The organism is Streptomyces sp. NBC_01294 (assembly GCF_035917235.1).
Lineage (GTDB): Bacteria > Actinomycetota > Actinomycetes > Streptomycetales > Streptomycetaceae > Streptomyces > Streptomyces caledonius.
The window spans coordinates 1481383-1712068 of sequence record NZ_CP108423.1 but is presented as its reverse complement, the minus strand read 5'-3'; the positions used below and the strand labels follow the sequence as shown (position 1 = coordinate 1712068).

Annotated in this window: 183 protein-coding genes, 1 tRNA gene, 8 pseudogenes and 1 riboswitch (2 of these 193 running past the window's edge); of the genes and pseudogenes, 105 read left to right on the top strand and 87 right to left on the bottom strand. The window is 73.3% G+C overall.

What is annotated here, in order from left to right; translation table 11 throughout:
• The 3 genes from OG534_RS07780 to OG534_RS07770 form a co-directional block, all read left to right on the top strand.
• Positions 1-364, top strand: partial view of an ATP-binding cassette domain-containing protein gene (locus OG534_RS07780; RefSeq protein WP_442807047.1) — the 3' end only. The gene continues 464 nt to the left of window position 1, outside the view; 364 of the gene's 828 nt are visible here — the last part of the coding sequence; the start codon falls outside the window, past its left edge; it ends in the stop codon at positions 362-364.
• The gene (locus OG534_RS07775) at positions 361-1014 is read left to right on the top strand and encodes an ABC transporter (protein ID WP_326587344.1); all 654 of its coding nucleotides are present in this window, start codon (positions 361-363) and stop codon (positions 1012-1014) included. Before OG534_RS07780 ends, OG534_RS07775 begins: the two co-directional genes overlap by 4 nt.
• Before the next feature lie 76 nt (positions 1015-1090).
• Entirely contained in the window at positions 1091-1282 is a 192-nt protein-coding gene (locus tag OG534_RS07770; RefSeq protein ID WP_326587343.1) for a hypothetical protein, read from the top strand.
• A gap of 9 nt (positions 1283-1291) precedes the next feature.
• On the opposite strand, the gene OG534_RS07765 is transcribed toward OG534_RS07770, so the two are convergent.
• The 3 genes and pseudogenes from OG534_RS07765 to OG534_RS07755 all read right to left on the bottom strand — a co-directional run bounded on the left by OG534_RS07765 (position 1292) and on the right by OG534_RS07755 (position 4478).
• Positions 1292-1981 carry a polysaccharide deacetylase family protein gene (locus OG534_RS07765; protein WP_326593517.1) on the bottom strand — a complete coding sequence of 230 codons (690 nt, stop codon included), beginning with the start codon at positions 1979-1981 and terminating at the stop codon, positions 1292-1294.
• Positions 1982-2365: 384 nt separating this feature from the next.
• Positions 2366-3700 (bottom strand): annotated as a pseudogene (locus tag OG534_RS07760) (alkaline phosphatase PhoX); the annotation flags it as partial.
• Positions 3701-3866: 166 nt separating this feature from the next.
• Complete coding sequence (locus OG534_RS07755) at positions 3867-4478, bottom strand: hypothetical protein (RefSeq protein WP_326587342.1); 612 nt, start codon at positions 4476-4478, stop codon at positions 3867-3869.
• Positions 4479-4725: 247 nt separating this feature from the next.
• On the opposite strand from OG534_RS07755, the gene OG534_RS07750 reads away from it, so the two are divergent.
• Together OG534_RS07750 and OG534_RS07745 are read left to right on the top strand one after the other, a co-directional pair.
• Complete coding sequence (locus OG534_RS07750) at positions 4726-6039, top strand: cytochrome P450 family protein (protein ID WP_326587341.1); 1314 nt, start codon at positions 4726-4728, stop codon at positions 6037-6039.
• A gap of 27 nt (positions 6040-6066) precedes the next feature.
• A complete protein-coding gene (locus OG534_RS07745) occupies positions 6067-7161 on the top strand; it encodes an amidohydrolase family protein (RefSeq protein ID WP_326587340.1) in 1095 nt (364 codons plus the stop codon).
• A gap of 55 nt (positions 7162-7216) precedes the next feature.
• Here OG534_RS07745 and OG534_RS07740 read toward each other — a convergent pair whose 3' ends face one another.
• The gene (locus OG534_RS07740) at positions 7217-7642 is read right to left on the bottom strand and encodes an OsmC family protein (protein ID WP_326587339.1); all 426 of its coding nucleotides are present in this window, start codon (positions 7640-7642) and stop codon (positions 7217-7219) included.
• Between the two features lie 61 nt (positions 7643-7703).
• The gene (zapE, locus tag OG534_RS07735; RefSeq protein ID WP_326593516.1) at positions 7704-8759 is read right to left on the bottom strand and encodes a cell division protein ZapE; all 1056 of its coding nucleotides are present in this window, start codon (positions 8757-8759) and stop codon (positions 7704-7706) included.
• An 84-nt stretch (positions 8760-8843) separates the two neighbouring features.
• On the opposite strand from zapE, the gene OG534_RS07730 reads away from it, so the two are divergent.
• The 8 genes from OG534_RS07730 (at position 8844) to OG534_RS07695 (ending at position 16217) form a co-directional block, all read left to right on the top strand.
• A complete protein-coding gene (locus OG534_RS07730; protein ID WP_326587338.1) occupies positions 8844-9626 on the top strand; it encodes a pyrimidine reductase family protein in 783 nt (260 codons plus the stop codon).
• A gap of 135 nt (positions 9627-9761) precedes the next feature.
• The gene (locus OG534_RS07725; RefSeq protein ID WP_326587337.1) at positions 9762-10229 is read left to right on the top strand and encodes an indole-3-glycerol phosphate synthase; all 468 of its coding nucleotides are present in this window, start codon (positions 9762-9764) and stop codon (positions 10227-10229) included.
• Between the two features lie 62 nt (positions 10230-10291).
• The gene (gene murC, locus OG534_RS07720) at positions 10292-11689 is read left to right on the top strand and encodes a UDP-N-acetylmuramate--L-alanine ligase (RefSeq protein WP_326587336.1); all 1398 of its coding nucleotides are present in this window, start codon (positions 10292-10294) and stop codon (positions 11687-11689) included.
• Positions 11690-11716: 27 nt separating this feature from the next.
• Entirely contained in the window at positions 11717-12130 is a 414-nt protein-coding gene (gene msrB / locus OG534_RS07715) for a peptide-methionine (R)-S-oxide reductase MsrB (RefSeq protein WP_326587335.1), read from the top strand.
• A gap of 353 nt (positions 12131-12483) precedes the next feature.
• Entirely contained in the window at positions 12484-14844 is a 2361-nt protein-coding gene (locus OG534_RS07710; protein ID WP_326587334.1) for a sensor histidine kinase, read from the top strand.
• Complete coding sequence (locus tag OG534_RS07705; RefSeq protein ID WP_326587333.1) at positions 14841-15260, top strand: roadblock/LC7 domain-containing protein; 420 nt, start codon at positions 14841-14843, stop codon at positions 15258-15260. Before OG534_RS07710 ends, OG534_RS07705 begins: the two co-directional genes overlap by 4 nt.
• On the top strand, positions 15260-15631 hold the full coding sequence (locus OG534_RS07700) for a DUF742 domain-containing protein (RefSeq protein WP_326587332.1): 372 nt from the start codon (positions 15260-15262) through the stop codon (positions 15629-15631). Before OG534_RS07705 ends, OG534_RS07700 begins: the two co-directional genes overlap by 1 nt.
• The gene (locus tag OG534_RS07695; protein WP_326587331.1) at positions 15618-16217 is read left to right on the top strand and encodes a GTP-binding protein; all 600 of its coding nucleotides are present in this window, start codon (positions 15618-15620) and stop codon (positions 16215-16217) included. Before OG534_RS07700 ends, OG534_RS07695 begins: the two co-directional genes overlap by 14 nt.
• On the opposite strand, the gene OG534_RS07690 is transcribed toward OG534_RS07695, so the two are convergent.
• From OG534_RS07690 to OG534_RS07670, 5 genes are all read right to left on the bottom strand, one after another.
• On the bottom strand, positions 16207-17172 hold the full coding sequence (locus OG534_RS07690; protein WP_326587330.1) for an NAD-dependent epimerase/dehydratase family protein: 966 nt from the start codon (positions 17170-17172) through the stop codon (positions 16207-16209). The genes OG534_RS07695 and OG534_RS07690 overlap by 11 nt on opposite strands.
• Positions 17169-18263 carry a cytochrome P450 gene (locus OG534_RS07685; protein ID WP_326587329.1) on the bottom strand — a complete coding sequence of 365 codons (1095 nt, stop codon included), beginning with the start codon at positions 18261-18263 and terminating at the stop codon, positions 17169-17171. The genes OG534_RS07690 and OG534_RS07685 overlap by 4 nt, the downstream gene beginning before the upstream one ends.
• 401 nt (positions 18264-18664) lie before the next feature.
• Positions 18665-20158 (bottom strand): class I adenylate-forming enzyme family protein, encoded by a 1494-nt coding sequence (locus OG534_RS07680; protein ID WP_326587328.1) that lies wholly within the window; start codon positions 20156-20158, stop codon positions 18665-18667.
• Complete coding sequence (locus OG534_RS07675; RefSeq protein WP_326587327.1) at positions 20158-20913, bottom strand: glycosyltransferase family A protein; 756 nt, start codon at positions 20911-20913, stop codon at positions 20158-20160. The genes OG534_RS07680 and OG534_RS07675 overlap by 1 nt, the downstream gene beginning before the upstream one ends.
• Positions 20910-21932: a 3-oxoacyl-ACP synthase III family protein gene (locus tag OG534_RS07670; protein ID WP_326587326.1), complete on the bottom strand. Its 1023-nt coding sequence runs from the start codon at positions 21930-21932 to the stop codon at positions 20910-20912. Before OG534_RS07670 ends, OG534_RS07675 begins: the two co-directional genes overlap by 4 nt.
• A 182-nt stretch (positions 21933-22114) precedes the next feature.
• Between OG534_RS07670 and OG534_RS07665 the strand changes: the two genes are divergently transcribed.
• Both OG534_RS07665 and OG534_RS07660 read left to right on the top strand, forming a co-directional pair.
• Complete coding sequence (locus OG534_RS07665; protein WP_326587325.1) at positions 22115-23587, top strand: hypothetical protein; 1473 nt, start codon at positions 22115-22117, stop codon at positions 23585-23587.
• A 20-nt stretch (positions 23588-23607) separates the two neighbouring features.
• Positions 23608-23934 (top strand): hypothetical protein, encoded by a 327-nt coding sequence (locus tag OG534_RS07660; RefSeq protein ID WP_326587324.1) that lies wholly within the window; start codon positions 23608-23610, stop codon positions 23932-23934.
• Between the two features lie 54 nt (positions 23935-23988).
• On the opposite strand, the gene OG534_RS07655 is transcribed toward OG534_RS07660, so the two are convergent.
• The 8 genes from OG534_RS07655 to OG534_RS07620 are packed head-to-tail and all read right to left on the bottom strand — an operon-like array spanning position 23989 to position 35554.
• On the bottom strand, positions 23989-25320 hold the full coding sequence (locus OG534_RS07655; protein WP_326587323.1) for a protein kinase domain-containing protein: 1332 nt from the start codon (positions 25318-25320) through the stop codon (positions 23989-23991).
• Positions 25317-26336 (bottom strand): PP2C family serine/threonine-protein phosphatase, encoded by a 1020-nt coding sequence (locus OG534_RS07650; RefSeq protein WP_326587322.1) that lies wholly within the window; start codon positions 26334-26336, stop codon positions 25317-25319. The genes OG534_RS07655 and OG534_RS07650 overlap by 4 nt, the downstream gene beginning before the upstream one ends.
• On the bottom strand, positions 26333-26998 hold the full coding sequence (locus OG534_RS07645; RefSeq protein WP_326593515.1) for a vWA domain-containing protein: 666 nt from the start codon (positions 26996-26998) through the stop codon (positions 26333-26335). The genes OG534_RS07650 and OG534_RS07645 overlap by 4 nt, the downstream gene beginning before the upstream one ends.
• A gap of 36 nt (positions 26999-27034) precedes the next feature.
• Positions 27035-27163, bottom strand: coding sequence for a hypothetical protein (locus tag OG534_RS07640; RefSeq protein ID WP_326587321.1), 129 nt, complete (start codon positions 27161-27163; stop codon positions 27035-27037).
• Positions 27160-28821 (bottom strand): TRAFAC clade GTPase domain-containing protein, encoded by a 1662-nt coding sequence (locus OG534_RS07635; RefSeq protein ID WP_326587320.1) that lies wholly within the window; start codon positions 28819-28821, stop codon positions 27160-27162. The genes OG534_RS07640 and OG534_RS07635 overlap by 4 nt, the downstream gene beginning before the upstream one ends.
• Complete coding sequence (locus tag OG534_RS07630) at positions 28811-31945, bottom strand: GTPase-associated protein 1-related protein (RefSeq protein WP_326587319.1); 3135 nt, start codon at positions 31943-31945, stop codon at positions 28811-28813. Before OG534_RS07630 ends, OG534_RS07635 begins: the two co-directional genes overlap by 11 nt.
• Positions 31942-33216 carry a TRAFAC clade GTPase domain-containing protein gene (locus OG534_RS07625; protein ID WP_326587318.1) on the bottom strand — a complete coding sequence of 425 codons (1275 nt, stop codon included), beginning with the start codon at positions 33214-33216 and terminating at the stop codon, positions 31942-31944. The genes OG534_RS07630 and OG534_RS07625 overlap by 4 nt, the downstream gene beginning before the upstream one ends.
• A gap of 1 nt (position 33217) precedes the next feature.
• Entirely contained in the window at positions 33218-35554 is a 2337-nt protein-coding gene (locus OG534_RS07620) for a hypothetical protein (RefSeq protein ID WP_326587317.1), read from the bottom strand.
• Positions 35555-35739: 185 nt separating this feature from the next.
• Between OG534_RS07620 and OG534_RS07615 the strand changes: the two genes are divergently transcribed.
• The gene (locus OG534_RS07615; RefSeq protein WP_326587316.1) at positions 35740-37800 is read left to right on the top strand and encodes a phosphocholine-specific phospholipase C; all 2061 of its coding nucleotides are present in this window, start codon (positions 35740-35742) and stop codon (positions 37798-37800) included.
• Here the strand turns inward: OG534_RS07615 and OG534_RS07610 are convergent.
• Positions 37787-38518, bottom strand: coding sequence for a hypothetical protein (locus tag OG534_RS07610; protein WP_326587315.1), 732 nt, complete (start codon positions 38516-38518; stop codon positions 37787-37789). The genes OG534_RS07615 and OG534_RS07610 overlap by 14 nt on opposite strands.
• A gap of 72 nt (positions 38519-38590) precedes the next feature.
• Here OG534_RS07610 and OG534_RS07605 point away from each other — a divergent pair, with 72 nt between their 5' ends.
• Positions 38591-39346, top strand: a complete 756-nt coding sequence (locus tag OG534_RS07605) for an alpha/beta fold hydrolase (RefSeq protein WP_326587314.1) — start codon at positions 38591-38593, stop codon at positions 39344-39346.
• Positions 39347-39430: 84 nt separating this feature from the next.
• On the opposite strand, the gene OG534_RS07600 is transcribed toward OG534_RS07605, so the two are convergent.
• Positions 39431-39503 (bottom strand) — tRNA-His (locus OG534_RS07600).
• A 74-nt stretch (positions 39504-39577) separates the two neighbouring features.
• Positions 39578-40366 (bottom strand): CTP synthase C-terminal region-related (seleno)protein, encoded by a 789-nt coding sequence (locus tag OG534_RS07595; RefSeq protein WP_326587313.1) that lies wholly within the window; start codon positions 40364-40366, stop codon positions 39578-39580.
• A gap of 77 nt (positions 40367-40443) precedes the next feature.
• On the opposite strand from OG534_RS07595, the gene OG534_RS07590 reads away from it, so the two are divergent.
• Together OG534_RS07590 and OG534_RS07585 are read left to right on the top strand one after the other, a co-directional pair.
• Complete coding sequence (locus tag OG534_RS07590; protein ID WP_326587312.1) at positions 40444-41307, top strand: LysR family transcriptional regulator; 864 nt, start codon at positions 40444-40446, stop codon at positions 41305-41307.
• Complete coding sequence (locus OG534_RS07585; protein ID WP_326587311.1) at positions 41304-42428, top strand: M24 family metallopeptidase; 1125 nt, start codon at positions 41304-41306, stop codon at positions 42426-42428. The genes OG534_RS07590 and OG534_RS07585 overlap by 4 nt, the downstream gene beginning before the upstream one ends.
• A gap of 63 nt (positions 42429-42491) precedes the next feature.
• On the opposite strand, the gene treZ is transcribed toward OG534_RS07585, so the two are convergent.
• Positions 42492-44240, bottom strand: coding sequence for a malto-oligosyltrehalose trehalohydrolase (gene treZ, locus OG534_RS07580; RefSeq protein ID WP_326587310.1), 1749 nt, complete (start codon positions 44238-44240; stop codon positions 42492-42494).
• A gap of 110 nt (positions 44241-44350) precedes the next feature.
• On the opposite strand from treZ, the gene OG534_RS07575 reads away from it, so the two are divergent.
• Entirely contained in the window at positions 44351-44914 is a 564-nt protein-coding gene (locus OG534_RS07575; RefSeq protein ID WP_326587309.1) for a DUF1707 and FHA domain-containing protein, read from the top strand.
• A 60-nt stretch (positions 44915-44974) separates the two neighbouring features.
• Complete coding sequence (locus tag OG534_RS07570) at positions 44975-45472, top strand: GNAT family N-acetyltransferase (protein WP_326587308.1); 498 nt, start codon at positions 44975-44977, stop codon at positions 45470-45472.
• A gap of 9 nt (positions 45473-45481) precedes the next feature.
• Here the strand turns inward: OG534_RS07570 and OG534_RS07565 are convergent, their stop codons facing one another.
• Both OG534_RS07565 and treY read right to left on the bottom strand, forming a co-directional pair.
• Positions 45482-46771, bottom strand: a complete 1290-nt coding sequence (locus OG534_RS07565; protein WP_442807046.1) for a M14 family zinc carboxypeptidase — start codon at positions 46769-46771, stop codon at positions 45482-45484.
• Between the two features lie 229 nt (positions 46772-47000).
• Positions 47001-49265: a malto-oligosyltrehalose synthase gene (gene treY, locus OG534_RS07560; protein WP_326587306.1), complete on the bottom strand. Its 2265-nt coding sequence runs from the start codon at positions 49263-49265 to the stop codon at positions 47001-47003.
• Between the two features lie 82 nt (positions 49266-49347).
• Between treY and OG534_RS07555 the strand changes: the two genes are divergently transcribed.
• The gene (locus OG534_RS07555; RefSeq protein WP_326587305.1) at positions 49348-50634 is read left to right on the top strand and encodes an MFS transporter; all 1287 of its coding nucleotides are present in this window, start codon (positions 49348-49350) and stop codon (positions 50632-50634) included.
• Here the strand turns inward: OG534_RS07555 and glgX are convergent.
• Positions 50619-52733, bottom strand: coding sequence for a glycogen debranching protein GlgX (gene glgX / locus OG534_RS07550; RefSeq protein ID WP_326587304.1), 2115 nt, complete (start codon positions 52731-52733; stop codon positions 50619-50621). The two genes, OG534_RS07555 and glgX, sit on opposite strands and share 16 nt — an antisense overlap.
• 288 nt (positions 52734-53021) lie before the next feature.
• On the opposite strand from glgX, the gene OG534_RS07545 reads away from it, so the two are divergent.
• The 3 genes and pseudogenes from OG534_RS07545 (at position 53022) to OG534_RS07535 (ending at position 55592) form a co-directional block, all read left to right on the top strand.
• Positions 53022-54299: an SAV2148 family HEPN domain-containing protein gene (locus OG534_RS07545; protein WP_326587303.1), complete on the top strand. Its 1278-nt coding sequence runs from the start codon at positions 53022-53024 to the stop codon at positions 54297-54299.
• A gap of 181 nt (positions 54300-54480) precedes the next feature.
• Positions 54481-54789: pseudogene (locus OG534_RS07540) on the top strand (exonuclease domain-containing protein); the annotation flags it as partial.
• An 89-nt stretch (positions 54790-54878) separates the two neighbouring features.
• Positions 54879-55592, top strand: coding sequence for a 3'-5' exonuclease (locus OG534_RS07535; RefSeq protein ID WP_326587302.1), 714 nt, complete (start codon positions 54879-54881; stop codon positions 55590-55592).
• Here OG534_RS07535 and OG534_RS07530 read toward each other — a convergent pair.
• The 4 genes from OG534_RS07530 to OG534_RS07515 form a co-directional block, all read right to left on the bottom strand.
• Complete coding sequence (locus tag OG534_RS07530; protein WP_326587301.1) at positions 55573-57099, bottom strand: S1 RNA-binding domain-containing protein; 1527 nt, start codon at positions 57097-57099, stop codon at positions 55573-55575. The genes OG534_RS07535 and OG534_RS07530 overlap by 20 nt on opposite strands.
• 565 nt (positions 57100-57664) lie before the next feature.
• Positions 57665-59698 (bottom strand): hypothetical protein, encoded by a 2034-nt coding sequence (locus tag OG534_RS07525; RefSeq protein WP_326587300.1) that lies wholly within the window; start codon positions 59696-59698, stop codon positions 57665-57667.
• Positions 59698-61233: a hypothetical protein gene (locus OG534_RS07520; protein ID WP_326587299.1), complete on the bottom strand. Its 1536-nt coding sequence runs from the start codon at positions 61231-61233 to the stop codon at positions 59698-59700. Before OG534_RS07520 ends, OG534_RS07525 begins: the two co-directional genes overlap by 1 nt.
• A 272-nt stretch (positions 61234-61505) precedes the next feature.
• Positions 61506-62984, bottom strand: a complete 1479-nt coding sequence (locus OG534_RS07515) for a tyrosine-type recombinase/integrase (protein ID WP_326587298.1) — start codon at positions 62982-62984, stop codon at positions 61506-61508.
• Positions 62985-63049: 65 nt separating this feature from the next.
• Between OG534_RS07515 and OG534_RS07510 the strand changes: the two are divergent.
• Positions 63050-63466: pseudogene (locus OG534_RS07510) on the top strand (3'-5' exonuclease); the annotation flags it as partial.
• A 62-nt stretch (positions 63467-63528) separates the two neighbouring features.
• Here the strand turns inward: OG534_RS07510 and OG534_RS07505 are convergent.
• On the bottom strand, positions 63529-64167 hold the full coding sequence (locus tag OG534_RS07505) for a hypothetical protein (RefSeq protein ID WP_326587297.1): 639 nt from the start codon (positions 64165-64167) through the stop codon (positions 63529-63531).
• Positions 64168-64187: 20 nt separating this feature from the next.
• Positions 64188-65054 (bottom strand): phosphotransferase enzyme family protein, encoded by an 867-nt coding sequence (locus tag OG534_RS07500; RefSeq protein ID WP_326587296.1) that lies wholly within the window; start codon positions 65052-65054, stop codon positions 64188-64190.
• A gap of 206 nt (positions 65055-65260) precedes the next feature.
• Between OG534_RS07500 and OG534_RS07495 the strand changes: the two genes are divergently transcribed.
• The 5 genes and pseudogenes from OG534_RS07495 to OG534_RS07475 all read left to right on the top strand — a co-directional run bounded on the left by OG534_RS07495 (position 65261) and on the right by OG534_RS07475 (position 70965).
• A complete protein-coding gene (locus OG534_RS07495) occupies positions 65261-67435 on the top strand; it encodes an FUSC family protein (protein ID WP_326587295.1) in 2175 nt (724 codons plus the stop codon).
• A 28-nt stretch (positions 67436-67463) separates the two neighbouring features.
• Positions 67464-68701: pseudogene (mgt, locus tag OG534_RS07490) on the top strand (macrolide-inactivating glycosyltransferase).
• A 20-nt stretch (positions 68702-68721) separates the two neighbouring features.
• A complete protein-coding gene (locus OG534_RS07485; protein ID WP_326587293.1) occupies positions 68722-69270 on the top strand; it encodes a DUF1697 domain-containing protein in 549 nt (182 codons plus the stop codon).
• A 65-nt stretch (positions 69271-69335) separates the two neighbouring features.
• Positions 69336-69854, top strand: a complete 519-nt coding sequence (locus tag OG534_RS07480) for a hypothetical protein (protein ID WP_326587292.1) — start codon at positions 69336-69338, stop codon at positions 69852-69854.
• A 109-nt stretch (positions 69855-69963) separates the two neighbouring features.
• Positions 69964-70965, top strand: coding sequence for a ketopantoate reductase family protein (locus OG534_RS07475; RefSeq protein WP_326587291.1), 1002 nt, complete (start codon positions 69964-69966; stop codon positions 70963-70965).
• Between the two features lie 96 nt (positions 70966-71061).
• Here the strand turns inward: OG534_RS07475 and OG534_RS07470 are convergent, their stop codons facing one another.
• The 15 genes from OG534_RS07470 to OG534_RS07400 all read right to left on the bottom strand — a co-directional run bounded on the left by OG534_RS07470 (position 71062) and on the right by OG534_RS07400 (position 87885).
• Positions 71062-73461: a caspase family protein gene (locus OG534_RS07470; protein ID WP_326587290.1), complete on the bottom strand. Its 2400-nt coding sequence runs from the start codon at positions 73459-73461 to the stop codon at positions 71062-71064.
• Positions 73462-73785: 324 nt separating this feature from the next.
• Complete coding sequence (locus tag OG534_RS07465) at positions 73786-74562, bottom strand: sirohydrochlorin chelatase (protein WP_326587289.1); 777 nt, start codon at positions 74560-74562, stop codon at positions 73786-73788.
• A gap of 5 nt (positions 74563-74567) precedes the next feature.
• A complete protein-coding gene (locus OG534_RS07460) occupies positions 74568-75473 on the bottom strand; it encodes an ABC transporter permease (RefSeq protein WP_326587288.1) in 906 nt (301 codons plus the stop codon).
• Positions 75460-76254: an ABC transporter ATP-binding protein gene (locus OG534_RS07455; protein ID WP_326587287.1), complete on the bottom strand. Its 795-nt coding sequence runs from the start codon at positions 76252-76254 to the stop codon at positions 75460-75462. The genes OG534_RS07460 and OG534_RS07455 overlap by 14 nt, the downstream gene beginning before the upstream one ends.
• Positions 76255-76286: 32 nt before the next feature.
• Entirely contained in the window at positions 76287-77411 is a 1125-nt protein-coding gene (locus OG534_RS07450; RefSeq protein ID WP_326587286.1) for an aliphatic sulfonate ABC transporter substrate-binding protein, read from the bottom strand.
• 215 nt (positions 77412-77626) lie between these two features.
• On the bottom strand, positions 77627-78967 hold the full coding sequence (locus tag OG534_RS07445) for a sulfate adenylyltransferase subunit 1 (RefSeq protein ID WP_326587285.1): 1341 nt from the start codon (positions 78965-78967) through the stop codon (positions 77627-77629).
• Positions 78968-78969: 2 nt separating this feature from the next.
• Positions 78970-79911, bottom strand: coding sequence for a sulfate adenylyltransferase subunit CysD (cysD, locus tag OG534_RS07440; protein ID WP_326587284.1), 942 nt, complete (start codon positions 79909-79911; stop codon positions 78970-78972).
• Entirely contained in the window at positions 79908-80453 is a 546-nt protein-coding gene (cysC, locus tag OG534_RS07435) for an adenylyl-sulfate kinase (protein ID WP_326587283.1), read from the bottom strand. Before cysC ends, cysD begins: the two co-directional genes overlap by 4 nt.
• Positions 80454-80500: 47 nt before the next feature.
• Positions 80501-81229 (bottom strand): phosphoadenylyl-sulfate reductase, encoded by a 729-nt coding sequence (locus OG534_RS07430; protein WP_326587282.1) that lies wholly within the window; start codon positions 81227-81229, stop codon positions 80501-80503.
• A complete protein-coding gene (locus tag OG534_RS07425; protein WP_326587281.1) occupies positions 81226-81405 on the bottom strand; it encodes a hypothetical protein in 180 nt (59 codons plus the stop codon). The genes OG534_RS07430 and OG534_RS07425 overlap by 4 nt, the downstream gene beginning before the upstream one ends.
• Positions 81402-83105, bottom strand: coding sequence for a nitrite/sulfite reductase (locus OG534_RS07420; RefSeq protein WP_326587280.1), 1704 nt, complete (start codon positions 83103-83105; stop codon positions 81402-81404). The genes OG534_RS07425 and OG534_RS07420 overlap by 4 nt, the downstream gene beginning before the upstream one ends.
• A gap of 217 nt (positions 83106-83322) precedes the next feature.
• Positions 83323-83406 carry a putative leader peptide gene (locus tag OG534_RS07415; protein WP_312847410.1) on the bottom strand — a complete coding sequence of 28 codons (84 nt, stop codon included), beginning with the start codon at positions 83404-83406 and terminating at the stop codon, positions 83323-83325.
• Positions 83407-84052: 646 nt separating this feature from the next.
• Positions 84053-84616, bottom strand: coding sequence for a GNAT family N-acetyltransferase (locus OG534_RS07410; RefSeq protein ID WP_326587279.1), 564 nt, complete (start codon positions 84614-84616; stop codon positions 84053-84055).
• 5 nt (positions 84617-84621) lie between these two features.
• Positions 84622-85884, bottom strand: coding sequence for a GAF domain-containing protein (locus tag OG534_RS07405; RefSeq protein ID WP_326593514.1), 1263 nt, complete (start codon positions 85882-85884; stop codon positions 84622-84624).
• Between the two features lie 357 nt (positions 85885-86241).
• Positions 86242-87885 carry an acyl-CoA dehydrogenase family protein gene (locus OG534_RS07400; RefSeq protein WP_326587278.1) on the bottom strand — a complete coding sequence of 548 codons (1644 nt, stop codon included), beginning with the start codon at positions 87883-87885 and terminating at the stop codon, positions 86242-86244.
• A gap of 17 nt (positions 87886-87902) precedes the next feature.
• On the opposite strand from OG534_RS07400, the gene OG534_RS07395 reads away from it, so the two are divergent.
• On the top strand, positions 87903-89018 hold the full coding sequence (locus OG534_RS07395; protein WP_326587277.1) for a YihY/virulence factor BrkB family protein: 1116 nt from the start codon (positions 87903-87905) through the stop codon (positions 89016-89018).
• A gap of 144 nt (positions 89019-89162) precedes the next feature.
• On the opposite strand, the gene OG534_RS07390 is transcribed toward OG534_RS07395, so the two are convergent.
• Positions 89163-90005, bottom strand: coding sequence for a hypothetical protein (locus tag OG534_RS07390; RefSeq protein WP_326587276.1), 843 nt, complete (start codon positions 90003-90005; stop codon positions 89163-89165).
• An 88-nt stretch (positions 90006-90093) separates the two neighbouring features.
• On the opposite strand from OG534_RS07390, the gene OG534_RS07385 reads away from it, so the two are divergent.
• Positions 90094-90792 (top strand): helix-turn-helix domain-containing protein, encoded by a 699-nt coding sequence (locus OG534_RS07385; RefSeq protein WP_326587275.1) that lies wholly within the window; start codon positions 90094-90096, stop codon positions 90790-90792.
• On the opposite strand, the gene OG534_RS07380 is transcribed toward OG534_RS07385, so the two are convergent.
• The gene (locus OG534_RS07380) at positions 90789-91202 is read right to left on the bottom strand and encodes a VOC family protein (protein WP_326587274.1); all 414 of its coding nucleotides are present in this window, start codon (positions 91200-91202) and stop codon (positions 90789-90791) included. The two genes, OG534_RS07385 and OG534_RS07380, sit on opposite strands and share 4 nt — an antisense overlap.
• Before the next feature lie 345 nt (positions 91203-91547).
• Between OG534_RS07380 and rsgA (OG534_RS07375) the strand changes: the two are divergent.
• Positions 91548-91994 (top strand): annotated as a pseudogene (gene rsgA, locus OG534_RS07375) (GTPase RsgA); the annotation flags it as partial.
• A gap of 49 nt (positions 91995-92043) precedes the next feature.
• Here rsgA (OG534_RS07375) and OG534_RS07370 read toward each other — a convergent pair.
• The gene (locus OG534_RS07370) at positions 92044-92172 is read right to left on the bottom strand and encodes a hypothetical protein (RefSeq protein ID WP_326587273.1); all 129 of its coding nucleotides are present in this window, start codon (positions 92170-92172) and stop codon (positions 92044-92046) included.
• 215 nt (positions 92173-92387) lie between these two features.
• Between OG534_RS07370 and OG534_RS07365 the strand changes: the two genes are divergently transcribed.
• The 3 genes from OG534_RS07365 (at position 92388) to rsgA (OG534_RS07355) (ending at position 97888) form a co-directional block, all read left to right on the top strand.
• Positions 92388-95327: a tetratricopeptide repeat protein gene (locus OG534_RS07365; protein ID WP_326587272.1), complete on the top strand. Its 2940-nt coding sequence runs from the start codon at positions 92388-92390 to the stop codon at positions 95325-95327.
• A gap of 458 nt (positions 95328-95785) precedes the next feature.
• Complete coding sequence (locus tag OG534_RS07360; protein ID WP_326587271.1) at positions 95786-96190, top strand: hypothetical protein; 405 nt, start codon at positions 95786-95788, stop codon at positions 96188-96190.
• A gap of 531 nt (positions 96191-96721) precedes the next feature.
• Entirely contained in the window at positions 96722-97888 is a 1167-nt protein-coding gene (gene rsgA / locus OG534_RS07355) for a ribosome small subunit-dependent GTPase A (protein WP_326587270.1), read from the top strand.
• A 174-nt stretch (positions 97889-98062) separates the two neighbouring features.
• Here the strand turns inward: rsgA (OG534_RS07355) and OG534_RS07350 are convergent, their stop codons facing one another.
• Together OG534_RS07350 and OG534_RS07345 are read right to left on the bottom strand one after the other, a co-directional pair.
• Complete coding sequence (locus tag OG534_RS07350; protein ID WP_326587269.1) at positions 98063-98548, bottom strand: DUF456 domain-containing protein; 486 nt, start codon at positions 98546-98548, stop codon at positions 98063-98065.
• Positions 98549-98572: 24 nt separating this feature from the next.
• Complete coding sequence (locus OG534_RS07345) at positions 98573-99550, bottom strand: helix-turn-helix domain-containing protein (RefSeq protein ID WP_326587268.1); 978 nt, start codon at positions 99548-99550, stop codon at positions 98573-98575.
• Between the two features lie 201 nt (positions 99551-99751).
• Between OG534_RS07345 and OG534_RS07340 the strand changes: the two genes are divergently transcribed.
• A complete protein-coding gene (locus OG534_RS07340) occupies positions 99752-103522 on the top strand; it encodes a S8 family peptidase (protein ID WP_326587267.1) in 3771 nt (1256 codons plus the stop codon).
• Positions 103523-105129: 1607 nt separating this feature from the next.
• Positions 105130-106206: a protein phosphatase 2C domain-containing protein gene (locus OG534_RS07335; protein WP_326587266.1), complete on the top strand. Its 1077-nt coding sequence runs from the start codon at positions 105130-105132 to the stop codon at positions 106204-106206.
• Positions 106207-106302: 96 nt separating this feature from the next.
• Here the strand turns inward: OG534_RS07335 and OG534_RS07330 are convergent, their stop codons facing one another.
• Positions 106303-106512, bottom strand: coding sequence for a hypothetical protein (locus OG534_RS07330; RefSeq protein WP_326587265.1), 210 nt, complete (start codon positions 106510-106512; stop codon positions 106303-106305).
• Positions 106513-106712: 200 nt separating this feature from the next.
• Here OG534_RS07330 and OG534_RS07325 point away from each other — a divergent pair.
• Together OG534_RS07325 and OG534_RS07320 are read left to right on the top strand one after the other, a co-directional pair.
• A pseudogene (locus OG534_RS07325) lies at positions 106713-107559 on the top strand (thiamine pyrophosphate-dependent enzyme); the annotation flags it as partial.
• Positions 107560-107754: 195 nt separating this feature from the next.
• A complete protein-coding gene (locus OG534_RS07320) occupies positions 107755-108147 on the top strand; it encodes an ATP-binding protein (protein ID WP_326593513.1) in 393 nt (130 codons plus the stop codon).
• Positions 108148-108191: 44 nt separating this feature from the next.
• Here the strand turns inward: OG534_RS07320 and OG534_RS07315 are convergent, their stop codons facing one another.
• Both OG534_RS07315 and OG534_RS07310 read right to left on the bottom strand, forming a co-directional pair.
• Positions 108192-109250, bottom strand: coding sequence for a DUF2637 domain-containing protein (locus OG534_RS07315; RefSeq protein ID WP_326587264.1), 1059 nt, complete (start codon positions 109248-109250; stop codon positions 108192-108194).
• Between the two features lie 269 nt (positions 109251-109519).
• On the bottom strand, positions 109520-110389 hold the full coding sequence (locus tag OG534_RS07310) for a (2Fe-2S)-binding protein (protein WP_326587263.1): 870 nt from the start codon (positions 110387-110389) through the stop codon (positions 109520-109522).
• Between the two features lie 143 nt (positions 110390-110532).
• Here OG534_RS07310 and OG534_RS07305 point away from each other — a divergent pair, with 143 nt between their 5' ends.
• Positions 110533-111192 carry a GntR family transcriptional regulator gene (locus OG534_RS07305; protein ID WP_326587262.1) on the top strand — a complete coding sequence of 220 codons (660 nt, stop codon included), beginning with the start codon at positions 110533-110535 and terminating at the stop codon, positions 111190-111192.
• A gap of 221 nt (positions 111193-111413) precedes the next feature.
• Here OG534_RS07305 and OG534_RS07300 read toward each other — a convergent pair whose 3' ends face one another.
• On the bottom strand, positions 111414-112190 hold the full coding sequence (locus OG534_RS07300; protein ID WP_326593511.1) for a hypothetical protein: 777 nt from the start codon (positions 112188-112190) through the stop codon (positions 111414-111416).
• 181 nt (positions 112191-112371) lie between these two features.
• On the bottom strand, positions 112372-114051 hold the full coding sequence (locus OG534_RS07295) for a PucR family transcriptional regulator (protein ID WP_326587261.1): 1680 nt from the start codon (positions 114049-114051) through the stop codon (positions 112372-112374).
• 254 nt (positions 114052-114305) lie between these two features.
• On the opposite strand from OG534_RS07295, the gene OG534_RS07290 reads away from it, so the two are divergent.
• From OG534_RS07290 to OG534_RS07265, 6 genes are all read left to right on the top strand, one after another.
• Entirely contained in the window at positions 114306-115202 is an 897-nt protein-coding gene (locus OG534_RS07290) for an FAD binding domain-containing protein (RefSeq protein ID WP_326587260.1), read from the top strand.
• 2 nt (positions 115203-115204) lie between these two features.
• Positions 115205-115813 (top strand): (2Fe-2S)-binding protein, encoded by a 609-nt coding sequence (locus OG534_RS07285; protein WP_326587259.1) that lies wholly within the window; start codon positions 115205-115207, stop codon positions 115811-115813.
• A 2-nt stretch (positions 115814-115815) separates the two neighbouring features.
• The gene (locus OG534_RS07280; RefSeq protein WP_326587258.1) at positions 115816-118221 is read left to right on the top strand and encodes a xanthine dehydrogenase family protein molybdopterin-binding subunit; all 2406 of its coding nucleotides are present in this window, start codon (positions 115816-115818) and stop codon (positions 118219-118221) included.
• A gap of 326 nt (positions 118222-118547) precedes the next feature.
• Positions 118548-120011, top strand: a complete 1464-nt coding sequence (locus OG534_RS07275) for an NCS2 family permease (RefSeq protein ID WP_326587257.1) — start codon at positions 118548-118550, stop codon at positions 120009-120011.
• 113 nt (positions 120012-120124) lie between these two features.
• A complete protein-coding gene (locus OG534_RS07270) occupies positions 120125-121276 on the top strand; it encodes an XdhC family protein (protein WP_326587256.1) in 1152 nt (383 codons plus the stop codon).
• A gap of 130 nt (positions 121277-121406) precedes the next feature.
• Positions 121407-122672 carry a YncE family protein gene (locus tag OG534_RS07265; protein ID WP_326587255.1) on the top strand — a complete coding sequence of 422 codons (1266 nt, stop codon included), beginning with the start codon at positions 121407-121409 and terminating at the stop codon, positions 122670-122672.
• Positions 122673-122724: 52 nt separating this feature from the next.
• Here the strand turns inward: OG534_RS07265 and OG534_RS07260 are convergent, their stop codons facing one another.
• From OG534_RS07260 to OG534_RS07240, 5 genes are all read right to left on the bottom strand, one after another.
• Positions 122725-126945, bottom strand: coding sequence for an nSTAND1 domain-containing NTPase (locus OG534_RS07260; RefSeq protein WP_326587254.1), 4221 nt, complete (start codon positions 126943-126945; stop codon positions 122725-122727).
• 4 nt (positions 126946-126949) lie between these two features.
• On the bottom strand, positions 126950-127297 hold the full coding sequence (locus tag OG534_RS07255) for a CU044_2847 family protein (protein WP_326587253.1): 348 nt from the start codon (positions 127295-127297) through the stop codon (positions 126950-126952).
• A gap of 180 nt (positions 127298-127477) precedes the next feature.
• Complete coding sequence (locus OG534_RS07250) at positions 127478-129697, bottom strand: terpene synthase family protein (protein ID WP_326587252.1); 2220 nt, start codon at positions 129695-129697, stop codon at positions 127478-127480.
• A 231-nt stretch (positions 129698-129928) separates the two neighbouring features.
• A complete protein-coding gene (locus tag OG534_RS07245) occupies positions 129929-131938 on the bottom strand; it encodes an ABC transporter ATP-binding protein (protein ID WP_326587251.1) in 2010 nt (669 codons plus the stop codon).
• 481 nt (positions 131939-132419) lie between these two features.
• Positions 132420-132842 (bottom strand): SUKH-3 domain-containing protein, encoded by a 423-nt coding sequence (locus OG534_RS07240; RefSeq protein WP_326587250.1) that lies wholly within the window; start codon positions 132840-132842, stop codon positions 132420-132422.
• Between the two features lie 324 nt (positions 132843-133166).
• On the opposite strand from OG534_RS07240, the gene OG534_RS07235 reads away from it, so the two are divergent.
• Entirely contained in the window at positions 133167-133388 is a 222-nt protein-coding gene (locus OG534_RS07235) for a hypothetical protein (protein WP_326587249.1), read from the top strand.
• A 166-nt stretch (positions 133389-133554) separates the two neighbouring features.
• On the opposite strand, the gene cobN is transcribed toward OG534_RS07235, so the two are convergent.
• The gene (cobN, locus tag OG534_RS07230; RefSeq protein WP_326587248.1) at positions 133555-137172 is read right to left on the bottom strand and encodes a cobaltochelatase subunit CobN; all 3618 of its coding nucleotides are present in this window, start codon (positions 137170-137172) and stop codon (positions 133555-133557) included.
• 53 nt (positions 137173-137225) lie between these two features.
• A riboswitch (cobalamin riboswitch) is annotated at positions 137226-137326 on the bottom strand.
• 370 nt (positions 137327-137696) lie between these two features.
• Between cobN and cobG the strand changes: the two genes are divergently transcribed.
• Genes cobG through OG534_RS07215 form a run of 3 tightly spaced genes read left to right on the top strand, consistent with a single transcriptional unit; the run spans position 137697 to position 141309 of the window.
• Positions 137697-139085 carry a precorrin-3B synthase gene (cobG, locus tag OG534_RS07225; RefSeq protein WP_442807218.1) on the top strand — a complete coding sequence of 463 codons (1389 nt, stop codon included), beginning with the start codon at positions 137697-137699 and terminating at the stop codon, positions 139083-139085.
• Positions 139082-139729, top strand: a complete 648-nt coding sequence (locus OG534_RS07220; RefSeq protein ID WP_326587246.1) for a precorrin-8X methylmutase — start codon at positions 139082-139084, stop codon at positions 139727-139729. Before cobG ends, OG534_RS07220 begins: the two co-directional genes overlap by 4 nt.
• Positions 139726-141309: a precorrin-2 C(20)-methyltransferase gene (locus OG534_RS07215; protein ID WP_326587245.1), complete on the top strand. Its 1584-nt coding sequence runs from the start codon at positions 139726-139728 to the stop codon at positions 141307-141309. Before OG534_RS07220 ends, OG534_RS07215 begins: the two co-directional genes overlap by 4 nt.
• A gap of 58 nt (positions 141310-141367) precedes the next feature.
• Here the strand turns inward: OG534_RS07215 and OG534_RS07210 are convergent, their stop codons facing one another.
• Genes OG534_RS07210 through cbiE form a run of 3 tightly spaced genes read right to left on the bottom strand, consistent with a single transcriptional unit; the run spans position 141368 to position 144187 of the window.
• Positions 141368-142135, bottom strand: a complete 768-nt coding sequence (locus OG534_RS07210) for a cobalt-precorrin-6A reductase (protein ID WP_326587244.1) — start codon at positions 142133-142135, stop codon at positions 141368-141370.
• Positions 142125-142874, bottom strand: coding sequence for a precorrin-4 C(11)-methyltransferase (gene cobM / locus OG534_RS07205; protein ID WP_326587243.1), 750 nt, complete (start codon positions 142872-142874; stop codon positions 142125-142127). Before cobM ends, OG534_RS07210 begins: the two co-directional genes overlap by 11 nt.
• Positions 142871-144187, bottom strand: a complete 1317-nt coding sequence (gene cbiE, locus OG534_RS07200) for a precorrin-6y C5,15-methyltransferase (decarboxylating) subunit CbiE (RefSeq protein WP_326587242.1) — start codon at positions 144185-144187, stop codon at positions 142871-142873. Before cbiE ends, cobM begins: the two co-directional genes overlap by 4 nt.
• Before the next feature lie 264 nt (positions 144188-144451).
• Between cbiE and OG534_RS07195 the strand changes: the two genes are divergently transcribed.
• The 3 genes from OG534_RS07195 to OG534_RS07185 all read left to right on the top strand — a co-directional run bounded on the left by OG534_RS07195 (position 144452) and on the right by OG534_RS07185 (position 147374).
• Entirely contained in the window at positions 144452-145432 is a 981-nt protein-coding gene (locus OG534_RS07195; protein WP_326587241.1) for an oxidoreductase, read from the top strand.
• A gap of 103 nt (positions 145433-145535) precedes the next feature.
• Positions 145536-145976: a VOC family protein gene (locus OG534_RS07190; protein ID WP_326587240.1), complete on the top strand. Its 441-nt coding sequence runs from the start codon at positions 145536-145538 to the stop codon at positions 145974-145976.
• A gap of 132 nt (positions 145977-146108) precedes the next feature.
• Complete coding sequence (locus tag OG534_RS07185) at positions 146109-147374, top strand: M20 metallopeptidase family protein (RefSeq protein ID WP_326587239.1); 1266 nt, start codon at positions 146109-146111, stop codon at positions 147372-147374.
• 620 nt (positions 147375-147994) lie between these two features.
• On the opposite strand, the gene OG534_RS07180 is transcribed toward OG534_RS07185, so the two are convergent.
• The 3 genes from OG534_RS07180 to OG534_RS07170 all read right to left on the bottom strand — a co-directional run bounded on the left by OG534_RS07180 (position 147995) and on the right by OG534_RS07170 (position 150545).
• Complete coding sequence (locus OG534_RS07180; RefSeq protein WP_326587238.1) at positions 147995-148999, bottom strand: MerR family transcriptional regulator; 1005 nt, start codon at positions 148997-148999, stop codon at positions 147995-147997.
• 3 nt (positions 149000-149002) lie between these two features.
• On the bottom strand, positions 149003-149674 hold the full coding sequence (locus OG534_RS07175) for a HEAT repeat domain-containing protein (protein WP_326593510.1): 672 nt from the start codon (positions 149672-149674) through the stop codon (positions 149003-149005).
• Between the two features lie 82 nt (positions 149675-149756).
• Positions 149757-150545, bottom strand: coding sequence for a hypothetical protein (locus tag OG534_RS07170; protein WP_326587237.1), 789 nt, complete (start codon positions 150543-150545; stop codon positions 149757-149759).
• A 362-nt stretch (positions 150546-150907) separates the two neighbouring features.
• On the opposite strand from OG534_RS07170, the pseudogene OG534_RS07165 reads away from it, so the two are divergent.
• Both OG534_RS07165 and OG534_RS07160 read left to right on the top strand, forming a co-directional pair.
• Positions 150908-151009, top strand: a pseudogene (locus OG534_RS07165) (hypothetical protein); the annotation flags it as partial.
• 232 nt (positions 151010-151241) lie between these two features.
• The gene (locus tag OG534_RS07160) at positions 151242-152324 is read left to right on the top strand and encodes a hypothetical protein (protein WP_326587236.1); all 1083 of its coding nucleotides are present in this window, start codon (positions 151242-151244) and stop codon (positions 152322-152324) included.
• A 51-nt stretch (positions 152325-152375) separates the two neighbouring features.
• On the opposite strand, the gene OG534_RS07155 is transcribed toward OG534_RS07160, so the two are convergent.
• Both OG534_RS07155 and OG534_RS07150 read right to left on the bottom strand, forming a co-directional pair.
• Positions 152376-152978, bottom strand: coding sequence for a TetR/AcrR family transcriptional regulator (locus OG534_RS07155; RefSeq protein WP_326587235.1), 603 nt, complete (start codon positions 152976-152978; stop codon positions 152376-152378).
• Positions 152979-153154: 176 nt separating this feature from the next.
• Entirely contained in the window at positions 153155-154120 is a 966-nt protein-coding gene (locus OG534_RS07150) for a trypsin-like serine peptidase (protein ID WP_326587234.1), read from the bottom strand.
• 133 nt (positions 154121-154253) lie between these two features.
• Between OG534_RS07150 and OG534_RS07145 the strand changes: the two genes are divergently transcribed.
• The 5 genes from OG534_RS07145 to OG534_RS07125 all read left to right on the top strand — a co-directional run bounded on the left by OG534_RS07145 (position 154254) and on the right by OG534_RS07125 (position 163370).
• Positions 154254-154805 carry a proline dehydrogenase gene (locus OG534_RS07145; protein WP_326587233.1) on the top strand — a complete coding sequence of 184 codons (552 nt, stop codon included), beginning with the start codon at positions 154254-154256 and terminating at the stop codon, positions 154803-154805.
• Positions 154806-155007: 202 nt separating this feature from the next.
• On the top strand, positions 155008-156249 hold the full coding sequence (locus OG534_RS07140; RefSeq protein WP_326587232.1) for a hypothetical protein: 1242 nt from the start codon (positions 155008-155010) through the stop codon (positions 156247-156249).
• A 4-nt stretch (positions 156250-156253) separates the two neighbouring features.
• The gene (locus OG534_RS07135) at positions 156254-158449 is read left to right on the top strand and encodes a VMAP-C domain-containing protein (protein ID WP_326587231.1); all 2196 of its coding nucleotides are present in this window, start codon (positions 156254-156256) and stop codon (positions 158447-158449) included.
• Between the two features lie 32 nt (positions 158450-158481).
• The gene (locus OG534_RS07130; protein ID WP_326587230.1) at positions 158482-159702 is read left to right on the top strand and encodes an AAA family ATPase; all 1221 of its coding nucleotides are present in this window, start codon (positions 158482-158484) and stop codon (positions 159700-159702) included.
• Positions 159699-163370, top strand: a complete 3672-nt coding sequence (locus OG534_RS07125) for a pentapeptide repeat-containing protein (protein ID WP_326587229.1) — start codon at positions 159699-159701, stop codon at positions 163368-163370. Before OG534_RS07130 ends, OG534_RS07125 begins: the two co-directional genes overlap by 4 nt.
• Positions 163371-163379: 9 nt before the next feature.
• On the opposite strand, the gene OG534_RS07120 is transcribed toward OG534_RS07125, so the two are convergent.
• Complete coding sequence (locus OG534_RS07120; protein ID WP_326587228.1) at positions 163380-164321, bottom strand: ion transporter; 942 nt, start codon at positions 164319-164321, stop codon at positions 163380-163382.
• A gap of 51 nt (positions 164322-164372) precedes the next feature.
• Positions 164373-166670 carry an MMPL family transporter gene (locus OG534_RS07115; protein WP_326587227.1) on the bottom strand — a complete coding sequence of 766 codons (2298 nt, stop codon included), beginning with the start codon at positions 166668-166670 and terminating at the stop codon, positions 164373-164375.
• Positions 166671-166835: 165 nt separating this feature from the next.
• On the opposite strand from OG534_RS07115, the gene OG534_RS07110 reads away from it, so the two are divergent.
• The 10 genes from OG534_RS07110 (at position 166836) to OG534_RS07065 (ending at position 177382) form a co-directional block, all read left to right on the top strand.
• Positions 166836-167651: an AfsR/SARP family transcriptional regulator gene (locus OG534_RS07110; RefSeq protein WP_326587226.1), complete on the top strand. Its 816-nt coding sequence runs from the start codon at positions 166836-166838 to the stop codon at positions 167649-167651.
• A gap of 209 nt (positions 167652-167860) precedes the next feature.
• The gene (locus OG534_RS07105) at positions 167861-168460 is read left to right on the top strand and encodes an acyltransferase (RefSeq protein WP_326587225.1); all 600 of its coding nucleotides are present in this window, start codon (positions 167861-167863) and stop codon (positions 168458-168460) included.
• Between the two features lie 436 nt (positions 168461-168896).
• The gene (locus OG534_RS07100) at positions 168897-170066 is read left to right on the top strand and encodes a hypothetical protein (protein ID WP_326587224.1); all 1170 of its coding nucleotides are present in this window, start codon (positions 168897-168899) and stop codon (positions 170064-170066) included.
• Positions 170063-170833, top strand: a complete 771-nt coding sequence (locus OG534_RS07095) for a WecB/TagA/CpsF family glycosyltransferase (protein ID WP_326587223.1) — start codon at positions 170063-170065, stop codon at positions 170831-170833. Before OG534_RS07100 ends, OG534_RS07095 begins: the two co-directional genes overlap by 4 nt.
• Positions 170833-172089, top strand: coding sequence for a nucleotide sugar dehydrogenase (locus tag OG534_RS07090; RefSeq protein WP_326587222.1), 1257 nt, complete (start codon positions 170833-170835; stop codon positions 172087-172089). The genes OG534_RS07095 and OG534_RS07090 overlap by 1 nt, the downstream gene beginning before the upstream one ends.
• Before the next feature lie 4 nt (positions 172090-172093).
• Positions 172094-173236, top strand: a complete 1143-nt coding sequence (gene wecB, locus OG534_RS07085; RefSeq protein WP_326587221.1) for a non-hydrolyzing UDP-N-acetylglucosamine 2-epimerase — start codon at positions 172094-172096, stop codon at positions 173234-173236.
• Between the two features lie 22 nt (positions 173237-173258).
• Complete coding sequence (locus tag OG534_RS07080; RefSeq protein WP_326587220.1) at positions 173259-174029, top strand: chain length determinant protein; 771 nt, start codon at positions 173259-173261, stop codon at positions 174027-174029.
• A complete protein-coding gene (locus tag OG534_RS07075; protein WP_326587219.1) occupies positions 174026-175486 on the top strand; it encodes an oligosaccharide flippase family protein in 1461 nt (486 codons plus the stop codon). The genes OG534_RS07080 and OG534_RS07075 overlap by 4 nt, the downstream gene beginning before the upstream one ends.
• Positions 175487-175492: 6 nt before the next feature.
• The gene (locus OG534_RS07070) at positions 175493-176560 is read left to right on the top strand and encodes a hypothetical protein (protein WP_326587218.1); all 1068 of its coding nucleotides are present in this window, start codon (positions 175493-175495) and stop codon (positions 176558-176560) included.
• Between the two features lie 12 nt (positions 176561-176572).
• Positions 176573-177382 carry a glycosyltransferase family 2 protein gene (locus tag OG534_RS07065; protein ID WP_326587217.1) on the top strand — a complete coding sequence of 270 codons (810 nt, stop codon included), beginning with the start codon at positions 176573-176575 and terminating at the stop codon, positions 177380-177382.
• Here OG534_RS07065 and OG534_RS07060 read toward each other — a convergent pair whose 3' ends face one another.
• Together OG534_RS07060 and OG534_RS07055 are read right to left on the bottom strand one after the other, a co-directional pair.
• Positions 177383-178369, bottom strand: a complete 987-nt coding sequence (locus OG534_RS07060) for a glycosyltransferase family 2 protein (RefSeq protein WP_326587216.1) — start codon at positions 178367-178369, stop codon at positions 177383-177385.
• Positions 178300-180336, bottom strand: coding sequence for an O-antigen ligase family protein (locus tag OG534_RS07055; protein WP_326587215.1), 2037 nt, complete (start codon positions 180334-180336; stop codon positions 178300-178302). Before OG534_RS07055 ends, OG534_RS07060 begins: the two co-directional genes overlap by 70 nt.
• A gap of 80 nt (positions 180337-180416) precedes the next feature.
• On the opposite strand from OG534_RS07055, the gene OG534_RS07050 reads away from it, so the two are divergent.
• Positions 180417-181118, top strand: a complete 702-nt coding sequence (locus OG534_RS07050; RefSeq protein ID WP_326587214.1) for a Wzz/FepE/Etk N-terminal domain-containing protein — start codon at positions 180417-180419, stop codon at positions 181116-181118.
• A gap of 29 nt (positions 181119-181147) precedes the next feature.
• Here OG534_RS07050 and OG534_RS07045 read toward each other — a convergent pair whose 3' ends face one another.
• The 7 genes from OG534_RS07045 to OG534_RS07015 all read right to left on the bottom strand — a co-directional run bounded on the left by OG534_RS07045 (position 181148) and on the right by OG534_RS07015 (position 191080).
• Complete coding sequence (locus OG534_RS07045; protein WP_326587213.1) at positions 181148-182197, bottom strand: glycosyltransferase; 1050 nt, start codon at positions 182195-182197, stop codon at positions 181148-181150.
• Positions 182194-185490: a DUF4082 domain-containing protein gene (locus OG534_RS07040; protein WP_326587212.1), complete on the bottom strand. Its 3297-nt coding sequence runs from the start codon at positions 185488-185490 to the stop codon at positions 182194-182196. Before OG534_RS07040 ends, OG534_RS07045 begins: the two co-directional genes overlap by 4 nt.
• Before the next feature lie 34 nt (positions 185491-185524).
• On the bottom strand, positions 185525-186640 hold the full coding sequence (locus OG534_RS07035) for a DegT/DnrJ/EryC1/StrS family aminotransferase (RefSeq protein WP_326587211.1): 1116 nt from the start codon (positions 186638-186640) through the stop codon (positions 185525-185527).
• Positions 186637-187596 carry an acetyltransferase gene (locus OG534_RS07030; protein WP_326587210.1) on the bottom strand — a complete coding sequence of 320 codons (960 nt, stop codon included), beginning with the start codon at positions 187594-187596 and terminating at the stop codon, positions 186637-186639. The genes OG534_RS07035 and OG534_RS07030 overlap by 4 nt, the downstream gene beginning before the upstream one ends.
• On the bottom strand, positions 187593-188831 hold the full coding sequence (locus OG534_RS07025) for a DegT/DnrJ/EryC1/StrS family aminotransferase (protein ID WP_326587209.1): 1239 nt from the start codon (positions 188829-188831) through the stop codon (positions 187593-187595). The genes OG534_RS07030 and OG534_RS07025 overlap by 4 nt, the downstream gene beginning before the upstream one ends.
• Positions 188828-189820, bottom strand: a complete 993-nt coding sequence (locus OG534_RS07020; protein WP_326587208.1) for an NAD-dependent epimerase/dehydratase family protein — start codon at positions 189818-189820, stop codon at positions 188828-188830. The genes OG534_RS07025 and OG534_RS07020 overlap by 4 nt, the downstream gene beginning before the upstream one ends.
• Before the next feature lie 171 nt (positions 189821-189991).
• Positions 189992-191080, bottom strand: a complete 1089-nt coding sequence (locus OG534_RS07015; protein ID WP_326587207.1) for a Gfo/Idh/MocA family protein — start codon at positions 191078-191080, stop codon at positions 189992-189994.
• A gap of 327 nt (positions 191081-191407) precedes the next feature.
• On the opposite strand from OG534_RS07015, the gene OG534_RS07010 reads away from it, so the two are divergent.
• From OG534_RS07010 to OG534_RS07000, 3 genes are all read left to right on the top strand, one after another.
• Complete coding sequence (locus OG534_RS07010) at positions 191408-192307, top strand: glycosyltransferase (RefSeq protein WP_326587206.1); 900 nt, start codon at positions 191408-191410, stop codon at positions 192305-192307.
• Between the two features lie 113 nt (positions 192308-192420).
• Positions 192421-193797 carry an MFS transporter gene (locus OG534_RS07005; protein WP_326587205.1) on the top strand — a complete coding sequence of 459 codons (1377 nt, stop codon included), beginning with the start codon at positions 192421-192423 and terminating at the stop codon, positions 193795-193797.
• A gap of 16 nt (positions 193798-193813) precedes the next feature.
• The gene (locus tag OG534_RS07000; protein WP_326593508.1) at positions 193814-194827 is read left to right on the top strand and encodes a TolB family protein; all 1014 of its coding nucleotides are present in this window, start codon (positions 193814-193816) and stop codon (positions 194825-194827) included.
• Between the two features lie 66 nt (positions 194828-194893).
• Here OG534_RS07000 and OG534_RS06995 read toward each other — a convergent pair whose 3' ends face one another.
• On the bottom strand, positions 194894-195739 hold the full coding sequence (locus tag OG534_RS06995) for an alpha/beta fold hydrolase (protein WP_326587204.1): 846 nt from the start codon (positions 195737-195739) through the stop codon (positions 194894-194896).
• Between the two features lie 227 nt (positions 195740-195966).
• On the opposite strand from OG534_RS06995, the gene OG534_RS06990 reads away from it, so the two are divergent.
• The gene (locus OG534_RS06990; RefSeq protein ID WP_326587203.1) at positions 195967-197487 is read left to right on the top strand and encodes an SDR family oxidoreductase; all 1521 of its coding nucleotides are present in this window, start codon (positions 195967-195969) and stop codon (positions 197485-197487) included.
• Positions 197488-197682: 195 nt separating this feature from the next.
• Complete coding sequence (locus OG534_RS06985; RefSeq protein WP_326587202.1) at positions 197683-199059, top strand: cryptochrome/photolyase family protein; 1377 nt, start codon at positions 197683-197685, stop codon at positions 199057-199059.
• Here OG534_RS06985 and OG534_RS06980 read toward each other — a convergent pair.
• Positions 199050-200105, bottom strand: a complete 1056-nt coding sequence (locus tag OG534_RS06980) for a MerR family transcriptional regulator (RefSeq protein WP_326587201.1) — start codon at positions 200103-200105, stop codon at positions 199050-199052. The genes OG534_RS06985 and OG534_RS06980 overlap by 10 nt on opposite strands.
• A 140-nt stretch (positions 200106-200245) precedes the next feature.
• Here OG534_RS06980 and OG534_RS06975 point away from each other — a divergent pair, with 140 nt between their 5' ends.
• Both OG534_RS06975 and OG534_RS06970 read left to right on the top strand, forming a co-directional pair.
• A complete protein-coding gene (locus OG534_RS06975; protein WP_326587200.1) occupies positions 200246-200896 on the top strand; it encodes a sigma-70 family RNA polymerase sigma factor in 651 nt (216 codons plus the stop codon).
• A gap of 40 nt (positions 200897-200936) precedes the next feature.
• Positions 200937-201569, top strand: a complete 633-nt coding sequence (locus OG534_RS06970) for a hypothetical protein (protein ID WP_326587199.1) — start codon at positions 200937-200939, stop codon at positions 201567-201569.
• 19 nt (positions 201570-201588) lie between these two features.
• Here the strand turns inward: OG534_RS06970 and OG534_RS06965 are convergent, their stop codons facing one another.
• Positions 201589-202197, bottom strand: coding sequence for a CGNR zinc finger domain-containing protein (locus tag OG534_RS06965; protein WP_326587198.1), 609 nt, complete (start codon positions 202195-202197; stop codon positions 201589-201591).
• A gap of 132 nt (positions 202198-202329) precedes the next feature.
• Between OG534_RS06965 and OG534_RS06960 the strand changes: the two genes are divergently transcribed.
• Positions 202330-203373 (top strand): quinone oxidoreductase family protein, encoded by a 1044-nt coding sequence (locus tag OG534_RS06960; RefSeq protein WP_326587197.1) that lies wholly within the window; start codon positions 202330-202332, stop codon positions 203371-203373.
• A 44-nt stretch (positions 203374-203417) separates the two neighbouring features.
• Here OG534_RS06960 and OG534_RS06955 read toward each other — a convergent pair whose 3' ends face one another.
• On the bottom strand, positions 203418-205019 hold the full coding sequence (locus OG534_RS06955) for a TROVE domain-containing protein (protein WP_326587196.1): 1602 nt from the start codon (positions 205017-205019) through the stop codon (positions 203418-203420).
• A gap of 333 nt (positions 205020-205352) precedes the next feature.
• On the opposite strand from OG534_RS06955, the gene OG534_RS06950 reads away from it, so the two are divergent.
• The 18 genes from OG534_RS06950 (at position 205353) to OG534_RS06870 (ending at position 223251) form a co-directional block, all read left to right on the top strand.
• Positions 205353-206012: a maltokinase N-terminal cap-like domain-containing protein gene (locus OG534_RS06950; protein WP_326587195.1), complete on the top strand. Its 660-nt coding sequence runs from the start codon at positions 205353-205355 to the stop codon at positions 206010-206012.
• 200 nt (positions 206013-206212) lie between these two features.
• Positions 206213-208039 (top strand): hydrogenase maturation protein, encoded by a 1827-nt coding sequence (locus OG534_RS06945; protein WP_326587194.1) that lies wholly within the window; start codon positions 206213-206215, stop codon positions 208037-208039.
• Between the two features lie 76 nt (positions 208040-208115).
• On the top strand, positions 208116-209171 hold the full coding sequence (locus OG534_RS06940; RefSeq protein ID WP_326587193.1) for a hydrogenase expression protein HypE: 1056 nt from the start codon (positions 208116-208118) through the stop codon (positions 209169-209171).
• 65 nt (positions 209172-209236) lie between these two features.
• Entirely contained in the window at positions 209237-211021 is a 1785-nt protein-coding gene (locus OG534_RS06935) for a nickel-dependent hydrogenase large subunit (protein ID WP_326587192.1), read from the top strand.
• Positions 211018-211548 carry a hypothetical protein gene (locus OG534_RS06930; RefSeq protein ID WP_326587191.1) on the top strand — a complete coding sequence of 177 codons (531 nt, stop codon included), beginning with the start codon at positions 211018-211020 and terminating at the stop codon, positions 211546-211548. The genes OG534_RS06935 and OG534_RS06930 overlap by 4 nt, the downstream gene beginning before the upstream one ends.
• Positions 211545-212195 carry a DUF5947 family protein gene (locus OG534_RS06925; RefSeq protein WP_326587190.1) on the top strand — a complete coding sequence of 217 codons (651 nt, stop codon included), beginning with the start codon at positions 211545-211547 and terminating at the stop codon, positions 212193-212195. Before OG534_RS06930 ends, OG534_RS06925 begins: the two co-directional genes overlap by 4 nt.
• Positions 212192-212899, top strand: coding sequence for a DUF6084 family protein (locus OG534_RS06920; RefSeq protein WP_326587189.1), 708 nt, complete (start codon positions 212192-212194; stop codon positions 212897-212899). The genes OG534_RS06925 and OG534_RS06920 overlap by 4 nt, the downstream gene beginning before the upstream one ends.
• Complete coding sequence (locus OG534_RS06915; protein ID WP_326587188.1) at positions 212896-214377, top strand: hypothetical protein; 1482 nt, start codon at positions 212896-212898, stop codon at positions 214375-214377. Before OG534_RS06920 ends, OG534_RS06915 begins: the two co-directional genes overlap by 4 nt.
• On the top strand, positions 214374-214913 hold the full coding sequence (locus OG534_RS06910) for a hydrogenase maturation protease (protein ID WP_326587187.1): 540 nt from the start codon (positions 214374-214376) through the stop codon (positions 214911-214913). The genes OG534_RS06915 and OG534_RS06910 overlap by 4 nt, the downstream gene beginning before the upstream one ends.
• Positions 214914-214922: 9 nt before the next feature.
• A complete protein-coding gene (locus tag OG534_RS38660) occupies positions 214923-215027 on the top strand; it encodes a DUF6893 family small protein (protein ID WP_374776499.1) in 105 nt (34 codons plus the stop codon).
• Positions 215028-215141: 114 nt separating this feature from the next.
• Positions 215142-215537 carry a hydrogenase maturation nickel metallochaperone HypA gene (locus OG534_RS06905; RefSeq protein WP_326587186.1) on the top strand — a complete coding sequence of 132 codons (396 nt, stop codon included), beginning with the start codon at positions 215142-215144 and terminating at the stop codon, positions 215535-215537.
• A gap of 3 nt (positions 215538-215540) precedes the next feature.
• The gene (hypB, locus tag OG534_RS06900) at positions 215541-216386 is read left to right on the top strand and encodes a hydrogenase nickel incorporation protein HypB (RefSeq protein ID WP_326587185.1); all 846 of its coding nucleotides are present in this window, start codon (positions 215541-215543) and stop codon (positions 216384-216386) included.
• Positions 216386-218821 carry a carbamoyltransferase HypF gene (hypF, locus tag OG534_RS06895; protein WP_326587184.1) on the top strand — a complete coding sequence of 812 codons (2436 nt, stop codon included), beginning with the start codon at positions 216386-216388 and terminating at the stop codon, positions 218819-218821. The genes hypB and hypF overlap by 1 nt, the downstream gene beginning before the upstream one ends.
• Complete coding sequence (locus OG534_RS06890) at positions 218790-219131, top strand: HypC/HybG/HupF family hydrogenase formation chaperone (RefSeq protein WP_326587183.1); 342 nt, start codon at positions 218790-218792, stop codon at positions 219129-219131. The genes hypF and OG534_RS06890 overlap by 32 nt, the downstream gene beginning before the upstream one ends.
• On the top strand, positions 219128-220270 hold the full coding sequence (gene hypD, locus OG534_RS06885) for a hydrogenase formation protein HypD (RefSeq protein WP_326587182.1): 1143 nt from the start codon (positions 219128-219130) through the stop codon (positions 220268-220270). The genes OG534_RS06890 and hypD overlap by 4 nt, the downstream gene beginning before the upstream one ends.
• Positions 220263-221324 (top strand): hydrogenase expression/formation protein HypE, encoded by a 1062-nt coding sequence (gene hypE / locus OG534_RS06880; protein WP_326587181.1) that lies wholly within the window; start codon positions 220263-220265, stop codon positions 221322-221324. Before hypD ends, hypE begins: the two co-directional genes overlap by 8 nt.
• Before the next feature lie 244 nt (positions 221325-221568).
• On the top strand, positions 221569-222867 hold the full coding sequence (locus OG534_RS06875; RefSeq protein WP_326587180.1) for an ArsB/NhaD family transporter: 1299 nt from the start codon (positions 221569-221571) through the stop codon (positions 222865-222867).
• 60 nt (positions 222868-222927) lie between these two features.
• On the top strand, positions 222928-223251 hold the full coding sequence (locus tag OG534_RS06870; RefSeq protein WP_326587179.1) for a hypothetical protein: 324 nt from the start codon (positions 222928-222930) through the stop codon (positions 223249-223251).
• A 115-nt stretch (positions 223252-223366) separates the two neighbouring features.
• Here the strand turns inward: OG534_RS06870 and OG534_RS06865 are convergent, their stop codons facing one another.
• Both OG534_RS06865 and OG534_RS06860 read right to left on the bottom strand, forming a co-directional pair.
• Positions 223367-224635, bottom strand: coding sequence for a cation:proton antiporter (locus tag OG534_RS06865; protein ID WP_326587178.1), 1269 nt, complete (start codon positions 224633-224635; stop codon positions 223367-223369).
• Positions 224636-224641: 6 nt separating this feature from the next.
• Positions 224642-225112: a cation:proton antiporter regulatory subunit gene (locus OG534_RS06860; protein WP_326587177.1), complete on the bottom strand. Its 471-nt coding sequence runs from the start codon at positions 225110-225112 to the stop codon at positions 224642-224644.
• A 288-nt stretch (positions 225113-225400) separates the two neighbouring features.
• On the opposite strand from OG534_RS06860, the gene OG534_RS06855 reads away from it, so the two are divergent.
• From OG534_RS06855 to OG534_RS06830, 6 genes and pseudogenes are all read left to right on the top strand, one after another.
• Positions 225401-226372: a HAMP domain-containing sensor histidine kinase gene (locus tag OG534_RS06855; protein WP_326587176.1), complete on the top strand. Its 972-nt coding sequence runs from the start codon at positions 225401-225403 to the stop codon at positions 226370-226372.
• Positions 226369-227034, top strand: a complete 666-nt coding sequence (locus OG534_RS06850; RefSeq protein ID WP_326587175.1) for a response regulator transcription factor — start codon at positions 226369-226371, stop codon at positions 227032-227034. The genes OG534_RS06855 and OG534_RS06850 overlap by 4 nt, the downstream gene beginning before the upstream one ends.
• Positions 227035-227145: 111 nt before the next feature.
• Positions 227146-228594: pseudogene (locus OG534_RS06845) on the top strand (potassium channel family protein); the annotation flags it as partial.
• Positions 228595-228687: 93 nt separating this feature from the next.
• Complete coding sequence (locus OG534_RS06840) at positions 228688-229551, top strand: peptidoglycan DD-metalloendopeptidase family protein (protein ID WP_326587174.1); 864 nt, start codon at positions 228688-228690, stop codon at positions 229549-229551.
• A gap of 81 nt (positions 229552-229632) precedes the next feature.
• Positions 229633-230379: an FHA domain-containing protein gene (locus OG534_RS06835; protein WP_326587173.1), complete on the top strand. Its 747-nt coding sequence runs from the start codon at positions 229633-229635 to the stop codon at positions 230377-230379.
• Positions 230376-230686, top strand: the 5' portion of a protein-coding gene (locus OG534_RS06830) for a serine/threonine-protein kinase (RefSeq protein ID WP_326593507.1). The gene runs 1165 nt beyond the window's last position; only the first 311 of its 1476 coding nucleotides appear in the window; the start codon lies at positions 230376-230378; its stop codon lies off the right edge, out of view. Before OG534_RS06835 ends, OG534_RS06830 begins: the two co-directional genes overlap by 4 nt.

Below are 230686 nucleotides of genomic sequence, written 5' to 3'. Positions count from 1 at the left end.
GTTGGACCTCGCCGTGGCCGAACGCACCGCCGCCGGGGCCACGGTGGTCTTCGTCGACCACGACCCCCGGCGGCTCGCGGGCGCACCCGACGCGCACTACCGGGTCGAAGGCACGTCGCTCGTGCCGGTGCCGGTGCCGGTGCCGGTGCCGATGCCGACGTCCGAAGGGGCAGGGGCGACCCGCGTCCGGATCCGGGCCGCCGGACCGCCCGGCAGCCCGCTGCCGGCGGGCCTCGCCGGCGTGCCCGACCCGGACGGCGGCGCCGTGCTGACCGTGGACGCCGCCCGCTCCGACGAGGTGCTGCGCGTCCTGCTCACCGCCCGGCCGCCGTGGCACGTCCGGGCCGTGGAGGAACTGCCGTGACCGCCCTGCTCCGCTACCAGAGCGCCCTGCTGCTGCGCTCGCAGCGCTGGCTCGCCCCGTTCTTCGTGTACGCCGCCTTCGTGGCCGTCGGGATCCAGCCGGGCGAACCGGCGCTGGACTCCCTCGGCTACGCGGCCGCCGGCCTGGTCCCGTCGGCCGTCTGGCTCGTCCGGATCTGCGTCACCGGCGAGCCCGACGCCGCGCGTGACTGCGCCGCCGCCGCGGCCGGCCCCGTACGGGTCCATGCGGCGGCACTGCTCACCGGCCTCGGCGGGGCGCTGCTCGCGGGAGCGGCCGGAGCTGCCGTCGCCCTGCTGCTCGGCGACCGGGCCGGGCTCGATCCCGCCGCGACCGCCCTGGCCGGCGCCCTGGCGGTGGCGGTGTGCGCGCTGACCGGCGCGGCCGTGGGGGCGCTGTGCAGCAGGCCGCTGGTGCGGCGCCGCGGCTACGGGGTGCTGGCCGGGACCCTCGGCTCCCTGCTGGCCTGGGTCCTCGCGCCGTCCCCGGCCCGCGGCGCGGTGTCGGCCCTGGTCACGGGGGCGCGCTCGGGCACCGTACCGCTGCCGTGGACGGCCCTGGCAGGTGCGCTGCTGCTGGCCGGCGCGGCGGGTGCGGTGGCCTGCCTGGCGGCCGCGCGGCGGGGCGGCTGACGCGTGCGGCCGCCGCCGGACCGGGCCTCCCGCGGCTCCCTGCCGCGCGCCGGCCGGCCCGAGTACGCTCGTACGCATGGACCAGCCGGCCGAGACCCCGTCGTACTGCCCCGCTCCCGCCGCCCCGGCCGGGCGGGTGCCGGGGCCGCCGTACGCGGACTGCCTGGAGTGCGGCAAGCCCACCGAGTACGGGGTCGCGACCCCGGGCGTGGTGCTCTGCCCGGTGTGCGAGTGGCAGGACGCGCAGCGCACCGCCTGCTCCGGCTGAGGGCTCCGGCTATTTCCCGATGAGTTCGGAGACCTTCACGAACCGGTAGCCGCGCTTGCGCAGCTCCGGGACGATCTTCCGGACGGCCTCCTCGGTGACCGGGGCGGCGCTGCGCGTGCAGTGCATGACCACCACCGAGCCGGGCTTCACCCCGGCGAGCACCTGCTCGGCCACCGCGTCCGGGTCGCTCGCGAAGGCGTCGCCGCTGACCACGTCCCACTGGACGGCCGTGACCTTGGCCGTGGACAGGGCCCGCAGCGCCTGGTCGTCGTAGCAGCCGCCGGGGAAGCGGAAGTACGGGACGGTGTTGACCGCCCCCGCCTGCCGGAAGGCGGCGAAGGCCCGGTCCACGTCGGCGCGGGCGGCGGCGCCGTCGAGCGCGGGCAGCCCGTAGCAGGGGGACTTGAAGGCGTGGTGGCTGTACGAGTGGTTCGCGACCTCGAAGTTCGGGTCGGTCCCGATCGCCTTCGTCTGGTCCGGGTACTCCTCGGCCCAGCGGCCCGTCATGAAGATCGTCGAGGGCACCTTGAGGGTGCGCAGGGCCGAGATCAGGCCGGGATTGTCGAACTGCTCCCCGCCCGCCGCCCGCGGCCCCTGGTCGGAGGTCATGTCGGCGTCGAAGGTCAGCGCCACGGTCTTGTCCGTCTGCTGCGTCGCCCGCTCGAAGACCGGGGTCAGGCCGCCCGGGCCGGGTGCCATGGTCGGGGCCTTGGCGGGCGCACCGGCCTGCGGCGCCGCGGCGGTCGGGGCGGCGGGTCCGCTGCTCTGCGGGGACGTGGCGGGCGCGCCGGAGGCCGGGGCGGCGGGGGTGCCCATACGGGCTTCGCGGCCGGCGTCCGACGTGCCGGCGCCGCCCGAGCATCCCGTGAGGACGACGCCGAGGGCGGCACTGAGAGCGGCGACGGACGCCGCTTTGCGCACAGAAATGGTCACACAGGCAAAATATATGACTATCCGGCAAGTAGTCGTGCACGGCGCTCCTCGACGTCGAAGTCGGTCGGCGGGCACGACGGGCCGATGGCCCGCGGGTGGTCCCCCAGGCGCTTCCCCAGGTCGAACGGAGGGGAGCGCGGGGTCAGTGCCAGGGCCCGTCACGGCGAACGTGGTTCCCGGGACGTAGGTGTTGAGGTACATCGTGCGCCCGTCGGGGGAGAAGGTGACCCCGGCGAACTCGCCCCACTCCGGGGCCCCCGGCCGCCCGATGTCCTCGGCGTTGCGGGCCATCGGATAGACCTCGCCGCCCGCCGTCACGCCGAAGACGTACTGCGCCCCGCCGCCGTCCTCGCACACCATCAGGCCGCCGTCCGGGGCCAGGCAGATGTTGTCGGGGGAGTCCCCGGGCAGCATGATGTCGGCGGCCGGGCCGAAGAGGACGTCCAGCCGCAGCCGGGCGCGCCGCGGATCGTAGAACCACACCTGCCCGTGGTGGTCGCCGGACGCCCCCTCGCCGCTGCGGGCGTAGCTGGAGACGAAGTGGACGCCGGAGCCACCCCAGTAGCAGCCCTCCAGCTTCTGCGCGTGGGTGATCCCGCCCGGCCCGAAGTCCTGCAGCCGGATCGGCGTCCGGGCCGCCGAGGGGTCCGGGACGGGCACCCACTCCACCGGGAACTCCGCGCCGGGTTCGGCCACCGACGCCAGGTCGGCCAGCCCCGGCACGCGCAGCGCCTCCAGGGCGCCCCCGGCGCGCAGGGACCCGGTTCCGCCCAGCGGCCGGGCCGGCAGGAAGCGGTAGAAGAGCCCGAACGGCTCGGTGAAGGCGTCCTCGGTCTCGTAGACCACCCCGCGGTACGGGTCCACCGCGACGGCCTCGTGCGCGAAGCGGCCCATCGCGGTGAGCGGGACCGCGCCCGAGCGGAGCGGGCGGGCCGGGTCCACCTCGAAGACGTAGCCGTGGTCCTTGGTGTAGCCGGAGGTGCCCGCGCGGTCCTCGGTCTCCTCGCAGCTCAGCCAGGTGTTCCAGGGGGTGCGGCCGCCCGCGCAGTTGACGGCGGTACCGGCGAGGGCGACCCGCTCGCCGGTGACCTGCCCGGCCGGGTCGAGGTCCAGGGCCGTGCAGCCGCCCAGGGCGTGGGGGTCGTACGTCAGGCCCGGCACGGCGGGGACGCGCAGTGCGGCGGTGGTGCGGTTCTCGTGGTTGCGGACCAGTTGGACGCGGCCGCCGCCGGCGTCGAAGGCGGCCATGCCGTCGCAGTTGGCCGGGACGGTGCCCTCGCCGGAGCGCAGCGGGCCGCCCGAGCGCGAGAGGACCCGGTAGGTGAACCCGGCGGGCAGGTCGAGCAGCCCGCGCGGATCCGCCAGCAGCGGCCCGTACCCCCGCTCGGCCCCGGCGACGCGCGAGCCGCCGGCGAACAGCGCGCCGAGCGCCCCGCTGAAGGCGATCGCGCCGGCGGCGAGCAGGCTGCGTCGGGTGACGGACATCGGCGGCTCCGGGGCGGCGCGGGGCGGGCGGCTTCAGGCGGATGGCGGCCGGGTGGCCGGGTGGCCGACGGCAGGTGGCAGGATGCCGACGGCAGGCGGACCCGCGTGAGCCGGACCGCGCCGGCCGGACACCTCGCCGGCCGGACACCCCGTCAGCCGGGCCGCGTCAGGCCTGCGGCGTGGGGCGGGTGGTGCCCGGCAGGCACCGCACCGCCGGGTTGAAGGTCGCGTACAGGCCGCTGGGGTTCTTCTTCCAGAGCCACAGGTGCAGGGCGTAGTGGACCGGCTGGCCGGGGAAGTTGCCGGGCTTGGGCCCCTTGAAGGCGGTCCCGAACATCGTGGGGCGGTCGTCGTCCGTCGTCAGCTTCTGGTCGCGGTCGTAGACCAGCCACTGGACCCCGACGAGGCGCTTGCCGCCGCGCCCGTCGTCCTCGTAGTACAGCGCGGCGGGCTTCGCCGGGTCGACGGAGTTGTCGTAGGCGTGGTTGAAGTGCGGGTAGCCGAGCGCGCCCGTTCCCCCCGCCCGGTCGAAGACGCAGTACGTGTCCGGCACGTAGCCGGCCGCGACGGCCTTGCCGTGCACCTGGTACGGGGCGGTCGCCGCGTACACGATCGCCCGGTCGGCCAGCGCCCGGCCGGTGCCGGTACCGATGCCGGCGCCGATGCCGGCCCCGGCCGCGGTGGACGAGGCGGCAGTGGACGAGGCCGGGGGAGCGGTGAGGGCCGCCAGGGTGAGCGAGGCGGCTGCCGTGAGGGCCAGGGCGAGACGTCGGGCCATGCGCGGGGCTCCTTGTGGACGGGCTGGCTGTGGCACCAGCAGCCCTTCCCCGGGCCGCCGCACCCGCCACACACTCGGCCCGGACGGCCGACCGCCGATCGGCTGACGGTCGGCCGGGACCCCACCCGGACGACCCCCTGCCCGGCCCCGTCACCTCACTCGAACGGGAACGGCGCCGTTTCGCGGTCCACCCGTACGGGGAACCCGTGTGTCCGCAGAAGTCGAGTGCGACGGAGGGTGCGGAAACATGGCGCAGCAGGATGCGGCACCGAACGGCGGCGGAGAACTGCACGACATCGTGTCGGCCGTGTCCCGGGGCGCGCCGGAATACCGGCAGTGCCCCCACCCCATGTACGCCGCGCTGCGCGAGCAGGCCCCGGTGTGCCGGCTGACCCCGCCCCACGGGATCGACACCTACCTCATCACCCGTCACGACGACGCCCGTGACGCCCTGTCGGACCCCCGCTTCAGCAAGAACATGCGCGGCGCCATCGACACCTACCACGCCGTGTACGGCAGCTTCTTCGACGCGCTCGACGACAACGTGCTCTTCTCGGACCCGCCCCGGCACACGCGGCTGCGCCGCATCCTGCGCAGCGCCTTCACCCCCCGGCGGGTGGAGCAGATGCGCCCGAGGATCACCGAGATCGCCGAGGAGATCCTCGGCGAGTGCCGGAAGGCGGGCACGGTCGACCTGATGACCGCGTTCGCCTTCCCGCTGCCCGTCGCGGTCCTGTGCGAACTGATGGGCATTCCGCAGGAGGACCGCCCGGAGATCCTGGAGCAGTTCGCGGAGGTGACGCGCTCCCGGTTCGATCCCGGCAGGAAGGCGGAGCTGAAGGCGGCCGAGGAGCGTCTGCAGCACCGGCTGGAGCGGCTCATCGCGGACACGCGCGACCACCCGTCGGACTCCTTCCTCAGCGACCTCGTCCAGGCGGAGGAACAGCTGGAGGACCACGAACTGGTCGCGTCGCTCTGGGTGCTGTTCTTCGCCGGCCACAAGACCACCGCCTACCAGATCGGGAATTCGGTCCTCAACCTGCTGCTGCGCCCCGACCAGGCGGCGAAGCTCCGCGAGGACCCCCGGCTCGTCCCCGGGGCGGTCGAGGAGATCCTGCGCTTCGAGGGATCGGTGGAGACGTCGACCTTCCGGTACGCGGCGGAGGAGGCCCGGATCCGGGACACGCTGATCCCCAAGGGCTCCCTGGTGCAGATCGCGATCTCCTCGGCCAACCGGGACCCGGAGAAGTTCGCGTCCCCCGACGAGCTGGACGTGACCCGCGAGGGGCTCCAGGGGACGCACCTGGGCTTCGGCCACGGGACCCACTACTGCCTGGGGGCGCCGCTGGCGCGGCTCGAACTCGAGATCGCGCTCACCCTGCTCCTGCGGGAGTTCCCGGACATGGCGCCGGCGGACGCGCAGGAGGCCCAGGGGGCCTGGCTCAACGGACCGGTGGCGGCGTTCCGGGGGCTCCAGCACCTCCGGATCGTCCTGGATCCGTCGCGCCCGGACGAGGACCCCGGCGAGCCGGCCCTGGCCTCCGTGGCCTCCGGAAAGTAACCCAGACCCGATGGGCGGTGGATCGACATGACGGATTCCGCGAGTACCCCCGGGGTGCGCCTCCTGGGAACACCGGCGAACGCACTGCGCGTCGCCGCGGTGGGCACCAGCGAGGTCATCCGGGTCGCGCGGGGTTCCTCCGCACCGGGCCCGGCCGCGGCACACGCGGTCCAGCCGAAGATCGACATGCATCACCACTTCTGCGCGCCGCAATGGCGCGAGTGGGCCGTGCACCACGGTCTGATCAAGGAGGAACAGCTGCCCCCGTGGACCCGGCTCGACACCGCGGCTGCGGTCCGCTTCATGGACGACGCCGGCATCACGACCGCCGTCCTCAAGCCGATGCTGCCTGCGCGCTACCGGTCGTCGGCGCAGCTGCGCGAAGCCGTCAACATCACGCTGCAGTCGATGATCGAGGTGGCGCAGTCGCACCCGGGGAGGTTCACGTACTACGTGCCCCTCTTCCTGGACGATCCGGAGGCGTCGTCCTGGGCCGTGCGCCGCGGGCTGGGGCAGCTCGGCGCCGTCGGCGTGAACGTGACGGCCAACTACGGGGGCGTCTACCTCGGGGATCCCGCCTACGACCGGCTGTTCCACGAGCTGAACGAGTTCTCCGCCGTGGTGGACACCCACCCGCACAACCTTCCGGGCTGCCCGCCCGGAGCGTCGACGGTTCCCGGCATCCCGAACTTCATGTGCGACTTCCTGCTGGACACCACGCGGGCCGCCGTGAACATGATCAGCAGACGGACGCTGGACCGCTTCCCGAACCTGTCCGTCGTCCTGCCGCACGCCGGCGGCTTCCTCCCGTACATCGCGTCGCGCCTGCAGGCCCTCGGGCGGTTCTGTGACCCGCCAGTCGAACCCGCCGCCGTCCGCGACCACCTGAGCCGCTTCTACTACGACACCGCGGGACCCATGGCGCCCGCGGCGACCCTGCTGGAGCACGTGCCGGCCGACCACATCCTCTTCGGCACCGACTGGCCCGCCGCCCCAGCGGACACGGTCACGGACCTGGCGCTCCCCGCGCTGGAAGCGGACCCGGCCTTCACCCCGCAGCAGCTGCAGGGGATCTACCACGACAACGCGATGCGCCTGATCCCACAGCTGGCGACCGCCTGACGGGGGTGTGCGGGCCGCGTCGTGCGGCCCGCGCCCCCCGCCGGAGCGGGAGCGGTCAGGCGAGCTTGGCGCTCAGGGTGATGGTCGTACCGGTCAGGGCCTGGCTCACCGGGCAGTTCTTCTTGGCTTCCTCGGCGGCGGCGGTGAAGCCGTCGTTGTCCAGGCCGGGGACCTCGCCCTCCACCGTCAGGTGGATGCCGGTGATGCCCTCACCGGGCTGGAAGGTGACGTCGGCCTTGGTCTCCAGCCGGGTGGGCGGGTTGCCCTTGCCCGCGAGGGCGTGGGACAGCGCCATCGAGAAGCAGCTGGAGTGGGCGGCGGCGATCAGCTCTTCGGGGCTGGTCTTGCCGTTCGCGGCCTCGGAGCGCGCGGGCCAGGAGACGTCGTACGAACCGAGGCCCGAGGAGTCGAGGGTGACGACACCCTTGCCCTGCAGGAGGTTGCCTTCCCAGACGGTGTGCGCGTGACGCGTGGTGGCCATGGTGATCCCTTCGCAGAAGTGGAAACGGCCGGGCCCCCGGAAGAGTCCGGCGTTCCCAAACCTACTGGGACACCAGGGGTTTCGCGTCGCGCGCCAGCGCGGTGAGCCGCGATATGGCGCGGAAGTACTTCTTTCGATAACCGCCGTTCAGCATGTCCTCACTGAACAGCCGGTCGAAGGGGGCCCCGGAGGCCAGGACCGGTATCTCGCGGTCGTACAGCCGGTCGGCCAGCACCACCAGTCGCAGCGCCGTCGACTGGTCCGGCACCGGGCCGACGCCGGTCAGGCAGACGGCCGCGATCCCGTCGGTCAGCGCGCCGTAGCGGCTCGGGTGCACCCGGGCCAGGTGTTCCAGCAGGCCCGGGAAGTCGTCCAGGCTCGCGCCCGGGGTCGCGTACGCGGCCTTGGTGACCTGCTCGTCCGAGAACGGCGCCGGCGCCTGCGGCAGACCGCGGTGGCGGTAGTCCTGGCCGTCGATCCGCAGCGGCCGGAAGTGCGCCGACAGGCCCTGGATCTCCCGCAGGAAGTCGGCGGCGGCGAAACGCCCCTCGCCGAGCTTGCCGGGCAGCGTGTTGGAGGTGGCGGCCAGCGCCACGCCCTGCTCGACGAGACGGCTGAGCAGCGAGGACACCAGCACGGTGTCGCCGGGGTCGTCCAGTTCGAACTCGTCGATGCACAGCAGCCGGTGCTCGCCCAGGGTCCGCACGGTCTGCTGGAAGCCGAGCGCGCCGACCAGGTTGGTCAGCTCCACGAAGGTGCCGAAGGCCTTGAGCGCGGGCTCGGCCGGGGTGGCGTGCCACAGGGAGGCGAGCAGGTGGGTCTTGCCGACGCCGTAGCCGCCGTCGAGGTAGACCCCGCGCGGGGCGGTGGGGGCGGCCGGCTTCCTGGAGAACCAGCGCTTCCGGCCGGCGCCGCTCGCGTGCGCCCCGCCCAGGCCGGCGGCGAAGCCGCTCAGCACGGTGACGGCCTCGGACTGGCTCGGCTGGGTCGGATCCGGGTCGTACGTGTCGAAGCGCACCGAGTCGAACCGCGGCGGCGGCACCATCTCGGCCACCAGCCGTTCGGCGGGCACCCGGGGCTCACGCGCGCACAGGGCCTCGGGCCCCACGCCGGCTATCGGAGGCCGGCCTGAGGTGTAACCGGAGGTGGAGAGTGATGTCGACACAGCCCTTAACTCTACGGGGCGTGGCACACTGCCCGGATGCGCCGCCTGTTCCCTGTGACCGATCAGACACCAGCCTCGCCCCGGGACCTGACCGACCGGGAGTGGTCGCTCGACGAGCTCGCGGACGCCTACGCGTACCCCGGCCTCGGACCGGACGGGCACTGGCTGCGGGCGAACATGGTCTCGACCCTGGACGGGGCCGCCCAGCACGACGGCCGCTCGCAGCCCATCTCCGGCGAGACCGACATGCGGATCTTCGGCACCCTGCGGGCGCTGGCCGATGTGGTGGTCGTCGGCGCGGAAACGGTTCGTCAGGAGGGCTACCGCCCGGCCCGCGCCCGGGAGGCCTTCGCGGCCCGCCGCGAGGCCTCGGGACAGGGCCCGGCCCCCGCCATCGCCGTGGTCACCGCGAGCATGGACCTGGACTTCTCGCTGCCCCTGTTCGCCTCCCCGCTGGTGCCGACCCTGGTGGTCACCGGCGCCGCCGCGCCCGCCGACCGGGTGGCCGCGGCCGTGAAGGCCGGGGCCGAGGTCGTGGTGGCCGGTGACGGCGCGGCCGTGGACGCCGCCCGGGCGGTACGGGAGCTCGCCGAGCGGGGACTGCGCCGCCAGCTCACCGAGGGCGGGCCCCGGCTGCTGGGCCAGTTCGTGGCCGCGGACGCCCTGGACGAGCTGTGCCTGACGATCTCGCCGATGCTCACGGCGGGGGGTGCCCAGCGGATCGCCGGAGGGCCCTCCGTCACGGTTCCGCACCGGCTCGCGCCCGCCTGCGTACTGGAAGAGGCCGGGTTCCTGTTCACGAGCTACCGTCGGATCTGACAAGGGGCGGAATTTGTCGTTCCGCTTTGCTTCCGCTGGGCACATATACCTGCGCAGGCCCCGTGCGACAGCGGGGCAGGATGGTTTCCGCAGGGGCCGGCCAGCCGGCCTCGGCCCATGAAGGAGAGGGCGTCCGTGTTCACGAGCGTATTGATGATCGAGCAGCCGCTGACCACGGTGGACGTGGACTTCGTCACCACCCTGCACGGGGACGACGCGGTCTCCTTCGTCGTCCTCATGCAACCCCGGGGCGACCAGGACCGACTGCTGCGCGCCATCGACGACGTAGCGCTCGGTGAGCTCCCCGAGGCCATCCGCGAGGGCGACGAACCCGAGGGGGACGCCGCCCTCGGCCCCGCCGCCCTCGCCCTCGCGCACTCCCTGAACGCCCTGCGCCTGAAGGGCGCCAAGGCCGTGGGGCAGATCGTCGAGGACCACCCGCTCGACAAACTGAAGGCCGTCGTGGACGAGACCGGCGCCGACGAGGTGATCGTCCTGACCGCCCCGCACTTCGTGGAGGAGTTCTTCCACCGGGACTGGGCCTCCCGCGCCCGCCACAAGGTCGGAGTTCCGGTGCTCAAGCTCTTCGCCCACAACGAATAGGCTGGGGCCCCAGAGCCCACCGCACGCAAGCACCGCACGCACTCGATCATGGAGCGAACTGAATGAAGCCCGGCCTGCCGACCGCCATGGAACGGCCCCACTTCATCGGCATCGGCGGCGCCGGCATGTCCGGCATCGCGAAGATCCTCGCCCAGCGCGGCGCGCAGGTGGCCGGCAGTGACACCCGCGGCGACTCCGAGACCGCCGAGGCGCTGCGCGCCCACGGCGCCACGGTCCACGGCGGACACGCGGCCGGAAACCTCGCCGCCGACTCCACCTGCGTGGTCGTCTCCAGCGCCATCCGCGCCGACAACCCCGAGCTGGCCCGCGCCGCCGAGCTCGGCATCCCCGTCGTGCACCGCTCCGACGCCCTCGCCGCGCTGATGGACGGGCTGCGCCCGATCGCCGTCGCCGGCACGCACGGCAAGACCACCACCACCTCGATGCTGGCGGTGTCCCTCTCCGCCCTGGGCCTGGACCCCTCGTACGCCATCGGCGGCGACCTGGACGCCCCGGGCTCCAACGCCCACCACGGCGAGGGCGACATCTTCGTGGCCGAGGCGGACGAAAGCGACCGCACCTTCCACAAGTACAGCCCGCAGGTCGCGATCATCCTCAACGCGGAGCTCGACCACCACGCGAACTACGCGTCGATCGAGGAGATCTACGAGTCCTTCGAGACCTTCGTCGGCAAGATCGTTCCCGGCGGCACCCTGGTCGTCGCCCACGGGCAGGAGGGCGCCGCCGAGATCACCCGCCGGGTCGCGGGCGCGGAGGGCCTCACCGTCGTCACGTACGGCGAGGAGGAGGGCGCCGACGTCCGGATCGCCAAGATCACCCCGCGCGGCCTGACCAGCGAGGTCACCGTCGTCCTGGACGGCCGGATGCTCACCTTCACCGTCTCGGTCCCCGGCCGCCACTACGCGCACAACGCCGTCGCGGCCCTCGCCGCGGGCGTGGCCCTCGGCATCCCGGCGCACAACCTGGCCTCCGCCCTCGGCAAGTACACCGGCGTCAAGCGCCGCCTCCAGCTCAAGGGCGAGGCCGCCGGCGTCCAGGTCATCGACTCCTACGCGCACCACCCCACCGAGATGACCGCCGACCTGGAGGCCATCCGCGGAGCCGCCGGGGACGCCCGGATCCTGGTCGTCTTCCAGCCGCACCTCTTCTCCCGCACCCAGGAGCTGGGCAGGGAGATGGGCCAGGCGCTGGCCCTCGCCGACGCCTCCGTGGTCCTGGACATCTACCCGGCCCGCGAGGACCCGATCCCCGGCATCACCAGCGAGGTCATCATCGCGGCCGCCCGGACCGCGGGCGCCGACGTCACCGCCGAGCACGACAAGGCGGCCGTCGCCGACGTCATCGCGGGAATGGCCAAGCCCGGTGATCTCGTTCTCACCATGGGCGCGGGCGACGTCACGGACCTCGGTCCGGCCATCCTCGCCCGCCTGACGAGCTGAAGGCAGGACGAAGGAGCGGGAGAACCAATGTCGTACGAGGTCGAGAAGACGGACGAGCAGTGGCAGGCGGAGCTGACCCCGTCCGAATACCAGGTGCTGCGCCTCGCCGGCACCGAGCCGGCCTTCCGTGGTGAATACACGGACACCAAGACGGAAGGCGTCTACGCCTGCCGGGGCTGCGGGGCCGAGCTGTTCCGCTCCTCGGAGAAGTTCGACTCGCACTGCGGCTGGCCGTCCTTCTTCGACCCGAAGGACACCGACGCGGTCGAGCTGATCGCCGACCGCTCGCACGGCATGACCCGTACCGAGGTCCGCTGCGCGACGTGCGGCTCCCACCTGGGCCACGTCTTCGAGGGCGAGGGCTTCCCCACGCCCACGGACCAGCGGTACTGCATCAACAGCATCTCCCTGCGCCTGGCCCCGGCCTCCGACGAGGCCTGATCCCCCCGGTGCATCCACGGGCCCTCCCGACCGCATACCGGTCGGGAGGGCCCGTCCGTGTTCCGGGAGCCGGCCGCGCCTCCGGCCGGAACCTTCCCTTCCTGGTGTCGAGGACATCGCGGTTCGATTCCGATCCGGTCTCTGGCCTGGGGTGATCCGGCACCGATAGCACGCATCGTCACGGAAGACACCTGTCCTATTCCGGCGCGTGTCTGGTTATGATCGGCATCCTCAGATCCCGCCGCAGCCGGACCGGTTGTGGCCGTCCCCTCCCCAGAACCGTGCCCGGTCCGGCCGTTGGGTCACCCCCGACGTCCCTCCGCCGTCCCCGCATCCGAGGACCGATGCCTCCCATGGAATCCGAAGGCGTACGAGGGCAGTCGACGGCCCGCCGGTGGAGAACCGTGCGCCTGCGCACGCTGCTCATCTGGCTGGCGGTGGTCCCCACCGTGGCGATGGGCACCCAAGTGACGGTGACCGCGCAGCGGTTGCTGGCGCAGTCGGAGCAGCTGCGGGACGACGTGGCGGCCGCCGAGCGGGTCGGCGCCCCGCTCTACACCCTCATGGTCGACATGCAGGCCGAGCGGACGGCCACCGCCGCCCATTGGGCGGGCACCGCCGGGGCCGAGGGCGACCTGCGCAAACGGCGCGCCGCCACGGACCTCGCCGCGGCCGAGTTCCGTGCCCTGGCCGGCGATCCCGACCGGTCCTTCGCGGAAGTGACCCGGCAGCTCGACAAACTGGCCGCGTACCGCCAGCGCGCGGACACCCGCAGCGGCGCCGCCGACAGCACGCTGACCTACTACTCCGACGTGATCGGCAAGGTCATCCAGGTCTACCAGCAGGAGTTCAGCCACGCGGAGGACGCCGAGCTCGCCCAGGCGAGCCGGCCCGTGGTGGCCATGCTCCAGGCCACCGAGATGGTGGCGCGCGAGGACACCGTCCTGGCGCTGGCCGGGCCGTCCGGGGAACTGACCTTCGTCGGCTACGACCAGTTCGTCGGCGCCCTCGGCGCCCAGCGCTACCTGCACGAGGCGTCGATCGTGCCGTACCTGGCGGCGGGGGACCACCGGTTCTACGAGCGGGTCGTCGGTTCCGCGGACTGGCAGACGAAGACGCGCATCGAGAACGCGGTCCTCTCCGGGCACAAGGACACGACGGCCGGCATCAGGCTGCCGGCCGAGGTCGGCGGCTGGCAGTCCGCGCACGCCAACTTCTCGGTACAGATGGCCACGCTCAACATCGACCTGGCGCGCACGGTGCTCGCCCGCGGCGAGGCCAAGGCCGAGGAGCTGCAGACCGAGGTCGCCTGGCTGATCGGCGGAAGCGGCGGCGGGCTGCTGGCCGTCGTGGTCGTGGTCGTGTTCACCACGCGGTCGGTGCTCCGCCGCCTGCGCGAACTGCACGAACGCACGGTGACCGTCGCCGACCGGACCCTCCCCGACGTCGTCGCCCGGCTCCAGCGCGGACAGACCGTCGACGCCGAGGCCCTGCCCGCGGTGACCGGGGACGGGGACGAGGTCGGACGCATCAGCGACGCCTTCGCCCGGGCCGTGGCCGTGTCCGTCGACGGGCACCGGCAGCTCGCCGCGGAGCGCCACGGATTCGGCCTGTTCGCCGCCGGCATCGCCTCCCGCACCGGAAACCTGGTCAGCCGCCAGCTGAGCCTCACCGAGGACCTCCAGGACACCTTCGGCCATGACGAGGCGCTGCTCGCCCAGTTGATGCGGGCCGACCAGCTCACGGTGGGCATGCGGCGGCAGATCGAGAACCTCCTCATCCTGGCGGGCGGCGAGGTCCCCGACCCGCACACCGAGCCCATGCGCGTCGCCGACCTGCTCCGCGAAGCCGCCGCGGAGGTCGAGGACTTCCGGCGCATCGAGCGGCAGGCCCTGGACGAGACCAGCGTGGAACCGCGCGCGATCAGCCAGATCAGCCACCTGCTCGCGGAACTCCTGGACAACGCCACCCGCTTCTCCCCGCCCCGCTCGAAGGTCGTCATCCGCGCCGAACTGGTCGCGGACGGACTGTCGGTCGAGATCGAGGACTGCGGGCCGCGGGTGAGCCCGGAGCGCTACGAGGAGATGAACGGTCGCCTGCACCAGGCCCCGCCGTACTCCGTCCTCGCGCAGAACGCGCACCGGCTCGGGCTCTTCGTGGTCGGCCACCTCGCCGACCAGCTCCAGGCGACGGTCACCCTGCGCCGCTCGGTGTACGGAGGGACCTCCGCCGTGGTGATCCTGCCCGGGGAGCTGCTGGTGGCGGCCGGAGCACAGGCCTCGCGGGGGCCCGCGCGGTCTGCGCCGGCGCAGGTCACGGCCCCCGAGGCGCCGGCCCCGACACCGCCGCCGGCCGCCGCCACTCCGGCCGGGCAGCCCGAGCCGGCCGAGCAGCCCGTGCCCGTACCCGTACCCGAGCCCGAGCCCGAGCCGGTCCCGCGCACGAGCGCCGGTCTGCCGAGCCGCCGGACGAAGACACTCGCGCCCGTGCCGGTCCCCGCGGCCCGGCCGGCTCCGGTGGCCGGCACCGCGCGGCCGGCCCTCCCGGAGCGGGTCCCGCAGACCCACATCGCCGACCAACTGCGCGCGCCCCGCGCGCCGGAAACAGCCGTCCGGCCGGACACCGCGACACCCGAAGAGGTGGCCGACGCCTGGGCGGACTACGAACAGGGGACCCAGACAGTGGAAGAAGAGCTCCGACGGGATCAGCCATGACCACCTCTCAGAACACCGCGGCGTCCAACGACGCCATCTACAGCGTCCTCGACAACAACCTGAGCAGGATCGCCGGCATCCAGGGCGCCGTGCTCCTGTCCAACGACGGCATCCGCCTCAGCGCCTACCTGCTGGACCAGCCGCAGGCCGAGCGCATGGCGGCCGCGGCCTCCGGCATCGCCTCCACGATGAAGGCGATATCGCGGGAGATCGACGGGGGAAGCGTCATCCGCCAGCTCGTCGAGATGGACGACAGGTACCTCTGCATCGTCGGCTGCGGGGAGGGCAGCACGCTCATCGTGGTGACCTCCCGCAAGGCACGGCTCGGCGAGCTGGGCGGCGAGGCCGTGCGCACCGCGCAGGCGCTCGGCGAGTGGCTGGGCACCCCCGAGCGCGCCCAGGTGCCGTCCTCGTAATGCCGCAGGACGAGCCGCAGCCCGCAAGCCGCCGCCGTACGCGTCTGTACGCCCTGACCGACGGACGTACAGACGCCGCGCAGACCGTCCTCACCATGGACACCACGATCACCACGGCGGCGGCCGCCGACGACGCGCACGGCGCACTGCCCACCGAGTGGCAGGAGATCCTCGCCATGTGCGCGCCGCCGGGCGGCCGGGCGGTCGCCGAGATCGCGGCGCGGATGCACATCCGCCTCACCCCGATGACGCTGCTCCTCGGTGAACTGGCCGACCGCGGGCTGATCCACCACCGGCCGCCCCTGGCGGCCACCGACACCACCGACGTCCACCTGCTCATGAGAATCAGGGACAACCTTGCCCGGATATGACACGCCCGCCCCCGGGGAACCGGCCCCGGTCAAGATCCTCATCGCCGGTGGATTCGGCGTGGGCAAGACGACCCTGGTGGAGACGATCTCCGAGATCGAGCCGCTGCGCACGGAGGAGCGGCTGACGGCCGCGGGCGTCGGCGTCGACGACCTCGACGGCATCGAGTCCAAGACGGTCACCACCGTGGCCATGGACTTCGGCCGGCTCACCCTCACCGACGCCGGAGTCGTCCTCTACCTGTTCGGCACCCCGGGCCAGGAACGCTTCTGGTTCATGTGGGACGACCTGCTGAACGGGGCGCTCGGGGCGATCGTGCTGGTCGACACGCGGCGCCTCGACCGCAGCTTCCCGGCCGTCGACTTCTTCGAAAGCCGCGGGCTGCCCTTCGTGGTCGGCGCGAACTGTTTCCACGGCGAACAGCCGTACACCGCGCAGGAGATCGGGGCGGCCCTGCACCTGCGGGATCCCGAGACGCCCGTCCTCATGCTCGACGCCCGCTCCCGCGACGACGTCCGCGCCTGCCTGCTCTCGCTGCTCGACGTGCTCATCGTCAGGGCGCAGGCCCCGGCGGCCGTCAGCGGCTGATCCCCGGACCGGCCGCGTCCGCCGAGCCCACCGCGTCCCCCGGACCTGCCGCGTCCACCGCGCCCGCAGGGGCCACGGACGCCAGGTAGTCCGCCAGGGTCCGGCGCGGAGTCCAGCCCCGGGACCGGGCCCGGGTGAGGTCCAGGACCACCGGGTGGGCCAGCTGGTCCACCGCGTAGCGGCTGAGGGCGGGTTCGGCGCGCGCCAGGGCCTCCGCGATCCGGGCCGCCGTACGGGCCACCGGCAGCGGGAGGTGGCGGATCCGGGCCCGGACGCCGTGGGCGCGCAGGACCGCCCGGACCGCGGCGTCGCGGGCGTACGGCTCGGCGTCGGCGATGTTGTACGCGCCCGGCGCCCAGGCGGGAGCCGCGAGGCAGGCCTCCGCCAGGTTCTCCACCGCGGTGAGGCTGAGCGGTACGTCCGGGCCCGGCAGCAGCAGGGTGCCCGCCCGGACCCGCGACAGCAGCCGCGGCAGCAGCGTGGTGTCGCCCGGGCCGTAGACGGCCCGTGGACGCAGCACCACCGCGCCGGCCGCCAGGGCGAGGGCCTCGCCCGCCGCCTTGGTCCGGCCGTAGGCGTTCAGCTGCCCGGTGCGCGGATGCTCCTCGCCGACCAGGCGCCGGTCCGGCCGCGGATCGTAGACGCTGGCGCTGCTCACCCACACCACGGGCCGCCCGCCCGCCGCCCGGAGCAGGCGCTCCGTGCCGTCCACGTTGACCGCGTGCATCCGCGCCTCGGCCGGGGAGCCGGGGGCGGGGTCGCCGACGGCCGCCGCGCAGTGCACCACCAGGTCGACCCCGGTGAGGTCGGGGCCGCCCCGGGCGGCGTCCCAGAAGCGGTGCGTGCCCACCGGGCCCGGCCTGCGGCCCAGGCACACGACCGGCGTTCCGGCGGCCGCGGCGGCGCGGGCGACGTGCCCGCCGCAGAAGCCGGAGGCGCCGGTGACCGCGATCACGATCCGGCCCGTACGGTCAGCGAGCGCCAGCCCGGCAGCGCCGCCCCGCGGTCCACGCGGGCCCGCGTCACCACCGGCCGGTGCGGGGCCAGCGCCGCCAGGACGTCGGCCAGTTGGACGACCGCCAGCCGGGCCCCGGGACACGCGTGCGGTCCGGCGCCGAACACCAGCCGCGCCAGGGCCGGGCCGGCGGGCCGCCGGGCGTCCGGGTCGCGCCGGTGCGCCCCGGCCGCGTGCCGGGCGACCAGCAGCAGCCGGTCGCCGCCGCGCACCGGGCAGCCGCCGACGGACCCGTCGGCCGCGGCCACCCGGGGCAGCAGCGGCGAGGCCGCGGTGACCCGCAGCAGTTCCTCGGCCAGCGCGGGCCGCAGCCCCCCGTCCGCCGCCTGCTCCCACAGTCCCGCGTCGGCGCACCAGGCCACGGCCCGGGGCAGCGCCGCGACGGTGGTGTTGACGGCGGCCACCGCCACCATCGCCGACAGCGCGTCCTCGCCGGGGCCCAGGATCCGGCGCAGCCGCTCGGCGGCCCGGGCCGCGGCGGCCTCGGCTCGCGGGCGGCGCGGCCCGGGCAGATGACTGCGTACGGAGGCGGCGGCGGCCTCGGCGGCGGCCTCCGCGACCGCCCGTGGATCGGCGGGAGAGTCCAGCAGGGCGCACACCACCGCCCCGGAGAGCTCCCGCGCGAGCTCGACGAGGTCCACCTCCCCGCCCCCGGCCAGCGGCGCGAGGCGGCGTACGAGCAACGGCTGCCACCGCGCCCGGAGTTCCTCGACCCCGGCCGCGCCGAGCCCGCCCGCGAGCCCCCGCCGGTCCGCCCGGTGCCCGCCGCCCTCCTGGTCGAACAGCACGCCCCCGCCGTCGCGCAGGGCGGCGCGCGCGGCCGCGCCCGTCGTGCCGGCCGCCGTCCGGTCGAGCGGCAGCCGGGTCAGCGCCTCCCGGTAGGCGTCCGCGTCGTGCACCAGCAGGGTCCGGCCGAGCCTCCGCACGGGCCTGCCGCGGGTGGCGGCGAGCAGCCCGAACAGCACGGGATGGCTGCGCAGATAGACGCGGCGGTCGCGCCGCCGGGCCCGGGCATGGGACGTGGTGCTCATCGGGGCTGTACCTCCGTGGAAGATCGGCGGCCCGGGCCGGGCCGGGCCTGGGCAAGGCCGGGCAAGGCCGGCGGGGCCGGAGAAGGCCTGGCAGGGCAGGCAGGCCTGGCAGGGCAGGCAGGCCTGGCAGGGCAGGCAGGGCGGGCAGGGCGGGCAGGGCGGGACCGGCAAGGCCGGGGACGGTCGGTGCCGTCCGGGGAGCTGCTGCGGGTTACCCGCGGCCCCGCCGTTGCGGCCGGGTCCGTCGGCGGCTGCCCGGTGCGCGGCGGCGCCCGGCTGCCGCCGGCCGCCCGGCACGCGGGCGAGGCACACCCGGCACGCAAGCGAGGCGCGTCGGTGCGGCCCTGGTCCGGTTGTCGGCGTGTGGCCGAGGTGCGTTTCGGACCCTCGGGGCGGGGCTGTCATTCCGGTGGGCCCAGGCGTCGCGCCGCAAGGGCGGCCGTCGCCGCCCGGTCCGGTTTGCGCGAGCGCCCCGACAGCGGGATCCGCGCCAGGAGCAGCGCGTCGGGACGGGCCGTGCCCATCCGCCGGACCGGCTCGTCCAGGGCGGCGCGCAGGGCGTGCTCGTCCGCGCCGCGCCGCGGCTGTACGACGGCCACGAGCCGTTCGTCGCCGTCGCCCGCCGGGATCCCGACGAGCACGGCCAGCTCCACCCCCGGCACGTGCAGGGCGGGCTCGTACAGCCCCGGGTAGATGTTCTCCGCCCGGCGCAGCACCATGTCCTTGCTCCGGCCCTCCAGGACGATCCGGCCCGCGCCGTCCAGCCGCGCCCGGTCGCCCGTACGCACCCACGGGTCCGGCTCCTCGCCGAGGTAGCGGTGGCGGGCCGCGGGCCCGGACAGCAGCAGCTGCCCGTCCTCGTCCGGCTTGGCCAGTACGCCGGGCAGCGGGGCGCCGACCAGGTCCCCGGCCTCCTCGAAAGCGGCCTTCTCCCGTGCCTCGACCGCGGCGGCCGGGAACAGCTCGGTGAGCGCGTACACGCCCCAGGCCTCGGCCGCGCCCGCCTCCCGCACGCGTTCCAGCAGCCCGGCGCCGGCCGGGGCCGAGCCCGTCCACACCCGGCCGTGGAAGCGGGCGCCCGCACCCAGCGCGTCCCGCAGCCGGGGCGGCGTCAGATAGGTGTCCTGGGGCCGCAGCCGCCCCAACTGCCGGGCCAGCACCCGGGGGTTGCCGGCCGGCAGGGCCACGGGGGCGCCGCGCGTCAGCGAGGGGACGAGGACGAAGAAGGTCCCGCCGAGCACCGGCCGGTCCCCGTGCGCGTCGAAGAGGGAGGAGACCGTGGCCATCCCGGCGGACAGGCTCGCCCGGGTGTGCACGACGGCCCGCGGCAGCGAGGTGGTCCCGGAGGTGAACACGATCACCGCGTCGGCGTCCCCGTCCACCGTCCCGTCCACGTCCCGGTGCCCGGGGACACCGAGCCGCGGCGCCCCCAGGTCCAGCGCGGGCGCGCAGCCCGGCAGCCGGGGCCCGACGGTGGCCACCGGCCCCAGCTCGGCCAGGTCCGGCAGCGCGAGCCGGGCCCGGCGGGCCAGCGGCCGGGCCCAGCCCGCCACCGCCTGCGCGGCCGCGTCCGCCAGCACCAGCGAGGGCCGGGCCAGCGCGAGGCGGGCCCGCAGCACGTCGGGCCCCGCGCCCGGGTCCAGTACGGCCCCGCGCAGCCCGAGCCGCCACAGCGCGAGCAGCACGGCGAGCGCCCGCGGTCCGGGGCGCACGGCGACGCCGACGGTGTCCCCGGCGCGCAGCCCGCGCGCGTGCAGCGCGGCGGCGAACGCGTCCGACAGCTCGGCGAGTTCGCCGCGGGTGGCCCGTACCCGGGGCGCGCCGGTACGGGTGGCGGTGAGCACGGCGGCCCGCTCGGGGCGGCTGCGCAGCGCGTGGTCGAGTCGGTCCAGCATCAGCGGGGGTCGTCCGTTCCGTGCGTGCCGCTGCCCTGGTCGAGGTACCAGCGGGCGGTGCCGGCGATCCCGTAGGCCCGCAGGCGCCGCGTCGAGTTCTCCACGACCATCGTGCGGCAGTGCACGATCCGGTCGCTGTGCCGGCGGACGGCGTTGAGGAAGAGCCGGTCGGTGGGGGAGGGGCGCCGGGGCATGCCGCCGACGGCCAGGTACAGCTCGGCGGTGATGGCCATGTTGTTCCCGGCGTGCATGCGGTACGGCGCCCGGAAGCCGTTCTTGCGGGAGTGCTGCGGCCGCAGCCGCCCGAAGAGCGCGGCGAGCGCCACGAGCGCGCCGAACCCGGCCCGGCCCAGCGGGCCGTGCTCGTCGCGGCGGGCGACGATCCGCCCGCAGACCAGCCCGGGGCTGCGGGTGAGGGCGGCCCGCGCGGCGCCGGTCCAGCCGGGCCGGGGCAGGCAGTCGGCGTCCGTCCGGGCGAGCAGGGTCGCGCCCCGCCCGATCGCGTACCGGAAGCCGGTGTCCACGGCGGAGCCGACGCCCTTCTCCGGCTCCTCGATCACCTCCACCGGGAACGGCGCGTTCGCCGCGAACGTCCGGGCGATCGCCCCGGTGCCGTCCGCCGAGGCGTTGTCGACGACGAGCAGGGTGAAGTCCCGGTCCCGCTGCGCCGCGAGCGCCCGCAACGTGTCCGCGAGCCGGGCCTCCTCCTCGTGCGCGGGAACGACCACCCACATCGGGCCGTCCGCCGCGCTCACGACTTCTCCCAGACCATCGTCATGATGCTGATGCCGCCGCCCAGCCCGACGAACAACACCCGTTCCCCCGGCGCCAGTTCGCCGAAGACCCGGTCCAGCTGGATCCCGATGCTCGCACTCGCGACGTTGCCCAGCTCGGGCACCGTCACCACCAGCTTCCCGGCGGGCACCCCGGTCAGCTCGGCGAAGCGCTCCAGGTACGGCACCGTCACCTGGTGCACCAGCACCTTGGCGAAGCCGTCCCAGTCCATCCCCGTACGGTGCAGCGTCCGGTCGATGACGGCGGTGCCCACCTTCTCGAAGACACCCCGCAGTTCGTGCCCGTCGCCGCGGAAGTAGGTGTACGCGTCCCCGCGCGGGTGCCGTGACCCGCCGCCCGGGATCCCCCCGACCTCCCAGTGCTCGGAGTGGGTCTCGGTGTCCACGTCGAGGATCCCGCCCCGCTCCACGGCCTCCACCACCACGGCCGCCCCCGCGTCGCCGAAGGTGTAGCCGGCGAAGCCGTCGCGCAGCTCCGCGAGATCGGCCGGGTCCCTGCGCACGGCCCGGCTCGGCGTCTCGCCGGTGACCACCAGCGCCCGCCGCGCCCGCCCGGCGAGGACCATGGACCGGGCGAGGTCGATCCCGTTGACGAAGCTGTTGCAGGCGTTGGTGACGTCCAGGGCGTGGGCCCGCGAGCCCAGTTCGGCCTGCACGATGTGCGCCGTCGCGGGCTCGACCAGGTCACGGGAGGCGGAGGCGAAGACCAGCAGGTCGACGTCGAGCGGACCGAGCCCGGCGGCGTCCAGCGCCCGGCGGGCGGCGCCCACGGCGAGGGTGGAGGCGTACACGCCCTCGCCCGCGACGCGGCGCGAGACGATCCCGGTGGCCTGCGTCAGCAGCCTTGGGGGAAGCGCCAGGCCGCTGCGGCGCGCCACCTCCCGCAGGAGGTCGTCCGAGGAGAGCACCTCCTCGGGCAACACGCTGCCGACGGCGGTTATCCCGGCGCGCGGCGGCGGATCAGTTGGCTGAATGAACATGCCCTCACGATGACAAGCCGCGCGCGCCGGGTCCTGAGTACGCGTGCTCAGTTCGGCGCCGTCCCCCGCCCGGACCGTCTGAGTACGCACCCCGCCCCCGGAGCCGGACCCGCCCAACGGCGGGACACGCAGGGCCCGTTTCCGTAGGGTGAGGCGACAAGGATCACGGGGGAGGACGAGACATGGCAGCTCGCCGGTTACCGGCGCTGGCGCAGTACCGGACCGACGCGGTGACACGCCTGCTGTGCGCGGGAGCGCACCTGGACGAGGGCTTCGCCCGCGACGTGGACGTGGAGCTCACCGAGGACCGGCTGCACGCCACCGGGCTCTCCCTCGGCATCGACCTGGTGGCCCTGGCCCGCCACGCCCGGGCCTCCGTCCGGCACACCGACCTCCGGGACCGGCGCCTGGCGCAGCTCTGCGCGGTCGGCGTCTGGGCGGCGGTGCCCACCGCGCTGTACGGGCTCGTCGCGGGCCTGTCCGGCCTCGCCCTCGGGGCCGGCGCACTGATCGTCCTCACGTACGGGACCGCCTGGGGGCTGGTCCACCGGGCCGAGAGCGCGGCCCGCGCGGCGGCGCTCGCCGTCGAGCACGGCGCCGAGCGGCCGGTCGACCTCGCCCCGGACGTCGGGGCGGAGGCCGAGGACCGGCTGCTGGAGCAGAAGCGGGCCAACGTGGTCCCGTACACCGCGAGCGCCGAGCGGACCAACCCGTTCGTCGGCAGCGGCTCGAAGATCAAGGAAATGGTCTGGCAGCCCATCGACGTCAGCCGGCCCGCCGACGATCCGGCGGGCGGCGGCAAGCTGGTCATCAAGCCCTTCGACGCCGTCGACCTGCACAGCTTCATCGCCCGCGAGATGGAGCACATCGCCGGACTCAAGGGGCTGCGGGCCCGCAACCGGCTCTACGTGATAGGCGATCACGTCTCCTACGTCGGCCCCGACCTGCTCCCCGACCGGCTGCGCCGCCCGCGCGCCCAGATCCCCAAGCAGCTGGTGCAGGCCGGGGTGATGCAGCCCGGCGCCGGCATGCGCACCTACCTCAGCCTGGAACGGGCGGGCGAGGGCGGCCGCGTCATCGTCTCCATGCACCTGCGGGCCAGGCTCCAGCACCCCAGCCTCACCTGGGAGGTGGCGGCGTACGGGATCCCCCCGCTCCAGCAGCGGTTCTACCGGGTGCACCAGCTGCCCGTGGACGGCCTGGAACGCTGGTGGAGCCTCGTCGGCTTCGCCACCCGGACCACCGCGTCGGCCCTCCTCGGCGCCCCCCGCACGCTCTCCCGGCGGGCCTCCTCCCGGCGGACGCGCGCCCGGGCGCTGGAGAAGTGGCGCCGCGAGATCGACAAGCGGCACCTGCGGTTCGACTACGGCGCCGTGGACAGCCTGCGCGAACGGGTCGCCGACTGGAAGCAGCTGGGGTTCTCCGAGCGGACGGACTCCCAGGACTTCCTCCAGCGGCTCCAGCAGGGCGTGCTGATAGCGACCGAGCGGTTCCTGAAGGACCACAACGTCGACACCAGCTCCTACGACCAGGCGCAGCAGGTCATCAACACCCACACCTACACCTTCCAGGGCGACATCCACGCCGGCAACTTCGGCGCGCACGGCACCGTCAACCAGAACGGTGCGGCCGCACAGCCGTCCGCGAACCCCTGAGCGAAGACGAGGAGTCACCGTTGAGCACGTACAACTTCCACGGGAACATCACCGGCCCCGGCAACTTCGGGGACAACGGCACCATCAACATCGGGCAGCAGGACACCGCCGCACAGACGCTGCGCCTGGCCGCCGAACTCGCCCAGTGGCTGAGGGCGGAGGGCGCGGGGCAGGCGCGGCTCGACGCGGCGCAGACCCTGCGCGAGGAGCTGGACCAGGCAGGACGGGAGCGGCGAACCGCCGAACCAGGTGTGGTCCGGCGGGCGCTGGAGACCATCACCCTCGGGCTGGGGGCGGGCAGCACGGGCCTCGCCCTCGCCCAGGAGATCAGCCGGCTGCTGGGCTGACCCCGGCCCCGGCCCCGTCCGCCGCTCCCGTCCTCCTCGCGGCGCCGGGCCGTCTCACCTCGTGCGGACGACGGCCCGCGCACCGCCGAAGTCCAGCTCCAGCCCCGAGCGCAACGGCACGGTCTGACCGGGCGCGATCTCCTGCGTGCTGCCGTCCGCGCGGGTGCCCGTCCAGGCCGAACCGGAACGGTTGGCCAGCCCGAACTTCCCCGGCCGCTGCGGATGTTCGGTGAGCTGCGCCACCAGCGTGCCGTCGCCGTAGTCGTGCCGGGCCGGCTCCGGCGCCAGGTGGTGCGCCTGCACCCGCGAGGACCGGTGCAGCAGGATGTGGTGCTCGGTGCGCGGCGGGGGCGTGGTGAGCACCAGCCGGGGCGGCAGCACCAGCGTGCTCCCGCAGTTCCAGCAGGGACTCGCGGTGGCGGCCAGCGGCTCGGTCATGTTCTGCTTCCCGCAGTGCGCGCAGTCCACGACCGCGTCGAGGACCGCCCGCAGCGTGTCCCGCCACTGCGACTCCCGTACCCGGGCGGCGGGGTCGTGCAGGCCCGTCGTGAAGTTCTTGGTGAACAGGTCGCGCAGGGAGTCCGGCACCACCTTCCAGGTGGCCAGCACCGTCGAATGCTCCACGGGATCGGGGGCGTTGGACCGGTCCTGCGGGTCGAAGACGAACAGCGGCTGCTTCCCGTACAGCTTGCGCTCGGCCGCCTCGTCGAGGCAGCGGATGGCCAGCTCCCGCCGTCCCTTGAGCGGGTGGTGGTTCATCAGCAGCATGAACAGCAGCACGGACAGGGAGTGCAGGTCGCTCTGGGTGCCGGGGGCGACCCCGGGCTCGCCGCGCACCAGCTCGGGCGCCATGAACTCCATGGTCCCGGAGATGCCGGTGCTGTCGCCCTCCACCACCGCGTTGTCGTTGTCGCAGACCAGGACCTCTCCGGTGGCCGGGTCGAAGAAGATGTTCCCCCAGGAGATGTCCCGGTAGGCGATCCCGCGCGAGTGCAGCGCCTGGTAGGCCTCGACCGTGTAGAGGCAGGCGGTGAGCAGCGCGCGGATGGTGGTGCGCAGCTTCCGGCGGAAGAGCATCGGCAGGCCCTTGAACCGGTCCGGCCGGATGTCCATCAGGTAGCCGAAGCCGCCCCGCCCGTCGGACACGAAGTCCCGGGGCCACAGGAACCGGTCGTCGTCGAAGCCGCGGTCCACCAGCTGGCGGACGATGTCTTCCTGTGCCGGTGTGGCGCAGGCCGGGTAGTACCACTTGAGGGCCTGGTCGCCGGACGGGGTCCGCACCCGGTAGACCTCCCCCTGGCCGCCCGAGCCGAGCAGGTCGAAGACCTCCACGCCCGGGCCGCTGTCGGCCGCCAGTCGGGTACCGCTCTCGAGCATGCCGCTCATTCGTCACTCCTGTACGGGTCTCTCAGGTCGGCCGGGTCGGTCGTGTCGGCCGGATACGTCATGCCGGCCGGGGCGGCCGGGTAGGTCACGCCGGACGGGTACGCCATCGCGGCACGGTCGGTCGCGTCGCCCGTGACCGTCGCGTCGGCGGGGCCGGCGGTGGCGGCGGTGGCGGTGTGCCAGGCCGCCACCAGGGTGGTGTCGTCCCCCGAGTGCCGCGAGGCCTTGGCCAGCCACTGCGGCAGGACGGCCCGGACGCACTCCGTGCCCTCCGCCGCCAGCCGGTCGTCCAGCCCGGCCATGAACTGCCGGAAGCCGGTGTCCGAGGCGAAGCTCTTGGACAGGCCGTCGGTCGACACCGACACCAGCCGGGGCGCCCGCGCGGGAGCGGTCACCGGCGCCCAGTGGGTCCGCACCCGCAGCCAGGCCTGCGGGGAGCACAGCGACTCCGTCTCGTCGCCCAGATCCGCCTCGTCCGGCGCGAGCGGCACGGTCACCCGCCCGTCGTCGGTCACCACGGTCAGCTCCCCGTCGCCGAGCTGCCAGGCCGCGAAGACCCGGGGGGTCAGCACGGCGCCGACGAGCGTGCTCCCGTAGAGCACCAGCTTGTCCACCGGGTCCATCCCGGGCTCACCGGGCGACCGGGTCCGCTCCCAGTGCCCCAGCGCCTTCTCCTGCCAGGCGCTGACCAGTTGGCGCGGCAGGGTGTGCTCGGCGTAGTGCATCAGCCAGGACAGGCTCGGCGGCTGCCCGTCGCCCCGGGGCTCGGCGAGCGCGGCGAACAGCCTGGCCTGCTGGACGAACAGGTCCACGGCGAACCGGGACCCCAGGTGGCTGCGCGCGTGCACCGCCGATCCGTGGCCGTCGGCCACCGCCATGATCAGCGGCTGTCCGGCGGTGCCGCGCCCCTCCGCCTCGTAGTGGTCCTGGTTACGGGTCTTGTTCACGCCCTGGACGGTGCCCTGGAGCGTGTCCCAGAGCGGTTCGGGTCCGAGGGTCCGCACGGGTCCGCTCACCACACGTCGTCGTCATCGTCGTCGTCCAGCACCGGCGGGGCGTACGGCGGCTGCTTCATGGTGACGTCCGCGGAGCCCGCCACCGGCTGGGAGGCCGCCTTCACCGCCGCCGTCGAGGCCCAGCGGATCGCCGCGGCCAGCTGCTTGGGGCTGTTCGCGTCCAGCGGCTGGAGCTCGGGATTGCCCAGGAACTCCTGCAGCACGGTGCGGTCGGCGTCCGCGCCGATCGCGATGGCCACCCGGACCGCCTTGCGGCCCCACGGGGTCGCGTCCACCGCCCGCAGACCCGCCTTCCAGTCGTCCGTCGGGACGCCGTCGGAGACCAGGGCCAGCACCGGCTTCAGGGCCCGCTGCGGCATCGGCGGGGTGTCCAGCTCGCGCGCGGCGAGCTGGAGCGCCTCGCCCAGGTTGGTCATGCCGTCCACCTGCACGTCCTGCCAGGTGAACTGCTCCACCGGCACCGGGTCCTGGTGGTGCCAGCGGGCCGTCGTGGAGAACGTCATCGTGCGCAGCAGCAGTTGGGCGGCCGGATTGTCCTGCGCCACCGCGCGCATCTCCGGAACGGCCTCTCTGATCGCATAGTTGAGCTGACCGATCTTCTCGCCCTGCATCGAGTACGAGCAGTCGAGCAGCCAGATGAAATGGACGGGCCGGTTCGCCATCGGCCCGCCGGGGATGTCACTCACCGCATATCTCCTTCAACTCCCGATCCATTGCGGTACGTACCGCACCAGCGCCGCCACTGCGGCGGCAGCCGTCACCACGACCGCCGTCACGAGCAGGACCAGCATCAGCCGCCGGCCCCGCACGATCTGCGGTGTCATCATGGGGTGTTGATCCTTTCCTCGGTGCCCTGCGGGCCCTGTGTGTCCTGCGCGTCCTGCACGCCCCGGGGCTCCGGCCGGTCCTCCGCGAGCCGCCCGACGCGCAGCCCGGTGCGCGACAGCAGCCACAGCACGGGCTCCGCGGCCCGCCGCTGCTCGGTGTCCAGGGCGCCCGCGCCGGTCGCGGCACGGGCGCTGACCACCCAGTAGCGGGCCGCCGCGAAGTCGTGGCCCAGGGCGCGCACCAGCTCGTCCAGCCCGATGGCGCCGAGCCAGCCGCCGACCGGCTCCGACGGCCGCGGCAGCGAGGTCAGCTGGTCCAGTACGTCCCGCTTGGTCACCACCGTGGCCACGGCGAGCCGCTTGCGGCGGCCGCCGAGTCCTTGCAGCTCGCCGGTGAACCCCGCGTACGTCTCCACCGGGCCGAGGTCGGCCGGCCGGGCGGCCGCGGCCCGTTCGGGGTCGCCCGCGCTCAGGGCGCGGCGTACGACGGGCGCGGCGAGCACGTCGGTGACCAGCAGGACCCCGTCGGCGTGCGCGAGGTAGCCCTGGCGGCGCGTGGTGTCCGCGTCGCGCAGGGACTCGCCCATCGGGTCGTACAGGTAGAGCAGCCGGCGCCGGCGGCCGCGACCGACCAGCAGCATCAGGGCGCGGGGCTGCCCGCCCTGGGTCTTGAGGGTCCACCCCGACTGGCTCAGCTGCCGGTTCAGGGTGTTGGCCTCGCGGAGGTCGTCGGGGGAGGCGTACTCGACCGTCAGCCCGGACTGGTGCGACCAGGACCGCAGCCCTTCGAGCATGGCGGCCATCAGCATGGTCTTCCCTGCGGAGGTGCCGCCGATCAGCGGCAGGTGCACGACCCGGGTGGTGCCGACGGCCGGGGGCAGGCTCTGGTCGCAGTGCGGGCACCGGGCGGTGAGCTTGCGCCGCCCGGTCACGGCGGTGGTCGCCAGCGCCCGGCCGCAGCGGCAGACGTGCCGCAGGGCGCCGAAGCCGCCGGGCCGCAGGTCGCGGTGGGCGGCGCCGCAGCCCGGGCAGATGTGCACGGCGAGCGGGAACGGCCGGTAGCAGCCGGGGTACGGGCACTTCATGCGGATGCCCCGGGCCAGCTTCCACAGCCGGTCCGCGGTCCGCCCGGCGAGGACGGCGGCCAGCGCGGCGAGCGCGACCAGGACGAGCTGCACGAGGAAGACCAGCGCGACACCGACCAGCAGGACCGAGGCGAGCAGCGCGGACAGCAGTGCGGCCAGCGCCGTGCCGGGGGCGATCAGGCGCAGCACGAGCCGGCCGATGCCGTTCCCGGCGCGGATGCCGGTCTGGCCGTGGCGGCCGCGCAGCAGGCGCCGGCGCACCACCTCGCCCAGCCAGTGCCGGGTCAGCAGGTACCAGACCGTCAGCGCGGCCGCCCGCCCGGCGAACCGGGCGTCCCGCCACATCTGCCCGGCCCAGTACGCGGGGCGGGCCGGCTCCGGGCCCGCGTACGGGGTGATCCTCGGGGCCCTGGACCCGAGCGTGCGGGGGTCGAAGGCGGACCCGGCGGCCGACAGGGCCAGCCCCAGGAACCGCCACAGCCCGTACCCGAGGCACACGGCGACCCCGATCACACCGGTGCCGACGACGAGGACCCGCACGAGCGGCTCCGGATACCAGAGATCAGCCCCCATCCCCACCGGCCCCCTGCCCGCCCGCCCGGCCCGACCTGCCGGACCACCAGTCCCGCCCCTCCGCGCGGCCCGTGCCGCCCGGCCCGCCCTGTCCGCCCGTGCCGCCCGGCTCGCCCGGGGTGCCCTGTCCGGCCCCGCCGCCGGGCCCGCCCGGGGTGCCCCGTCCGCGTGTGCCGCCCGGCCCGCCCTGTCCGGCCCCGCCGCCCGGCCCGCCTGGGGTGCCCGGCCTGCCGGTGCCGCCCGGCGTGCGCGCGGTGCCCGGCTCGCCGGACCACCAGTCGCCGCCGCCCGTGGCGCCGGGCGCGCCGAACCCCCCGGGTCGGCCGGAGCCGTCCGGCCGACCCGGGTACGCCGGCCCGACCCGCCCGCCCTCGGGCGGCTCACCGGGCCCGCCGGGCCGACCGGATCCGCCCGAGCCGGCGGCGGTGCCCGGCCCACCCGCGGTGCCCGGCCTGCCGGACCACCAGTCGCCGCCCTCCGCGGCGCCCGGCTTGCCCGGGGTGCTCGGCCCGTCGGCGGTGCCCGGCCCGCCGGACCGCCGGTCCGGCCCGCCCGCGGCGCCCGGTTCGGGGCGTCCGTCGGGGCCCGGGGCGGCCGGGCGGACGTGTCCGTCCGGGCGGTCGGGGGCCGTCGGCCCGCCGCGTGTGTCGTCGGCGGGCCGCGCGCCGGATCCGGCCGGGCGGAACGTGCTGCTCCCCCCGGCGGAGCCGGACCGGCGGCCGCCGAAGCGTTCCCGCAGGCGTCCGAAGGCGCCCGGCCGCTGCCAGCCGCGGAACTCGTCCGCCCACCGGCCGCCCAGCCGGGCCAGCGCCTGCTCCACCTCGGCCAGTTCCGCCGCCTGCAGCCCCCGTACGACCGGCCGCAGCACCCCGTCGAGCAGGTCCGTACGGGCCTCCTGCCAGACCGGGCCGGCCTGCGGCTGGGAGGACCACACCGTGAAGCAGTCCGCGACGTAGCCGGGATCCAGCCGCAGCCGGTCGAGCACCCGCGGCTCCCGCGCCGCCTGCCGGTACGCGGCCAGCAGCCCCGCGTCGTTGCTCTCGATCAGGGCCCGCAGCTCGCCGTCCGGCCGTTCCCCGGCCAGCAGCCGCGCGCAGACCGCCGCGTACGCCTGCCCCCGCGCCCCCGGCTCCGGGTCCAGCGACGTCAGGTCCAGTGCCTGGCGGACCCAGCCCGCGCCCGCCGCGCCCGACCGCAGGTTCCGGGCCAGCTCCAGCAGCAGCAGCGACGGCCGCAGCCGGGCCGGGATCTCCTCCTGGAAGTGCCCGAGGACCTCCGGTGCCAGCTCCGCCGCCTCGGCGTCCCCGGCCGGGGCCCGCACCACCGCCTCCACGAGGAACTCCCAGGTGCCGGACTCCCGGTGGACCTGCGATCCGGTCGCCACGAGGACCAGCCCCGCCTCGCCCGCGGTCGGCGGCTCCCCGTCCCACACCAGCCGCATCGCCGTCCGCAGGACGAGCGGCTCCGCGTACAGCGAGACGCCCGAGCGGGCCAGGAGGGCGTTCAGCGCGGCGACCCGGTCCGGGGCGGCCGCCGCGGCCACCGCCGGAGCATCGGCGCACATCCGCAGGTGCGGCAGCGCGTCGGCCGCCGTCAGCCGCAGCGCGGTCCGGGCGAACAGCCGCCGCGCCGCGGCCGGATCACCCGCCGCGAGCGCGTCCAGCCGGTCGAGTACGAGGGCGCGCAGCCCCGGCAGTTCGGCCAGCGCGGCCCGCACCCCCTCGCCGTACGCCCGCTCCGGATCGTCGAGCAGGGCGAGCGCCACCTGCCGCGCCACACCGGGCAGCAGGTCCGTCACGTCCACCCCGAGCAGCGAGGCGACCCGCAACAGCCCGGCCGGATGGCCCGGTTCGGCCGGGGCGCCGGTGAGCGCCGCCCGCAGCCCCGGTTCGAGCTCCGCCGCGAGCCGGCTCCGGGCGGCCGCGCCCAGCGCGCCCGCGGAGGGCAGCGCCGCGGGCGGGGCGCCGGTGCGCACCGCCTCGGCGAGGGTCAGCGCCACCAGCGGCTCGCACACCTCCGGCGGGGCCCACCCGTCCAGGGCCGCGAGCAGCCGCCCGCCCGCGGCGGCCTCCGCCCGGTCCCGGTCCGCGGCCGGCCGGCCCAGCGCCAGGGCCAGCGCGTGCAGCCGTACGCCGTCCAGCGCGTCCCGGTGCCCGGCCGTCCAGTCGGCGGCCGCGGTCCGGCCGGGCGCGGCCAGGGCGACGCCCGCGGCCAGTGCGAGCGCGGCCAGCGGGCCCGGGTCGTACGGATCGGTGGACAGCCGCCGTACCTCGGCGAAGAGTTCCTGCCGCCGCCCCTGCCAGATCCGCGCGGCGGTGTCGGCCCACACGTCCGGCGCCCCGGTGTCGGGAGCCGCGGCGTCGGGAGCCGTGGCGCGCGTGGCGTCGTACACCCGGTAGCGGTGCTCCTGCCCGGCCAGGCCGAGGCCGTCCTCGGGCACCACGCCGATGATCTGCTGCCGGGCGAGCTGCGGCCGCCTGGTGTAGGTGGTGAAGGTCAGCCACTGCCCGCGCTGGTGCGGCAGCACACTGCACGCGAGCATGATCCAGCGGGCCACGGCCTCGCTGTCCGCCTCCACGAGCACGATCTGCGGCGCGGCCGGGTCCTCGCCCAGCCGGCGCACATCGGCGAAGAACCCCGCAAGCCAGGGCCCCCGGGCGGTGACGAACTCGGCCAGCCCGGCCGGGTCGTGCCGGCCCGGAAACGGTACCGCCGCCAGCGGGGGAGCCCCGTCCGCAGGGGTTTCGCCCGCCCACTGCGGGGAGCCCCAGGCGGTGATCGGCAGCGCCCCGAGCGCCGGACCGGAACCGGCGGGCTGCGGCAGGTGCACCGCGTGGGCGTGGAAGTTGCCCCAGCGGCCGCTGTAGTCGGCGCCCGTGTACACCGAACGGGCCAGCAGTCGGCTGCCGTCGGCCAGCACGTTCAGGCTGAGCGCCTGCGGGAAGGCCGCGAGCTGCCCGGGGTCCGGGCGCGGCGGCGCGTCCCGGGGCGGCTCGTACCCGATCAGCTGCTCGGCCTCGCGCAGCAGCGCGGCCGGCACCCCGGGGCTGACGGCCGTGAACCGGAAGCCGGATCCGTCGGGGCCGGGCGGCGCCGAGGTGTAGTGCAGTTGGGCGAGATTCATGCGTTCCCCTCCGGGCCGGTACGGATGCCCGTACCGGACGCGCCGCCGGTACGGGGCAGCAGCCCGCCCAGCCCCAGCAGCCACAGCAGCGGATCCTCCACCCGCAGCGGCCGCGGCCCCGACTTCGGGGCGTCGGCCGGTGCGTGCGCGGGCGGCGGCGAGCCGAGCGCCGAGAGCCCGAACAGCGAGAGCCGGGTGAAGTCCCGCTCCAACTGCCGCAGCAGCGCCCCCGAGTCCCAGCCGTCCAGCAGCGTCCGCATCTCCTCGTGCACCGCCTGCCGGTCCTCCTCGTCCAGTGCGCCGGCCGCGTGGTCGGCGTTGCGCAGAAGCGGCGAGTGCGGCTCCAGCAGCGGCGCCAGCGAGTCCGTCTTGGTCACGGCCACGGCCACCGGGGTCGTGACCCGGCCGCGCGAGGCACCCCGGCCGTGGGCCCGCAGCTGCGCCGCGAGGTCGGCGGCGATCTGCTGCGGCGGCGTCTCGATGACCGGCAGCGGCGGCCCGTCGTCCACGGGCAGCCGGTCGCGCACCGCACGCACCTGCAGCGGGTCCACGAGCAGGATGATCCCGTCGGCGGCGGCCAGGTAGTGCGTGTAGCGGTCCATGGCCTCGGCACTGCCCAGGTCCTCGCCCGCGGCGTCGAAGAACACCAGCGCGGTGTGCCGGCTGCCGTTCCCGCGCAGCCGGCGCCGCAGGGGCAGGCTCAGCCGGTACAGCAGCGGGTCGTTGAAGCCCAGGGCCGCCGGTCTGGTGGCCTCCGGCAGCCGCAGCCGGTCGTAGAGGTCCTCGGCCATCTCGCGGTCCCGGCGCTGGGTCTCGCCGCCCATCGCGGTCACCGAGGCCCCGTACGCCCGGCCCACCCGGCCGCGCAGCTCGTTGACCAGGACCGAGACGTAGGTGCTCTTGCCGGAGGCCTTGGGGCCGAGCAGGGCGATGATCCGGGTGTCCTGGTCGCAGTAGTCGCTCGGGAAGTCGCTGTGGCAGCGCCGGCACACCCGGACGGGGGTGGACACCCCGCAGGCGGGGCAGTCCGCGCGCGATCCGCCCTGGTTGAGCGCGATCCGCCGCCCCAGTCCGCGCGCGGCGGTGAAGACGGGGCCGCGCAGCTTCAGTGCGGGAGGCACGCCGGGGCCGATGAAGTCGGCCCATATGGTGTCGAGTTCGGCGCCGCAGGGCCGGGCGCCGCGCACTCCGGTGGCGGACATCTGGCACCGGTAGGGCAGCCGTGCGGCCGGGGCCCGGTCGAAGCAGTAGGGGCAGACGACGGAGGTCATGTCAGCGGACCACCAGAGAGGGGAGAGGGGGCTCTTCGAGCCGGACGGAGGCGGCGGAGCCGCCGAGGAGGAAACCACGCAGGGCGTACGGGCGGCCGGGAGCGGCGGCGGTGTCGATCTCGCGCTCCACCGTGCCCGTTCCCGCGGCCGTGGCCGCAGCGGCGGCGGCGAGTTCGGCCCCGGTCACCCGGCACACGGCCGGGCCGGCGGCCGGACCGCCCGGGCGCTGCGGATCGCGCCCGCCGTCGCCCCGGGCGACCAGGACGAAGCCGGGCAGGTCCGGGCCGGGCGCGCCGCCCGGAGCCCGTACGGTCACCCGCAGGACGGCGGGCCCGCGGCGGAGCAGTCCGCGCCGGGCGCCCGGCACCAGTTCGTAGGCGATGGCCACGTCGGCCGGGAGTCCGGCCCGCGCGTCGCCGGCCGTGGCGGCCAGGACGGACCGGGCGCTGCGCGGTGCGGCGTACGCGTCGATGCGTACCGCGGCCGGGGTGACCGGCAGGCGGAGCCCCTCGCGCAGGAACACGCTGCGGGCCACGTCGAAGACGGTGCGCCGGCCGTCCTGGGTGACGGCGGCCGTGACGGTGCCGGTGGCGCCGGGCCAGTCGAAGGTGACCTCGACCTCGCCGGGTGCGGTGCGCCGCAGCGCGAGCCCGGTCACCGGCAGCGGGGCCTCGACCAGGACGCCCGGCCCGGCCAGGGCCCGCTCACCCAGCACGGCCACGGCGGACACGGTGACGAGCGCCCCCACGGGCGGCAGCCCGACCGAGACCGCACCGCCGGAACCGGCGCCGGCCGGGGGCGTCGGGGTCGTCGGGGTCCAGGTCGGGGCGGTCCAGGGCAGCGGGGGCGGCAGTTCGGATGTCCTCAGTTCTGCGCCTTCGGCGGGGGCGTCGCCCGGCCACTCCACCAGCCGTACCTCGGCCCCCTCGCCGCCGGTCCGGCGGAACTCCACCCCGCCCGCCTCCCGGGCCGCCGCCGAAAGCGTGAGCACGGGCGCCGGCCAGGGGTGCACGGTGACCCGGGCCGTCGCGGCCGCGGACAGCGCGCCGCGCCCGGCGGCAGGGTGGGACGGCGCGTACCGGGCCCGTACGGCCAGTTCGTACCTCCCGGGTTCCAGCCCCTCGGCGCGCAGGGTCTCCCGCAGGCCCGCCCGCACCGCAGTGAGTTCCTCCGTGCGTCCCCCGGGCCGGGTCAGCGTCACCTCGGAGCGGGCCGCGCCCGCGGCCGGCGTCCAGGAGGCCTCGATCCAGCCGTTGCCGTCGTCGACGCCAAGCTCCGTCACCGCCGGGGCGACGGACAGCGCGGGGCCGATCAGCGGCGGCCCGTCGACGCGGCCGTCGGCCCGCAGCGGCAGCGCCACGTGGCGGACCTCCGTGCCGGTCCCGGCGCCGCGGTCCACGAGCAGGCCCCCGCCGGGCTGCCCCGCCACCTCGGCGAGCGGGGCGGTCGCCGGCTCCCCGCGGGTCAGCCGCACCACCCGCCAGCGCGGGCCGCCGAAGTCACCGGGCGGCCAGCGCAGTTCGACCCCGCCGGGGACGAGTACGGACTCCAGCGCGCCGGAGCCCGGATCCTCGGCGTCCGGCCGGTGGGTGCGGACCAGCCCGCGCACCGCGCGCGGGCAGTCCCCCGCCAGCGCGGCCGCCTCCTCGTAGCGGACGCGGGCCCGCTCCGGATCGCCCCGCTCCTCGTGGCGCCGGGCCGCATCGAGCGCGGCGTCGGCGGCCGCGGCCCGGGCGGCCAGCTCCGCGAGCCGGGCGGCCAGCGGCCGGTCCCCGCCGGCGGGCGGCAGTACGGCGGCCAGCGCGGCGGCGGACCGGATCCGGTGGCCGAGTACGTCGTCCTCCAGGGCCTCGGCGGCGGCCCGCTGCGCGGCGTCCAGCCGGGCCCGCCGGGCGGCGGCGTGGACCAGGGCGGCGGCCTCCGCCGGGTCGACCCCGAAGCCGGCCGCGGTGGCCGGCAGGTGCCCCTGCGGGTGGTCCTGGAGCAGGTGGACGAGTTGGTAGAGCAGGATCCGGCGCAGGGCGGACGGGTCCGCCCGCTGGATCCCCGTGAGCCGCTCCAGCAACCGGGCCGCGGCCGGCTCCGGCCGGTCCCGGCGCAGCGCGCGCAGCACCCCGGTTCCCACGTGGTGGCGCCGGCCGGTCCCCTCGACGCGGAAGACCCCGTCGAGCACCCGTAAGCGGCCTCCCGGCGGGACCAGTAACTCGCCCAAGTGGCGCAGTCCGAGGGTCTGTTGTGAGGCGAGGAGTTCCCCGTACGCTCCCACCAGCGGCGACAGAGGCAGGCCGGAGAGCGCGCGGGGCAGCCCGATGGCATGCCCGAAATCGCTCCCCGCCATCCGCTCTGCGCCCCCCGTGCAGTGTGTGGGAGGTCATTTCAGCAGATGCGAGGGCCGTTCGGGAACGCTTTTCGTTCTCCAGGTGTACGGCGCAGCGTCACGAATCGATCTCCGGACGGTACCCCGGGACCGCTGTCCTTGGGGCGCCCCTCGACTCCCCCCTCACCCCCAGAGGTCGTCACGCCATGGCAGAACTCAATCGTCGCAGGTTCCTGCAGATCGCAGGCGGCACGGCCGCCCTCACGATGCTGAACGACAGCATCGCGCGGGCCGCCGCCATCTCGGCGCAGGGCACCACCGGAACGATCCAGGACATCGAGCACGTCGTCGTCCTCATGCAGGAGAACCGGTCCTTCGACCACTACTTCGGCGCGATGAAAGGTGTCCGGGGCTTCGGCGACCCGCGGCCGGTCCTTCAGGACAACGGCAAGTCGGTCTTCCACCAGTCGAACGGGACGAAGGACATCCTGCCCTTCAACCCGCAGGTGGAAGACCTCGGCATGCAGTTCCTCGAGGGGCTGAACCACGACTGGGCCGGCGGCCACCAGGCGTACAACAACGGCAAGTACGACAAGTGGATCCCGGCCAAGACGGCCACGACCATGTCGTACATGACCCGGAACGACATCCCGTTCCACTACGCCCTCGCCGACGCCTTCACGGTGTGCGACGCCTACCACTGCTCCTTCATCGGCGCCACGGACCCGAACCGCTACTACATGTGGACGGGTTACACGGGCAACGACGGGGTGGGCGGCGGCCCGGTCCTCGGCAACCAGGAGCTGGGGTACGGCTGGAAGACGTACCCCGAGCGCCTGGAGTCCGCCGGCGTCTCGTGGAAGGTCTACCAGGACATCGGCGACGGCCTGAACGCGGCCGGTCACTGGGGCTGGATCAACGACGCCTTCCGCGGCAACTACGGCGACAACTCGCTGCTGTACTTCAACACCTACCGCAACGCCCAGCCCGGCAGCGCCCTGTACGAGAAGGCGCGCACGGGTACGAACGTCAAGGCGGGCGACGGCTACTTCGACCGGCTGCGCGCGGACGTGGTGAACGGCACCCTGCCCCAGGTCTCCTGGATCGCCGCCCCCGAGGCGTTCAGCGAGCACTCGAACTGGCCGACGAACTTCGGCGCCTGGTACATCTCGCAGGTCCTGGACGCGCTGACGGCGAACCCGGCGGTGTGGGCGAAGACCGCCCTGTTCATCACCTACGACGAGAACGACGGCTTCTTCGACCACGTGGTCCCGCCGTACCCGCCGGCCTCCTCGGCCTGGGGCCTGTCCACGGCCGACGTCAAGGGCGACCTGTACGCGGGCGGTGGCGGCTACTCGGCCGGACCGTACGGGCTCGGCCCGCGCGTCCCGATGATCGTGGTCTCCCCGTGGAGCAAGGGCGGCTACGTCTGCTCCGAGACCTTCGACCACACCTCGGTGATCCGCTTCATGGAGAAGCGCTTCGGGGTGCACGAGCCCAACATCTCCCCGTGGCGCCGCGCGGTCTGCGGTGACCTGACCTCGGCCTTCGACTTCACCCGCGCCGATGCCGCGCCCGCCGCGCTGCCGTCCACGGCCGGGTACGTCCCGCCGGACAAGGACCGTCACCCGTCCTACCACCCGACCCCGCCGGCGACGGGCACCCTGCCCGGGCAGGAGGCGGGCGCCAAGCCGACCCGCGCCCTGGGCTACGTTCCGTACGTGGACGGTGCGCGCACCGTCTCCACCGGCAAGTTCACCCTCACCTTCGCCTCCGGGCCGAACCTGGGCGCCCACTTCCACAGCACGTCGGGCAACCGTACGGACGGCCCGTGGCCCTACACGGTCGAGGCGGGCAAGACCCTCTCGGACACGTGGTCCACCAGCGGCTCCACCGGCAACCAGATCAACCTGACGGTGTGGGGCCCGAACGGCTTCCTGCGCACCTGGAAGGGCCCGGCGAAGAAGGCCGGCCCCGAGGTGACGGCCCGCCACGTGACGGGCAGCGGGAACCTGGCGCTGACCCTCACCAACACCGGTACGGCGGCCGTGAACCTGACGGTGACCAACACCTACGGCGGCGCGGCCCAGACCATCAGGGTCGCGGCCGGCGCCACGGTCGCCCACACGGTGACCCTCGCCGCCACGGGCCGCTGGTACGACGTGAAGGTCGTCTCCGACGCCGACACCACCTTCCTCCGCCGCTTCGCGGGCCACGTCGAGACGGGCGCCCCGGGCATCTCCGACCCGGCGATCAAGACCGCCTGACGCGGTCCTCCGGTGTGTGCAGCAGCCGCCGTTCCAGGACCGGGAGGTCCTTGGGGCGGTGGCTGCGGGCGTGGCGGAGGAGGAGATCGCGGGCGGTGTCCGGGACCCGGCGCCGCTTCGGGTGGCGGGTGGTGAAGGCCTCACTCGCGAAGAACCGCACGGCGCCGTCCAGCCCGGTCCGGTCCGTCTCCCGTACGGCCCAGGCGAGTTCGTCCGCGGACGCCGGAGCCAGCAGCCGCTGCGGGGCCAGGGCGGCGAGCAGCCGCGCGGCGTCCCCGGGATGCTCCCGCACGGTGCCGAGCCAGCTGAAGACCGCGCTCAGCGGTACTCCGCGCGGCGGCCGGGGCTCCTCGCCGCGGGCGCAGGCGCCTGCGTACTCGCGCAGGTCCTCGGGCGCCGCGGCCACCCAGCGGGCGCGGTGCCGGGAGGGCAGCCCCGCCGGATCCCGGGAATCGAACAGCGGCCGGAGCGGCCCGGTCGGGTCCACGGACCCGATGCGCTCGCCGCCGGCCTCGTACAACGAGACCCCGCCGCACCCGTGGCACATGCACTCGAAGCCGTCGTGCGGCTCCGCGGGGGGCCAGGCCGCGAGCACCTCCGCGATCTCGTCCCGGTCGAGGATCTCGTACTCGGCCGGGTGGACCGGGTGGACCGGGTGGTCCCTGCCGGCGAAGGCGTGCGTGACGGCGATGCGGACCGTGCGGGATATCGGCTTCACGGTGTGATCGTAGGCCGGGTGGGCAGAACGTACGGCGTCGGTTTTCTCCGCCCCGTCATCGAGGGAGAACGCATGGCCATCGCCCACCGCAGGATCGGCACCGGACCCGTTCGCGTCATCGTGCTGCACGACTGGTTCGGGACGTCCGCGAACTGGGGCTCCGTCCTGGAGCACCTGGATCCGGAGGGGTTCTCGTACGCCTTCCTCGACTACCGCGGCTACGGCGAGCGCCGGGACGTGTCCGGCCGCTACAGCCTCGGCGAGATCGCGGACGACGTCCTGGAGCTCGCCGATCAGCTCGGCTGGGACACCTTCTCCCTCCTCGGCCACTCCATGGGCGGCAAGGCGGCCCAGCAGGTCCTCGTCCGGGCCCCCGAGCGCATCGAGAAGCTGATCGGCATCGCCCCCGTCCCGGCCGCGCCCTACGAGCTGGACGACGCGGCCCACGCCCTCTTCCACGGCGCCGCCGAGGACCCCGCCAAGCGCCGCGCCATCCTCGACCTGGTCACCGGCAACCGCGCGAGCCGCCACTGGCTGGACCGCATGGTCGAGCACTCCCTGGGCGTCTCCCGCCCCGAGGCCTTCGCCGCCTACCTCGCGAGCTGGCAGCCGCTCGACCTGTCCTCCGCGGTGAAGGGCAACACGGTCCCGGTGCTGGTCCTGGTGGGGGAGTACGACCTCGCGCTGACGGAGGAAGTGATGCGCGCCACCTGGCAGGCCTGGTACCCGAACTGCCGGATCGTCACGCTCCGGGGCTCAGGCCACTACCCGCCGCACGAGACGCCCGTGGCCTTCGCCACCGAAGTAGAGGCCTTCCTCCGCGTCTAGGCCCGAGGGATGATCTTCGTCCCGGCCGTGAACGGAAAAAACCCGTGGGGGTACGAGGAGAACCTCGTACCCCCACGGGATCAGGGTGAGTGACGGGACTTGAACCCGCGGCCACCTGGACCACAACCAGGTGCTCTACCAACTGAGCTACACCCACCACGAAGGGCGGCGGACCACCCGTTCGATGTGCATGCACAGCATAGCCGATCAGAGGGGTGGTCCTGCGACGCGTTATTCCGCTCCGGCCGAGGTGGAGGCGGAGGCCGCGGCGGTGTCGGTGGCGTGGGCGTGGGCGACGGCGGCCGCGGCGAGGGCCCGGACGATCGGGTGCGGCCTCGTCCCGTCCCCGTGCAGCTCCGGCTGGAACAGCGTGGCCAGGAAGAAGGGGTGCCCGGGCAGCTCGGCGATGCGCGCCCGGCCGTCCTCGTCGTGCCCCGACAGCCGCAGGCCGTGCGCGGTGAGCGTCGGCAGGTGGCGGGGCGCGGGCCCGTAGCTGCAGTGGTAGCGCTCCATCGACCGCTCCGCCCCCAGCGCGGCCTCGGCGAGCGAGCCGGGCTCGGTCCGTACGAGGCCCTCGTGCCCGACGAGCGAACAGGCGAGCGGGGCGATCAGCGGGTCCGCCGCCCCGGGGTCGTTCTCGGCGTGCGCGGCCTCGGTCAGACCGCACACCGCCCGGGCGTACTCCAGCAGGGCGTGCTGGAAGCCGCCGCAGGTCCCGAGGAACGGGATGCCCTCCTCGCGGGCGACCCGGATCGCGGCCAGCGCCCCGGCCTCGCTGGCGTACGGGCTCCCGGGCAGGACCCACACGGCGTCGAAGCGGGCCAGCGTCCCGGCGGCCGCCTCGGCCTCGGCGTCGCCGGTGGGGATCCAGTAGGCGTCGAGGACGAGCCCGTCGCGGGAGGCCAGCGCGTCGAGGAGGAGCGGGATCCGGGTGTGGGACTTCACGTGCGGGGAGCGGTCGCCGACGAGGGCGATCCGTGCGGTCCCGGGCGCGGTCCGTGCAGGCGGTGCGGTGGTCATGCGGATCATCCTGCGACCGGACCCCGCTTCAGCGCCAACGATTGTTCGTGCACTTTAGATAAGTGATCCTGATGACCATGGATCCGCACCTGCTCCGCACCTTCGTCGCCGTGACCCGGCTCTCCTCCTTCTCCGCGGCCGCCCGCGAGCTCGGCTACACCCAGTCGGCCGTCTCCCAGCACATCGCCGCGCTGGAAGGGGACCTGCGGGCCGAGCTGCTCACCCGCCGGCCCGTCGCGCCGACCCCGGCCGGAGCACGGCTGCTGGAGCACGCCGGTCCGCTGCTGCTGCGGCTCGACGCCGCGCGGGCCGACGTGCTGCGGCTGGCCGCCGCCCCGCCCGGGCGGATCACCCTCGCGGCGTCCCCGCTCGCCGTCGGGCCCCGGCTGCTCGCGGCCCTGCCCGCCACCGGGGTCACCCTGCGGGTGCTGCCCCCGGCCGAGGTGCCCGCCGCCGTCGCGACCGGGGGCTGCGACCTCGGCCTCGTGGACGGTCCGGCCGCGCCCAGCGACCCGCTGCGGCTGCCCGACGTGGCACCGCTCACCGTGACCGGCGTGGGGGAGGAGGAGCTGGCCGTGCTGCTGCCCGCCGGGCACCCCCTCGCCGGGCGGGCCGCCGTCCGGCTGGACGACCTCGCCGACGCGCGCTGGATCGACGCCCCCGGCGTGGGGCTGCCGCTCACCGCCGCCCGGGCCTCCGTGCGCTACGACGGCACCGACGTGTTCGCCCTCTGCGCCCTCGCCGCCGCCGGACACGGCCTCGTGCTGCTGCCGCGCCGCGTTGCCGAGGCCGCCGGCGCGGGGGTCGCCGTACCGCTGTCCGCCCCGCGCCTGGTGCACCGTACGGAACTGCTCTCACCCGGGCAGCCCGTAGGGGGGACGAGGGCGACCGGCGCGGCCGCTGCCCTCGCGGCCCGGCTCGCGGCAGGATCACCCGTATGACACGTGAACCCGCACCCTTCACGGCCGACGACTACGCCGCCCGGATGACCGCGGCCGCCGGGGCCGCCGCCGACGCGGGACTCGCCGGGCTGCTCATCGCCCCCGGGCCCGACCTCACGCACCTCACCGGATACCGGCCCACCGCCGAGACCGAACGGCTGACCCTGCTCGTGCTGGCCGCCGGACAGGAGCCCGTGCTCGTCGTGCCCGCGCTGGAGGCCCCCGACGCGGCCAAGGCCCCGGGCGCCGCCGCGCTGGCCCTGCGGGACTGGCCCGACGGGAAGAACCCGTACGCCCTGACCGCCCCGCTGCTGGACTTCCGCGGGCGCTTCGGGGTCAGCGACAACACCTGGGCCCTGCATCTCCTGGGCCTCCAGCAGGAGTTGCCGAGCAGTTCCTACGCGCCGCTCACCGACTGCCTGCCCATGCTCCGCGCGGTGAAGGACGAGCGGGAACTGGAGCGCCTCGCCGCGGCGGCCGCCGCCGCCGACGCGGCCTACGCGCAGATCCTCCACCTCCCCTTCGCCGACCGCCGGGAGACCGACGTCGCCGACGAACTGGCCGCCCTGCTGCGCGCGCACGGCCACTCCCAGGTCGACTTCACCGTCGTCGGCTCCGGCCCCAACGGGGCCAACCCGCACCACGAGGCCGGCGACCGCGTCATCCGGCGCGGCGACATGGTGGTCCTCGACTTCGGCGGCCTGCGCTTCGGCTACGGCTCCGACATCTCCCGCACCGTGCACGTCGGCGAGCCCACCGCCGAGGAGCAGCGGGTCCACGACATCGTCCGCGAGGCCCAGCAGGCCGGCGTGGCGGCGGTCCGGCCCGGGGCCTCCTGCCAGGAGGTGGACCGGGCGGCCCGCGCCGTGATCACCGAGTTCGGCTACGGGGACCGCTTCATCCACCGCACCGGCCACGGCATCGGCGTGACCACGCACGAGCCCCCGTACATGGTCGAGGGCGAGGAGCAGCCGATGGTCCCCGGCATGTGCTTCTCCGTGGAGCCGGGCATCTACCTGCCGGGCCGGTTCGGCGTCCGCATCGAGGACATCGTGACCGTCACCGAGGAGGGCGGGCGCCGCCTCAACAACGCCCCGCGCGAGATGGCCGTCGTCGAATAGCCCCACCCGTGGACTCGTGGACCCGCGGGCGCGTCGTCCTCACGGGTCCGGTCGTCACGGTCCTCACGGGCCGAGGACCACCGCCGATTCGCCCGGCAGGTGGATCCGCCCGTCCGGACCCGGGTGTTCGAGCGGTTCCCAGGCGGCCAGCACCCGTACGCCGTTGCGGCCCAGCGCGATCGTCACCGGTTCCGGGGAGAGGTTCACGGCCACCCGTACGTCGCCCCGCCGGAAGGTGAGCCAGCGCCGCTCCTCGTCGTGGGCGACCCGGACCGCCGCCAGGTCCGGGTCGCGCAGGTCCGGGTGGGTGCGGCGGAGCGCGACCAGGGTGCGGTACCAGTCCAGCAGGCGGGCGTGACCGGCTTGTTCGGGCTCCGCCCAGTCCAGGCAGGAGCGGTCCCGGGTGGCCGGGTCCTGCGGGTCCGGGATCTCCTCGGCCTTCCAGCCGTGCGCCGCGAACTCCCGGCGCCGGCCGGTCCGCACCGCCTCGGCGAGCTCCGGGTCGGGGTGGTCGGTGAAGTACTGCCAGGGGGTGCCCGCGCCCCACTCCTCGCCCATGAACAGCATCGGCACGAACGGCCCGGTCAGGGCCACGGTCGCGGCGCACGCCAGCAGCCCGGGGGAGAGCGAGGCGGCGAGCCGGTCGCCGAGGGCCCGGTTGCCGATCTGGTCGTGGGTCTGGGTGTAGCCGAGGAAGCGGTGGGCCGGGGTCCGGCGGCGGTCCACCGGGCGGCCGTGGGTGCGGCCGCGGAACGAGGACCAGGTCCCGTCGTGGAAGAACGCCCGCGTCAGGGTCTTGGCGAGGGCGGCGAGCGGGGCCTCGGCGAAGTCGGCGTAGTACGCCTGGGACTCACCGGTCAGCGCGCAGTGCAGGGCATGGTGGAAGTCGTCGTTCCACTGGGCGTGCAGGCCCAGGCCCCCGGCGGCCCGCGGGGTGGTGGTGCGCGGGTCGCACCGGTCGGACTCGGCGATCAGGAACAGCGGACGGCCGCTGTCCGCCGCCAGCTCGTCGACGGCCGCGGCCAGTTCCTCCAGGAAGGTCAGCGCCCGCCCGTCGGCCAGCGCGTGCACGGCGTCGAGCCGCAGGCCGTCGATCCCGTAGTCGCGCAGCCAGGCCAGCGCCGAGCCGAGGAGGTACGCGCGCACCTCGTCGGAGCCGGGCGCGTCCAGGTTCACCGCGGAGCCCCACGGGGTGTGGTGCGTGTCGGTGAAGTACGGGCCGAAGGCGGGCAGGTGGTTGCCGGAGGGGCCGAGGTGATTGTGGACCACGTCCAGGACCACGCCCAGCCCGGCCGCGTGCGCGGCCGCCGTGAAGCGGGCCAGGCCGGCCGGGCCGCCGTACGGTTCGTGCACCGCCCAGGGTGCGACCCCGTCGTACCCCCAGCCGTGCCGGCCGGCGAAGGAGCAGACCGGCATCAGCTCCACGTGCGTGACGCCGAGGGCGGTGAGGTGCCCGAGGCGGGCCGCGGCCGCGTCGAAGGTGCCCTCGGGGGTGAAGGTGCCGACGTGGAGCTCGTACAGGACCGCGTCCTGGAGCGGGACGTGCGGCGACGGCGCCCGCAGCGGGTCGAGCGCTTCGAAGTCGACCACCGCAGACAGGCCGTCGGGCCCGTCCGGCAGCCGCCGCCCGCGCGGGTCCGGCCGCGGGACGGTGTCGCCGTCCAGCAGGAATCCGTAGCGGCTCCCGTCGGCGGCAGGGGCCTCCGCGGTCCACCAGCCGTCCCGGTCCGGATCGCGCGCCATGTCGTACGTCACGTCGTCGAGTCGCATGACGACGTGACCTGTCAGCGGTGCCCATACCTCGAACTGCACGGACGGTCCCCTCGTCTCCGGCGGTGTCCAGCATGCGTATCCTGCCCATCATTCCGGGCGTGGCGCGGGTGTTCTGGACACTCCGGCCCCGACGGGCCGACAATCACCCTGTGACGTCGAGTTTCGAGTTCCCCGCCTTCCCCGCGCCACGGCTCTCGGACGCCGAGCGCGACCGGGCGCTGGGCCAGCTCAGGGAGGGTGCTGCCCTGGGCAAGCTGTCCCACGACACCTTCCTGCGCCGGATGGAACTCGCCCTGGTCGCACGCCGTTCCGAGGACCTCGCCGTCCTCACGGCCGACCTCCAGGCCAGGGAGGCCGCCGAAAGCCCGTGGACCCGTCGGCTGTTCGGCTGGGTCGGCCGGGCCTCGGCCGTGTCCGTCGGCATCCGGCGCGCCTGGGCCGCCGAGAAACTGCCCAAGCTGCTGCTCCCGCATCCGAGCGCGGCGGGCCTGCGGATCGGCCGCGACCCCGGCAACGGGCTGCGGCTCAGCCACGAGACGGTCTCCCGGGCCCATGCGGAACTGAGCCTGCAGGGCGGGATGTGGGTGCTCAAGGACCTCGGCTCCACCAACGGGACCACGGTCAACGGGCGCCGGGTGACCGGCTCCGCGGTGGTCCGCGACGGTGACCAGGTCAGCTTCGGGAAGATGACCTTCCGGCTCTCGGCGCACTAGGCACGCGGGACCCGGACCCTGCCGGTGGCCCGCCGGGAGGCACCGCGCAGGATGGCGGACATGGAACACACGTCTGCCATCCGCCGCGCCCGCGTCGGGGACCTGCCCCGCCTGGCCGAGCTCATGCACGAGCACATCGCCTACGAGAAGTCGGCGCCGCGCCCGTCCGGCCTCGCCGAGCAGCTCGGTCCGCAGCTGTTCGCCGAGGGGGCCCGGCTGTGGGTGCTGCTCGCCGAGACCCCGGACGGCCTGGTCGCCGGATACGCCGCCTGCTCGGCCGAGTTCTCCTTCTGGGACGCGCGGGACCACCTGCACATGGACTGCCTCTACCTGGCGGAGGAGTCCCGCGGTCACGGGCTCGGCGCCGCCCTGATGGACGGCGTGACGGGCCTGGCCCGCGAGCTCGGCCTCGACCACGTCCAGTGGCAGACCCCCGTCTGGAACGAGGGCGCGATCCGCTTCTACGACCGGCTCGGGGCCACCGGGCACTCCAAGCGCCGGTACGCCCTGCCCGTGGAGCCCGCCGCCTCCCCTTCCCCTTCCCCTTCCTCCTCCTAGCGCGGGCGCTCAGGACGGCCGGCCGGCCGCCACGAGGCGTTCGTAGGCGGCCAGGACGGTCCGGGACTGGTGTTCCACCTGGGTGGCCACCGGGACCCAGCGGGCCCCGAAGCGGGCCGCGAAATCCTCGCACCACCCGGTGACCAGCCGGTCCAGCCCGGGCGCCGCCGGATGGCCCTGCGCGCGCAGCACCCGCAGCAGCATCGCGGCGGCGCGCAGCGACAGCCGCCGCCCGAAGGCGTCGATGCTGGCGATGTACGCCGCCGTGGCCTCCGCGGGGGCCTCGGCGCCGGTCCACTCGACGGTGACCCGGGGGATCAGCGCGAGCGTCCAGTCCACCGCGCGCAGCAGCGGCGCGGCGGCCGGGTCCTCGTAGGGGGCCGGACCCGGCCCGATCAGCGCCCGTACCCCGGCGACCAGCGCGGAGTCCGTCGTGAGCCGCTCGGCCAGCATCCGCAGGGCGCCGCGCGGGTCGGGGTGCGGGGCCGGGTCGTCCACCAGGTCGGAGGCCCACATGGGGACTTCGACGATCGCGGTGGTGCCGGCGTACCGGTGGGCGTGGTACCAGGTGCTGAGCCGGGTGTCCTCCGGGTGGAAGGCACCGGCGGCCTCGCTCCCCGGCTGCGGGATCACGAAGATCCCGGGCCCCGGGGACGGCCAGCCGGCGGCGTCCGAGGCCCCGTTCTCCACCGGGATGCGCAGCTCGGCGGCCGATTTGGCGAACGGCTCGGCGAGGCCGGGGATGTCCCGGGTGAGCTGGACCCAGGAGCCGCCGAGATCGGTGGCGTGCAGGGAGACCTGGAGGACGGGCCGCAGTTCGTCGATGAGCGCGGTCAGGGCCAGGGTTTCGGGCGGCAGCCGGTCCGGGGGCAGTAAAGACGGCGCCCACTCGGGCTGTTCGGGTCCGGGCGGCCGGAAGAAGCTGCGGTGGTAGTCCAGGAGCGAGTACGGGCGGGGCGTACGGTGCAGGTCCGCGCCGTCCGGGTCGGCGCAGAGCAGGAAGTGCCAGTCGCAGCCGGCCCGCGGCGCCGGGTCGTGCAGGAGCCGGCGGGCGAGCGAGAGGGCGGTGGCGCCGCCGACGGGCTCGTTGGCGTGCGCCCCGGCGACGACGAGGACGTTGCGGCCGGCCCCGCGCGGCGCGGCGGCTACGGCGGCCGCGGCGAACGCGGCGACGGACAGGACCCAGAGCGGCTGCCCGCCCCGGGAGGTGCCGGCCTGGCGCAGCCGGACCTCGCCGGGGTGTTCGTCCGCCAGCGCGCGGGCGGCCAGCCCGAGTTCCTGCGGGGTGGGGTAGCACATGTCACGGAGGAGAGTCACAAGGGATGCCATGCCCGCCGGGCCCGCCGCCTACTGCTGCGCGGGCCAGGCAGTTCCCGGTCCCCGCGCCTCAATCGCCGACCGGGCTCACAGGCCGGGGCTCCGCCCCGAACCCCGCTCCTCAAACGCCGGAGGGGCTGGACATTTCAGCGGGGTCTGGGGCGGAGCGCCAGGGGCCTGGGCGGAGCCCGGGCTGGAAGTGGCGGGCCGGTCACCGGCGGAGCCAGACGCCCACGGGACGGCCGTCCAGCAGGGCGGCCACGTCCGTCGCACCGCTGTGCGACGGACGGGGTTGAGGGTGCGACGGCAGTGCGGGGGTCCACTTCCCCGGGGGCAGGCGCAGGCGGGTGTCGCGCCAGCCGCCCGACGCGGCCAGCCGGTGGGACAGCCGGGTGGCCGCCACCAGCAGGCCGGGGGCCCGGGTGAAGGCCACCAGATGGCCCGCTGCCGGCCCCCGGACCGCGACCGGCGCGTAGCCGCGGAAGAGCTCCGGCCGGTCCCGGCGCAGCCGCAGCACGGCGGCCGTGAGGGCCAGCTTCTCCTCGGCCGGGCCGTCGGGGGCGGCCCCCGCGTCCAGCCGGGCCAGCGCCGTGCGCGGGAAGTGGGCCGGGCGCCGGTTGTCGGGGTCGACCAGGGCCCGGTACTCGGTCTCCGCGCCCTGGTAGACCTCCGGGACCCCCGGCATCGCCAAGTGCAGCAGCGTCATGCCGAGCAGGTTGGCGCGGGCCGCCTCCGCCAGCTCCGCCGGCAGGTCGAGGGGGGCCGGGACGTACGCGGGGATGCCCGCCTCGTAGCCCTCGTCCTGGTCGGTCCAGCTGGTGTGCAGGGCGGCCTCGCGGACCGCCTTGAGCAGGGCGTCGGCCAGCCGGGGCACCGCCTCGGGGACCCGGCCGAGGCCCAGCGCGGTCTGCCGGGCCATCCAGGCCAGGTGCGGGTCGGGACCCGCGGGGCTGCCCATCAGCTCCGGCGCCTGCGAGAGCGCCGAGATCCGGGCCCGGACGTCCGCGCTGCGCTTGGTGTCGTGCGTGGACAGCACGGTCCCGGCCCCCGGCCAGTCCCGGGCCAGCGCGGCGCAGTACGCGTGGAACTCCTCGGCGGACACCGCCGGATGCCCCGGCTCCCCGCCGACCTCGGTGGCCGACAGCAGCGGCGCGTACCGGTAGAAGGCCCGGTCCTCGAGGGACTTGGCGCGCAGGGCCGCCGAGGTCTGGGCGAAGCGGGCGGCGAAGGCCGGATCCCGCAGGAGCAGTTCCCGTACGCCGGCCACCGCGCCCGGACCGGCCGCCGCGGCCGCCTGCTCCAGCGCCTGCGACGGCAGTTCCGGATCGCCGGGGTACGGCCGGTAGACGGGAAAGGCGATCAGCAACTCCCTTACGGCCTCGGACAGTTCCGGCCCGGCCTGCCGTTCCAGCGCCGCGAGCTCGGCCGCCAGGTCCCCGGTCAGCACCTCCCGCGCGCAAGCCCGGGCCGCCTCCGGCCACTGCGGCAGGCCGGTGGACCGCCCGTACCGGTCCGCCAGTTCCGCGGCCCCCGCCGGGTCCGTGAACACCCCGTCCACCCGGTGCAGCGCGTCGTACCCGGTGGTCCCCGCCACCGGCCAGGCGGGGGGCAGCCGCTCGTGGCGGGCCAGGATCTTCTCGACCACCACCCAGCAGCCGTCCCCCGCCGCCGCGCGCAGCCGTCCCAGGTACTCCCGCGGGTCCGCCAGGCCGTCCACGTGGTCGATCCGCAGCCCCTGCGCGACCCCGTCCCGGACCAGCTCCAGCACCTTCGCGTGGGTGGCCGCGAACACCTCCGGATCCTCCACCCGGACCCCGATCAGATCCGAAATGGTGAAGAAACGGCGGTAGTTGAGGTCGGTCCGTGCCTCGCGCCACCACGCCGGCCGGTACCACTGCGCGGCGAGCAGCTCGGGCAGCGCCAGCCCCGCGGTCCCTTCCCGCAGCGGGAACTCCTGCTCCCCGTAGCGCAGCACCTCGCCGTCGGCCCGCAGCTCGCAGGAGTCCGCCGGCCCGGCGAGCACCGGCAGCAGCACCTGCCCGCCGCCTGCCTCCCAGTCGATGTCGAACCAGCGGGCGTACGGCGAGGCGGGCCCGTCGCGCAGCACCTCCCACAGCGGCCCGTTCAGCCGCAGCGGCGTCGGCACCGCCATGTGGTTGGGCACGATGTCGAGGACCAGTCCGAGCCCGTGCGCCCGGGCGGTCCGGGCCAGGGCGCGCAGGCCCGGCTCGCCGCCGAGCTCGCCGCGTACGCGGGAGTGGTCGGTGACGTCGTACCCGTGCGCCGAGCCGGGCACCGCCTCCAGGACGGGGGAGAGGTGCAGGTGTGACACGCCGAGCGAGGCGATGTACGGTACGGCTGCCTCGGCCGCCGCGAAGGGGAACTCCGGACGCAGTTGGAGGCGGTAGGTCGACGCCGGGGTGACGGGTGTCGGAACATCAGATTCCGATTCGGTGGTCGCGTACGGCTGGCTCATGAGAACGTACGTACCCAGCCTGCCGGATTCCGTGCCATTACCCAATGCATCCGAGTGACTCCGCCGGGTTAGCGTTGATCAAGTGGTTGGAACCGTCAACACCTATCGACACGTCATAGCCCTGACCGGGCCCCTACTTCCGCTCGTCTCTTTCCTCGCCCGCCTGCCCGTCGCGATGTCCCAGTTCGGAAGCTTCCTGCTGGTCGCCCACACCAGCGGATCGCTCGCCACCGCCGGCATGGTCGGAGGCGCCCTCTCCCTCGGACAGGTCCTCTTCGGGCCCGTCCTCGGCTGGCTCGCCGACCGGCACGGACAGCGGCCCGTCGTGCTGGCCGCCGCCGCCGTCAACGCCGTGGCCACCGCCGCACTGGTCGCCGGGGCGCTCACCCACCTCGCGACCGTCCCGCTCGCCGCGATCGGCGCCGTCACCGGCGCCTCCGTCCCGCTGATCGGGCCGCTCGCCCGGACCCGCTCCGTGGCCCTGGCCCGCCGCGCCAAGTCCGACGAGAGCGTCGTGGGAGCCGTCCACGCGCTCGAAGGCACCCTCGACGAGGTCTCCTTCGTCTTCGGACCCGCCCTCGTCGGCCTCGCCGCGCTCCTCGCCCACCCGGCCTTCGCCCTCGCCGGCGCGGCCGGACTCGTCGCCGTCTTCGGCACCGTCTACGCGCTGCACCCGACCGCCGCCGTCACGGCCGGGGCACCCGCGCGGGACCGGGCCAAGGGGAGCCGGGTCCGGCCGCCCGGCGTGGTCTACGCCGTGCGCGGCTCCCTCGCCCTCCAGGGAGCCATGTTCGGTGCCTGCCAGGCCGGCATCACCGCACTCACCATCCGCCTCGGCGTCCCGGACCAGGCCGCCGTCGTCTACTCCGCCATGGGCGTCGTCAGTGCGGCCGTCGGCCTCTCGCTCGGCGCGCTGCCCGCCCGCTTCGGACTGCGGCTGCGCTGGCGGGTGGCGACCGGAGCCGCCCTGGTGCTCTCGGTGCCGCTGCTGTTCACCGACAGCCTGTGGCCGCTGTACGCCGTCGTCACCGTGCTCGGGGCCGCCTACGCACCCCACCTGATCACCGCCTTCGCGCTGACCGAGCGGGCCGTGGAACCGGCCCGGCTCTCCACGTCGATGGCCTTCGCCGCCAGCTGCCTGGTGGCCGGACAGGCCACGGCCCTCGTCCTCTGCGGCCGCCTCGCCGAGCGGTACGGCCCCGCCGGGGCCTTCGCCGTGGCCGTCGGGGCGGCCGCGCTCTGCCTGGCCCTGGCCCTCGTCACGCGGGTGCCCGCCGCCCGTACGCACACCGTCAAGGCCTCCGTACCGGCCCGGCGGGCCGCCTCGCCGACAGCCGGGGAGAGCGGCGCCGCCTACGCCGGGCGCTGAAGCAGCACCAGACACCGCCCCGTCAGCGCCACCCGGTCCCCGGCCGCATACTGCGGCCCGGTGCCGGGTGGCAGCACCTCCTCCCGCGCCGTGTCGACCACCAGCCGCCACTGCGCGCCGTGCCCCGCCGGAATGGTGAAGTCCTGCGGCTCCGCGCCCGCGTTGAACATCAGCAGGAACGAGTCGTCGGTGATCCGCTCCCCGCGGGTGCCCGGCTCGGAGATCGCCTCCCCGTTGAGGAACACGGTCAGCGCCCGCGCGTGCTGGGCCTGCCAGTCGCGCGCCCGCATCTCCTCCCCGTGCGGGGTGAACCAGGCGATGTCGGAGAGCTCGTCGTGGGTGCCCTCCACCGGTCGGCCGTGGAAGAACCGGCGCCGCCGGAAGACCGGGTGGTCGCGGCGCAGCCACACCATGCGCCGGGTGAACTCCAGCAGGGACGGCGGCGGTTTGCCCGGCTCCGGCCAGGCCACCCACGACAGCTCGTTGTCCTGGCAGTAGGCGTTGTTGTTGCCGCCCTGGGTGCGGCCGAACTCGTCGCCGTGGCTGAGCATCGGCACGCCCTGCGACAGCATCAGGGTGGCCGTGAAGTTGCGCATCTGGCGCTCGCGCAGCTCCACGACCTCCGGATCCTCGGTCGGCCCCTCCACCCCGCAGTTCCAGGACCGGTTGTGGGTCTCGCCGTCCCGGTTGCCCTCCCGGTTGGCCTCGTTGTGCTTCTCGTCGTACGAGACCAGGTCGTTCAGGGTGAAACCGTCGTGGCAGGTGGTGAAGTTGATGGACGCCAGCGGCCGCCGCCCGTCGTCCTGGTACAGGTCCGAGGAGCCCGTCAGCCGCCCGGCGAACTCCGCCAGCGTGCGCGGCTGCCCGCGCCACAGGTCCCGTACGGTGTCCCGGTACTTGCCGTTCCACTCGGTCCACAGCGGCGGGAAGTTGCCCACCTGGTAGCCGCCCTCGCCCAGGTCCCAGGGCTCGGCGATCAGCTTCACCTGGCTGACCACGGGATCCTGCTGGACCAGGTCGAAGAACGACGACAGCCGGTCCACCTCGTGGAACTGGCGGGCCAGCGTCGCCGCCAGGTCGAAGCGGAAGCCGTCCACGTGCATCTCGGTGACCCAGTACCGCAGCGAGTCCATGATCAGCTGGAGCACGTGCGGGGAGCGCATCAGGAGCGAGTTCCCGGTGCCGGTGGTGTCCGTGTAGTGGCGCGGATCGTCCGCCAGCCGGTAGTACGAGGCGTTGTCCAGCCCGCGGAAGGACAGCGTCGGGCCCAGGTGGTTCCCCTCCGCGGTGTGGTTGTAGACCACGTCCAGGATCACCTCGATCCCGGCCTCGTGCAGGGCCCGGACCGCCGACTTGAACTCCAGCACCTGCTGGCCGCGGTCGCCCGAGGCGTAGCCGTTGTGCGGGGCGAAGAACCCGATGGTGTTGTAGCCCCAGTAGTTGCTCAGTCCGTCGTTGACCAGCCGGTGGTCGTTGACGAACTGGTGCACCGGCATCAGCTCCAGCGCCGTCACCCCGAGCTTGGCGAGGTGGCCGATGACCGCCGGGTGGGCGAGCGCCCCGTACGTGCCGCGCAGCTCCTCCGGCAGATCCGGATGGCGCATGGTCAGACCCTTGACGTGGGCCTCGTACAGCACGGTGTGGTGGTACTCGTGGCGCGGCGGCCGGTCGTTCGCCCAGTCGAAGTACGGATTCACCACGACCGAGCTCATCGTGTGCGGGGCGGAGTCCAGGTCGTTGCGCGAGTCGGGGCGGCCGAAGTGGTAGCCGTACACCGCCTCGTTCCAGTTCACCCGGCCGCTGATCGCACGCGCGTACGGATCCAGCAGCAGTTTCGCCGCGTTGCAGCGCCGGCCGCGCTCGGGCTCGTAGGGCCCGTGCACCCGGAAGCCGTAGCGCTGGCCCGGCATCACGCCGGGCAGGTACGCGTGGCGGACGAAGGCGTCCGTCTCGCGCAATTCCACGGCGGACTCCGATCCGTCGTCGTGGAGCAGGCACAGCTCGATGCGTCGGGCGGCCTCGGAGTAGACCGCGAAGTTGGTGCCGGCGCCGTCGTACGTGGCGCCGAGCGGATACGCCTGTCCAGGCCAGACCTGCATAGATAACGACTCTTCCCGCATTGTCGGAGGGTGTCCCGGCTGATCCGGCGTGGACCACGTCACTGCACCCGATCTTCCCCGAAAGAGGGGCGCCATGCGCGGACTTGGGAGGGGTCCTACCGGGTGACCCGCAGAGCTGATATGCGGGTCAGCGGACTGTGTGCGCATCCGATAATGGGTCAACGGGCAGCCGGTGTAAGGGCCATCGGGCTGCATCGGGCCGCGCGCGCGGAGTACCCTTCCGTGATCACTGGAGACGGGCGTCCAGACGCAGAAGGCGGTGCACGGGTGAGCTCGGGAGGTCTGGAGCTGCCCCCTGGTGACAGCAGTCACGAGGGTGGCCCGGCGGACGCCCCAGGGGGTGTCCCCGGCGGGGCGCCTGCGGGGGTCGCGGCCGGTGCGGTCTCCCTGGCGGGCGGACCGGCGGCGGCCGGGAGCGTACGGGCCGGCGCCGAGCTGGACTGGAGCACGGAGGCCTGGAGCGAGGTCCGTACCCGGGCCCAGCGCGCGGGCCGTGCGTACATCTGGCTGAACCTGATCGAACAGCGGCTGCGCTCGGTGGTGGGGGCGGTGCTGCGGCCGATCTACGAGCCGGTGCACGGCGGGGACGACTGGGTGGTCGCGGCCGCCGGGCCCGCCGGACAGGAGTGGGTGCAGCGGGCCGTGGCCGTGCGCGAGGTCAGCCGGCGCAAGGGCTACCTGCTCGACTCGGCCGACGACAACGTGCTGAGCTTCCTGACCCTGCCCCAGCTGCGGGAGCTGATGGTCCAGCACTGGCCGTGCTTCGAGCCGTACTTCGACGACCGGCGCGAGATCGAGCTGGCCCTGGACGAGCTGGAGGTCACCCGCAACGTCGTCTCCCGCAACCGGGCGCTGTCGCGGCCCGTGCTGGAGCAGGCGGAGCGGGCCTCGGCGCGGCTCCTGGAAGTACTGGGCGGGGGCGCGGGCAGCCCCTCGGCCGACCGGCTGCCGATCGACGCCGTCGAGGACCTGGTGGGCGACCGGTACGCGGACGTCGTCTCCGTCCACCCGGACCGGGTGCGGCTGCAGCGCCAGCTCCCGGCCGAGGACCTCTTCGGCGGCGCGCGGCGGCTCGACGCCATCGGGATAGGGCTCAACCTGCTGGTCCAGAACTTCTCGGGCCGAAGACTCGTCCGGCTCACGGAGGCCGGCTGCCGCGTGCGGCTGCTGTTCCTGAACCCGGCGAGCAGCGCGGTCAAGCGGCGCGAGCGGGAACTGGGTCTGCGCAAGGGCGAGCTGAGCCGCTCGGTGGAGATGAACATCCTGCACGTGCGCCGGGTCCGGGCCGGGCTGCGGGATCCGTCGCGCTTCGAGATCCACGTCTTCGACGAGACGCCGCGCTTCACCGCCTACCTGGTGGAGGGGCAGAACTCGGGCATCGCCGTGGTCCAGTCGTACCTGCGGCGGGCGCGGGGCATGGAGTCCCCCGTCCTGGTCCTGCGGGGCGGCGGGCGCGGAGTGCCGAAGGACGCGGACCACGGGCTGTTCACGACGTACCGGGAGGAATTCGAGTCGATGTGGGAGGACTCCCGCCCGGTGTCGTGAGGTCGGTGCGGTCCGTGAGGTCGGTGCGGCTCATGAGGTCGGTGCGGTTCGTGGGGTACACGAGGCCCTTGAGGTCCACCCGAGGGGGGTGTCGTCCGGCTTGTCAGTGCCCCGTGGCACGCTGAAAGCCGTTGACCGAAGGTGTACGGGGGAGGGGCACGGGGTGGAGGACTGGCGCGGCATGGGGGACTGGCACGGCGGTGTGCTGATCGGGTTCGACCTGGAGACGACCGGCACGGAGCCGGGCGAGTCGCGGATCGTGACGGCGGCCGTGGTCGAGGTGCGGGGCGGGGTGGTGCGCGAGCGGCGCGGCTGGCTCGCGGACCCGGGGATACCGATCCCGGAGGGCGCCTCGGCGATCCACGGGATCAGCACGGAGCGGGCGGTCGCCGAAGGCCGCCCGGTGCGGGAGGTCGCGGACGAGGTCGCGCGGGCGCTGGTCGGACACTGGCGGGCGGGTGCGGTGGTCGTCGCGTACAACGCGGCCTTTTATCCACGCACGCCAGTCACGTCTCAGGTGTCTCATGACGGCGAAGCGCGACGCCGGCCGGCAGCCCATGCCGGAATGGTGGCCGCGTGATGAGCTGGATCAGTGGGCCATTGGTGGCCTTCGACCTGGAGACCACGGGCACCGACGTTGAGACCGACCGCATCGTCACAGCCGCGGTCGTGCGGCTGGATCCGGACGGATCCGTCTCGGAAGAACGGACCTGGCTGCTCAATCCAGGGGTGGCGATACCAGAACAGGCGTCGGCGATCCATGGCATCTCGACAGCGCATGCTCGCGAGCACGGGGTACCGGCTGCTTCCGCCATCGAGGAGATCGCGCAGGCCGTCGCCGAGGGGCTGCGTCTGGGGATGCCTCTGGTGGTGATGAACGCACGCTACGACCTGTCGCTGCTGGACCGTGAGTGTCGGCGGCACGAGGTCGAGTCGATCAGTGAGCGGCTGGGCAGTGTGCTTTCGCCCGTCATCGATCCGCTGGTGATCGACAAGCACGTCGACAAGTACCGGAAGGGCAAGCGGGCCCTCCACGCGTTGTGTGCTCACTACGGGGTGTCGCTCGATGACGCGCACGATGCGAGGGCGGACGCCGTGGCTGCCGGCCGCGTGGTGCGACGCATGGGTGAGAAGCACCAGCCCGTCGGCCTGATGCCATTGGCGGATCTGCATGACCTTCAGGTACGCGCGGCGGCTGAACAGTCGGTCTCGTTGCAGGCCTATCTGCGGCGTACTGCGGATCCGACGACAGTCGTCGAGCCGGCCTGGCCGCTCATTCCCCGGAGGCGATGACCGCGCTGGTCAGCTCTCCGGGCGGGAGAGCCTGCAGGTAGGAGAGGGTGATCCGACGTCGTGGAAGGTCGACGTCCAGAATCTTCACGGTGAGGCTGTCTCCGACCTGAACAACATCCTCGGGCCGGTCCACGTGTCCTTCGGCCAGCTCGGTGAGGTGAACGAAGCCTTCAAGGCCGTCCTCTCTGTCTTCGATACGGACGAAGGCGCCGAACGGTACGAGTTTGGTCACGACGCCGTTCGTGGTCTGGCCGACCTGCTGTATGAACTGCGGCATCGGGTCCTCTTGCAATGCCTTCAGGGACAGCGGCACGCGCTCCCTCACCAGGTCGACGTCGAGGATCTCGGCCGAGATCCTCTGGCCGATACTGACGACGTCGGATGGGTGATTGAAACGGCGCCAGGACAGCTCCGGAATGTTGATCATCGCGGTAAAGCCGCCGATGTCCACAAAGGTCACACCGAAGCTGGCGATCTCCGTGACCGTGCCAGTGCAGATCTGCCCACGGTGGAGAGTCTTAAGGAAGGCCCAGTTCCGGTCGCTCGGAGTCGGCTCGGTCCTCCACCGCGCGCGCAGGACGCCGTCGCTGTCGGGCAGGACCGCGGTGAACAGCGGGTGGCGTTCGTCGAGGGTCAAGGACAGGGCCGTAGCGGCACGGGCGCCTGCCACCTGGGCGGCCAGTTCCCTGTACTCGGACTCGTCGGCCACCGTGCTGGAGATAGCCCCGTTCTCGTCCTCCCATACGAACTCCGCCGGACCTTCGTCGGGAAGCGAGGCAAGGACCGCGTCGACATCGGTGGACAGGTCCGGCCAGACGGTCAACTGGGCACGAGGGGTGAGTCGGGCGCGTACCGCATCGAGGTTCCCATCGGTGAGGCGATGCCAGCGGGAGGCATTGTGGAGGTACCCCTCCTCCAATATCGCTGCGTGCCGCATGGCGATGGACCAGCGAAGACGGGCCCAGTAGTCCTCGTCGGCGGGCCGCTGCACGCCGGGCTCGTCGAAGTCCGCGTCGTAGGGCGAGGCCTCCAGCCGCTCCGGGAAGAGACCGAGAGCCCGGGTGCGGGCAAAGGCGCGCTCGCAGGGCTTGTCGCTGCTGACGTAGACGTACTGGTCCCAACCGACCTGCACGTCGAACTTGTCCTCCACCGCCAGACGGCACCAGGCACCGCTGTCGCGGAGCATGCCCCTGACCAGCTCCAGGCCGAGGGAGACGGGCACCTCCGCACCGTCGTGGAACCCGCTGAGGTCGGGTGGGAAGAGCCCGGCAAGGCCGTGGCCGTCGATCGCCGGCTCCAGGCCGAAGTGGGTAAGGCCGGAGATCCCCGGCTCACGAATGGCCAGGCGGTCGATGCCGGTGTCCTCGGCGAAGGTGGCAATCGCTTGCAGATATGCAGCCTCGACTGGTCCGTGGTCGCTGGTCGAGTCCTCAGCGCCGATGTAGCTGCCGTGCTCGTCGCGGTCGGCAGGGTCGTACTTGGTGATCCGGTAGACGAAAGGCGGCACGTTGCTCCCCGTGGTTGATGACGATGCTCGCTCAGCCGTCGATCTCGTGATCGGGAGCGTAGGGCGGGATGGTCCAGCACAGCACCGCCCGATCTGCCTCGCCACCTGCGAGGATGGCCATCGAGATCACCTTCTGCAAGCGAGATATCATGCCGCATCGGGCCGAGTAGATCAGCGACGATCGATGCGAGTGACGCGATCGCTTCGGTCGGCCGCCATGGAGAGACGTTGATTCTCCAGGGCGAGGAGCTGAACCTGCTGTGCGAGGACGTTGATCGAGGAGCGTAGCTCCCGCACCTCGCGTGCATGCTCTTGGCGGAGCCGGCGCTCGGCTGCCTTCAGGGTCTGGACCTCCTGCCGGAGGGAGGTTGAGGGTGCGGCTGCATCCTCTCGATCGGCTACGAGGTTTTGGAACTCTGCCAGAACACGAGGGTGGCGGTATGCGCTCGCTCTGCTGACACCGGCCTCGACGGCTAGAGAGGCGACGGTCAGGGAACCGTCGCTACGGGTGGGCTCTCCTCGGAGTAGGCGTTCGGAAGCCGCTCGGAGGGCTGATTCGGTTGCGTCAGTCGTTGGCACAGTCGATACCCTCGATCACTTTGGTGACGTCGTTGAGGTGCCCTCGCAGAGCCGTTCGCTGGAGATCGGAGAGGCCGACGAAGGCCAGCGCGCGCTCGGTGTCTCCGCGTGCTGCTTCCCAACCGATGCGATGCCGGGTCGTGATGGTCGAGTTCCCGCAGCGATCGGGACGGCAGCTGTTGAGCAGAGGCCGGTCCTCGCCGCTCGGTGTGCGGCACAGGGCGGTCTCGGGCTGGTAGTAGCAGTCGTTGACCGTGCCGATATGCAGGGTGCGTGCGGAAGCCTTGAGCATGGCGTGCAGGCGGCGCTCATCGACCAACCTGCCCGGGAAGTCCTGGAGCTCCTTCTGGACACGCGCGAACTCGTTGTCGGTCCGTGGTCCGCCTGGGGAGGTCGAGCGTACGCCCGCCTTGAAATCCTCGTAGCGCTCCACGACATCGGCCAGGCGGGCCAGCGCCTCCTCAGCAGCTACCTCCGCGCGGAAGCCCGAGGGGGAAGTACCCGCGTACCCCTCGAACATGGCCACGGAGAGATGCTTGTACTGAATCATCCCGGCCACGGTGCCGAACGGGCGGTGGGCGATGTGCCAGGCCACGGTCCTGCGGAATTGGCGGGTCGTAAGATTCCACGGTTCCCCATTGACATCGGGTACCGGATAGCCGATGTCCGCGCAGTGCGTCAGGAACTCGTTGAGGTTGTCATTCATGCGGTTGGCAGAGATCGTCGAGTGTGGACGGCCAGTTACCGGCCGGCAGAACAGCAGGTCACGGTGGGGCAGGCGTTCCAGAACATTGATGGCGTAGGCGACCGGCTCGATGACAATCCAGCTCTCCGAGGTTCCCCGGCCACCCTTGACGAGCTGTGAGCGCACCTTGTGCCGTACGACGACGCCGTCAGCGCTTCGCTCGGTGAAGTGGCAGCCGTCTCGGAGTTCCTTGACTTCGGAGTCGCGCATGCCGGACAGATAGGCGATGAGGATGTAGCAGGCGGCTCGCAGGAGACGTTCCTCGCGGGGGATCGCGGGAGGGCTGAATCTCTCACGCCAAGGCTGCCCGCTCTGCGGGTGGAGCGTGATGGGAGTGTCCATGCCGCCGGGCTCAGGCCCCAGCTGTTGCAGAGCACGGTCGATGCGGTCGTTATACGAGCCGCTGGCGATCGCCTGGCCAGCTCCCGACTTCCGCATGACGTACGTGTACGCAGGCGTACCGGCCAGGTGGGGTTGGCGACCGGTACCGTCCAGCACTGGAACCCCACGTCCGCCGGCCGCGAGGCTGCCGAGATAGTGGTTCAGCCGGGTGAGTGACAGACCGTGGATCTCCCCGACGGAGGCTTCCAGCGCCGTCAGTTCGGCTCGTGCGTTGATGATGTCGGGCGCCGCGGTATGGACGTAGAACAGGGCAGCCTGGACCAGCGGGGCGACGACCTGGGGTGGGATACGGGGAGTCTGGTTCTCGTGTGTGCTCACCACCGGACTTCCGATGACGCGGGAGAGGGGGCGCCCGTTCCAGGGATTCACCTCCAGCGCGTCCGTCGGCATGGCTTCTGCAGCGAGGTGAAGACGCGGAATCACCTGGAGCCGTTGGCGCAAGCTGCTCTTCATCAGGCCCTCGCTGCGGCAGCTGGCCAGGTAGGAGTCCAGGACTGACTGCGTCACCGTGCGCATGCGAATCCCATCGTGCTCAGTGTCGAGAAACCGGAGGAAGCACCGCAGGTTCCACCACTCCGCCGCTACTGTCGAGATGGAGGGCAGCGGGCCACGAACCGGACGTGTGTTGAGCCTCCAGAATAGAAACTCGCGAGCGGCCTCGCGCCGTGCGGTATTGCTGAGCGAGTCGAAGTCGATGAGGAACTCGCTGGCGTAGCGGTTTCCTGCGTGCCCAGCAACCGCAAGGTTCCAGACACGGTCAGCGAATCTGGGCACGGCACCAGGATCGACGGTGAGAGGACGTCCGGAGAGAACGGGCGTCGTGCCGAGAGGACGGATGTCGCCATGACCGACTGGCAGCGGCTGCGTCGGCATCAGTGGCCTCCCAGCATGCTCTGGGGCAGGAAGATCAGCGATGCTTCAGACTCGGCGACTGCCCTGGCGTGCAGCACGTCGTCCTCACTGAACCTTGGGATGATCAGTTCCAAGATCTGCTGGCGGGCTCTGCCGAAACGCGCCGCCCACTCCTCTGCCGGCGTCTTTGTGCGTTCGGATTCGATGTGGTTGAGAAACGACAGGATGGCTGGGAGCTTCCCTCGGGTGATCACTGCATTGCTGCATCCGAGACAGGCGAAGAAGGACACCGGGCAGGGCTTCCCTTTCGTGCCGAAGGGCGAGTCGAAGAAGCTGCGGCAGGACGACAACCACAGATCGGACTCGCCGGTCAGAAATTGCGGCAGCTCCGGGTCGGCAGGGCCCGGCGACTCAGTTCCATTCGACGGCGGCTGCCTGAATGCCTCTTCTTCCTCGGGCGTAAGGATGGTGGGCGCCTGTGCGTCCGCCAGCGCGTCCTGCAGGCCGTCTGCCACGGCTTGCTCGTGGAGGCGGCGTAGCGAGGGGATGTCTGCGTAGTGCGCGGCGGCGATGTCTGGGGAATGGCCCTGAACGAACGCCGACATCTTCCCGCCGGTCGTCTTGTAGACGGCTGCCTTGTACGTCTTACGGAGCCGGGACAGGCGGAGGTCGACAGGGCGCCCTTCGTCGGTCAGCTGATGTACTGAGACGAAGTTCCGGGCCATCTTGCTCGCCGTGCCGGGGCTGAGTCCTGCGGACAGAGGGCCGTCCTTTGTCCGAAACTGCCACAGCGCGGGGGCGCCGGTGGCTTCTCTGACAGACGACGTAAGGCGTAGTGCCAACCGAATCAGCCCGCCAGGTGAGTTGGGAGAGCCGTCCCGCACCCGGATCACGTTCCACTCCTGCCCGTGCCGCCGCCGCTTGAGGTACTCGATCTGTACGTAACCGCGATTCGGATTCTTCAGGCAGTCGGAAGTCAGCTCTCTGGCTGCCTCCAGCTCCATGCCGCTCTCCAGGCAGAACAACAGGAGTAGGGCGAACACGTCCCGGCTGGTCGGGTACAGCAGAGGCGCAAGACGACCGGGAGTGTGCGCGTTCGCGTGCTGATCACCGACTGCCTGTGCCAACATTTGCCTGGTGAACTGCCCATCGCGGTGACGGATTTCCCAGAGCACGTTGGCATCGGAGTCCCAGCCTGCTCTTCGCGGATCCCGCCCCTGCGCCAGTAGGGCCGGACCTTGTAGCGTCAGCCGTCGGACTGCGTCGTCGACGTCGGCTCGCGCGGAAGCGCGTAACTGGTTGACGATGTGAGGCGAGTAAGCGTCGCGAGGGTAGTACGAGCCGACCGGACCAGTGGATGTATAGGAGAGCCTGCGGATCATCGACGGGGACAGTCCGTGCTCCTTCTCGCCGAGTCGGCGCAGGACCCACACGACGTCAGCGATTCGCGCGTAGGGAGTCCGGGAGAACTCTGGATGGCTCTCCCTGAGGTGGCTCTCGAATCCGTCGAGGTGGCGCGGAAGGAGGTCGCTTACGCGCATGTCCATCGCTTCCATGGAGTCGAGCCACCGCGCCCAGAGCAGGCAGGAGCGTGCGCGATTGCGGAGCGTATGCGGTGAACCAGTTCCTTGCCCCACGTCACACGAGGCCGCCAACTCGGCTCCCAGTGCCCCCAGCAGCCGCTGCTGAGGCTCCCGCGTCCAGTCCACGACGGCCGGCCGGTTGTCCGGGAAGGTGACCTCGATCCTCAAAACTCCGAGCATGGCTGGAGTCGGGTCGACCGGCTGGAGTGCGGGTGCGTTCAGCCGGGCGCTGCGCCGCCCCCGGCCTACCACGGGGCTGCTCCCTGCGCCTGAGCAGAGGAGTTGTCGATCTCCTGCGACACGCGATGTGCCGTGTCCACGACCTCGGACGTCCAGGCATCCACCGCGCCGTCGATCAGGGCCTGGGCTTGGTCGGTGCAGTCGAGGTAGATGTACGTCGTCGTGATCGAGGAGTGCCCCAACAGACGGCGCAGGTGATCGAGTGGATCGCCGATGATGCGTCGGTACACGCCGTCACTCATCTCGTCCTTCTCCACCGAGCCGATCTGCTCCTGAATCAGTGCAGACAACAGATGCACGGCGAAGGTATGCCTGAGGACGTGGGGTGTGGCGGCGACGTCGATCCCGTACACACGGCATCTCTCCGAGGCCCGCACGAAGACCGACTCCCAGGCCGACAGGGTCACGGGACGAGCTTCCTGGCCCAGCCAGAGGCACGCAGGGCCTAGAGGACGGCCCTGCTCGTCAACGAGGTACAGCCGAGCCCGGACTGCCGGTGGCACGCGTGACCAGGGGAGTTTCCGGAGTCGTCCGTCCTTCATGGGAATCCGTACACCTCGCCGGTCGGCCTGGCTCCCCAGTACCGCGCCGGTCGGCAGCGGACAGTCGCGGGCGCGCCAGCGGTCGAGCATCAGGGAACGCTCGATCTCCACGTAATCGGCCAGGGCGCGAAGGACTCGGTTGGGCAAGAGGATCCTGCGCCCCTTGTCCCGTTTGGCGGTCGGCGGCGCCAGGTCGAACGGCACGCTCTTCACGTCTCTCTGGCTGTCCAGGTCCGGGAGTTCCGGCCAGCAGAGCGAAGCGGCCTCCTCGATGCGTAAGCCAGTGGTGACCAACAGCTCCGCCATGAGGGCATTTCGCTCCGCATTACGGCCTCGGAAGGTCGAATCGGTGGTGCCCGTCCGGAGCTGACCCCGTAGGCCGATGTCACGAAAGGCCGCATAGCGGTCTACGGAGAGGAACTTCACGTTGCTGCGCTTGGCGGCCTTCTCGACGGCGCGGTTGTTGCGGACGCGTACCTGCTGTCCGAAGTGCGAGTGGCGTGAACTCTCGTAGTACTTGAATGGTGTCCGTTCGATCAGAGCCTCGTCCACCGCCCATGTGTAGAACTTGTCCAAGGCCGCGACCGCCCGGTTCCAGGTTGAAGCCGAGACGACCTGCGTCGGATCGGGAGAGACACGCCGGGCTCGGTGGAACACCGTGACGTCGTCACGGTCCGCGTGCCACACGGTCTTGCCGCGATGTTCCTGGAGGAACCGCCCCCAGGTCAGCAGATCGAGAGCGTACGCGCGCCAGGAGTGAACCGACCTCACCCCGAGGGTCGGCAGGGACCACAGGAAGCGGTTGAGCTGGACGTCGTAGCTGCCGTCGTGGCTGAGGATGAACGGCGCGCCAGCGTGCAAGCCATGTCGTTCAAGTGCCCTTTGAGCATCGCTTACCCCGGCCGCTTCCAGCGCATCCGGGTCCGTGAAGAAGATCTCCATCTGATCGCACCCCCTGGACCGTCAACGAATCGCGGACGTGTGAGACACGGGCGTGCGTGGATAAGGCCCTCGACCTGACCCTGCTGACCGCCGAACTGGCCCGGCACGGGCTGCCGTCGCTCGCCGACCGGCTGGGCGGGGCGCAGACCGGGCCGGTGGTGGACCCGCTGACCATCGACCGGGCCGTGGACCGCTACCGGCGGGGCAAGCGGACCCTGGAGGCGGTCTGCGGGGTGTACGGGGTCACCCTCGACGACGCGCACGACGCCGGGGCGGACGCGCTGGCGGCGGTCCAGGTGGCCCGTGCGATAGCCGAGCGCCATCCGGATGTGGCGGCGCTGACCCCGGCCGACCTGCACGACCGGCAGGGCACCTGGCACGCGCGCTGGGCGCGGGACTTCCAGTCGTACCTGCGCCGGCAGGGCACCCCGGACGCGGTGATCGACACGGCTTGGCCGCTGCGGGGCCTGGTCCCGGCCTGAGCGGGGAGGGCTACGCCCCGGCCTGAGCGGCGAGGGCTATGCCCCGGCCTGAGCGGCGAGGGCTACGGCTCCCGCGCGTCGCTGTACTCGATGTGGATGTCGCGCGCGCCGTCGTCGCCGGAGCCCAGGCGTGCGCAGTAATGCCCGCCCGGCGAACCGTCGCGGGCGTGTCGCGGGCCGTGGTCGGCGACCTCGCGGAAGGCCCCGGCGGTCTCCCGGAACACCTTCGCGCTGCCCGTCACGAACAGCGTCTCGGCGTGGAGGTGCTGGTGGAACAGGTCGCGGTTCTCCGCGTGGTGCAGGGCCGCGTGGCCGGTCTCCGGATCCGAGGCGGGCACGGTGACGCTCCGGCGCAGGCCCGGGCCGAGCCTGCCCCGCAGCTCCTTCCAGCGCGACGGCGCGAACTGCAGCGAATGGTGCAGCAGGACGAGGTCGAGAGGGCGCGCCCCGGCCTCCGAGGTGCCGGCGGCGGCGCCGGTGCCGGCACCGCGTCGCAGCGGCAGATGGATCAGTGAGCGCGGCGAGGTCGCGGCCAGCCTCCACAGCCCGGCCATGAGCCGTGCGGCCGCCTCGTCGAGGTAGGCGTTCAGGAACCAGCCGTCGTCCAGGAGCACCGCGTGCTCCGGCGGGCGGGCGGGGCGGACGACCTTGAACTCCTGCGGGCCGAGCCGGGCCCGGTGGACGGTGACGGGAAACTCCATGGTCACTTGGTATCCGGGTGCTAGAACGAATGCCACTGCGTTTCCCGGTCACCGTCCCTGAGGGAGGCCACGCGGCGGCGGAACTCGGCCAGTGCCCCGGGGTTGCCGGGGGCGTGCTGGGCCACCCAGGCGCAGCTGGCCGTCTCCCGGGCTCCGCGCAGGACCGCGCAGCCCGCCCAGTCGCGGACGTCCCAGCCGTAGGCCGACACGAACGCCCCGTACTCCTCGGCGGGCATGCCGTACCGGTCGCGGGAGAGGGCCATCACCACCAGGTCGTGCTCGCGCAGATCGGCCGACACGGTCTCCAGGTCGACCAGGGCCGGGCCGTCCGGGCCCACGTGGACGTTGCGGGGGAGGGCGTCGCCGTGGACCGTGCCCGGCGGGAGGTGCGGGGTCAGGGCCGCCACCTCACCGGCGTAGGCGTCCCGGCGGGCCCGCAGGTACGTCGCGTCGGCCGGGTCGACGGCGTCCCCCGCCAGCCGCAGCCAGCGCTCGACCCCCTCCAGCAGGTCCCGCGGGGGGAGCGCGAACGGCGGCGCGGGCAGTGCGTGGACGGCGCGCAGCAGCACCGCCAGGTCCGCCGGGCCCGCGGGCCGCACCGCGTCCGGGAGCCGGTGCCACAGGGTCAGCGGGTGCCCGTCCACCAGCCGCGCCTTCGGCTCGGCCGGGCGGACCGCCGGGACCCCGGACGCGGCGAACCAGGCGGCCACCGAGAGTTCCCGCTCGGCCCGCTCCAGCAGCGACGCCTCCCGGCCCACCTTCACCACCAGGTCACCGACGGCGAAGACGGCGTTCTCGCCGAGCGCGAGGAGCGCCGGTGCCCGCCGCGCGTCCTCCCGCGTGAGGCCCGCCGCCGTCAGTACGTCCCTGGCCCGCGCCTCGTCCATGCCGCTGGTCTCGCCCTTCGCCGGGTCGCCGTGGTCCTGATCGTGGCCCTGACGGTGATCGTGATGGTGATCGTGATCGCCGTGGATGCGCCGTCCTGTTCTACCACCGCCCGGCCCGGGTGGGCGGGGGAGCGTCCCGGAGCCCGTCCGACCGGCCCGTCCGCCGGCGTGTGGTGGCTTCCGGCGGGCGGCCCGATGCTGGAGTCATGGCCGCCCAACGTGACGGAGGCGCCCGCCGCGGCCCGGCGAGCGTGACCCGGCGCGCCCTGCGCACCACCCTCGCCGCGTGTGCCGCGTTCTTCGTGTGCCTGTACGGACTGGACGAGCCCGTGGCGGCGACGTACGCCCTCTTCGGGGTGGTGTCCATGGCCGCCCTCTCCCACATCCCGGGCACCGGGCGCCAGCGGGCGGCCGTCCTGGTCAGGACGGCGCCCGTGGCCGGGGTGCTGATCGTGCTCGGCACCTACCTCGCGGTACGGACCTGGAGCGCCGTGGCCGGCATGCTGCTGATCGGCTTCCTCCTGGCCTTCGTGGCCGCGGCCGGGCCCCGGGCGGGGGGCGCCGCGCCCGGGCTGCAACTGCTGTACATCCTGCCGAGCTTCCCGCCCTATGCGCCGGACACCCTCGACGAGCGGCTCGCGGGGGCGATGTTCGGCCTCGTCCTGCTGGTCCTCGCCGAGTTGTTCGTCCTGCCCGAGCAGCCCGGCCCTTCCTACCGGCGGCTGGCCGCCGAGGCGGCCGGCACCGCCGCCCGCTGCGCCGCCGAGCTGCACCGCGCGCCGTACACGCTCTCCGCCGCTTCGATCGAGGCGGCCCGGACGGTCGGCGAGGCGCTGCGTCCGTCCCGGGTCGACGAGGCGGACCGGCCCGCCGGGCCGGGGCTGCGGGACCGCGCCCTCGCCCACGCGGGCCTGGCCGCCCGCACCCTCCTCAACCGCATGGCGCGGCTGCCCGCGCCTCCCCCGGGCGGGCTGCCGCCGGAGCAGGGGCCCGAGGTGCTGATCGCGGTCGGCCGGGCCGCCGCCGAGACCGCCGCACTGCTGGACGGCGAGGCCGACGCCACCGACGAGGCCGGCGCCCTGCGGCGGGTACGGGCGCAGGCCACGGCCGCGGCCGTACTGGAAGAGTCCTCGCCCCCGGCCCGGGGCCGCCGACGGGCGGCGCTGCTGGAGATGGCGGACGCCGCCGTGGCCTTCACGACGGCGGCCGAGCTGGCGGTGCGGGGCCGGCGCGCGCGGCTTCCGGCCGAGACCGACGCCGGCCGCTTCTGGTACGCCGGCCACTTCCCGCCCCGCCTGTGGTGGCACCGGCTGGCGGCCCACGCCGGACCCCGGTCGGTGCACTTCCAGAACGCCGTCCGGATCAGCCTCGCGCTCGCGGCCGCCCGGACGATCGCGGGCGTGGAGTCGCTGCCCCACGGCTTCTGGGCCATGCTGGCCGTCCTCAGCCTGACCCGCACCACGGCCGCCCAGACCCGGGCGACCGTGCGCCTGGCGCTCACGGGCACGCTGGTTGGCGCCCTGACGGCCGCCGCCGTGCTGGCCCTGGTCGGCGGCCGCACCACCGTCTACGCCATCGCGCTGCCGTTCGTCATGCTCGTCGCGTTCCGGGTGGGGCCGGTGCGGGGGGTGGGCTGGGCCCAGGGCATGTTCACCCTCGTGGTGTCGTTCGTCTTCGCGCAGCTGGCGCCCGTGACGTGGCGGCTGGCCGAGATCCGGATCATGGACGTGGTCATCGGCAGCATGATCGGCATCGTGTTCGGGCTGCTCGCCTGGCCGCGGGGGGCGCAGGAGGAGCTGCGCCGGGCGGTCGCCCTGCTGCTGACGCGGGAGGCCGAGACGGTGGAGGGCACCGCGGCCGCCGTGGTGGCGGGCACGCCGGGGAACATCCCCGACGACCGGCCGCTCCAGCGCGCGCTGACGCTGGCGGAGTCCGCGTGGGCGCAGCACCAGAGCGAGCCGCGGGCGCCCGCCGGCGGGGCTCCGGACTGGCAGGCGGCCATGATGTCGGGCCACCACGTGCTCTGGGGCTCGCGCCGCCTCCTCGCCCACGGAGGCCCGCCCCTCGTCCCGGAGAACGCCTCACTGCTGCACGACCGCTCGGTCGTGGTGACCGCCGGCATGCGAGCGGCAGCCGACCGCGCGACCCCGGACCCGCCGCCCACCGAATCTCCGCCCACCGAATCTCCGGCCACCGAATCTCCGGCCGCGGGGCCCGCCACGGGCGTCGCCGCAGGAGACGGGGGTGTGGCGGCGGGCGCGGAGCCGGGTGTGGGGTCGCCGCGGTTCTTCGCCGCTCTTACCTGGATGGACTCGCTCGCCACCGATGTCGAGCGCATCGAGGCTCCCCTGGGTCCCCAGGGTCCGGCCGGTACGGGCTGATTTCGCGGCCGGCCGGGCGCGAAAAAGGTTGCACGAGACGTATCGTCTCGTTATGGTTCGATCATGACCTCAGCCAAGCCCGCGCACATCGCCATGTTCTCCATCGCCGCCCACGGCCACGTGAACCCGAGCATCGAGGTGATCCGGGAGCTCGTCGCCCGCGGTCACCGCGTCAGCTACGCCATCCCCGCCGCCTTCGCCGAGAAGGTCGCCGAGACCGGCGCCACGCCCGTCGTCTACACCTCCACCCTCCCCACCGACGACGACCCCGAGGCCTGGGGCACTGAACTCATCGACAACCTGGAGCCCTTCCTGAACGACGCCATCCAGGTCCTCCCGCAGCTCGGCGCCGCCTTCGCGGGCGACGAGCCGGACCTGGTCATCCACGACATCACCTCCTACCCGGCACCCGTCCTCGCCCACCGTTGGGGCGTGCCCGCCGTCTCCCTCTCCCCGAACCTCGTCGCCTGGGAGGGCTACGACGAGGAGGTGGCCGAGCCGATGTTCGCCGGGCTGAAGGCCTCCGAGCGCGGACAGGCGTACTACGCCCGGTTCGCCGCCTGGCTCACCGAGAACGGTCTCGACGGCCAGATCGAACGCCTCCAGAGCCGCCCGCGCCGCAGCCTCGTCCTGATCCCCGAGGCGCTCCAGCCCCACGCCGACCGCGTCGACCGGTCCGTACACACCTTCGTCGGCGCCTGCCAGGGTGACCGCTCGGCCACGCAGGGCAGTTGGGAGAGGCCGGCCGCCGCCGAGGGCAAGAAGGTGCTGCTGGTCTCGCTCGGCTCCGCCTTCACCAAGCAGCCCGTCTTCTACCGCGCCTGCATCGACGCCTTCGCGGACCTGGCCGACTGGCACGTCGTCCTCCAGATCGGCGCGTTCACCGACGAGGCCGACCTGGGCGAGATCCCCGCCAACGTCGAGGTCCACCGCTGGGTTCCGCAGCTGGACATCCTGCGCCAGGCGGACGCCTTCATCACGCACGCGGGCGCCGGCGGCAGCCAGGAGGGGCTCGCCACCGCCACCCCGATGGTCGCCGTCCCGCAGGCCGTCGACCAGTTCGGCAACGCCGACATGCTGGTCTCGCTCGGAGTGGCCTGGCACGTCCCCATGGCCGACGCGGACGCCGTGACCCTCCGGGAGGCGGTCCTCGCCCTGGTCACCGACCCCGGGGTCGCGGCCCGCGCCGAGGCCGTCCGCGCGGGGATGGCCGCCGAGGGCGGCGCACGCCAGGCCGCCGACCTCATCGAGGCCGAACTGTCGTAGCCGGGTCCTAGGGTGCCCTCATGAGCAAGAAATACGCGGCGCTGCTGCGCGGGATCAATGTCGGCGGGAGCAAGAAGGTCCCGATGGCGGAGCTGCGCTCCCTGCTGGAGGGGCTCGGCCACGGCGACGTACAGACGTACCTGCAGAGCGGCAACGCCGTCTTCAGCAGCGCGAAGAAGGACCCGGGGACGCTCGCCCGGGAGCTGGAGAAGGCCATCGAGGACCACTTCGGCTTCCGAGTGGCGTGCCTGGTGGTGGACGGCGCGTACCTGCGCGCCGTCGCCGACGCCTGCCCCTTCCCGGCCGCGGAGCTGGAGGGCAAGCAGCTCCACGCCACCTTCTTCTCGGAACAGCCCGGCGCGGAGCGCTTCGCCGCGCTCGACGAGGCGGCGTACCTCCCCGAGGAGTACCGCCTCGGCGACCACGTCCTCTACCTCTACGCCCCCAACGGACTGGGCCGCTCCAAACTGGCCGAGGCCCTCGCCAAGCCCGCCGTCGTCAAGGGGATCGACGCGACGACCCGCAACTGGAACACCGTCGCCAAGCTCGTCGAGCTGACCGCGGTCTGACCGAACTCAACCCGGGGCAAAGTCAGTTCGGTTTCAATGGGGGTGGGGATCACGGAGGGGGAGTGATGAGCGGCAGCCTGCCCGCAGGAGACGACACACCGCCCGCGACGCACCCGACACGGACCCGGCGGATGGCGGAGGTGGCCGCCGTGGCGCTCACCGCGTCGCTCGCCGTGCCCGACGGCTGGAAGATCAAGGACGACGACGCGCTGCACGTCAACTGGGTCTCCCCGGACGGCCGCTACGTGATCGGCCTCAAGCGCGACAGCACCTACGGCAGCACCGCGCAGGCCGCCTCCATCGGCGAGCTCGCCTGGTACCGCAAGACCGCCGAGTCCAAGATGCAGGACCTCACCCACACCTCCACCCCGCTGGAGCAGGGCGGGAAGAACGCCGTCCGGCTGGACCTGGACTTCCGCTGGGAGGGCGAGAGCGTGCCCGCCCACCGCGTCGACCTCTTCGTCGCGGGCGAGCAGGGCCAGGTCTGCAAACTGCTGGTCGAGGACCAGCACGTGGCCGGGGCCTCGGCCCTGACCGGCCTCTTCGAGACCGCCCGCACGCACCTGCGCACCGACGTGCGCTGACCCCTCGGGCGAACCGCTCCCCGTACGGGCGGCTCCCCGCCGGGATCCGGTACCTCTTCACCCCGCCCCGACGGCAACGCGGGGGGCGGGATGTGCCAGGCTCGGGGGCATGCGTTACATCATCATCGGCGCGGGCGCGGTCGGCGCCACCATCGGCGGACGGCTCGCGGGGGCGGGCGGCGAGGTCGTACTCGTCGCACGCGGCGCGCACGCGCAGGCCCTGCGGGCCGACGGGCTGCGGCTCACGACGGCCGACGGGGAGCGGGTACACCGGCTGCCCGTGGTCACCGGACCGGACGAACTCGGGGAACTGCGGCCGGACGACGTGCTGTTGCTGTCCGTGAAGACCCAGGACGCGATCGCCGCGCTCGACGCGTGGGGTGACGCGGAGGTCGCGGGCGGCGGCACGGCGGCGCAGCGGCTGCCGGTGCTGTGCGCGCAGAACGGCGTGGAGAGCGAGCGGCTGGCGCTACGGCGCTTCGCGCGCGTGTACGGGGTGTGCGTATGGCTGCCCGCGACCTTCCTGGAGCCGGGCGTGGTCTCGGCGCTGTGCACGCCGCTGACCGGCATCCTGCACCTGGGCCGGGCGGCCGGCGGCACGGACGCCCTGTCCCGTGCGGTCGCGGAGGACCTCGGCAAGGCCGGCTTCGAGGCGCCGCTCGTCGAGGACGTGATGCGGTGGAAGTACGCGAAGCTGCTGGGGAACCTGGGCAACGCGATCCAGGCCACGACCGGCCCGGAGCCGGAACCGGCGAAGGCGGCGCTGCTGCTGCGGGCCGTGCGCGAGGCGAAGGCGGCCTTCGGGGCCGCGGGCATCGCGTACGCCTCGGACGCCGAGCAGGCGCAGGCGCGCGACGGCAAGGTGGACCAGCCGCCGGGGGTGCGGGGCGGGTCGTCCTGGCAGAGCCTGGCGCGGGGGACGGGCTCGGTGGAGGCGGACTACCTCAACGGGGAGATCTGCCTGCTGGGCCGGCTGCACGGGATCCCGACCCCCGTCAACGACGTCCTGCGGCACGCGGCGAACATCTTCGCGCGGGAGTCGCTGCCGCCGGGCGCGATGTCCATCGAAGACCTGACGACCCTGGCCGACGAGGCCACGGCCCGGATCTAGGGCGCGCCAGGCCCCGCCGGCCAGACGGGACTTTGACGCCACAACCTAGGGGGGCCTCTTGCCGGCCGGCCCGGCCTGATCGGCACGACACGCCGACTAGCGACCGGGGCTTGCCCGGGGGACGGTCGGTGGGTGGCCTGCAACGGTGGCGCGGCCGCGGGTGGCCGCGGTCCGCCCGGGGGACGGTCCGGCGAGCCAGAGGGTGGCCGAGGCCCAGAGCTGGAGGGCACAGCCGAACGTGAGGACGTACAGGCCGGAGGCGGCCGGGTTCTCGTGGTTCCAGAAGTAGAGGGACGTCCCCAGCGTCAGCAGGGCGAGGCCGCTGTACCACCAGCGCACCTTGGGCAGCCGGGCCACCGGGACGCCGCGCCAGGCCTCAAACCCGACGACCACGCAGGCGATCAGGCCGAGCAGCGCCAGCGCGCACGCCGCCGGTGACCGGCTGCTGTCCGGGTGCAGCCCTTCGATGAGCCGCCAGTCCGGGTCGCCTCTGATGAGCGGCAGCGGCAGCACCAGGCCCAGCACCGGCGCCGAGAGCTTGAACGGCAGGAGCGAGCGGGGATCGGTGGGCTCCGGCGGCCCGGTGCCCGCCACGGACCCTTGCGGCCACAGCTGCGCGGCGCCGCATGCCTGCAGCAGACTGCCCACGGCGAAGGCCAGGCAGCCGGCGAGGGGGTCGAACCTGCCGGCCACGACGGAGGCGATGAACGACACCGTCACCATGGCGCCGAGGGTCAGCGCCGCCAGTGCGCCGCACCACCAGCGCAGCACCGGCCGACCGAGGGCCGGGAAGCGGCCCCTGACCATGACTCCGGCCGTGGCACACGTGACGGCGCTCAGAACCGTCAGCACGAACAGGATCGGGCCCGCTGCTCCCATCGGCCAGATCCACTCCATCGGTGCCACGAGCCACATGGTGTGCCGGTCGGTGGGTGGTTCGAGATTCTCGTAGAAGGGCACGCACAGGGCCCACACCATCGCGACGGCCGCGAGCGGGAAAGGCCACTGGCTCAGCAGGGGTGTTCCGGTTGCACGTGTGCGGGGTGTTCCGGTCGCCTGGTGCGGTCCGGATGGTCTGGCCTGCTCCTGCCGCACCCGGTGGGCGCGCGGTTCCGCCACCGGAGGGGGCGTTCCGTTCCGCTCCCGGGTCCCGCTGGTCCTGGTCTCCGGCACCGCCGCCGTTTCCGCCACCGGTGCCGGCTTGGGCTTGGGTTCGGGTTCGGGTTCGGGTTCCGCCTCCACCTTTGTCGCCACCGCGATCGCCAGTTCCCCGGACACCGTCCGGAGCTGCACCGTCCCCGCATAGCGCCCCTGCGCGGCCACGTCCGGGGCCAGCTCGATGCCGCCGTCCACGTACCGGACCTTCAGCCACGGTTCGGTCTTGGCCTCCAGCGTGGCGAGGACGAGCGGCGGGCCCATCACCTTGACCACGGCCGTCTCGGTGGGCCCCACTTCCAGGGCCCAGGTGTCGACCACGGGAGCGGCCCGGGCCAGGGCGTGCGTGGCGCGGTCGGCCACCCGCCGGCTGTCGTCGGCGGCCAGTTCGGACAGGGCCATGTGGGCGGTGAGTGCCACGCCCACGTCCGGGCCGCACAGCAGGGTTCCCAGGTCCTCGACCGCCCAGAGCTTCCGTTCCCGGCTTTCGGAGCGGACCGCGTCGGCGAGCGGCGGCGGGAGGTTCGCGGGCCTGGGCCGGGGCCGGCCGGTGTGTGCGATCGACAGGTCGCCCTGGGAGCCGAAGAGCCACAGCTGCGGGGTCTGGTGCGGAGTCACGAGGCGGATCCGCTCGCTGACGTAGTCCGCCAACTCGGACATGCCGACCTCTCCGTCGTTGTCGAGGTCGGCCTCGCCGGTGCGCAGGCCCTCCACCAGAGCGCCGGTGAACAGGGAGGGCCCGGGTCCGCCGCCCCCGTTCTCCGGAGTGCCGGGCACGGGGTGGTCGCCCTCGAACGCGTACTCCACGGCACTGGAGGCGGTGAAGACCGCGCGTCCCCGTTTCCCCGCGGTGGCTCTCAGGCTCTGGAAGTTCTCCTGGACCTCTGCCTCCGCGGCGCCCCGGGCGAGCATGCCCCGCTCGAACGCCCCGGCGTAGCAGCAGTCCAGGAGCAGCACCGCGCGCTGGGCGCGGCTCTCGAGCATCAGACCGCTCACGTACTCGGCCGGGATCCCGGTCGCGGCCAGTCGGGTACGGAGGGTGTCGGTGGCGGCGAGGAAGAGCTTGCCCGCGGCGTTCTTCACCCCGTGGCAGGAGAAGTGCAGGAGCAGGGTGTCCTTGGTGGACCGGTCCGCGAAGAAGTCCTCCACGGCGAGCCGTGCGTGCTGGGCGGTGGGGTCGGTCAGCACCTCCACGTCGAAGTCGCCGATGGCGGGGTCACCGAGCACCTCGGCGAGTCCGGCCGCATCGTTCACCGGAGCCCGCAGCGCCCCCAGCCCCTCATCGCTGTACGTACTGGTCACGACGACCAGCGCGTGTCTGCCCGGTTCCGGCCTGGTCATGGGTCCCCCTGCCGTGCGGCGGTGCCGCGCGTTCCGCGGGGAGCCGGACCGGCGCGGGGATGCCGTACCCGCTCCACGTCTAGCAGGAGCGGATCCCGGCGCAGGACCTTCATCCGAGGTTGCAGCGACTCGGTTTCGTCGTCTGCGCGGCCGTCGCTACGCCCGACAGTGATCCGTACGTCCCTGGTCACGGTGCACGCCCCGGATGGCTCACGTTTCCGCCGGTCAGCGGCGCGGTACCCCTGATCTCAGTCTGGCACCAGCCGGTCCGGCGCGCACGCCCCGAGCACCTCCCCGGACCGTGCCCGGGCGATGCCCCGGCGACTACGCGGTGAGGGCGGGCGAGGGGGCCGGCAGGGCCGAGTCGAGGGGGGTGAGGGCGGCGTCGTAGCGGCGCAGCAGGAGACGGGCCAGTTCCGGCGCGGCGCCCAGGACGCCCGCCAGCACATCCGCCCCCGCGGCTTCGGCGCCCGCCGCGATCCGGTCCGGCAGCCGGCCCGGGGCGATGACGTACGGGGCCACCGCCACGCGGGCGAAGCCCTCGGCGCGCAGGGCCCGTACGGCGTCTTCCGTACGGGGAAGGACAGCGGAGGCGAACGCAGGTCGCACGGCGCACCAACCGGTGTGCCGCCACTCCCGCGCGATTTCAGCGATCACTGCGATCGCCTCCGGGTCTGTGGAGCCGGCGGACGCGAGCACCACCGCGGTGGTGGCGCGGTCCGCCGGGGTGAGGCCGGCCTCGGTGAGCCGGCGTTCGAGGGCGGAGAGCAGGAGCGGGGACGGGCCCAGCACGTCCGCCACCCGTACGGACAGCCCCGGCAGCCGGGCCGTGGACTCGGCCAGCGCCGCCGGGATGTCGGACTTCGCGTGGAAGGCGCGGGTGAGCAGGAGCGGCAGGGCGACGACCTCCCGTACGCCCGAGAGGTAGAGCGCGGACAGGGCCTGCCCCACCGAAGGGGTGTTGAAGTCGAGGAAGGCCGTCTCGACCCGCATCCCGGGCCGCAGCTCCCGCGTACGCCGGGTGAGGGCGTGCACGGTCGCGGCGTGCCGCGGGTCGCGGCTGCCGTGGGCGATGACCAGGAGGGCGGGTGCGGGGGACATCGGACTCAGCTCTTGACCAGCAGGCCGCGGCTGCGCAGCACCCACCGCTCGACCGGGCTGAAGATCAGCAGGTCGATGGCGATGCCGACCACGAGGATCAGGATGATCGCGAGGAACACGCCGGGCAGGTCGATGTTGTTGCGGCCGTTCTCCAGCAACTGGCCGAGGCCGAGGCCGAGGTCGGGCGAGGAGGCGATGATCTCGGCGGCCATCAGCGAGCGCCAGGAGAACGCCCAGCCCTGCTTCAGGCCGGCGAGGTAGCCGGGCAGCGCGGCCGGCATGACGATGTGCCGGGCCCCGCTCAGGCCGGTGGCGCCCAGGGTGCGGCCGGCCCGCAGGTGGAGCGGCGGGATCTGGTCGATGCCGGAGACGAGGCCGTTGGCGATGGAGGGGACGGCGCCGAGCAGGATGACCGTGAACATCATGGCGTCGTTCAGGCCGAACCAGAGCACGGCGGGCGGTACCCAGGCCACCGACGGCAGGGACTGCAGGCCCTGCAGGATCGGGCCGATCGCGGCGCGCACGAACTTCACCCGGGCGACCAGCAGACCGAGCGGCGTGCCGATGGCCAGGGCCAGCAGGAAGCCGAGCAGACCGCGCGAGACCGAGGTCCAGATCACTTCCAGCAGGGTGCCCTGCAGCCACATCGCGGACAGGCTGTCCCAGACCGCGGACGGCGCGGGCAGCTTGGTCTCCTCGATGACCTTCGTCGCGACGAGGATCTGCCAGACCAGGAGCACGAGGCTCACGGCCAGGAGCGGCGGGAGGACCTTCTGGACGAGGACCTCGCGGACCGGGGTGCGGTGGGTCTGGACCGCGTCGAGCGCGTCGAGGCCCGCCTCCAGGCCGGCCAGGTCGTCGCGCGTGCCCTTGACGTCCGTGGCCCTCCGGGCGGTGTCAGTGCTGGCCATGGCGGCGGATCTCCCCACGCAGGTGTTCAGTGATCTCGAGGGACAGTTCCGCGACGTCCGCGTCCTCGATGCGGCGCGGTTGCGGGATGTCCACGGTCCATTCCTTCGCGACCCGGCCGGGCCGGGAGGAGAGCAGGACCACGCGCTGGGCGAGGCGGACGGCCTCGCGCACGTTGTGGGTGACGAACAGGACGGACAGGTTCGTCTCTTCCCAGATGCGGGTGAGTTCGCCGTGCAGGACGTCGCGGGTGATGGCGTCGAGCGCGGCGAACGGCTCGTCCATCAGCAGGAGTTCGCTGTCCTGGGCGAGGGCCCGGGCCAGGGCGACGCGCTGGCGCATGCCGCCGGACAGTTCGTGGACGCGCTTGCCGTGGGCGCCGCCCAGGCGGACCAGCTCCAGCAGGCGTTCGGCCTCGGGACGGCGGTCGGCCTTGGCGACTCCGCGCAGGCGCAGGGCGAGTTCGATGTTCTTGCCCGCGGTCAGCCACGGGAAGAGGGCGTGTTCCTGGAACATGAGGGCCGGGCGGCCGCCGGGGGTCTCGATGGACCCCGCGGTCGGCTTGTCGAGGCCCGCGACCAGGTTGAGCAGGGTGGACTTGCCGCAGCCCGAGGCTCCCAGGATGGTGACGAACTCTCCGGGAGCGACATCGAGGTTGATGTCGTCCAGGACGAGCTGCGATCCGGCCGGGCCGGAGAAGGACTTCGAGACGTGCGCGATGCGGGCGGCGTGCGTCTGCTCCGCTACGAAGCCCTCGGCGGCCTTGGCGAGCGTGGTGGCCATGGTCGTCACCTCCTGGGGTTGCTGGACTGGGGTTACTTGACGCCGAGACCGGCGTCGGAGACCTCGGGCTTGCCCGCGGCCTTCAGGACCTTGTTCAGGAGCGTCAGGTCGTAGATGCCGGCCAGGTCGGGCTGCTCGATGAGCTTGGCCTTGACCGCGTAGTCGGCCTGCGTCTTCAGCGTCGTGGCCAGCGGGTCGTCGGTGATCGCGATGCTCGGCCACGCCGGGTCGATGATCTTCGCGTCGAGGGGCTTGCCGCTCTCCGCCGCGAGCTTCGCGTTCGCGGACGCCTTCGCCTGGTCCGGGTTGGCGTTGATCCACTCGTTGGTCTTCACCGTGCCGCGCAGCACGGCCTCGACCACGTCCGGGTGCTCCTTGAGGAACTTCTGCGACACGATGATGTTCGTGATCACGAACTTCTTCTCGGGCCACAGGGCGGTCTCGTCCAGGAGGACGGAACCGCCGTCGGAGACGAGCTTGGAAGCGGTCGGCTCCGGCACCCAGGCACCGTCGATCGAGCCCTGCTTGAAGGCGTCCGGGGTGACCTTGTTGTCCGTGCGGACGACGGAGACGTCACCCTTGCCGGACTCCGGGTCGACCTTCCAGCCCTTCTCGGAGATCCAGTTGAGGAACGCGACGTCCTGCGTGTTCCCCTTCTGCGGGGTGGCGATCTTCTTGCCCTTGAGGTCGTCCAGGGTCTTGATCTTGTCCGGGTTCACCACGAGCTTCACGCCACCGGAGGCGGAGCCGGAGATGATCCGCAGGTTGGAACCCTTGGACTTCACATAGCCGTTGATCGACGGGGAGGGGCCGATGAAACCGATGTCGAGAGAGCCGCCGTTGAGGGCTTCGATCTCGGACGGACCGGCGTTGAAGGCCTGCGGCTTGATCTTGGTGCCGTTCAGTTCCTTCTCGATCAGGCCCTCCTGGAGGCCGACGAGCGCGGTGGCGTGCGTCAGGTTCGGGAAGTAGCCGATGCGGACCTCGGACGCCGACAGCTTCTTGCCGTCGGTGGCCGCGACGTTGGCCTTCTCGTCTTCCTTCTTCGCCTCGGAGCCGTAGCCGCAGGAGGCGAGAGCGCCGATCAGGAGCGGCAGGGCCGCGGCGGCGACGGCGCCGCGGCGCAGGGTGGTGCGGGTGATACCGGTGGCAGGCACGGGAGGGCTTCCTCTCGTGACGTGGTCATCTCATGACGCACGTCTTCGTCTGTGGAGCGGGGGCAGGTGCAGCTGGTGGGGGGTGTGGGCGCGCATGCGGTGCGCGTACGTCATCGCGCACATCGCGCCACCCCTCCCTGGCCGCTGCCGAGGGAGCCGCTGCCTACGCGGCCGCCCTCCTTCGCGAAGGAGGAGTACAGATCGGCACGCATGATCTAGAAGTCCCACCCTTCTTCGTCTGCCTGGACGGTGGTCTCGGCCTTGGAGGCGAAGGATTCGCCCGCCATGCCCGCCGCCAGGGTGGTTCCGTCGGCCGGGTCGATCAGCAGGAAGGACCCTGTGCGGCGCGAGTCGGCGTACGCGTCGAGCGCGAGCGGCTCGGCGGTGCGGACGACGACACGGCCGATGTCGTTGGCCACCAGCTGCCCGGGGTTCGGGTGCTGCGACAGGTCGTCCAGGGTCAGCCGCGAGGGGATCTCCTTGACGATCGCCTTCACCGTACGGGTCGTGTGCTTGAGCAGCACTCGGGCGCCGACGGAGAGGGGCTGGTCGGCCACGTGGCAGACCGTCGCCTCGACGTCCTGGGTGGTGGCGGGGGCGCTCGCGGACGGCGCGATCAGGTCGCCGCGCGAGATGTCGATGTCGTCCTTGAGCCGCACGGTCACGGACTGCGGGGCCCAGGCGATGTCGACGCTCTCGCCGAGCGCGTCGATGCCCTCGATGACCGAGGTGCGGCCGGACGGCAGGACGGTCACGGCCTCGCCGACGCGCAGCACGCCGGAGGCGATCTGGCCGGCGTAGCCCCGGTAGTCCGGGTGTTCGGCGGTCTGCGGACGGATCACGTACTGCACCGGGAAACGCGCCGGGCAGGCGGTGAGGTCGTGGCTGACCGGGACGGTCTCCAGGTGCTCCAGCACCGTCGGGCCGCCGTACCAGTCCATGTTGGCGGACGGGTCCACCACGTTGTCCCCGGCCAGGGCCGAGATCGGGATCGCGGTGATCTCCGGGACGCCCAGGTCCGAGGCGTAGGCGGTGAACTCCTCGGCGATGGCCGCGAAGACGGACTCCTGGTAGCCCACGAGGTCCATCTTGTTGACGGCGAGGACGACGTGGGGGACGCGCAGGAGGGCGGCGACGGCGGCGTGGCGGCGGGTCTGTTCGATGACGCCGTTGCGGGCGTCGACCAGGACCACGGCGAGGTCGGCGGTGGAGGCGCCGGTGACCATGTTGCGGGTGTACTGCACGTGCCCGGGGGTGTCCGCGAGGATGAACCGGCGGCGCGCGGTGGCGAAGTAGCGGTAGGCGACGTCGATGGTGATGCCCTGCTCGCGTTCGGCGCGCAGGCCGTCGGTGAGCAGTGCGAGGTCGGGGGCGTCCTGGCCGCGCTGGGCGGAGACGGCCTCGACGGCCTCCATCTGGTCGGTCAGGACCGACTTGGAGTCGTGCAGCAGCCGGCCCACCAGGGTGGACTTGCCGTCGTCGACGGATCCGGCGGTCGCGAAGCGCAGCAGGGTGGTCGCCGACAGATCGGCGAACTGCTCGGTGGTGCTGGTCATGTCTAGAAGTACCCTTCGCGCTTGCGGTCTTCCATCGCGGCCTCGGACATCTTGTCGTCGGCGCGGGTCGCTCCCCGCTCGGTGAGGCGGGAGACGGCGATCTCGGCGATCACGGCGTCGAGCGTGGCGGCGTCGGAGTCGACGGCGCCGGTGCAGGACATGTCGCCGACGGTGCGGTAGCGGATCAGGCGCGTCTCGGGCGTCTCGCCCTCCTTCGCACCGCCCCACTCGCCGGCCGTCAGCCACATGCCGTTGCGGAGGAACACCTCGCGCTCGTGGGCGAAGTAGATCTCGGGGAGCTCGATGCCCTCGCGGGCGATGTACTGCCAGACGTCCAGCTCGGTCCAGTTGGAGAGCGGGAAGACGCGCACGTGCTCGCCGGGCGCGTGGCGGCCGTTGTAGAGCTGCCACAGCTCGGGCCGCTGGCGGCGCGGATCCCACTGGGAGAACTCGTCGCGGAGGCTGAAGACGCGCTCCTTGGCGCGGGCCTTCTCCTCGTCGCGGCGGCCGCCGCCGAAGACGGCGTCGAACTTGAGGCTCTGGATCGCCTCGGTCAGCGGGAGCGTCTGCAGCGGGTTGCGGGTGCCGTCCGGGCGCTCGCGCAGCTTGCCCGCGTCGATGTAGTCCTGGACGGACGCCACGTGCAGGCGCAGGCCGTGCTTCTCGACCGTGCGGTCGCGGTACTCCAGCACCTCGGGGAAGTTGTGCCCGGTGTCGACGTGCAGCAGCGTGAAGGGCACCGGCGCCGGCGCGAACGCCTTCAGCGCCAGGTGCAGCATGACGATGGAGTCCTTGCCGCCGGAGAACAGGATCACCGGCCGCTCGAACTCGCCCGCCACCTCGCGGAAGATGTGCACCGCCTCGGACTCCAGCGCGTCGAGGTGCGACAGCGCGTACGGAGCGTCGGAGCCGGAATCGGTGTGCAGGTGTGCGGCCGTGGTCATGCCAGACCCCTCTCGGTGAGCAGCGCGTGCAGGGCCGAGGCCGACTCCTGCACGGTCTGCGTGTGCGACTCGATACGGAGGTCCGGGGACTCCGGTGCCTCGTACGGGTCGTCGACCCCGGTCAGACCGGAGATCTCGCCCGCCGCCTGCTTGGCGTACAGGCCCTTCACATCGCGCTCGGAGCAGACCTCGACCGGGGTGGCCACGTGGACCTCCAGGTACGGGGTGCCCTCGGCGGCGTGCCGCTTGCGGACGGCCTCGCGGCTGTCCGCGAACGGCGCGATCACCGGCACCAGCGCCTTCACGCCGTTGCTCGCGAGGAGTTCGGCGACGAAGCCGATCCGCTGCACGTTGGTGTGCCGGTCCTCGCGGCTGAAACCGAGGCCGGCGGACAGGAATTCGCGGATCTCGTCCCCGTCGAGCACCTCCACGCGGTGGCCCTCGGCGCGCAGCCGCTCGGCCAGCGCGTAGGCGATGGTGGTCTTGCCCGCGCTCGGCAGCCCGGTCAGCCACACGGTGGCGCCCTGGTCGCTCACGCTCATCTGCTCTGTCTCCGTAAGTTCTTCGGTCGTCGTCACGCTGGTCGTCATCAGCCGTGCAGTCCGCATTCGGTCTTGCCGCGCCCGGCCCAGCGGCCGGCGCGGGCGTCCTCGCCCTCCGCGACACGCCGCGTACAAGGGGCGCAGCCGACGGAGGCGTAACCGTCCATCAGCAGCGGGTTGGTGAGCACCCCGTGCTCGGCGACGTACGCGTCCACGTCGTCCTGGGTCCAGCGGGCGATCGGCGAGATCTTGACCTTCTGCCGCTTCTCGTCCCAGCCGACCACCGGGGTGTTCGCCCGGGTCGGGGACTCGTCGCGGCGCAGGCCCGTCGCCCACGCGTCGTACGCGGTCAGGCCCTCTTCCAGCGGCTTGACCTTGCGCAGGGCGCAGCACAGGTCGGGGTTGCGGTCGTGCAGCTTCGGGCCGTACTCGGCGTCCTGCTCGGCCACCGTCTGACGCGGGGTCAGCGTGATGACGTTGACGTCCATCACCGCCTCGACCGCGTCACGGGTGCCGATGGTCTCCTCGAAGTGGTAGCCCGTGTCGAGGAAGACCACGTCCACACCGGGGAAGACCCGCGAGGCCAGGTGCGCGACGACCGCGTCCTCCATGGAGGAGGTCACCGCGAACCTCTTGCCGAAGGTGTCGGCCGCCCAGCGCAGGATGTCCAGCGCGGAGGCGTCCTCCAGGTCCCGGCCCGCCTGCTCGGCCACGCCCTTGAGCGTCGCCGTCTTGAGCGTCGCGGTTTTGAGACCGGCGTCCTGAATGGTGGTCATATTCCGTCCCCTCCAGCTGAATCGGACCGAACGCCCCGGGCCAGCAGCCCGAGGTACTTCAGCTGGAAGGCTCGGTTGCAGGCCCTGCATTCCCAGGCGCCGTGACCCGTCTCGTGGGGAAACAGGTCCTCGTCGCCGCAGTACGGGCAGTAGAACGGTGCGGCGCGCTCGCTCACGACAGGCTCTTCTCGTCCGCGCGGGCGACCCACGCCGCGAAGCGCTCGCCGTCCTCGCGCTGCTCCTCGTAGCTCTTGACGACCCGCTCGACGTAGTCGGGCAGACCGGCCGAGGTGACCTTGAGGCCGCGGACCTTGCGCCCGAACCCGGCCTCCAGGCCGAGGGCGCCGCCCAGGTGGACCTGGTAGCCCTCCACCTGGTTGCCGTCGTCGTCCAGGACCAGCTGGCCCTTGAGACCGATGTCCGCCACCTGGATACGGGCGCAGGCGTTCGGGCAGCCGTTGATGTTGATGGTGAGCGGCTCGGCGAAGTCCGGCAGGCGGCGCTCCAGCTCGTCGATCAGCGAGGCGCCGCGCGCCTTGGTCTCGACGATGGCCAGCTTGCAGAACTCGATGCCGGTGCAGGCCATCGTGCCGCGGCGGAACGGGGACGGCTTGACCCGCAGGTCCAGCGCCTCCAGCGCCTCGACCACCGAGTCGACCCGGTCGGCCTCGATGTCGAGCACGATCATCTTCTGCTCGGCGGTGGTGCGCAGGCGGCCGGAGCCGTGCTGCTCGGCGACGTCCGCGATCTTGGTCAGGGTGGCACCGTCGACACGGCCCACGCGGGGCGCGAAGCCGACGTAGAAGCGGCCGTCCTGCTGCTGGTGGACGCCGACGTGGTCGCGCCACTGGCCGGTGGGCTGCGCGGGCGCGGGGCCGTCGGTCAGCTTCCGCTTCAGGTACTCGTCCTCCAGGACCTGGCGGAACTTGGCCGGGCCCCAGTCGGCGACGAGGAACTTCAGGCGGGCGCGGGTGCGCAGCCGGCGGTAGCCGTAGTCGCGGAAGATCGAGATGACGCCCTCGTAGATGTCCGGGACCTCGTCGAGCGAGACCCAGGTGCCCAGGCGCACACCGAGCTTGGGGTTGGTGGAGAGACCGCCGCCGACCCACACGTCGAAGCCGGGACCGTGCTCGGGGTGGTTCACGCCCACGAACGCGATGTCGTTGATCTCGTGCGCCACGTCGAGCAGCGGCGAGCCGGAGATCGCGGACTTGAACTTGCGGGGCAGGTTGGAGAAGTCCTTGTTGCCCACGATGCGGCGGTAGATCTCGTCGATGGCGGGGGTGCCGTCGATGATCTCGTCCTGCGCGATGCCGGCGACCGGCGAACCGAGGATGACGCGGGGCGTGTCACCGCAGGCCTCGGTGGTGGACAGGCCGACGGCCTCCAGCCGGCGCCAGATCTCGGGAACGTCCTCGATCCGGATCCAGTGGTACTGCACGTTCTGGCGGTCGGTGAGGTCGGCGGTGCCGCGCGCGAACTCCTCGGAGATCTCGCCGATGACGCGGAGCTGCTCGGTGGTCAGCCGGCCGCCGTCGATGCGGACGCGCAGCATGAAGTACTCGTCGTCCAGCTCCTCCGGCTCCAGGATCGCGGTCTTGCCGCCGTCGATCCCGGGCTTGCGCTGGGTGTAGAGGCCCCACCAGCGCATGCGGCCGCGCAGGTCGTTGGGGTCGATCGAGTCGAAGCCCCGCTTGGAGTAGATCGTCTCAATGCGCGTCCGCACGTTGAGACCGTCGTCGTCCTTCTTGAACTGCTCGTTGCCGTTGAGGGGCGTGTGGTGTCCGACGGCCCACTGGCCCTCACCGCGGTGACGGCCGGTCTTGCGGCGCGCGGCTGCGGGTGCGGCTGCAGGCGTTTCGGGGGTGGCGGCCATGGCGGTACGTCCTTCTTCGGCGGCTCAAGGCAAGGGCAGGGGGAGGCTGCGGCATACCCCTGTCAGGTCGGCGACACTGAGCGGGTGTGGCTGATTGCCGCACTGTTGCCGGGGTTGCCGGCGGGCAGGGCGGTACATCGGCCTCAGGGGGCTGGCGGGTGATCGGCGGCGTCCGCGGCGGCGGGGACGGCGACGACGTGCGGCGTGGCTGGTTCCGTCAGCGCGCCGGACAGATGGCGCTGGACATGCGGCCGAGGTCGACGTGCCGCCGACTCACCAAGGCAATTCCAGCTCCATTCATGGCGGAAGCGTGTCATGTGCTTCTTGGAGGAGTCCACTACTGTCCACGATTCGGACGGACTCGTCCCGGATCGCGAGACGGTGTGACCGGGGTCACGCGCGGGAGTGGCCGGTGGGGCCGGTGTTCCCCGGCTGCGGCCCGGTGGCCGCGCCTCAAGCGCCGGCGGGGCTGGGGATGTGTGCCCTGGACGGGGTCGGGACCGGGGGTGGGGGTGCGGTGCCGCCGGGGGGTGTCTCCTCGGCTCGCGCCTGCGGGCATGTCCCGGCCGTACGGGGTGGTTGCGCGCTCGTCCTGCGGGGACACCCCCCACCGTCCCCACACCCCCACCCGGCGGATCCGCGCCCCGTCTCGGACGAAGCGGGGCCGTGGGGCGGGGACACTCCGGGGGCTCCCCGCAGGACGAGCGCGCAACCCAGGCCGCACGGCAGAACCACGGCCGCAGGCGCGAGCCGAGGAGAGCCCCCGGAGGGGCACCGCCCCACCCGAAGCCATCACCCTGCCCGGCCCGAAGCCCACGCCTCCGCCGAGGACGCACCACCCAGCCCCGCCGGCGCTTGAGGCGCGGCCACCGGGCCGCAGCCCGGGCACGGCCCGGAAGGGGCGAGCGCCGGGGCCGCCAGACTGATCTGCGGGGCCCGCGCAGCGGCTACGCGCCGGGCCAAGGGCCGGGGGTCGGGGTCTCCTCCTTCTGCTCCGTCTCCGTCTTGAAGACCGTGAAGCCGCGCTTGAGGTAGTTGTCCATCGCCGTCGGGCCGTCCTGGCTGCAGGTGTGGACCCACACCCGGCGGGTCGGCTCCCGGTCCGGCCAGCGCGACGCGAGGTCCCAAGCCCGGGCGACGCCCACCGACAGCAGGTGCCCGCCGATGCGGCGGCCGCGGAAGTCCGGGAGGAGGCCGAAGTACATGATCTCCACCACGCCGTCGTCCTGGGGGTCGAGCTCCACGTACCCGGCGGGCGTGCCGCGGTCGTACGCCACCCACGTCTCCACGCCCGGCCGGTCCAGCTGCTCCACCCACTGCGCGCGGGTCAGGGACAGCCGGTCCGTCCAGTGGATGTCACCGCCCACGGACGCGTACAGGAAGCGGCTGAACTCGGGGGAGGGGACCTCCGCCCGCACGATGGCGACCTCCGGTCCCGGCGGGGTGGCCGGGACCAGGTCCGTAGCGGAGGTCATGTCCAGGGACCAGGTGGTGAGAGTGATGGCGCTCATGCACTTCAGGGAACCATGCCGGGTCCCTCGCACCCCAGGCGGGCCCGGACCACCGCCGGGGCCGTCGAGTGCGGGAGCAGCGCGGCCGGGTTTTGGGGGCGGATCAGCTCCACCTCCACGTCCTCCGCGAAGCGGTACGGCCGGTGGGTCAGGACGCCCGCGAGGTGCCGGCGTACCCGGGACAGTTCCGCGCGGACCGTCACCGTGCGCGTCGGGTCCCCGAACAGATCCGCGGCCAGCTCCGCGGCCGAGCGTCCCCGCGGGCTCTCCGCCAGCAGGAACAGCAGCTCCGCGTGGCGCGGGCTCAGCTCCTGCGACCAGCTCCCGGAGGACCCGTACACGGTCGCCGACCAGGATCCCGACCGGCTGAGGTCCAGGACGATCCGGGTGGCCGCCGTGCCCGTACGGTCCTGCGCGATCCGCAGCAGCCAGCCGCCGGGCAGCGGCTCCACCACGCAGTCGCCGAGCTGCGGCACCCACACCCGGCCCGGCCCGAAGGTCTTCGGCAGCGGGATCCGCTCCGTGGGAGCCAGGCCCGTCACCGCCGCCGTCCAGCCGTTCGGGTCCACGGCCAGCGCCCGCCCCGGCATCCGGGCCAGCAGCGGGGCCGCCACCGCCCGCAGCCGCTCCAGCGACTCCAGGTGCCGGATCCGCAACTCCTGCTCCGCGAGCCGGGCCACCGAGCTCACCCACGCCAGCGTCGCCGGGTGCATGGTGGCCAGCGGCCCGCTGACGTCGACCACGCCCAGCAGCCGCCCGTCCCGCGGGTCCCGCACGGGCGCCCCGGCGCAGGTCCAGTCGTGGTGGCTGGAGACGAAGTGCTCCGCCGAGAACACCTGGACCGGCCGCCGGGTCACCAGGGCGGTGCCGACCCCGTTCGTGCCGACGACGGCCTCGTCCCAGTCGGCCCCCACGCCGAAACCGAGCCGGTCCGCCTTGCGCAGGATGGAGGTGTGGCCCTCCCGCCACAGCAGCCGCCCGTCCGCGTCCGCGACGACCATGATGTGCAGCGCCCCGTCGAGCGCGGGCAGCAGTCCCTCCCGCAGCACCGGCAGGACCTCCCGCAGCGGCGATCCGTGCCGCCGCTCCTCGGTCTCGGCGGCCGACAGCATCCGCGAGCGCGCGTCCCGGTCCGGGTGCACCCCGCCGGCCAGCATCCGCCGCCAGGACTCCGCGATCTCCGGTCTCGGCGCGGCCGGCGGCCGGTCCCCGGCCAGCGCGGCCGCCCGCACCCCCTTGAGCATACGCGCGGCCTCCCGCGCGTCCATGGCCGAGATGCGTGCCACCTCGGCCGCGCTGCCTGTGGTGTCGGCCACCGGAACCTCCCCGTGCGAACAGGACGTACGTCGCGAGCCGCCCGGGCGGTCCGCGGGTGTCGCTTGCCCGGCATCCCGACGGGCAGCTGCCGACTCAAAGGTTGCAACGGTATGCAACTCTCGCCAAGTCCCGGTCGGCCGACCGAAACTGTCCGGACGCCGCCGAGCGGCGTGACAGCTCCTCCTCGGGGCTTCGGATCAGGGGTGGTGCCGAGTCGGCGCGGCGCCACCTCTGTACCGGTCGACGGGCCCGGATCCGGGCCCGGAGCGGTTTGGGGACCGCAGCGGAGCCCGACGGGGGCTTCCTCCCTAGCCCGCGATCCGCGCCCGTTCCACCACCGCACGCAGATCGAGGCTGTGCGGCAGCGTGCCGAAGGCCGCGCCCCAGTCGCCCCCCAGCCGCGAGGCGCAGAAGGCGTCCGCGACCTCCGGCGGGGCCCACCGCACCAGCAGCGATCCCTGCAGGACCAGCGCCATGCGCTCCACGACGCGGCGGGCCCGCGCCTCGATGCCCTCCAGGTCGGCGAGCTCCGTCAGCAGGTCCTTGATGGCCGAATCCAGCCGGTGGTCGGCGCCGCGGGCCTGGCCGACCTCCTGGAGGAAGGCCCCCAGTGCCTGCGGTTCGCGCTGGAGGGCGCGCAGCACGTCCAGTGCCTGTACGTTGCCCGAGCCCTCCCAGATGGAGTTCAGCGGCGATTCGCGCAGCAGTCTCGGCAGCCCGGACTCCTCGACGTAGCCGTTGCCCCCCAGGCATTCCAGGGCCTCCGCGACCATCGGCGTACAGCGCTTGGTCACCCAGTATTTGGCGGCGGGCACGGCGAGGCGCAGGAAGGCCTTCTCCTGCTCGGTCCCGGCGTCGTAGGCGGCCGCCAGGCGCAGGGTCAGGGTGGTGGCGGCCTCCGACTCCAGGGCGAGGTCGGCCAGCACGTTGCGCATCAGCGGCTGGTCGATGAGCGGCGCTCCGAAAGCAGAGCGGTGCTCCGCGTGGTGGACGGCCTGGGTCAGCGCCTGCCGCATCAGCGAGGCCGAGCCGATCACGCAGTCCAGTCGGGTCGCCGCGACCATCTCGATGATGGTCCGCACCCCCCGGCCCTCCTCACCGACCCGGCGCGCCCAGGTCCCGTCGAACTCCACCTCGCTCGACGCGTTCGACTTGTTGCCCAGCTTGTCCTTGAGCCGCTGGATCGCGAAGACGTTGCGCGTACCGTCCGGCAGCACCCGCGGCACCAGGAAGCAGGTCAGCCCGCCGGGAGCCTGCGCCAGCACCAGGAAGCCGTCGCACATCGGCGCCGAGCAGAACCACTTGTGCCCGGTCAGCAGGTACTCGCCGGACGCGTCCAGCGGCACCGCGGCCGTCGTGTTCGCCCGTACGTCGCTGCCGCCCTGCTTCTCCGTCATCCCCATGCCGAACAGCACACCGGCCTTCTGCGCGGCCGGCCGCAGGCCCTGCTCGTACACGTGCGAGGTCAGCCGCGGCTCCCACTCGGCGGCCAGCGCCGGATCGGCCCGCAGCGCCGGTACGGCGGCGTGCGTCATCGAGATCGGGCACCCGTGCCCGGCCTCGGCCTGCGACCACAGGAAGAACCCGGCGGCGCGGCGCAGGTGCCCGGCCGGCCGCCCCCAGGCGTCGGTGAGCCCCGAGCCGACCGCGTGCCCGAGCAGCTGGTGCCAGGCCGGGTGGAAATCCACCTCGTCGATGCGGTTCCCGTACCGGTCGTGCGTCCGCAGCTTGGGCGGATTCTCGTTCGCCTGTACACCCCATTCCTGGGCCTGCGCGGAACCCGCCGCGCGCCCGAGGTCGGTGAGCTCCTGCCGTACCTCGCCGAGGAGTTCGGGGTCCGCGGATCCGAGGTGACGCTCGATGCCCTCGGTGAGGGCCCGATCGCCGCCGTAGACGTCGTGGCCGACCAGGGGCGGGGCCTGGTTGCTGACTGTGTGGGTGGTGGCTGCCATGCGGATACCGTAAGGACGTGCAGCCAGCAAAAGAAACACCCGAGCGGATCCCAGGACGGCTCCACCGGGCCCGCGCCCTCTACCGCAACGTCTCGAAGCGGAAGATGGGCTGGCTGCTGCTGAAGGACACCGTCAACTCGTGCATCGAGTACCGGATCCTCGGACTCGCCGCGGAGGCGGCCTTCTTCACGCTGCTCTCGCTGCCCCCGCTCTTCCTCGGCCTGCTGGGCCTGCTCGGCTACGTGGACGGCTGGACCGACACCCGGACCGTCGAGAGCATCGAGGAGAACATCCTGGGCGCGGTCGGCACGGTCCTCTCCGACCGCGGCGTCAACGACATCGCCCGGCCCCTGCTCGACGACGTCACCGGGCGCGGCCGCCCGGACCTGATCTCGCTCGGCTTCGCCTTCGCCCTCTGGTCGGGCTCGCGCGCCGTGAACGTCTTCATCGACACCATCACCGTGATGTACGGGCTCGACGGCCACCGCGGCATCGTCAAGACCCGGTTGCTGGCCTTCCTGCTCTACATCATCGCGCTGCTGATCGGCGCGATCGTGCTGCCGCTGATGGTGGTGGGGCCGGACGCGGTCGTACGGCTGGTGCCCTGGGGCACCGAGGTGATCGCCGTCCTGTACTGGCCGACCGTGACCCTGCTGTCCATCGCCTTCCTGACGACGCTCTACCACGTGTCCGTACCGGTGCGCTCGCCGTGGATCGAGGACGTGCCGGGGGCGCTGGTGGCCCTCGCCATGTGGGTGCTGGGCTCGTTCCTGCTGCGCATCTACCTCACCAACACCGTGGAGGGGCCGACGATCTACGGATCGCTGGCCGCGCCCGTGGCCGTCCTGCTGTGGATCGGCATCTCGGCCTTCGCGGTGCTCGTCGGCGCCGCCGTCAACGCCGCCATCGACCGCGTCTGGCCGTCCGTGGCCACGGCCGCGGCCCGCGAGGCGAACGAACGGGCCCGCGAGCTGGAGGCCGCGCAGCTGATCGCGCGGGCCGCCGCCTGGCGGGCGATGGCGGAGGGCGAGTCGGAGGACGACGAGGACGAGGGGATGCCGTCGGAGTTCCCGGAGCGCTGGTCGAAGTTCCTCCCGCCGGAGGACTACTCGTCGCGGCTGCGCAAGCACTGACCGGGCCGGGCCGGGGGGTGCCCGAACCGGGCTGTCGGGCCCAGCGTTCGGGCACCGTGGTCGGGCCCAGCGTTCGGGCTCCGTGGTGGGGCCCAGCGTTCGGGCTCCGTGGTGGGGCTCCGTGGTGGGGTTCCGCCCTTGGGCTCAGCCCTTGGACCAGACGACGAGCCGCCCGCCCAGGGCCGGGGCGGGCCCGGTGCCGAGGTCCTCGACGAGCGCCATGGCCACCGAGCCCCGGTCGGTGACGGAGCACACGGCGGCGCCGCGCACCAGGCCCCGCTCCGTCGCCGTGGAGCCTCCCAGACCCACCGCGCCGAAGCCCGTGCCCGCGGCCGCCCTGCAGTTCTCGAAGGTCTGGGGCTGCCCCGCGCGCAGCACGCCCACCTGGCGGCCGGGGGCCGAGCGCAGTTCCGTGGACGAGGGAGTGATGCCGGACATGCCGCAGCCCTGGCGGTCGGGCCGGTACTCCAGCTCCGTCGTGGCGGTCCGCTCCGGCGGCGCGCTGTCCGCGGTCGCCTCCAGCACGGCGGACGTGGACACCCCCGCGTCGAGGTCGACGAGCAGGGTCTCCCCGCAGATCGGAGGCGCGATGCCCCACCTGCCCTGGGTCGGCCGGTAGCCCGCCGGAGCCGACAGGTCCGGGACGCCGGAGGGGCTCGCGGACGCCGAGGACGGGCCGGGCGAAGGGGACAGCGGGGCGACGGACGGCGTCGGAGACTGCGACGGCGCGCTCGTGGGCTGCGGGGCCGAGGTGGCGGACACCGGCGCGCCCCCGCCTGTGGCGGGCGGCGGTGTGTCGTTCTTCCCCGACGTGGCGAGCACCGTGGCCACGGTCCCCGTCACCGGCACCACGATCCCGATCACCCACCAGGCCCAGCGGGGCGGGTGGGTGATCGGCGCGGCCGGCGGGACGGGGCCCGGCTGCGGCGGCTGGGCCGGCATCGGCGGGATCCTCCCCGGATCCTGCTGTCCCGTGCTGTCGCTCACGTCTCAACTCCCCCTGGAACCAACGGATACGGCGACCCTACGGCGCCCTGGCAGGGGATGCCAGCGATCTTCGTTCTACTCTGGAGGGGTGTACGAGGAAACGCCGTCGGCGATCGTCCCCGGGGCCGTGCTGTGGCGGGCCGAGGGCGGTGGCGGGCTGGTGCTGCCCGACGGCTGCATGGACCTGCTGTGGGTCGACGGGCGGCTGCTGGTGGCCGGACCCGACACCGGGCCGCATCCCGCCGGGGAAGTCCGGGGCGGCGCCTTCGCCGGGATCCGGCTCGCGCCCGGCACCGCGCCCGCGCTGCTCGGCGTACCGGCCCACGTGCTGCGCGACGCGCGCGTCGAGCTCGCCGACCTGTGGCCCGGGCGGGAGGTGCGGCGCCTCGCCGGGCGGGTGGCGGCGTACGGGGACCCGCGCGCGGGGCTCGAAGCGCTGGCCCGGACCCGCGCGGCCGAGGCCGGGCCGCCGGACCCGCTGGCCGCCGAGGTGGCGGCCCGGCTCCGGGCCGGGCAGGCGGTGGCCGGGATCGCCGCGGCGGTCGGCCTCGGGGAGCGGCAGCTGCACCGGCGCTCGCTCGACGCCTTCGGGTACGGCCCGCGGACCCTCGGCCGCATCCTGCGGCTGCGCCGCGCCCTCGCCCTGGCCCGCTCGGGGCTGGCGTACGCCGAGGTGGCGTGCGCGGCCGGGTACGCGGACCAGGCGCATCTGGCCCGCGAGGTGCGCACGCTGGCCGGCACGACGCTGAGTGCCTACACCGCGGGATCGGCGGGTGCGGCGTCCTAGGCGTCCTCGGCGGGCTCCAGCGGGGCGAAGAGGGAGACCCCGCAGCCGTCCGGGTCGAGGACGACGGCGTAGCGCTGGCCCCAGAAGGCGTCCCAGGGCTTCAGGTGGCCGGGGTGGCCGGCGCCGGTCAGCTCGGCGTACAGCGCGTCCACCCCGGCGGGGGAGTCGCACAGGAAGGCAAGCCCGATCCGTTCTCCGCCGGCGGCGGCGGGCCGGGTCCAGGACGGGTCGAAGGAGCGGATGGTCTCCTCCGTGTCCCACCCGATCCGCATCCCCCCGGGCAGGACGGCCTCCACGTGAGGCAGGCCGTCGGCGTCGGCCGGGACGTCCAGCCCGAGGCGGCGGTAGAAGGCGAGCGAGGCGGCCATGTCGGAGACGACCAGGCCGATCATGTCGAGTCGGGGAGTCATGTCCGCAGCCTAGGCAGGCCCCGGCCGCCCGTCTTGAACGAAACGGACACCGGTCGCGGGCCACATGCCACTGGTGGCGGCGACCTCCCGGATAAACGAGTGGCAGCAGCGCGGGAGGTGTTGTTACGGTGGGGCCGTTCCCGCCGACCGGTGGGGAACGGCCGAACGGCCAGTACGTGCATGACCCGGAGGTGAGTTCGTTGATGACTGTCGTTGCGCAGGGCGCTGCCCGCACTCAGAAGACCATCAATGTCACTTCCGTGGTCTCCGGCTGACCTCACACCTCTTCGCGCGCCGCCGTCGAGCGGGCGCGCACGGCCGGGGCCACCCTGTGAAGGGTTCCCCTTGTCTTTCTCCTCTTTCCCGCAGGCTTCCCCCTCGCACGACCTCACCCCCTTCGGCTGGGACGACGCGTGGGCGGCCGAGTTCACCCCGTACACCGAGCAGGGCCTCGTACCCGGCCGGGTCGTACGCGTCGACCGCGGCCAGTGCGACGTCATGACCGCGGACGGCATCGTCCGCGCCGACACCGCCTTCGTCACCCCGCACGATCCGCTCCGGGTCATCTGCACCGGCGACTGGGCCGCCGTCGAGACGGCGGGCAACCCGCGCTACGTGAAGGCGTACCTGCCGCGCCGGACCGCCTTCGTACGGTCCACCTCCTCGCAGCGGTCCGAGGGCCAGATCCTCGCCGCCAACGTCGACCACGCGATCATCGCGGTCTCCCTCGCCGTCGAACTGGACCTGGGGCGCATCGAGCGCTTCCTCGCCCTGGCCTGGGAGAGCGGTGCGGGTCGTGCAGCGGGGCGGGGGCCTCTGTGAGCTTGAACTTCCGGTTCCTTCAGCGGAGCAGCTCGATGAGCCAGGTGACAATGGCTCGAGAGGCGCCGGAGGCTGCTCCGCGTACCGCGGCCAGTGTCAGTCGTTCGCGCATGCTCGTCGAGCTGCTGTTGTTCGTTCGATCGGCCATGGGAAGTGTCCACTCCGTGTGTCCGTGCCGCCCGGTCGGGAGGTGACGTCATCAGGCACTTCCGGGCGCCGATCCGGTGAACTGCCACGTCGTCGCACGAGCATCCCTATGCTGGTCACCGCGTCGATGACGAAGAATCCGGGCGGTTTCCGGTCCGGATCCGTGGCCGGAGTCGTGCAGGGGGCGCCGTGGCGGATGAGCAACAGGGTCCGGCGGTGGAGAACTTCTTCTCCGCCTTGGCCGAGCTGTACAGGCGGGCGGGAGCGCCGCCCTACCGTCGCCTGATCAAACATGGGAAGGACCAGCGTCCGCCGGTGGTGTTCAGTGACGCCACACTCAGCGACTGGATCGCCGGCAAGACCGTTCCCGCCTCCGCCAGGCCTTTCCGGGTACTGGTGGAGGGCTTGCAGGCCATGGCGGATCGCCGTCGAAACCCTGACTACAGGGCACAGGAGCTCGCGTGGTGGGAAGTTCTCCGAAGGCGGGCGGCTGACGAACGGCGCGGCCGGCAGGGAGGGCGTCGGGCGGCGGTCGTCGACATGCCGCCCGCTGCCGCGAGTGCTGCTGAGGCGCCCGGTCAACCCCTGGCCGACGTCACAGATCCCTTCCAGTTGGAGGTGCACCCGGCGATTGACGCTTCTCCGCCGGGGAGCGAGCCGCTTCCTCTGTTGCCCCTCTATGTCGAGCGGCAGCACGACATGGTCTTGGGGCGAGTTGTCAGGGCCGCGGCCGAGGGGGCCAGCGGATTGGCCATGCTGGTGGGTTCATCCTCGTCAGGCAAGACGCGCGCGTGCTGGGAAGCACTCTCCCTGCTGCCGGACGGATGGCGGCTGTGGCACCCTGCGGATGCTGAGGCGGCCTTGGATCGGCTCGACGCCGTCGTGCCACGTACCGTGATCTGGCTCGACGAAACCCACAACAGCTATTTACGGGTCCGTGAGGGGCGCGTGGGCGAGAGGCTCTGCAACCGCTTGCGCACGCTGCTCCACGACCCGACTCGCGCTCCGGTCCTGCTGCTCGGCACCATGTGGGAGGAAGTCTGGGACCGGCTCACGACCCAGCCGGCCGCTGGTGCCGACGACTTGCATCCACGTGCCCGTACCCTGCTGACGAGCCACGGTATTCCCACGCCGGCTGCCTTTACCAGCGACGAGGACCAGGCGCGTCTCACCGAGGCGGCCGGCGCCGATCCCAGGCTCGGCCAGGCGCTGGCCAAGGCAGGCCAGCAAATCACTCAGTACCTCGCTGGCGTGCCCGTTCTGATGGAGCGATATCAGGTCGCCCCTGACGGCGCCAGAGCACTCGTAAGGGCAGCTGTGGATGCCCGCCGCTTCGGTCATGGCCGCGATATCCCCCTGCCTGTCCTTCGGGCCGCCGCGCCTGCCTACCTGACCGAAATCCAGTGGAACCGGCTGGCCGGGCAGGAGGACTGGCTGGCAGGCGCCCTCAGCTTCACCGATGCGGACTGTCGCGGGGTTGGAGGAATTCTGACGCGTGTCCACCTGAGGCCCGGAGAACCCCAGCACACTTACCCCCTCTACCGTCTGGCCGACTACCTGGAACAGCACGGCCGCGCGAACGCCACGGCGGCACCGGTCCCTGCCGAGTTCTGGGAGGCATTACTGGAGCACGCCGACCCTTCAGAACTCGTCCGAATCGCCCTCGCTGTCCGCGAGATGGGCCTGTCCCGGCTCGCGGTCCTGCTCGGGAGCGAAGCCGCCCGGAAAGGGATCACCGACGCCTATCTAGTGGTGGCCGAAGTGCTGATCGTGACGGGACGGATCGAGGAATCGCTCGCCTGGTACGAACGAGCAGTCCAGGCCGGTGACAGGGAAGCATTGCACTCAGCAGCATCGTTCCTCAAGCAGGCCGATCGCCTGCCTCAGGCGATGGCTTGGTATGAACGAGCCGCAAGTGCCGGAGACCGGGAGTCTCTCTTCTCCATGGCAGCGACCCTGGTAGGACTGGGGCGGCTGGAGGAAGCGCTGGACTGGTGCGAGCGCGCAGCAGAACAGAACGCCGGAGACCTGCTCTGGGTGGCCGATACTCTGGCGGATCACGGATACCTGGATGAGGCCCTGCCCTGGTACGAGCGGGCCGTGGACGCGGGCGAAACGTCGGCGCTCATCTGGGCAGCCGACAGCCTGGCTGCAGCAGGGCGGCTCGACATGGCGCTCACGCGGTACGAGAAGGCCGCAGAGACCGGCCACAGTGGTGCTCTCGCCCGGGGCGGCAACGTGCTGGTTGCCCACGGGCGGTTGGACGAGGCCTTGACCTGGTACGAGCGCGCAGTCGACGCTGGAGACAACTCCGTCCTTCTGTCTGCGGCCGAGGCGCTGGCTGCCAGAGACAGGGTGAACGAGGCGCTGGACTGGTACGAGCGTGCCAGGCGAGCCGGTCGTGACAGAGCTCCCGTCGCCGCAGCCAAGTTGCTGGCCGACCTGGGGCGGTGGGAGGAGGCGCTGGTCTGGTGCGAACGAGCGGTGGCAGCGGGCTCCTCCTCTGAGCCCATAGCAGACATTCTGGTTCGCGCGGGAAGGGCCTCGGAAGCTCGGAAATGGTGTGAGCAAGCTGCGCACGCGGGCCGTCCTCGTTCTCTCGGAACGGCCATCTGGCTTCTGATGCGGGTGGGCTTCGTGGAGGAAGCATTGGTCTGGTGCGAACGAGCCGCTGGGGCGAGTCCTCCTGAAACCCTGACCCGGGTAGGCGATCTGCTGTCAGAGGTTGGTCTGACAGCGGAGGCACTTCAGTGGTACGAGCGGGCGGTTCAGGCAGGCGATATCGAAGCTCCGCGCTGCGCGGGGAGAATGCTTGCAGAGATGGGGTGCCTCGATGAGGCGCTGACCTGGTACGAGCGAGGCATACAATCGGGCGACACCGAGGCGCGTCACCGAGCAGTGCAAGCGCTCGTCCACGCGGGGCGTGTGGACGAAGCGGTGATCCGCCTCGCACGCGGCGCACTGGTCGGCGAACACGGCGCGTTCACATCGGCGTTGTTCATGCTGGAATCCGCTGGCCGCAGTGCGGAGGCGGAGTCCCTACGGCGCAGCGGCTGGGAAGCGGACGGGACGACATCCCGGGAGTGGTCGGCGCCACCGCTCCCACAACCGGCCGAAGCCTCTGCGGGGTACAGGCGGGATCGAGCCCTGCCCTGATGAACTTCCCGACGAGAACATGCTCTTGCGGGGGACAGCGCGGGCACGTCCCGGGCAGCCGAGTGCGCCAGTGCTCGTCCCAGATGCAGCGCTCCTACGGAATTGGCGGCGCGCAGATCTCCCGCACGACCTACACGCAGATCAACGACGGGCACGCGGTGCCGACCAAGGCGATCCAGCCGGGGACTGTGTCTTCACGGGGGCTCCCGGCCAGAGCACGTGTCGAAATGTTCATCGGGGGCAGCCTGGTCGTGCGTGCCCCGAGACCGGGCCGTGTCGTGGAAGTGGCCGAGCTCTCCAGTCGCCGCACGATCCTGGCGGTCCGCCGGATCACGTGACTGTGGGCTGCTGTCAGAGCCCCGGCGAGTAAGGCACGTTGCGCCCCGACTAAGATCACTTACTCGTCTTCAGGGGGAATAATGTTCAAGATCAAGGCTAGTGCTGCTCTGATTCTGGCTGTGGCACTGCTCACCGGGTGCGGCAACAGCGACAGCACAGGACCCGCCGCGGAGAAGACCGGCGACTCGAAGCAGAACGTCTCGCCGAAGGAGACCACGGCGGGCGAGGTCACTCACGAGGTCACCCTCGAAGTCCTGGGGACCGGCCAGGCGCAGGTCTACTACAACCTCAACACCAACAAGTTTGAGACCGTGACCCTGCCCTGGAAGAAGACCGAGACCATCACTCTGACCACCGACGCCGAGAAGGCGAGCGGCCTGTCGGTGTCCGTCGTCCCCGGCACCGTGAAAGGTGAGGACGGCATGCTGCGCGCCGCCCAGTGTGTGATCACCGTCGACGGCAAGAAGGTTGCGGACAACCAAGGCGGTAGGTCCAAGACGATGTGCGAATACTCAGAGAACTGAGCGCCCAGCATCCAGGCCGACGTTGGAAGCGAATGCCTGTCTTCCAAGTGTGCTCTGAGCTGGTCTTTCGTAAGATCAGCGTGATGGCTCAAAGAACTTGACCTCTTCGAACAGCCCGACACCGACGCGGTGACAGTACAGATGAGGTACGTCCTGGACGCGCTGGAGGCCAAGTTGCCCAAAGCCACAGCCCACTTGGACACGAGCCAGGATGCTGTACGGCTCGCGGCGTGACGATGGTCCGCCGGCCGCGGTGGTGTGGAGGTGAGGCCCCGCATTTAATCGGTGGTGCCGTGCCCTGGGGCGAGGCTATGGTTCTGCTCGTTCCAGGGCGCGGCTGTGTGTCGTTGCCGAGGGAACGGTGTTGGTTCGTTGAGAAGAAGCAGGAGGTGAGGACATTGATGACTGTCATGGTGACGGGCGCTGCCCGCATTCAGGAGTTCATCGTTTCCACCCCTGTGGTCTCCGGCTGACACCCACTCGATCCGCGCGCAGAGCGCGCCGCCGGGGCCACCCTTCGAAGGGTTCCCCTTGTTCAACGCTTCGCTCAACACGTCTTCCACTTCTGATGCTCAGCACGCCCTTGCCGCCTACGGCTGGGATGAGGGCTGGGAAGCGGAGTTCGCCCCGTACGCCGCGCAGGGCCTGGTCCCGGGCCGGGTCGTACGGGTCGACCGCGGTCAGTGCGACGTCGCCACCCCTGCTGGCGTCGTCCGGGCCGACACCGCGTTCGTCGTTCCCCGCGATCCGATGAAGGTCGTGTGCACGGGGGACTGGGTCGCCGTCGACCCCGAGGGCAGTGACCCCCGGTACGCGCAGACGATCCTCCCTCGGCGGACCGCCTTCGTACGGTCGACGTCGTCCAAGCGCTCCGAGGGCCAGGTGCTGGCCACTAACATCGATCACATCGTCATCTGTGTGTCGCTCGCGGTCGAACTCGACCTCGGGCGGATCGAACGGTTCCTCGCGCTCGCGATGTCCAGTTCGAGCGGTGAGGCACTGCTGCGTAAGTCGGCGGACTCCTGGGAGTCGGGGGCGCAGCCCCTGGTCGTCCTCACCAAGGCGGACCTGGTCCCGGACCCGGTGACGCTCGGGCACCTGGTCCAGGACGTCGAGGCCACGGCGCCGGGCGTCCAGGTCCTGACCGTCTCCTCCGTCACCGGCGAGGGCACGGACGTCCTCGCCGCCGTCGTCTCGGGCGGCACGAGCGTGCTGCTCGGCATCTCCGGCGCCGGCAAGTCCACACTGGCCAACGCGCTGCTCGGCGAGGAGGTCATGGAGGTCCAGGAGGCCCGCGAGGTCGACGGCAAGGGCCGCCACACGACGACGACGCGCAACCTGCTCGCCCTGCCGGGCGGCGGCGTCCTGATCGACACGCCCGGCCTGCGCGGCGTGGGCCTCTGGGACGCCGAGGTCGGCGTCGGCCAGGTCTTCTCGGAGATCGAGGAGTACGCGGAGCACTGCCGCTTCCACGACTGCGCGCACGAGGCGGAACCGGGCTGCGCGGTGCTGGCCGCGGTCGACTCGGGCGAACTCGCGGAACGCCGCCTGGAGAGCTACCGCAAACTCCTGCGGGAGAACCAGCGCATCGTGGCGAAGACGGACGCCCGCCTCCGCTCGGAGATCCGCCGCGACTGGCGCCTGAAGTCGGCGGAGGGCCGCGCCAACTACACGGCGAAGCGGGGCGGTCGGGTGTAGCCGGATCACGCCGACCTGCTCGAACGCAACGCGTCACCGTGGGCGGTGCGGCCCGAAGGCCGCCCGCCCACGGTCGACACAGGGCGCCCTGTCGGGGCGGCGGCACGGGGGCTTCAGGGCCGGCGCACGCCGTTCCCCCAGGTGAGGTGACCGGTTCTTCCTGGCGCCCGCCCGCTACGTCCCCGCCACCACCGCCCCCACCCACGCCCCCACCACCAGCAGGCATGCGAACAGTTCCACCAGCACGCTCGTGCCCGCCGCCCGCATCACCGTCCGCACCGACGTCCGGGCCTCGCCGTGCGTCCCGAGGCGGAGCCGCTCGCACAGGTAGATGCCGCCCACGAAGCCCGGTACCGCTCCCAGCACCGGGATCAGGACGAAGCCCAGGACCGCGCCGGCCCCCGCGAACACCGCCATCCGGGGAGTGATCCCCACCCCCCGCAGCCGCCGGGCCGGCAGCAGCCACTTGACCACCTGGACCACCAGCAGCAGGGCCGTCGCCGCGACCAGTACGGACCACGCCGTCGCCGACCGCTCGTGCAGCGCCCACCACATCAGCCCCGCCCACACCAGCCAGGTGCCCGGCACGCCCGGGACCAGCACCCCCAGCACCCCGAGCAGCAGCACCAGCCCCACCAGGAGCAGCTGAGGCAGATCCATCTGCTCAGCGTGACCGACCGGGCCCTATCGGGCCACCCAGCCCCGCTCGTACGCGTGCCAGCCCAACTGCAGCCGTGTCGTCACCCCGGACAGCTCCATCAGGCCCTTGACCCGCCGCTGCACCGTACGCAGCCCCAGCTCCAGGTGCTTCGCCACGCTCGCGTCGGTCATGCCCGCCAGGAGCAGCGAGAGGATCTCCAGGTCCGTGGCGTCGGGGCCGCCCCCGGACTCCTCCGCCGAGCCGGTCGCGCCCAGCCGCAGCGGCAGCGACTCCCGCCACACCGCCTCGAACAGGCCCGTCAGCGACTCCAGCAGCCCCGACGCGTGCACCACCAGCGCCGCCGGCTCCGCGCCGCGGGCCGTCAGCGGGACCATGGCGAGGGTCCGGTCCGCGATCACCAGCTTCGTCGGGACCTGCGCCGTCACCCGGACCTGCTCGCCCCGGGCCAGCGCCGACGAGGCCTCCCGGATCCCGCTCGGCAGGGTCAGCACCTCCCGCTCGATCACCACCCGGTAGTCGACACCGCGTACGGAGGCCCGGTCCTCCGCGTCGTTGTCCGTCCCCGTCACCACCTGCGGCCGGCCGCTGACCAGCGCGCACACCTCCTTCTCCGCGCCCAGCTGGAGCTGGTGGAAGCGGTGCGCCACCGCGCTCGCGCCCTGCACCACCTCCACGAGGTCGTGCACCGCCGGCTCGGCCGCCTCCGCCCGGTACTCCTCCGCCAGCAGCGCCGCTGCCAGCTCCGCCTGCTCCAGCTCGTGCCGCTGCTGGGTCAGCAGGGCGCCCAGCGCCACCCCGGGCGGGGCCGCCACCCAGCGCCCGGGCCGGGCCGAGGACTGGGCGGCCAGCCCCTGCCGCTCCAGATGGCGCAGGGCCCGTTCGGTCTGCGGCACCGGCAGGGTCAGCCGGTGCGCGAGGTCGGGCACCTCCGCCGCACCGAGCGCCACCAGCACGCGGTACGCCGACTCCTGCCCCTCGTCCAGACCTATGGCACCCAGCAACCCGTCCACCCCACCTCTCGAACACCGCGCCTGGCGGGAAGCGGCCACGGCGCAAACCCGCCTCGGACATCATCGCCGTACCCCCCGCCCCTCTGCCAAGGTGGCGCCACCGCAGCACCAACATCCGCTGGCCAGAAGCCATTTACGCGGCAGCTTTGCCGTGCAATGCAGTGGTTGGCCGGAATTCACCTGGGGAGAGCGATGCGTCCGATATCGCGTACGGCGCTCGGGGCGGCCACCGCGGCCGTCCTGGCCGTCACCGCCGTCGGCCCGTCGACGGCGCAGCCGGCCGACGGAGCGCCTGGAACGGGAAACAGACCACTCGTCGGGAGCGAGGCGGCCGGAGAGCAGCCCACGGCACCCGTCACCGTCACCCTCGTCACGGGTGACCGGATCCTGGTCTCCACCGACGCGGCCGGCAGGACGGCCGCCACCGCGATGCCGCGCCCGGACGGCTCGCAGCCGCTCGTGCAGACGCGGCAGTCCGGCAAGGACCTGTACGTCTATCCCGAGGGCGCGGTCAAGGCACTCGCCGCGGGCAAGGCCGACCACGAGCTCTTCAACGTCACCGGCCTCGTCCGGCAGGGCTACGACGACGCGCACACCAAGAAGCTGCCGCTCATCGCGGTCTACGACGGTTCCGTGAACGTGGCGCGCAGCGCCCCGCCCGCGCCCCGCGGCGCCGACCGCGGCCTCGTCCTCGGCTCCATCGGCGCCGTCGCGCTCGCCGCCGACAAGGAACAGGCCGCCGCCTTCTGGGCCGACGTCACCGGTACGGACGCCCGCGCGCGCTCCGTCTCGGGCGGGCTGAAGAAGCTGTGGCTGGACGGCAAGGTCCAGGCGAACCTGGAGCGCTCCACGCAGCAGGTCGGCGCCCCCGCCGCCTGGGCCGCCGGATACGACGGCAAGGGCACCAAGGTCGCCGTCCTCGACACCGGCACCGACCTGGAGCACCCCGACCTCAAGGGCCGCGTCGGCGCGTCGAAGAACTTCACCGACTCCGACACCGACACCGACCGGCAGGGCCACGGCACCCACACCATCTCCACCGTCGGCGGCTCCGGCGCCGAGAGCGGCGGCGCCAAGAAGGGCGTGGCCCCCGGCGCCGAACTGCTCAGCGGCAAGGTGCTCAACGACGGGGGCTACGGCCTCGACTCGTGGATCATCGCCGGCATGGAATGGGCCGTCGCGTCCAAGGCCGACGTGGTCTCCATGAGCCTCGGCGACCCCTCCCAGACCGCCTGCGACGACCCGCTCGCCGCCGCCGCCGAACAGCTCTCCCGGCAGGGCCCGCTGTTCGTGATCGCCGCCGGCAACTCCGGCCCCGGCAACAACACGGTCTCCTCGCCCGGGTGCGCGGCGAGCGTGCTGACCGTCGGAGCCGTGGACCGCGACGACACCACGGCCGGCTTCTCCAGCCGCGGCCCGGCCGGTCTCCAGCACACCCTCAAGCCCGAGATCGCCGCCCCCGGCGTCGGGATCTCGGCCGCCGCCGCGGGCGGCCGCGGGGTGTACGCCTACCAGGGCATGTCCGGCACCTCGATGGCCACCCCGCACGTCGCGGGCGCCGCCGCCCTCGTCAAGCAGCGGCACCCCGACTGGACCTCCCAGCAGATCAAGGCCGCCCTCGTCGGCTCCGCGCAGACCAGGATCCCCGGGGACGTACGGGAGACCGGCGGCGGCCGCCTCGACGTGAAGGCCGCCCTCGACACCACCGTCACCGGCGCGCCCGCCGTCCAGGGCGGCACGTACAACTGGCCGCAGGACCGCAGCGACCGGACGACCGTCGAGGTCCCGTACACCAACCGGGGCACGAGCCCCGTCACGCTGAACCTCTCCGTCGGGAAGGTCACCGGCAACGACGGCTCGGCCGTCCGCAGCCAGGTCGCCCGCCTCGACCGGCGCACGGTGACCGTCCCGGCCGGCGCGACCGTCAAGGTGCCGCTCGCCCTCGACCCGGCCGCGAAGCTGGAGCGCTCCCAGTACGGGGACGTCACCGGCCGCGTCGTCGCCACGGCGAACGGCGTGCGCGTCTCCACCCCGTTCTCGCTCTACGTGGAACCCGAGACGGTGACCCTGCGCGTCAAGCTGGTCGACCGCGCGGGCAAGCCGGCCGCCGGACCCTCCTCCCTGGACGTGATCGGCACCGACGACGCCACCGGCGAGCGCCGCTTCAACGACGGCTCCGCGGACCAGGTCTACCGGGTGCGCCCGGGCGCGTACTTCCTCTCCGCCTTCGTCGGCACGCCCGACGCGGGGGAGGGCGCCGAGCTGATCGACTCCCTCACCTATCTCGGCCGCCCCCAGGTCGAGTTGAAGAAGGACACCACGATCGTGCTCGACGCCCGCAAGGCCGGGCGCCTGAACATCGAGGCCGACAAGCCGGTCGAGGCCCGCAACACCACCCTCGGCTTCGCTCGCAGCTGGGACGACGCCTGGCTGCACGCGGGCACGGCGGCGGGAGGCCGGACCATCCGCGGCTTCTACGCCTCCGTCGAAGGCCGCGCCAAGGACGGCGACTTCGAGTTCGGCAGCTACTGGAGGGCCGGCGCCCCGCTGATCTCCGAGCTGAAGGCCGTCGGCGGACCGGTCCTGCACCCGATCACCTCGTCCACCGGCAGCGACAACCTCGACGGAACCGGCAGCGCGCCGCTCGTGAACGCGGGCACCGGCACCCCCGAGGAGCTCGCCGCGGCCGGCGCCAAGGGCGCGATCGTCCTGGTGAAGGTGACCGACGGCGCCCTGTACGAGGTCGCGCAGAACGCGCAGGCCGCCGGCGCCAAGGCGTTGCTCGCCCACCGCGAGGCCCCCGGCCGCTGGGTCGGCTTCACCGGCTACGCGGGCGGCGCGCTGCCCGCCATGGCCATCGAGGCCGCCGAGGGCAAGGCGCTGCTGGACCGGCTGGCGGCGGGCAAGGTCACGCTGTCCTGGAAGGGCACGGCGAAGAGCCCGTACGTCTACTCCCTCGCCTTCCCCGAGAAGGGCGAGGTCAAGGGCGGCCACACCTACCGGGTGCGCGACCGCGACCTCGGCCAGGTCGAGTCCACCTACCACTCCATGGGCGTGGCGGCCGACTTCATCGACCTGGCCGGCGCCTACCGGCCGATCGGCGCCGCGGTCTACTTCGGCGGGATCGAGACCGTGGCCGCACCGGGCAGGCGGACCGAGTACTACACCGCCGGGGACACGGCCTGGGACCAGGTGCTCTCCAGCAGCTTCCCCTGGGGCGAGTTCATGACCGGCGAGCAGCGCACCCATGCCAAGGGACAGAAGAGCAGCGCCAGTTGGTACGACGGGGTGACCGGCCCGGTCGCGCCGCGCGACCTCGCGGGCCGGGAGACGCTGGCCGCCGAACGCCAGGGCAGCCTGATCGGCTTCGCCGCCGCCATGTGGGGCGACAGCCGGCACGCCGCACAGCCGGGCTCCTTCGGCGACATCGGCAACCTCCAGCTCAAGCGCGACGGCGAGGTCATCGGCGACAGCTGGTACCCGTTCGGGGTCTTCGAGATCCCGGCCGAGGAAGGCCGCTACGAACTGACCCAGAGCATCGAGAAGATCGGGCCGCCCGCCCGTGTCTGGCAGCGCTCCACATCGGTCCGGACGACCTGGGGCTTCACGTCGAAGCTCGACGCGTCGGCGTACTCGCAGGGGCTGCCGGTCCTCTTCCCGCGGTACGCGGCCCCGCTGGACGGGATGAAGACGGTCGCCGCGGCCGACGGCCTGAGCATCGGGCTGGACGCCACGGGGCACGCGGGCTACGCGCCGGGCGCGCTGACGTCGGCGAAGCTGTCGTACTCCTACGACGGTGAGCACTGGACGCAGGCGAAGGTGAGCGAGCGCGGGGGCCGGTGGTCCGCGGTCGTGGACCACGCCGGAGCCTCCGGCAAGCCGGTGTCGCTGCAGGTCGAACTGACCGACGCGAAGGGCGCCACGGTCACCCAGACGGTCGCGCGGGCGTACGACGTGCGCTGATCCGTACGGGTGAGCGGAAGGGGTCCACCGGGCGGCGGCCCGGTGGACCTACCCTTTTCGCGCAAACGGCGTTTAGGTCCCGGCCGGAGGCCGAGAATGAGGGCATGAGTCAGCAGGGCGCGGACGACTGGTGGCAGAAGCTCTACGAGGATCCGGACGCGGGGCCGGCACCCGATCCGGGAGACACCCTCGACCACCGGTTCCGATCGGCGGCGGGGGTCACGGCGGACCCGGCCGTGCCGGCTTCGCCGGAGCGGGAGCCGGGGCAAGGACGGGAGCCCGGACAGCGGGCCCCGGAGCGAGGCCCCCTCCCGGGCCCACGCCCGGCCCCGGACGCAGCCATGCCCGCCGGGCCGCCGCCCCCGGACGCGCCTCCGCCTGCCCGGCAGTCGCCTCCGGATGGCGGCCTGTTCGATCGGCCCCCGGCCCCGGACGCGGGTCTGCCTGGTGGCCGGCCGTCGTCTCCGGACGCGGGTCTGCCTGCCCAGCCGCCGGCTGCGGGTGTGCCGGGCCGGCCTCCGGCTCCGGACGCGGGTGCGGGTGCGGCGGATCGGCCGCCGGCTCCGGACGCGGGTGCGGCTGATCGGCCTCTGGTTCCGGACGCGGGCCTGTTCGGCCTGCCTCCGGCCCGGGATGGGGGCTTGCCAGCCCGGTCCCCGGCCCCGGATGGGGGCTTGCCTGGACAACCTCCGGCCGCAGACGGGGACTTGACCGGCCCGCCTCTGGCCCCGGATGGGAGCTTGTTCGGCCTGCCTCCGGCCCCGGGCTCGGGCTGGCCTCCCCGGCCCCCGGCTCCGGATGAGGGTCTGCTTGGCCAACCTCGGTTCCCGGCCGCGGGTCCGCCTGTCCGGTCCCCGGCCGCGGGTCCGCCTGTCCGGTCCCCGGCCGCGGGTGGGGGTTTGCCTGCCCGGCCGCCGGCTCCGGACGCGGGTCCGTTTGGTCGGCCTCCGGGCCGGGATGCGGGTGCGTCTGGGCAGCTGCCCGTCCCGGATGCGGGTCTGTCGGGGCGGCCTCCAAGCCCGGACGCGGGTTTGCCTGGCCGGCCCCCGGCCGTGGATGGGGGTTTGCCTGCCCGGCCGCCGGCTCCGGACGCGGGTCCGTTTGGTCGGCCTCCGGGCCGGGATGCGGGTGCGTCTGGGCAGCCGCCCGTCCCGGATGCGGGTCTGGCTGGTCAGTCCCAGGGCCCTGGCTCGCCTGGTCGGCCTCCGGCCCCGGGCTTGCCTGGCCAGCCTCCGGATGCGGGGCTGCCTGCCCGGCCCCCGGCCGGGGATGGGGGGTTGCCTGTCAATCCGCCGGTGCCTGATGCCGGTGTCTGGCCGCCGGGGCCGGACGTGGTTCGGCAGGAGTCCGTGCCGCCGCCGGGGGCGGTTCCGGTGCGGGACGGCGCACTCGGGGCCAAGGGAGCGGGGCAGCCGTTGCTTCCGGGGCCGCGCTCGGCTCCCGAGCCGGGGTCCCCGGCGGAAGTGCCGTTGCCCGGTGAGCGGTACGTGCCGCCCCCACCCCCGGCTCCGCCTCTGCCTCCGTCTCCGCCGGGCGGCGCAGCCCCGCGGGATCCCCGGACGGGCGGTGCCACCGGCTACGCGCTCGGCGGCGTCGAGGTGCCCCCGGTGTCCGGGTCGCCCGAGCTGCCGGCGTGGCGCTGGGAGGTGCCGCGCGAGGCGACCGCGCCCACCGAGGCGCCGCGGGCCGATGCGATGGCGCAGCCCCGGCGCGAACCCGGTCCTGCGCCCGTGCCCGGCCCCGGCCCGTCTTCCGGGCCGGCGGTGGCCGCACCTGCTGCCGCGGCACGGCCCGAGGTGCGGCACCTCGGTGACCGCGCTCCCACCTACGCCGCCGAACCGGGCGCCCTCCCGCCCGCCGACCCGGCCGCCCTCGGTGACCTGACCCCGGACACGGTCCTGGAGGGGGCCCGCTACGGCACATACACGCTGCGCGCCGCCTCCCTGCGCGGGGACTCCGCCCGCTTCCGCGGCGAGGCCCGCCGGGACTTCCTGCTCACCGCCCGCTTCGGAAGCGGCGACGACGCCCTGGTCCTGGTGGCCCTCGCCGGCGGGGACCGGGCCGCCCCCGGGGCCGCGGAGGCCGCCGCCGAGCTGTGCCGCACGGTCGCGGCGGCGGTCGGGCGGAGCCAGGAACGGTTGGCCGAGGACATCCGGGCCGGGCGCCGCGACGCCCTGCGCTCGGGCCTCCAGCGCCTGACCGACCGGGGCTACGGGCGACTGCGGGCCCGCGCCGCCGAGCTCGGGCTGGAGGAGGCGGCGTACACCGCGGGGCTGCGCGGGCTGCTGCTTCCGGTGGACCCGCAGTGCCGCACCCGCGTGTGCTTCGGCGCCGGCGCGGGCGGGCTGTTCCGGCTCCGGTCGGGCAGCTGGCAGGACCTGGAACACGCCGGGCCGCCCGGAGCCGGCGGCACCGGAACCGCCACCGACACCACCGGGCCGGCCGACGAGCCCGAGAGCGGATTCCGGTTCCGTGCCGCCGTGGCCCGGCCCGGGGACACCCTGCTCCTGTGCTCCGGCGGCCTCGCCGAGCCGATGAGGGAGGAGGCCGCGCTCCCGGCCGAGCTCGCCGCCCGCTGGGCCGAGCCGGAGCCGCCCGGCCTGGCGGCCTTCCTCGCGGACACCCAGCTCCGGCTCAAGGGGTACGCCGACGACCGCACCGCCGCCGCGGTCTGGGAGGCGTAACCGGCGGACCCGTGGCTGGATGGGAGGCACACGCGTCGGCAGCATGCTCGCGCGGGAGCGCCCCGCGGCGCGTGGCTGCGGGGCGCCCAGCGGGGGTTAGTCGACCATCTGGCCGTTGCCCGTGCCGCCCTTGCAGGTGTTGGTCGCCCAATCGACCGTTCCGCCGCCCTTCTCGCACTCACCCGGGGTGAGGCTTCCGGCGACGGCGGTGGTGGTGGCGGCGGTGGCGGTGGCGGCACCTGTGAGTCCGAGTCCGGCGAGGGCCGCCGTGGCGGTGACGGCGGCGAGAATTCGTCGAATGCGCATGTGGTTTCCCTTTCGCGGATTGCCTCGGTTGGGGCACTCATCAGTTTGATCTTCACCCATGTGGGTGGCGCGTTGGGTTACTCCATTCGGGTGACGACTGTCGAGAGTGGGTCACCGGCGACGCAGGGACGGATACCGGTGCCGCAACCCGCCGGAGAGGCCATGAGGGCCGTGCTCGCATTCACATACGCACGTATCGCCAGTACGGGAACCCCTACGACGTCGGCGTGAGCGGACTGCTCGGCTACGGCGCGGCCTACGAGGCCACCCACGAGTGCGACCTGCTGATGTGCTCGGCACGGACTTCCCGTACAACGCCTTCCTCCCCGACGACGTGAAGGCGTGGTGAAGGCCTACACGCGCAAGGTCGAGAAGCACACGCCGATCCACCCCGAGTACGTGGCGGCGGTCCTCGACGAACTGGCCGACGAGGACGCCGTGTTCACCGTCGACACCGGCATGTGCAATGTGTGGGCGGCACGCTATCTTTCCCCGAACGGCAAACGGCGCATCATCGGCTCCTTCAGCCACGGCTCCATGGCCAACGCCCTCCCGCAGGCCATCGGCGCACAGTTCACCGATCGGGGCCGTCAAGTGGTGTCGATGTCGGGTGACGGTGGTTTCTCGATGCTGATGGGAGATTTCCTCACCCTGGTGCAGTACGACCTGCCCGTCAAAGTGGTCCTGTTCAACAACTCATCCCTCGGGATGGTCGAGCTGGAGATGCTGGTTTCCGGCCTGCCCTCCTACGGGACGACGAACAAGAACCCCGACTTCGCCGCGATCGCCCGCGCGGCGGGCGCGTACGGGGTCCGCGTGGAGAAGCCCAAGCAGCTCACAGGGGCTTTGAAGGACGCTTTCCGCCACAGGGGGCCCGCTCTGGTGGACGTGGTGACCGACCCCAACGCCCTGTCGATTCCACCGAAGATCAGCGCCGAAATGGTGACCGGTTTTGCACTCTCCGCCAGCAAGATCGTGCTGGACGGCGGGGTGGGGCGGATGATCCAGATGGCTCGATCCAACCTGCGCAACGTGCCCCGCCCGTAAGCCCGCAGGAGTGCGGAACGGCCCGGGGGGCATGCATCCCGTAGACCAGTTCGAGAGCGTGGACACGGGAGGGACATCGCCGTGCGGGTGGGGGCGAAGACCGGGAAGCTGTGGGGAAGAGGGAGGCCGGTGCCGCGCGAACCGTCCGCCGGTGAGGACGGGGGAGCGGTGGACACGCTGCGGATCACCCGGAGCGTGCGCCGGGCCGACCTGAAGGCCGTGGGCGAAGTCCGCGGGGCACTACGGGAGTTGATGCGCCACCGGTGTCGGACCGACGCCGCGGAGGTGGCCGAGCTGCTGATCACCGAGCTCGTCACCAACGCCCTCGTCCACACCGACCGGGGCGCGGAGGTGTCCGCGAGTCTGGCCGCCACGAGGTTACGGGTGGAGGTCCGGGACTACGCCGCACGCAGGCCCCGGCCGTACGTACCGACCGCCGACGACGGTACGCACGGCCGGGGACTCGTGCTGGTGCAGGCACTCGCCGACGACTGGGGCGTGGACGCACTGGCCCTGGGCAGCGGCAAGGTCGTGTGGTTCGAGCTCGACGGGCACCGCGACCCGCAGTACGGCGCAGGGCCCGCCTGAGCAGGCGGGCCCTGCGGGGTTCGCGTTTCCCCGGATCGGAGCGGTCAGCCGAACTGCTGCTCCAGATCCTTCAGTTTGCGCTCCAGCGAGTCCAGCCGGGGAATGGTCTGGGTGTCGTCCTCGGCGGTGAGGTCCACCGTCCGGGTGCCGGTCACGTCAAAGGAGTCGGTGGGGTTGACGGCCTGCAGGGAGGGCCGGCGGCGAAGGGGCAGCTGTCCCGTTTCCGGTATGGCCGGCTCCGCGCCGACCGGCGCGGAGCCCGCTCCCTGGGTCAGTTCCGGGAGTTCGACCTGGCGGCCGCGTGACCGCCCGAACGCCCGGTTCTGCCGGCCCAGCGCCTTGATGCGCGCCCGGTCCAGCCGGTTCTGATCGCGCCTGCGGTGCCGGTCCTGTTCCCTCTCCTTCTTGTCCTCGCGCACCTCGTCCACGGCCTCGTCGAGCGTGCGCACCCCCTCCAGCAGCATGAGCGACCAGGCGCCGAAGGTCTCCCGGGGGGCCCGCAGCCAGCGGACCATCCGGATCTGCGGCAACGGCCGCGGGATCAGGCCCTGTTCGCGCAGCGCCGCCCGGCGGGTCTGCTTGAGGGCGCGGTCGAAGAGGACGGCCGCCGAGAGCGACATCCCGGCGAAGAACTGCGGGGCCCCGTCGTGGCCCAGGCCACGCGGGGCGTGCACCCAGTTGAACCACGCGGCCGCGCCCGCGAACAGCCAGACCAGCATGCGCGAGCCGAGGGCCGCGTCGCCGTGGCTGGCCTCGCGGACGGCGAGCACCGAGCAGAACATGGCGGCGCCGTCGAGGCCGAAGGGGACCAGGTACTCCCAGCCGCCGGAGAGGCTGAGGTTTTGCCGGCCGAAGCCGACCAGCCCGTGGAAGGACAGCGCGGCGGCGACCGCCGCGCAGCAGAAGAGCAGGACGTACGAGGCGGTTCCGTAGACGGCCTCCTTGCGACGCCGTCGCTCCTCGCTGCGCTCCCAGCTGTCGTCGGCCGCGGCCTTCTCGCTCTCGCGCTTGCCACGGGCCAGTACCGCAACTGCCGCAAGTACGCCCAGGATCAGCAGGCTGCCGGGCAGCAGCCAGTCCAGCGATATGTCGGTCAGTCTCATGCGGATGTCCCTTGCCTCGCGTCTGCGGCCGTGCGGCTTTCCGGGCGCCATAGTGGCGTAGCCGGTGAGCCGTGCATGCGGGTTTCGGGGCAAGTGGACGCCATCGGGGGGCGGGGACCGCCGGATAGGGTGTTGTATCTCGAACTGGCGCCCGTGTGCGCCGAGTTGTGTTCGATTACGGCCACCCCTGGGGGTGGGTTAGTGCCGGGATCACGCTCAGTAGCGGGCGTCGGGCCCCGTCCGGCGGGACACCCTTGGGCGGCCGGTGGTCACGAGGCGGCGGCGGAGGCCTCCGCCAGCCGGGCGACGCGGTCCGCGTCGCAGGTCCGGGGACAGGTGACACAGGTGTCCTCGGGCCTGATCGTGTAGAAGAAGCAGCAGCTGGCCCGGTCCCGGGTGGGCAGCTCGCCGCCGTCGGGCCCCGTGAGCGTACGGAACCCCGCGCCCCCGGTGTACGGGGCGGTCGAGCCGGGCAGGAGCGCCTCCAGCTCGGCCATCGCCCGGTGCTCCTCGCCGAGCAGGTTGCCGATGTACCAGAGGCTCTCGACGACCTCGTCGGTCACCATGCCCCACAGGGCGCGGCGGCCGCGCCGCATGCGCGGGCCGAAACCTTCCAGCACGGGTCCGAGGTGCTGGGCCACCGCAGCCCGCACCTCACCGCGCAGCGCCTCCTCGTCGGGCACGACACGGGCCCCGGGGAGAGCGGCCGCCGGGTCGTCCGGCAGGCAGGCGAAGCTTTCGACGTGCACGGCCATCCGGCCGAGGGTCCGGTGGAAGGTCACCTCCGCGACCGGGAGCCGGGGGACCCGCCGGTGCAGGAACCACGGGAGGGTGATCAGGAGACAGGCCGGCCACGCGTACCGGTGCAGGCCGAAGCTCGCGATCACATCGGGGCGCGCCTGGGTCCCGTAGTCCCTCAGGACCTGGGCGTTGTCCCAGGCCAGAAAGGCGTCCAGAGCCGGCCCGCCGGCCGCGAGCTCGTCCGCGCCGACCCATCCCACACCGCGAGGGACGGGTTCGTGCGCGGCTCGCTCGACGACGCGGAGCCCGCCGTACGCTTCGGCCAGCCGGGCGTACGCATCCGCCACCGCAGAGCCGGGCGGGGCGGAGGTGACGGCCGGGAGGGTCGAGACGGTCATGGCGGACCACCGAATCACGCGATCGTTAACAGGTTAGCCTTACCTTACCCGATCTTCGCCGAAACGTATCCTCACACTCCGTGCCGCGCCCCGTCACCTATTCTCAGGACGGCAGGACAGGCCGATACCCGGAGGAGGACCGAGTGCACGAAACGGCCCACGCCCGGGTACCGGCACAAAGACGGAAGGTGTTGCGCCATTCGGTGCGCGGTCAGGTCCTCGACGCGCTGCGCGCGGCGCTGGTCGACGGCGAGCTGGTGCCGGGGGAGATCTACTCGGGCCCGGCGCTGGGGGAGCGCTTCGGGGTCTCCGCGACCCCCGTGCGCGAGGCCATGCAGCAACTGGCCGTGGAGGGGGCGGTGGAATGCCTCCCGAACCGGGGCTTCCGCGTTCTGTCGCGCACCCCGAAGGAGCTGGCCGAGCTGGCCGAGGTCCGGGCGCTCCTCGAAGTCCCCGTGATGCTCCGGCTGGCCCGTACGCTGCCCGCGGACGCCTGGGAGGACCTGCGCCCGGCGGCCGCCGCCACGGCGGAGGCGGCTGCGGCGGGCGACCTGCCGGGCTATGCGGAGGCGGACCGGGCGTTTCACCGGGCGGTGCTGCGGCTGGCCGGCAACGACCAGCTGGTGCAGGTGGCCGAGGAGCTGCACCGTCGTGCGCAGTGGCCCCTGCCGGGTGCTCCGCGGGTGCGGCGGGCCGATCTCGTCGCCGATGCGGCGGAGCATTCGGCGTTGCTGGAGGCGCTGATCGCGCGCGACCTCCCGGTGGTCGAGTCCCTGGTCCGCGAACACTTCGCGGGCTCCTGACCCCCGGGCCCCGGCCCGCACCCCCAACGGCGCTCCGCGCCCGCGCCTCAATCGCCGGCGGGGCTGGATTGTGCCCGGCGTCGGCCCAGAAGTGGGCGTAGCCGCAGCCACATCCAGCCCCTCCGGCGTTTGAGGAGCGGGGTGCGGGGCGGAGCCCCGGCATCTTCAGCCTCGCCGGCGTTTGAGGCGCGGGCGCGGAGCGCCGTGTAGTTGACCGGGGGCTACGCCGCAGGCGAAGGGGCCGGTTGGAGTTGGTCCGCCAGCCAGGTGGGGATGCCGCCCAGCAGATGGAACAGGCGGCGGGCCTCCGCGCGCAGGCGGGCGGCCTCCGGTTCCGGCTCGGCCTCGGCCAGCGCGGCCAGCGCCGGCGCCGTGCCGATCAGGAAGCCCAGGTCCTCCCGGATCCGCAGGGACTCCGCGAAGCCCTTGCGGGCCTCCGCCACCTCGCCGTCCCGCAGGGCCAGCGCGGCCAGGTGCCGCCACGTGAAGGACAGCAGCAGGGTGTCCCCGTGGGCCTCGGCCCCGGCGTGGGCCCGGTGGTACGCCGGCCGGGCCGACTGCGGGGCGTCCGCGAGGTGCTCGGCGACGAGCCCGCGGCGGAAGTCCAGCAGCGGGCGGGTCCGGGACCCCGGCGACAGCAGGGCCGCCGCCCGCCCCAGCGCGGACCGGGCCTCGTCGGCCCGGTCCCGTACGCCGAGCACGGTGGCGGCGTACGCCAGCTGGCCCCGCTCGCACGCGGCCGCGCCCCGGTCGTCGTCGTCCTGCGCGAGCGCCTCGGCGGTCCGCAGCGCCTCCTCGGCCTCGGCCCAGCCCTGGCCCGTGAACAGGCACCGCTCGACCAGCAGCGCGGTCCGCTGCACGGCCGCCGCGGCGTTGCCTTCCTTGCCGACGTGCGGCGTCAACAGCGCCGCCGCGTCGGTCCAACAGCCGCGCGAACGCAGCCGCCATATCGCCCGCTGGAGGGGGTCGTCCCCTCCGGTTGTTCCGGCACCCGACATGGCGGTATCCGCCACATTGCCCTCCCCAAAGCAACCAAGCAGCACATCGTTGAGCCCTGGGGCGAAATGAGAGCACGGATCGGAGGCTCGGCCAAGGGGTCGGGTGAACTCTTTCACAAAGTCCGGACGGATCATCAGCCGTCCCGCAGGTCGGACGCCTCCGGCCGCGGGACGGATCTTCTCAGCTCATGCGCAGTGCCAGGAAGAAGTCGAGCTTGTCCTCCAGCCGGGACAGGTCCCGCCCCGTCAACTGCTCGATCCGGCCGACGCGGTAGCGCAGCGTGTTGACGTGCAGGTGCAACCGCGTCGCGCAGCGCGTCCACGAACCGTCGCAGTCCAGGAAGGCCTCCAGCGTCGGGATGAGCTCCGCGCGGTGGCGCCGGTCGTAGTCCCGCAGCGGGTCCAGCAGCCGGGCCGTGAAGGCGCGGCGCACGTCGTCCGGCACGAACGGCAGCAGCAGCACGTGCGAGGCCAGCTCGTGGTGGCCCGCCGCGCAGACCCGGCCCGGGCGCGCCGCGGCCACCCGGCGGGCGTGCCGGGCCTCCTCCAGTGCCCCGCGCAGCCCCTCGGCGGAGTGCACGGCCGCGCTGACGCCCAGGGTGATCCGGCCGTCGCCGGCCAGGCCGGCCGCCAGGGGGTCCCGTACGGTCGCGAGCAGCTCGTCGGCGTGCAGGGCCGAGTCCGGGCCCTTGTCCTCCCCGGCGTCCCCGGACAGCGAGGGCAGCGGGACGAGCGCGATGGCCTCGTCACCCGCATGGGCGACGGCGATCCGGTCCGAGGGCTCGGGCCCCGAGACCGACGGGTCGACGAGAATCTCCTCCAGCAGCGACTGGGCCACCGGGCCGCCGGGGATGTCCCCGCCGTCCCAGTCCACCCGGGCCACGACGACCTGCCAGTGCGGGGCGGCGCCCAGCCCGGGCAGCAGTACGGGGGCCGCCACCCGCAGGCGGGCGGCGATCTCGGCGGGCGCGGCACCCGTCTGGACAAGTTCGAGGACCTCCTGTGCGAGGCGGCGGCGCACGGTGCGGGCCGCGTCGCGCCGGTCCCGCTCCACGGCGATCAGCTGGGTGACGCCCTGCAGCAGGTCCAGGCGCTCGGCGGGCCAGTCGCCGGCGTCCGCCTCGACGGCCAGCAGCCAGTCCGAGAGCACGGTCTCGCGCACGTCACGGGCCGCCGGACCGGCGGCGCCGCGCCCGTGTCCCCTGATCGGGAAGAGCGAGTAGGTAATACCCTGGATGGAGATCCGGTGCGGTCCCCTACGGCCCGTCCGGACCGCCGCAAGGTGCTCGCTCGCCAGTGCTGCGCACACGCCCGGCGCCAGCGGCTCGCCCGCCCCGGCGATCTGCCGGCCCGTGGGGGACAGCACCCAGGCCCGGAGATCGAGGTCGGTGGTGAGCAGATCCAGCACCACGTCGGGGCCGCCGCCGGCCGGACCCGAGGTCATCAGGCGGCGATGGCGGTCCACGACGGCCGCGAGGTCCCCGGCGCGCTCGCCCGAGACCTGCCGTACGACGTACTCGGTGATCGTGGCGAATGCAACGTCTTCGTTCACCGCGAACAGCGGCAGCCGGTTGCGCACACAGGCCGATACGAGATCGTCCGGGATGGCGCCCAGCTCGGCCTCGCCCGCGGCGAGCCCCGCGACGCCGGCGCTCGCGAGGATTCGTACGAACGGCTCGGAGTCGGCTGAATTTCGTCTCCATGCCAGGCCAGTCAGGACGAGTTCACCCCCGGACAGGTACCGGCTGGGATCACGTAGGTCGGTGGTCATGACCCCGCGGACCGTCCGGTCGAGTTCTTCCTCGCCGCCGAGCAGCCGCAGCCCCAGCACCTCGGTTTCCAGCAGTGCACGCAGCCGCATGATGTCGCCGCCGATCTGTCTCGAATGTTGCCGTTGGAAATCGGGCAGGTCGTCGCATCCTGCCTTTCATACGAATCTACAAGACGAGGGAGGTCGTCAGCCAACTCCTTCATGGTTTCGGTGACTGCACCCGGGGGATAGGCGGCCGGTGTACTGAGTCCACACCGCGTTAACAGCACGTGAACGACCAGTCGAGGGCCTGTAGGCCTCCTGGCTTGAAGTGAACGACACGATGAAGAAGAAGAGAGCCGCACATGGACTTCCTTCGCCCCGCCAGCTGGGAGGAGGCGCTCGCCGCTAAGGCCGAGTTCCCCACAGCTGTGCCGATTGCGGGTGGCACCGATGTGATGGTCGAGATCAACTTCGACCACCGTCGGCCGGAGTACCTCCTGGACCTGAACCGCATCGGTCTCCTGCGGGAGTGGGAGGTCGGCGAGGACGTGGTTCGTCTGGGCGCCTCCGTCCCGTACACGCAGATCATGGAGAACCTCCGCACGGAGCTCCCGGGTCTCGCGCTCGCCTCGCACACGGTCGCGTCCCCGCAGATCCGCAACCGCGGCGGCGTCGGCGGCAACCTCGGTTGCGCCTCGCCGGCCGGTGACTCCCACCCCGCGCTGCTCGCGGCGGGCGCCGAGGTCGAGGTGGAGTCCGTACGCGGCTCTCGCCTGATCCCGATCGACGAGTTCTACACCGGCGTGAAGCGCAACGCGCTCGCCGCCGACGAGCTCATCAAGACCGTCCACGTCAAGAAGGCGGACGGCCCCCAGCAGTACTCCAAGGTCGGCTCCCGCAACGCGATGGTCATCGCGGTCTGCGCGTTCGGTCTGGCGCTGCACCCGGAGACCCGCACGGTCCGCACCGGCATCGGTTCGGCCGCGCCGACCCCGATCCGTGCGAAGGCCGCCGAGGAGTTCCTGAACGCCGCGCTCGAAGAGGGCGGCTTCTGGGAGTCCGGCAAGGTCATCACCCCGTCGATCGCCAAGCAGTTCGGTGACCTCGCCTCCGGCGCGGCCAACCCGATCGACGACGTCCGCGGCACGGCGAAGTACCGCCGTCACGCGGTTGGCATCATGGCTCGCCGCCAGCTCGTCTGGACCTGGGAGCAGTACCGCGGTACCGGCAACGGCCGCTCGCTTGAAGGGGCTGCGTAATCATGCGCGTCAATTTCACTGTCAACGGCCGTCAGCAGGAAGCCGACGACGTGTGGGAGGGCGAGTCCCTTCTCTACGTCCTGCGCGAGCGCCTGGGCCTGCCGGGTTCGAAGAACGCCTGTGAGCAGGGCGAGTGCGGTTCCTGCACCGTCCGCCTCGACGGCGTGCCCGTCTGTTCCTGTCTCGTCGCCGCCGGCCAGGTCGAGGGCCGCGACGTCGTGACCGTCGAGGGCCTGGCGGAGTTCGCCAAGCAGCGCGAGGAGCACGGCCACGGCGGTGCCTGCGGCACCGGCGGCGGCTGCGGCAGCAAGGGCGGCGTCTCCCTTGACGCGGCCAAGCAGTGGCAGGCGAAGCCGGGCGACTCGCAGACCGGCGAGGGCGTCGAGCTCTCCAACATCCAGCAGGCGTTCATCGACGCCGGCGCCGTCCAGTGCGGTTTCTGCACCCCGGGCCTCCTGGTCCAGGCCGACGCGCTGCTGGAGGAGAACTCCTCCCCGTCCGACCAGGACATCCGTGAGGCCCTGTCCGGCAACCTCTGCCGCTGCACGGGCTACGAGAAGATCCTCGACGCGGTCCGCCTCGCGGCCGCCCGTCAGGGAGAGGCGGTCTGACCATGGCTCAGAACACGCGCACGGTTCCGGCGGGTACGCCGACCAACGTCACGCAGAACCACAACAAGGGCGGCATCGGCGAGTCCACGCTGCGCCCGGACGGCACCCTCAAGGTCACCGGCGAGTTCGCCTACTCCTCGGACATGTGGCACGAGGACATGCTGTGGGGCCAGACCCTGCGCAGCACCGTCGCCCACGCCGAGATCGTCTCCATCGACATATCCGAGGCGCTCGCCATGCCCGGCGTGTACTCGGTGCTGACGTACGACGACCTGCCGGCCGAGATGAAGAACTACGGCCTCGAGATCCAGGACACCCCGGTTCTCGCCAACGGCCGGGTACGTCACCACGGTGAGCCGGTCGCCCTCGTGGCCGCCGACCACCCGGAGACCGCCCGCCGCGCGGCCGCCAAGATCAAGATCGACTACCGTGAGCTGCCGCTCGTCACGGACGAGGCCTCCGCCCTCGCCGAGGGCGCGCCGCTGATCCACGAGGGCCGCGACGACCACCACATCGGTCACGTCCCGCACCCGAACATCGTGCACCGCCAGCCGATCATCCGCGGCAACGTGGAAGAGGCCCGCAAGCGCGCCGACGTCATCGTCGAGGGCGAGTACACCTTCGGCATGCAGGACCAGGCCTTCCTCGGCCCGGAGTCCGGCCTGGCCGTGCCGTCCGAGGACGGCGGCGTCGAGCTGTACGTCGCCACCCAGTGGCTGCACTCGGACCTCCAGCAGATCGCCCCGGTCCTCGGCCTCCCGCCGGAGAAGGTCCGCATGACGCTCTCCGGCGTCGGCGGTGCCTTCGGTGGCCGCGAGGACATCTCGATGCAGATCCACGCCTGCCTCCTGGCCCTGGCCACGAACAAGCCGGTCAAGATCGTCTACAACCGCTTCGAGTCGTTCTTCGGCCACGTGCACCGTCACCCGGCGAAGCTCTACTACGAGCACGGCGCCACCAAGGACGGCAAGCTCACGCACATGAAGTGCAAGATCGTCCTGGACGGCGGCGCGTACGCGTCCGCTTCCCCGGCGGTCGTGGGCAACGCCTCCTCCCTCTCGGTGGGTCCGTACGTCCTGGAGGACGTGGACATCGAGGCGATCGCGCTCTACACGAACAACCCGCCCTGCGGCGCGATGCGCGGCTTCGGCGCCGTCCAGGCCTGCTTCGCGTACGAGGCCCAGATGGACAAGCTCGCGGCGAAGCTGGGCATGGACCCGGTCGAGTTCCGCCAGCTGAACGCCATGGAGATGGGCACGGTCATGCCGACCGGCCAGGTCGTGGACGCGCCGGCGCCCGTCGCCGAGCTGCTGCGCCGGGTCAAGTCCCGCCCGCTGCCGCCGGAGCGCCAGTGGGAGAGCGCCGGCGAGAACGCGGACGTCCGCGCGCTGCCCGGCGGTCTGTCCAACACCACCCATGGCGAAGGCGTCGTCCGCGGCGTCGGCTACGCGGTCGGCATCAAGAACGTCGGCTTCTCCGAGGGCTTCGACGACTACTCGACCGCCCGTGTGCGCCTCGAGGTCATCAACGGCGAGCCCGTCGCGATGGTCCACACGGCCATGGCGGAGGTCGGCCAGGGCGGCATCACCGTCCACGCGCAGATCGCCCGCACCGAGCTGGGTGTCACGCAGGTGACCATCCACCCGGCCGACACGCAGGTCGGCTCCGCCGGTTCCACGTCCGCCTCGCGGCAGACGTACATGACCGGTGGCGCCGTGAAGAACACCTGTGAGGCCGTCCGCGAGGCCGTCCTGGAGATCGGGCGCCGCAAGAACGGCTCCTACCACCCGGCGTGGGCCACCGCCGAGCTGCTGCTCGAGGGCGGCAAGGTCGTCACCGACGGCGGCGAGGTCCTCGCGGACCTGGCCGACATCCTCGAGGGCGAGGACGCGATCGACCTGGAGCTGGAGTACCGGCACCACCCGACCGTCCCGTTCGACCTGGTCACCGGCCAAGGCAACGGCCACGTCCAGTACACCTTCGCCGCGCACCGCGCGGTCGTCGAGGTGGACACCGAGCTCGGCCTCGTCAAGGTCGTCGAGCTGGCGACCGCGCAGGACGTCGGCAAGGCGCTCAACATGCTTTCCGTGGTGGGCCAGATCCAGGGTGGAACCACCCAGGGTCTCGGCGTGGCGATCATGGAAGAGATCATCGTGGACCCGAAGACCGCGAAGGTGCGCAACCCCTCCTTCACGGACTACCTGATCCCGACCATCCTGGACACCCCGACCATCCCGGTCGACGTCCTGGAGCTCGCCGACCCGAAGGCGCCCTACGGCCTTCGCGGTATGGGCGAGGCCCCGACCCTCTCGTCCACCCCGGCCGTCCTCGCGGCGATCCGGCAGGCGACGGGTCTGGAGCTCAACAAGACGCCGATCCGTCCGGAAGCCCTTACCGGGACCCTCTAGGACGGCGTGGTCCGGGGGCCGCGAGGCCCCCGGACCCCCACAGACTCTCCGGGCGGTGTGACTCGGGAACGTCACACTTCACCGCACACCGCCCGGAGTACATACGAAGCACCGCACCGCTCGCGGTCCCTTCACCTGGCAGTACCCCTGCAAGAACCCCCACGTAGTACCAGCGGTCACCCCCGCACTACCCGCAGTACACGCAGTGAACATTTCGCGTCGCCTCGGGCCGTCACCCCGGGTCGTGCAGCCAAACGCACCATCCCAAATCCCGCAATCTCCAATCCCCACGCGGGTGCCCCTTTGAACCTTGGGAGTTAGGCACCATGACCCAATCGTCTGTGGAGCCCAAGACCACCGCGGAAGAGGCCGGCGACGGCTCTCGCAACCCCGCCGGTCGTTCTTGGCTCGACCGCTACTTTCACATCACGCACAGAGGCTCCAACGTCGGCAACGAGGTCCGTGGCGGTATCACGACCTTCATGGCCATGGCGTACATCCTCTTGCTCAACCCCCTGCTCCTCTCGGGCAAGGACGTCGCGGGCACCGTGATGGACGGATCGGCGATCATCACCGCCACCGCCTTCGCCGCGGCCGTCACCACGCTCCTCATGGGCTTCGTCGGCAAGGTCCCGCTGGCCCTCGCCGCAGGCCTTTCCGTTTCCGGTGTGCTCGCCTCGCAGGTGGCCCCGCAGATGACCTGGCCGCAGGCCATGGGCATGTGCGTGGTCTACGGCGTCGTGATCTGTCTCCTGGTCGTCACCGGCCTCCGAGAGATGATCATGAACGCGATCCCCCTCGCGCTCAAGCACGCCATCACCATGGGCATCGGCCTCTTCGTCGCCCTGATCGGCTTCGTGAAGGCCGGCTTCGTCGGCAACGGCGGGGAGTTCATGCCCCCCGTCCAGCTCGGCGCGACCGGTGAGCTGTCCGGCTGGCCCGTGCTGCTCTTCGCCATCACCCTGATCGCGATCTTCATGCTCCAGGCCCGCAAGGTGCCCGGCTCGATCCTGATCGGCATCGTCGGCGGCACCATCCTCGCCGCGATCCTCAACGCCATCGTGGACATCGACCCGAAGGCCTGGAAGAACGGTCCGCCGGAGCTCGACGGCTCCGCGGTCTCGATGCCGGACTTCTCGCTCTTCGGCGACGTCTCCTTCGGCGGCTGGGGCGACGTCGGCTACATGACGGTCGGCATGATCGTCTTCACGCTGGTGCTCGCCGGCTTCTTCGACGCCATGGCGACCATCATCGGTGTCGGCACCGAGGCCAAGCTGGCCGACGACAAGGGCCGCATGCCGGGTCTGTCCAAGGCCCTGTTCATCGACGGCGCCGGTGGCGCCATCGGTGGCGTCGCGGGTGGCTCCGGCCAGACCGTGTTCGTCGAGTCCGCGACCGGCGTCGGTGAGGGAGCCCGCACGGGTCTCGCCTCCGTCGTCACCGGTCTGTTCTTCGCCGCCTGCCTCTTCTTCACCCCGATCACCCAGATCGTCCCGGGTGAGGTCGCCTCCGCCGCCCTGGTCGTCATCGGCGCGATGATGATGCAGAACGCCCGCCACGTGGACTGGTCCGACAGCGCGACCGCGATCCCGGTCTTCCTGACCGTCGTGATCATGCCGTTCACCTACTCGATCACCGCAGGTGTCGCCGCCGGCGTCATCTCCTACGTCGCCATCAAGATCGCTCAGGGCAAGGCCCGTGAGATCGGCGGCTTCATGTGGGCGCTGACCGGGATCTTCCTGGTCTTCTTCGCCCTCCACCCGATCGAGGGCTGGCTCGGGGTCGGCTGACCAGGCCGTACCTGATCCGTACCGCTTGATCCGTACCGCCTGATCCGTACGAACAAAACCGCACCCTCCACGTATCCGATACTGGAAATCGAACCTCTCCGAGGAGGCCCCCCATGCTGGACATCGCCGAAGAGCTGAACCGGTGGGTCGAGCAGGGACGTGACTTCGCCGTCGCCACGGTCGTGGCGATCAGCGGGAGCGCGCCCAGGCAGCCCGGGGCGGCCCTCGCCGTCGACAGCGAGGGCACCGCCATCGGCTCGGTCTCCGGTGGATGCGTGGAGGGTGCGGTGTACGAGCTGTGCCGACAGGCGCTGGAGGACGGCGAGACCGTCCTGGAGCGCTTCGGGTACAGCGACGACGACGCCTTCGCCGTAGGCCTGACCTGCGGCGGAATCATCGACATCCTCGTCACCCCGGTCCCCGTGGACTCGCCCGTCAGGGAGGTGTTCGCGGCCGGCCTGGCCGCCGCGGCCCGGGGTGAGGCGGCGGCGGTCGCCCGGATGGCCGAGGGCCCGGCCGAGCTGATGGGCCGCGCCGTGCTCGTCCGTACCGAAGGCGCCCACCAGGGCGGATTCGGCGGACACCCCGAGCTGGACCGCACCATCGCCGAAGAGGCCCGCGCCATGCTCGACGCCGGCCGGACCGGCGTGCTGGAGATCGGCGCCGACGGCAGGCTCTGCGGAGAGCCGCTGAAGGTCCTGGTCGAGTCCAGCGTCCCGGCCCCGCGGATGATCGTCTTCGGTGCCATCGACTTCGCCTCCGCCCTCGTGCGGATCGGCAAGTTCCTCGGCTACCGCGTGACCGTGTGCGACGCGCGGCCGATCTTCGCGACGAAGACCCGCTTCCCCGAGGCGGACGAGATCGTCGTCGACTGGCCGCACCGCTACCTGGAGACCACGGACGTGGACGGCCGGACCGTCCTGTGCGTGCTCACCCACGACGCCAAGTTCGACGTCCCGCTCCTCGAACTGGCCCTCAGACTTCCCGTCGCCTACGTCGGCGCCATGGGCTCCCGCCGCACCCACGAGGACCGCAACAAGCGGCTGCGCGAGGTCGGCGTGACCGAGCTCGAACTGGCCCGGCTGCGCTCCCCGATCGGCCTGGACCTCGGCGCCCGCTCCCCGGAGGAGACCGCGCTGTCCATCGCCGCCGAGATCGTCGCGAACCGCCGCGGCGGCACCGGCGCGGCCCTCACCGGCGCGCACATCCCGATCCACCCGGACGTCTCGAACACGGTGATCGACAGGATCGGTTCCGTCGCTTGAAGGAGTGACGGCCGAACGTGAGAAAAGGGCGCACCCCGTAGGGGTTGCGCCCTTTCGGCGTTCCCCCTATCTTACCGGCCGGTAACAGGAGGCAGCCTCTCCATCCCTTTCCCACACCGGAGTTGAGCGGATGTTGCGAACCGTACGAACCGTGCGAGCCGTGCGAACCCTGGGCGTGCTGGCCGCGGCCACCCTGCTCACCGCCTTGACGCCGGCACCGGCCGCACCGGCCTCCGGCCCCGGCGACGGCCTGCGCGAGGTGCTCTTCGTCGGGAACAACTGGGAGGGGACCGCGGACGTCCTCGCCTCCACCGGAAACCTCACCAAGGTCGGCCGGATCAACATGATCCCCGACAAGGCCGAACGGCTCCGCGAGATCTACCTCAACCCCGTGAAGCTCGCCTTCTTCCTCGGCATCCGGGAGAGCGCCGGCGAGGGCCACGACCAGTTCGTCGACGACATGTTCACCACCCCCGACGGATCCGCCGTCGTCGCCTCCCGCCCCAGCTTCGCCGACGTCGTGTCCATCGACGTGACCTCGGGACGGATCAACTGGCGCTTCCCGGTATCCGGTTTCCGCTCCGACCACATGGCGGTCTCCCCGGACGGAACCCGCATCGCCGTCTCGGCCTCCACCTCCAACACCGTGCACGTCCTGGACATCGCCACCGGGCGCCAGCTCGGCTCCTTCGGCACCGGGGACAAGCCGCACGAGAACACCTTCACCCGCGACGGCCGCTTCCTGTGGAACAGCTCCATCGGCGAGGTGAACACCGCCCTCGACGCGCCCTGGCTGGACTGGACGAAGGGCGACCGGAAGATCACCGTGGTCGACGCGCAGACCTTCCGCACGGTCCGGGTGATCGACATGCGGGAGCGGCTCGACGCCTTCGGCCGCCGCGACCTGTCCGACTCCGTACGCCCGGTCTCCTTCAGCCCCGACGAGTCGAAGCTCTACTTCCAGGTGTCGTTCTTCAACGGCTTCCTCGAGTACGACGTGGCCTCCGACCGCATCACCCGCCTCAAGAACCTCCCCATGAACCCGGCCACCAGCGCCGACCGCACCACCTGGGTCAACGACTCCCGCCACCACGGCATGTCCATGAGCCCCGACGGGGCGAAGCTCTGCATCGCGGGCACCATGGACGACTACGCGACCGTCGTGGACCGCGCCACCCTCGCCGAGGGGCCGCTCGTCCCCGCCGCCAAGCCGTACTGGGCCACCGTCGACGGCGACGGAACGGCCTGTGTCATCTCCGAGAGCGGCGCCGACCAGGTCACCGCCATCGACTTCGCCACCGGCACCAAGCGGGTCTCGGTCCCCGTCGGGGACCACCCGCAGCGCATCCGCCTCGGCCACGTCCCGGCCGGCTGGACCGGCCCCGCCTCCCGCTAGGGCGTGCGGAGGCCGTGCGGCGGAGGGCGCGCGGAGGGCGTACCCGGCGGGCTCACCGCTCCGGCAGGTACGCCTTCCGCTCCTCCGGGGTGAGGTCGCGGTTGACGGCCCGGCGTACCTTCTCGATGGCCCTTTCATGGCTGGGGAGAGCGGCGTTCCACAGCCGTGCGGTCTGGTCGTCGCCCGCGGTGGCGAGGGTCGTTCCGTCCTTGTCGAACGCCACCGTGTACACCGTGCCGGTGTGGCCGGTCAGCGTGGCCCGGGTCTCCTTCCCGGCCACGTCCCACAGCCGTACGGTCTTGTCGGCGCCGGCGGTGGCGAGGGTCTTGCCGTCAGGGCTGAACGCCACCGAGTGCACCATGCCCGTGTGGCCGGTCAGGGTGGTGCGGAGCGTGCAGCCGGCCACGTCCCAGAGCCGCGCCTGGTAGTCGGCGCCTGCGGTGGCGAGCGTCTTTCCGTCGGGGCTGAACGCCACCGAGTGCACCTGGTCGGCATGAGCGAGCGGACAGTGCTCCTTGCCCGTGGCCACGTCCCACAGCCGCGCCCGGTAGTCGGAGCCCGCGGTGGCGAGCGTGGTTCCGTCGGGGCTGAAGGCCACCGCGTACACCTGGTTCGGGTGCCTGAGCGGACTGCGGCGGGGCTTGCCCGTGGCTGTGTCCCAGAGCCGTACGGTCTTGTCGGCGCCGGCGGTGGCGAGGGTCGTTCCGTCCTTGTCGAACGCCACCGAGTGCACCGTGCCGGTGTGGCCGGTCAGGGTGGTGCCGGGAGTGACGGTGGCCGCGTCCCCCACGTCCCACAGTTGCACCGCGTTGCCGGGGGCGGAGCGCGGGTCGGCCTCGGTGGTGGCGGCGGTGGCGGTGGCGGTGGCGAGGAGGTTGCCCTTGGGGCTGAACGCCACCGCATGCACCCGCTGGGTGTGGCGCAGGGGGGCATGGCGGGGCTCGCCGGTGGCGACGTTCCACAGCTGCACGGTCCGGTCGGCGCCGGCGGTGGCGAGGGTGTCTCCGTCGCGGCTGAACGCCACCGCACGCACGGCGTTCTTGTGCCCGATCAGGGTCGTGCGGGTGGCCACGTCCCACAGGCGGGCCGTGAGGTCGTGACTGCCGGTGGCGAGCTTGTTTCCGTCGGGGCTGAACGCCACCGCGTCCACCTGGTTGGTGTGGCCGGTCAGGGTGGTGCGCGTCTTGCCCGTGTCCACGTCCCACAGGCGTGCGGTGCGGTCGGCGGCCGCGGTGGCGAGGGTGTTCCCGTCGCGGCTGAACGCCACCGAACGCACTTGGTCGGTGTGGCCGGTCAAAGTGGTGTGGAACTCTCCGGTGGCGACGTCCCACAGGCGCGCCTGGTTGTCGGCGCCCGCGGTGGCGACGGTCTTGCCGTCGGGACTGATCGCCACGGAAAGAACCTGGCTGGTGGGGCCGGTCAGCGTGGTGCGGGTCGTGCCGGTGTCCACGTCCCACAGCCGCACGGTCCCGTCGGCGCCCGCGGTGGCGAGGGTGCCCGGGTCGGTGCCGAACGCCACGGAGAGCACCGTGCCGGTGTGGCCGGTCAGCGTGGTGCGCGGCTCGTGGGTGGTCACGTGCTCGACGTCCCCTGCCTGTCGGGCGTCTCGTGCATGCGCCGTATCGCCCACGTCCCACAGGTCCACGGCCTTGTTCGCGCCGGCCGTGGCCAGGGTGGTTCCGTCGGGGCTGAACGCCACGGAACGCACGGGACCGGTGTGCTGCAGGGTGGTGTGGGGCTTGCCGGTGGCCATGTCCCACAGGCGTGCGGTGTGGTCGGCGCCCGCGGTGGCGAGGGTGTGTCCGTCGGGGCTGAACGCCACCGAGTGCACCGTGTCGGTGTGGCCGGTCAGAGTGGTGCGGGTCGTGCCGGTGTCCGCGTCCCACAGCCGCACGGTCCCGTCGGCGCCGGCGGCGGCGAGGATGTTTCCGGCGCTGTTGAACGCCACCGCGTGCACCGGTCGACTGGGACCGGACAGGCGCTGAAGCAGCGGGAGGGCGGCCGCGGTCTGCAGTCTTTCCTCGGATTCGCGCGTGTGGCCGGTGTCGTAGGCCTGGACGGCCAGCAGCGAGGCGAGGTCGGGGTGCGCATTGATGAGGGTGCCCGACTGGGCGGCGATCTGCCGGGACAGGGCTCTGTTCCGCTCGTCCTTGGCCGTCTGCAGCGCCAGGAAGATGCCCCCCGAGACGAGGACGACGGCGGCGAGCGCGACGGCCAGCACCGTGTTCATGCGCTTGCTGCGCCGGATGACGGCCTGTTGGCGCTGGCGGCTCGCGGTGAGGAAGGCTCTGATCTCCCCCGGCAGGCGGCGCTGCTCCGCCCAGTCGAGGCCCTCCGCGAGCGCTGTTCCGCCGAGCAGGTCACCGGGGTCCCGCCCCTTCTCGACCCAGCGCGTGTGCCGTTCGTGCGCACGATCGAGCCACTTCTGGAACAGGTGGTCCTGGACGACCCACTCGCGCAGTGTCCCCCAGTCCAGGATGAGCGAGTCGTGGATCAGTTCGGCCACCGGCGGACCGGCGGGGACGTCGGGACGGCCAGGAGTGCGGGGCGTGTGCGTGATGATGATGCGGTGGCGCGTGAGGGCGGCCAGTACCTCGTCGATCGCCCTGTCGCCGCCGGGTGCGGCGTGCGGATCGGCTGCCAGGTCGCGCAGTTCGCGGAGGGAGACCTGCTTGCGGATGGCGGGAACGTGATGGGCGGGGTCGGCGGGCTGGACCAGGGAGGTCAGGATCCGCTGTGCGATGGGCCGGTGAGCGGTGGGCAACTGGCCGAGGGCCGTGTCACACCAGGTGGTCAGGCTGCCCGTGACCCCGCCGATGGACTCGTACGCCTCATGGGTGAGGAATCCGTCCTGGCGCCTGTGCCACAGCTGGCTGAGCGTCAGTTCCAGCAGGGGGAGCATGGTGACGGGTGCCTGGCCGGCCGTGGCCCCCTCGGGGGTGGAGGCCAGCACGTCCTTGATGATGTGTTCGGGGAGTCCGGGCTGGAAGCGGACTCCCATGGTCTGGGCGGGCAGGGTGATGATGTCGTGGAGATCGCCCTGGCTCAGGGCGCTCGGGACGTTGAGGAGTCCCGGCATGGCCGCCTCCAGCATGCGGGCCAGGGCCGCCAGCTGGGGGTAGAAGTCGTCGCGCATGATCAGGATCACGCTGATCGGGGCGGGTGACTCCACCGCCATGGTGATCTGGTCCGTGGCGGCCACGCGGCGCTGCTGTTCCTCCAGGGTGGCGGGGTGGGCGAGGAGCTCTTCGAACTCGTCGATGACCAGCACGACGCGCCGGTAGGACGGTTCGTCCGCGAGCTTGCGGGTGATGGCCGCGGCGATGCCGTCGGTGGCGGCCCCGGGGAGTCCGGCCCGCTCGAGCTCGACCAGCAGGTTCTGCCTCGGCCGGGCGAGGACGGGCAGCCACTCCTCACTGAAGGGCACTGCGCCGCCCGCGGCCAGCGCGGGCAGGACACCGGCTTCGACCAGGGACGATTTGCCCGATCCGGAGGGCCCGAGGAGCAGGGTCAGCCGCTGCTGCCGCTTGAGGCCGTTCAGCACCTGGTTCACCGCCTCCGTCCGGCCGACGAACCACCGGGCCTGTTCCGCGGTGAACGGCTCCAGCCCGCGGTAGGGGCACTGGTCCTGCCAGGCCAGGTCCGGCCAGACCTCCCGCAGGACCTGCGTGGGCGTCACGTACGCGATCCCCTGACCCTTGCCGAACGCGTCGGGGGCGGTGATCTCGGTGAGCATGCCGATGACCAGGCCGGACACCTCGTCGACGACCGGTCCTCCGCTGAACCCGGTGGTCAGGTCGTTGGCGCCGGTCAGTTGCAGGAGGCTGCCCCTGCCGTCGGTGGCCGGCAGCAGATCGCCCGCGACGGCGTACCCGTAGTGCCCGCCCATCGGGGCCTGCTCGGGAAACCCGAACGAGTGCACACGGTGGTCCTTGCAGCCCGCCGCGGAGCCCAGTGGCAGCACCTCCACACCCGTCGGGGCGCTGCTCAGGCGCACCACGGCCACGTCTTCGTACGCGGAGTCCCGCCAGCCCTCCTGCAGGACCACCCCCCGGCTCTGGGGTGCGCCCTCGGCATGGGGGAACAGCAGCCGCACCGTCTCCCCGGGGCCGCCTCCCGTGGCCTGGACGACGTGCGCACAGGTGACGAGGACGTCCTCGGCCACCAGGAATCCCGCCCCGACGGGCTTCCCGTCCGGTCCGAGGACCTCGGCCACGGCACCGGCCAGCCCGGGAGCGGGGTCGATGTCCTGCGTCTGGTCGGCGCCGCCCACCGGATCAGTCCGTACTCTGGGCGGCGGGCAGGTGGTCGGACCCGGTTCCCCTCCACTTGACGGTCACCCTCAGGTGGGCGTTGGCGCCGGTCTTGGTGATCACGGCTCCGGCCTCGACGGCGAGGTCGACGCCGAACTCGACGGTGATCTCGTCGGGGAACGCCTTGCGCAGCTGTTCGAGCGTGCCGCGCGCCGCCTCGGTGACCGGTTCCAGAGCCTGTTGCAGACTCCCCGACAGGCTGTGAATGGCCTCGCCGGCCAGACCGGCCTTCACCGGGCCCGTCGACGTGGCCGGGGCCTCGACCAGCAAGAAGCCCCCGCCGTCCAACGGAATACGAGCCAGAGTGAGCACAGCTCCTCCTCCGTCTGGTGGGTGCGTCGCTGCCGGGTCCGCGGTCGCGCGTCCCGGCCAGCTTCATCCGATCCCGCCCGGGCGGCATCCTGGGGTAGGCCGAACGCAGCAGACGGTGCGCCCGGGCCCGACGGTCCGGACCGGGCGGGTGCCGGAGGGGCGGGGTGCCTCGCGGGCGGCTCAGGCCGGGAGGGAGATCCGGGCCGCCGACATGCCGAAGCCGGAGCTCCAGACGGCGGTGGACAGGCTGCCTCCGCCCGGCCGCTGCAGGTCCTCCTCGCGGTAACGACGGCATTTCCGGTGCCAGTTGAGGATGCCGGCGAGCCAGTCCTTCAGCTCGCCGACGTACGCGTCGAGCCCGGCCCGGGCCCCGGCGTCCAGCTTCCAGTCGTCGTACAGCAGCGGCAGCTGGCTCGCGACGATGTGCTCGAACTCCTCCGTGCGCTGGGTCATCAGCGAGTGGCAGATGTGCAGCGCCTCCGGGTAGCCGATGTCGAAGAAGTTCCGTGTGACCAGGACGTGGTTGTGGACCTCACCCTCGAACTCGACCTCCTTCTGGTACGAGAAGATGTCGTTCAGCAGGCACGCGGCGTCGGCCGCCGCGTTCTCCAGGGACCGGATGGTCCCCGAGGCGTAGATCCCGTCGGGGATGCCCCGGCCCGCCTGGCCCAGCCGGCACAGGTACATCGTGAGGTGTGAACCGAAGGTGTGGCGGCGCATCTCGGCGTAGTCCACCGGGTCCGGGATGCGGCCCTGGATCTGGTTCTCCATCTCCCAGACCCAGCTCTCCAGCATGCTCACCAGGGTCGCCCGGAACTCGGCGCGGATGGCCGGGGCCATGCCCCGGCTGGTGCGCACCCACAGATCGGCGAGCGCGCGTTCCATCGCGGTGACCGGCAGCGCCTGCTCGGCGTGGTCGACCGGGATCATCGCGACGAGCCGCGCGGTCGTCGCCTTGGCGGCCGTCAGGTTCTTGGTCTGGGCGAAGACCACCGGATAGTAGTCGTCCCCGTACGTTCCCCAGGTCAGCCAGCACGCGTTGAGGAGCAGCGCCTCGCGCGTGGCGTCGGGGTCGATGCCGGCCGAGCAGAGCGCGAAGTCGTAGCCGCGCAGCTTCGGTTCGCTCCAGATGGCGGAACCGGGATCGCCGGGCTGCGGGTCCAGCAGGCCCATGCGCCGGGCCCAGTCGACGGACCCCTCGCGGGCGTGGTCCAGATGCGGGCTCAGGGAGAGCGGGAACGGCATGTAGACGTCCGGGATCACGGACGGCCCGGTGCGCTCGAACGGCACGTGGGTGAAGGAGCGGCGGCGCAGGTCCGCCGAGCGCTGGGTGAACACGGACCGCAGGTCGAGCGCGGTGGTGCCGAGCCCGGTCGGGAGGAAGGGCAAGGTGACCGGGGCGGTGGCCCTGGCCTCCTTGTTCATGTAGCGGCTGGAGACCATGTGCCACTCGTGGCCGCCGGACTGCCAGTCCTGCAGGCCCTTGGCGTAGGCGAGGACGGCCCCGATCTCCGCCGGGTTCATCGCGTGGTCGGCGAAGAGCTGGGGGAGCTCGACGAGCGCGGTCTGCTCGAACTGCTGGAGGCGGGAGGTGAGCAGGTCGTTGGAGACCTCGGCGGCCTCCTGGGTGGTGCAGCCGAGGAAGGTCTCCAACACCAGCACGGCGTTGGAGAGTTCGCCCTCGTCGGCGACCTCGCGCTGGTAGGAGAAGAGGTCGTTGCGGAGGTGCACGGCGTCCGAGAAGGCGTCGCGCAGGACGCCCAGTGCGCGCGCGTGCGCGACGCGCGCGGGGACCTCGGCGGCGACGTACTCGATCAGGCCGGCCGACCAGGGGGCGCCGCCCACCTTGCGGCGCATCTCGATGTATTCGAGGGGGTTCGCCACCCGCCCGATGTTGATGTTGGAGAGCTCCCACATCGACTCGTTGAGGAGGTTCTTCGTCGACAAGGAGAACCGTTCCCGCCAGTCGGCGGACATCGCGGGCACGGTCCGCGCCCAGAGGTCGGCGAGGCCCGCCTCGACCGGGTTCGTGGGCACGGGGAAGCCGTCGGACAGGTCCATCGGCATGAAGGCGGCGAGCCGGTCGAGGTACTGCTTGGCGCCGTCACGGTCCTGCGAGCGCTTGAACATCTCCAGGAAGTGGTCGTCGAAGAAGAACACCCACACGTACCAGTCGGTGACCAGCGACAGCGCGGCGCCGTCGCAGTCGGGGTGGGTGTAGGAGCAGAGCAGCGCGTAGTCGTGCGAGTCGAGGTCGCGCTCCTCCCAGACGCCGGAACCTTCCAGCATGCCGAAGGCGCGCGCCCATTGCTTGGTGTGGACCCTCGCGTCCTCCAGGTGGGGGTTCAGTCGCGCCGGATAAGGCACATAGAAATCCGGCAGTTGAAACGGCTGCGTCACGGCGGGGTCGGCCCTTCGTCCATGGGTGCGGGAGCCGGTCGCTTCCCGTCCCCCGCACGAGATCAGCAGTGCCCTACCCCTGGTGCCCGTGGGATAAGGAGGATTTCACTGCATCAGGTGACGGACGGGTCGTTCCGCGGCGAGGAGGCCGGACGGGGGATAGGGGCGGGGTGACGGAGGCCCCCCGCCCCTGCGAGCGGGAGACCTCCACGGGCCGCGGTCGCCGCTGCGTCAGTTGACGGAGGTGTCGTTCCGAGGTGCGGGGGCCTGCCGGGGGATGGAGGGGGACGCGGGCCGGGATTCCCGGGTGAACTGCTCGGCCTGCATCCGGAACATCGTCGCGTACCGCCCGCCCAGGGCCAGCAGCTCCTCGTGGCTGCCCTGTTCGACGAGCCGGCCCTCGTGCAGGACGTAGATGACGTCGGCGAACCGCACGCCGGACATCCGGTGCGTGACGAGGACGACCGCCCGCTGCGGCCCGGCGAGGCCGCGGATGCTGTCGAAGGCGGCGATCTCCGCCTCCGGGTCGAGCGCCGAGGTGGGCTCGTCCACGACGAGGACGCGGGCGTCGCGGAAGCGGGTGCGGGCCAGCCCGAACTTCTGCCACTGCCCGCCGGAGAGCTCCGAGGCTCCCCTGAACACCCGGGCGAGCAGGGTCTCGTAGCCGTGCGGCAGCTTGTCGACGATCCGGTCGGCCCCCGCGTACCGGGCGGCGGCGACCACCTCGGCGGCCGCGTCCACCGCCCGCTCCGGTCCCTCCGCGCCGGGCCGGCCGATGGCGATGTTGGTGCGGGCGGTCACCGGCCAGCGCTCGAAGTCCTGGGTCAGCAGGGCGACCCGGTCGAAGACCTGCTCCCGGTCGGCCTCCCGGACCTCCACCCCGTCCCAGGTCAGCGAGCCCGAGTCGGGCAGGTGCAGACCGGCGAGCAGTTTGACCAGGGTGCTCTTGCCGGAACCGTTCTCGCCGACCAGGGCGACGACGGTGCCCGCCTCGATGGTGAGGGAGACCCCGCTGAGGGCGGGCTCGTCCCGGTCGGGGTAGGTGAAGTCCACGTCCTGGAGCCGTACCGCGGCGAGCCGCTCGGGCAGCGGCCGCCCGCCGGACGGGATGGCGCGGCGGGTCGCCTCGGCGACGAACCGCTCCAGGTCCCGGACGTACAGGGACTCCTCGTGCAGGGTGTTGGTGGTGGAGACGAGCGCGCCCAGGCTCGCCGACCCGGTGCGCACCGCGATCACGGCGGTGCCGGCGACGGCGAGGTCCATCCGGCCGGTGACGATGAGCGCGCCCATCGCCCCGTACGTGACGAGGGCGGCGACGCCGGAGAGCGCGGCGGCGAGGAGCTCGGTGGCGGCCTTGTCCTTGGCCAGGCGGGTGGCCTCGCTCTCGGCGACCTCGGCCATGTTGCGGTAGTGGCCGAGGAGGTAGCGGCCGACGCCGTGCACCCGTACCTCGGGGGCCGACGTACGGGAGATCAGCAGCTGGCCGATGAGCCGGGCGGCCCGTACGTGCTCCACCCAGGTGATCACGGACAGGTACCGGCGCTGGGCCACCCGCATCGCACCCCAGCCGCGCGGGGCGGCGATGAGCAGCAGCAGGGGCAGCAGCAGCGGGTGCAGCACGGTGAGCACCCCGGCGGTGGCGACCAGCGAGATGACCCCGCCGAGGGTGGCCACGCAGGCCCCCACCGTCCGGCGGGCCGAGGGCGGCCCCCACTGGGCGCTGTCCAGCAGCCGCCGGAACTCCCCGTCCTCGATGGCCTCCAGCTCCACCTCGACGGCGGCGCTCAGGTACTGCTCGTGCGCGGCCCGCTCGACCTTGGGCTCCAGCCGCCCGGCGGCAGCCGTGGAACGGGAGGCCAGTACGGCGCCCAGTACGGCGACCAGCGCGCCGGTGGCCAGGGCGGGCAGGGCGGCGTGCAGCCGGTCGGCGGCGCTGCCCGCGCCGAGCAGCGTACGGAGCACCTCGCTGATGACGAGCAGCCCGACGGCGGAGGTGACCCCCTGCCCGGCCTCGGAGGCGGCGACGGTGAGCAGGGCGGGGCGGTCGGTGTCCCAGGCGAGGCGCAGGGTCCCGCCGACCATGCGGGGCATGGAGCGCAGGGTGGTCAGCAGCCGCCCCTCGAGGCGGGCGTAGTCGTGGTTGGACCAGCCGGCGTCGTAGCGCAGGGGTCCGCCGAAGAGGCGGCGTTCGCTCTCGGAGACGGCCGGTTCGGCGGCGCGGGGCCGCTTGAGGAGCCTCATGCGCGGCCACCTCCGCCCGGTGCCGGGTCGAACACCACATGAACGTGCATGGATCGCAAGGTTCCTCCCGAGGTGCCGCGGCTGCGCACTGACGCCGCAAGAACGTGGCTGCTCAGAGCGGCGTCACGGGCGCCGGGGAACGAACGCCCGCACACAGTTGCGACCAGGGCCCGCACCCCAAGGGCCGTGCGGTGACGGGGCGTTCGAACCACCCGGAGGTGTCGATGCCCCCCTTCGAGGGATTGCGCGGCACCAGCCACCGCTGTCGCCCCGGCGCACACGGCGGGAGGCCGCCTCCCCGAGGTGGGGAGACGGCCTCCGGTGTGCTGCGGGAGCTACGGGGTGGGGACGGGGAGAGGTGCCGTGCCGGGGACGGGGATGCTCCAGCGCTGCGTGGCAGGGCGGTTCCAGTCGTAGGGCTGCCGTCGGCTCGGCGGGCGCATCGCATGTGACGCCGACCGGCGAGAGAGGCGGCGCAAGGTCACTGGCTTCCCAGAATCTCGCACTCCAGTCCGAGAAGAAGGCGCTCGAAGGCTTGGGGTACCTTCCCGTAGCTTCCTGCATAGGTGCCCAGCGTGCAGATCAAGCCCGTCTCGTCAATCGCCATGAATTCCACCCCCTCCCGCGTCTGGCCAATCGGAAAGAGTGACAGCCCAAGCTCCTCGCCCCACTCGAGGAAGAGATCCTCTTCTCCCTCGCATTCCGACGGATCCAGGTCGAACGGCTCTCGTGCGCATTCTATGCCGGGGCCCGAGAACATGAACCGAAGTCCCCCGAACTCTGAAAGGAATGTACGGGCAGCCTCATGCGCAGGGAGTCCTGCCGCCTCGAAAGGTGTAATCCATGCGCTGGCGTCGATATTCCTGCCGGGCATCCACCCAGCCGCGTGGAGTTCCTCTTCCACGGCGGGAGAGAATCTACGGCTGCAATCCGATGATTCCGGCGACGTCATCGAGGTGAATTGGGTCATCCTTACCTCCCACGGTCGTGAAGCTCCGGCTGATGACGTGCGGTGCGAGCGGCCCCACTCCCCGCCCGGAAGTTCCTCCCCTTCGCCGACGGCGCGATCTACCACCCGGCCTCAGGCCGCTGCGTAGACCTCGGCAACTTCGACACCGCTCCAGGCACCCAGGCCGCCGGTGCTTCGGGGTGTCGTAGCGTGGGGCGATTGTCGGATTGGGTTAGGTTTGGCCCGGTATTTGGATCCGGCGTTCCGGGAGGGACACTCATGGCGATCGATCTGGACAAGGTGCTCGACAAGGCGTGGGCCGACAAGCCGCTCTCCGATGTGCTCGCGGCTCCCGTGGCCGCGCTGAAGGGCGTCAGTGAGAAGGACGGCGAGCTGCTGCGGGAGGCGTTCGGGGTCAAGACCGTCGCCGACTTCGGGCAGCTGAAGTACGTGCGGTGGGCGCAGGCGCTCGTCGCGCTGCATCACACCGTCAAGGTCTAGTCGCCGGTCGGTCGGCGGCGTGCAGTACTCGGTCCGGGTGGGCTGTGCGCTCGCCGGGCCAGGTGGTTCGCGTACTCGGGGTCCGCGGACCTGACCGCGAAAAGGCTGTCCTCCTCGCCCCTGAAAGGGGGAGGAGGACAGCCTTTCGTCGAGACCCGTCCGTGGGCTACTCGCCTTCGCCCTCCAGGTTGCCCTCCGTGTCCAGGTAGACCTGGCGGAGGGATTCCAGGATCTGCGGGTCCGGCTTCTCCCACATGCCGCGCGACTCGGCTTCGAGCAGGCGCTCCGCGATGCCGTGCAGGGCCCAGGGGTTGGCCTCCTCCAGGAAGGCGCGGTTGGTCGGGTCCAGGACGTACGTCTCCGTCAGCTTGTCGTACATCCAGTCCGCGACCACGCCCGTCGTGGCGTCGTAGCCGAAGAGGTAGTCGACCGTCGCCGCCAGCTCGAAGGCGCCCTTGTAGCCGTGGCGGCGCATCGCCTCGATCCACTTGGGGTTCACCACGCGGGCGCGGAAGACGCGCGAGGTCTCCTCGACCAGGGTGCGGGTTTTGACCGTCTCCGGGCGGGTGGAGTCGCCGATGTAGGCCTCAGGGGCGGTGCCGCGCAGGGCGCGGACCGTGGCCACCATGCCGCCGTGGTACTGGAAGTAGTCGTCCGAGTCCGCGATGTCGTGCTCGCGCGTGTCCGTGTTCTTGGCGGCGACCGTGATGCGCTTGTAGGCCGTCTCCATCTCCTCGCGCGCGGGGCGGCCCTCCAGACCGCGGCCGTACGCGTACCCGCCCCACACCGTGTACACCTCGGCGAGGTCCGCGTCCGTACGCCAGTCGCGGGAGTCGATCAGCTGGAGGATGCCGGCGCCGTACGTACCCGGGCGCGAGCCGAAGATACGGGTCGTCGCGCGGCGTTCGTCGCCGTGCAGGGACAGGTCCGCCTGGGCGTGGGCGCGGATGAAGTTCGACTCCGCGGGCTCGTCCAGGGACGCCGCGAGGCGCACCGCGTCGTCCAGGAGACCGATCACGTGCGGGAACGCGTCGCGGAAGAAGCCCGAGATGCGGAGCGTCACGTCGATGCGGGGGCGGCCGAGTTCCTCGAGGGGGATCGGCTCCAGGCCCGTGACGCGGCGCGAGGCCTCGTCCCAGACCGGGCGGATGCCCAGCAGGGACAGCGCCTCGGCCACGTCGTCGCCCGAGGTGCGCATCGCGCTCGTGCCCCACAGGGACAGTCCGACGGAGGGGGGCCACTCGCCGTTGTCCGTGCGGTAGCGGGTGAGGAGGGACTCCGCCAGGGCCTGGCCCGTCTCCCACGCGAGGCGGGAGGGGACGGCCTTGGGGTCGACCGAGTAGAAGTTGCGGCCCGTCGGGAGGACGTTGACCAGGCCGCGCAGGGGCGAGCCGGAGGGGCCGGCGGGGACGAAGCGGCCGTCCAGGGCGGCGACGACGTTGGCGATCTCGTCCGTCGTGCCGGCCAGGCGGGGGACCACCTCGCGGGCCGCGAAGGTGAGGACCGCCGCGACGTCCGCGGAGTGGCCCGCCGCGACCGAGGCCACCGCCGACGGGTCCCAGTCCGCGTCCTCCATCGCCTGGACCAGGGCGCGGGCCGTCTCCTCGACGGCGTCCGCCGAGGTACGGGTGGCCGCGGACTCGTCCAGGCCGAGCGCCTCGCGCAGGCCGGGCAGGGCCGTCGTACCGCCCCAGATCTGACGGGCGCGCAGGATCGCCAGGACCAGGTTGACCCGGGCGGCACCTGTCGGGGCGCCGCCGAGCACGTGGAGGCCGTCGCGGATCTGCGCGTCCTTGATCTCGCACAGCCAGCCGTCGACGTGGAGGAGGAAGTCGTCGAAGCCGTCGTCGTCCGGGCGCTCTTCGAGGCCGAGGTCGTGGTCGAGCTTCGCCGCCTGGATCAGGGTCCAGATCTGGGCGCGGATGGCCGGCAGCTTGGCCGGGTCCATCGCCGAGATCTGCGCGTACTCGTCCAGGTGCTGCTCCAGGCGGGCGATGTCGCCGTACGACTCCGCGCGCGCCATCGGCGGCACCAGGTGGTCGACCAGGGTGGCGTGCACGCGGCGCTTGGCCTGGGTGCCCTCGCCCGGGTCGTTGACCAGGAACGGGTAGATGAGCGGGAGGTCGCCGAGGGCCGCGTCGGGTGCGCAGGACGCGGACAGGCCGGCGTTCTTGCCGGGCAGCCATTCGAGGTTGCCGTGCTTGCCCAGGTGGATCATCGCGTCGGCGCCGAAGCCGCCGTCCTCCGCGCGGGCCTGGATCCAGCGGTACGCGGCCAGGTAGTGGTGCGAGGGCGGCAGGTCCGGGTCGTGGTAGATCGCGATCGGGTTCTCGCCGAAGCCGCGCGGCGGCTGGATGAGGATCAGGAGGTTCCCGCGGCGCAGGGCGGCGAGGACGATGTCGCCCTCGGGGTTGGCGGACCTGTCGACGAACATGTTGCCCGGGGCCTCGCCCCAGTGCTCCTCGACGCTCTCGCGCAGCTGGGCGGGGAGCGCGGAGAACCACCGCTTGTAGTCGGCGGCCGGGATGCGGACCGGATTGCGGGCCAGCTGCTCCTCGGTCAGCCAGTCCTGGTCATGGCCGCCGGCCTCGATCAGGGCGCGGATCAGCTCGTCGCCGTCGCCGGAGACCAGGCCCGGGATGCCCTCGGTGGGGCCGAAGTCGTAGCCGCCGGCGATCAGGGTGCGAAGCAGCTCCACTGCGCTGGCCGGGGTGTCGAGGCCGACCGCGTTGCCGATGCGGGAGTGCTTCGTCGGGTAGGCGGAGAGGACCAGCGCGACCTTCTTGTCGCGGCGGTCGATGTGGCGCAGGCGGGCGTGGCGTACGGCGATCCCCGCGACCCGGGCGGCCCGCTCGGGGTCGGCCACGTACGCGGGCAGGCCGTCCTCGTCGAGCTCCTTGAAGGAGAACGGGACGGTGATCAGACGGCCGTCGAACTCGGGCACGGCGACCTGCGTCGCGGCGTCGAGGGGGGAGAGGCCCTCGTCGCTCTCCTCCCAGTTGCTGCGCGAGCCCGTCAGGCACAGGGCCTGGAGGATCGGCACGCCGAGCGCGGCGAGCGCGCCCGCGTCCCACGACTCGTCGTCCCCGCCGGCCGAGGCGGTCGCGGGGCGGGTGCCGCCGGCCGCGAGGACGGTGGTGACGATCGCGTCCGCGGACTCCAGGGCCTGCAGGAGACCCGGTTCCGGCGTGCGCAGGGAGGAGACGTAGAGGGGGACCGGCTGGGCGCCGTGGGCCTCGATGGCCTCGCAGAGGGTGTGGACGAAGGCGGTGTTGCCGCTCATCTGGTGCGCGCGGTAGTAGAGCACGGCGACCGTGGGGCCGGTGGTCTGCCGCGCGGTGCGCTCCAGGGGGCCCCAGGTGGGGGAGGCGGCGGGCGGCTCGAAGCCGTGACCGGTCAGCAGGACGGTGTCGGAGAGGAACCGGGCCAGCTGGTCGAGGTTGGCGGGGCCGCCGTGCGCGAGGTAGCCGTGGGCCTCGGCCGCGATGCCGATCGGGACCGTGGAGGCCTCCATCAGCTGGGCGTCGGGGGCCTGTTCCCCGGTCAGGACCACGACCGGGCGGGTCTGGCCGGGGGCCAGGAGCAGGTCGAGGCCGTCCTGCCAGGCGCGGAGGCCGCCGAGGAGGCGTACGACGACCAAGTCGACTCCGTCGAGGAGGCCCGGGAGGTCATCGAGGGGGAGACGGGAGGGGTTGGCGAACCGGTAGGGGACGGGGCCGTCCGCCGTGTTCGCTGCGCGGGCGCTGAGCAGATCGGTGTCGGACGTCGACAGCAGCAGGATCATGCGGCGGCAGGCCTTCCTCGGGGTTTCCGCGCCCCGGGCAGTGAGGACAGCGGGAGTTCCTGACTTGCCCGGCGGTGTGGCTCTGCCGGGTTCACAGTGGCGGGACCGCGCCGGAATCTCACCGGGCTTCCTCCCATGTCGCCGTCCTCGGCGATGGCGGGCCGTGTGGTCCGCCGGAAGGTCATCTTAGGGGCGGGGCGGGGGGCGGCGCGTATGCGGGGGCGCTGCGCCGGCTTGGGCGGGTCTGGGGCGTGGCTGGGCGGGGCCGGTGGGGGGCGGGTGCGGCGCCGTTGCCGGGGCTCTGCCCCGGACCTCGCGCCTCAAACGCCGGCGGGGCTGGAGTTGGCGGGGCTGGAGTTGGTGGGGCTGGGCTGGTGGGCTGAGCTGGTGGGGTGGGTGCGGCGTCGTTGCCGGGGCTCTGCCCGGGGCCCCGCGCCTCAAACGCCGGCGGGGCTTGATTTGGCCGGGCTGGATCGCTGGTCAGGGTGGCGACGGACACAGGTCGGGGGACGGGAATCGTGGGTATGCTCGCCGCCATGCCCCAGCCCCCTTCCGCCGCATCGCGGGACGAACCCGTCATACGGGAACGCGGTGACGCCTGCCCCGGCGCACTGCGCCTGCACGCGGCTGACGACGGGTTCCTGGCGCGGGTCCGGATACCGGGCGGGCTGCTCGGCGGCGACGCGGCACGGTTGCTGGCCGATGCAGCCGACCGGCTCGGCGACGGGCACCTCGACCTCACCTCCCGCGGCAACGTGCAGCTGCGCGGCCTCGGCGCGAGCTGCGGCGGGGAGCTGGCCGGGCTGCTGGCCGACGCGGGGCTGCTGCCCGCGCCCACGCACGAGCGGGTGCGCAATGTCGTCTGCTCGCCGCTGACCGGCCTCGACGGGCGGGGGCTGCCCGACGTGTCGCCCTGGGTGGCGGAGCTGGACGGGCTGCTCTGCGCGAGTGACGCGGCGGCCGGGCTGTCCGGGCGGTTCCTCTTCGCTCTCGACGACGGCCGCGGTGACGTGACCTCGCTCGCGGCGGACGTGAACCTCACCGCGCACGGCGCCGACCGGGCCGTGCTCTGGGCGGGGGAGGACCCGCGGGAAGCGGTCCTCGTCTCCGCGCAGGACGGGCCCCGGGCCGCCCTGACCGCCGCCGAGTACTTCCTCGACGCCGTCCGGAACGCCGGGACCAAGGCCTGGCGGGTGGCCGAGCTGCCCCGCGAACACGCCCTGAGCCGTGAGGAGTTGGCCCGACGCCTGGCCGCCGCGGGGATCGGCTCGGTCGCGGCCGCCGACACGCCCCGCCGGGACGGCCGGCCGCCCGAGCCCGGCATCGTGGCCGGGCCCGTCGACGACATCGCCGGGCTCTCCGTGCTCGCGCCCCTCGGGCGGCTGACCACCCGGCAGTGGCGGCAGCTGGCCGATCTCATCGGCCGGGTCCGGCTGACCCCCTGGCGGGGGATCGTCGTCCCGGGCCTGCCCGCGCGCGAGGCGGCCCGCGCGCTCGACGGCCTCGCCGGCGCAGGACTGGTCACCGAGCCCGACAGCGCCTGGCGGTCCGTCACCGCCTGTACGGGGAAGCCTGGTTGCGCGAAATCCCTGGCCGACGTACGCGCCGACGCCCGGGCCGTCATGGAGCGGGCCCGCGGGCCGCTGGCCGTCCACTGGTCCGGATGCGAACGCCGCTGCGGGCATCCGCGCGGCGCCGCCTGGGTGGACCTGGTCGCGACCCCCGCCGGATACGACCTCCGTGTCGAGGGCCGCGCCCCGCGACTCGGCGTACCGGATCATGAGCTCGCCCGCGCCCTCGCGGACGCGCGTCAGTACGTACGGCAGGCAGCGCGTGCAGAGCGTGCGGCGCCCGCACCTCACCACCCTTTGGTTCTTGAAGACGCACAGCCCGACGACCCAGCGCAGAAATGAGCGAGTACACCGTGTTCGAGTACGAGAAGGACGGCGCCGCGATCTACCGCCAGTCCTTTGCCACGATCCGCGCCGAGGCGGACCTCTCCGGGCTGCCCGCCTCGGTCGCCCAGGTCGCGGTGCGCATGATCCACGCCTGCGGGATGACGGACCTCCCGCAGGACCTGGGGTACACCCCCGAGGTCGTGCTGCGCGCCCGCGCCGCGCTGGAGGCGGGTGCGCCGATCCTGTGCGACGTGCAGATGGTCGCCAGCGGGGTCACCCGCAAGCGGCTGCCCGCCGACAACGACGTGATCTGCACGCTCTCCGACCCGGCCGTGCCGGAGCTCGCCGCGAAGATGGGCACCACGCGCAGCGCCGCCGCCCTCGAAGTCTGGCGTGACCGGGGCCTGTTGGAGGGCTCGGTGATCGCCGTCGGCAACGCGCCCACCGCGTTGTTCCGGCTGCTGGAGATGATCGAGGAGGGCGCCCCGCGCCCGGCCGCCGTCATCGGGGTCCCCGTCGGCTTCATCGGCGCCGCCGAGTCCAAGGACGCGCTCGCCGCCCACCCCTCGGGGCTCGACCACCTGGTCGTGCGCGGCCGCCGAGGCGGCAGCGCCATCGCCGCGGCCGCCGTCAACGCCATTGCGAGCGTGGCCGAATGAGCACCGACGGCCAGGCGACGGCGCCGACCGGGCCGACCGGGCCGACCGGGCCGACCGGACCGACCGGACCGACCGGACCGACCGGGCCCACCGTGCCCACCGGACGCCTCTACGGGGTGGGGCTCGGGCCCGGTGACCCGAGCCTGATGACCCTGCGCGCCGTCGAGGTGATCGGCGAGGCCGACGTCGTCGCCTACCACAGCGCCCGCCACGGCCGCTCGATCGCCCGCTCGATCGCCGCGAAGCACCTGCGCGAGACGCACATCGAGGAGCCGCTGGTCTACCCGGTCACCACCGAGACCACCGACCACCCCGGCGGCTACCAGGGCGCGATGGAGGAGTTCTACGAGGCCGCCGCCGCCCGGCTGGCCGCCCATCTGGACGCCGGCCGGACCGTCGCCGTGCTCGCGGAGGGCGACCCGCTCTTCTACAGCTCGTACATGCACATGCACAAGCGGCTCGCGGACCGGTACGAGACCGAGGTGATCCCCGGCGTCACCTCGGTGAGCGCCGCCGCCGCCCGGCTCGGCACCCCGCTCGTGGAGGGCGAGGAGGTCCTCACCATCCTCCCCGGCACCCTGTCCGAGGAGGAGCTCACCGCCCGCCTCGCCGCCACCGACTCGGCGGTCGTGATGAAGCTCGGCCGGACCTTCCCGGCCGTGCGCGGCGCGATGGAGGCCAGTGGCCGGCTCGCCGAGGCCCGTTACGTCGAGCGCGCCACCATGGCGGGCGAGCGCACCGGGCTCCTCGCCGACACCGACCCCGACAGCGTGCCGTACTTCGCCGTCGCCGTGGTCCCCAGCCGCATCGGCAACCCGGGCAGCGTGCCGTCCGGCCCCGGCGAGGTAGCCGTCGTCGGCACCGGCCCGGCGGGTCCGCTGTGGCTCACCCCGCAGACCCGGCGCGCGCTGGCCGACGCAGAGGTGCTGGTGGGCTACACGACGTACCTGGACCGGATTCCCGTGAAGCCGGGGCAGATCCGGCACGGCTCCGACAACAAGGTGGAGTCGGAGCGCGCCGAGTTCGCCCTCGACCTCGCCCGGCGCGGGCAGCGCGTGGCCGTGGTGTCCGGCGGCGACCCCGGTGTCTTCGCCATGGCCACGGCGGTCCTGGAGGTGGCCGGGCAGGCGGAGTACAAGGACGTGCCCGTACGGGTCCTGCCGGGCGTGACCGCGGCCAACGCCGCGGCCGCAGCGGCCGGCGCCCCCCTCGGCCACGACTACGCCACCATCTCCCTCTCCGACCGGCTCAAGCCGTGGGAGGTCATCGCGGAGCGGCTGCGCGCGGCCGCCTCGGCCGACCTGGTGCTCGCCCTCTACAACCCCGGCTCGCGCAGCCGGACCTGGCAGGTGGCCCAGGCCCGCGAGCTGCTGCTGGAGCTGCGCGCGCCCGGCACCCCGGTGGTGGTCGCGCGCGACGTGGGCGGCCCGGAGCAGTCGGTGCGGATCGTCACGCTCGCCGAACTGGAGCCGTCCGAGGTGGACATGCGCACGATCCTGCTGATCGGCTCCTCGCAGACGCAGGTCACCGAGCGGCCCGACGGGTCACGGATTACGTGGACGCCGCGCCGCTACCCGTGACGGACCCGCAGGTGTGCTGAGGCCCGGGGCGGTTCACCGCCCCGGGCCTCGCCCCTTTTCAGGCCCGCGACCCGAGCCAGTGCAGGGCCGCGGCCACCGAATCCGCCTCCGCCACACCCTCCGGGACGGCGGGACGGCGTACGACGAGGACCGGGATGCCCGCCTCGCGGGCGGCCGTGAGCTTGGGGGCGGTGGCCGAGCCGCCGCTGTCCTTCGTCACCAGGACGTCGATCCGGTGCCGGGCGAGCAGTTCCCGCTCGTCGTCGAGGGTGAACGGGCCCCGCGCGAGCAGGACCTCGAGGCGCGGCGGCACCGGCGCCTCCGGCGGGTCCACCGAACGCACCAGGAACCAGGTGTCGGTGAGGTGCGCGAAGGTGTGCAGGCCCATCCGGCCGGTGGTGAGGAAGGCGCGGGCGCCGAGGCCGGGCAGCAGCGCGGCCGCGTCGGCGAGGGAGTCCGCGAAGGTCCAGTCGTCGTCGGGCTCCGGCGTCCAGCCGGGGCGCCGCAGCGCCAGCAGCGGGACGCCCGTGAGCGCCTGCGCATCGGCCGCGTTGAAACTCATCCGCTCCGCGAAGGGGTGGGTGGCGTCGATGACGCGCGTGACGTCGTGGACGGCGATCCAGGCCGCGAGGCCCGCGATGCCGCCGAAGCCGCCGATGCGGGTCTCGCCGGGCGGGAGGACCGGCGCCGCGACCCGGCCCGCCAGCGAGGTCGTCACCCGGTACGAGGGGTCGTGCGCCAGCGACTCCGCCAGCCGGCGGGCCTCCGTCGTGCCACCCAGGATCAGAACGTGATGGGCCGGGAGGGGGCCCGGTTCAGCAGACATGCCGGTCGCGCTCGGGGGAGTACAGGTGGCTGTCGCGGAACTGCTCCGCCCCCAGGGTGCGGCCCACCAGGATGACGGCGGTGCGGACCAGGCCCGCCTCCTTCACCTGGGCGGCGATGTCGGCCAGGGTGCCGCGCAGGATCAGCTCGTCGGGGCGGCTGGCCATCGCCACCACGGCCACCGGGCACTGGGCCCCGTAGTGCGGCAGCAGTTCGTCGACGACCCGGTCGACGTAGCGGGTGGCCAGGTGCAGGACCAGCAGCGCGCCGCTGCGGCCGAGCGTGGCCAGGTCCTCGCCGGGCGGCATGGGGGTGGCCTGCTGGGCGATCCGGGTCAGGATGACGGTCTGCCCGACGGTGGGGACGGTCAGTTCCCGCTTGAGCGCGGCGGCCGCCGCGGCGAAGGCCGGAACGCCCGGGACGACCTCGTAGGGGATGCCGGCCGCGTCGAGGCGCCGCATCTGCTCCGCGACCGCGCTGAAGATCGACGGGTCGCCGGAGTGCAGCCGCGCCACGTCCTGGCCCGCCGCGTCGGCCCGTACGCACTCGGCGATGATCTCGTCCAGGTTCAGCTGCGAGGTGTCGACCAGCCGGGCGTCCGCCGGGCACTCGGCCAGCAGTTCGCGCGGCACGAGGCTGCCCGCGTACAGGCAGACCGGGGCGGCGGCCAGGGTCCGGGCACCGCGCACCGTGATCAGGTCGGCGGCGCCGGGGCCCGCGCCGATGAAGTACACGGTCATTTCTGATCCTTCTCCTCGGTCGACTCGGTCGACTCGGTCGAGCCGGCTGACCCGGTCGAGCCGTATGACCCGGTCGACTCCGTCTTCGTCACTGACCACTGGGTGACGGGCATCGCCTGCCGCCAGCCCGTGAAACCGCCGACCGGCACGGCGTGCGCGACCGCCAGCTTCACCAGTTCGCCGCCGTGGCGCCGGTAGCGGTCGGTGAGGACCGCCTCCGACTCCAGGGTGACGGTGTTGACCACCAGCCGGCCGCCGGGGGCCAGCGCGGCCCAGACCGCGTCCAGCAGACCGGGCGCGGTCAGCCCGCCGCCGATGAACACGGCGTCGGGGGCGGGGAGACCGGCGAGTGCCTCCGGCGCGGCGCCGACGACCACGCGCAGGCCGGGTACGCCGAGCGCCGCCGCGTTACGGGTGATCCGCGCGGCGCGCTCCGGGACGCGCTCCACCGCCACCGCCCGGCAGGAGGGGTGCGTCCGCATCCACTCGATGCCGATGGAGCCGGAGCCGCCGCCGATGTCCCACAGCAGCTCGCCGGGGGCCGGGGCCAGCGCGCACAGGGTCGCGGCCCGGACGTGCCGCTTGGTGAGCTGGCCGTCGTGTTCGTACGCGGCATCCGGCAGGCCGGGGGTCGCGCCGAGGCGCGGCGCGTGGTGGGACGGGTCGCGGCGGCAGTCGAGGGCGACCACGTTGAGGGGATCGCCGGGCGCGTGGTCCCAGCTGTCGGCCCGGCCCTCGTACGCGTCCTCGCGCTCGGAGCCGAGCTGCTCCAGCACCCGCATCCGGCTCGGGCCGAAGCCCCGCTCTCGAAGCAGAGCAGCGATCTCGTTGGGGGACGCTGCTCCGGCGCTGAGCACCAGCACCCGGCGCCCCTCGTGGAGCGCGGCCGCGAGCCGGGCCATCGGGCGGCCGACCACCGTGATCACCTCGGTGTCCTCCACCGGCCAGCCCAGGCGGGCGCAGGCGTAGGACACGGACGAGGGGTGCGGGTACACGTGCAGCGAGTGCGGCCCGAGCTCCTCGGCGAGGGCGCGGCCGATCCCGTAGAACATCGGATCGCCGCTGGCCAGCACCGCGATCCGGCGGCCCGCGTGCTCGGCCATCAGCTTGGGTACGGCCGGCCGCAGCGGGCTCGGCCACGCCACCCGCTCACCGGCGCACTCGGCGGCGGGCAGCAGGTCCAGCTGGCGCGGCCCGCCGATCAGCACCTCGGCCGAGGACAGGGCGGACCGCGCGGCGGCGGTGAGCCCGGTCCAGCCGTCTGCGCCGAGGCCGACGACCGTCGCGAGTATGGGGGGCGGTGCGGAGCTCACTGCGCGGTTCCTCGGGGACGGGATGGGGAGAGCGGGCGACTCGCAGCCTACTGGCCTGCGGATCCGGGTCCCGCGCCCACCCTCGCGACACCAGTGCGGCATCTTCGTGCACCTCTCCGCGGGGCACCTGCGCGGGCACCTGCGCGGGCATCTTCGCGGGCCCCGTCGTGGCCCCGTCATGGCACCTTCGTGGTGCTTTCCCGGGTCCGTCGCGACGCTCTCCGTCTACCCTCGGTAACCCCACCCCTTCGCGAGGGAGCTGCCATGCCCGGCTGGAACGCCGTGAACATCCCCGACCAGCGCGGCCGGACCGCCGTCGTGACCGGGGCCAACAGCGGGATCGGCTACGTCACCGCCCGGGAACTCGCCCGGCGCGGCGCCCAGGTCGTGCTGGCCTGCCGCAGCGCGGCGCGCGGCCGGGCCGCCGTCATCCGGCTGCGCGCGGAAGTGCCGGACGCGGAGGTGGAGTTCGTACCGCTGGACCTGGCCGACCTGGCCTCCGTACGGGAGTTCGCCACCGCGTACGGCAGCCGGCGCGCCTCGCTGGACCTGCTGATCAACAACGCCGGCGTGATGGCGCTCCCGTACGGGCGGACCGCCGACGGGTTCGAGACGCAGTTCGGGGTCAACCACCTCGGGCACTTCGCCCTGACCGGCCTGCTGCTCCCGAGGCTGCGGGCGGCCGCCCCCGGGGCCCGGATCGTCAACGTCTCCAGCGGCTTCCACGTCCTCGGGAAGGCGGGCTTCGCCGACGGCGGCCTCGGCCACAGCGGTGGCGGCGGCCTCGACAGACTCGGGGGCCTCGACGGCGAGCACGGCTACCGCCGCTGGGCCGCCTACGGCCGCTCCAAGGCCGCCAACCTGCTCTTCACGCACGAACTGTCCCGCCGCTTCACCGCCGCGGGCTCCACGATCACCGCCGCCGCGGCCCACCCCGGCTACGCCTCCAGCAACCTGCACGCCGGAGCGTCGACCCTGGAGGGCCCCACCCTCAACTCGCGCGTGGCGGCGTTCGGCAACGCGGTCGTCGCCCAGCCCACCTCCGCGGGCGCGCTGCCCACCCTCTACGCGGCCACCGCGCCCGGGGTCGGGCCGGACGCGTTCATCGGCCCCCGGTTCGGCTGGCGCGGAACGCCGGTGCGGTCCTGGCGGGCGAAGTGGACCCTCGACGACACGTCCGGCGAACGGCTCTGGGCCGCCTCCGAGAAGCTCACGGGAGTCTCGTACGGATCCCTGCCGCGCTGAGCCGGTCGGCCGGTCGGCCGGTCGGTCAAGCTCGGGAGATACGTCGTGCGGGTCGGCGGTGCGTCGGCGGCCGCCGTCCCGCCCGGCGTTCTAGCGTGAACGCATGGAACAGCGCATCACCCTGGTCACTCTGGGCGTTTCCGATCTCGCACGCGCCAAGGGCTTCTACGAGGCCCTGGGCTGGCGGGGCCAGGAGGTCGAGGAGACGGTCTTCTTCCAGGCCGGCGGGCTCGCGCTGGTGCTGTGGGATCGGGACAAGCTGGCCCGCGACTGCGGCGTGGAGCCCGGACCGGCAGCCGGGTTCGGCGGGATCGCCCTGTCCCACAACGTCCGCTCCGAGGCCGAGGTGGACGAGCTGCTCGCCGCCGTACGACGGGCAGGCGGCACCATCACCAAGCCCGCGGCCGTCAATGCGATCGGGTTCTACTCCAGCGCTTTCGCGGACCCGGACGGCCATTGCTGGGAAGTCGCGTACAACCCGGGATTCACCCTTGCCGCAGACGGCTCGGTCACCCTGCCCGACTTCGGCGGTGCGGCGAACTGATCGAGGCCCGACTCATGGAGGAGACGCCGTGCGCAGTGCTCCACCGGCCGGCAGCCCCGCCGAGCCGGGCACCTGCCGGCCCCCGTACGCGAGCACGCCCGCGCCGGCAGAGCGCACGGCAGAGGTGGCACGGTGACGGCGGCCGGCAGTGACACCCCGCCCCGGGGCGCCTTCGCGGGGCTGCTCGCCGAGGCGCGCGCCGCCCTGCCCGGCATCGTGGCACTGCGCCGCAGCATCCACCGCTTCCCCGAGAGGGGCACGCACCTGCCCCGCACCCAGCAGGCGGTCCTGGAGGCGCTGGGCGGGCTGGGGCTGGACCTGGCGACCGGCTCCCGTCTGAGTTCGGTCACCGCCACCCTCGAAGGCGCCCTGCCCGGCCCCACGGTCCTGCTGCGCGCCGACATGGACGCGCTGCCCCTGGACGAGGAGACCGGTCTGGACTTCGCCTCCCAGGTGCCGGGCTCCATGCACGCCTGCGGACACGACACCCACACGGCCATGCTGGTCGGGGCCGCCCGGCTGCTCGCGGCCCGCCGCCCGTTGCTGGCCGGCCGCGTCGTCTTCATGTTCCAGCCCGCGGAGGAATCCGGGGGCGGCGCCCGGCAGATGATCGACGAGGGGGTGCTGGAGACCGCCGACGGCAGTGGCGTGGCGGCCGCGTTCGCCCTGCACATCACCACGCGCTTCGAGAGCGGCACCCTGCACCTGCGGCCGGGCCCCACCTTCGCCGCCTCCGACGGGCTGCACGTGACCGTACGCGGCCGCGGCGGACACGCCTCGGCACCGCACCGGGCCCTCGACCCCGTCCCCGTCGCCTGCGAGATCGTCCAGGCCCTGCAGTCCATGGTCACGCGGACCGTCGACGTCTTCGATCCGGCCGTGGTCACCGTCGCCTCGATCCACGCGGGCACGACGGCCAACGTCATCCCCGAGACCGCCGAGATCCGCGGCACCTTCCGCACCCTCTCTCCCGACACCCGGCAACTGGTGCGCGACGGCATCACCCGCATCGCCCACCACATCGCCGCTGCTCACGGCGCGCACGCCGACGTCACCCTGACCGAGGGCTACCCGCCCGTGGTCAACGACCCCGCCCGCACAGCGGCCCTGCACGACACCGCGGTCACCCTCCTCGGGCCCGACCGGGTCCACCACCTGCCCGCACCGTTCATGGGCGCCGAGGACTTCTCCTACGTCCTGCAGCGAGTCCCGGGCGCGATGGCCTTCCTCGGGGCCCGCCCGCCCGGCACCCCACCCGCCGGGGCCCCCGACATCCATTCCAACCGTGTCGTCTTCGACGAGAACGCCCTGGCCACAGGAGCCGCCCTCCACGCCGCCGCGGCCCTGCAAGCCGGACCCCTGCCCGACGCCGTCCCGTGCGTACGGCCGGGGACATGACGTCTCGGGCGTAGGAACGAAGGAGAGACGTCCTGTCCGACGGCTGCGGGACCAGTCGCGTGATCGACCGGACGCGTCCTGGCCTTCGGGACGGCTCCACCCGGATCCCGGCACCTTCATGCCCGCACCCACGTACGCCTGTTCACCCTCCGGATACGCCTCCGCCGTCGAGCCGCATGCAGGCCCGGGTGCTCCGCGGGCACGCGCGTCACCGTCCGGTCCGCGGACATGGGACGGAAATCCGGGCTGGACAAGTAGGCGAGGGTGGCCGGCCCCAGGACCTCGGCGACGGGCAGCCTGGCCCGGAGCACATCCGTCTGGACGAGAGCCGCAGGGGGCACCGCAACAGCGGCCTTGCGCACATGGACGGCAACCTCGGCCGTCGGCTGCACAACGTCATCACCGGCTCGATCAGGGAACTCCTCGGCGGGCCGGGCCCTGTCGTTGGGATCACCGCGCCAGGCCGGACCCACCTCGCCACCGCATCAGGTCAGATGCTGCCGAAGGGTTCGGGGTAGACGAATTCGCCTTGTACGGACGGATCGTAGGCAGCCAGGGTGCGGATCTGAAACAGGTGCTCCCAGGCGCGGGCAGGTGCGCGGCATTCCAGGGGGGAGCTGTCACCGTGCGTCGCGTAGCCGGAGTAGGTACGCCGCAGTCAGGGACACGGCACGGTCGTCGTCATGCGACAGCTCCGCGAGGGCGCGTGACGCCGTCGGCCCGGGGACGGCCGCCAGGGCTTGGGTCAGCCGTCCGCGTGCAGGGGCTTCGGCGGTGGGGTGGGCGAGGCGGTCGACGAGCCTCGTCGCGATCCGATCCGCGGTCGCGGTGTCGCTCGCCAGCACGCTCAGGGCATCGGCTGCATCGACGTCGTTCCTTCCTTCCACGATCATGTCGACGAGCGTCGGGACCGCATCGGCCACTCCACGCGTCCCGAGCGCCAGAGCCGCGTACCCGCGGACCACCGGGTCGGGGTGGGCGAGGGCCTGCCGCAGCTGCGCGGTGGCCTCGCCGCCGGGCATCGCGGCGAGGGATCGAACGGCACGTTTCCGCACCGCGGCAACCGGTGAGCCGAGGCCGTCCGCCAGCAGTGCGGGGACGCCGTCGCCCGATCGGGCCAGCGCCCACCGAAGGGCTCCGGCGACGTTCGGCTCCGTCTCGCTCAGCGCCGCCTCGACCAAGGCCTCCACCGGTACCGGAACCTCGCCGACCGAGGAAAGGGCCGCGCGCTGGCGCGCGTCGGCGCTCTGCGACCCCAGTGCCTGGAGGAGCGCGACGACGTGGAGGACGTCCTCCCAGCCCGAGGGCTCCGCGGCATCGATCCGGCGGAGCCGTGTGAGCAGTTCCGTCTCGGCCGCGATGCGTTCGCGCGTCTGACGGACGAGGTCGCCGACGAGCGCCGAGGGCGTGAAGCCGGGATCGTCGAGCGCGCGCCCGATCTCGCGCAGCGACAGCCCCAGCGACCGCAGGCTCTCGATGTGGAAGATCCGCCGGATGTCCTCCTTGGAGTACTCCCGATAGCCGGAGCCCGTACGACCCGAAGGCCGCACCAGGCCGAGCGACTCGTAGTGCCGGAGCATGCGGGCACTGACGCCGGACCGTCGTGCCACCTCACCGATCAACACGTCCTATCGTCCCTCTCGGCCGGACCCGCCGAGGGCCACGACGCGCTTGGCCTCCTCGATCGCGAACTCGAATCCGGCGTCCGGCTCGCGCAGCAGCCGTTCTGTGGCGAGCGCGTGCGCTCGCACGCCCGGATCAGGGGCCGTGGTCGCAGCACGCAGCGCCGGCACGATCACTTCCCCCAGCGCGACCAGGGCCCGGCTGAGACTCAGCTGCGTCTCCCGCTCACCGCGCCCGAGCTGCGTCGCCAGCACCGCGGCCAACGCGGACTCCTCGCCTTCCGGTACGAGCACGACCGCGGTCCGCCAGGCGCTGCGCGCCACCTCGTCGTCGGCGTCGGACAACAGCGCCCGAGTGATCGCCGGCCACGCCTGCCGGTCCCCGATCTTGGACAGCGTGTGCAGCGCCTGGCTCCGCGCCTGCGCACACTCCGAGCGGACTTCGCGGATCAGCGCGGGGAGCGTCACGGACACCGGGTGCCGGGTGAGCGCCCAGGTCAGGCTGTCCCGGACGAAGAACTCGGGCTCGATCGCGCACCGCTCGACGAGCTTGTCGACGAAGCGCGGGTCAGGCGCCGTGCCGACCGCCAGAGCAGCCCGCAGCCGCACGGACGACCTACCGTCTTCCAGCCCCTGGAGCGCTGGTACCGCATCCGTGTCCTGTCTCTCGACCGTCATCGAGACCACCTCCTGGGCCAGCAGTGAAAACCCTGTCACCGTGTCAAGGTCAAACAGGCCCCCGCTGCGCGACCGGTCGGGATCAAGGGGCCCAGGGGAGTCGTAGCGCCTCGATGTCCGTGTCGTTGAGGAGGGCCTCGACGAGCGGGGCAGGGCCCGCGACCTTGGTGGCCCAGAGGTCGTGGTCCGTGCAGATGACCCAGGAGCGGTCCTGGGCCCAGAGGTTGGACGGGGTCCACCCGTCCTCCTCGGGGTGGTCGTACAACGCCTTGGCGTCCGCGAGCGCGCCGGCCCGGACGTGCAGGTTGCCGAAGTCCTCGGCCCTCTGCACCAGCGGGTTGTAGTAGGCCAGGCAGCGGGACTCCGCACCCTGCGGGCTGTGCTCGGCGAGGATGTCGACCAGGCGGTTCCAGTCGGTCCGGTCCAGACGGCCCTCGGACGGCCCCGTGATGCCGACCGGCCAGCCGCTCGGCTCCCGGAGCGAGGGGAAGGAGCGGTAGCAGGGCAGCCGCCCCTCGGGCGCCACGGGATCACCGGTCCGCCGCGAGAGTTCCGCCCAGCGCAGCCGGCGCCAACGGGGGCCGCGGGGCTCGCCCGGCGTGCCCCCGAACACGTCCGCGGGGTCGAGGCCCGGGATGATCTCGGGCCCGCCGCCATTCAGCACGGCCCGTTCGTACGCGGTGTACGACATGCCGGTCGGCCCGAGTTCGTGTTCGTACATGGAGTGGAGCACCCAGGCGGCGTCGGGCAGTGCCGGCGGCATGAAGCCGGTGAGCCCGTCGTCGTCGGCCAGCTCGCGCAGCCAATCGGTTTCCCCGGCCGCGGCCAGCGGCCACCGGGCGGTCGCCCGAGCAGCGGATGTCTCGTTCATCCGTTCAGGATCCCACCCGCCGCCGGAGCGAACGCCGGGATCGGTCACAGCAGCGGCACGGCCCCGCCGTGTGGGACGCGGCCGCCGCCGTGCGTGATCGCCCGGGGCGCGTGTCCGGCACCTGGTCGGGCCTCGGGCCTCGGGCCTCGGGCCTCGGGCGTCGGGCGTCGGGCGTCGGGAGTCGATCGGCCGGGGGTGGTGTGGCGTGGAATGTGTGCGGGGTGGTGTGGTGCCCACGGGGCGGCCGAGGGTCCGGATGTGCGCGGGCGCCCCTGGTATGAGTCCGTCCGCCCCCGGGTCGCCTCCGGGCGCCCCGGCTCGGGCCTGACCCGGGCGCCCCCCTGCGCTGGAGACTCGGCGGCATGAGTGACGACGATCAGGACAACCACCCAGAAGCCCACGACCACGCGGTGGTCCTCGGGGCGGGCGTGGCCGGGCTGTTGGCGGCGCGGGTGCTCGCCGACCGGTTCGCGCGCGTGACCCTCGTCGAACGGGACGAACTGCCCGGGGACGCCCCCGCCTTCCGCCCGGGGCTCCCGCAGTCCCGGCACGTGCACGTGCTGTGGTCGCGGGGCGTGGCGCTGATCGAGGAACTGCTGCCCGGGGTCACGGACCGGCTGCTGGCCGGCGGGGCCCTGCTGCTGGGACACCCCCGGGGACTTCCTCTGGCTGAGCCCCGCCGACTGGTTCCACCAGGTGCCGGGCGAGAAGGTGCTGCTGGCGAGCCGGGAGCTGCTCGACTGGACCGTACGCCGGGAGGTCCTGCGGCACGAGCGGATCCGGCTCCGCTCCGGCAGCCCGGCCACGGGACTCGTCGGCGGGCCGGACGGCCGCTCGGTGACCGGCGTGGAGTTCCGCGACGGTGACCCGCTGGCCGCGCGGTTCGTGATCGACGCGACGGGCCGGACCTCCAAGGCCCCGGCCTGGCTCGCGGCCCTCGGCCATCGGGCGCCGGCGGTCACCCGATACGACTCCGGTCTCGGATACTCCAGCCGCCACTACGAGATTCCGCCCGATCCGGCGCGCCGCTGGCAGGGCATGTACGTGCAGGGCCGCCCGGACGTCCCGCGCGGGGCGGTGCTCGTACCCCAGGACGGCGGCCGGTGGCTGGTGACGCTCATCGGCAACGGCGAGCACGCCCCACCCACCAAGGACGAGGACTTCCTCGACTTCGCCCGCAGTCTGCGCAGCCCCGCGCTCTACGACGCCCTCCGCGAGGCGACGCCCCTCACCTCCGCCACCGGCTTCCGCTCCACCGCGAACGAATGGCGCCACTACGAGCGCATGGACCGCTGGCCCGCGGGCTTCGTGGTGCTCGGCGACGCGGCCTGCCGGTTCAACCCGGTGTACGGGCACGGGATGACGGTGGCGGCGCTGGCGGCGGACGCCCTGCGCAAGGAGATCCGCGACCTGGAGCCGCGGAACGTCCCCGCGGCTGCCCGCCGCATCCAGCGCAGGACGGTGGCCACCGCGGAGGTGGCCTGGCAGATCGCCACCAGCGAGGACATGCGGTACGCGGAGACGGACGGCCCGCCGCCGGACCGGGCCACCCGGTTCCTGCAGCGCTACATGTCACGGGTGATGGTGGGCGCCAACACCGACCCGGCGATCTCCCGCCGGTTCTTCGGGGTGCTGTCGCTGTCCACCTCGCCGAACGCCCTGCTCGGCCCGTCCACAGTGGTCCGGGTCCTGTCCAAGTGGCGCCTGCCGACGGCCCCGACGGCCACCGCCTACCCGCCCCACCACAGCCCGCCGCAGCTCCGGACCCCGCAGGGTTAGGGGGCACCGGGGCACCAGGGAGGCGGGACACCAGGCACCAGGGCGGCGGGGTCAGGCCGGTTCGGGGCGCAGGGAGCGCCAGATGTGGTCGGGGAGGTAGCGGGCCGCCTCGGAGAGGTCGATCTCGTAGGTGCTGGACAGCCAGCGGCGGGCGGCCTCGGCGAGGGGGCCCATCACCAGGACCTCGATGACGGGGGCCGGGAGGAGGGCGATCTCGCCGCGCTCCATGCGCACCCCCAGCCAGTCCATGATGGCCGCGAACTTCTCCGCCTTGGCCGCGCCGATCTCCTCGGCGTGGGCCACGAGGTAGCCGGAGTAGGCGGAGGCGTGCAGGAACAGCGCGACGTCGCGGTGTTCCTGAGTGAAGGTCAGGTAGGCGGTCACCCACGAGCGCACACCGGTGCGGGCGGTACGGCAGCGGGTGAGGGCGGCGACCATGTCGTCGCACAGCATGTCCATGCACCGGATGTAGAGCGCGGCGGCCAGGCCGTCGAAGCTGCCGAAGTGGTGGTAGAGGCTGCCGAGGCTGACCCCGCTGGCCGAGACGACCGCGGTCACCGTGAATCCCTGCTGACCGGACTCGGCGAACACCCGCAGCGCGGTGGTCAGGAGGAGGTCGACAGTGGCCTCGCCGCGTTGTTGCTTAGGAGACATGCTGCGGTCCCGTCGGTGTGCGTCGTGAGGGGGTCCGGGCCGCGGACACCCGAAATCTGCCCGCTCCGAGCCTAGCAACGCCGTGTAACCGCAGGACCTTTCTGGACATGTCCTCCCTGGGGAGGGGAGGGGAGGGGAGGGGAGGGGAGGGGAGGGGAGGAGGGCCGTTCAGGGGTTCAGGGGGACGTCGTGGTGCGTTCGTACAGGGCGCGGGCGTCGTCGCCGAAGTAGCTGCTGTACGAGGTCTCCTCGTCGCCGCCCCCGTCGCGGCCGCCGATCACCCCGATCAGCGTGCGGCCGTCGGTCAGCACCGGACCGCCGCTGGTGCCGTTGGGCACGTCCGCGCAGTCCAGCCGCAGCTGCGTCGGCCCCTCGGCGACGGCGGTGTTGTGGCACTCCAGCGGCTGCTCGGAGGCGTTCGGATAGCCCACGAGCCGGGCGGGTGCGGGGAGTTCGGGCCGGAAGGCGATGGTCTGGGACCCGGTGACGTCCTCCAGCCGCTGGCCCGGGTAGCCGGGACGGCGCAGCCGGATGAAGGCGATGTCGTGGTCGGGGTCCTGGTCCTCGGTCCAGCGCGGGTCCACGTCGATCCGGGTCGGCACCCAGATGCCGTACGGTGCCACGCCGTCCCGGTAGCCGGGGGCGAAGGCGAGGTTGGTGCGGAAGCCGCCGCCGTACACGCAGTGGGCCGCGGTGACGATGAGGTCGCCGCCGGGGGAGTGGACCACGACGCCCGAGCAGTGGTGGTCGGGGTCGCCGTCGGTGCCGGGGGAGAAGAGCGCGCCGATCGCGGGCTCGGCGGGGGTGGGACGCGCCTCCAGGGGGTCCGAGGGCTGCCACCCGGCGGACCGCCAGTCCATCCGCGCGCCGCCGTCGGCGAAGGCCTTGCCGTCCCTCGGCGGCTCCGGGTCCTCCCGGACGATCCCGTCCAGCACGGCGGACGCCGTCCGGTCGGCACGCTCGGGGTCCTGCTGGTAGACGCCCGTCGCCGGATCCCCGGCCGCGCGGTTGGCGGCGATGCCGCGCAACTCCCGGACGACGTAGCCTAGTCCGACGAGGAGCAGGACGCACAGGAGGCCCACGAGCACGGATCCCCGTACGGCGGTCCGCCCCCGCTCGCGCCCGTGAACCTTGCTGGACATGCACAACTCCCGACCCCGAACACCTTCCGACTCTCCGTTCGATGGGGGACCGACGTCCGGGGTTCCGAAGACGGGACGTGTCCGTTCTCACAGTGCGGCGGCGGACTTGGTCGGGTCACGCCAAACTGGCCCCATGGATTCGGGACTTGCGGCGCTGGTCGGCGCCGCCATCGGCTCAGCCGCCTCGTTGGGCGCGGCGTTGGTGAGCGGACGTGTGCAAGCGCGTTCGCAGCACGGGCAATGGCGTCGGCAGGTCCGCCGGGAGGCCTACACCCAGTACCTCACCGCACTGCACGACCGCGACGTCGCCCTGGACGAGGTCCTGCGCGCCCTCGGACCGGATGCCGAACCCCCGCACGCCGTCGAGGAGCGCGTCCGGGAGTTCGTGAGGCTGGCCCGCCAGGTCCACCGCTCCGCTGAGGTCGTCCTCCTGGAAGGACCCGCATCCGTGGCCGAGGCCGTGTCCGGTGTCTCCGAGGCGTCGGCCGCGCTCTCCGCGGTGATGCGCACCATGGTCGCGCGCGCCCGGGAGGGCGACTCCTCGCTCCACTCGGAGGACTCGGCCCTCGCCGCCGAGCGCTCCGCCGCCCTGTGGGACGCCGTGGGCCGGTTCCGCCACGCGGGCCAGGAGGTCCTCGACGGCGCCGGAGCCCGACGGCGCCCCCGCGCCGTCCCGGGCGGCTGACCTGCCGACGTGCCCGCCGGGCCCGTGAGGAGGGTCCCGGCCGGCCGCCGGTCCTCGTCCTCGGTGGTCCGGGATCCGCCGTCCGTGCCAGGGACGCCCCGAGGCACCCTCGGCCCTGAACTCGTCTTTCTGTACCCTCTGTTACCCGCGCGGCGCTATCGTGCCCGGGCGGGGTCGACTGCACGAGGGGGGCGGGGCAGCGATGCGATTTCTCTTTGTCCACGGCACGGGAGTGCGGCGCGAGCGGCACGACAGACTGTTCGCGCTGGTCCGGGAGCGGCTGACGGCCCGGTTCCCCGACGCGGCCGTCGACTCCTGCTACTGGGGCGACCGGTTCGGGGCGACCCTCGGCGCGGGCGGCCGGTCCGTGCCGGGACTGCGGCCCCGGCCGGAGGCCGCGCCCGACCCCGTGGACGCGGAGACGGCCGAATGGGCGCTGCTCCTCGCCGACCCGCTGTGCGAGCTGCGGGTCCTGGCCGAGGCCGGCTGGGAGGGCGGGGACGCGCACGACGACGGCTTCGCGATGCCCGGCGTACAGCCCGCCGGGGCCCGGGTCCTCGCGCTGCTGACCTCCTTACCGCCCGCGCCGCCGCCCACCGGGGACGAGCTCGGCGCCCTGCTGCACGGCACCGGCCTCGCCGCCGACTTCGCCGACGCCCTGGAGTCCACCGCCCGCTCCGCCGAGGCGGCCCGGGCCGGGGACCGCGCCGCCGAGGAGCCGCAGGCCCGGGAGCTGGCCACCGCGCTGGCCCGGTCCGTGACCGCCGCCGCGCTCGCCGCCGCCGGGGCCGAGGCCGACTGCACCGGCGCCGAACGCGACCGCCTCGTCGAACTGCTCACCACCCGCCTCGGCGGTGACGCCCGGGTGCCCGGAGCCCGCGCGGCCGCCGTCCTGGGCCGCCTCGCCCTGCGCGTCACCACCCAGCCGCTGCTCAACGCCTGGCGCGGCTCCCTCACCGTCGGCGCCACTCCCGCACTCGGCGACATCCTGCGCTACCAGGCCCGCGGCCACGAACTGCGCGACTTCCTGCACGCCCGGATCGCCGCCGGACCGGGCCCGACCGTACTCATCGGCCACAGCCTCGGCGGGATCGCCCTGGTCGACCTCCTCGCCCTCGCCGCGGCCCGCGGTGAGGCCGTCCCCGGGGCGCGCCTGCTGGTCACCGTGGGCTCCCAGGCCCCGTTCCTCTACGAGCTCGGCGCGCTGACCGCGCTCGAACCGGGCGCGAAGCTCCCGTACGGCTTCCCGCGCTGGCTCAACGTCTACGACCGCCAGGACGTGCTCGCCTACCTCGCCGGGCCCGTCTTCCCCGGCGACCCGCGCGTGACCGACCACGAGGTCGGCAGCCGGCAGCCCTTCCCGGCCTGCCACAGCGCCTACTGGAAACAGGACTCCCTCTACGAGCGGATCGAACAGGCGGTGACCGAGGCGGAGATCGGGTGACTGCGTGACTCCCGCCGACTTCCTGCCCCCGGCCCTCGGGCCGCGGCGCACCTTCGCGCTCGTCGCCGGGGTCGAGCGCTACGACATCAGCCACCGCTGGAACCTGCGCGGCCCGGCCCGCGACGCCCTGCGCTTCGCCCGGTGGCTGACCGGGCCCGCGGAGGTGCCGCCCGGCAACGTCCGGCTGCTGCTGTCCCCGCTCGACGAACCGGACGCACTCGACTGGTCGGACTCCCCGGCCATGGCCGACCTGCGCACGGCGTACCGGCCGGCGACCGAGGAGAACGTGAAGTCGGCGCTGCTCGACGAACTCCCGCAGTGCGACGGCGACCTGCTGTGGATCTTCTGGGCCGGGCACGGCTACCTCGGACCCCGCCAGGAGCTGATGCTGCCTTGCGCCGACGCCCGCCCCAGCCAGATCCGCCACCTGAACCTCGACTCGGCGCTGCGCTGGTGGCGGACCGACCTGGTCAAACAGCGCCGCTTCCCGCTCCAGGCCGCACTCGTGGACTCCTGCCGGGTCGACGCACCCCGCGACACCCGCTGGAACTTCGGCAACAACGACTACGGCGGCGGCAGTTCGGTGCCCGGCCGGCGGCAGTTCCGGCTCTACGCCTCCCGCGAGGGCGAGGCCGCGCAGAACGACGCCGAGCGCGGCGCCGGCCGGTTCACCGAGGCCCTGATCGGCGAACTCGGAGGCCGTTCCGTACGGGAGAGCGTCAGCGGGCTGCCCGTCGCCGCCCGCAGCATCCACCGCACCTTCCGGGAACTGCGCGAGCGCGGCGAGGGCTGGCAGCTGCCGCAGTTCCTCGTCGACCGGGACTGGGACGCCTGCTCCTTCCTCGACGACGACCTGCCCGGGGCCGCACTGCCCCGGGCGGGACGGCTGGACCAGCAGGCCTGGGACGGGCTCGGCGACCTGTTCGAAGGCCGCGACCTGCCCGCGTGCGCCTACGAGGCCTACGCGTGGGCGTTCAAGGCGGCCGGCTGTACGACCCCGGTGCGCGCCGGCCTGCCGGGCGACGGCCTCCTGGAGGTGGCCCAGGACCTGGACGAGCGCCAGGGCGGGCGCGGCGGGATGCCGCTGGCCGTGCCCTTCGTACGGTTCCTCGCGGACCGGAGCGCGACGGCGGGCGACGCGCAGTGGGCGGCCCGGCTGCGGGACTGGGTACGCGCCACCCGTGAGCGCCTGGCCCTGCCCGTGCTGCCCCCGCCCCCGCCCCCGCCGCGCACGACGGTCGTGCACGTGCGGCTGGAGACCCCGCCGGGCGGCGGGCCCGGGTACCTCGCCCGGATGTGGCTGCGGGGTGAACGGGCCGAGCACATATGGGAGTCGGAGGGCGAACCGGTCCGGCTGGACGCCGTACGGGAGGAGCTCGTACGGCAACTCGCCCTCGTCGGCGGGGCTTCGGGGGGCGATGCCGGGGCGGCCGACGGGGTGCGGCAGTCGTACGGGACGGTGGACCGCGTCGAGTTCCACGTGCCGTACGAGCTGCTGGACGCCGACTTCGACCAGTGGCCTGTGCCGCGCGGCCCGGCCGGCCGCCGCCGCGCCCTCGGCCTGCTCTACCAGGTGGTGGTGCGCTGCCCGCAGGAGCGGGCGGACACCCGGGCCGAGTGGCACACGAGCTGGCGCTGGCTGTGCGCCCAGGGCGGCCGGCACCCCGACGCCGTGCGGGTGGTGGAGGACGCGGAGGTCACGGACGCGCTCGGGATGGAGCTGGCCGGGGGACCGGCGCCCGCCTGCGTCCTGGCGCAGACCACGGCCGCGCCGCACGCCGGGCTGCTGGAAGCCGTACTCGAAGGCGGCGTGCCGGTGGCGGTCTGGCGGCGCGGGGGCGGCGCACCGGCGCCCGCGCTCCTCGACCTGCTCGCACCGGCCGCGCAGACGGGACCGGCAGGACCCGCAGGACCGGCCGGACCCGCAGGGCCGGGCGGCCGGGCGGGATCCGCCGGACCGGACGCCCCTGCCGGACCGGACCACGACCGCCCCGGCACCGCCCCTGCCACCGGCCACGCCGCCGGCCCCGGCGCACTCGACGTACTCGCCCTGCCCGCGCGCCTGCGGGAGGTGCGCCGGGCGGCCGCCGGAGCGGCCGCGGGAGCCATGCGCCCCCACCAACCCACTGCGGGGGGAGACCAGTTGGTGCTGTTGTGGGACGATCCCGACGACGTGCCGGGCCTCCGGTCCCTGGCCTGACCCCCGACCACTGACGGACCGCGACACCGACGATGGAGGCAGAGGCAGTGGTGAAGGACTGGTGGCTGTACCACGGGACCGGTGAGGGCGCGGACCGGCGCGCCCGCCTGGAGGCCGGATCCCCGCCGCCCTGGCGGGACTTCACGGGCGAGCCCGACCCGGCGTACGCCCCGCCCGGGTGCGAGGGCCCGGCCTGGGAGCGCACCCGGCGGCGCGGCGAGGGCTACGTACCCGACGAGCCCGAGAAGGACGTGGTCAACACGGCCCTGTACCTGCGCAGGCCGCTGCTCGTCACCGGGAAGCCGGGCGTCGGCAAGTCCACGCTCGCGCACAGCATCGCCTCGGACCTCGGCCTGGGGCCCGTACTGCACTGGCCGATCACCAGCCGGACCGTGCTGCGGGACGGGCTGTACCTGTACGACGCCATCGGGCGCCTCCAGGAGGCAGGGCTGGAGCAGCTGCGCACGCCGGGAGCGCTGCCCGCGACCCTCGCCGCCGGGAGCGCCGGGATCGCCGGAGCGGCCGCGGCCGTACCACCGCCCCCGGACCCCGCCGCCGGTCCCGCCTCGGCGCCCCCCGCCTCGGCCTCCGCCGCCTCCCTCTCCGTTTCCGTCTCCTCCGGCGCCGCCTTACCCGCGCCCGCCCCCGCCTCCCCGGCCGCCCCGTCGATCTCCCGCTACCTGCGGCTCGGACCGCTCGGCACCGCCCTGCTGCCGCAGGACCGCCCCCGCGTCCTGCTCGTCGACGAGATCGACAAGAGCGACATCGACCTCCCCGGCGACCTCCTCACCGTCTTCGAGGACGGCGGCTTCCTCATCCCCGAGCTCGCCCGCCTCGCCCAGGAGGACCCGACCGTCGCCATCGGCACCGACGACGACCCCGACGATGCCGTGCGGATCACCCAAGGCCGCGTCCAGTGCCGGTACTTCCCCATCGTCGTCCTCACCAGCAACGGCGAACGCGACTTCCCGCCCGCCTTCCTGCGCCGCTGCGTCCGCCTCCACCTGGAGCCGCCCGGACCGGAGAAGCTCGCGCGCATCGTGCGGCGCCGGCTCGGTGTCGACATCGAGGCCGGCGAGGAGTACCAGGAACTCGTCCGGACCTTCCTCGACCGCGCCGAGGACGGGGACCTGGCCACGGACCAGCTCCTCAACGCGATCCAGCTGCGCCTCGCCGGTGCCTGGTCGGCCCCCGCGGACCGGGACCGCTTCCTCGCCACCGTCATGCAGCACCTGACCGGGCCCACGGTGTGATCGAGAGGCTGCTCGCCGCCTTCGCGGACGGCGCCGACGACAGCGGACCGCGCCCCGGTGTCGGGGCGGAGGAGATCGCCGACATCCTGTGGCTGGCGGCCCGGGTGGACCCGGCGGGGGCCCGCCGGTCCGGGGCGTCCGACGCCGAACCGCCGGACCGCCAGCCGCCGCCGCCCGCCCCGCCTTCGCCGTCGCCCGAGGCCGGTCCCGTACCCGGGCCCGGCGGCCCGGACGGGGTCGAGCCGGCCGTCCAGCTCTTCCCGGCCGCCCTGCCCGACCCCGCCGGGAAACCGGTCGACGCCGCCGCGGGGCGCCGGGGCTCCGCGCTGCGGCTGCCCCGGGCCGCCTCCCTCGACGACCCGCTCGCCCTGATGCGCTCCCTGCGCCCCGTCGGCCGGCGCTCCATCGGCGGCCCGGGGGAGGAACTCGACGAGCAGCTCACCGTGGAACGCAGCATCGAGCGGATGGTGCCGACCCCGGTCCTGCGCCCCGCCGAGAGCCGCTGGCTGGACCTGGCGCTGGTCGTCGACACGCACCACTCCATGCTGCTCTGGTCGGACCACGTGGACGAACTGCGCCGCGTGCTGACCCGCAGCGGGGTCTTCCGCGACGTGCGCACCTGGCAGCTGACCGGCACCGGACCCGGCGCCACCCCGATGCTCACCCGCGGCCGGGGCGGCCCGCCCCGCAACCCGCTCGAACTGGCCGACCCGGCCGGCCGCCGGCTGATCCTCGTCCTCTCCGACACCGTGGCGGGCGGCTGGCGGCAGGCCCCGGTGCAGGGCGTGCTCCGGCAGTGGTGCGCGCACAACGCCGTGGCCGTCCTGAACGTCCTGCCCGAACGGCTCTGGACGCGCGGCGCCGTCCGGCCCGTGCCCTTCGCCGTCCGCGCGGACCGCCCGGCCGCCGCCACCCGCTCCTGGCAGCAGGTCCCGGCCGTCCGCCGGGCCCGCGGCGGGCGCCGCCGCGCCGCCGCGTCCGTCGTCCCCGTGGTCGGCGTCGCCTCGGGCAGCCTGGCCCGGCTGGTGCGCGTGGTCTCCGGCGACGGCCGCTGGCGGCGCCTGGCCTGCCTGCGCCTGGACGCGGAGCCGGGGGCCGCGAGCGCCGTGGACGATCCCGCCCCGGGCGGCGGCCGCAGCGCCCTGGAGGTGGTGGAACAGTTCCGCGCGAGCGCCTCCCCGACGGCCCAGCAGCTCGCCGCGCACCTGGCCGCCGTACCGCTGACCCTGCCGGTCATGACCCTGGTCCGGCGCTCCCTGCTGCGGGACTCGGAGCACGGCCACCTCGCGGAGGTCGCCCTCGGCGGGCTCTTCGCACCCTGGGGCGCCGAACAGGACGCCGAACACGCGGAGTTCGAGTTCCTGCCCGGCGTACGGGACGCCCTGCTCGGCTCGCAACTGCGCGGGGACGTGGCCGCGGTACGGGAGCTGGTCCGCCGCCGGGTGTGGGAGTTCATGTCCCGCAACCGGGGCACCGGCCCGGACTTCTCCGCGGTCCGGGTCGCCGCGGGCCGGGAGGAGGGCCCGGCGGGCCGCCGCCGGGTGGCCGAGGAGGCGCTGCCGTTCGCGGTGTCGCGGCCGCCGCAGGACCCGGGCCTGCGGGAGCGGGTCGTACGGGTCCGCTACGACGCCATGGCCGAGCCCCAGGAGGTCGGCACCCTGCTGACGCCCCGCCTCGTCCTCACGGTCGGGGACGCCGCGCTGGCCCCGAGCACGGTCGCCTGGGTGCGGGCCGGCGACCGGGAGGTCTCCTGCCGCGCGGTGTGGTGGGACGACGCGCTGCCCCGGGTGTTCCTGCTGCTGGCCGACGAGGATCTGGCGGATCCGGCCGCGTGGCCGCAGCCGCTGCCCTGGGCGGAGACGGACGCCGGGCGGGCGCGGGTGCGCGTCGACGGCCGTACGGACCGGGGGGAAGCCGTCGCGCTGACGGGCGAGGTGGCCCCGTACGACGGCGCCCGCAACGGCGAGCTCCTCCGGCTCTCCGCCGAGCCCGAGAGCTGGACGCACTTCCGCGGCGGCCCGGTCTCCCACGACGGCGAGCTGCTCGGCGTCGTCCACGGGGTCTGGCCGGACCGCATGGTGTTCCTGTCGGGCCGGGCCCTCGTGGAACAGCCGGGCTTCCGCGAGGCGATGACGACGCACGCGCGGGCCGGTTCCGCGGGGGCGTCCGGTGCCGGGGCGTCCGGTGCCCGGGATCCGGGCACCGCGGTGAGCCTGGTGGTCGGTCTTCGGTCCCGTGGGCTTCCGCTCGTGCCCGAGAGCATGGACGGGGATCTGATCCCGTACACGGCGGGGCCCGCGATGAGCGTGGTCCTGAGGGACGTCCTGCGGGGGGCCGGGGCGGCCGGGCAGGTGCGCGAGATCTCCTCCGAGCTCCAGCTCGTCGTGGTGGACGCGCCGGGCGCTCTCGGAGCGGCCGGCCGGATCCTGGCCGAACTGACCCGAAGGGCACCGGACATCACGGCCTCGCAGGCGCCGTGGACCATGGGTCTCACCGTGGCGGTGAGCGACTGGGAGGAAGCTCTCCAGGACGAAGGCGTCCGCAGGGTGGCGGCGGTGACTGCCCTGTACCCCGGGCAGGGCGAGGCCGTGCCCGGCCCCCTGCTCGTCCTCCTGTCGGACCCCCTGCACCGGCAGCTCGGCGAGCAGCTGGGGCTTGGCGCGCTGCGTACGTTCACGCGGCCCGGCTCCGGACGGGAAGGCTGGCGCTACACCGGCGACCCCGCCGAACTCGCCGTGGCGCTGACGGAGACCGAGGAGCTCCGCGGCGCGGGCCTCGGCTGGCCCGCCTGCGGCCTCGGCGCCTCGCAGGCCGACCCGGTGGGGTGCCTCGGGATCCGGATCGCCGGACCTGACCGGTGCCTGGCCCATCTGGGGCGGGAGGAACAACGGGCCCACCTCGCGACGCTTGGGCCCGGTTCACCGGTCGACCTGCGGGGGACGACCTTCGAGCACGGCCTGCTCCAGGAGGTCCTCGAAGCGGTCCGCGATCCGGGTTCGCGGCGTGTGATGCTGGGCCCGGCCGACTTCGACCGCGCGGTTTTCGTGGACGACTGGAACACGGTGGACGCCGACTTCTCGGCCCGTGCCTCCTTCTCCCGGGCCGTGTTCGAGGGCCGGGCCGAGTTCGTGCGCACCACCATGGCCGGGCGGGCCTCCTTCCGCGGCGCGGCCTTCCACGGCGTCGCCGTCTTCGACCTGAGCAGCTTCCACCGCGCGACCACGTTCCGCCGTACGGTTTTCCGCAGCTCGGCGGAGTTCACGGACACCGACTTCCGCGAAGGGGTCTCCTTCGGCCGGGCCGTGCTGGAGGACTCGGTGGACCTGGACGGGATGCGGGTAACCGGGACGACGGACTTCTCCCGCACGTTCTTCAGCGGCGGCCCGGCCAGGCTGAGCGGTGCCGTCTTCGCCGGATCCGTCTCCTTCTCGTCCGCGACGTGGGAACGCGGACTGGTCTCCCGCGGCGCCGTGTTCGACGGACCGGCCGACTTCGCGCACGCCGTCTTCAAGGGCGAGGCCCGGTTCGAAGGCGTGCGCTTCGCAGTGCACGCGGACGCGGACGCGAACGCCCTGCCCCCCTTCACCGACCAGCCGGAGCGCTGGGCCGTCCAACGACACCGGGACGGCACGTGGGACATCCGGCTGATCGGCACCGAGGAGGGGTGACCCGCGGCCTCACGGCCCGCTGTGCGATGCCTCCAACTGCCGCCCCGGGCGGCCGTCCGCCGTCGGGAGGCTCGCCTCGATCTCGTCCAGGGCCCGGCGGGCCGTGGCGATCCGCTCCCGGACGTCGGAGCCCGTTCCCGTTCCCGTTCCCGTTCCCGTGCCTCCGCCCGGGCCCGCGGGGGGCAACCCGGGCTGCTTCGGGTTGCGGTTGGCCTCGTCCTCGATCTCCCGGGCCTCGTCCAGGGAGTTGAGGACGACCCCGATGAGGACGTTGACCAGGACGAACGAGGCGAGCAGCGCGTAGGAGGCGTAGTAGATGATGCTGAACCGGGAGATCTGCAGCCCCGCCCGCACGGCGTCGGTCAGGCCGTCGAGCGTGGTCAGCAGGAAGAGGGTGAGCATGGCGCGGCCCACGGAACCGTAGTGCCGCGGGTCGGAGTCCGCGAAGCAGAGCCAGCCGACCATCGCGTACACGTACAGCACCAGCGCACCGACGAACAGGAAGCTGGCGGTGCCCGGCAGGCTGCGGCCGACGGCGATCAGCAGGATGCGCAGGTGCGGCAGGAAGCGCGCGGTGCGCAGCACGCGGGCCAGCCGCAGCAGCCGCAGCAGGGTGGTGTTCTCCCGTACGAGAGGGACGAAGGCGCAGGCCACGACCACGAGGTCGAAGAGGTTCCAGGGGTCGCGGAAGAATGCTTTCGGCCGGTCGGCGCACGCGCCCAGGCGCAGCAGCATCTCCAGGGTGAACAGCGCGAGGCAGCAGTTCTCCGCGGCCTGCAGCACCTGCCGGTGCTCCGCGGCGAGCCCGCTGTACGTCTCCACCCCCATCAGTGCGGCGTTGAACAGGATCGCGCAGAAGACGACCAACCCGAAGGCGGGGGCCTCCGTGGCCACCCGGCATCGGGCTGCCAGCTTCATCCGTCCGCGTCCGGCCGGCTTCGGGTCTGTCATCGTGCTCCTCGTACTCTCGACTGCACCGCGGGCGAACGGCGGCCCACCCGTCTAACGCGGCACAGCCGATCGGGTTTCACCACTTTGCGCACGCCAACGCGCCGACCCGGGCGGGTTGACCGCCGAAACGGACTCAGAGATCCCGAATCGTGCGTGGAACGCGCGCAGCGGGGCCGGGGCCCACCAGTTGGCCCGTCCGGCCAGCCGCATGGAGACCGGTACGAGAACCGCTCTGATCAGCGTGGCGTCGATCAGGACCACCGCGACCATGCCGATGCCCAGCATCTTCAGGAAGACGATCCCGGACGAGGCGTACGTGGCGAAGGAGGCGGCGAGGACGACCGCCGCCGAGGTGATCAGCGGGCCGCCGCGCTCCAGCCCGGTGGCCACGGCGCCGAGGTTGTCGCCGGTGCGGTCGTACTCCTTTTTGATCCGCGCCAGCATGAAGACCTCGTAGTCCATGGAGAGCCCGAAGGCGATGCAGAACATCAGGATGGGGATGCTCGGTTCGATCGATCCGCTCGGCGTGAAGCCCAGCACCCCGGACAGATGGCCCTCCTGGAAGATCCACACGAGCACTCCGGCCATCACCCCCATGCTGAGGGTGTTGAGGAGCATCGCCTTCGCCGGGAGCAGCACGCTGCCGGTCATCAGGAACAGGACCAGGAAGGTGGTCACCAGGATCAGCCCGAGCACCAGGGGCAGTCGGCCGGTCAGCTCGTCGCGGAAGTCACTCAGTTCGGCGGGGTAGCCGCCGACCTGCACTCCGGGGACGGCACGGATCCCGGCGAGCACCCGGTCGATGTCCCGGTCGAGGCCGCGGTGGGTGGCGACCACCGAGTACCAGGTGTCCCGCTCGCCTGAGAACCGGGCGGCGGAGGGGCCCGGTTCGGCGATCCTCCGGCCCTGCGCGTACGAGCCGGTGAGGGCGTCGACCTGGTGGATCCCCGCGATCCGGGACAGGTCCAGGGCCGTGGCCTCGATGGCGGCCCCGTTCGCCGGGCCGCCCGCCTGACCGGGGCGCAGGACCTGGATCGCGTCCATCTCCTCCGCGGCGAAGCGGTCGCGGATCTCCTGCTGCACCACCCTGCTGGACACGCCCGCGGGCAGCACCCGGTCGTCGGGTACGCCGAAGGTCAGCCCGAGCGCCGGCGAGGCCAGTCCCAGCAGTACCGCCAGGGCCGGGATCCCGTACAGCAGCGGCCGTCGCATCATGCGCAGTGCCGTGCCGTGCCACCACCCGCCGCCGGAGCGGGCACCGGCGGAGCGGGCACCTGCGGAGCGGCCGTCCGCGGACGGGCGGGCGACCCGCAGGCCCAGCCGGGCCAGCGCGGCGGGCAGGACCACCAGCGCCGCGAAGACCGAGGTGAGGACCGTGGCGATGCCGGCGTACGCGAACGAGCGCAGGAAGGGGAAGGGGAAGAGCAGCAGGGCGGACAGCGACAGGACCACGGTGAGGCCGCTGAACGCGACGGTGCGGCCCGCCCGCGCGACCGTGTGCTCGACGGCGTCGGCGACGGGGCGTCCGGCGCGCAGCTCCTCGCGGAACCGGCTGATCACGAAGAGGCTGTAGTCGACGCCGAGTCCGATGCCCATCACCAGGGCCAGGTTCGCGGCGAAGGTCGACACGTCGGTGACGTAGGTGACCCCGCGCAGCAGGGCCAGGGTGGTGACCACCGAGAACAGGCCCATGCCGAGGGTGAGGAAGGCGGCCGAGAGGCGCCGGTAGATGGCGAACAGCAGGAGCAGCACCAGCGGGAAGACGATCAGCTCGGCCCGCAGGAAGTCCTTGCGGGCCTGCTCGGCGGCCTGCCGGAAGACCTCGTCCCCGCCGCCGACCCGCACCGACACCCGGGCACCGTCCCGGGTGAAGGCCGGTGAGAGGTCCGCCAGTCTGGCGCGGGCCTCCGTCACCGTGCCGGACATCCGGGCGATGACGAGGGCCTGGCGCCCGTCGGCGGAGCGCATGGCGGGGGAGTGACCGCGCGACCAGTACGAGGCGGCCTCGGCCACCCCCTCCTGCCGGGCCAGTTCCTGCTCCAGCGCCCGCCCCTCGGCCGCGACCGCACTGTCGTCCACGGTGCCCCGCGCGGCCGTGACCATCAGCAGCACGCCGGGAGTACCCGTCCCGAACTCCTCCTCCAGGACGGCCCGGGTGCGCAGCGACTCGGAGCCGGGGCTCTCGAACCGGCTCAGGACCAGGCGGTCCATGGTGCCGGCGGCCAGGACCAGGCCGAGTACGGCCAGCGCGAGACCGGCCCACACCAGGAGCCGGGAGCGGCCGGCGGTCACCCGCCCCCACCGCTGCAGGGCGGGCGGGCGTGCCACGGGGCGGACGGGACCGGTCATCGTTCGTCTCCAGGAGCGAGAGGGGGAAGGTGCTGCGCCACCCTCGCCCAGGGGCCTTCACGACCCGCTGGAACGATCGCTGACCACCCTGTGGACTCCCTTTCGCGAGAACCGGCCGGTAATGCCTAGCCTCCGTACGAGGGTTCGGGCGCGGGGGAGATGAACATGTCGGGTGTGCTGCTGCGCGAGCGCGGCGTCCTGGGCGGCGACGGCACGTCGGGGATGAGTTTTCGACTGCTGGGGCTGCTCCGGGTGCGGCACGCCGGGCAGGTGCTGGATCCGGGGCCGCCCAAGCAGCAGGCGCTGCTGGCCGTCCTGCTGCTCAGGCCGGGGCTGGAGACCGGAGTGGAGCAGCTCGTCGAGTCGCTCTGGGGCGAGGAGTCCCCGGCGTACGCGAAGAACCTGATCCAGAAGTCGGTCTCGGGGCTGCGCGGCCTGGGCGTGCGGCTGGAGTGGGCGGGCGGCGGCTACCTGCTGGATGTCGGGGGCGCCGACGTGGACCTCTACACGTACGAAAGGCTGGCGGCGGCCGGGCTCGCCGCGGTGCGCGCGGGCGAGCTCGTCGAGGCGGCCCGGCTGCTGGAGGAGGCGCGCACGATGTCCACGGGCCCGCTCGGGGAGGGGCTCGAAGGGCCCATGCTGGAGCGCGAGCGGCTCTACCGCCAGGAGCGCTTCCTCGCGGAGATGGAGGTGCGCGCCGAGCTGGAACTGGAGTTGGGACGTCACCGCAACGCCGTGCCCTATCTGCAGTACGCGGTGCACAAGTACCCGTTGCGGGAGCGCTTCCTGTGGTTGCTGATGCTCGCGCTGCACCGGTCGGACCGGGGCAACGAGGCGCTGACGCTCTACGCCGCCCAGCGCGGCCGGGTCGTCGAGGAACTGGGCGTGGAGCCGGGGCCGGCCCTGCGCACCCTCCAGGAGCGGCTGCTGCTGCAGGACCCGGAGCTGATGGTGATGCCGGTACTGCGCCAGGACGGCTGAGTTCCGGCGGCGCTCCAAGTGCGGTGGATGAACAGTGGGTTGATCCACGGGTGGGACGGGCCGCCGGCGCATATGCTCGCCCCGTCAGCCGCACACATGTGCACTCGAACGGTCGCACGACCGTACGTCGGCACATCAGCACGCCCGTAGATCCGTAGATCCGTACCCGTGCATCCGCACGCCTCGCGAACCGTAAGGGGACCCGCGCCGTGAGCGTTCGTATCCAACCCTCCTCGCAGGTCGACGAGAGCGCCGAACTCGGCGAGGGGACCACGATCTGGGATCTGGCGCAGATACGGGAGGACGCGCGGCTCGGGCGCGGCTGCATCGTGGGGCGCGGTGCGTACGTCGGGCCGGGCGTGCGGATCGGGGACCACGTGAAGCTGCAGAACTACGCCCTCGTATACGAGCCCGCCGTACTCGGCGACGGGGTGTTCATCGGTCCGGCGGCCGTCCTCACCAACGACTTCTACCCGCGCGCGGTCGAACCCGACGGCCGGCTCAAGCGCGACGGCGACTGGGAGGCCGCAGGGGTCGTGGTGGCCGAGGGGGCCTCGCTGGGAGCCCGCTCGGTCTGCGTGGCCGGGGTGCGCGTAGGGCGTTGGGCGCTGGTCGCGGCCGGCGCGGTGGTGTCCAGGGACGTGCCGGACTTCGCGCTGGTGGTGGGGGTCCCGGCCCGCCGGATCGGGTGGGTGGGCCGGGCCGGGGTGCGCCTGGTGGAGCGCGCGGACGAGCCGGGCACCTGGGAGTGCCCGCGTACCGGCGCACTGCACGACGAGAAGGACGGCACGCTCACCGAGCGAACCTGACGGAATGTCGGCAATTTAGGGCACCACCATTTCCTCAAAACCACAATCAACGAACATCCGTGGGCATACCGTGTCCCTGCACACGGGATCTGAGCAGGCAACAGGCCTTGCTCAGTGGGGGGTTGTGTACGACGAGGGCACCGCGGGCAGAGCCGTGCGGCGCGGTTTCACCGCGCCCGCAGAGACGCTGCCGAGCACGCGCGCGCCCGGGTCCGGGGCATCGCTGGGGGGTCCAGTGGCGGCCTTCGGACGGTTCGTGCCCCGGCGTCGTCTTCACGACGCCGCGGGCACGGGTGCGTCACGCGCAGTTCCCCTCCGCCGGGCGACGGCCGCCAGGTCCGCCCGAGGAGCGATCAGAGGGGGTAGGTGTGTTGGAGCCGTACTGCTCGGACATACGGGGTGCGCGCAGCGCCCGGGGAGCCGGGGTGGGGACCCGATGACCACCACGCGATTAGGAGCACTGGCCCGCGAGGACCTGCCGTTGCACGCCCTCGCCGAGCGGCTGCTCGCGCTGGCCGAGGCAGGGCTGCCCGCGATGTACCTGCCGGAGGCCGAGACCTTCGTGTTCACCCGGGCGGGCGTCATCTCGCCCGAGGGCGCCCCCCGGCTGGAACAGCGGGGGACCAGCACCCGGTACGCGGCCATCACCGCGCTCGGCGCCCGGTTCCTCCCCGAGGACCGGCAGCGTGCCCTGTTCGGCGGGCGCTCCGCACAGGAGTTCACCGGGCTGCTCGTGGAGCGGCTGCCGGCGGTGGCGAACCTCGGCGACGCGGCGCTCATCGCCTGGGCCGCCGCCGAGACCGGCCACCCCAAACTGACCGACGCCCTCGACCGGGTGGCCGCCCTGGACCTGCCCGGACGGCCCCGGTACACCGTCGAGGCGGCCTGGGTGCTCTCCGCCCTCGTCGCCGCGCGCGCCGCGGCCGACGTGGAGGACCGCATCGCGGCCGCCCGGAGCCGGCTGCTGGCGGCCCGGGTCGGCGACGGCCCGCTCTTCCCGCACGCCACCGGGCCCGGACTGGTCCCCGGATACCGGTCCCACGTGGCCTGCTTCGCCGACCAGACCTATCCGCTGCAGGCGCTGGCCCGGCTGCACGCGAGCGGCGGGGATGCGGAAGCGCTGGAGGCCGCCGACGCCTGCGCCGCCCGCATCTGCGACCTGCAGGGGGACGGCGGACAGTGGTGGTGGCACTACGACGCCCGCACGGGCGGCGTGGTCGAGGGCTACCCGGTCTACAGCGTGCACCAGCACGCGATGGCCCCGACCGCCCTGTTCGACCTGGCCGAAGCCGGCGGCACCGACTTCGGTCCTGCGATCCGCCGGGGGCTGCGCTGGATGACGCAGGTGCCCGAACTCGCCGGGCCCGCCGGGACCCCGCGGGAGCCGATGATCCGCGAGGACTTCGGCGTCACCTGGCGCAAGGTCTACCGCGGCGATCCGAAGAAGGCCGTCCGCGCCGCCCGCGGCCTCACCACCCGGGTGGCACCGGGCGCGCGGCTCGCACCGCTGGACCGGGTCTTCCGCCCCGGCGCCGTGGACCGGGAGTGCCGGCCGTACGAGTTCGGCTGGCTCCTCTTCGCATGGCTCGGGGGGACCCAGAGATGACCCGACGACACACCCTCTTCGGGATCCGGCTCGACGCCCTGACCATGGAAGAGACCGTGCAGCGCTGCCTGGAGGCGGTGCGGCGCGGCGAACAGATCGAGATCGGGATGGTCAACGCCGCCAAGCTCGTCAACATGCGGCGCGACCCCCGCCTCGCCGAGGCGGTCGCCGGCTGCGACCTCGTCCTGGCCGACGGCCAGGCGGTGGTCTGGGCGGGCCGCGTCCTCGGCGTCCGGCTGCCCGAGCGGGTCGCCGGCATCGACCTGTTCATGCGCCTGCTCGCCGCGGCCGAGGCGGCGGACATCCCCGTCTACCTGCTCGGCGCCCGGCAGGAGGTCCTGGAGATGATGCTCCGGCAGATCTCCGAACGCTTCCCCGAACTGCGGGTCGCCGGGAGCCGCAACGGCTACTTCGCCGACGGGGACCAGGAGGCGATCGCCGACGCCGTCGCGGACAGCCGCGCGCAGCTGCTGTTCCTCGGCATGACCTCGCCCAAGAAGGAGATCTTCACCGCCGGCTACGGCAAGCGCACCGGCGCCCACGTCGTGCACGGCGTCGGCGGCTCCTTCGACATCCTCGCCGGCATCACCAAACGGGCCCCACTGATCTGGCAGCGGATGGGACTCGAATGGTTCTACCGCACCCTCCAGGAACCGCGCCGCCTCGGCAAGCGCTACCTCACCACCAACGCCGCCTTCCTCGCCATGACGGTCCGGGAGCTCATCCACCGCACACCGTCCGCCGGTTCCGCGAACAGGAGTCACTGATGCGTGTCGTCGTCGTGGGACAGGGATACGTCGGACTGCCGCTGGCCATCCGGGCCGCCGAGGTCGGACACCAGGTGATCGGGTACGACGTGGACACGCGGCGGGTCAAGAGCCTCGCCGCCGGCGAGTCGTACGTGGAGGACGTCTCCTCCGAACGGCTGAACCGGGCGCTGGCGAACGGCACCTACCGCCCGAGCGAACTGGCCCGGGACTGCGGCGGCTTCGACGTCGCCGTCGTCACCGTCCCCACCCCGTTACAGGACGGTGCCCCCGACCTGCGCTACATCGAGGAGTCGGCGCACACCCTGGCCCGCTTCCTGCGCCCGGGCGCGACCGTCGTCCTGGAGTCCACCACCTATCCGGGCACCACCGAGGAGCTCTTCGCGCCCATCCTGGAGGACGGCTCCGGGCTCACCGCGGGCGAGGACTTCCACCTCGGCTACAGCCCCGAGCGGATCGACCCCGGGAACACCGTCTGGGGCTTCCAGCAGACCCCCAAGGTGGTCTCCGGCGTCGACGCCCGTTCCCTGAAGGCCGTCGAGGCCTTCTACGGGGAACTCGTCGACACCACGGTCCCGGTGCGCTCGCCCAAGGAGGCCGAACTGGCCAAACTGCTGGAGAACACCTTCCGGCACGTGAACATCGCCCTGGTCAACGAGATCGCGATGTTCGCCCGCCACCTCGACATCGACGTCTGGCAGGCCATCGAGGCGGCGTCCAGCAAGCCCTTCGGCTTCATGAAGTTCACCCCCGGCCCGGGCGTCGGCGGCCACTGCCTGCCGATCGACCCCTCGTACCTGAACTGGCGGGTGCAGCGCGAACTCGGCCAGAACTTCCGCTTCGTCGAACTCGCCAACGACATCAACAACCACATGCCCGAGTACGTGACGCGCCGCGTGATCGACGCGCTCAACGCGAGGCGCCGCTCGGTCAACGGCTCCCGGGTCCTGCTGCTCGGGCTGGCGTACAAGAAGAACACCGGCGACGCGCGCGAGTCCCCCGCCGTACGCATCGCGCAGCTGCTCCTCGACATGGGGGCCAGGGTCCGCGCGGCCGATCCCCACGTGGTGGAGAGCATCAAGGTCGACGCCCGCCTCGTACGGGTCGAGCCGACCCGCAAGGAGCTGGCGGCCGCCGACGTGGTCGTCCTGCTCACCGACCACGACTCCTTCGACTACCGGATGGTCACCGAGCACGCCTCCTTCGTCCTCGACTGCCGCAACCGCGTGTCCGGACCCACGGTGGAGGTGCTCTGAGCCGATGACCAGGATCATCTGCGTGGCCGGAGCCCGGCCCAACTACATGAAGATCAAACCGGTGATGGACGCACTGGAGCGCCGCGGCGCCGAGGTGGTCCTCGTCCACACCGGGCAGCACTACGACGAGTCCATGAACGACGTGTTCTTCCGCGACCTCGGCATCCGCCCGCCCGACCGCTACCTGGGCGCCGGATCCGGCAGCCACGCCCAGCAGACCGGGCGGGTGATGGCGGCCTTCGAGCCGCTGCTCGACGAGCTGGCCCCGGACGCGGTGGTGGTGGTCGGCGACATCAACTCCACCCTCGCCTGCGCCCTGGTGACCGCGAAGGCCGGCCCGCTGCTGGCCCACGTGGAGGCGGGCCTGCGCAGCCGGGACTGGAGCATGCCGGAGGAGGTCAACCGGGTCGCCACCGACCGGCTCAGCGACTTCCTGCTGGCCCCCTCGCCCGACGCGGCCGCGAACCTGCGGGCGGAGGGCTACCGGGACGACCAGATCCACGTGGTCGGCAACGTCATGATCGACACCCTCCTCGCCAACCTGGACCGGGCCAGGCGGTCCGACGTCCTGGACCGGTACGGGCTGACCCGCGGCGGGTACGGCCTGGTCACCCTGCACCGCCCGGCCAACGTGGACGACCCGGCGGCGCTGCGCGGCCTGCTGAAGGCCCTGGGCGAGATCGCCGACCGCTGCCCGCTGCTGCTGCCCGTGCACCCGCGGGCCGCGGAGCGGCTGGCCGAACTGGGCGTGCCCGGCGGCATCCGGCTGGTACCGGCCGCCGGATACCTCGACTTCATCGCCCTGCAGGACTCCGCCCGCCTGGTGCTCACCGACTCCGGCGGCGTCCAGGAGGAGACCACCGCCCTGGGCGTGCCCTGCGTGACCCTGCGGGACAACACCGAGCGTCCCATCACCGTGGAGGAGGGCACCAACGTACTGGCGGGCACGGATCCGGAGCGCATCACGGACATCGTGCACCGGGTGCTCGACCATCCGCCCGCGCCGCGCTGCCCCGGGCTCTGGGACGGCCGGGCGAGCGACCGCATCGCCGCGGTCCTGCTGGACGGCCCGCCCGCCCACGCCCGGCCCCGACCCACCGACCTGGTCCCGCGCGCGGCGGCCACCGACCCGCAGCACGTGCTGTAAACGCAATTCGAAGGGGAAGACCATGGATCTCGCGGAGATCTGGCGGGTCATGCGCAGGCGCTGGTACGTACTGCTGCCCGGGCTGCTGCTCACGGCGGCGCTGACCGCCGCCGTGTACCTGCTGGTCCCGGTGGAGTACCGGTCGCAGAGCACCGTGACGCTGCTGAACTCGAAGAAGGCCACGGTGGCCTTCGACGGCAACCCCTTCCTGAGCACCCAGGCCTCGCTCACCGGGATGGCCGACGGCCTGGCCCGCAACCTCAACTCCGACGACTCCAAGGCCGAACTCAAGGCCCTGGGCGTCACCGGAGTGCACGAGGCGAAGATCGCCGACAACGCGCTCGGCCCCTACATGTGGCTGAGCGTCGTCGGGACCGACCCGGCCGCCGTGCTGAAGTCGGACGAGATACTGACCGCCTACGCCGAGAAGCGGCTGCTGGAGTTCCAGACCCAGCAGTCGGTCCAGCCGGAGGCCATGATCCGGATGACCACGATCGTGCCACCGCAGAAACCGGAGGCGCAGACCAAGGCCAGGCTCCAGTTCCTCGTCATGGCGGGCGCGCTGGGCTTCGTGCTCAGCCTGGTCGCCACCTTCTTCGTCGAGGCCCGGCGACGCAGCCCCGGCAAGCACCGGCCCGCAGCCGACGAGGCCGGCGAACCGGCACCCGGGCCCGCCGCCGACCCGTCGGACACCCTGCGCATGACCGTCGCGCACCCGGCCGGTTCACACCCGGCCGGTTCACACCCGGCCGGTTCGCACCCGGCCGGATCCCGCACGGGCGGGTCGCCGTGACAGGCTCCGGAACGGACACGGAGACGGACAGCAAGGCCACCCCGGCGGCGCCGTCGCTGGGGCGCAAGGTCGGCTCCGCGGCCAAGTGGAGCCTGGTCAACACCGTTGTCATGCGCCTCGGCAACTTCGTCACCGGCATCATCCTGGCCCGCTTCTTCCTCGGCCCCGAGGCCTGGGGCGTGTACGGGATCGCCCAGACGGTCCTGCTGGTCCTGCTCTCCGCGAACGAACTCGGCGTCTCCCTCGCGATCGTGCGCTGGGAAGGCGATCCGCGCCGCTTCGCTCCGACCGTCCTCACCCTGAGCGCGGTCTCCAGCTGCCTGCTGTACGCCGTGCTGTTCGCGGCGGCTCCCGCGGTGGCCGGCGTACTCGGCTCGCCCGAGGCCTCCGGCGTGCTGCGCGTGATGTGCCTGTGCGTGGTCCTCGACGGGCTGTCCCAGGTACCCGCAGGGTTCCTCACCCGGGAGTTCGCTCAGGGCCGGCGGATGGCCGTCGACGGGCTCAACTTCGTCCTCAGCACCGCGGTGACCCTGCTGCTGGCCGTGGACGGCTGGGGCGCGATGAGCTTCGCCTGGGGCTCCGTGGTGGGCAACGTGGCCGCGCTCATCGGCTGCTGCCTCGCCGCACCCGGCACCCTGAGGTTCGGCTGGGACCGGGAGCAGGCCCGCGCGCTGCTGAAGTTCGGGCTGCCCCTCGCCGGGGCCAGCATGCTCGCCCTCGGCGTGGTCAACGTGGACACCATGGTGGTCGGCTCGGCCTTGGACCCGCTGGCCCTGGGCTTCTACGTGCTCGCCTTCAACATCTCCGGCTGGCCCGTCCGCATCATCTCCGAAGCGGCCCGCCGCGTCTCCTTCGCCGGCTTCTCCCGGCTCGCCGGCACACCGAAGGCGCTGGCCGCCGGATTCGGCCGGGCCCTCGGCGTCGTGATGGCCGCCACCGTTCCGCTCTGCGTCCTGCTGGCCGCCCTCGCCGCCCCGATCGTGGAACTCGTCTACGGCGAGCGCTGGCTGCCCGCCGCCCGTGCCCTGCCCTGGCTGATGGCGCTCGGCCTGGTCCGCATCGGCTGCGAACTCGCCTACGACTGCCTGGTGGCCATCGGCAGGCGCCGCTCGCTCATCGGGGTCCAGGGACTCTGGCTCCTCCTCCTGATCCCGGCCCTCGTGTACGGCGCCCACACCGGCGGGATCGTCGGGGTGGCCCAGGGGCACGTCCTGGTCGCCGGCGCCGTCGTGGTGCCGGTGTTCCTCCTCGCCCTGCACCGCGGCGGCATCCGCCTCGGCACCGTCGCACGGGCCTGCGCCTGGCCCCTCCTGGGCGGAGCGGTGATGACCGCCGTGGTCCTCGGCCTCGAGCGGTACCTCGGCGACGGCGTGCTCGCGCTCCTCGCCACCGCAGCCGCCGGCACCCTGTGCTACGCCGTGTGCCTGCTGCCCGCCCGCTCGCTGATCCGGGGGTAGAGAGCCGTGACAAGGAACCGCAAACGCCTCGGGGCGTGGCTGCTCGCCGGATTGCTGCTGGCCGCCGGCCTCACCCTGTACCGGGCCGACCGCACCGGGGTCGGCGAGCCCTCGGCCGGACCCTCCGCCACCCCGGTGGCCACGCTCCCGGGTACGGCCGCGCCCACCCCCTCGGCCACCACCCCGAGCCCCTCGGCCACCCCGTCCCCGAAGCCCTCGCCGGGCGCGAGCGAACCGCCGTCCACCGCCCCCGCCTGCACCTCGCCCGGCTCCTGCGGTTTCCCCGACGCGAGCAGCACCGGCCCGCGGATCTCCCTGGAGCGGCACGACACGGGGAACATGTCGATCAAGAAGGACGGCACGGTCATCAAGGGCTGGGACATCCGCGGCTCGCTCGACGTCTACGCCAACGACGTCACCGTCATCGACAGCAGGATCACCTCGGCCAACTGGTGGGGGATCAACCTGCGCCCCGGCTTCAGCGGGCTGAAGGTCCTGCACACCACCATCACGGCCGTCCCGGGCAAGGGCCCCGACAACGGAGGGGTGAACTACGCCGTCTCGAACATGGGCGGCAGCTCGATCGAGGTCGGCTGGTGCGACATCTCCGTGTTCGGCAACGCCCTGTCCATGGGACAGGGGGACCTGCACGACAACTACGTCCACGACCTCGTCGCCTTCCGCAACCAGGGCGGTGAATGGCAGCACATCGACGCCGTCATCAGCGGAGGCGGCAACAAGGGCCGGCTGACCATCCGCCGCAACACCCTGCTGAACTCCACCCCGGTGGACAAGGGGGCCACCGCGGCCGTCGGCCTGTTCGCCGACACGGGCGTCGTCTCCTCCGTCGTCGTCGACGGCAACTGGCTGGCCGGGGGAGCGTACGCGCTCTACGGCGGCGGCCCGGGCGCCACCGGCATCCAGGTCACGGACAACGTCTTCTCCACCCAGTACCACCCGGCCGCCGGAGCCTACGGTCCGGTCACCGCCTGGAACGCGGGCGGCGCCGGGAACGTGTGGAAGGGCAACCGCATGTCCGACGGCCGGCCCGTCGTCCCCGAACCCAGCAGCTGAGACGGAGAGTTCATGATGCGCCGGATCGCGCGGGCCCCCTGGGAGCTGCTCAAGCGGACCTTCGGCTGGCTGGTGCTCTTCGAGGCCAGGAACAAACTCCTGCTGGCCCCCTCCGCCCTGCGGCTGCGGCGCTTCGAGGACACCGAGACCGCCCGCCTCGCCGCCGTCCTCGTACGGCCCCCCGCCGCCCGCGTCGCCACCGTGATCGCCACCCACCGGCGCCCCGAGGCCCTGCGCGCGGCGGTCCGCTCGGCACTGGGGCAGACCGTGACCGACCAGGTGGTCATCGTCGTCGACGACGGCGCCGGACTGCCCGGACTGCCCGCCGACCCAAGGCTGTTCGCGGTGTCCCTGGCCCGCAACACGGCGACCGCCGGAGTCGTGCGCAACGTGGGGATCCGGCTGACGAGGTCGCGCTACGTGGCCTTCCTGGACGACGACAACCTGTGGGAGCCCGACCACCTGGAGCAGGCCCTGGCGGCCCTGGAGCCGGCCGGCGGGCCCGACGCCGTCTACACCGCGCTGCGCAGGGTGCTGCCCGACGGCACGGAACGGGACGTCCTGTCGGTGCCCTTCGACCGGCGCCGCGCCGCCCACGAGGCCTTCCTGGACACCAACGCCTTCGTGGCGCGGCGCAACCGGTCCCTGTACTTCAGCCGGCTGCGCCGCACCCCCGAGGTGCTGCCCCGCGAGGACTGGGAGCTCGTGCGCCGCTACGCCCGCCGCCACGAGGTGCGCCACCTGCCCCGCCCCACCGTCCGCTACCTGGTCAACCCGGACAGCTTCTACACCGCCTGGGACGGGCCGGCGCCCACCGGCTGATCAGGGCCCGGGAGTCGCGCGCAGCGCGGACGGGCTCGCCAGGGCGCGGGCGGCCGCCAGACTGGCCGGGCGGCCGAGCGCCGCCCGCGAGGTCTCCCGCAGCAGGACGGCCGCGCGGAAGGCGGCGGTCGCCGCGGCCCCGTGCCGGCGCTCGTAGAGCCGGACCCGGTTGAGCGTCAGCAGGGTCCACAGCCGCGGCGACACCTGCGAGTCCCCGCCGAGGTGGGTGGCCGAGGCCGAGGGCTCCAGCCGGGTGACGAAGCCGCGGTCCCGGGCCCGCAGGCAGAACTCGGTCTCCTCCGAGTAGAGGAAGAACGATTCGTCCCAGGGCCCGCACGCGGCCAGGCACTCCCGGGACACCGCCATCAGCGCGCCGGTCGCCCAGTCGGCGACCGTCGCCCGCTCGTACGCCGACGGGGCGGTGACCAGCTCGCTCCAGCGCGGGAAGCGCCCGGCCCGGCGGTTGCCCAGCACCGCCTCGCCGAGCGCCCGGGTCACGCGGGACTCGCGGCGCAGCGAGTACAGGAGCGTGCGGCCGTCCTCCTCGTACAGCAGCGGGACACTGATCCCGACCCGGCCGCCGCCGGGCACGACGGCGTCGAAGGCGTCCACGAGCACCTTGGCGCAGCCGCGCCGCATCCGGACGTCGGGATTGGACACCAGGGCCGCCCGGAAGCCGCCCTCCCATCCGGCGGCGGCTCCGAGGGCGGCGTTCACCCCGGCCGCGTACCCGGCGTTGCGGCCGGTCTGGACGACCGTCGCCTCCGGGGCCAGGGAGCGGACCACGTCCACGGTGTCGTCGGCCGAGTCGTTGTCGGCGACGACCAGGCGCCAGTCCGTCCCGGCCATGCCCTCCGGCAGCGAGGCGAGGAACTCCGGAATCACCGCGGCGCTGTTCCAGGTGACGACGACGACGGTTACGGGACCGGCTGCCTGTGCTCGGGCCGGCGGGACGGGGCGGCGGGGTGCGGGGCGGCTGAAGGACATGGGGACTCCACGGTGCGGGGCTCCGGCGCCGCGCGCCGGATGAAGCCGAGGTAACTGCCTCCGGCGGCGATCGTCAGGAAGAACATCCCGGCGAACATCGGGAAGCTGAGGGCGTCGAAGGTGGCGCTGATGACCAGCGAGACGAGGGCCGAGGCGAAGAACGCCTGCCCCAGCTCCCGGTCGGACTCGGTGCGGGCCAGCCGTCGGATGGCGCCGCCCTGGTGGATGCCGGTGAACAGGAGGACCAGGAGCGCGAGCAGCCCCACGAGGCCCATCTCCGCCAGGGTGAGCATGTACTGGTTGTCGGTGAAGAAGAAGAGCTCCGGCAGGAAGGTCCCGAAGCCCCGCCCGAACAGCGGGCGTTCTCCGAGGTACGGGACGATCGCGCTGTACTTGACCGTCCGGGCCTGGGTGCTGCTGTCGGAGTTCGTCAGGAAGGAGCCGAACAGGGTGGTGATGGTGCCGATCAGCCCGGGGACGATCACCTTGAAACAGGCCACCGAGCCCAGCAGCAGACCGATCGCGGCCCACCGCCGCTCCGGCTTCCAGCGCAGCACCATCACCAGGACCACGATCAGCGCGCCGATGATGGAGGTCCGCGACACCGTCAGCGGCAGGGCGCCGCCCATCAGCACCACGGGCCCCCAGCGGCGCAGGGCGCTCAGGTGCCGCCGTACCGGATCGAAGGCCTGCTGCACGGCGAAGGGCAGCAGGATGGCGAGCATCCCGCCGAACTCCAGGGGCTGCGCCGTGGTGGAACGCGGCCGGGTGAAGGAGCCGCGGTCCAGGGTGGTGATCTGGGCGACGCTCGACTGGAGGCCCGGGATGCTGATCTTGTCGGCGATGTTGGTCGCGGTGAAGAAGTCGTAGTAGCCGATGGCGGCCACCACCGCCCCCATCACGACGGCCCGGCGCAGCAGGACGTCGAGCCGGTCCCGGTCCTGGATCCCGGCGGAGACCAGCACCACCAGGGACACCCAGACGAGCAGCCCGATCAGACCGCGGTCCGCCGCCAGGACCTCCTTGTGCGAGCTGCCGCGCGTCGCGTTCGCGAGGTAGGAGGCCAGGACGGAGAAGGCCAGCAGACACATCACCACCCGGGGCAGCCGGGTGCCGGCGGCCGGCCGGAGCCGGCCGGTGAGCCAGGCCGCCAGGTACCAGAACAGGCACAGGAGCGCGAACACGTTGGCCGGGGTGCCCACCCCGCCCATCCCGGGCAGGGTCAGGTTCGAGGGGATGAAGAACGCCAGCGCCAGATAGCAGCTGAGCAGGGCGGTCGCGTCCAGCTGCCGCCCCCACGGCTTGCGTCGGCCGCGTCCCCGCGTCCCGGCGGCCGAGGCGGCCGCAGCGCGCCTGCGGGCGAGCGCAGCCAGCACGCTGTCCGTCAGGAAGGACAGCGTGAACGCGCTGGTGGTGCCGAGGATGACGACGCCCAGCACCTGCTGGTAGCGGCTCTTGAGCTGCGGCACCGGGGTCTGCGGCAGCACCACGGGGGCGGTCTGCACGAAGTACGCGGGCTTGACCTTGGCGGCCGCCTGCAGTGCGTTGAGCTGCTCCCCGGCGAAGGCGGTGAGCGTGTTCGTCTCGTCGAGCACCTTCGAACGGTCGGTCCCCGTGACGGTCAGCGTGATCACCGGGCCCGAGGTGTTCGCGGCGAACCCGACCGTGTAGGGATCGGTCACGCCGAGGCCGTACAGGTCCCGCGCCGCGTCCGTGCCCGACAGCGTCCTGATCAGCACGTCCGCGGTCACGACGAGCGTACCGCCGGCGTTGGAGATGGGATTGCCGAAGGCGGGGGCCAGTTCGGCCACCGCCGTCGAGTCGAGCAGCGCCACCGAACTCTGCGACTGGTACGACACCGGCACCGACCGGTACAGGTGCAGACCCGCGAGGAGACTGATCAGCGTGAGGGGCACCATCACGTACCAGCGGCGGCGCAGCACCGCGACGATCTCACCGATGCTCACGAACACCCCCCGCAGGGCGCCCAATTGATGGCGGACCTACCCGTGTCCTGGAAAGATCGGTCACGACGGAAGGAATCCCCGTGTCGCCTGGTGAGTTGGTCCGTGCGCTGCGTCGGCGCTGGTACGTCCTGGTCCTGGCCGCGGTGCTCGCGGCCGCCGGAGCGGTGCAGGTGCTCCACCCCACCCAGACGTACCTGAGCACGGCGATCGTGGTGGTCAAGCCGCCGGTGACCGACAACCAGCCCAACCAGCTGGCCAATCTGCAGCCGCCGCTCGCCGCCGTCTCCTACGCGGCGGTCCAGCAGCTGGGCTCGCCCGCGGGGGCGGCCGAGCTCCGCGCCGCGGGAGTCCGCGGCACCTACCGGCTGATCCCGCGCAACAGCGGGACCAGCGTCACCCCCCGCTACCTGATCCCCTCGCTGCAGGTCCAGGCGGAGCAGTCCGACCCCGCCGCCGCCGACACGGCCGTCCGGAAGATCATCGAGATCTACACGAAGCACCTGACGGACATGCAGACGCAGCAGGCCATCCCGGAGCAGGCGCGGATGAGCGTGACCCTCCTCGTGCAGCCCACCGCCGTGGCGCAGACCGGCACCAAGAGCCGGGGCCTCGCCGGGGTGGCGCTGCTGGCCGCGGTCGCCGGCGTCGCGGCGGCGCTGTGGTCCGACCAGCTCCTGACCCGCCGAAGCCGGCGCCGGCGTACGGACGCCGACGCCGGAGCCGGGCCGGGAGCCCCGGCCGAGGAGCCCGAGCCGGCGCCCCTCGTCGGGGCGGCCCGCTGAACGGAGCCGGGGGGTGAACCGAGGGCGCATCAGATCCCTCGGCGCTTCCAGGATCGCCACCACAGCCACTCCCGCCCCCGGTCGGCGACGGCCGAGAGCACCAGCGGCTGGAGGTACGGCATGACACGCGCCCCGACCCGCCGACGCCTGCGCAGCGCCCGGTACTCGGCCAGCGACGTGTAGCCCCCCGGCAGGCACTCGGCGGCGAACTCCACAAGCTCGTCGACCGGCACCAGCGCGGTGCGTCCCCGGTCGTAGGCCCGGTAGGCGCGCCGCAGCGCGTACCGGGCGAGCCGGGTGCGCGCCGCCACCGACAGCCGGTCGGCCCCCGGGAGCAGGTCGGCGCACTTGTCGAGCACCGAGTCGAAGGCGACGAGGCGCTGGCGCAGGTCGTCGAGCTGCCCGCCGAAGTCCGTGGTGGACATGTTGTTGCCGTGGACGCGGTAGAAGGCCTGATCGGCGCCCCGGACGTAGCCCACGTCGGCGTGCGCCGCGAGCCGCATCCACATCTCGATGTCGCCGGCGTGCGGCAGCTCCGGATCGTAGCCGCCGACCTTGCGCTGGAGACTGGTCCGGACGACCACCTCGGGTGAGGTGATGCACCCGGTGCCCTCCCGGAACCGCCGCTCCAGCCACCACCGCCCGGGGTAGACCACCGACCCCGTGCTGTGGGTACGGGCCGCCGGCAGCGGCCCGCCGTGCCGGAAGCGCAGCGGCCTGCCGTAGGCGAAGCCCGCCTCCGGATGGGCGTCGAGCAGGGCGGCGGCGCGCACCAGGGCCCCGGGTACCAGCCGGTCGTCCGCCGACAGCAGGGCGACGTAGTCCCCGTCGGCCCACTCCAGCAGCCCCTCGTTGTAGGTGGCGATGTGCCCCTGGTTGCGCGCGTGGACCCGTACCTCGATCCGCGGGTCGGCGGCCGCGAGAGCGCGCGCGACCTCCGCGGAGTCGTCGGGCGAGGCGTCGTCGATGATCAGTACCCGGACGTCCACGCCCTCCTGTTCGTCCAGGACGCTCTTGACGCAGTCGGCCAGGAAGTGGCCGTACTTGTAGCAGGGGATCACCACGCTGACGGTGCTCACGGGCCGGACACCTCCGTGGAGCCCGACTGGATGCCGGACGGCAGGGTGGTGGTGAAGATCGGGCCGACCCAGTAGTTCACGGAGCCGAAGGTGTTCGAGGGGAAGGCCGTGGCCGACCCGTACTTGTAGAGGCCGTTGGCGCTTCCGGCCGCGTCGGCCGGGGCCATCAGCGGGTAGGAGCGGTGCGCGCCGCTGAAGTAGCCGCCGTCCACCGAGTAGTTGCCGTTCGGTGCGTGGTAGGAGGCCACGTACGTGGTGCCCGCCGTGATGGGCACGGGCGTGGCGAACTGCAGCTGCTGCCAGCCCGACAGGGTCTCGCTGCCGAAGGTTCCGGTGGCCAGCAGCGTGCCGGAGGCCGACCACAGGCTGCCGGTGTGCGTACCCGTGTTGCCGGGACCCTTGTAGAAGGTGACGCCGGTGATGTAGCCGTTGACCGCGGACTGGAAGCGGGTGCCCAGTTCCACGGAGTTGGCGTCGTCGCCCACGTTGGCGGTGCTCGGTGTCGCGGTACCGCTCCACAGGGTGCAGGGGCAGTTCACCGTCGGCGGGCTCGCGCTGGTCGTGAAGTTCCAGGTGACCGGCGCGGCCATGGCGTTGCCCCACAGGTCGGATGCCTGGACGGACGCCGTGTAGGCGGTGTTCAGGGCGAGTTCGGACGAGGGGGTGAAGGTGGCGCTGTTCGACGCGCCCAGGGTCTTGGTGCCCGGGACGGTCGCGCCGCCGGAGTCCTTCACCGTGAACACGAGCGAGTCCGCGTCGACGGCGGTGCTGAAGGTGGCCGTCACCGCCGCCGTGATCGGGGTGCCGGTCGCCGCGGACTGCGGCGAGGTCGAGGCGACCGTGGGCGGGGTCGTGCTCGCCGTGGAGGTGTCGAGGACGGCGTCCACCCAGTAGTTGCTGCCGGACGCGGCTTTGTTCGGGAAGCCGCCCGTGCCGCTGTAGCGGTAGACGCCGTTTCCGCCGTCGGTGCCGCTCTTGAGCGCGGTGAGCGGGGCCAGCCCCGCGTCGCCGCCCGCGAAGGTGTTGTCGAAGGAGTAGCCGCCGTGCGGGGCGAAGTAGGAGGCGATGTAGGTGGTGTTCGGCTTGACCGGCACCGGGGAGGCGAAGTTCAGCTGCTGCCAGCCGGACGCCGTCTCGTTGGTGAAGGTGCCGGTGGCCAGGCGCTGGCCGGTGCTGCTCCACAGGCTGCCCGTATGGGTCCCGCTGTTGGCGGGGGACTTGTAGAACCGGACACCGGTGATCGAACCGGCCACCGAGGAGCGGATCTTCACGCCGAGTTCGACGGCGCTGCCGTCACCGGCGTTGACCGTGCCCGGCACGGCCGCGGCCGGCCAGATGGTGCAGGGGCACTGCTGGGGCCCGACCGTCAGGGGAACCGTGGTGGTCGCGCCGATGTTGACGCTGTCGTCCACCGCGCGCACCTTGACCTGCACCGCGCCCGGGGCGGTCGGGGTCCACTGGTAGCTCCAGGACCCGAGGCCCGTGGTCGCCTTCCAGGTGGTCCCGCCGTCGGTGGACACCTCCACGCGGGCCACCACACCGCCGCCGGTGTCGGCCGCCGTGCCCGTGACGGTCACGGGACGCAGCGCCGGCACGGTGGCGTTCGCCGCCGGGCTGGTCACGGTGACGGCCGGGCCGACGGTGTCCGTGGACGCGGTGGAGGCGACCAGGTCGGTCTGCAGCGACTTGGGCTGGACGCCCATGTCGGCGAACACGTTCACCGTGGCCTGCTGCATGCGCTTGTCCGCGGTGACCACCGCGTCGTCCGGATTGCCGGTGGGCATGTTGGTCAGGCCCCAGGACCACTGCACCGTGCCCGCGCCGAACACCAGGGCGTTCGAGGTCTGGTCGCGGAAGGCCACCAGGCTGTGCGTCGCGGTGCCGTTCCCGTACGTGTTGCCGTAGTCCTTCAGGAGCTTGCCGTCGTCGATGTCCACCGTGGTGGACGACATCTGGATCTGCCCGGCCGGCCGGCTGGCGTTCTCCACGTCGCTGTCCCACTCGTAGCCGAGCGTGCCGGTGGGGAAGGTGGCGGTCTGCGAGGGCGTGAGGTTCGCGACGCTGGTGTTGCGCCACAGCCGCTGCTTCGCGAAGGTCCCCGGCACGGTGATCGCGTCACTGCGGTAGCCGTTGACGCTGAACATCGAGCCGGTCAGCTGGTTCTGCGGCTGGAAGGGCCGCCCGCCCGTGGCGCTGGCCGGGTCCATGAAGGTGCCCGTCCAGATCCCGCTCGGGTCGGGGATGCCGTTCGGCTGCGGGAAGGACAGCTTGGTCTCCTTGTACGAGACCAGCGTCCGGTTCGGGGTGGAGGCGCCGTCGATGCTCGGGGCGAGGCGGGTCTTCCAGAAGATCTCGTTGCCGCTGAAGTACGTCTGGTGGACCCCGGCCCGGCGCGCGTTCAGCGCGTTCGTGAACTGGTCCTGGGTCCAGTACTCGTCGTGCCCCGAGGACAGGAACACCTTGTGGTTGCGCAGCAGGGTCCCGCCGCGGACCGACATGTCGATCCCGGACATGTAGCTCACGTCGTAGCCGTTGCGCTCCAGCCACGACACCATCTGGAACTCGGACCCGTAGATCCCGTTGTCCCCGCCGATGTCCATGGGCCGGTTGTAACTGACCTCGTACGCACGGCCGTCCGGGGCCGGGCCGCCGCCGTCGTACAGGTCCTGGCCGCCGTAGTTGTTGTACGCCTGCCAGGTCTGGTCGCTGGTCTGCACGACGACGTCGGAGTGGCTGGAGTCGTTGCGGACGACGAACGGGTAGGGCATCACGCCGTTGCCGTCCGCCTGGTCGAAGTTGACCACGTACAGACCGGAGACGGCGTCGGCCGGCACCGTCCACGTCGCGGTGACGGGCCAGTTGCCGCAGTCGACCAGGCCGGTGGAGGCCTTGGTGGTGCAGGCGGCCGGGCTCGCGCCCGGCGCGAAGTTCGCCGGGTACGTCTGCGCCGCCTGGGCCGCGGTCGACAGCAGGCGGGCCCCGGTGCCTCCGTAGTGGCCGAGGCGGTAGACGGAGACGCGGTACGGCGTCGGCGACTGGATCTTGAACTGCACGGTGTCGCCCGCCTGGACGCTCGTCTGGGCGGGGAACCCCTTGATGTCGCCGTACGCGCTGGGCGCGAACCACTCCTCCATCGGGGTGCCCGGCTTGGAGTTCTCGCACACGACCGCGTTCGTGGTGGGACCGCAGGGATCGGCCGCACCGGCCACCGCGGCCGGTGGCAGGACCGTGGCCATCAGGGCCGCGACCACGGTGAAGAGACCGTGCCGCAGCAGCCTTGTCCGTCTGTTCATCTGGACCTCATCGTTTACGTCAGCACGCGGGGGGTCAGTGCAGGGCGCCGGAGAGCGCGTCCACGACCCGCTGCTGTTGGGCAGCGGTGATCTGCGGGAAGAGGGGGAGGGAGAGCATCCTGTCGGCGGCCCGCTCGGCGTGCGGGAAGTCGCCGCGGCCGTGGCCGAGGTGGCCGAAGGCCGGGGTGAGGTGGACCGGGGCCGGATAGTGCACGCCCGCGCCGATGCCCTCCGCGTTGAGCTTGCCGACGACGGCGTCGCGGTCCGCTCCGGCGACCCGTACGACGTACAGGTGCCACACGTGGACGTTGCCCGGCGCCGTGACCGGCAGGGTCACCCGGCCGGCGGCGGCGAGTTCGCCCAGCAGGGCGTCGTAGCGGGCGGCGGCGGCCCGGCGGGCCGCGTTCCCCTCCGCCAGCCGGGCCAGCTTCGCCCGCAGGACCACGGCCTGCAGACCGTCCAGCCGGCTGTTGAACCCGGCCACGTCGTGCCGGTACTTGGCGACGCCGCCGTGGTTGGCCAGGGCCCGGACCAGCTCGGCGCGCTCCTCGTCGTCGGTCACCACCGCGCCCGCGTCGCCGTACGCGCCCAGGTTCTTGCCCGGGTAGAAGCTGGTCGCGGCGATGCCCCCGCTGCCGGGGGAGCGGCCGTCCCGGGTCGCGCCCTGGCTCTGCGCGGCGTCCTCGACGACCTTGACGTGCGCGGGCAGCCCGGCGGTGAGTTCCGCGGTGGCGGCGCACTGCCCGTACAGGTGGACCGGGACCACCGCGCGGGTGGCCTTGCCGACCGCCTCCAGTGCGGCCCGCGGGTCCATCAGCAGGGTGTCGGGGAGGCAGTCGACCAGGACCGGCCGGGCGCCGATCCGGGCGACGGCGCCCGCGGTGGCGATGAAGGTGTTGGCGGGCAGCACCACCTCGTCGCCGACGCCGACCCCGCTCGCGCGCAGGGCCAGTTCGAGGGCGTCGGTGCCGTTGGCGACGCCCACGCAGTGGCCGACCCCCGCGAAGTCGGCGTACTCGCGCTCGAACGCACGGACCTCCGCGCCGCCGATGAAGGCGGTGTCGGCGAGCACGCGGTCGAAACCGGCCCGTAATTCCTCGGCGACCTCGGCGTGCGCCGCCTTCAGGTCGACGAGCGGTATCTGGTTCATGCGACTGGGCTCCCCATCCGTGTCTCCGGCCGCAGGCCGGTTCCGATCCCGTTGCTGCCGTCCGGCCGGCCGGACGAGGCCGGCCCGCCGGGTGTGGCCGGCCGGTCGTGTGACCCCGGCCCGCCGGGTGACGCGGGTCCGTCGGACGTGGCCGGTCCGTTGTCCGACCCCGGCCCGTCGTGCGTGGCCGGTCCGTCGTGCGGAGGCGGGTCCGGCCGCCCTTCGTCCGGTGCCGCCGCCGCGGCGTGCAGTTCGCCGAGCGCCGGCGGGTCCGCCGCGCGCAGCCGGCGGGCCGGGCTCCCCGCCCACACCTCGCCGGCTGGCACGTCGGCGAGGACGGTGCTGCCCATGCCGGTCAGCGACCAGGCGCCGACCCGCACGGATTCGCGCACCAGTGCCCCCGCCCCCACGTACGCACCGCGTTCCACCCGCACCCCGCCGCCGAGGCGCACCCCGGAGGCCAGCGTCGCGAAGTCGCCGACCTCGTCGTCGTGGGTCAGGACGGTGTGCGGCATCACCGCCACGTGCGCGCCGACCCGGACGGCCGCGGTCAGCACGCAGTGCGCGAGCAGCACCGAGCCCGCGCCGACGACGGAGGACGCCGACACCACCGCCGTGGGGTGGACCACCGTCGCGTAGCGGTCGGCGGGCAGCCCCAGGCGCCGCACCAGGCGGGCCCGTACGGCGTAGTCGCGCGGACTGCCCACGCAGACCACCACCCGGGCCGCCGGCAGCGCGTGCACCCGGTCGCAGCCGCCCAGCACCGGCACCCCGTCGACGTCCCGGCCGTGCAGGGCCGGATCGTCGTCGAGGTGGCCGGCGAGCCGCCAGCGCGGAGGGCGGCCGCGGGCCACGTCCGCGGCGGCCGCGTCCCGGACCGCCTGGGCGGTCTCCCGGGCGAACCCGCCCGCGCCGACGATCAGCAGGTCATCGGTCCGGGGCCGTGGCCCGCTCATTCGCCGGCCTGTTCGCGGAGCACCGCCACCACCCGGTCCTGCTCGTCCTGCGTCATGGTGTGGAACAGCGGCAGGATCAGGGAGTCGCGGCTGATCCGCTCCGTCACCGGCAGCGGCGCCGCGCCGTGGCCCGCGTACGCCGGCTCCAGGTGCGAGGCCATGATCCCGCGCCGGGCCGAGATCCCGGCCTCGGAGAGCACCGCGAGCAGCTCGTCCCGGCCGACCGGGAAGTCCTCGGCCAGCAGCACCCAGTACGACTGGAAGTTGCCCTGGCCGTGACCGGGATCCCGCACCGGGCGCAGGCCGGGGACCTCGCGCAGGAGCTCCGCGTACCGGGCCGCCAGCGCCCTCCGCCGGGCCACGATCTCGTCCAGCCTGCCAAGCTGCACCAGGCCGACCGCGGCCTGGATGTCGGTCATCCGGTAGTTGTAGCCGACTTCCAGATAGCTCTCGGCGATCGGCTTGCTGCTCGCGTGCCGCTGGGCGGCCGACACGTTCATGCCGTGCTCGCGCAGCCGGCGCAGCCGCTCCGCCCACTGCGCGTCGTCCGTGGTCAGCATGCCGCCCTCGCCGGTGGTGATCACCTTGCGGGGGTGGAAGGACCAGGCGGCGAGCAGGGCGCCCTGCCCCACCGACTTGCCGCCCACCGTCGCGCCGATGCCGCAGGCGGCGTCCTCCACGAGGGCGACGTCCCAGTCGGCGCAGGCCGCGCGCAGGGCGTGCACGTCCGCGGGCACCCCGCCCTGGTGGACGGCGAGCACCGCCTTCGTCCGCGGCGTGCGGACCGCGTCCACGGTGGCCGGGGTCAGGTTGCCGGTGGCCTCCTCGACGTCCGCGAACACCGGCCGCGCGCCCACGTAGCGCACCGCGTTGGCGGTGGCGATGAAGGACAGCGAGGGGACGACCACCTCGTCGCCCGGGCCCAGGTCCAGCGCGATGAGGGCCAGGTGCAGGGCGGTGGTGCACGAACTCACCGCGATGCCGTGCTCGGCGCCCACCCGCTCGGCGAAGGCCCGCTCGAAGGCGGCGACCCGGGGGCCCTGGGCGACCCAGCCGGAGAGCACCGCGTCGGCAGCGGCCTGCGCCTCCTCCTCGCCCAGCCACGGCACCATCACCGGGATCCGGGGCGGGGCGGCGTCCGGGGCGGCGTCCGGGGCTCGCAGCCGGTCCGGGGCGGCCGGGGCGGCCTGGGTGTTGACGGGTGCGTCGTCGGGTGCGCTGTACGGCGCGCTCATCGGCCCGTCTCCGCGGCCGCGTCGGCGGCGCGCTCGGCCCGCCACCAGTCCACCAGGTCCCGCAGCCCGCCGCGCAGGTCGATCTCCGCCGTGAAGCCGAGGCGCGCCGCGGCGTCCGAGGTGTCCGCGAGCCGGCGGGTCACCCCGTTCACGGCGCGGGCCGGCCCGTGCTCCGGCACCAGGCCGTCCGCGCCCATCGCCTCCAGCAGGCCGAGCGCGAGGTCGAGCAGGCTGGTCTCGGTCCCGCTCGCCACGTTGAACACCTCGTCGGTCAGGTCCGACTCGGCGGCCAGCAGATTGGCCCGCGCGATGTCCCTGACGTGGACGAAGTCCATGGTCTGGGTGCCGTCGCCGAGGATCAGCGGCGGCTCGCCCGCGGCGATCTTCTCCATCCAGCGGATCAGCACCTCGGTGTAGAGCCCGTGGATGTCCATCCGGGGGCCGTACACGTTGAAGTAGCGCAGCGCGACGTAGTCCAGCCCGTACATGGAGTGGAAGCTGCGCAGCATCCCCTCGTTGAAGGCCTTCGCCGCGCCGTAGAAGGTGTCGTTGTTGTACGGGTGGTGGCGCTCGGTGGTCGGGAAGGCCTCGGCCAGCCCGTAGACCGAGGCCGAGGACGAGGCGATCACCTTGCCCACCCCGGCGGCCGCCGCGGCCTCCAGCACGTTGAACGTGCCGTCCACCATCACCTCGTTCGCCAGCCGCGGCTCCTCCGCGCACTGGGTGATCCGGATGGCGGCGAGGTGGAACACCAGCTCGGCGCCATCCGTCGCCTTGCGCACCGCCGTCACGTCGCGGATGTCGCCCTCGACGACGTCCACCACGCCGCTCGGCAGGGCGCGGGCCAGGTTGGCGGTCCGCCCCCGGACGAAGTTGTCGAGCACCACGACCTCGCGTGCCCCGTTGTCCACCAGCAGGTCCACCAGGTGCGAGCCGATGGTGCCCGCTCCGCCGGTGACCAGAATCCTCTTGCCTCGTACGCTGCTCAACGCCCTGCCCCCACTGAATCAATCGGTCGTGGTCCTGCGTGTGAAACGGCCCGCGCATGCCTGCGGACGGCCCGCGAACGCCCGCGCATGCCTGCCGACAGACAGCCCGCGGACGGCCTGCGAACGGCCCGCGAAAGGGCCTGCGAACGGCCCGAAAGGGCCTGCGAACGGTCAGCGCCCGGTGCGCAGACCGACGACCGCGCCGCGGAACTCCAGGCTCCGGGAGGCCGCTTCGAGGATGTCCAGCACCTGCAGTCCGGCCCGGCCGTCGGTCAGCGCCGGCCGTCCCGTGCTGATCGCGGCGGCGAACTCCTCGACCATGCTGCGCAGCGCTTCCTTCTCCCCGATCGCGGGCGCCACCATGTCGCCGGTCCGGTAGGAGACGAGCATGTCGCGGCGCTCGTCGGCGCCGATCTCCTGCGGGGCGCTCAGCTCCACCCCGCGGTCGAACACCGCGACGCGCTGGGAGGGGTTGAGGTCGTCCCACACGAGGGTGCGCTTGGAGCCGCCGACCATGGTGGTGCGCACCTTCGTCGGGGACAGCCAGTTGACGTGCACGTGCGCGATGGCGCCGGTGCTCAGCTGGAGCGTCAGATAAGCCACGCAGGACTGTCCGGCCCCGATCGGATCGGCTCCGTGCGCGGCGACCGCGACGGGCCGGACGTGGTCCGGGAGGATGAAGTCGAGGACCGACAGGTCGTGGGGGGCCAGGTCCCACAGGACGTCGACGTCCTTCTGGACGAGCCCCAGGTTGATCCGTACCGAGTCCACGAAGTGGATCTCGCCGAGCTCGCCGGAGCGGACCATCTCCCGGATGCGGCCCACCGCCGGCGTGTAGCAGTACGTGTGGTCGCACATCAGGGTGAGGCCGCGTTCCTCGGCCTCGTTCACCAGCCGCAGCCCGTCCTCGTACGTGGCGGCCAGCGGCTTCTCCACGAGGACGTGCTTGCCGGCGCGCAGGGCGGCCAGTGCCACCTCCAGGTGCGTGCCCGCGGGGGTGGCCACGGCGACCGCGTCGACGGCCGGGTCGGCGAGGACGGCCGCGTAGTCCGAGGTCGCCTGGACCGTGGAGTACCCGCCCAGCACCTGCCGGGCCCGGTCCACGTCCAGGTCGCAGAGCCACCGCAGCCGGAACTGCGGACTGGACTGGAAGTTGCGCACGAGATTGGGGCCCCAGTAGCCCGCCCCGACCACGGCGACACCTAACGGCTCCGTCCGCCCCGCGTCCTTCGCGCCGTCCTTCACAGTGCTGGGCTCCACAGCGTTCCCCTTCCCTCCGAGCACGCCGCCTGGCGTGTCGACAACTCGTCGCCGGGACGCGTGAGATGGAACGGAAAGCCGTCGACGGCAGGCCGGACGCCTGCGCGACCCGTGCGTGACCTGCTCAACGGTGATGGCCCCCCACAACCGATGCTCTGCGTGATCCGGGTACTGCCCCCCGGCCCGCTGCGTGTTTCCCCCAGGCAGCCGAGCCCGTACCGCGTGCCGAATTCGGTCGGCGCCGCTCAATCTAGTCCACCGGGCCTACCCCCGGGCGGAGTTGGCGGAATCGCCTGGAGCGGGTGTTCGACCGTGCATACTGCCCGGGTGACCAGCATCGTGATACCGGCCCACAACGAGGGCCGGGTCATCGGCCGGCTCCTCGACGCGCTCCTGGCCGACACCCCGGTGTCCGGGCCCGACATCGTCGTGGTGTGCAACGGCTGTACGGACGACACCGCCCGGGTGGCGGGCGCGCGGGGCCCCCGCGTACGGGTGGTGGAGATCCCGACTCCCTCCAAACACACGGCACTTCGGGTCGGCGACGAGCACGCGCGGGGCTTCCCCCGGCTGTACGTGGACGCCGACGTCGTCGTCGGCGCCGCGGACGTACGGGCCCTGGTGGCCGCCCTCGCCGGGAGCCCGGATCTGCTGGCCGCCGCCCCCGGCCGGGACGTGCCGCTGGCCGGCTGCGCCTGGCCGGTGCGGGCGTACTACCGGGTGTGGCAGCGGCTCCCGGCCGTCCGCGAGGGCCTGTTCGGCCGCGGGGTCATCGCGGTGTCCGAGTCCGGGCACGCGCGGATCGCCGCGCTGCCCCCGCTGATGGCCGACGACCTGGCCGCGTCCCAGGCCTTCGGGCCGGGGGAGCGGCGCGTGGTCGAGGCGGCCCGGGTCGTGGTCCATCCGCCGCGCACCTGGTCCGACCTCGTCAGGCGGCGGATCCGTGCGGCGACCTCCTCCGCCGAATTCGAGCGCTTCCAGGCCTCGCGGCGGGACGGATCGCCGACGGCGACGGCGACTTCGACGCCGGAGCAGGCGACCGCCGCGCCGTCCGCCCGCACCGGCACGGCAGATCTGCGCGCCCTGCTGCGGGAACGGCCGCAACTGCTCCCCGGGGTGGTGGTGTTCGTCGTGGCCGCGCTCGCCGCCCGCCGGGGGGCGCGCAAGGCCATCCGCAACCAGGACTTCTCCACCTGGCTGCGGGACGAGAGCAGCCGGCAGGGATGAGCGGGGCGTTCCGGCCGATCAGTGCCGTACGCACACCTGTTGGCCCGTACAACCACTAGGGTTCCACTCGCACGTTCGAGTGACTCAGACCTCGGCATCGGGAGCTCCAGAGCATGTACCTCGCGGACCGCTCCGCGCCCGCGGGCGCGAAGACCGCGCCGGAAGGGGGAGGACCCGGCCGGGCCGCCGTGGTCGCCCCGGCCGTCCTCGCACTCGGCACCGTCAGCCTGATCACCGACATCTCCTCCGAGATGGTCACCGCCGTCCTGCCCCTCTACCTGATCGCCGGGCTGGGCCTGAGCCCCCTCGGCTTCGGCGCGCTCGACGGCGTCTACAACGGGGTCAGCGCCCTGGTGCAGCTGACCGGCGGCCACCTCGCCGACCGGGTCCGCAACCACAAGCTGATCGCCGGCATCGGCTACGGCCTGTCCGCCCTGTGCAAGCCGCTGCTGCTGTTCGCCCACAGCCTGGGCCCGATCAGCGTGATCCTCGCGCTGGAACGCACCGGCAAGGGGCTGCGCACCGCGCCGCGCGACGCGCTCATCTCCCTGTCCACACCGGCCGAGTTACAAGGCCGCGCCTTCGGTGTGCACCGTGCCATGGACACCACCGGGGCGCTGCTCGGCCCGCTCGCCGCCTTCCTCATCCTGAGCATGGCGGTCGACGGCTACGACGCCGTCTTCGGCGTCAGCGCCTGCATCGCCGTGCTCGGCGTCGTGGTGCTCATGCTCTTCGTCCCGTCCGGCGGCGGTGACCTCCGCCCCCGGCGGGCCGGCGTCGGCGCCGGCGTCGACGCCGGTGCAGGCGCCGGTGCCGGCCCGCCGCGCCCGGACCCCGTACGGCTGCGCGACGCACTGGACCTGCTGCGCCTGCCCCGGCTGCGCGCCCTGGCGCTCTGCGCCGTCCTGCTGGGCCTCACCACCGTCAGCGACGCCTTCGTGTACCTGCTGCTGCAGCGCCGCACCGGGATCGGCGAGCAGTGGTTCCCGCTGCTTCCGCTGGGCACCGCCGCCGTGTTCCTGCTGCTCGCCGTACCCGCAGGGTCGCTCGCCGACCGGATCGGCCGGCGCACCGTGTTCCTCACCGGGCACGCCCTCCTGCTGGCCGGCTACGGACTGCTGCTGTGGGCCCCCGACTGGCCCGCGCTGCCCTACCTCGTCCTCGCGCTGCACGGCATGTTCTACGCCGCCACGGACGGGGTGCTGCCCGCCGCCGTCGCCGCCACCGTCCCCGGCCGACTGCGCGCCACCGGCCTGGCCCTGGTCGGCACCGGCCAGGCGCTGGCCCGCTTCTGCTGCTCGCTGGCCTTCGGCGCGGCGTGGACGCTCTGGGGCACCGGCCCGGCCCTGGCCGCCGCGGCGGTCGGGCTGCTGTGCTGCGCGGCCGCCGCGGGCTTCGTCCTGCGTCCGGCGGCCCCCGACGACACGCTCACCCTCCCCGACGGCACCTGCCCCGACGACAGCCGCCCCGACCCGGCCCGACGCCCATGAGGTCCCCCAGATGACACTGACGTTGTCACGCCGCCTGCTCGTCCTCGCGGTGGCGGTGCTGCTGCTCGCGGGCCTCGCCACCGCGTTCGTCCTGCACGCCGCCTCCCGCGCCGACCGGCCGCGCGCGGGGGGCCCGGCGCTCGCCGCGGGTCCGGTCACCCTCGCCCGGCCGGGCGCCCTGGCCTTCCTCAACAGCGCGCAGGGCCCGCACCGCGGAACCCTCGCCTCCGTCCCCGCCGACGCGCCCGACGCGGCGCGCACCGCCTCCGAGCTCAGCTGCCGGCGCTTCCACGCGGCCGCGGGCACCGGCGTGTGTCTGCGTTCGACGCCGGGCGCGCTCGCCCAGGACAACAAGGCCCTGATCGTCGACGCCGAGCTGCGCACGCTGCGCAGCTTCCCCCTCGCGGGCACGCCCAGCCGGGCCCGCGTCTCGCCCAGCGGCCGGTTCGTGGCCTGGACCGTCTTCGTCTCCGGCGAGTCCTACGGGGCCGCGTTCTTCTCCACCCGTACCGCGATCCTGGACACCCGCACCTGGAAGCTCGACGCCAATCTGGAGGAGTTCGCCATCTCCATGGACGGCCGGGACCACCGCGCCCAGGACGTGAACTTCTGGGGCGTCACCTTCACCAAGGACGACGACACCTTCTACGCCACCCTCGCCACGGCCGGCCAGACGCACCTGGTGAAGGGCTCGATCTCCCGGCGGTCCGTCACCACCCTCGCGCAGAACGTCGAATGCCCGTCCCTGTCCCCGGACGAGACGCGCATCGCGTACAAGAAGCGGGTACGGGCCGGAGCCTCGCTGTGGCGCGAGCACGTCATGGACCTGGGCACGCTGCGCGAGCACGCGCTCGCGGAGAAGCGCAGCGTGGACGACCAGGCCCTCTGGCTCGACGACCGCACGCTCGCCTACGGCCTGCCCGCCGACGGCGCCGCCGACGGCACGGACCTGTGGACCGTGCCGGCCGACGGCACCGGCGCCCCGCGCCTGCTGACCCCCGGCGCCTCGTCCCCGGCCCGCCTGGGCTGACAGGGGCGGGCCGGGGCCGGGGACGTGGCCCACCGGCCCGTGGTCCCCGGCCCCACCGGCCCCTGGTCAGCCGTGGTTCACGAACCTCCGCACCCGGTCGATCAGCGCGGCGTTGTCGCGGATCCAGCCGTAGTGCCGGCTGCCCTGCACGCTGTCTCCGAGCGCGAGCTCCCAGTACGTCACCCGCGCGCGCGTGAGCTTGTCGCCGAGCCCCCGTACCCCGCCGGGCGGGGCCATGACGTCGCCCTTGACGGCCACCGCCAGCACCGGCAGCTCCAGCGCGGCCAGCGCGGACTCGAAGTCCACCTCGGAGGAGGGCACCTGGTAGCGGCCCGTCCTGACCTGTGTGGCCATGTCCCGCAGGACCTGCCGGGAGTCGTTCCCCAGGACACCGATGCGCCGGCCGGGGAAGTACCCGTACACCGAGGCGAAGGCGGCCGCGAGCTGGAACCCCGCGAGCATCCCCAGGCTCTGCGGGAAGGGCCAGCCGCGGTAGTGGCAGGACGGGGCGCCCACCAGGACCGCTCCCGCGGCCATGTGCGGCTCCTGGCCGAGGTAGAGGGCGCCGAGCTGCCCGCCGAGGCTGTGCCCCAGGAGGTAGCGGGGGGCCGCGGGGAAGGCGGCCCGGGCCGCACGGAACAGGGCGGGGCAGTCGTACGCCACCATCTCGTGGTAGCCGTAGCGCACCCCGCGCCCCACGCGCACGGAACTCGTCCCCTGCCCCCGCAGTTCACCGACGGCCACCTGGAACCCGGCCCGGCCGAGGGCCTCCGCCAGGGGCGCGTAGGCGGCGGCCCGGGTGCCCATGGCGGGCATGCACACCAGCACCGGAGCCGACGGCTCGTCAGGCTGCCGGTGAAACACGACGTGAGCCGTGGCGCCGTCCGCGGCGCGCACGGTCTCCGTGGTCACTTCGACGGACGGAATCACGGGCCTCCCTCGCTCGTGGCCATCCTCCGCGTTCCGCGGAACACGTTCAACAGCCGGATCTCGTCGCAGACGCGCCCGTCCGCTGCATCCGACCGGGCCGCCCGCCCGGAAAGATGTCCGGAAAGACGTCGGAGAACCACTCCGGGTCGACGACGAGCGCGGCGCGGACACGCCCTCCCCCTGCCGCGACGGCGGAACGGAGCAACTCCATGACGGACGTACAAGGGGGCGCCGCGGGCGCCGCCCCGGGTTCGCTGTGCCTGGTCACCGGCGCCACCGGCTACATCGGCGGCAGGCTCGTCCCCGATCTGCTCGCCGCCGGACACCGGGTGCGCTGCCTCGCGCGCACGCCGGCGAAACTGCGCGACCACCCGTGGGCGGGGCAGGCGGAGATCGTCCGCGGCGACGTCACCGACGCCGCGTCGCTCGCCGACGCCCTGCGCGGCGTCGACGTCGCCTACTACCTCGTGCACGCCCTGGGCAGCGGGCGCGACTTCGAGCGCACCGACCGCCAGGCCGCGCGGACCTTCGCCGAGCAGGCCCGCGCCGCCGGTGTCCGCCGCATCGTCTACCTGGGCGGACTCATCCCGCGCGGCGTTCCCGACCGGGACCTCTCGCCCCACCTGCGCTCCCGCGCCGAGGTCGGACGCATCCTCCTGGACTCCGGCGTGCCCACCACGGTGCTGCGCGCCGCGGTCGTCATCGGCTCCGGCTCGGCCTCCTTCGAGATGCTCCGCTACCTGACCGAGCGCCTGCCGGTGATGGTCACCCCGAGCTGGGTGCGCACCCGGATCCAGCCCATCGCCGTCCGGGACGTGCTGCGCTACCTCGTCGGCAGCGCCCGGATGCCCGACGACGTCAGCCGCGCCTTCGACATCGGCGGTCCCGACGTCCTCACGTACCGCGACATGATGCTCCGCTACGCCTCCGTCGCCGGGCTGCCCCGGCGGATCATCTTCCCCGTACCGGTCCTCACCCCGGGCCTGTCCAGCCACTGGGTCGGCCTGGTCACCCCGGTGCCGCCGTCCATCGCCCGTCCGCTCGCCGAGTCCCTCAAGTTCGAGGTCGTGTGCGACGAGCACGACATCGCCGACTGGGTGCCCGATCCGCCCGGCACCCCCATCGGCTTCGACACCGCCCTCCGGCTCGCCCTCCAGCGGGTCCGCGATGCCCGGGTCACCACCCGCTGGTCCTCGGCCTCCGTGCCGGGAGCACCGAGCGACCCGCTGCCCACCGACCCCGACTGGGCCGGAGGCAGCCTCTACACCGACGTGCGCGAGCGCACCGTCGACGCGTCACCACAGGCGTTGTGGCGGGTCGTGGAGGGAATCGGCGGCGAGAACGGCTGGTACTCCTTCCCGCTCGCCTGGGCCGCCCGCGGCCGGCTCGACCGGCTCGTCGGCGGCGTCGGACTGCGCCGGGGCCGGCGCGACGCCGACCACCTGCGGATCGGCGACTCGCTGGACTTCTGGCGGGTGGAGGAGATCGAACGCGGCCGGCTGCTGAGGCTGCGGGCGGAGATGCGGCTCCCCGGCCTCGCCTGGCTGGAGATGTACACCGAGCGCGACGAGCAGGGACGGACGCGGTACCGGCAGCGGGCGCTCTTCCATCCGCACGGCCTGGCCGGTCACGCGTACTGGTGGAGCGTCTCGCCGTTCCACGCCGTGGTCTTCGGCGGGATGGCCCGCACGATCGCGCGCACGGCGGAGGCGGCGGACCGGGCGGGGTAGGACCGTGACGGGTGACGGGTGACGGGTGACGGGTTAAGGGTTAAGGGTTAAGGGTGACGGGTTAAGGGCGACCCTCGACCGACCGCATCCGTCCGGGCCCCGACCGCCGAATGACTGGGAAAGGTCAGCGCAGCGACCACCGGGCGGCGGCGCGTCGAGCATCCGTCCGGTGCCCCAACGCCAGGAGCGGTACCCATGAACGTCTCGGTCGTCCTGTTCACCTCGGACCTCCGCGTCCACGACCATCCGCCCCTGCGCGCCGCGCTGTGCCGGCGCAACGAGATCGTCCCTCTGTTCGTACGGGATCCGGCCGTGGAGCGCGCGGGCTTCGCCGCGCCGAACCGGCTCGCCTTCCTCGCCGACTGCCTCGCCGGTCTCGACGCCGGGCTGCGCGAGCGCGGCGGCCGGCTCGTGGTGCGCTCGGGCGACCCCGTCGCCGAAGTGTGCGCCGTCGTACGGGAGGCCGACGCCGACGAGGTGCACATGGCGGCCGGCTGCAGCGCCTTCGCCCTGCGCCGCGAGGCGCGTCTGCGGCGCGCGCTGGAGGCCGACGGCCGGCGCCTGTACGTCCACGACGGGGTCGTCACCGCCCTGCCGGCCGGCGCCGTGACACCGGCCGGATCCGACCACTTCGCCGTCTTCACCCCGTACTTCCGGCGCTGGTCCGGCGAGGCGCTGCGCGATCCGCTCGCGGCGCCGCGCGAGGTCCAGGTGCCCGACGGGATCCGCTCCGAGGCCCTCCCGTCGCGGGCCGCCGTCCCGTCCGTCTCCGCGGGCCTGGCCACCGGCGGTGAGGAGGAGGGCCGCAAGCGCCTGACGGACTGGCTGCGCCGCTCCGCCGACGCGTACGAGGAAGGGCACGACGACCTCCCCGGCGACGCCACCTCGCGCCTCTCCCCGTACTTCCACTTCGGCGCGGTCTCGGCGGCCGAGGCCGTGCGCCGGGCGCGGTCCCGGGGAGGGGCGGGCGCCGAGGCCTTCGTACGGCAGCTCTGCTGGCGCGACTTCCACCACCAGCTGCTCGCCGCACGCCCGTGGACCGCCGTCCTGGACTACCGCACCCGGGACGACCGGTGGCGGCGCGGCGAGGAGGCCGAGGCCGACCTGCGGGCGTGGAAGGAGGGCCGCACCGGGTACCCCGTCGTCGACGCGGCGATGCGCCAACTCGCCCACGAGGGCTGGATGCCGGGCCGGGGCCGGCTGATCGCCGCCTCCTTCCTGGCCAAGACGCTGTACATCGACTGGCGCGCCGGAGCCCGGCACTTCCTCGACCTGCTGGTCGACGGCGACGTCGCCGACAACCAGCTCAACTGGCAGTGGATGGCGGGCACCGGCGCCGACACCCGCCCGAACCGGGTCCTCAATCCGGTGCTCCAGGCCAAGCGGTACGACCCCGACGGCGTGTACGTACGGCGGTGGGTGCCGGAACTCGCCGGGCTCGACGGCCCCGCGGTCCACGAGCCGTGGAAGCTGCCCGGCCTGGAACGGGCCCGGTACGCCTCCTACCCGGACCGTCTGGTCGACCTCACGGAGGGGCTGGCCCGCTTCCGGCAGGCCCGCGGTCAGGACTGAGGCGGCACCACCGCGGGAGCGGCGGGCCCGTCGCCGGCCGCCGCCGCGTCGCAGAGCCCGTACAGGAGACTCAGGGCCTCCCGCAGCCCGCCGGGGCGCAGCATCCCGGGGCCGAGGGGGTGTCCGGCCCAGCCGGGCCCCGCCAGGAGCACGGGCGTCCGGGTCCGGGCGCCCCGGACGCCCCACGAGGTGTCGGCGACGTGCCGGGCCAGGGGGTGGTGGGCGGTGGAACGGGCCTGGGACCACAGCACGACCGCGGCGGGGCCGGTGCGTCGCACGGCTTGGTCGAGCGCCTCGGGCGGCACGGCCGCGCCGAACATGCGGGCGGGCAGGCCGAGTTCGGCGAGCCCGGTGGTGAGCGCCTCCAGCGGGAGCGTGTGCTGCTCGCCCGGCACGCAGGCGAGCAGGACCGGGGGAGCGCCGGCCCGGGACCCCGAGGGCGCCGGGACGCCCACGCGGCGCAGCGCGGTCGAGACGTGCCAGGACAGCAGGTGCTCGACCTCGACGTACCGGTCGCCCGAGGTCTCCCAGTTGCGCCCCACGGCGTGCAGGGCCGGCACCATCACCTCCTCCCAGGCGGTGACCAGGCCGTACCGGGCGATCAGGGAGCCCAGGATGTCGTCCATGGCCGCGGAGTCGAGGCGGACGGCGGCCCGGCCCAGTCCCCGGTACTCCTGGCGTGCGTCGCCGGGGTGCAGGCCGGTCCCCGGTCCCGGCGGGGCGGCCGGGACCGGGAAGATCGGGCGGGAGGGCGGGTGCGTGCGCGGCTCCGGCGCGGCGGGCGGCGGGGCCGCCGCCCCGGACCGGGCGGATCGAGCGGACTGTGCGGCACGCGCGGCTTCCGCGGGCGGAACCCCCGACGCGGTCAGCCGGCACATCTCCTGCAGGACGGCGATGTCCGCGGGAGTCCACCGCCGGTGCCTGCCGTGCTCGCGGGCGGCCGGGCCGATGCCGTACCGCCGGTCCCAGGAGCGCAGCGTCGTGGGGGCGACCCCCAGGCGGCGTGCCACGGCTCCGCTGGTCATCCCGTGCGCGGACTCGGCCATGACTCCACAATACGACGCACAATCGGTGCGAGTGGTGGCGAAGCCCGGGCGGGCCGGAATCTGGGGGACGGGCCCCCGCACGCGGGGCGCACCCGTCCGCCGACCGGCCGATTCCGGTCCCGGCCCGAGGAGCAGTCGCCATGACCGCCGCACCGACCATGACAGCGGAGAGCCTCACCGCCCAGAGCCTCACCGCCCGGCTTCCCGACCACGAGGTCGCCGAGGCCGCCGAGGCCGCCGAGGTCGCCGAGGGTTTCGTGCGCGGCGACGAGCGGTGTCTGACCGCCGCCTACCACCGCTGGGGCGGCCTCGTCCACACGCTGGCGGCCCGCACCCTCGGGGACCCCAAGGAGGCCGAGGACGTCACCCAGCAGGTCTTCCTGGCCGCGTGGCGGGGCCGCGCCGGATACCGGCCGGAGCGCGGACCGTTCCCCGGCTGGCTGGTCGGCATCACCCGGCGGAAGATCGCCGACGCGCTCACCGCGCGCACCCGTCGCCTCGACCTGGTCGCCGCGGCCGCCGCCGCCCTGCCGCCCACGGGCGGACAGGAGGCCGGCCCCGAAGCCGTCCTGAACCGGCTGGTCGTCACCGGCGAACTGGCGAAGCTGCCGCGCCTACAGCGGGAGGTCCTGGCCCTGGCCTTCTACGGGGACCTCACCCAGGTCCAGATCGCCGAACGCACCGGAATGCCGCTCGGCACCGTGAAGAGCCACGCCCGCCGGGGCCTGCACCGCATGCGGCGCCGCCTCGGCGCCGAACGGGGCCGGCACACGGAGCCCGCCGCCCCGTAATCCGATGCAGCAACGACGCGCACGCCCGTAGCCTGTCCTGATGGGACTCGACATCACCGTGGTCATGGCCGACTGGGAACACCTGGCCCGGATACCGGCGGCCGAGCGCCTGCAGGCGCTCGACGACGCCGTGTACCCGCCCTACTGCTGCGCCGCGTGCGACGAGGCCGACCTCGTCGAGGGGGACGGCTGGGCATGGCCGCGGCGGTCGTCGTGGTGTGCCGAGTACCGGTTCTTCGGGACCACCGGTTCGTACAGCTGGCACTTCCATCTCGCCAACACCTGGGACGACATGAGGCCCTTGGCCGCGCCCGGCCTGCGGGACGACCTCGACTGCTTCCTGGGCGGCCTGGTGTGGGACGGCCCGGACTACGACACGGGGACGGATCCGGACGACGGCTGCCTGACCGCGGGCGGCTTTCCGGACGACCCCGCGCCATGGCGTCCGCGGGTGCTCCTGCTGCGCGCCCCGGACGAGGTGCCGCCGCTCGTACGCGCCTGGGAACGGGCCGCGCCGCGGCTGGAGGAACTCCGCGAGCCGTTCGCCGCCGAGTCCGCCGGGTGGGCGGGGCGGCCCGGCGCATTCGACGCCGCCGTCGAGCTCATGCACGAGTGGGCCGAGGTGGTCAGGCAGGCCGGGGCGCGGGGCTGGGGTCTGATCGGACTCCGGTAGCGGCTCCGACGAGGGCCGGTCAGGAGCCGCCGCGGGCGCGGGAGCGGTAGCCGGCGATCTTCGCGAGATTGCCGCAGCGGTCCATCGAGCACCAGCGGCGCCGGCGCGCCTGGGAGTCGTCGAGGAAGAGCAGCGAACACTCGGGGTTCTCGCACTCCTTGACCCGCGCCAGCAGCGGGCCGCCGGCCAGCTGGACCGCGTCGCGCGCCACCGTGGCCAGGGCGGCCCGTACGTCGTGCCGCACCGGCCCGCCCTGGAGGCGGAGCCCGGCCCGGCCGCCGTCCGCGAAGTCGAGCTGCGGCGCGAGGTCGGGGTGCGCCGCCGCCTCGTTGACCCGTACGAGATCGTCCGGCGCCGGCGCGCGGCCGTCCATCGCGGCCGTCAGCACGCGGTGGAGGGACTCCCGCAGCTCGCGCGCGGCGGCCAGCTCCGCACCCGTGACGTGCACCGCCTGCGACCGGTCCGTCCGCAGGCCTGCCTCGCCGATCCAACGGCCCAGCGCACCCGGGTCGGTGAGCCGCTCGAACGCATCGGTGTGCCGCTTGCCGAGGGTGGCCGCGAAGTTCAGGCAGGGGCGGCCGCCGATGAACGGGAAGGCGAGCCGGTCGGGGGCGGGTGCGGGGGTCATGGTCCCGACTCTACTCCGACTCCACTGCTTGACACCGGTTCGTGTGGTGTCGCAAGGTGACACCAGTTCAACCGGTTCAACCAGTTCAACCAGTGTCGGTCAGGTCGGGTCAGGTCAGGGAGTGGAGCACGGATGCGCGCGGTACGTATCGAAGAGTTCGGCGGACCCGAGGTACTGGTCCCGGTGGAGCTGCCCGACCCCGTGGCAGGGCCGGGCGAGGTGCTCGTACGGGTCGAGGCGGCCGGTGTGAACCGCGCCGACGCCCTCACCCGGTCCGGCTCCTACCACCGGGCCGGACGCCCGCCGCTGCTCCCCGGCCTGGAGGCGGCCGGCACGGTGGTCGCACTCGGGCCCGGGGTGAGCGGCCCCGACGGCCTCGGTGGTCCCGACGGCTCCGGCGGCCTCCGCGTCGGCAGCCGCGTCATGGCGCTCGGCGCCGCGAACGCCCCCGGCTTCTATGCGGAACTCGCGGCCGTCCCCGTCGGCCGGGTGGCCGTACTGCCCGACGGCCTCCCCGCGACCGAGGCCGCCGCGCTGCCGGTGGCCTGGCTCACCGCCTGGTACTGCCTGCGCCGGCTGGCCCGCGTGGCCAAGGGCGAGACCGTCGTGGTGCACGCGGCGGCCAGCGGGGTCGGCAGCGCGGCGGTGCAGATCGCCGCCGACGCCGGGGCGCACGTCATCGCCGTCGCCGGCTCCCCGGACAAGGCGCGGTGGGCCGCCGAACTGGGCGCCCACGCTGTCGTGGACCTCTCGGCCCACCCCGGCGACGGCGCCGTGGAGGAGGTCGCGCGCCTGACCGAGGGGCGCGGCGCCGACGTGGTCCTGGACACCGTGGGAGGCCGGGTGTTCGGGCAGAGCCTGCGGATGGCGGGCCACGCGGGGCGCGTCGTCGCCCTGGCCAACGTCGCGCTGGAGCCGAGCACCGTCGACACCCGCGACTTCTACCCCAAGAACGTCACCGTCCACGGCTTCCAGCTCACCAACCTGCTGGAACACGGCTACGACCCGCGCGAGGACCTGAGGGAGATCGCCGCCCGCGTCGCCGCCGGCACCTATCGGGTCCCTGTCGAGACGGTCTTCCCGCTGGAGCGGGCGGCCGAGGCCCACGAACGGCTGGAGCAGCGCGCCAACCGCGGCAAGATCGTCCTCGCCGTCGCGGCGCCCGCGACCGGCTGAGGCAGACCGGCGGAGCCCCGGCGGGCGGTGTGCGCGCCCGGCGGCTACGCCGGGTCGGCGGTCCACGGCCAGGCGGCGTGGCCGCCGGCCTCGATGAGACCGACCATCCGGAACGCGGCGTCCGTGAGGCCGCCGAAGGTGTGCCGGCGGGGGCCCGAGGGCCCGTGGGCGGGCCGGTACCCCGCCAGGTTCCAGGTGTAGACCGGGACCTCGGCCGGCACCGGTTCCGCCGGCCCGCCGGGGCGGGGCGGCGCGGCCTGCTCGTCGGTGACGATCAGGACGCGGTCGTGTCCCTCGTAGTGGGCGCGCACCGCCTTGGTGGTGTGCGTGCCTCCGAGGCGGTTGAACCGTTTCAGTACGTCGAGCACCGGTTCCCCCGCCCGGAACGGCACCTCCGCGCTGGACCAGCCGAACTCCACCAGGTCCGCCTGCTCGGCGCGCATCGCCAGCGCGGCACCGAACACGGCCGCCGCGTCCGCCCGGGACAGCCTCGACCGCTCGGAGACGGTGTCCCAGAACATGGAGTCGGACCGGTCCACCAGGATCAGCGTCCGCCCGGGCAGGGCCGGTACGTTGGCCAGGGAGTGGCCCAGTGCCCGCTCCAGCGGGTCCGCCCAGCGCGGCGACGGCGCGTGCCGGTGCGCGGCCAGGTAGCGGAAGGGGAACTGCCGGGACCGGGCGACCTCGGCGGCGTCCGAGAGCCGTGCCGCGACCCCGTCCGCCACCCCGTCCGAGACCCCCGCCTCGTCGAAGTTCCGCAGGTTCCTCAGGAGCGCCATCGGCCCCATCGAGGGGATCACGGCCTCCCAGACGGCGGCGTCCATCGGCCCCTGGAGCCAGCCCGTCAGAGCCTCCCAGGTCATGCCCGCGGCGGCCAGCCGCTCGGCGCCGTCCGGCCCGGTCACCACGGCCCGCCGCTCTTGCTGCGGGAGTTCCGTCAGCGCCCGGTGCGCGCTCAGCAGCCGGTCGGAGGCCGGCGCGGCCGCCCGCTCCGGGTGGTGGCGGCGGTCCAGGGCGTGCCGGAAGAGCGCGCCCTGCCACGGCTTGTCCGGGTCGGGGGAGGCGTGCACCACGTTGAGCACGTCACCGAAGCGGAAGGCCTTGGACGCGGTGTCGTACTTCAGCAGCGAGCGGGAGGAGTACAGCCGCCGAACGGCGTCGGCGATGCCCCGCTTCACGGGCTGCGGCACGTTCCGCCCGTACGCCGAGGTCCAGTAGGCGAGCAGCTCCCCGGGCTCGTCGGCGCGCTGCAGCACCGAGTCGATCACGGACCGGTTGGACGGGCCGCCGCACGAGCCGGCCCGGAGCCGGGCCCGGACGTACGCGGCCGCGCCCACCAGGGACGCCGTACGCATGTTGCCCTCGCCGCGGAGCCAGCGCAGCAGGCCGGCCGTCCATGCGGGGTCCTCGACGGCGAGCGTGCCCACGAGGCGGGCGTACCGGTCGTCGCGCTCCCGGCCGCTCTCGTAGAAGGTCCGCTGGGTGACGAAGTTGCCGACGGCCAGGAGGAAGAGCTCCTCCCGCGGCTCCCGGACGAAGGCCGGGCCGCCTTCGTAGGTGCGGAAGGCCCGAGCGGCGGAGAAGTGGTGGACCCCCGGTGCGGACGGGGTCCGGGCGGCCGCCGAGACGTGCGGGGCCACGAGCATCTCGGACCAGACCTTGGAGACGCGCTGGGTGTAGCGAGGCAGTGAATCCCCCCGGATCCAAAAGGAACGGACAGCCCCGGCCGGTCAGTTGCACGGCGGCGGGGTGCGGGCGGCCGCGCCACCCGAGATCAAGAAGGCCGCGGCGTCACTTGGTTGTCTGAAGGAAGTAGCCGCAGCCGGGCGCATCGGGGGCGCGGTCGCGTCGTCACCCTAGGCGGGCCATCGGACCGCGCACCAGCGATTTATCTCCGCCCCGCCCTCGGACCGTTTCGGCGCGGCGCGGGTGAAAGGCTGAGGGGGCCCTTATTCGTCCGACGGAAGAGGTTCTCCGGCATGGCCGTCATCCACCGCACCGCCCTCACACCGACGAAGCTGGAACTGCTCACCTCCTGGCTCCCCTCCCGCCCGTGGTACGTCGGCGGCGCGGGCGCACCCGAGTTGGCCAAGTCCGGCGGCTTCCGGCTGGACGACCCGCAGGGTGAGGTGGGGATCGAGTTCATGGTGGTCACCGACACCTCCGGCACCGACCCGACCGCCTACCTGGTGCCGCTCACCTATCGCGGTGCGCCGCTCGACGGGGCGGAGCACGCCCTCGTCGGCATCATGGAGCACGGGGTGCTGGGCCGGCGCTGGGCCTACGACGGCTGCCACGACCCGGTGGCGGTCGCCCAGCTGTTCGCCCTGGTCGAGGGCCGGGTGCAGGCCCAGGACCAGAACAGCAGCGACACCCCCGACCGGGACGTCACCTGCTCCCACACCGGTGAAGGCCTGATCTCCGCGGACCTCGCCGTGACGGCCACCGACGACCGGGACGGCACCGCCCTGGCCGTCCCGTCCGGCGCGACCCTCCGCCTGAACCGGGTCCTGCGCCCGGTCCAGGACGCCCCGCGGTCCCTCCCGCAGGCAGCGACCGGCCACATCGCCGGCTCCTGGAGCCCGCCGTCCGGCCCCCGGGCCCGGGGGCTGTTCGCCGTGGTGCACGCCCGGGGCTAGGGAGGGGGATCGGCGAGGTCGTACCTACGGCCGAGCGGGCGCGGTAAGGGGCGCTTTCGAGTGACATCGCCGCGCAGCTTCGGGCGTGGGCGTCCCCGCGTGGCCGACCATCTCAGGCGGCCGGTCATGTTCCGGTCACGGACTGCCGATCAGGCCGGGCACCGCGCTCGCGCGGTGCCCGGCCGCCGCTGGGAGATCACGTGTACGTCCTGCTCGTCGCGAGCGCGTTCAACAGCCTGACGCAGCGAGTCCACGCCGAGCTGCGCGACCACGGCCACCGTGTGGCGGTCGAACTCGCGCTGCCCGACGCCTCCTTGGCCGAGGCCGTGCGCGGTCACCAGCCGGACCTCGTGCTCGCGCCGATGCTGCGCACGGCCATCCCCGAGGAGGTGTGGGCCGCCCACACCTGCCTGGTCGTCCATCCGGGACCGGTCGGCGACCGCGGCCCCTCCTCCCTCGACCGGGCCGTCCAGGACGGCGAGACCCGGTGGGGCGTCACCGTCCTGCAGGCCAACGCGGAGATGGACGCCGGCGACGTCTGGGCGAGCGTCGAGTGCCCGGTGCCGCCGGTCGGCAAGAGCGACCTCTACCGCGGCGAGATCGCCGACGCGGCCCTGGAGGCGGTCCTGCTCGCCGTGGAGCGCTTCGCCTCCGGCACGTACGTCCCGCGGCCGCAGTCGAGCGGCCGGTCCCGGCCGCTCCTGCGCCAGGAGGAGCGCCGGATCGACTGGCAGGCGGACGGCACCGAGCGGGTCCTGCGCGCGCTGCGCGCCGCCGACTCGCAGCCCGGCGTACGGGACGACCTGCTCGGCGGTGACTGGTACCTGCACGGCGGCCACCGCGAGGACGTCCTGCGGGGCCGGCCCGGCGCGCTGCTGGCCACCCGGGCCGGGGCGGTCTGCCGGGCCACGGCCGACGGCGCCGTCTGGATCCCGGAACTGCGCGCCCGCCGCGAGCCGGGACGGCCGGCAGCCTCCAGGCTGCCCGCGACGCTGGCGCTCGCGGACCGGCTGCCCCCGCTGCCCGAGGTTCCGGCGCCGCCGCACAGCGGCCCCCACCGCCGCACCTGGGCCGACATCGGCTACCGCGAGGAGGGGCAGGTCGGCTTCCTGTCGTTCTCGTTCCCCGGCGGCGCGATGAGCACCGCCCACTGCCGCCGCCTGCTGGACGCGTACCGCACCGCCTGCACCCGTCCCACCTCCGTCCTGGTCCTGGGCGGGGGCCGCGACTTCTTCTCCAACGGCATCCACCTGGGCGTCATCGAGGCCGCCGCGGACCCGGCCGAGGAGTCCTGGGCCAACATCAACGCCATGGACGACCTCGTCGAGGCGGTCCTGACCACCACCGACCGCCTCGTGGTCTGCGCGCTGGGCGGCAACGCCGCCGCCGGAGGGGCCATGCTCGCTCTCGCGGCCGACGAGGTCTGGTGCCGCTCGGGCGTCGTCCTGAACCCGCACTACCGCCTGATGGGGCTGTACGGCTCCGAGTACTGGACGTACACCCTGCCGCGCCGCGTCGGCCCCGGCCTCGCGGACCGCCTCACCGCCGAGGCCCTGCCGCTGAGCGCCGCCACCGCCCAGGGGCTCGGGCTGGTCGACCGTACGGTCCCCTGCGCGCCCGAGGACTTCGCCCGTGAGACGGCGCACCTCGCGGCCCGTCTCGCCGCCCTGCCCGCCACCGCGTCCCGGCTCGCCGAGAAGAAGGCGGCGCGCGAGCGCGACGAGGCGATCCGGCCGCTGGCCGCCTACCGGGAGGCCGAGCTGGCCCTGATGCGGCGGACCTTCTTCGACCCGGACGCCCCCTACCACGCCCTGCGCCGCGCCTTCGTGTGCAAGGAGCGTCCGGCCGCCACCCCGCCCCACCTGGCCCGCGCCACGGCGGACCGGGTCTCCCCGGCCACCACCGCGACCACCACCCCGGCCGCGGCCGGGGCCGCGACCACCACCGCGCCCGCCGAGACCCTCCCGCCGCCCGGCGTCACTGGACTGGCCGTACCTGACGCGGCGCCCGGCCCGGACTGCTGTTAGCAAGAAGGGTGGGGAAGGCAGGCCGCCCTCCCTCCACCCCCTCCCGTTCTGATCCCCTCCCCGAGGAGGCATCCCAATGGCCGCACCTACGAAGGACCCGGTCGAAGACCCCCCGATCCACATCCTCTGGATCAACGCGGGCCTGAGCTGCGACGGCGACTCCGTGTCCCTCACGGCGGCGATGCAGCCGAGCATCGAGGAGATCGTGACCGGCGTGCTGCCCGGTCTGCCCAAGATCGCCGTGCACTGGCCCCTGATCGACTTCGAATGCGGCCCGGTCGGCGGCGCGGACACGTTCATCGAGTGGTTCTTCAAGGGCGAACGGGGCGAGATCGATCCGTTCGTCCTGGTGGTCGAGGGCTCGATCCCCAACGAGAAGATCAAGCCCGAGGGCTACTGGTGCGGCTTCGGCGACGACCCGGAGACCGGCCAGCCCATCACCACCAGCGAGTGGATCGACCGGCTGGCCCCCAAGGCCCTCGCCGTCGTCGCCATCGGCACCTGCGCCACGTACGGCGGCATCCACGCGATGGAGGGCAACCCGACGGGCGCCATGGGCGTGCCCGACTACCTGGGCTGGGACTGGACGTCGAAGGCCGGCATCCCGATCGTGTGCGTGCCGGGCTGCCCGATCCAGCCGGACAACTTCTCGGAGACCCTGACCTACCTGCTCTACCAGGCGGCGGGCTCGGCCCCGATGATCCCCCTCGACGACAAGCTGCGCCCGACCTGGCTCTTCGGCGCCACCGTCCACGAGGGCTGCGACCGCGCCGGCTACTACGAGCAGGGCCAGTTCGCCGAGACCTACGACTCCCCGCTCTGCCTGGTCAAGCTCGGCTGCTGGGGTCCCGTCGTCAAGTGCAACGTCCCCAAGCGCGGCTGGATGAACGGCATCGGCGGCTGCCCGAACGTCGGCGGCATCTGCATCGCCTGCACGATGCCCGGCTTCCCCGACAAGTTCATGCCCTTCATGGACGAACCCCCCGGGGCCAGGGTCTCCGTCACGGCGAGCGGCGCGTACGGCGCCGTGATCCGCAAGCTCCGGTCGGTCACCGCGCACACCGTGGACCAGGAACCGAAGTGGAGGCACGCGGGCCGTGGCCTGACCACGGGCTACCGCCCGCCCTGGTGACGTCCCGTCCCGCAGCACGCAGAAAGTCCCGCTCCCCGCACCGAAGAAGGGTCACGGAAGAGACGATGGCACCGAACACGAAGGCGGCCGGCGACGGCAGCGGCCTGGTGGAGATGGCCTGGGATCCGATCACCCGGATCGTGGGCAGTCTCGGCATCCACACGAAGATCGACTTCAAGCAGAAGCGGGTCGCGGAGTGCTACAGCACCTCGTCGGTCTTCCGCGGCTACAGCGTCTTCATGCGCGGCAAGGACCCCCGCGACGCGCACTTCATCACCAGCCGCATCTGCGGGATCTGCGGTGACAACCACGCCACCTGCTCCGTGTACGCGCAGAACATGGCCTACGGGGTGAAGCCGCCCCACCTCGCCGAGTGGATCATCAACCTCGGCGAGTCGGCGGAGTACATGTTCGACCACAACATCTTCCAGGAGAACCTGGTCGGGGTCGACTACTGCGAGAAGATGGTCCGCGAGACCAACCCGGGCGTCCTGGAGCTCGCCGAGCGCACGCCGTCCCCGCACGCGGGGGAGCACGGCTACAAGACCATCGCCGACATCATGCGCTCCCTCAACCCCATCGAGGGCGAATTCTACCGCGAGGCGCTCCAGGTCAGCCGCTACACGCGCGAGATGTTCTGTCTGATGGAGGGGCGCCACGTGCACCCCTCCACGCTCTACCCGGGCGGCGTCGGCACCATCGCCTCCGTCCAGCTCTTCACGGACTACATGAGCCGCCTCATGCGGTACTGCGAGTTCATGAAGAAGGTCGTCCCCCTCCACGACGACCTCTTCGACTTCTTCTACGAGGCCCTGCCCGGGTACGAGGAGGTAGGCCGCCGGCGCGTGCTGCTCGGCTGCTGGGGCGCCCTCAACGACCCCGAGTACTGCGACTTCACGTACGCCAACATGACCGACTGGGGACGGAAGATGTTCGTCACCCCGGGCGTGGTCGTCGACGGCAAGCTGGTCACCAACGACCTGACCGAGATCAACCTCGGCATCCGCATCCTGCTGGGCAGCTCGTACTACGACGACTGGCAGGGCCAGGAGCAGTTCGTCACGCACGACCCGCTCGGCAACCCGGTGGACCCCCGCCACCCGTGGAACCAGCACACGATCCCCGCCCCGCAGAAGCGGAACTTCGACGACAAGTACAGCTGGGTGATGTCGCCCCGCTGGTTCGACGGCAAGGACCACCTCGCCCTCGACACCGGCGGCGGCCCCATCGCCCGCCTGTGGTCCACCGCCCTGTCCGGGCTCGTCCACACCGACTACGTCCAGGCGACCGGGAACAGCGTGGTCATCACCCTGCCGCGGACGATGACCAAGCCCGAGACCCGCTTCGAGTGGAAGATCCCGAAGTGGAGCAACGCGCTGGAGCGCAACCGCGCCCGCACGTACTTCCAGGCGTACGCGGCCGCCATCGCCCTGCACTGCGCCGAGAAGGGCCTCGCCGAGGTACGGGCCGGACGCACCCAGACCTGGGAGAAGTTCGAGGTGCCGGACGAGGCCATCGGCGTCGGCTTCACCGAGGCCGTACGGGGCGTCCTCTCGCACCACATGGTCATCCGCGACGGGAAGATCGCCAACTACCACCCGTACCCGCCGACCCCGTGGAACGCCAGCACCCGCGACACCTTCGGCACGCCCGGACCGTACGAGGACGCCGTGCAGAACACCCCGATCTTCGAGGAGAACACCCCGGAGAACTTCAAGGGCATCGACATCATGCGCGCGGTGCGCAGCTTCGACCCCTGTCTGCCCTGCGGCGTGCACATGTACGTCGGCGGCGGCAAGACGGTCAAGACGATGCACGTGCCCACCGGCCTGAGCGGACTGGGCGGATGAGCGCGGTGATCGACGCCCCGCAGGCCGGGCGCAGGGTCGAAGAGGTGCTCGACCGGATCGCCGCCACCGGCGACCGGGCGGCGTGCGCCGCGGCCGAGGAACTGGTGCGCGTCCTCATGGACTTCTACGGCGCCGGGCTCGCCCGGATCGTCGAGAAGCTGGAGGACGGCGCGCTCGAGGCGGTGTACGACGACGAACTCGTGGCGAGCCTGCTCGCCCTGCACGGCCTGCACCCCGAGGACGTGCGCACCCGGATCGGGCGCGCCCTGGCCTGCGCGGGCGAACCGGTGGAGCTGGTCGGCTTCGACGAGGCCACCGGCGTCCTGCGGCTGCGCCCCGGCGCCGCCCCCACCGGCTGCGGCTGCGGCTCCGGCGGCCAGGACGACGCCGCCGGGCAGACGCTGGAGGACATCCTGGCCGGCTTCGCCCCCGAGGTGACGAGCGTGGAGACGGAGCCCGCCGCGGCCCCGCCGCCCGCCCTCCTGCAGATCGGCACCCGGCCCCCCAGCCCGGCGCGGGTGCCGTGACCGGGCCCGGTGTCCGCAGGGACGGACCGCGCGGGCTGCGCAGGTTCGCGGGCCCGCGCCCGCCCCGGCCCGAGACCTGTGAACTGTGCGGGGTGGTGGTGCCCCGGGAGGGCCACCGCCACCTGGTGGAGACCGAGAAGCGAACGCTGGTCTGCGCCTGCACCGCCTGCGCCCTGCTGTTCGACCGGCCGGGCGCGACCACCGGGCGGCTGCGGGCCGTCCCCGACCGCTACCTCACCGACCCCGGCCACCGGCTCGACGAGGGCGCGTGGGAACTCCTCCAGATCCCCGTCGGCGTCGCGTTCTTCTTCCGCAACGCCGCCCTCGACCGGCTGGTCGCCCTCTACCCGAGCCCGGCCGGAGCCACCGAGAGCGAACTCGACCCCGAGACCTGGCAGACCGTCCTGGGCGCCGGCCGGCTGGCGGCGCTGCTCCAGCCCGACGTGGAGGCGCTGCTGCTGCGCCGCTCGCAGGGCCGGACCGAGTGCTACCTGGTGCCGATCGACATCTGCTACGAACTGGTCGGCCGGATGAGGCTGCTGTGGCAGGGCTTCGACGGCGGCGCTGAGGCCCGGGCCGCGCTGCAGGACTTCTTCGAGCGGGTGGAGCGGCGCTCCCGGGTGCTCGCGGAAGAAGGAGTCCGATGACCGCGCGGACGGAGTTCGCCTTCACCTGCACCGGGGTGCGCGCCGACGCCTACGCCGCCGGACCCACGCTCGTCTTCCGGCTGCGCATCACCGCAGCCGGAGGCGGCCGGGTGCACGCCCTCGCCCTGCGCTGCCAGATCCGCATCGAACCGGCCCGGCGCAGCTACGCCGCCGCCGAGGCCGAGGGACTGGCGGACCTGTTCGGCGAGCGCTCCCGCTGGGGCAACACCCTCCAGCCCGTGCAGTTCGCCCAGGTCTCGGTCATGGTCCCCAGCTTCACCGGGGAGACCGAGACGGATCTCGTCGTGCCGTGCACCTACGACATGGACATCGCCTCGACCCGGTACTTCGAAGCCCTCGAAGACGGCGAGGTGCCGCTGCTCATGCTGTTCTCCGGCACCGCCTTCACCGGCGACGGGGGCTTCCGGGTCGAGCCGGTGCCCTGGGACCGCGAAGCCACGTACCGGATGCCCGTGGCCGTGTGGCGCGAGACGATCGAGCAGCACTTCCCCGGCTGCGGCTGGCTGCGGCTGCCCCGCGACACCATGGACGAGCTGCTGGCCTTCCGTTCCCGCCACGCGCTCGCCTCGTGGGAGGCGACCGTACGGGCCCTGCTGGACACGGCCGCCCCGCCGCAGCCGCCCCCCGGCGCCGTACGGCTGGGTGCGATCCTGCCGCGCCTCACCGAGAGGACGGCTCCGTGACCGGATCCCCGACCACGACGACCGCCCCGGACTCCCGCTTCGCCGTCGCCCGGCAGGTGGCCGACGCCGTCCTCCTCGAGGGGTACGTGCTCTACCCGTACCGGGCCTCGGCGGCGAAGAACCGGCTGCGCTGGCAGTTCGGCGTCCTCGTGCCCCCCGCGTGGGGCCGCGCGCACGACGAGCACGTCTTCCAGCAGACCGAGGTCCTGATGGAGCCGCGGGGCGGGGCGACGCTCGCCCTGGAGCTGCGCTTCCTGCACGCGCAGCGCCGTACGGTCCAACAGGCGCTGGACGACGGAGAGTTCGCCGAGGTCCCCGAACTGCACCTGGCCGACCGGGTCCTCGTTCCCTGGGACGAGGGGACCGAGGAGCGGGTCGAGCTGTCCGTCCCCGTGGCCGAGCTGGCGGACGGCGGCGTCGCCATCCCCTTCCGCCGGCCCGCCCGCGACGACGTCGAGACCGTCCGCGACGCCGACGGGCGGATCGCGGGCCGCCTGGTGCGGCGCACCGAGGAGATCGAAGGCGTCGTGCGGCTGCGGGCCACCGAACTCGACGGCGCCTACCGGGTGCTGCGGCTCCGGGCCGTGGTCGAGAACACCAGCCCGTGGACCCCGGAGGCCGGCGCCGAGGCCGGTTCCGGCGCCGCCCGGGGTACCGGGTCGGCCGGGTCGGCCGGGTCCGTCGACCGGGAGGCCGCGCTGCCCCGCTCGCTGGTCGCCGCCCACCTCCTGCTCGGCCTCGACTCCGGGTCCTTCCTGTCCATGACCGACCCGCCCGAGTGGGCCAGGGAGGCGGTGGCCGCCTGCGTCAACCGCCACACCTGGCCGGTCCTCGCGGGCGAACCCGGCCGCGCCGACGTCGTCCTGTCCTCCCCGATCATCCTGGAGGACCACCCGGCCATCGCGCCCGAGAGCGTGGGCGCCATGTACGACGCCACCGAGATCGACGAGATCCTCGCCCTGCGCACGGCAGCCCTGACCGACCAGGAGAAGCGCGAGGCGCGCGGTACGGACGCCCGGGCGGCCGCCGTGATCGACCTCGCCGACTCCATGCCCCCCGAAGTGCTGGAACGGCTGCACGGCGCGGTGCGCGCCCTGCGGGAGGTCACCGGCCCGGACCAGCCGCCGCTGATCGCGGAACTCCCGGACCCGGACGACGTGTTCAGGCCCGACACCCCCTGGTGGGACCCGGCCCGGGCGGACACCGCGGACCCGGCCCGCGACCGGATCACGATCGACGGCACCTCGGTGGGCCCCGGCACGCGCGTCCTGCTGCGCCCCGGACTGCGGCGCACCGACGCCCAGGACCTGTTCCTCCAGGGCCGCGCCGCGCTGGTCGAGGCCGTCCTGCACGACGTCGACGGCGGAGTGCACCTCGCCGTCACCGTGGAGGACGACCCGGGCGCCGACATCCGCCGCGAGCAGGGCCGGTTCCTCTACTTCCAGCCCGACGAGGTCACCCCCCTGGAGGGCGCGTGAGCGGCAGGGTCCTGGTCGCGGGCATCGGCAACGTCTTCCTCGGCGACGACGGCTTCGGCGTCGAGACCGTGCGGGCGCTGGCCGCGCAGCCGCTGCCCGACGACGTCGAGGTGGTGGACTTCGGCGTGCGCGGAGTCCACCTCGCCTACCAGCTCCTCGACGGCTACGACACGCTCCTGCTGGTCGACGCCACCGCGCGCGGCGGCGAGCCGGGCACGCTCTACCTCATCGAGGCCGGCGCCGACGCCGACTCCGGCTCGGCCCCGCCGGCCGGCCGGCCCGGCGGCGGCGCCGTGCTCGACGGCCACCACATGTCCCCGGACGCCGTCCTCGCACTGCTGGACACCCTGTGCGCCGGAACCGGCACCACCCCACCGCGGCGCACCCTGGTCCTCGGCTGCGAACCGGCCTGCGTCGAGGAGGGCATCGGACTGAGCGCACCCGTGACCGCAGCCGTCCCCGAGGCCGTACGCATGGCCCTGGACCTGATCCGCGACCCGTCCACGACGAAGCCGGCGGACCTCGCCGCGAACTGAGGAGAACCCATGAAGAACGCCGTCATCGGCGGGGCCGCGGCCGCCGCCCTCGCCGCGGTCCTCGCCGTCGTCTTCCCCGACCTCCGGCGCTACCTGCGCATGCGCAGGATGTGACCCGGCCGCCAGCCACGGCGCCCGAATGGCGTACGGGGCGCGCCGCGCACCGGCGTGCCCGCCCGTGACGACTCCGTCCCGCCGGTGTAATGAGCCCCGGCAGGACGGAGTCCGATGCACGAGATGTCGATCGCCATGGCCGTCGTGGGCCAGGTGGAAGAGGCGGCCCGAGCGGGCGGCGCGCGCGCCGTCACGTCCGTACGGCTCCGGGTCGGCGAGCTGGCGGGGGTGGTCCCCGACGCGCTGGCCTTCTGTTTCGAACTGGCCTGTGCCGGAACGGTCCTCGACGGCGCGTCGCTTGTCACCGAATCCGTGACGGCCCGCGCCCGCTGCGGGTCCTGTCCCGGCACCTGGGCCGTGGGAATGCCCCCGGAACTGTGCTGCCCCGGATGCGGCAGGGCCACGGACGTGGAACTGCTGTCGGGCCGCGAGCTGGAGATCCTCAGCGTGCGCTGGGAGGACGGCCCCGCCGGTGCCCGTACCCGCGAACCGATTCCCGAGGAGGCCTGAACCATGTGCCGAGTGGTCGATCTGCGGCAGGCGGTACTCGCCAAGAACGACGTCGCCGCCCAGGTCCTGCGCGCCGAACTCACCGCGCGCGGTACGACGGTCGTCAACCTGCTCTCCAGCCCCGGCAGCGGCAAGACGGCCCTGCTGGAGCGCGAACTGCTCCTCGCGCGGGAGCGGGGCGTGGCCGTGGCCGCGCTGACGGCGGACCTGGCCACCGAGAACGACGCGGTACGGCTGGCCCGTTCGGGCGTACCGGTCAAGCAGGTCCTCACCGACGGGCTGTGCCACCTGGAGGCCGGGATGCTCGGCCGGCACCTGGACGGCTGGCTGCCCGAGGACACCCGGCTGCTCTTCGTGGAGAACGTGGGCAACCTGGTCTGCCCGGCGACCTACGACCTCGGGGAGTCGCTGCGGGTGGTGCTCGCCTCGGTGACCGAGGGCGAGGACAAGCCGCTGAAGTATCCGACCGCCTTCGGACTGGCGCAGCTGGTGGTGGTCACCAAGACCGACATCGCGCGGGCCGTCGAGTTCGACGAGGACGCCTTCCGCGCCCACGTCCAGCAGGTCAACCCCGGTGTGGAGGTGGTCCTCACCTCCGCTCGTGCGGGGGAGGGCCTGGGCGTCCTGCTCGACCGGGCGCTGGCGGCGGGGGCGGGCGCCGCGACGCACACCCCGGTCATGGCCCGTCAGCAGCAGTCCCACGGCCACGGCCATGGACACGACCATGGCCACGACCACGTACACGGGCCGGATCACGACCACGGGCCCGATCACGACCACGTACACGGACCCGATCACGATCACGACCACGATCACCCGCACGTCCAGCCCGCCGCGCAGTCCCGCTGATGGAGGCCGTGCAGCGCCGCCGGGTCACGGTCCGGGGGGTGGTCCAGGGCGTCGGCTTCCGGCCCTACGTCTACACCCGCGCGATCGGGCTCGGCCTCGCCGGCCACGTCACCAACACCCCCGAGGGCGTCGTCGCCGAGGTCGAGGGCGCCCCCGCGGCCGTGTCGCGGTTCTGCGAGCGGCTCGCGGCGGACGCGCCCCCGCTGGCCGTCGTCGACGCCGTCGACCACCACGAGGTGCCCGTCGCGGGCGGCTCCGGATTCACCATCATCGCCTCCCGGACCGGCGGCCCCGCCCGCACGCTCGTCTCCCCGGACGTGGCCACCTGCGCCGACTGCCTCACCGAGCTGGCGGACCCGGCCGACCGGCGCCACCGCCACCCCTTCATCACCTGCACGCACTGCGGGCCGCGCTTCACCATCGTCACCGGGCTGCCGTACGACCGCGCCCACACCACCATGGCCCGCTTCCCGATGTGCCCCGACTGCGCCCGCGAGTACGGCGACCCCGCCGACCGCCGCTTCCACGCCCAGCCGGTCGCCTGCCCGGCCTGCGGCCCCCGGCTGAGGCTCCTGACCGGGCGGCCGCCCCGCGAGACCCCGGACGTCGACCCGGTCGCCGAGGCCCGCCGGCTCCTGACGGCCGGGGCGATCCTCGCCGTCAAGGGCCTGGGCGGCTACCACCTGGCCTGCGACGCCGGCCACCCGGGCGCCGTGTCGGAGCTGCGCCGCCGCAAGGCCCGCGGGGACAAGCCCTTCGCGCTGATGGCCCGGGACCTCGCCGACGCCGAGCGCTTCGCGCACATCGGTCCCGAGGAACGCGCCCTGCTCGAAGGAGGCGTACGGCCCATCGTGCTGCTGCGCCGCCGCGGCGGTACGGAGGGCAGGGCCACCCCGGGCGGTGTGGCGGACGAGGTCGCCCCGCGCTGTCCCGACCTCGGCGTGATGCTCCCGTACACGCCGGTCCACCACCTGCTGCTCGGTCTGCCCGGTGACCCGCAGGGCCCCCGCCTGCTCGTCATGACCAGCGGGAACCTCGCGGGAGAGCCCATCGTCACGGACGACGACGAGGCCCTGGACCGGCTCGCCCTCCTCGCCGACGCCTGGCTCACGCACGACCGTCCCATCCACGTGCCCTGCGACGACTCCGTGGTGCGGGTCTGCGACGGCGAGACCCTGACCGTACGGCGCTCCCGCGGGTACGCCCCGATGCCGCTGACCCTGCCGCTGCCGGTCCCCGCGACCCTCGCCGCGGGCGGGGACCTGAAGAACGCCTTCTGCCTCGGCGAAGGGCGCCGGGCCTGGCTCTCCGCCCATGTCGGCGACATGGACGACCTCGCGACCCAGGACGCCTTCGAACGCGCCGAGCGGCAGCTGGAGTCCATCACCGGCGTCAGCCCCGTCCGCCTCGCCGCCGACCGGCACCCCGGCTACCGCTCCGCCGGGTGGGCCCGGCGCGCCGCGGGCGCTCGTCCGCTCGTCCGCGTGCAGCACCACCACGCGCACGTCGCCTCCGCCATGGCGGAGCACGGTCTGGACGGCGGCCGCCGGGTGATCGGCATCGCCTTCGACGGCACCGGCTACGGAGACGACGGCGCCGTGTGGGGCGGCGAGGTCCTGCTCGCCGACTACGCCGGGTACACCCGGTTCGCCCACCTCGCGTACGTCCCGCTGCCGGGCGGCGACGCGGCCGTGCACCGCCCGTACCGCATGGCGCTGTCCCACCTGCGCGCGGCGGGCATCGGCTGGGCCCCGGACCTGCCCTGCACGGCCGCCTGCCCGGCCGACGAACTCCGGGTGCTGGAGCGGCAGTTGGAGCGGGACCTGAACTGCGTCCCGACCTCCAGCATGGGCCGCCTCTTCGACGCCGTCTCCTCCCTGGCCGGAGTCTGCCACCGCGCCGGCTACGAGGCGCAGGCCGCGATCGAGCTGGAGGGCGTGGCGCTCGGCGCGGCGCTCGGCGCGGCCGACCCCGACTCCGGCCCCGGCCTCGACCCCGATTCCGGCCCCGGCTACGCCTTCGGCCTGTGCGTCCCGCCGGGCCCCGACGCGGGCCCGGTCACCGCCGATCCGGCGCCCGTCCTGGCCGCCGTGGTCGCCGACGTCCGCGCGGGCACGGACCGGGCGCTGATCGCCGCCCGCTTCCACGCCTCCGTCGCCGCCCTCGTCGGCACCCTCTGCGGGCTCGCGCGCGAGCGCCACGGCCTGGACACCGTCGCACTGACCGGCGGCGTCTTCGCCAACACCCTGCTCTCCTCCGCGTGCGCCCGCACCCTGCGCGCGTCCGGATTCACCGTCCTGCGGCACGGCCGGGTCCCCCCGAACGACGGCGGGTTGTCCCTCGGCCAGCTCATGGTGGCGGCGGCCTCAGCCACGGAGCACCACCCACAGCAAGGAGAAGCCCATGTGCCTGGCGGTACCCGGCAGAGTGCTTGACATCGGGGAGAAGGACGGCACCCGCATGGCTACCGTCGACTTCGGCGGTGTGCAGAAGGAGGTGTGCCTGGAGTACCTGCCGGACCTGCAGGTGGGCGAGTACGCCATCGTCCACGTGGGGTTCGCCCTCCAGCGACTCGACGAGGAGTCGGCCCGGCAGACCCTCGAACTCTTCGAGCAACTCGGCATGCTCCAGGAGGAGTTCGGCGACCCGTGGGAGCAGGCCGCCGCACAGGCCGGCGCCGACTCCCCCTGGCCCTTCGCCGACGAACCGGCCGTCGCCGCACCGCAGGAGGAAGTCCAGCCGTGAAGTACATCGACGAATTCCAGGACCCGGCGCTCGCCCGCCGGCTGCTCGACGACATCCACGCCACCGTGACCCGTCCCTGGGCCCTGATGGAGGTCTGCGGCGGCCAGACCCACACCATCATCCGGCACGGGATCGACCAACTGCTCCCGGACCAGGTGGAATTGATCCACGGTCCGGGCTGCCCGGTGTGCGTCACGCCGCTGGAGGTCATCGACAAGGCGCTGGAGATCGCCTCCCGCCCCGACGTGATCTTCTGTTCCTTCGGGGACATGCTCCGGGTGCCCGGGACCGGCCGCGACCTGTTCCAGGTGCGCAGCGAGGGCGGCGACGTACGCGTCGTCTACTCCCCGCTCGACGCCCTGAGGATCGCCCAGGAGAACCCGCAGCGCCAGGTGGTGTTCTTCGGCATCGGCTTCGAGACCACCGCGCCGCCCAACGCCATGACGGTGTACCAGGCGAAGAAGCTGGGCATCCGCAACTTCAGCCTGCTCGTGTCCCACGTCCGGGTCCCCCCGGCCATCGAGGCGATCATGCAGTCGCCGAGCTGCCGGGTCCAGGGGTTCCTCGCCGCCGGGCACGTGTGCAGCGTGATGGGCATGGGCGAGTACCCCGAACTGGCCGCGCGCCACCGCGTGCCGATCGTGGTGACGGGATTCGAGCCGCTGGACATCCTGGAGGGCGTACGCCGGGCCGTGCGGCAGCTGGAACGCGGCGAGCACACCGTCGACAACGCCTACGCGCGGGCCGTCCGCCCGGAGGGCAACCCGGCCGCGCTCGCCATGCTGGAGGACGTCTTCGAAGTCACCGACCGGGCCTGGCGCGGCATCGGCGTCATCCCCGACAGCGGCTGGCGGCTGTCCCCCCGCTACCGGGACTTCGACGCCGAACACCGCTTCTCCGTCACCGGCATCAACACCGTGGAGCCGGCCGAGTGCCGCAGCGGCGAGGTGCTCCAGGGGCTGCTCAAGCCGCACGAGTGCGAGGCTTTCGGCACGCTGTGCACCCCGCGCAGCCCGCTCGGCGCCACCATGGTCTCCAGCGAGGGCGCCTGCGCCGCGTACTACCTCTACCGGCGGCTGGACCTGGGGACCGTGCCCGCCGCCCCGACCACCGCGCCGGAGGCGAGCCCCGTTGTCTGACACCGCACTCGACATCACGGGCTGGACCTGCCCGGCCCCGCTGCGCGACCGCCCCCGCGTGGTGATGGGCCACGGCGGCGGCGGCGCGCTCTCCGCCGAGCTGGTCCAGCACCTCTTCGCGCCCGCCTTCGGCGGTGACGTGCTGGCCCAGCTCGGGGACTCCGCGGCCGTCTCCCTCGGGGGCGTCCGGCTCGCCTTCTCCACCGACTCCTACGTCGTGCGGCCGCTGTTCTTCCCCGGCGGCTCCATCGGTGACCTCGCGGTCAACGGCACGGTCAACGACCTGGCCATGAGCGGAGCCCGAGCCGCCTACCTGTCCTGCGGGTTCATCCTCGAAGAGGGCGCCCTGATGTCCGTGGTGGCGCGCGTGGCCGAGGCCATGGGCCGCGCCGCGCGGGCCGCGGGCGTGGAGGTGGCGACCGGCGACACCAAGGTGGTCGAAACGGGCCACGGGGACGGCGTCTACATCAACACCTCGGGCATCGGGCTGATCCCCGACGGGGTGGACCTGCGCCCGCAGCGGGTCGTGCCCGGCGACGTCGTGATCGTCAGCGGCGAGGTCGGACTCCACGGGGTGGCGATCATGAGCGTCCGCGAGGGGCTGGAATTCGGCGTGGACATCGAGAGCGACTGCGCGGCCCTGGGCGGTCTCGTGCAGAGCATGCTCGCCGTCACCCCGGACCTGCACGTGCTGCGCGACCCCACCCGGGGCGGTCTCGCGGCCTCCCTCAACGAGATCGCGGCCGCCTCGGGCACCGGCGTCGTGATCCACGAGGGCCGGGTCCCGGTCCCCGCCGCCGTCGCGAACGCCTGCGCGATCCTCGGCCTCGACCCGTTCTACGTGGCCAACGAGGGCAAGTTGGTCGCCTTCGTCCCCCGCGAGCACGCCGATGCCGTCCTCGACGCCATGCGCGCCCATCCGCTGGGCCGCCACGCGGCGGTGATCGGCGAGGCCGTCGACGCCCACCCGGGCCTGGTCGTGGCCCGTACCGCCCTCGGCGGCACCCGGGTGGTCGACCTGCCGATCGGGGAGCAGCTGCCGCGCATCTGCTGACCGGCGTGGCGCACAAGATGGGTGCCGGCCCCGATGTGCGGGGCCGGTGGTGCGGGTGATGCTCGGGGGAGGAACACCCCTGCGGCCCTTCGGTGCTGATCGTGGAGTGGCGTACCGGGCGGGCGGCCTGGGTGCTCGCGGCCACGGCACGAACGGAGTCCGCGCCGATGACGACCCCGCCCCGTTCCCCGGCAGGCGGCATACGCCCTGCCGTCACCCACCGCACCGCGGATCAGGTCCCGCCGTGCGCGCTGGCACGTGGCTCGCCCTCGCGGTCTTCGCCACCACCTACCTGCTGATCGCGACCGAACGGGTGCACCGGGTCGCCGGTGCGCTCGGGGGCGCGGTGGTGATGCTCGTGATCGGGGCGACCGGTCCCGATCACGCGTTCTTCTCCGACGTGACCGGCATCGACTGGAACGTCATCGTCCTGCTCCTGGGCATGATGCTGATCGTCGCCGTGCTCAAACGGACCGGGATCTTCGAGTTCGTTGCGATCTGGGCGGCGAAACGGGCCGGCGGCCGCCCGTACCGGCTGATGGTGCTGCTCATCCTCGCGACCGCGTTCCTGTCCGCGTGGCTGGACAACGTGACCACGGTGCTGCTGATCGCCCCGGTCACCATCGTGGTCTGCCGGCGCCTGGGCGTGCCCGTGGTGCCGTACCTGATCGCCGAGGTGATGGCCTGCAACATCGGCGGCGCCGCCACCCTGATCGGTGACCCGCCCAACATCATGATCGGGTCCCGCGCGGGCCTGTCGTTCAACGACTTCCTGCTCCACATGGCACCCATCACCACCCTGCTCGTCGTGGTGTTCGCGGTGATGGCCCGGTGGATGTTCCGCGACGCGTTCCGTTACGACCCCAAGCGCGCGGCCCACGTGATGGCCATGCGGGAGCGGGACGCCATCAAGGACGGCCGGCTGCTGGCCGTCAGCGGAGTCGTCATCGTCATCGTGATGGCCTGCTTCGTCCTCCACACCACCCTGCACCTCGAACCCTCGGTGGTCGCCATCACCGGCGGGCTGGTCCTGCTGGCCGTCTCACGGCTGAAGGCGGCGGAGGTCGCGGCGGATGTGGAGTGGCCCACGCTGGCCTTCTTCACCGGCCTGTTCGTCATGGTCGGCGCGATGGTGCGCAGCGGCGTCATCACCGACGTCGGCCAGGCCGCCGCCCGCGCCTTGGACGGCAATCTGCTCGGCGCCTCCATGGCCCTGCTGTTCGGTTCGATCGTGCCCTCGGCGGTGATCGACAACATCCCCTTCGTCGCGTCCACCAGCCCGATCGTCGCCGAGATCGTCGCGGCGTGCGGCGGCAACGAGCAGGCGCAGGTGCTGTGGTGGTCCTTCGCCCTCGGCGCGGACCTCGCGGGCAACGCCACGATCGTCGCCTCCTCCGCCAACGTGGTCGTGGTGGGCATAGCCGACCGCGCGGGACACCACATCTCCTTCTGGCAGTTCAGCCGCTACGGCCTGATCGTCACCGCCGTCACCACCGTCCTCGCGGGGGTGTACGTGTGGCTGCGCTACTTCGTCCTCGCCTGACCGCCCTGGCCCGACCGACGAAGCCGATGAAACCGACGAAGCCGAGGAAAGGAGCAGGTCATGCCGGACTCCGGCGACGACAAGACCGCCGACCCCGGAGCCGGGCTCCGGCACGACGATCCGCGCGGTGCCGGTGCCGGCGCCGGTGCCGGCGTCGGTGCCGGTGCCGGTGGCCCGGGCGGAGGCCGGCGCCCGCGGCCCCGGTGGTACCACCGCACGCGCGCCTGGCTGGCCATGGGCCTGGGCGTCGGCGCCGCGGTGGCCGGGGCCACCCTGCCCAACGGGCTCCTGATGGCGGCCGGACTGGTCGTCGCCGCACTGGCGGTGAACCTCTTCGGCACCCCGCAGCGACGGCGCCGGACCCGTGGGGCGAAGCCGGGGTAGCCGGCCGGGGCGGCGGGCAGCGGCAGGGTACCCCGCGGCCCCGGCCGGTGACCGCCGCCCGGGAGCCTGCGCTCGGCGGGGCTTCGCTCGGGTGTGGTCGCTCCGGCGCCTTCGCTCAGGTCCGGCCGGCCGGGTCCTGGTCGGGGGCCGGATCCAAGGCCCTTCCGGCGGCCGATTCCGGGGACTTCGCGGGCGAGGGCACGGCCGCGAGCAGAGGCGGGCGGAGCGTACGCCGCGCCCTGACCCAGGCGGCCAGGGGCTCGGTGTAGCGGGCGGTGAGCGGCCCGACCACCACGAGGATCAGCACGTACGCCGTGGCCAGCGGGCCCAGCGCGGGCTCGATGCCCGCCGTGACGGCGAGTCCGGCGATGACGATGGAGAACTCGCCGCGCGCGACGAGCGTGCCGCCGGCGCGCCAGCGGCCCTTGATCCCGACCCCGGCCCGCTTCGCGGCCCAGTACCCGGTGGCGATCTTCGTGCACGTGGTGACCAGGGCGAGCGCGAGCGCGGGCAGCAGGACCGGCGGAATGCTGGCCGGATCGGTGTGCAGGCCGAAGAAGACGAAGAACACCGCGGCGAACAGGTCGCGCAGCGGGCTGAGCAGGGTGTGCGTGCCCTCGGCCACCTCGCCGGACAGGGCGATGCCGACCAGGAACGCGCCGACCGCGGCGGAGACCTGCAGCTGCTGGGCGATGCCCGCGACCAGCAGGGTCAGGCCCAGGACGACCAGGAGCAGCTTCTCCGGGTCGTCACTGGAGACGAACCGGGAGATCACCCGCCCGTAGCGGACGGCGACGAACAGCACGGCGCCCGCGACACCGAGGGCGATCGCCAGGGTCAGGCTGCCCGCCGCGAGACCGACCCCGGCCAGGAGCGCCGTGACGATGGGCAGGTAGACGGCCATCGCCAGGTCTTCGAGGACGAGGATGCTGAGGATGACGGGGGTCTCGCGGTTGCCGAGCCGCCCGAGGTCCCCCATGACCTTGGCGATCACGCCGGAGGAGGAGATCCACGTGACGCCGGCCAGGACCACGGCGGCCACCGGCCCCCAGCCCATCAGCAGCGCGGCGACCGCGCCGGGCACGGCGTTGAGGGTGAAGTCGACCAGCCCGGCCGGGTACTGGGTCTTGAGGTTGGAGACCAGGTCACTGGCCGTGTACTCCAGCCCCAGCATCAACAGCAGCAGGATGACGCCGATCTCGGCGCCGATCGCGACGAACTCCTCGCTCGCCCCCATGGGCAGCAGCCCGCCCGTGCCGAAGGCGAGACCGGCCAGCAGGTAGAGGGGTATCGGGGAGAAGTGGAACCGGCCGGCGAGTCTGCCCAGCAGGCCCAGGCCCAGGATGATCGCGCCGAACTCGATCAGGAAGACAGCGGAGTGCACCGGCGCTCACTCCCGTCCGAGTATCGAGGCGGCCGCGTCGACGCCCTCGCGGGTGCCGATCACGATGAGCGTGTCGCCGCCGGCGAGGCGGAAATCGGGCGCGGGGGAGGGGCGGGCCTCCGCCCGGCGCAGGACCGCCACGATCGAGGCGCCCGTCTCGGTCCGCATCCGGGTCTCGCCCAGCAGGCGGCCGTTCCAGTGCGAGTGCGCGGACAGCTCGATGCGCTCGGCGACCAGCCCGAGGTCGGTGGTGTGCAGCACGTTGGGGCTGTGGTGGGCGGGCATCAGGGCGTCGATCAGAGAGGCGGTCTCCGCACCGGTCAGGTGCAGGGACTGTGCGCACGCGTCGGGATCGTCCGCCCGGTAGACGTTCACCGTGCGGGTTCCGTCCCGGTGGGCGATCACCGACAGGTGGCGGTGTTCGCGGGTGGTGAGGTCGTACTGGACCCCGATGCCGGGCAGTGGCGTGGTGCTCATCCGTGGAGCAGGCACAGCTCTGTCCCCCTTGCTTCGCGTTCGGCTGTGGTGCGGCGCGGGCAGGGCGGGAGGCAGGCTCCCGGTGCCGCGCGCGCACATCGTGCCACCTCGCCGCAGGGCCGGGATATGGGTGTCGGCACGGATGGACAAGGCCGCCGAAGGACGACAGGCTGGGGCGGGGACACGGATCCCGTCGCAGGTCACCGCAGGTGTGGAGGCCGGTCGGCGGGGATAGTGGAGGTGGACGCCCGCCGGGCTTCGGATACGCGGACGAGGGGAGAGACGGCCATGTCGCTGTACTGGCGGATCTTCCTGCTCAACGCGGCCGTGCTCGTCACGGCCGTCCTGCTGCTGTTCGGCCCGGTCACCGTCTCCACCCCGGTCCTCTTCGGCGAGGCCGTCGTGCTGCTCGCCGGGCTGGCGGCCATGCTCGTCGCCAACGCCGCCCTGCTCCGCATCGGCCTGGCCCCGCTCGGCCGGCTGACCCGCGCCATGGCCGCCGTCGACCTGCTGCGCCCGGGCAGCCGGGCCCTCGTCGAAGGCCCCGGCGAAGTGGCCGAGCTGACCGCCTCCTTCAACGCCATGCTCGGCCGGCTGGAGGCCGAACGGGCGGGCAGCAGCGCCCGGGCCCTCTCCGCGCAGGAGGCCGAACGCCGGCGCATCGCCCAGGAACTCCACGACGAGGTCGGCCAGACCCTCACCGCGGTCCTGCTCCAGCTCAAGCACGCCGCCGACCGCGCCCCTGCAGCCCTGCGCGAGGACCTCCACCAGGTGCAGGAGACGACCCGCACCAGCCTGGACGAGATCCGCCGCATCGCCCGCCGGCTGCGCCCGGGCGTCCTGGAGGATCTCGGACTGCACAGCGCCCTGCGCGCGCTGACCGCCGAGTTCAGCAGCGGATCGCTGGCCGTACGGCACTTCATCGGCCCCGGACTGCCCCCGCTGGACGATGCGGCCGAACTCGTCGTCTACCGGGTCGCCCAGGAAGCCCTGACCAACGCCGCCCGGCACGCGGGCGCGAGCGAGGTCGAGGTGCACCTGTCCCACCGGCCGGGCGGGGCGTTCCGGCTCCTGGTACGGGACAACGGCAAGGGCATCCGGACCGCGGCCGAGGGCGCCGGGATCCAGGGCATGCGGGAACGGGCCCTGCTGATCGGTGCCGGCCTCGCCCTCGCGGGCGGCCCGCACGGCGGTACCGACGTACGGCTGGACGTCCCCGTCAGCGCCACCGCAGGCGGCGCCGGGAGAGGAAACCGATGACCACACCGGACCGGCCGCCGACCCGCGTCCTGCTCGCCGACGACCACGCCCTCGTCCGGCGCGGGGTCAGGCTCATCCTCGACGCCGAACCGGACCTGACGGTGGTCGCCGAGGCCGGGGACGGCGCCGAGGCCGTCGCCCTGGCCCGTACCGAGGACGTGGACCTCGCCGTCCTCGACGTCGCGATGCCCCGCATGACCGGGCTGCAGGCCGCGCGGGAACTGTCCCGGCTGCGGCCGGACCTGCGCATCCTCATCCTGACCATGTACGACAACGAGCAGTACTTCTTCGAGGCGCTCAAGGCCGGGGCCGCAGGCTACGTTCCCAAGTCCGTCGCCGACCGCGACCTCGTCGAGGCGTGCCGCGCGGCCATCAGGGACGAGCCCTTCATCTACCCCGGAGCCGAGACCACCCTCATCCGCAACTACCTCGACCGGGCCCGCCAAGGCGATCCGCTGCCCGCCCGGGCGATCACCGAACGCGAGGAGGAGATCCTCAAACTCGTCGCCGAAGGGCACTCCTCCAAGGAGATCGGCGACCTCCTCGTCATCAGCGCCAAGACCGTGGAGCGCCACCGGGCCAACCTCCTGCAGAAGCTGGGGATGCGCGACCGCCTGGAGCTGACCCGGTACGCGATCCGGGTGGGCCTGATCGAGCCGTAGTAGTCGCCTCGGCGCGCGGGGGTGGCGCGCCGGGGTGACGCGCTGGCCGCCGCCGGTCGCCGCACGCCATCCGCTCGCACGCCATCCGCTCGCGCGCCTTCCGTGCGCGGCGCCACCGTGGTCCTCTCCGACGCCGACACGGCCGCCCCCGCCCTCGCGGCCACCGTCGTCGCCGGAACGGGCAAGGTCCTCCAGGCCGACGGCCTGCTGTTACGGGTGACCGAACGCACCCCGCAGCAGCGCCGCGAGGCCACCGGACCCGGCCTGTGCACCCTGGCCCTGCTGTCCTCCACCACCGACGACCCCGCGGGCGCCGAGGGCTCGGACCGCAGCGGCCCCGCCGGGCCCCAGCTGCTCCCGGCCGCCATGGAGATCGCGCGGTCCGCGCAGCGGGGCGCGGTCGTGCTCGAAGCGGTCTCGCACACCGCCCCGTCCGCGGCGCCCGGCCGGCTCGCCGCCGCCGGCCTGCCGGTGATGGAGCTGTTCTCGCGCCGGGTCCGGTGGGCCCTGGCCGGCTTCACGGCCGCGGTCATCGCCATCGCCGTCACCTCCTGGATCACCACCGGCGACCACCCCGTCCACGCCGCCTACATCACCCTCCTGGACCTCTTCTCCCTCAACGACCCCGCCATCGGCGACCCCACCGAACGCCAGCTGCTCCAGCTCTTCACCGGCGTGGTCGGACTGCTCCTCCTGCCGGTCCTGGTCGCCGCCGTCCTGGAGGCCTTCGGGTCCTTCCGCTCCGCCTCCGCCCTGCGCCGGCCACCGCGCGGCACCGCCGACCACGTCGTCCTGCTCGGCCTCGGCAAGGTCGGCACCCGCGTCCTGGCCCGCCTGCGCGAACTCGGCATCCCCGTCGTCTGCGTCGAAGAGGATCCCGAGGCCCGGGGCATCGCCCTGGCCCGGAGCCTGCGCGTCCCCGTCGTGCTCGGCGACGTCACCCAGGAGGGCGTCCTCGAAGCCGCCCGCACCGACCGGGCCCACGCCCTCCTCGCCCTCACCAGCTCCGACAGCACCAACCTCGAAGCCATCCTCTGCGCCCGCACCATCACCCCCGACCTGCACGTCGCGCTGCGGCTCTACGACGACGACTTCGCCACCGCCGTCCACCGCACCCTGCGCGCCGCGCACCCCCAGGCCCTGACGCGCAGCCGCAGCGTCACCTCGCTGGCCGCGCCCGCCTTCGCCAGCGCCATGATGGGGCGCCAGATCCTGGGCGCCGTACCCGTGGAGCGCCGCGTCCTGCTCTTCGCGGCCGTCGACGTGGCCGGACTGCCCCACCTCGAAGGCCGCACGATCGCCGACACGTTCCGGCCGGGCCACTGGAGGATCCTCGCGCTGGACACCACCGATCCGGCCGACCGGCGCCCCGACCTGAGCACGACCCGGCTCGACGGCCGCGGCCACGTCAGCGGCCTCCTCTTCGACCTCCACCCCGGGCACGTCCTCGGACCGGCGGACCGGGTGATCGTCGCCGCCACCCGGCAGGGCCTGGCCGAACTGCTCGGCAGCGGCCGGGCGGTACCTCCCCGGCCCCCCGGGCGCGCGGGACCCTCGTAGCTGCGAGGTGGTGTGACCGTTCCCCGCCCCCGACGATGTCGCTCGACGACGCCCGGCTCCGGGCGTCGTCCACGTGGGCCGGAAGGGGACAACATGCTGCGGTACCTGCGCAGGCTGCGGGTGGTGGTGCTGACGTGCGTGGCGGGACTGGTGCTGGCGGGTGCGCCCGGCTCCGCCGTGGCCCAGGGGGCGGCGGCCGCGGCGAAGCCGCAGTTCCAGCTGCCGTTCCCGTGCGGCACGACCTGGGAGATGCACACCTGGGGCCACAACCCCGCGTTGGACATCGTGGTGGAGGGCAACACCGGCTCCGACGGCCTGCCCGTCCTGGCGTCCGCCGCCGGAGTGGTGTCCGCCGCCTACTGGAACAACGGATCGGGCAACACCATCCAGATCAGCCACGGCAACGGCTGGTTCTCGGCGTACTACCACCTGAAGGACGACCCGGCGGCCTACGTCAAGAAGGGCGACGCGGTCCAGCCCTCCACCCGGATCGGCAGGATCGGGACCTCGGGCGCCTCGGACTGGTCCCACCTGCACTACGAGCAGCGCTACCTGGCCTCGGGCGACTTCACCGACGAGAGCCACCGCGTGCCGGTCCACTTCGACGGCGTCGAGTACACGGGCCCCGCGAGGGACTGGCCGAGCGTCACCAGCCGCAACTGCTCCGGCACGCCCGCCGCATGGCAGGACTGCCCGTCCGGATCCGTCTGCTTCTACTCGTGCGCCGACGGCACGGGCACCGTCTGCCGTTCCGCCGCCGACGAGCCGAACAGCACCTGCGGCCTGCGCCGCTCCTTCTTCAACAACGGTACGCAGCAGCCGGGTTACGACCACGTGCAGGTGTACTTCAAGGAGGGCGGCAGCGCCTGCCTGCACTTCGGCTGGGACGAGGGGCGCGGAAACCTGCCCGCCGGCGGCCGGACCATCGACCGTTTCCAGTGGCGCGGTGAGTGCTGAGTACACGCATCCGCCATCGTTGCCGGAACGATTTATTCCGCTGGCTAACCTTCCCTCGCCACCTTGGGGGAAGGAAGCAGCGTGTACAGCATCCTCGTGGTTCCGGGGCCCACCATGGCCCCGGCCGCACACATCCGATTAGCACCGGGGCAGACCCTCCGGTTCGGCCGTGAAGAAGCAGGCGACGGCAGCCTGCACGTCCCGCACGCCGGCGTCTCGCGCTCCGCGGGGGAGATCGCGGCCACCGGCACGTACTGGTCGCTCAGCAACCTCAGCGGTTCGTCGACCTACGTGGTCGAGAACCCCGAGGGCGCCGGCGAACACATCAAGATCGCGCCCGGCCGGCTGGGCGCACCCGTCCCCTTCGAGTTCTCCCGGATCGTCCTGCCGGCGGGCTCCGAACTGCTCACCCTGGACGTCTGGGCACCGCGCCACGACTACGCCGACCGCGACGCACCCGGCGAGCCCGACGGGGAGCCGACCGCGCTCGCCTTCCCGCTCGACCGCTCCAGCCGGTACTTCCTGGTCCTCACCGCGCTCTGCGAGCCGCGGCTGCGCGGCGAACCGCACGCCTCGCTGCCCACCGTCGAGCAGGTCGTCGAACGGCTGAAGCCGGTGTGGCCGGCGGCCAACCGCGCGGCCGTGCAGTGGAACATCGACTACCTCGCGGTCAAGCTCCGCCTCAAGCCCGGCCCCGACACGGCGGATCCGGGACCGCGGCTCGTCGGCAAGAAGGAGACCCTGGTCTCCCTCGCCCTGCGCTTCGACCTCGTCCGCGAGCACGACCTGGCGGTCCTTCCGGCCGCCCCGACCGGTACCGCCCGCTGACCGGGCGAGCCGGGCACTTAGGGGCCCTCACCGTTCCGCCGGGTTACCGGATCGGCCCCTGGGTCGTCGGCCACCTGCTGGGGGCCGGCGCCTTCGGCAGCGTGTACGCGGCCCTGCGCGCCGCCCCCGAGCCCGGCCTGCCCGGCCGGGCCGCGCTCAAGGTCCTCCCGACCGGCACCCGCACCCCGCGCCAGCTGCGCCACCTGAGCGAACTCGCCGCCCGCGAGACCGAGGTGCTGCGCCGCGTGTGCACACCCCGGCTGATCCGGATGTACGAGGTGCTCACCGTCGACGACCCCGGCCACCC

Excerpts from the sequence above, each read along its gene's own strand:
- OG534_RS07280 (WP_326587258.1), top strand. The coding sequence starts at position 115,816 with ATGGCTCAGAACACGCGCACGGTTCCGGCGGGTACGCCGACCAACGTC.
- OG534_RS07605 (WP_326587314.1), top strand. The coding sequence starts at position 38,591 with ATGGCCATCGCCCACCGCAGGATCGGCACCGGACCCGTTCGCGTCATC.
- cobM (WP_326587243.1), bottom strand. The coding sequence starts at position 142,874 with ATGACCGTGTACTTCATCGGCGCGGGCCCCGGCGCCGCCGACCTGATC.
- OG534_RS06975 (WP_326587200.1), top strand. The coding sequence starts at position 200,246 with ATGACCGCCGCACCGACCATGACAGCGGAGAGCCTCACCGCCCAGAGC.
- OG534_RS07670 (WP_326587326.1), bottom strand. The coding sequence starts at position 21,932 with ATGTTCATTCAGCCAACTGATCCGCCGCCGCGCGCCGGGATAACCGCC.
- OG534_RS07060 (WP_326587216.1), bottom strand. The coding sequence starts at position 178,369 with ATGTCCTTCAGCCGCCCCGCACCCCGCCGCCCCGTCCCGCCGGCCCGA.
- OG534_RS07005 (WP_326587205.1), top strand. The coding sequence starts at position 192,421 with ATGTACCTCGCGGACCGCTCCGCGCCCGCGGGCGCGAAGACCGCGCCG.
- OG534_RS07525 (WP_326587300.1), bottom strand. The coding sequence starts at position 59,698 with ATGCCGACGCAGCCGCTGCCAGTCGGTCATGGCGACATCCGTCCTCTC.
- OG534_RS07460 (WP_326587288.1), bottom strand. The coding sequence starts at position 75,473 with ATGGCCAGCACTGACACCGCCCGGAGGGCCACGGACGTCAAGGGCACG.
- OG534_RS06840 (WP_326587174.1), top strand. The coding sequence starts at position 228,688 with ATGCTGCGGTACCTGCGCAGGCTGCGGGTGGTGGTGCTGACGTGCGTG.
- OG534_RS07315 (WP_326587264.1), bottom strand. The coding sequence starts at position 109,250 with ATGAGACTGACCGACATATCGCTGGACTGGCTGCTGCCCGGCAGCCTG.
- OG534_RS06935 (WP_326587192.1), top strand. The coding sequence starts at position 209,237 with ATGGCACCGAACACGAAGGCGGCCGGCGACGGCAGCGGCCTGGTGGAG.
- OG534_RS07120 (WP_326587228.1), bottom strand. The coding sequence starts at position 164,321 with ATGACAGACCCGAAGCCGGCCGGACGCGGACGGATGAAGCTGGCAGCC.
- hypF (WP_326587184.1), top strand. The coding sequence starts at position 216,386 with ATGGAGGCCGTGCAGCGCCGCCGGGTCACGGTCCGGGGGGTGGTCCAG.
- OG534_RS07380 (WP_326587274.1), bottom strand. The coding sequence starts at position 91,202 with ATGACTCCCCGACTCGACATGATCGGCCTGGTCGTCTCCGACATGGCC.
- OG534_RS07270 (WP_326587256.1), top strand. The coding sequence starts at position 120,125 with ATGCTGGACATCGCCGAAGAGCTGAACCGGTGGGTCGAGCAGGGACGT.
- OG534_RS07030 (WP_326587210.1), bottom strand. The coding sequence starts at position 187,596 with ATGAGCGGGCCACGGCCCCGGACCGATGACCTGCTGATCGTCGGCGCG.
- cobG (WP_442807218.1), top strand. The coding sequence starts at position 137,697 with ATGCTCGCCGCCATGCCCCAGCCCCCTTCCGCCGCATCGCGGGACGAA.
- msrB (WP_326587335.1), top strand. The coding sequence starts at position 11,717 with ATGTCGTACGAGGTCGAGAAGACGGACGAGCAGTGGCAGGCGGAGCTG.
- OG534_RS07755 (WP_326587342.1), bottom strand. The coding sequence starts at position 4,478 with ATGGCCCGACGTCTCGCCCTGGCCCTCACGGCAGCCGCCTCGCTCACC.
- OG534_RS06960 (WP_326587197.1), top strand. The coding sequence starts at position 202,330 with ATGCGCGCGGTACGTATCGAAGAGTTCGGCGGACCCGAGGTACTGGTC.
- OG534_RS07145 (WP_326587233.1), top strand. The coding sequence starts at position 154,254 with ATGGATTCGGGACTTGCGGCGCTGGTCGGCGCCGCCATCGGCTCAGCC.
- OG534_RS07405 (WP_326593514.1), bottom strand. The coding sequence starts at position 85,884 with ATGGACGCGCGGGAGGCCGCGCGTATGCTCAAGGGGGTGCGGGCGGCC.
- OG534_RS06940 (WP_326587193.1), top strand. The coding sequence starts at position 208,116 with ATGGCCGCACCTACGAAGGACCCGGTCGAAGACCCCCCGATCCACATC.
- OG534_RS07150 (WP_326587234.1), bottom strand. The coding sequence starts at position 154,120 with ATGTCCAGCAAGGTTCACGGGCGCGAGCGGGGGCGGACCGCCGTACGG.
- OG534_RS07520 (WP_326587299.1), bottom strand. The coding sequence starts at position 61,233 with ATGGAAGCGATGGACATGCGCGTAAGCGACCTCCTTCCGCGCCACCTC.
- OG534_RS06980 (WP_326587201.1), bottom strand. The coding sequence starts at position 200,105 with ATGGCCGAGTCCGCGCACGGGATGACCAGCGGAGCCGTGGCACGCCGC.
- OG534_RS07745 (WP_326587340.1), top strand. The coding sequence starts at position 6,067 with ATGACGGATTCCGCGAGTACCCCCGGGGTGCGCCTCCTGGGAACACCG.
- OG534_RS07740 (WP_326587339.1), bottom strand. The coding sequence starts at position 7,642 with ATGGCCACCACGCGTCACGCGCACACCGTCTGGGAAGGCAACCTCCTG.
- OG534_RS06930 (WP_326587191.1), top strand. The coding sequence starts at position 211,018 with ATGAGCGCGGTGATCGACGCCCCGCAGGCCGGGCGCAGGGTCGAAGAG.
- OG534_RS07215 (WP_326587245.1), top strand. The coding sequence starts at position 139,726 with ATGAGCACCGACGGCCAGGCGACGGCGCCGACCGGGCCGACCGGGCCG.
- OG534_RS07710 (WP_326587334.1), top strand. The coding sequence starts at position 12,484 with ATGGAATCCGAAGGCGTACGAGGGCAGTCGACGGCCCGCCGGTGGAGA.
- OG534_RS07170 (WP_326587237.1), bottom strand. The coding sequence starts at position 150,545 with ATGAACGAGACATCCGCTGCTCGGGCGACCGCCCGGTGGCCGCTGGCC.
- OG534_RS07495 (WP_326587295.1), top strand. The coding sequence starts at position 65,261 with ATGGCCGCCCAACGTGACGGAGGCGCCCGCCGCGGCCCGGCGAGCGTG.
- hypB (WP_326587185.1), top strand. The coding sequence starts at position 215,541 with ATGTGCCGAGTGGTCGATCTGCGGCAGGCGGTACTCGCCAAGAACGAC.
- OG534_RS07470 (WP_326587290.1), bottom strand. The coding sequence starts at position 73,461 with ATGACCAGGCCGGAACCGGGCAGACACGCGCTGGTCGTCGTGACCAGT.
- OG534_RS07245 (WP_326587251.1), bottom strand. The coding sequence starts at position 131,938 with ATGAGGCTCCTCAAGCGGCCCCGCGCCGCCGAACCGGCCGTCTCCGAG.
- OG534_RS07110 (WP_326587226.1), top strand. The coding sequence starts at position 166,836 with ATGTCGGGTGTGCTGCTGCGCGAGCGCGGCGTCCTGGGCGGCGACGGC.
- OG534_RS07480 (WP_326587292.1), top strand. The coding sequence starts at position 69,336 with ATGAGCGGCAGCCTGCCCGCAGGAGACGACACACCGCCCGCGACGCAC.
- OG534_RS06955 (WP_326587196.1), bottom strand. The coding sequence starts at position 205,019 with ATGCTCGTGGCCCCGCACGTCTCGGCGGCCGCCCGGACCCCGTCCGCA.
- OG534_RS06970 (WP_326587199.1), top strand. The coding sequence starts at position 200,937 with ATGGGACTCGACATCACCGTGGTCATGGCCGACTGGGAACACCTGGCC.
- OG534_RS07090 (WP_326587222.1), top strand. The coding sequence starts at position 170,833 with ATGCGTGTCGTCGTCGTGGGACAGGGATACGTCGGACTGCCGCTGGCC.
- OG534_RS07615 (WP_326587316.1), top strand. The coding sequence starts at position 35,740 with ATGGCAGAACTCAATCGTCGCAGGTTCCTGCAGATCGCAGGCGGCACG.
- OG534_RS06855 (WP_326587176.1), top strand. The coding sequence starts at position 225,401 with ATGTCGCTGTACTGGCGGATCTTCCTGCTCAACGCGGCCGTGCTCGTC.
- OG534_RS06950 (WP_326587195.1), top strand. The coding sequence starts at position 205,353 with ATGGCCGTCATCCACCGCACCGCCCTCACACCGACGAAGCTGGAACTG.
- OG534_RS07130 (WP_326587230.1), top strand. The coding sequence starts at position 158,482 with ATGGAGGCAGAGGCAGTGGTGAAGGACTGGTGGCTGTACCACGGGACC.
- OG534_RS07420 (WP_326587280.1), bottom strand. The coding sequence starts at position 83,105 with ATGGCCGCCACCCCCGAAACGCCTGCAGCCGCACCCGCAGCCGCGCGC.
- OG534_RS07665 (WP_326587325.1), top strand. The coding sequence starts at position 22,115 with ATGGCAGCTCGCCGGTTACCGGCGCTGGCGCAGTACCGGACCGACGCG.
- OG534_RS06920 (WP_326587189.1), top strand. The coding sequence starts at position 212,192 with ATGACCGCGCGGACGGAGTTCGCCTTCACCTGCACCGGGGTGCGCGCC.
- OG534_RS07195 (WP_326587241.1), top strand. The coding sequence starts at position 144,452 with ATGCCCGGCTGGAACGCCGTGAACATCCCCGACCAGCGCGGCCGGACC.
- OG534_RS07700 (WP_326587332.1), top strand. The coding sequence starts at position 15,260 with ATGCCGCAGGACGAGCCGCAGCCCGCAAGCCGCCGCCGTACGCGTCTG.
- OG534_RS07445 (WP_326587285.1), bottom strand. The coding sequence starts at position 78,967 with ATGACCAGCACCACCGAGCAGTTCGCCGATCTGTCGGCGACCACCCTG.
- OG534_RS07565 (WP_442807046.1), bottom strand. The coding sequence starts at position 46,771 with ATGTGCTACCCCACCCCGCAGGAACTCGGGCTGGCCGCCCGCGCGCTG.
- OG534_RS06965 (WP_326587198.1), bottom strand. The coding sequence starts at position 202,197 with ATGACCCCCGCACCCGCCCCCGACCGGCTCGCCTTCCCGTTCATCGGC.
- OG534_RS06990 (WP_326587203.1), top strand. The coding sequence starts at position 195,967 with ATGACGGACGTACAAGGGGGCGCCGCGGGCGCCGCCCCGGGTTCGCTG.
- cobN (WP_326587248.1), bottom strand. The coding sequence starts at position 137,172 with ATGATCCTGCTGCTGTCGACGTCCGACACCGATCTGCTCAGCGCCCGC.
- OG534_RS07330 (WP_326587265.1), bottom strand. The coding sequence starts at position 106,512 with ATGCGCATTCGACGAATTCTCGCCGCCGTCACCGCCACGGCGGCCCTC.
- OG534_RS07370 (WP_326587273.1), bottom strand. The coding sequence starts at position 92,172 with ATGGCCGATCGAACGAACAACAGCAGCTCGACGAGCATGCGCGAACGA.
- OG534_RS07400 (WP_326587278.1), bottom strand. The coding sequence starts at position 87,885 with ATGGCAGCCACCACCCACACAGTCAGCAACCAGGCCCCGCCCCTGGTC.
- OG534_RS07235 (WP_326587249.1), top strand. The coding sequence starts at position 133,167 with ATGGCGATCGATCTGGACAAGGTGCTCGACAAGGCGTGGGCCGACAAG.
- OG534_RS07620 (WP_326587317.1), bottom strand. The coding sequence starts at position 35,554 with ATGGCGGGGAGCGATTTCGGGCATGCCATCGGGCTGCCCCGCGCGCTC.
- OG534_RS07645 (WP_326593515.1), bottom strand. The coding sequence starts at position 26,998 with ATGGCGAACCGGCCCGTCCATTTCATCTGGCTGCTCGACTGCTCGTAC.
- cysC (WP_326587283.1), bottom strand. The coding sequence starts at position 80,453 with ATGAGCGTGAGCGACCAGGGCGCCACCGTGTGGCTGACCGGGCTGCCG.
- OG534_RS06870 (WP_326587179.1), top strand. The coding sequence starts at position 222,928 with ATGCCGGACTCCGGCGACGACAAGACCGCCGACCCCGGAGCCGGGCTC.
- OG534_RS07310 (WP_326587263.1), bottom strand. The coding sequence starts at position 110,389 with ATGACCGTCTCGACCCTCCCGGCCGTCACCTCCGCCCCGCCCGGCTCT.
- OG534_RS07290 (WP_326587260.1), top strand. The coding sequence starts at position 114,306 with ATGGACTTCCTTCGCCCCGCCAGCTGGGAGGAGGCGCTCGCCGCTAAG.
- wecB (WP_326587221.1), top strand. The coding sequence starts at position 172,094 with ATGACCAGGATCATCTGCGTGGCCGGAGCCCGGCCCAACTACATGAAG.
- OG534_RS06850 (WP_326587175.1), top strand. The coding sequence starts at position 226,369 with ATGACCACACCGGACCGGCCGCCGACCCGCGTCCTGCTCGCCGACGAC.
- OG534_RS07455 (WP_326587287.1), bottom strand. The coding sequence starts at position 76,254 with ATGGCCACCACGCTCGCCAAGGCCGCCGAGGGCTTCGTAGCGGAGCAG.
- OG534_RS07040 (WP_326587212.1), bottom strand. The coding sequence starts at position 185,490 with ATGAACAGACGGACAAGGCTGCTGCGGCACGGTCTCTTCACCGTGGTC.
- OG534_RS07155 (WP_326587235.1), bottom strand. The coding sequence starts at position 152,978 with ATGTCTCCTAAGCAACAACGCGGCGAGGCCACTGTCGACCTCCTCCTG.
- OG534_RS07515 (WP_326587298.1), bottom strand. The coding sequence starts at position 62,984 with ATGGAGATCTTCTTCACGGACCCGGATGCGCTGGAAGCGGCCGGGGTA.
- OG534_RS07190 (WP_326587240.1), top strand. The coding sequence starts at position 145,536 with ATGGAACAGCGCATCACCCTGGTCACTCTGGGCGTTTCCGATCTCGCA.
- OG534_RS07210 (WP_326587244.1), bottom strand. The coding sequence starts at position 142,135 with ATGTCTGCTGAACCGGGCCCCCTCCCGGCCCATCACGTTCTGATCCTG.
- OG534_RS07635 (WP_326587320.1), bottom strand. The coding sequence starts at position 28,821 with ATGGGGGCTGATCTCTGGTATCCGGAGCCGCTCGTGCGGGTCCTCGTC.
- OG534_RS07080 (WP_326587220.1), top strand. The coding sequence starts at position 173,259 with ATGGATCTCGCGGAGATCTGGCGGGTCATGCGCAGGCGCTGGTACGTA.
- OG534_RS07275 (WP_326587257.1), top strand. The coding sequence starts at position 118,548 with ATGACCCAATCGTCTGTGGAGCCCAAGACCACCGCGGAAGAGGCCGGC.
- OG534_RS07485 (WP_326587293.1), top strand. The coding sequence starts at position 68,722 with ATGAGCAAGAAATACGCGGCGCTGCTGCGCGGGATCAATGTCGGCGGG.
- OG534_RS07415 (WP_312847410.1), bottom strand. The coding sequence starts at position 83,406 with ATGAATGGAGCTGGAATTGCCTTGGTGAGTCGGCGGCACGTCGACCTC.
- OG534_RS07035 (WP_326587211.1), bottom strand. The coding sequence starts at position 186,640 with ATGAACCAGATACCGCTCGTCGACCTGAAGGCGGCGCACGCCGAGGTC.
- murC (WP_326587336.1), top strand. The coding sequence starts at position 10,292 with ATGAAGCCCGGCCTGCCGACCGCCATGGAACGGCCCCACTTCATCGGC.
- OG534_RS07175 (WP_326593510.1), bottom strand. The coding sequence starts at position 149,674 with ATGACGGTCGAGAGACAGGACACGGATGCGGTACCAGCGCTCCAGGGG.
- treY (WP_326587306.1), bottom strand. The coding sequence starts at position 49,265 with ATGAGCCAGCCGTACGCGACCACCGAATCGGAATCTGATGTTCCGACA.
- OG534_RS07730 (WP_326587338.1), top strand. The coding sequence starts at position 8,844 with ATGCGCCGCCTGTTCCCTGTGACCGATCAGACACCAGCCTCGCCCCGG.
- OG534_RS07340 (WP_326587267.1), top strand. The coding sequence starts at position 99,752 with ATGCGTCCGATATCGCGTACGGCGCTCGGGGCGGCCACCGCGGCCGTC.
- OG534_RS07475 (WP_326587291.1), top strand. The coding sequence starts at position 69,964 with ATGCGTTACATCATCATCGGCGCGGGCGCGGTCGGCGCCACCATCGGC.
- OG534_RS07655 (WP_326587323.1), bottom strand. The coding sequence starts at position 25,320 with ATGAGCGGCATGCTCGAGAGCGGTACCCGACTGGCGGCCGACAGCGGC.
- OG534_RS07630 (WP_326587319.1), bottom strand. The coding sequence starts at position 31,945 with ATGAATCTCGCCCAACTGCACTACACCTCGGCGCCGCCCGGCCCCGAC.
- OG534_RS07065 (WP_326587217.1), top strand. The coding sequence starts at position 176,573 with ATGATGCGCCGGATCGCGCGGGCCCCCTGGGAGCTGCTCAAGCGGACC.
- OG534_RS07505 (WP_326587297.1), bottom strand. The coding sequence starts at position 64,167 with ATGGAGTTTCCCGTCACCGTCCACCGGGCCCGGCTCGGCCCGCAGGAG.
- glgX (WP_326587304.1), bottom strand. The coding sequence starts at position 52,733 with ATGCAGGTCTGGCCTGGACAGGCGTATCCGCTCGGCGCCACGTACGAC.
- OG534_RS07500 (WP_326587296.1), bottom strand. The coding sequence starts at position 65,054 with ATGGACGAGGCGCGGGCCAGGGACGTACTGACGGCGGCGGGCCTCACG.
- OG534_RS07115 (WP_326587227.1), bottom strand. The coding sequence starts at position 166,670 with ATGACCGGTCCCGTCCGCCCCGTGGCACGCCCGCCCGCCCTGCAGCGG.
- OG534_RS07570 (WP_326587308.1), top strand. The coding sequence starts at position 44,975 with ATGGAACACACGTCTGCCATCCGCCGCGCCCGCGTCGGGGACCTGCCC.
- OG534_RS07295 (WP_326587261.1), bottom strand. The coding sequence starts at position 114,051 with ATGCGGCTGCGTGCACTGCTGGAAACCGAGGTGCTGGGGCTGCGGCTG.
- OG534_RS07705 (WP_326587333.1), top strand. The coding sequence starts at position 14,841 with ATGACCACCTCTCAGAACACCGCGGCGTCCAACGACGCCATCTACAGC.
- OG534_RS07595 (WP_326587313.1), bottom strand. The coding sequence starts at position 40,366 with ATGACCACCGCACCGCCTGCACGGACCGCGCCCGGGACCGCACGGATC.
- OG534_RS07140 (WP_326587232.1), top strand. The coding sequence starts at position 155,008 with ATGCGATTTCTCTTTGTCCACGGCACGGGAGTGCGGCGCGAGCGGCAC.
- cysD (WP_326587284.1), bottom strand. The coding sequence starts at position 79,911 with ATGACCACGGCCGCACACCTGCACACCGATTCCGGCTCCGACGCTCCG.
- OG534_RS07220 (WP_326587246.1), top strand. The coding sequence starts at position 139,082 with ATGAGCGAGTACACCGTGTTCGAGTACGAGAAGGACGGCGCCGCGATC.
- OG534_RS07770 (WP_326587343.1), top strand. The coding sequence starts at position 1,091 with ATGGACCAGCCGGCCGAGACCCCGTCGTACTGCCCCGCTCCCGCCGCC.
- OG534_RS07265 (WP_326587255.1), top strand. The coding sequence starts at position 121,407 with ATGTTGCGAACCGTACGAACCGTGCGAGCCGTGCGAACCCTGGGCGTG.
- OG534_RS07300 (WP_326593511.1), bottom strand. The coding sequence starts at position 112,190 with ATGTCGGGTGCCGGAACAACCGGAGGGGACGACCCCCTCCAGCGGGCG.
- OG534_RS06860 (WP_326587177.1), bottom strand. The coding sequence starts at position 225,112 with ATGAGCACCACGCCACTGCCCGGCATCGGGGTCCAGTACGACCTCACC.
- OG534_RS07535 (WP_326587302.1), top strand. The coding sequence starts at position 54,879 with ATGAGCTGGATCAGTGGGCCATTGGTGGCCTTCGACCTGGAGACCACG.
- OG534_RS07025 (WP_326587209.1), bottom strand. The coding sequence starts at position 188,831 with ATGAGCGCGCCGTACAGCGCACCCGACGACGCACCCGTCAACACCCAG.
- OG534_RS07750 (WP_326587341.1), top strand. The coding sequence starts at position 4,726 with ATGGCGCAGCAGGATGCGGCACCGAACGGCGGCGGAGAACTGCACGAC.
- OG534_RS06890 (WP_326587183.1), top strand. The coding sequence starts at position 218,790 with ATGTGCCTGGCGGTACCCGGCAGAGTGCTTGACATCGGGGAGAAGGAC.
- OG534_RS07100 (WP_326587224.1), top strand. The coding sequence starts at position 168,897 with ATGACCACCACGCGATTAGGAGCACTGGCCCGCGAGGACCTGCCGTTG.
- OG534_RS07465 (WP_326587289.1), bottom strand. The coding sequence starts at position 74,562 with ATGTCCCCCGCACCCGCCCTCCTGGTCATCGCCCACGGCAGCCGCGAC.
- OG534_RS07350 (WP_326587269.1), bottom strand. The coding sequence starts at position 98,548 with ATGGATCTGCCTCAGCTGCTCCTGGTGGGGCTGGTGCTGCTGCTCGGG.
- OG534_RS07095 (WP_326587223.1), top strand. The coding sequence starts at position 170,063 with ATGACCCGACGACACACCCTCTTCGGGATCCGGCTCGACGCCCTGACC.
- OG534_RS06985 (WP_326587202.1), top strand. The coding sequence starts at position 197,683 with ATGAACGTCTCGGTCGTCCTGTTCACCTCGGACCTCCGCGTCCACGAC.
- OG534_RS38660 (WP_374776499.1), top strand. The coding sequence starts at position 214,923 with ATGAAGAACGCCGTCATCGGCGGGGCCGCGGCCGCCGCCCTCGCCGCG.
- OG534_RS06905 (WP_326587186.1), top strand. The coding sequence starts at position 215,142 with ATGCACGAGATGTCGATCGCCATGGCCGTCGTGGGCCAGGTGGAAGAG.
- OG534_RS07410 (WP_326587279.1), bottom strand. The coding sequence starts at position 84,616 with ATGAGCGCCATCACTCTCACCACCTGGTCCCTGGACATGACCTCCGCT.
- OG534_RS07285 (WP_326587259.1), top strand. The coding sequence starts at position 115,205 with ATGCGCGTCAATTTCACTGTCAACGGCCGTCAGCAGGAAGCCGACGAC.
- OG534_RS07640 (WP_326587321.1), bottom strand. The coding sequence starts at position 27,163 with ATGATGACACCGCAGATCGTGCGGGGCCGGCGGCTGATGCTGGTCCTG.
- OG534_RS07625 (WP_326587318.1), bottom strand. The coding sequence starts at position 33,216 with ATGACCTCCGTCGTCTGCCCCTACTGCTTCGACCGGGCCCCGGCCGCA.
- OG534_RS07430 (WP_326587282.1), bottom strand. The coding sequence starts at position 81,229 with ATGACCACCATTCAGGACGCCGGTCTCAAAACCGCGACGCTCAAGACG.
- OG534_RS07585 (WP_326587311.1), top strand. The coding sequence starts at position 41,304 with ATGACACGTGAACCCGCACCCTTCACGGCCGACGACTACGCCGCCCGG.
- OG534_RS07685 (WP_326587329.1), bottom strand. The coding sequence starts at position 18,263 with ATGAGCACCACGTCCCATGCCCGGGCCCGGCGGCGCGACCGCCGCGTC.
- OG534_RS07680 (WP_326587328.1), bottom strand. The coding sequence starts at position 20,158 with ATGCTGGACCGACTCGACCACGCGCTGCGCAGCCGCCCCGAGCGGGCC.
- OG534_RS07590 (WP_326587312.1), top strand. The coding sequence starts at position 40,444 with ATGGATCCGCACCTGCTCCGCACCTTCGTCGCCGTGACCCGGCTCTCC.
- OG534_RS07765 (WP_326593517.1), bottom strand. The coding sequence starts at position 1,981 with ATGGCACCCGGCCCGGGCGGCCTGACCCCGGTCTTCGAGCGGGCGACG.